The 197,307-nt window shown below is 72.1% G+C and carries 191 protein-coding genes, 2 tRNA genes and 6 pseudogenes; 86 read left to right on the forward strand and 113 right to left on the reverse strand.

From position 1 onward, the window contains the following. Positions 1–175: 175 nt before the first annotated feature. The 3 genes from ABD811_RS36875 to ABD811_RS36885 form a co-directional block, all read right to left on the reverse strand. A complete protein-coding gene (locus ABD811_RS36875; protein WP_344957067.1) occupies positions 176–2,398 on the reverse strand; it encodes an ABC transporter ATP-binding protein in 2,223 nt (740 codons plus the stop codon). Between the two features lie 201 nt (positions 2,399–2,599). Beyond that, positions 2,600–3,403, reverse strand: coding sequence for an SAM-dependent methyltransferase (locus tag ABD811_RS36880; protein WP_344957069.1), 804 nt, complete (start codon positions 3,401–3,403; stop codon positions 2,600–2,602). A gap of 155 nt (positions 3,404–3,558) precedes the next feature. After that, positions 3,559–4,488 (reverse strand): LysR family transcriptional regulator, encoded by a 930-nt coding sequence (locus tag ABD811_RS36885; protein ID WP_344957071.1) that lies wholly within the window; start codon positions 4,486–4,488, stop codon positions 3,559–3,561. 84 nt (positions 4,489–4,572) lie between these two features. Here ABD811_RS36885 and ABD811_RS36890 point away from each other — a divergent pair, with 84 nt between their 5' ends. The 6 genes from ABD811_RS36890 to ABD811_RS36915 all read left to right on the forward strand — a co-directional run bounded on the left by ABD811_RS36890 (position 4,573) and on the right by ABD811_RS36915 (position 9,460). Further along, a complete protein-coding gene (locus ABD811_RS36890; RefSeq protein WP_344957073.1) occupies positions 4,573–5,169 on the forward strand; it encodes an ATP-dependent Clp protease proteolytic subunit in 597 nt (198 codons plus the stop codon). Between the two features lie 150 nt (positions 5,170–5,319). Continuing rightward, positions 5,320–6,174: a class I SAM-dependent methyltransferase gene (locus ABD811_RS36895; protein WP_344957075.1), complete on the forward strand. Its 855-nt coding sequence runs from the start codon at positions 5,320–5,322 to the stop codon at positions 6,172–6,174. A gap of 49 nt (positions 6,175–6,223) precedes the next feature. Beyond that, positions 6,224–6,898 carry a TetR/AcrR family transcriptional regulator gene (locus tag ABD811_RS36900; RefSeq protein ID WP_344957077.1) on the forward strand — a complete coding sequence of 225 codons (675 nt, stop codon included), beginning with the start codon at positions 6,224–6,226 and terminating at the stop codon, positions 6,896–6,898. Positions 6,899–6,939: 41 nt separating this feature from the next. After that, positions 6,940–7,413 (forward strand): MarR family winged helix-turn-helix transcriptional regulator, encoded by a 474-nt coding sequence (locus ABD811_RS36905; RefSeq protein ID WP_344957080.1) that lies wholly within the window; start codon positions 6,940–6,942, stop codon positions 7,411–7,413. Between the two features lie 89 nt (positions 7,414–7,502). Beyond that, positions 7,503–8,984, forward strand: coding sequence for an MFS transporter (locus ABD811_RS36910; protein WP_344957082.1), 1,482 nt, complete (start codon positions 7,503–7,505; stop codon positions 8,982–8,984). A gap of 5 nt (positions 8,985–8,989) precedes the next feature. After that, positions 8,990–9,460: a pyridoxamine 5'-phosphate oxidase family protein gene (locus ABD811_RS36915; protein WP_344957084.1), complete on the forward strand. Its 471-nt coding sequence runs from the start codon at positions 8,990–8,992 to the stop codon at positions 9,458–9,460. Positions 9,461–9,467: 7 nt separating this feature from the next. On the opposite strand, the gene ABD811_RS36920 is transcribed toward ABD811_RS36915, so the two are convergent. Further along, positions 9,468–10,376: a M56 family metallopeptidase gene (locus ABD811_RS36920; RefSeq protein ID WP_344957086.1), complete on the reverse strand. Its 909-nt coding sequence runs from the start codon at positions 10,374–10,376 to the stop codon at positions 9,468–9,470. Next, the gene (locus ABD811_RS36925; RefSeq protein WP_344957088.1) at positions 10,373–10,846 is read right to left on the reverse strand and encodes a BlaI/MecI/CopY family transcriptional regulator; all 474 of its coding nucleotides are present in this window, start codon (positions 10,844–10,846) and stop codon (positions 10,373–10,375) included. Before ABD811_RS36925 ends, ABD811_RS36920 begins: the two co-directional genes overlap by 4 nt. Before the next feature lie 92 nt (positions 10,847–10,938). Here ABD811_RS36925 and ABD811_RS36930 point away from each other — a divergent pair, with 92 nt between their 5' ends. Further along, complete coding sequence (locus tag ABD811_RS36930) at positions 10,939–12,417, forward strand: cytochrome ubiquinol oxidase subunit I (protein WP_344957091.1); 1,479 nt, start codon at positions 10,939–10,941, stop codon at positions 12,415–12,417. After that, positions 12,414–13,322, forward strand: coding sequence for a cytochrome d ubiquinol oxidase subunit II (locus tag ABD811_RS36935; protein WP_344957093.1), 909 nt, complete (start codon positions 12,414–12,416; stop codon positions 13,320–13,322). The genes ABD811_RS36930 and ABD811_RS36935 overlap by 4 nt, the downstream gene beginning before the upstream one ends. On the opposite strand, the gene ABD811_RS36940 is transcribed toward ABD811_RS36935, so the two are convergent. After that, positions 13,295–15,706: an MMPL family transporter gene (locus ABD811_RS36940; RefSeq protein WP_344957095.1), complete on the reverse strand. Its 2,412-nt coding sequence runs from the start codon at positions 15,704–15,706 to the stop codon at positions 13,295–13,297. The two genes, ABD811_RS36935 and ABD811_RS36940, sit on opposite strands and share 28 nt — an antisense overlap. 73 nt (positions 15,707–15,779) lie before the next feature. On the opposite strand from ABD811_RS36940, the gene ABD811_RS36945 reads away from it, so the two are divergent. Next, the gene (locus ABD811_RS36945; RefSeq protein ID WP_344957097.1) at positions 15,780–16,424 is read left to right on the forward strand and encodes a TetR family transcriptional regulator; all 645 of its coding nucleotides are present in this window, start codon (positions 15,780–15,782) and stop codon (positions 16,422–16,424) included. 52 nt (positions 16,425–16,476) lie between these two features. Here the strand turns inward: ABD811_RS36945 and ABD811_RS36950 are convergent, their stop codons facing one another. From ABD811_RS36950 to ABD811_RS44080, 10 genes are all read right to left on the reverse strand, one after another. Beyond that, a complete protein-coding gene (locus tag ABD811_RS36950; RefSeq protein WP_344957099.1) occupies positions 16,477–16,986 on the reverse strand; it encodes a flavin reductase family protein in 510 nt (169 codons plus the stop codon). A gap of 38 nt (positions 16,987–17,024) precedes the next feature. Beyond that, positions 17,025–18,176 carry an LLM class flavin-dependent oxidoreductase gene (locus tag ABD811_RS36955; protein ID WP_344957102.1) on the reverse strand — a complete coding sequence of 384 codons (1,152 nt, stop codon included), beginning with the start codon at positions 18,174–18,176 and terminating at the stop codon, positions 17,025–17,027. A gap of 14 nt (positions 18,177–18,190) precedes the next feature. Further along, positions 18,191–19,411 carry an SfnB family sulfur acquisition oxidoreductase gene (locus tag ABD811_RS36960; RefSeq protein WP_344957104.1) on the reverse strand — a complete coding sequence of 407 codons (1,221 nt, stop codon included), beginning with the start codon at positions 19,409–19,411 and terminating at the stop codon, positions 18,191–18,193. A 2-nt stretch (positions 19,412–19,413) separates the two neighbouring features. Further along, positions 19,414–20,841: an LLM class flavin-dependent oxidoreductase gene (locus ABD811_RS36965; RefSeq protein ID WP_344957106.1), complete on the reverse strand. Its 1,428-nt coding sequence runs from the start codon at positions 20,839–20,841 to the stop codon at positions 19,414–19,416. A 24-nt stretch (positions 20,842–20,865) separates the two neighbouring features. Next, positions 20,866–21,669 (reverse strand): carbohydrate ABC transporter permease, encoded by an 804-nt coding sequence (locus ABD811_RS36970; RefSeq protein ID WP_344957109.1) that lies wholly within the window; start codon positions 21,667–21,669, stop codon positions 20,866–20,868. Then, positions 21,666–22,598: a carbohydrate ABC transporter permease gene (locus tag ABD811_RS36975; protein ID WP_344957111.1), complete on the reverse strand. Its 933-nt coding sequence runs from the start codon at positions 22,596–22,598 to the stop codon at positions 21,666–21,668. The genes ABD811_RS36970 and ABD811_RS36975 overlap by 4 nt, the downstream gene beginning before the upstream one ends. Then, positions 22,591–23,943 (reverse strand): ABC transporter substrate-binding protein, encoded by a 1,353-nt coding sequence (locus ABD811_RS36980; RefSeq protein ID WP_344957113.1) that lies wholly within the window; start codon positions 23,941–23,943, stop codon positions 22,591–22,593. The genes ABD811_RS36975 and ABD811_RS36980 overlap by 8 nt, the downstream gene beginning before the upstream one ends. A 43-nt stretch (positions 23,944–23,986) precedes the next feature. Beyond that, on the reverse strand, positions 23,987–25,183 hold the full coding sequence (locus ABD811_RS36985) for an acyl-CoA dehydrogenase family protein (RefSeq protein ID WP_344957115.1): 1,197 nt from the start codon (positions 25,181–25,183) through the stop codon (positions 23,987–23,989). Positions 25,184–25,204: 21 nt separating this feature from the next. Next, complete coding sequence (locus tag ABD811_RS36990; protein ID WP_344957117.1) at positions 25,205–26,413, reverse strand: SfnB family sulfur acquisition oxidoreductase; 1,209 nt, start codon at positions 26,411–26,413, stop codon at positions 25,205–25,207. A 137-nt stretch (positions 26,414–26,550) separates the two neighbouring features. Then, positions 26,551–26,649: a putative leader peptide gene (locus tag ABD811_RS44080; protein ID WP_425549500.1), complete on the reverse strand. Its 99-nt coding sequence runs from the start codon at positions 26,647–26,649 to the stop codon at positions 26,551–26,553. A gap of 252 nt (positions 26,650–26,901) precedes the next feature. On the opposite strand from ABD811_RS44080, the gene ABD811_RS36995 reads away from it, so the two are divergent. Then, positions 26,902–27,690 (forward strand): SGNH/GDSL hydrolase family protein, encoded by a 789-nt coding sequence (locus ABD811_RS36995; RefSeq protein WP_344957119.1) that lies wholly within the window; start codon positions 26,902–26,904, stop codon positions 27,688–27,690. 19 nt (positions 27,691–27,709) lie between these two features. Here ABD811_RS36995 and ABD811_RS37000 read toward each other — a convergent pair whose 3' ends face one another. The 6 genes from ABD811_RS37000 to ABD811_RS37025 form a co-directional block, all read right to left on the reverse strand. Continuing rightward, on the reverse strand, positions 27,710–28,558 hold the full coding sequence (locus ABD811_RS37000) for a MerR family transcriptional regulator (protein ID WP_344957121.1): 849 nt from the start codon (positions 28,556–28,558) through the stop codon (positions 27,710–27,712). 75 nt (positions 28,559–28,633) lie between these two features. Continuing rightward, on the reverse strand, positions 28,634–29,524 hold the full coding sequence (locus ABD811_RS37005) for a DUF2268 domain-containing putative Zn-dependent protease (RefSeq protein ID WP_344957123.1): 891 nt from the start codon (positions 29,522–29,524) through the stop codon (positions 28,634–28,636). A gap of 242 nt (positions 29,525–29,766) precedes the next feature. Then, the gene (locus tag ABD811_RS37010) at positions 29,767–30,126 is read right to left on the reverse strand and encodes a DUF2516 family protein (protein WP_344957125.1); all 360 of its coding nucleotides are present in this window, start codon (positions 30,124–30,126) and stop codon (positions 29,767–29,769) included. A 158-nt stretch (positions 30,127–30,284) separates the two neighbouring features. Beyond that, positions 30,285–30,764: a hypothetical protein gene (locus ABD811_RS37015; protein WP_344957127.1), complete on the reverse strand. Its 480-nt coding sequence runs from the start codon at positions 30,762–30,764 to the stop codon at positions 30,285–30,287. Continuing rightward, a complete protein-coding gene (locus tag ABD811_RS37020; RefSeq protein ID WP_344957129.1) occupies positions 30,761–31,156 on the reverse strand; it encodes a helix-turn-helix domain-containing protein in 396 nt (131 codons plus the stop codon). The genes ABD811_RS37015 and ABD811_RS37020 overlap by 4 nt, the downstream gene beginning before the upstream one ends. Before the next feature lie 78 nt (positions 31,157–31,234). Next, positions 31,235–32,203 (reverse strand): neutral zinc metallopeptidase, encoded by a 969-nt coding sequence (locus ABD811_RS37025; RefSeq protein WP_344957131.1) that lies wholly within the window; start codon positions 32,201–32,203, stop codon positions 31,235–31,237. A gap of 109 nt (positions 32,204–32,312) precedes the next feature. Between ABD811_RS37025 and ABD811_RS37030 the strand changes: the two genes are divergently transcribed. The 5 genes from ABD811_RS37030 to ABD811_RS37050 all read left to right on the forward strand — a co-directional run bounded on the left by ABD811_RS37030 (position 32,313) and on the right by ABD811_RS37050 (position 37,080). Then, a complete protein-coding gene (locus ABD811_RS37030; RefSeq protein WP_344957133.1) occupies positions 32,313–34,145 on the forward strand; it encodes a DUF2207 domain-containing protein in 1,833 nt (610 codons plus the stop codon). 89 nt (positions 34,146–34,234) lie between these two features. Next, complete coding sequence (locus tag ABD811_RS37035; protein WP_344957135.1) at positions 34,235–34,465, forward strand: hypothetical protein; 231 nt, start codon at positions 34,235–34,237, stop codon at positions 34,463–34,465. A 128-nt stretch (positions 34,466–34,593) separates the two neighbouring features. Continuing rightward, on the forward strand, positions 34,594–35,343 hold the full coding sequence (locus ABD811_RS37040) for a FadR/GntR family transcriptional regulator (protein ID WP_344957137.1): 750 nt from the start codon (positions 34,594–34,596) through the stop codon (positions 35,341–35,343). After that, positions 35,340–36,569: a CynX/NimT family MFS transporter gene (locus ABD811_RS37045; RefSeq protein ID WP_344957139.1), complete on the forward strand. Its 1,230-nt coding sequence runs from the start codon at positions 35,340–35,342 to the stop codon at positions 36,567–36,569. The genes ABD811_RS37040 and ABD811_RS37045 overlap by 4 nt, the downstream gene beginning before the upstream one ends. A 91-nt stretch (positions 36,570–36,660) precedes the next feature. Continuing rightward, positions 36,661–37,080 (forward strand): hypothetical protein, encoded by a 420-nt coding sequence (locus tag ABD811_RS37050; RefSeq protein WP_344957141.1) that lies wholly within the window; start codon positions 36,661–36,663, stop codon positions 37,078–37,080. Positions 37,081–37,092: 12 nt separating this feature from the next. Here the strand turns inward: ABD811_RS37050 and ABD811_RS37055 are convergent, their stop codons facing one another. Continuing rightward, positions 37,093–38,076 (reverse strand): asparaginase, encoded by a 984-nt coding sequence (locus tag ABD811_RS37055; protein ID WP_344957143.1) that lies wholly within the window; start codon positions 38,074–38,076, stop codon positions 37,093–37,095. A gap of 63 nt (positions 38,077–38,139) precedes the next feature. Continuing rightward, positions 38,140–38,967, reverse strand: a complete 828-nt coding sequence (locus tag ABD811_RS37060; protein ID WP_344957145.1) for a beta-keto acid cleavage family enzyme — start codon at positions 38,965–38,967, stop codon at positions 38,140–38,142. A gap of 20 nt (positions 38,968–38,987) precedes the next feature. Between ABD811_RS37060 and dtd the strand changes: the two genes are divergently transcribed. Continuing rightward, complete coding sequence (gene dtd, locus ABD811_RS37065) at positions 38,988–39,413, forward strand: D-aminoacyl-tRNA deacylase (protein WP_344957147.1); 426 nt, start codon at positions 38,988–38,990, stop codon at positions 39,411–39,413. A gap of 62 nt (positions 39,414–39,475) precedes the next feature. Here the strand turns inward: dtd and ABD811_RS37070 are convergent, their stop codons facing one another. From ABD811_RS37070 to ABD811_RS37085, 4 genes are all read right to left on the reverse strand, one after another. Continuing rightward, positions 39,476–39,979: a hypothetical protein gene (locus tag ABD811_RS37070; protein WP_344957149.1), complete on the reverse strand. Its 504-nt coding sequence runs from the start codon at positions 39,977–39,979 to the stop codon at positions 39,476–39,478. A gap of 66 nt (positions 39,980–40,045) precedes the next feature. Next, positions 40,046–41,038, reverse strand: coding sequence for a CAF17-like 4Fe-4S cluster assembly/insertion protein YgfZ (gene ygfZ / locus ABD811_RS37075; protein WP_344957151.1), 993 nt, complete (start codon positions 41,036–41,038; stop codon positions 40,046–40,048). 87 nt (positions 41,039–41,125) lie between these two features. Continuing rightward, positions 41,126–41,539: a Fur family transcriptional regulator gene (locus ABD811_RS37080; RefSeq protein ID WP_344957153.1), complete on the reverse strand. Its 414-nt coding sequence runs from the start codon at positions 41,537–41,539 to the stop codon at positions 41,126–41,128. Between the two features lie 435 nt (positions 41,540–41,974). Beyond that, entirely contained in the window at positions 41,975–42,475 is a 501-nt protein-coding gene (locus ABD811_RS37085; protein ID WP_344957155.1) for a heme-binding beta-barrel domain-containing protein, read from the reverse strand. Positions 42,476–42,737: 262 nt separating this feature from the next. Here ABD811_RS37085 and ABD811_RS37090 point away from each other — a divergent pair, with 262 nt between their 5' ends. The 3 genes from ABD811_RS37090 to ABD811_RS37100 all read left to right on the forward strand — a co-directional run bounded on the left by ABD811_RS37090 (position 42,738) and on the right by ABD811_RS37100 (position 44,892). After that, on the forward strand, positions 42,738–43,100 hold the full coding sequence (locus tag ABD811_RS37090; RefSeq protein ID WP_344957157.1) for a DsrE family protein: 363 nt from the start codon (positions 42,738–42,740) through the stop codon (positions 43,098–43,100). Between the two features lie 146 nt (positions 43,101–43,246). Next, a complete protein-coding gene (locus tag ABD811_RS37095) occupies positions 43,247–44,272 on the forward strand; it encodes a TerC family protein (RefSeq protein WP_344957159.1) in 1,026 nt (341 codons plus the stop codon). A 224-nt stretch (positions 44,273–44,496) separates the two neighbouring features. Beyond that, complete coding sequence (locus tag ABD811_RS37100; RefSeq protein ID WP_344957161.1) at positions 44,497–44,892, forward strand: YciI family protein; 396 nt, start codon at positions 44,497–44,499, stop codon at positions 44,890–44,892. Positions 44,893–44,908: 16 nt separating this feature from the next. Here ABD811_RS37100 and ABD811_RS37105 read toward each other — a convergent pair whose 3' ends face one another. Further along, positions 44,909–45,622, reverse strand: a complete 714-nt coding sequence (locus ABD811_RS37105) for a type 1 glutamine amidotransferase (RefSeq protein ID WP_344957163.1) — start codon at positions 45,620–45,622, stop codon at positions 44,909–44,911. Further along, positions 45,612–46,850, reverse strand: coding sequence for a MurT ligase domain-containing protein (locus ABD811_RS37110; protein ID WP_344957165.1), 1,239 nt, complete (start codon positions 46,848–46,850; stop codon positions 45,612–45,614). The genes ABD811_RS37105 and ABD811_RS37110 overlap by 11 nt, the downstream gene beginning before the upstream one ends. A 349-nt stretch (positions 46,851–47,199) precedes the next feature. Here ABD811_RS37110 and ABD811_RS37115 point away from each other — a divergent pair, with 349 nt between their 5' ends. Both ABD811_RS37115 and ABD811_RS37120 read left to right on the forward strand, forming a co-directional pair. Beyond that, complete coding sequence (locus ABD811_RS37115) at positions 47,200–48,822, forward strand: flagellar basal body-associated FliL family protein (RefSeq protein WP_344957166.1); 1,623 nt, start codon at positions 47,200–47,202, stop codon at positions 48,820–48,822. A 124-nt stretch (positions 48,823–48,946) separates the two neighbouring features. Further along, positions 48,947–49,855: a hypothetical protein gene (locus ABD811_RS37120; protein WP_344957168.1), complete on the forward strand. Its 909-nt coding sequence runs from the start codon at positions 48,947–48,949 to the stop codon at positions 49,853–49,855. 18 nt (positions 49,856–49,873) lie between these two features. On the opposite strand, the gene ABD811_RS37125 is transcribed toward ABD811_RS37120, so the two are convergent. From ABD811_RS37125 to ABD811_RS37140, 4 genes are all read right to left on the reverse strand, one after another. Continuing rightward, on the reverse strand, positions 49,874–52,933 hold the full coding sequence (locus ABD811_RS37125; protein ID WP_344957169.1) for a helicase HerA-like domain-containing protein: 3,060 nt from the start codon (positions 52,931–52,933) through the stop codon (positions 49,874–49,876). Between the two features lie 42 nt (positions 52,934–52,975). Continuing rightward, complete coding sequence (locus tag ABD811_RS37130; RefSeq protein WP_344957170.1) at positions 52,976–55,309, reverse strand: hypothetical protein; 2,334 nt, start codon at positions 55,307–55,309, stop codon at positions 52,976–52,978. 428 nt (positions 55,310–55,737) lie between these two features. Beyond that, the gene (locus tag ABD811_RS37135) at positions 55,738–56,559 is read right to left on the reverse strand and encodes an SAM-dependent methyltransferase (RefSeq protein WP_344957172.1); all 822 of its coding nucleotides are present in this window, start codon (positions 56,557–56,559) and stop codon (positions 55,738–55,740) included. Positions 56,560–56,676: 117 nt separating this feature from the next. After that, the gene (locus ABD811_RS37140; RefSeq protein WP_344957173.1) at positions 56,677–56,883 is read right to left on the reverse strand and encodes a hypothetical protein; all 207 of its coding nucleotides are present in this window, start codon (positions 56,881–56,883) and stop codon (positions 56,677–56,679) included. Positions 56,884–57,153: 270 nt separating this feature from the next. Between ABD811_RS37140 and ABD811_RS37145 the strand changes: the two genes are divergently transcribed. After that, entirely contained in the window at positions 57,154–58,764 is a 1,611-nt protein-coding gene (locus ABD811_RS37145; protein WP_344957175.1) for an alkaline phosphatase D family protein, read from the forward strand. A gap of 97 nt (positions 58,765–58,861) precedes the next feature. On the opposite strand, the gene ABD811_RS37150 is transcribed toward ABD811_RS37145, so the two are convergent. Further along, a complete protein-coding gene (locus tag ABD811_RS37150; protein ID WP_344957176.1) occupies positions 58,862–59,614 on the reverse strand; it encodes a hypothetical protein in 753 nt (250 codons plus the stop codon). A 263-nt stretch (positions 59,615–59,877) separates the two neighbouring features. On the opposite strand from ABD811_RS37150, the gene ABD811_RS37155 reads away from it, so the two are divergent. From ABD811_RS37155 to ABD811_RS37165, 3 genes are all read left to right on the forward strand, one after another. Continuing rightward, positions 59,878–60,495, forward strand: coding sequence for a hypothetical protein (locus ABD811_RS37155; RefSeq protein WP_344957178.1), 618 nt, complete (start codon positions 59,878–59,880; stop codon positions 60,493–60,495). An 88-nt stretch (positions 60,496–60,583) separates the two neighbouring features. Further along, positions 60,584–61,429 carry a MerR family transcriptional regulator gene (locus ABD811_RS37160; RefSeq protein WP_344957180.1) on the forward strand — a complete coding sequence of 282 codons (846 nt, stop codon included), beginning with the start codon at positions 60,584–60,586 and terminating at the stop codon, positions 61,427–61,429. Positions 61,430–61,506: 77 nt separating this feature from the next. Then, positions 61,507–62,124, forward strand: coding sequence for a GyrI-like domain-containing protein (locus tag ABD811_RS37165; RefSeq protein WP_344957182.1), 618 nt, complete (start codon positions 61,507–61,509; stop codon positions 62,122–62,124). 61 nt (positions 62,125–62,185) lie between these two features. Here ABD811_RS37165 and ABD811_RS37170 read toward each other — a convergent pair whose 3' ends face one another. Next, positions 62,186–62,653: an SRPBCC domain-containing protein gene (locus ABD811_RS37170; RefSeq protein ID WP_344957184.1), complete on the reverse strand. Its 468-nt coding sequence runs from the start codon at positions 62,651–62,653 to the stop codon at positions 62,186–62,188. A gap of 210 nt (positions 62,654–62,863) precedes the next feature. Here ABD811_RS37170 and ABD811_RS37175 point away from each other — a divergent pair, with 210 nt between their 5' ends. From ABD811_RS37175 to ABD811_RS37190, 4 genes and pseudogenes are all read left to right on the forward strand, one after another. Beyond that, positions 62,864–64,099, forward strand: a complete 1,236-nt coding sequence (locus ABD811_RS37175; protein WP_344957186.1) for a PI-PLC domain-containing protein — start codon at positions 62,864–62,866, stop codon at positions 64,097–64,099. Positions 64,100–64,272: 173 nt separating this feature from the next. Then, positions 64,273–64,746, forward strand: a complete 474-nt coding sequence (locus ABD811_RS37180) for an NUDIX hydrolase (protein ID WP_344957188.1) — start codon at positions 64,273–64,275, stop codon at positions 64,744–64,746. A gap of 103 nt (positions 64,747–64,849) precedes the next feature. Beyond that, entirely contained in the window at positions 64,850–65,017 is a 168-nt protein-coding gene (locus ABD811_RS37185) for a hypothetical protein (RefSeq protein ID WP_344957190.1), read from the forward strand. A gap of 193 nt (positions 65,018–65,210) precedes the next feature. Beyond that, a pseudogene (locus ABD811_RS37190) lies at positions 65,211–65,441 on the forward strand (recombinase family protein); the annotation flags it as partial. Positions 65,442–65,461: 20 nt separating this feature from the next. Here the strand turns inward: ABD811_RS37190 and ABD811_RS37195 are convergent. Further along, on the reverse strand, positions 65,462–65,635 hold the full coding sequence (locus tag ABD811_RS37195) for a DUF397 domain-containing protein (RefSeq protein WP_344957433.1): 174 nt from the start codon (positions 65,633–65,635) through the stop codon (positions 65,462–65,464). Between the two features lie 254 nt (positions 65,636–65,889). On the opposite strand from ABD811_RS37195, the gene ABD811_RS37200 reads away from it, so the two are divergent. Then, a complete protein-coding gene (locus tag ABD811_RS37200) occupies positions 65,890–66,354 on the forward strand; it encodes a hypothetical protein (RefSeq protein ID WP_344957192.1) in 465 nt (154 codons plus the stop codon). A 15-nt stretch (positions 66,355–66,369) separates the two neighbouring features. On the opposite strand, the gene ABD811_RS37205 is transcribed toward ABD811_RS37200, so the two are convergent. The 7 genes from ABD811_RS37205 to ABD811_RS37235 are packed head-to-tail and all read right to left on the reverse strand — an operon-like array spanning position 66,370 to position 68,330. Then, a complete protein-coding gene (locus tag ABD811_RS37205; RefSeq protein WP_344957194.1) occupies positions 66,370–66,570 on the reverse strand; it encodes a DUF397 domain-containing protein in 201 nt (66 codons plus the stop codon). Continuing rightward, positions 66,557–66,757: a DUF397 domain-containing protein gene (locus ABD811_RS37210; protein WP_344957195.1), complete on the reverse strand. Its 201-nt coding sequence runs from the start codon at positions 66,755–66,757 to the stop codon at positions 66,557–66,559. The genes ABD811_RS37205 and ABD811_RS37210 overlap by 14 nt, the downstream gene beginning before the upstream one ends. Next, positions 66,744–66,950, reverse strand: coding sequence for a DUF397 domain-containing protein (locus tag ABD811_RS37215; protein ID WP_344957197.1), 207 nt, complete (start codon positions 66,948–66,950; stop codon positions 66,744–66,746). Before ABD811_RS37215 ends, ABD811_RS37210 begins: the two co-directional genes overlap by 14 nt. Continuing rightward, complete coding sequence (locus ABD811_RS37220) at positions 66,931–67,131, reverse strand: DUF397 domain-containing protein (protein WP_344957199.1); 201 nt, start codon at positions 67,129–67,131, stop codon at positions 66,931–66,933. Before ABD811_RS37220 ends, ABD811_RS37215 begins: the two co-directional genes overlap by 20 nt. A 5-nt stretch (positions 67,132–67,136) precedes the next feature. Beyond that, entirely contained in the window at positions 67,137–67,325 is a 189-nt protein-coding gene (locus ABD811_RS37225) for a DUF397 domain-containing protein (protein ID WP_344957201.1), read from the reverse strand. Next, positions 67,306–67,515, reverse strand: coding sequence for a DUF397 domain-containing protein (locus ABD811_RS37230; RefSeq protein WP_425549501.1), 210 nt, complete (start codon positions 67,513–67,515; stop codon positions 67,306–67,308). Before ABD811_RS37230 ends, ABD811_RS37225 begins: the two co-directional genes overlap by 20 nt. Further along, positions 67,512–68,330 (reverse strand): helix-turn-helix domain-containing protein, encoded by an 819-nt coding sequence (locus ABD811_RS37235; protein WP_344957203.1) that lies wholly within the window; start codon positions 68,328–68,330, stop codon positions 67,512–67,514. Before ABD811_RS37235 ends, ABD811_RS37230 begins: the two co-directional genes overlap by 4 nt. A 152-nt stretch (positions 68,331–68,482) precedes the next feature. On the opposite strand from ABD811_RS37235, the gene ABD811_RS37240 reads away from it, so the two are divergent. Together ABD811_RS37240 and ABD811_RS37245 are read left to right on the forward strand one after the other, a co-directional pair. Next, the gene (locus tag ABD811_RS37240; RefSeq protein ID WP_344957205.1) at positions 68,483–68,707 is read left to right on the forward strand and encodes a hypothetical protein; all 225 of its coding nucleotides are present in this window, start codon (positions 68,483–68,485) and stop codon (positions 68,705–68,707) included. Positions 68,708–68,794: 87 nt separating this feature from the next. After that, positions 68,795–69,109 (forward strand): hypothetical protein, encoded by a 315-nt coding sequence (locus tag ABD811_RS37245; protein ID WP_344957207.1) that lies wholly within the window; start codon positions 68,795–68,797, stop codon positions 69,107–69,109. 437 nt (positions 69,110–69,546) lie between these two features. Here ABD811_RS37245 and ABD811_RS37250 read toward each other — a convergent pair whose 3' ends face one another. The 3 genes from ABD811_RS37250 to ABD811_RS37260 form a co-directional block, all read right to left on the reverse strand. Further along, positions 69,547–70,293: a DUF4253 domain-containing protein gene (locus ABD811_RS37250; RefSeq protein WP_344957208.1), complete on the reverse strand. Its 747-nt coding sequence runs from the start codon at positions 70,291–70,293 to the stop codon at positions 69,547–69,549. A gap of 145 nt (positions 70,294–70,438) precedes the next feature. Then, positions 70,439–71,215 carry a hypothetical protein gene (locus ABD811_RS37255; RefSeq protein WP_344957210.1) on the reverse strand — a complete coding sequence of 259 codons (777 nt, stop codon included), beginning with the start codon at positions 71,213–71,215 and terminating at the stop codon, positions 70,439–70,441. A gap of 148 nt (positions 71,216–71,363) precedes the next feature. Next, positions 71,364–72,512 (reverse strand): epoxide hydrolase family protein, encoded by a 1,149-nt coding sequence (locus ABD811_RS37260; protein ID WP_344957212.1) that lies wholly within the window; start codon positions 72,510–72,512, stop codon positions 71,364–71,366. 63 nt (positions 72,513–72,575) lie between these two features. Here ABD811_RS37260 and ABD811_RS37265 point away from each other — a divergent pair, with 63 nt between their 5' ends. From ABD811_RS37265 to ABD811_RS37275, 3 genes are all read left to right on the forward strand, one after another. Beyond that, the gene (locus ABD811_RS37265; protein WP_344957214.1) at positions 72,576–73,532 is read left to right on the forward strand and encodes a helix-turn-helix transcriptional regulator; all 957 of its coding nucleotides are present in this window, start codon (positions 72,576–72,578) and stop codon (positions 73,530–73,532) included. A 166-nt stretch (positions 73,533–73,698) separates the two neighbouring features. After that, on the forward strand, positions 73,699–74,127 hold the full coding sequence (locus tag ABD811_RS37270) for a helix-turn-helix domain-containing protein (RefSeq protein ID WP_344957216.1): 429 nt from the start codon (positions 73,699–73,701) through the stop codon (positions 74,125–74,127). 146 nt (positions 74,128–74,273) lie between these two features. Then, complete coding sequence (locus ABD811_RS37275) at positions 74,274–74,636, forward strand: DUF4180 domain-containing protein (RefSeq protein ID WP_344957218.1); 363 nt, start codon at positions 74,274–74,276, stop codon at positions 74,634–74,636. A gap of 62 nt (positions 74,637–74,698) precedes the next feature. Here the strand turns inward: ABD811_RS37275 and ABD811_RS37280 are convergent, their stop codons facing one another. Both ABD811_RS37280 and ABD811_RS37285 read right to left on the reverse strand, forming a co-directional pair. Further along, entirely contained in the window at positions 74,699–75,181 is a 483-nt protein-coding gene (locus ABD811_RS37280; RefSeq protein WP_344957220.1) for a hypothetical protein, read from the reverse strand. Positions 75,182–75,959: 778 nt separating this feature from the next. Further along, positions 75,960–77,984, reverse strand: a complete 2,025-nt coding sequence (locus ABD811_RS37285; RefSeq protein ID WP_344957222.1) for a WD40 repeat domain-containing protein — start codon at positions 77,982–77,984, stop codon at positions 75,960–75,962. Between the two features lie 477 nt (positions 77,985–78,461). Here ABD811_RS37285 and ABD811_RS37290 point away from each other — a divergent pair, with 477 nt between their 5' ends. Continuing rightward, the gene (locus ABD811_RS37290; RefSeq protein WP_344957224.1) at positions 78,462–79,298 is read left to right on the forward strand and encodes an undecaprenyl-diphosphate phosphatase; all 837 of its coding nucleotides are present in this window, start codon (positions 78,462–78,464) and stop codon (positions 79,296–79,298) included. A gap of 239 nt (positions 79,299–79,537) precedes the next feature. On the opposite strand, the gene ABD811_RS37295 is transcribed toward ABD811_RS37290, so the two are convergent. From ABD811_RS37295 to glf, 8 genes are all read right to left on the reverse strand, one after another. Then, the gene (locus ABD811_RS37295) at positions 79,538–80,416 is read right to left on the reverse strand and encodes a class I SAM-dependent methyltransferase (protein WP_344957226.1); all 879 of its coding nucleotides are present in this window, start codon (positions 80,414–80,416) and stop codon (positions 79,538–79,540) included. A gap of 46 nt (positions 80,417–80,462) precedes the next feature. Next, positions 80,463–82,010 (reverse strand): DUF2142 domain-containing protein, encoded by a 1,548-nt coding sequence (locus tag ABD811_RS37300; protein WP_344957228.1) that lies wholly within the window; start codon positions 82,008–82,010, stop codon positions 80,463–80,465. Then, on the reverse strand, positions 82,007–83,008 hold the full coding sequence (locus ABD811_RS37305) for a class I SAM-dependent methyltransferase (RefSeq protein ID WP_344957230.1): 1,002 nt from the start codon (positions 83,006–83,008) through the stop codon (positions 82,007–82,009). Before ABD811_RS37305 ends, ABD811_RS37300 begins: the two co-directional genes overlap by 4 nt. A gap of 83 nt (positions 83,009–83,091) precedes the next feature. Continuing rightward, complete coding sequence (locus tag ABD811_RS37310) at positions 83,092–85,758, reverse strand: HAD family hydrolase (protein WP_344957232.1); 2,667 nt, start codon at positions 85,756–85,758, stop codon at positions 83,092–83,094. 108 nt (positions 85,759–85,866) lie between these two features. Continuing rightward, on the reverse strand, positions 85,867–86,727 hold the full coding sequence (locus tag ABD811_RS37315; RefSeq protein WP_344957234.1) for an ABC transporter ATP-binding protein: 861 nt from the start codon (positions 86,725–86,727) through the stop codon (positions 85,867–85,869). Positions 86,728–86,729: 2 nt separating this feature from the next. Then, on the reverse strand, positions 86,730–87,599 hold the full coding sequence (locus ABD811_RS37320; RefSeq protein WP_344957236.1) for an ABC transporter permease: 870 nt from the start codon (positions 87,597–87,599) through the stop codon (positions 86,730–86,732). Continuing rightward, entirely contained in the window at positions 87,596–89,620 is a 2,025-nt protein-coding gene (locus tag ABD811_RS37325) for a glycosyltransferase (RefSeq protein ID WP_344957238.1), read from the reverse strand. The genes ABD811_RS37320 and ABD811_RS37325 overlap by 4 nt, the downstream gene beginning before the upstream one ends. Continuing rightward, complete coding sequence (glf, locus tag ABD811_RS37330) at positions 89,617–90,786, reverse strand: UDP-galactopyranose mutase (RefSeq protein ID WP_344957240.1); 1,170 nt, start codon at positions 90,784–90,786, stop codon at positions 89,617–89,619. The genes ABD811_RS37325 and glf overlap by 4 nt, the downstream gene beginning before the upstream one ends. 185 nt (positions 90,787–90,971) lie before the next feature. Here glf and ABD811_RS37335 point away from each other — a divergent pair, with 185 nt between their 5' ends. Genes ABD811_RS37335 through ABD811_RS37350 form a run of 4 tightly spaced genes read left to right on the forward strand, consistent with a single transcriptional unit; the run spans position 90,972 to position 96,064 of the window. Next, positions 90,972–92,327 (forward strand): hypothetical protein, encoded by a 1,356-nt coding sequence (locus ABD811_RS37335; RefSeq protein ID WP_344957242.1) that lies wholly within the window; start codon positions 90,972–90,974, stop codon positions 92,325–92,327. 14 nt (positions 92,328–92,341) lie between these two features. Then, positions 92,342–93,538: a hypothetical protein gene (locus tag ABD811_RS37340; RefSeq protein ID WP_344957243.1), complete on the forward strand. Its 1,197-nt coding sequence runs from the start codon at positions 92,342–92,344 to the stop codon at positions 93,536–93,538. Next, the gene (locus ABD811_RS37345; RefSeq protein WP_344957245.1) at positions 93,535–94,512 is read left to right on the forward strand and encodes a glycosyltransferase; all 978 of its coding nucleotides are present in this window, start codon (positions 93,535–93,537) and stop codon (positions 94,510–94,512) included. Before ABD811_RS37340 ends, ABD811_RS37345 begins: the two co-directional genes overlap by 4 nt. Before the next feature lie 49 nt (positions 94,513–94,561). Then, positions 94,562–96,064, forward strand: a complete 1,503-nt coding sequence (locus ABD811_RS37350) for a glycosyltransferase family 39 protein (RefSeq protein WP_344957247.1) — start codon at positions 94,562–94,564, stop codon at positions 96,062–96,064. Here ABD811_RS37350 and ABD811_RS37355 read toward each other — a convergent pair. Beyond that, positions 96,046–97,569 (reverse strand): family 43 glycosylhydrolase, encoded by a 1,524-nt coding sequence (locus tag ABD811_RS37355; RefSeq protein ID WP_344957249.1) that lies wholly within the window; start codon positions 97,567–97,569, stop codon positions 96,046–96,048. The two genes, ABD811_RS37350 and ABD811_RS37355, sit on opposite strands and share 19 nt — an antisense overlap. 148 nt (positions 97,570–97,717) lie before the next feature. Here ABD811_RS37355 and ABD811_RS37360 point away from each other — a divergent pair, with 148 nt between their 5' ends. Then, entirely contained in the window at positions 97,718–99,244 is a 1,527-nt protein-coding gene (locus tag ABD811_RS37360) for a sulfatase family protein (RefSeq protein WP_344957251.1), read from the forward strand. 238 nt (positions 99,245–99,482) lie between these two features. Then, positions 99,483–102,773 carry a sialidase family protein gene (locus ABD811_RS37365; RefSeq protein ID WP_344957253.1) on the forward strand — a complete coding sequence of 1,097 codons (3,291 nt, stop codon included), beginning with the start codon at positions 99,483–99,485 and terminating at the stop codon, positions 102,771–102,773. A 7-nt stretch (positions 102,774–102,780) separates the two neighbouring features. On the opposite strand, the gene ABD811_RS37370 is transcribed toward ABD811_RS37365, so the two are convergent. Continuing rightward, positions 102,781–103,911: a glycosyltransferase gene (locus tag ABD811_RS37370; RefSeq protein ID WP_344957255.1), complete on the reverse strand. Its 1,131-nt coding sequence runs from the start codon at positions 103,909–103,911 to the stop codon at positions 102,781–102,783. A gap of 238 nt (positions 103,912–104,149) precedes the next feature. Further along, positions 104,150–105,634 carry an LCP family protein gene (locus tag ABD811_RS37375; RefSeq protein ID WP_344957257.1) on the reverse strand — a complete coding sequence of 495 codons (1,485 nt, stop codon included), beginning with the start codon at positions 105,632–105,634 and terminating at the stop codon, positions 104,150–104,152. A gap of 111 nt (positions 105,635–105,745) precedes the next feature. Here ABD811_RS37375 and ABD811_RS37380 point away from each other — a divergent pair, with 111 nt between their 5' ends. Continuing rightward, positions 105,746–106,699 (forward strand): DUF6177 family protein, encoded by a 954-nt coding sequence (locus tag ABD811_RS37380; RefSeq protein WP_344957259.1) that lies wholly within the window; start codon positions 105,746–105,748, stop codon positions 106,697–106,699. Positions 106,700–106,703: 4 nt separating this feature from the next. Here the strand turns inward: ABD811_RS37380 and ABD811_RS37385 are convergent, their stop codons facing one another. Next, the gene (locus tag ABD811_RS37385; protein ID WP_344957261.1) at positions 106,704–107,162 is read right to left on the reverse strand and encodes a hypothetical protein; all 459 of its coding nucleotides are present in this window, start codon (positions 107,160–107,162) and stop codon (positions 106,704–106,706) included. A gap of 111 nt (positions 107,163–107,273) precedes the next feature. After that, positions 107,274–107,426: an alpha/beta fold hydrolase family protein gene (locus tag ABD811_RS37390; RefSeq protein ID WP_344957263.1), complete on the reverse strand. Its 153-nt coding sequence runs from the start codon at positions 107,424–107,426 to the stop codon at positions 107,274–107,276. Positions 107,427–107,446: 20 nt separating this feature from the next. On the opposite strand from ABD811_RS37390, the gene ABD811_RS37395 reads away from it, so the two are divergent. Beyond that, positions 107,447–107,902, forward strand: coding sequence for a MarR family winged helix-turn-helix transcriptional regulator (locus ABD811_RS37395; protein WP_344957265.1), 456 nt, complete (start codon positions 107,447–107,449; stop codon positions 107,900–107,902). A gap of 203 nt (positions 107,903–108,105) precedes the next feature. Continuing rightward, the gene (locus ABD811_RS37400) at positions 108,106–108,891 is read left to right on the forward strand and encodes a hypothetical protein (protein WP_344957267.1); all 786 of its coding nucleotides are present in this window, start codon (positions 108,106–108,108) and stop codon (positions 108,889–108,891) included. A 244-nt stretch (positions 108,892–109,135) separates the two neighbouring features. On the opposite strand, the gene ABD811_RS37405 is transcribed toward ABD811_RS37400, so the two are convergent. Both ABD811_RS37405 and ABD811_RS37410 read right to left on the reverse strand, forming a co-directional pair. Continuing rightward, a complete protein-coding gene (locus ABD811_RS37405) occupies positions 109,136–109,579 on the reverse strand; it encodes a hypothetical protein (protein ID WP_344957269.1) in 444 nt (147 codons plus the stop codon). After that, positions 109,576–110,412, reverse strand: a complete 837-nt coding sequence (locus ABD811_RS37410; RefSeq protein WP_344957271.1) for a MinD/ParA family ATP-binding protein — start codon at positions 110,410–110,412, stop codon at positions 109,576–109,578. Before ABD811_RS37410 ends, ABD811_RS37405 begins: the two co-directional genes overlap by 4 nt. Before the next feature lie 1,230 nt (positions 110,413–111,642). Here ABD811_RS37410 and ABD811_RS37415 point away from each other — a divergent pair. From ABD811_RS37415 to ABD811_RS37430, 4 genes are all read left to right on the forward strand, one after another. Continuing rightward, on the forward strand, positions 111,643–112,083 hold the full coding sequence (locus ABD811_RS37415; protein WP_344957273.1) for a YbaB/EbfC family nucleoid-associated protein: 441 nt from the start codon (positions 111,643–111,645) through the stop codon (positions 112,081–112,083). Positions 112,084–112,218: 135 nt separating this feature from the next. Further along, positions 112,219–112,767 carry a hypothetical protein gene (locus ABD811_RS37420; RefSeq protein WP_344957274.1) on the forward strand — a complete coding sequence of 183 codons (549 nt, stop codon included), beginning with the start codon at positions 112,219–112,221 and terminating at the stop codon, positions 112,765–112,767. Beyond that, positions 112,764–113,360 (forward strand): hypothetical protein, encoded by a 597-nt coding sequence (locus ABD811_RS37425; RefSeq protein ID WP_344957276.1) that lies wholly within the window; start codon positions 112,764–112,766, stop codon positions 113,358–113,360. Before ABD811_RS37420 ends, ABD811_RS37425 begins: the two co-directional genes overlap by 4 nt. A 131-nt stretch (positions 113,361–113,491) precedes the next feature. Then, positions 113,492–114,208, forward strand: coding sequence for a hypothetical protein (locus tag ABD811_RS37430; protein WP_344957277.1), 717 nt, complete (start codon positions 113,492–113,494; stop codon positions 114,206–114,208). Here the strand turns inward: ABD811_RS37430 and ABD811_RS37435 are convergent. The 9 genes from ABD811_RS37435 to ABD811_RS37475 all read right to left on the reverse strand — a co-directional run bounded on the left by ABD811_RS37435 (position 114,135) and on the right by ABD811_RS37475 (position 120,371). Continuing rightward, positions 114,135–115,397 (reverse strand): hypothetical protein, encoded by a 1,263-nt coding sequence (locus ABD811_RS37435; RefSeq protein ID WP_344957279.1) that lies wholly within the window; start codon positions 115,395–115,397, stop codon positions 114,135–114,137. The two genes, ABD811_RS37430 and ABD811_RS37435, sit on opposite strands and share 74 nt — an antisense overlap. 125 nt (positions 115,398–115,522) lie before the next feature. Further along, a complete protein-coding gene (locus ABD811_RS37440; protein WP_344957281.1) occupies positions 115,523–115,834 on the reverse strand; it encodes a DUF1416 domain-containing protein in 312 nt (103 codons plus the stop codon). 98 nt (positions 115,835–115,932) lie between these two features. Next, complete coding sequence (locus ABD811_RS37445) at positions 115,933–116,772, reverse strand: sulfurtransferase (RefSeq protein ID WP_344957283.1); 840 nt, start codon at positions 116,770–116,772, stop codon at positions 115,933–115,935. Beyond that, complete coding sequence (locus ABD811_RS37450) at positions 116,769–117,206, reverse strand: DUF4395 domain-containing protein (protein WP_344957285.1); 438 nt, start codon at positions 117,204–117,206, stop codon at positions 116,769–116,771. The genes ABD811_RS37445 and ABD811_RS37450 overlap by 4 nt, the downstream gene beginning before the upstream one ends. A 311-nt stretch (positions 117,207–117,517) precedes the next feature. Next, positions 117,518–117,832, reverse strand: coding sequence for a TlpA family protein disulfide reductase (locus ABD811_RS37455; RefSeq protein WP_344957287.1), 315 nt, complete (start codon positions 117,830–117,832; stop codon positions 117,518–117,520). 152 nt (positions 117,833–117,984) lie between these two features. After that, positions 117,985–118,704 carry an anti-sigma factor family protein gene (locus ABD811_RS37460; RefSeq protein ID WP_344957289.1) on the reverse strand — a complete coding sequence of 240 codons (720 nt, stop codon included), beginning with the start codon at positions 118,702–118,704 and terminating at the stop codon, positions 117,985–117,987. Beyond that, positions 118,701–119,240, reverse strand: coding sequence for a sigma-70 family RNA polymerase sigma factor (locus tag ABD811_RS37465; protein WP_344957291.1), 540 nt, complete (start codon positions 119,238–119,240; stop codon positions 118,701–118,703). The genes ABD811_RS37460 and ABD811_RS37465 overlap by 4 nt, the downstream gene beginning before the upstream one ends. Before the next feature lie 30 nt (positions 119,241–119,270). Next, entirely contained in the window at positions 119,271–119,981 is a 711-nt protein-coding gene (locus ABD811_RS37470) for an LmeA family phospholipid-binding protein (protein WP_344957293.1), read from the reverse strand. Positions 119,982–120,110: 129 nt separating this feature from the next. Next, on the reverse strand, positions 120,111–120,371 hold the full coding sequence (locus ABD811_RS37475; RefSeq protein ID WP_344957295.1) for a MoaD/ThiS family protein: 261 nt from the start codon (positions 120,369–120,371) through the stop codon (positions 120,111–120,113). A 280-nt stretch (positions 120,372–120,651) separates the two neighbouring features. Here ABD811_RS37475 and ABD811_RS37480 point away from each other — a divergent pair, with 280 nt between their 5' ends. Continuing rightward, entirely contained in the window at positions 120,652–121,368 is a 717-nt protein-coding gene (locus tag ABD811_RS37480) for a winged helix-turn-helix transcriptional regulator (RefSeq protein ID WP_344957297.1), read from the forward strand. A 113-nt stretch (positions 121,369–121,481) separates the two neighbouring features. On the opposite strand, the gene pstB is transcribed toward ABD811_RS37480, so the two are convergent. From pstB to mshD, 5 genes are all read right to left on the reverse strand, one after another. Beyond that, the gene (pstB, locus tag ABD811_RS37485; RefSeq protein WP_344957299.1) at positions 121,482–122,258 is read right to left on the reverse strand and encodes a phosphate ABC transporter ATP-binding protein PstB; all 777 of its coding nucleotides are present in this window, start codon (positions 122,256–122,258) and stop codon (positions 121,482–121,484) included. Positions 122,259–122,341: 83 nt separating this feature from the next. Then, on the reverse strand, positions 122,342–123,250 hold the full coding sequence (gene pstA / locus ABD811_RS37490; protein ID WP_344957437.1) for a phosphate ABC transporter permease PstA: 909 nt from the start codon (positions 123,248–123,250) through the stop codon (positions 122,342–122,344). 5 nt (positions 123,251–123,255) lie between these two features. Beyond that, positions 123,256–124,236, reverse strand: coding sequence for a phosphate ABC transporter permease subunit PstC (gene pstC, locus ABD811_RS37495; protein ID WP_425549502.1), 981 nt, complete (start codon positions 124,234–124,236; stop codon positions 123,256–123,258). Between the two features lie 92 nt (positions 124,237–124,328). Continuing rightward, positions 124,329–125,435 carry a phosphate ABC transporter substrate-binding protein PstS gene (gene pstS, locus ABD811_RS37500; RefSeq protein WP_344957301.1) on the reverse strand — a complete coding sequence of 369 codons (1,107 nt, stop codon included), beginning with the start codon at positions 125,433–125,435 and terminating at the stop codon, positions 124,329–124,331. 266 nt (positions 125,436–125,701) lie between these two features. Continuing rightward, positions 125,702–126,604 carry a mycothiol synthase gene (gene mshD / locus ABD811_RS37505; RefSeq protein WP_344957303.1) on the reverse strand — a complete coding sequence of 301 codons (903 nt, stop codon included), beginning with the start codon at positions 126,602–126,604 and terminating at the stop codon, positions 125,702–125,704. A gap of 122 nt (positions 126,605–126,726) precedes the next feature. Here mshD and ABD811_RS37510 point away from each other — a divergent pair, with 122 nt between their 5' ends. Further along, positions 126,727–128,403 (forward strand): bifunctional metallophosphatase/5'-nucleotidase, encoded by a 1,677-nt coding sequence (locus ABD811_RS37510; protein WP_344957305.1) that lies wholly within the window; start codon positions 126,727–126,729, stop codon positions 128,401–128,403. 77 nt (positions 128,404–128,480) lie between these two features. Here ABD811_RS37510 and ABD811_RS37515 read toward each other — a convergent pair whose 3' ends face one another. The 5 genes from ABD811_RS37515 to ABD811_RS37535 form a co-directional block, all read right to left on the reverse strand. After that, a complete protein-coding gene (locus ABD811_RS37515) occupies positions 128,481–129,644 on the reverse strand; it encodes an inorganic phosphate transporter (protein WP_344957307.1) in 1,164 nt (387 codons plus the stop codon). Continuing rightward, the gene (locus tag ABD811_RS37520; protein WP_344957309.1) at positions 129,641–130,258 is read right to left on the reverse strand and encodes a DUF47 domain-containing protein; all 618 of its coding nucleotides are present in this window, start codon (positions 130,256–130,258) and stop codon (positions 129,641–129,643) included. The genes ABD811_RS37515 and ABD811_RS37520 overlap by 4 nt, the downstream gene beginning before the upstream one ends. A gap of 408 nt (positions 130,259–130,666) precedes the next feature. Beyond that, positions 130,667–130,852: a hypothetical protein gene (locus ABD811_RS37525; RefSeq protein ID WP_344957311.1), complete on the reverse strand. Its 186-nt coding sequence runs from the start codon at positions 130,850–130,852 to the stop codon at positions 130,667–130,669. Between the two features lie 285 nt (positions 130,853–131,137). Continuing rightward, positions 131,138–135,178: an AAA family ATPase gene (locus ABD811_RS37530; protein WP_344957313.1), complete on the reverse strand. Its 4,041-nt coding sequence runs from the start codon at positions 135,176–135,178 to the stop codon at positions 131,138–131,140. Positions 135,179–135,368: 190 nt separating this feature from the next. Then, entirely contained in the window at positions 135,369–135,890 is a 522-nt protein-coding gene (locus ABD811_RS37535; RefSeq protein WP_344957315.1) for a gamma carbonic anhydrase family protein, read from the reverse strand. A gap of 292 nt (positions 135,891–136,182) precedes the next feature. Between ABD811_RS37535 and ABD811_RS37540 the strand changes: the two genes are divergently transcribed. Both ABD811_RS37540 and def read left to right on the forward strand, forming a co-directional pair. Next, positions 136,183–137,349, forward strand: coding sequence for a DivIVA domain-containing protein (locus tag ABD811_RS37540; RefSeq protein ID WP_344957317.1), 1,167 nt, complete (start codon positions 136,183–136,185; stop codon positions 137,347–137,349). A gap of 132 nt (positions 137,350–137,481) precedes the next feature. Beyond that, the gene (gene def, locus ABD811_RS37545; RefSeq protein WP_344957319.1) at positions 137,482–138,045 is read left to right on the forward strand and encodes a peptide deformylase; all 564 of its coding nucleotides are present in this window, start codon (positions 137,482–137,484) and stop codon (positions 138,043–138,045) included. Positions 138,046–138,078: 33 nt separating this feature from the next. Here def and arfB read toward each other — a convergent pair whose 3' ends face one another. Then, a complete protein-coding gene (gene arfB, locus ABD811_RS37550; RefSeq protein WP_344957321.1) occupies positions 138,079–138,504 on the reverse strand; it encodes an alternative ribosome rescue aminoacyl-tRNA hydrolase ArfB in 426 nt (141 codons plus the stop codon). A 96-nt stretch (positions 138,505–138,600) separates the two neighbouring features. On the opposite strand from arfB, the gene ABD811_RS37555 reads away from it, so the two are divergent. Continuing rightward, positions 138,601–139,437: an oxygenase MpaB family protein gene (locus tag ABD811_RS37555; protein WP_344957323.1), complete on the forward strand. Its 837-nt coding sequence runs from the start codon at positions 138,601–138,603 to the stop codon at positions 139,435–139,437. Between the two features lie 113 nt (positions 139,438–139,550). Here ABD811_RS37555 and ABD811_RS37560 read toward each other — a convergent pair whose 3' ends face one another. From ABD811_RS37560 to ABD811_RS37580, 5 genes are all read right to left on the reverse strand, one after another. Continuing rightward, positions 139,551–140,720, reverse strand: coding sequence for a S1C family serine protease (locus ABD811_RS37560; protein ID WP_344957324.1), 1,170 nt, complete (start codon positions 140,718–140,720; stop codon positions 139,551–139,553). 356 nt (positions 140,721–141,076) lie between these two features. Further along, a complete protein-coding gene (locus tag ABD811_RS37565; protein ID WP_344957326.1) occupies positions 141,077–142,771 on the reverse strand; it encodes a sensor histidine kinase in 1,695 nt (564 codons plus the stop codon). Positions 142,772–142,775: 4 nt separating this feature from the next. Continuing rightward, positions 142,776–143,516 (reverse strand): response regulator transcription factor, encoded by a 741-nt coding sequence (locus ABD811_RS37570; RefSeq protein WP_344957328.1) that lies wholly within the window; start codon positions 143,514–143,516, stop codon positions 142,776–142,778. A 157-nt stretch (positions 143,517–143,673) separates the two neighbouring features. After that, positions 143,674–144,438, reverse strand: a complete 765-nt coding sequence (locus tag ABD811_RS37575) for a crotonase/enoyl-CoA hydratase family protein (protein ID WP_344957330.1) — start codon at positions 144,436–144,438, stop codon at positions 143,674–143,676. A gap of 7 nt (positions 144,439–144,445) precedes the next feature. After that, positions 144,446–145,219, reverse strand: coding sequence for an SDR family oxidoreductase (locus ABD811_RS37580; protein ID WP_344957332.1), 774 nt, complete (start codon positions 145,217–145,219; stop codon positions 144,446–144,448). A 173-nt stretch (positions 145,220–145,392) separates the two neighbouring features. Here ABD811_RS37580 and ABD811_RS37585 point away from each other — a divergent pair, with 173 nt between their 5' ends. Continuing rightward, on the forward strand, positions 145,393–146,241 hold the full coding sequence (locus ABD811_RS37585) for an SDR family oxidoreductase (protein ID WP_344957334.1): 849 nt from the start codon (positions 145,393–145,395) through the stop codon (positions 146,239–146,241). 103 nt (positions 146,242–146,344) lie between these two features. Here the strand turns inward: ABD811_RS37585 and ABD811_RS37590 are convergent, their stop codons facing one another. From ABD811_RS37590 to ABD811_RS37605, 4 genes are all read right to left on the reverse strand, one after another. Then, positions 146,345–147,112: a metallophosphoesterase family protein gene (locus ABD811_RS37590; RefSeq protein ID WP_344957336.1), complete on the reverse strand. Its 768-nt coding sequence runs from the start codon at positions 147,110–147,112 to the stop codon at positions 146,345–146,347. Beyond that, the gene (locus ABD811_RS37595) at positions 147,109–147,354 is read right to left on the reverse strand and encodes a BON domain-containing protein (RefSeq protein WP_344957339.1); all 246 of its coding nucleotides are present in this window, start codon (positions 147,352–147,354) and stop codon (positions 147,109–147,111) included. The genes ABD811_RS37590 and ABD811_RS37595 overlap by 4 nt, the downstream gene beginning before the upstream one ends. Beyond that, positions 147,351–147,968: a nucleotidyltransferase gene (locus ABD811_RS37600; protein ID WP_344957441.1), complete on the reverse strand. Its 618-nt coding sequence runs from the start codon at positions 147,966–147,968 to the stop codon at positions 147,351–147,353. Before ABD811_RS37600 ends, ABD811_RS37595 begins: the two co-directional genes overlap by 4 nt. A gap of 170 nt (positions 147,969–148,138) precedes the next feature. Next, positions 148,139–148,525: an SCO5389 family protein gene (locus ABD811_RS37605; protein WP_344957341.1), complete on the reverse strand. Its 387-nt coding sequence runs from the start codon at positions 148,523–148,525 to the stop codon at positions 148,139–148,141. Positions 148,526–148,768: 243 nt separating this feature from the next. Between ABD811_RS37605 and ABD811_RS37610 the strand changes: the two genes are divergently transcribed. Continuing rightward, positions 148,769–149,065 (forward strand): YiaA/YiaB family inner membrane protein, encoded by a 297-nt coding sequence (locus tag ABD811_RS37610; protein ID WP_344957343.1) that lies wholly within the window; start codon positions 148,769–148,771, stop codon positions 149,063–149,065. Between the two features lie 1,083 nt (positions 149,066–150,148). After that, a complete protein-coding gene (locus tag ABD811_RS37615) occupies positions 150,149–150,646 on the forward strand; it encodes a C40 family peptidase (protein ID WP_344957345.1) in 498 nt (165 codons plus the stop codon). A 323-nt stretch (positions 150,647–150,969) separates the two neighbouring features. On the opposite strand, the gene ABD811_RS37620 is transcribed toward ABD811_RS37615, so the two are convergent. Next, the gene (locus ABD811_RS37620; RefSeq protein WP_344957348.1) at positions 150,970–152,046 is read right to left on the reverse strand and encodes an alkene reductase; all 1,077 of its coding nucleotides are present in this window, start codon (positions 152,044–152,046) and stop codon (positions 150,970–150,972) included. Positions 152,047–152,159: 113 nt separating this feature from the next. Between ABD811_RS37620 and ABD811_RS37625 the strand changes: the two genes are divergently transcribed. From ABD811_RS37625 to ABD811_RS37635, 3 genes are read left to right on the forward strand one after another with little or no spacing between them, the layout of a single operon-like run. Further along, positions 152,160–154,850, forward strand: a complete 2,691-nt coding sequence (locus ABD811_RS37625) for an ATP-binding protein (protein ID WP_344957350.1) — start codon at positions 152,160–152,162, stop codon at positions 154,848–154,850. Further along, positions 154,847–155,185: a hypothetical protein gene (locus ABD811_RS37630; RefSeq protein WP_344957352.1), complete on the forward strand. Its 339-nt coding sequence runs from the start codon at positions 154,847–154,849 to the stop codon at positions 155,183–155,185. The genes ABD811_RS37625 and ABD811_RS37630 overlap by 4 nt, the downstream gene beginning before the upstream one ends. A gap of 11 nt (positions 155,186–155,196) precedes the next feature. Continuing rightward, positions 155,197–156,069 (forward strand): ADP-ribosylglycohydrolase family protein, encoded by an 873-nt coding sequence (locus ABD811_RS37635; RefSeq protein ID WP_344957354.1) that lies wholly within the window; start codon positions 155,197–155,199, stop codon positions 156,067–156,069. On the opposite strand, the gene ABD811_RS37640 is transcribed toward ABD811_RS37635, so the two are convergent. Further along, a complete protein-coding gene (locus tag ABD811_RS37640; RefSeq protein WP_344957356.1) occupies positions 156,038–156,745 on the reverse strand; it encodes a dienelactone hydrolase family protein in 708 nt (235 codons plus the stop codon). The genes ABD811_RS37635 and ABD811_RS37640 overlap by 32 nt on opposite strands. Further along, the gene (locus ABD811_RS37645) at positions 156,742–157,149 is read right to left on the reverse strand and encodes a PaaI family thioesterase (RefSeq protein ID WP_344957358.1); all 408 of its coding nucleotides are present in this window, start codon (positions 157,147–157,149) and stop codon (positions 156,742–156,744) included. The genes ABD811_RS37640 and ABD811_RS37645 overlap by 4 nt, the downstream gene beginning before the upstream one ends. A gap of 23 nt (positions 157,150–157,172) precedes the next feature. Between ABD811_RS37645 and ABD811_RS37650 the strand changes: the two genes are divergently transcribed. From ABD811_RS37650 to ABD811_RS37660, 3 genes are all read left to right on the forward strand, one after another. Then, on the forward strand, positions 157,173–158,459 hold the full coding sequence (locus ABD811_RS37650; protein WP_344957360.1) for a cytochrome P450: 1,287 nt from the start codon (positions 157,173–157,175) through the stop codon (positions 158,457–158,459). 103 nt (positions 158,460–158,562) lie between these two features. Continuing rightward, positions 158,563–158,638, forward strand: a tRNA-Lys gene (locus ABD811_RS37655). A gap of 805 nt (positions 158,639–159,443) precedes the next feature. Further along, positions 159,444–160,184, forward strand: coding sequence for a DUF6461 domain-containing protein (locus tag ABD811_RS37660; RefSeq protein ID WP_344957362.1), 741 nt, complete (start codon positions 159,444–159,446; stop codon positions 160,182–160,184). Between the two features lie 82 nt (positions 160,185–160,266). Here the strand turns inward: ABD811_RS37660 and ABD811_RS44085 are convergent, their stop codons facing one another. Beyond that, positions 160,267–160,710 (reverse strand): NucA/NucB deoxyribonuclease domain-containing protein, encoded by a 444-nt coding sequence (locus ABD811_RS44085; RefSeq protein WP_425549503.1) that lies wholly within the window; start codon positions 160,708–160,710, stop codon positions 160,267–160,269. A 132-nt stretch (positions 160,711–160,842) separates the two neighbouring features. Here ABD811_RS44085 and ABD811_RS37670 point away from each other — a divergent pair, with 132 nt between their 5' ends. The 7 genes and pseudogenes from ABD811_RS37670 (at position 160,843) to ABD811_RS37700 (ending at position 164,548) form a co-directional block, all read left to right on the forward strand. Next, entirely contained in the window at positions 160,843–161,259 is a 417-nt protein-coding gene (locus ABD811_RS37670) for a ribosomal maturation YjgA family protein (RefSeq protein WP_344957365.1), read from the forward strand. A 247-nt stretch (positions 161,260–161,506) separates the two neighbouring features. Further along, positions 161,507–161,616: transfer RNA gene (locus ABD811_RS37675), tRNA-Lys, on the forward strand. Between the two features lie 362 nt (positions 161,617–161,978). Beyond that, the gene (locus ABD811_RS37680) at positions 161,979–162,239 is read left to right on the forward strand and encodes a hypothetical protein (protein WP_344957367.1); all 261 of its coding nucleotides are present in this window, start codon (positions 161,979–161,981) and stop codon (positions 162,237–162,239) included. After that, positions 162,233–162,316, forward strand: a pseudogene (locus ABD811_RS37685) (SAM-dependent methyltransferase); the annotation flags it as partial. The gene ABD811_RS37680 and the pseudogene ABD811_RS37685, both read left to right, overlap by 7 nt. 183 nt (positions 162,317–162,499) lie before the next feature. Next, a pseudogene (locus ABD811_RS37690) lies at positions 162,500–162,655 on the forward strand (IS5/IS1182 family transposase); the annotation flags it as partial. A 141-nt stretch (positions 162,656–162,796) separates the two neighbouring features. Beyond that, on the forward strand, positions 162,797–163,795 hold the full coding sequence (locus tag ABD811_RS37695) for an RNA polymerase subunit sigma-70 (RefSeq protein ID WP_344957369.1): 999 nt from the start codon (positions 162,797–162,799) through the stop codon (positions 163,793–163,795). A gap of 6 nt (positions 163,796–163,801) precedes the next feature. Continuing rightward, complete coding sequence (locus ABD811_RS37700; protein WP_344957371.1) at positions 163,802–164,548, forward strand: DUF6069 family protein; 747 nt, start codon at positions 163,802–163,804, stop codon at positions 164,546–164,548. 408 nt (positions 164,549–164,956) lie between these two features. On the opposite strand, the gene ABD811_RS37705 is transcribed toward ABD811_RS37700, so the two are convergent. The 5 genes from ABD811_RS37705 to ABD811_RS37725 form a co-directional block, all read right to left on the reverse strand. Further along, on the reverse strand, positions 164,957–165,412 hold the full coding sequence (locus ABD811_RS37705) for a GNAT family N-acetyltransferase (RefSeq protein ID WP_344957373.1): 456 nt from the start codon (positions 165,410–165,412) through the stop codon (positions 164,957–164,959). Positions 165,413–165,421: 9 nt separating this feature from the next. Continuing rightward, the gene (locus ABD811_RS37710) at positions 165,422–165,694 is read right to left on the reverse strand and encodes a hypothetical protein (protein WP_344957375.1); all 273 of its coding nucleotides are present in this window, start codon (positions 165,692–165,694) and stop codon (positions 165,422–165,424) included. Positions 165,695–166,061: 367 nt separating this feature from the next. Then, positions 166,062–167,045, reverse strand: a complete 984-nt coding sequence (locus ABD811_RS37715; protein ID WP_344957377.1) for a DUF6301 family protein — start codon at positions 167,043–167,045, stop codon at positions 166,062–166,064. Positions 167,046–167,355: 310 nt separating this feature from the next. Next, positions 167,356–168,849, reverse strand: a complete 1,494-nt coding sequence (locus tag ABD811_RS37720; protein WP_344957380.1) for a class II fumarate hydratase — start codon at positions 168,847–168,849, stop codon at positions 167,356–167,358. A 3-nt stretch (positions 168,850–168,852) separates the two neighbouring features. Further along, complete coding sequence (locus ABD811_RS37725; RefSeq protein ID WP_344957382.1) at positions 168,853–170,508, reverse strand: NAD-dependent malic enzyme; 1,656 nt, start codon at positions 170,506–170,508, stop codon at positions 168,853–168,855. A 362-nt stretch (positions 170,509–170,870) separates the two neighbouring features. Here ABD811_RS37725 and ABD811_RS37730 point away from each other — a divergent pair. Then, positions 170,871–171,290: pseudogene (locus tag ABD811_RS37730) on the forward strand (IS5 family transposase); the annotation flags it as partial. Positions 171,291–171,748: 458 nt separating this feature from the next. On the opposite strand, the gene ABD811_RS37735 reads toward ABD811_RS37730, so the two are convergent. Next, positions 171,749–172,153 carry a hypothetical protein gene (locus tag ABD811_RS37735; RefSeq protein WP_344957384.1) on the reverse strand — a complete coding sequence of 135 codons (405 nt, stop codon included), beginning with the start codon at positions 172,151–172,153 and terminating at the stop codon, positions 171,749–171,751. A 348-nt stretch (positions 172,154–172,501) separates the two neighbouring features. Between ABD811_RS37735 and ABD811_RS37740 the strand changes: the two genes are divergently transcribed. From ABD811_RS37740 to ABD811_RS37755, 4 genes are all read left to right on the forward strand, one after another. Further along, positions 172,502–172,822, forward strand: a complete 321-nt coding sequence (locus ABD811_RS37740) for a hypothetical protein (RefSeq protein ID WP_344957386.1) — start codon at positions 172,502–172,504, stop codon at positions 172,820–172,822. 240 nt (positions 172,823–173,062) lie between these two features. Then, positions 173,063–173,350, forward strand: coding sequence for a lantibiotic dehydratase (locus ABD811_RS37745; RefSeq protein WP_344957388.1), 288 nt, complete (start codon positions 173,063–173,065; stop codon positions 173,348–173,350). A 239-nt stretch (positions 173,351–173,589) separates the two neighbouring features. Then, a complete protein-coding gene (locus ABD811_RS37750; RefSeq protein WP_344957390.1) occupies positions 173,590–173,763 on the forward strand; it encodes a hypothetical protein in 174 nt (57 codons plus the stop codon). Between the two features lie 105 nt (positions 173,764–173,868). After that, positions 173,869–174,375: a hypothetical protein gene (locus tag ABD811_RS37755; protein ID WP_344957392.1), complete on the forward strand. Its 507-nt coding sequence runs from the start codon at positions 173,869–173,871 to the stop codon at positions 174,373–174,375. A gap of 337 nt (positions 174,376–174,712) precedes the next feature. On the opposite strand, the gene ABD811_RS37760 is transcribed toward ABD811_RS37755, so the two are convergent. Next, positions 174,713–175,372: a response regulator gene (locus ABD811_RS37760; protein WP_344957394.1), complete on the reverse strand. Its 660-nt coding sequence runs from the start codon at positions 175,370–175,372 to the stop codon at positions 174,713–174,715. 4 nt (positions 175,373–175,376) lie between these two features. Beyond that, entirely contained in the window at positions 175,377–176,774 is a 1,398-nt protein-coding gene (locus ABD811_RS37765; RefSeq protein ID WP_344957396.1) for a sensor histidine kinase, read from the reverse strand. A 135-nt stretch (positions 176,775–176,909) separates the two neighbouring features. On the opposite strand from ABD811_RS37765, the gene ABD811_RS37770 reads away from it, so the two are divergent. Continuing rightward, complete coding sequence (locus ABD811_RS37770; RefSeq protein WP_344957398.1) at positions 176,910–178,052, forward strand: Clp protease N-terminal domain-containing protein; 1,143 nt, start codon at positions 176,910–176,912, stop codon at positions 178,050–178,052. A gap of 397 nt (positions 178,053–178,449) precedes the next feature. Here ABD811_RS37770 and ABD811_RS37775 read toward each other — a convergent pair whose 3' ends face one another. From ABD811_RS37775 to ABD811_RS37785, 3 genes are all read right to left on the reverse strand, one after another. Next, positions 178,450–179,709 carry a cytochrome P450 family protein gene (locus ABD811_RS37775; protein ID WP_344957400.1) on the reverse strand — a complete coding sequence of 420 codons (1,260 nt, stop codon included), beginning with the start codon at positions 179,707–179,709 and terminating at the stop codon, positions 178,450–178,452. 9 nt (positions 179,710–179,718) lie between these two features. Continuing rightward, the gene (locus ABD811_RS37780) at positions 179,719–181,086 is read right to left on the reverse strand and encodes an FAD-dependent oxidoreductase (RefSeq protein ID WP_344957402.1); all 1,368 of its coding nucleotides are present in this window, start codon (positions 181,084–181,086) and stop codon (positions 179,719–179,721) included. Between the two features lie 86 nt (positions 181,087–181,172). Then, on the reverse strand, positions 181,173–182,027 hold the full coding sequence (locus ABD811_RS37785) for an SAM-dependent methyltransferase (protein WP_344957404.1): 855 nt from the start codon (positions 182,025–182,027) through the stop codon (positions 181,173–181,175). Positions 182,028–182,265: 238 nt separating this feature from the next. Here ABD811_RS37785 and ABD811_RS37790 point away from each other — a divergent pair, with 238 nt between their 5' ends. Then, positions 182,266–184,689 (forward strand): ATP-binding protein, encoded by a 2,424-nt coding sequence (locus ABD811_RS37790; RefSeq protein ID WP_344957406.1) that lies wholly within the window; start codon positions 182,266–182,268, stop codon positions 184,687–184,689. Between the two features lie 106 nt (positions 184,690–184,795). On the opposite strand, the gene ABD811_RS37795 is transcribed toward ABD811_RS37790, so the two are convergent. Further along, the gene (locus ABD811_RS37795; RefSeq protein ID WP_344957408.1) at positions 184,796–185,692 is read right to left on the reverse strand and encodes a LysR family transcriptional regulator; all 897 of its coding nucleotides are present in this window, start codon (positions 185,690–185,692) and stop codon (positions 184,796–184,798) included. A gap of 113 nt (positions 185,693–185,805) precedes the next feature. Between ABD811_RS37795 and ABD811_RS37800 the strand changes: the two genes are divergently transcribed. From ABD811_RS37800 to ABD811_RS37820, 5 genes are all read left to right on the forward strand, one after another. Then, entirely contained in the window at positions 185,806–186,528 is a 723-nt protein-coding gene (locus ABD811_RS37800) for an aspartate/glutamate racemase family protein (protein ID WP_344957410.1), read from the forward strand. Beyond that, entirely contained in the window at positions 186,525–187,034 is a 510-nt protein-coding gene (locus tag ABD811_RS37805) for a RidA family protein (protein WP_344957412.1), read from the forward strand. The genes ABD811_RS37800 and ABD811_RS37805 overlap by 4 nt, the downstream gene beginning before the upstream one ends. A gap of 75 nt (positions 187,035–187,109) precedes the next feature. Then, positions 187,110–187,985 (forward strand): acetaldehyde dehydrogenase (acetylating), encoded by an 876-nt coding sequence (locus ABD811_RS37810; RefSeq protein ID WP_344957414.1) that lies wholly within the window; start codon positions 187,110–187,112, stop codon positions 187,983–187,985. An 8-nt stretch (positions 187,986–187,993) separates the two neighbouring features. Beyond that, a complete protein-coding gene (gene dmpG, locus ABD811_RS37815) occupies positions 187,994–188,989 on the forward strand; it encodes a 4-hydroxy-2-oxovalerate aldolase (RefSeq protein WP_344957416.1) in 996 nt (331 codons plus the stop codon). Next, entirely contained in the window at positions 188,986–189,783 is a 798-nt protein-coding gene (locus ABD811_RS37820; protein WP_344957418.1) for a 2-keto-4-pentenoate hydratase, read from the forward strand. Before dmpG ends, ABD811_RS37820 begins: the two co-directional genes overlap by 4 nt. Before the next feature lie 224 nt (positions 189,784–190,007). Here the strand turns inward: ABD811_RS37820 and ABD811_RS37825 are convergent, their stop codons facing one another. Next, on the reverse strand, positions 190,008–190,610 hold the full coding sequence (locus ABD811_RS37825; RefSeq protein WP_344957420.1) for a TetR/AcrR family transcriptional regulator: 603 nt from the start codon (positions 190,608–190,610) through the stop codon (positions 190,008–190,010). An 82-nt stretch (positions 190,611–190,692) separates the two neighbouring features. On the opposite strand from ABD811_RS37825, the pseudogene ABD811_RS37830 reads away from it, so the two are divergent. Further along, positions 190,693–191,622, forward strand: a pseudogene (locus tag ABD811_RS37830) (oxidoreductase). A 577-nt stretch (positions 191,623–192,199) separates the two neighbouring features. On the opposite strand, the gene ABD811_RS37835 reads toward ABD811_RS37830, so the two are convergent. Both ABD811_RS37835 and ABD811_RS37840 read right to left on the reverse strand, forming a co-directional pair. Further along, a complete protein-coding gene (locus ABD811_RS37835; RefSeq protein ID WP_344957422.1) occupies positions 192,200–192,853 on the reverse strand; it encodes a class I SAM-dependent methyltransferase in 654 nt (217 codons plus the stop codon). 352 nt (positions 192,854–193,205) lie between these two features. Next, the gene (locus ABD811_RS37840) at positions 193,206–193,754 is read right to left on the reverse strand and encodes an NADPH-dependent FMN reductase (protein ID WP_344957424.1); all 549 of its coding nucleotides are present in this window, start codon (positions 193,752–193,754) and stop codon (positions 193,206–193,208) included. A gap of 608 nt (positions 193,755–194,362) precedes the next feature. Between ABD811_RS37840 and ABD811_RS37845 the strand changes: the two genes are divergently transcribed. Then, a complete protein-coding gene (locus tag ABD811_RS37845; RefSeq protein WP_344957426.1) occupies positions 194,363–195,085 on the forward strand; it encodes a class I SAM-dependent methyltransferase in 723 nt (240 codons plus the stop codon). Positions 195,086–195,483: 398 nt separating this feature from the next. On the opposite strand, the gene ABD811_RS37850 is transcribed toward ABD811_RS37845, so the two are convergent. Next, complete coding sequence (locus tag ABD811_RS37850; RefSeq protein WP_344957429.1) at positions 195,484–195,978, reverse strand: MarR family winged helix-turn-helix transcriptional regulator; 495 nt, start codon at positions 195,976–195,978, stop codon at positions 195,484–195,486. 49 nt (positions 195,979–196,027) lie between these two features. On the opposite strand from ABD811_RS37850, the gene ABD811_RS37855 reads away from it, so the two are divergent. Further along, on the forward strand, positions 196,028–197,137 hold the full coding sequence (locus tag ABD811_RS37855) for an amidohydrolase family protein (protein WP_344957431.1): 1,110 nt from the start codon (positions 196,028–196,030) through the stop codon (positions 197,135–197,137). Positions 197,138–197,175: 38 nt separating this feature from the next. Beyond that, positions 197,176–197,307: pseudogene (locus tag ABD811_RS37860) on the forward strand (ABC transporter ATP-binding protein); the annotation flags it as partial.

Below are 197,307 nucleotides of genomic sequence, written 5' to 3' on the forward strand. Positions count from 1 at the left end.
GACGACGCTGTTCGACACGTGTTCGTTCTCCGCGAGAGGAAGTGGTCGTGTGCTTCCGTCCGCGGGCACACCGCACCGTCGCGCGGAGGGACGTTCACCCCGCGCGCTCGTCTGTCCCGGTGGCCCGCCCTACGCGGCGGGAGGGGAGAGCACGGCCGAACTCATGATCGCCACCCTAACCCGGGTCGGCGGCCGGGCGGACGCCGCCGTCGGCCGCCGCGCGGACCTCGACGCGGCCGCCCTGCCGGTAGGCGGAGGCCTGCAGTTCGTACAGCTCGGCGTACAGGCCGCCGAGGGACATCAGGTGCCGGTGGTCGCCGTGCTCGATGACGCGGCCCTCGTCCAGGACGTAGATGCGGTCGGCGAGCCGGACGCTGGCGAGCCGGTGGGTGATCAGCAGGACGGTGCGGCCGTGCGCGGCGGCGTGGTGGCGGATCTGCTGGAACAGGCGGTGTTCGGCGCGGGCGTCCAGCGCGGCGGTGGGCTCGTCGCAGATCAGCAGCGGCGCGTCCCGGTAGAACCCGCGGGCGGCGGCCAGCCGCTGCCACTGGCCGCCCGACAGCTCGCGCCCGTCGGCGAACCGCTTGTCCAGCAGCGTGGCGAGCCCGTGCGGCAGGGTGGCGATCACCTCGTCGGCGCCGGACGCGGCCGCCGCCTCCTCCACCGCCCGCCGCACCGGGCCGGCGTCCAGGTCGTCGCCCATGGCGATGTTGTCGGCGGCGGTCATCGGCCAGTGCGTGTGGTCCTGGGCGATCACGGCGATGGCGCGGCGCAGATCGTCGGGGTCGAGGTCGGACACGCGCAGGTCGTCCCAGCGCACCTCGCCCTGCTGCGGCTCGTACAGCCCCGCCAGGATCTTGGCGAGCGTCGTCTTGCCCGACCCGTTCTCCCCGACCAGCGCGACGATCTCGCCCCGCCGCAGCCGCACCGACACCTCGCGCAGAGACGGCACGTCGGCGCCGGGGTAGGCGAACGTGACCGCCTCGGCACTGATCTCCCGGAACCGCCGCAACGCCGCCACCACGCCGGACGCGCCCGCCACGTCGGACGCCGCCGCCCCGTTGGACGTGTCCGGCGCGTTCGGCGCGTCGGCCGTGGTCGAGGCCCGCGCCGGGGTCGCGGTGTCCAGCGTGCCGGACGTCGCCGCCCCGGTGGAGGTGCTCGCCGGGGCCGGGACGTTCGTCTCGCGTGCAGCGTCGGCCTGGGAGGGCGGGGCTGGGCGGGAGGCCGCACTGCCGGGCGCGTTCGCCGTGTCGGAGGTGGCGATGTTCGGGGGCAGCCGGGTTTCGGCGGTCTGGCAGAAGCTGACGTAGTCGCTGAAGTACAGGCCGTCCTCGTAACAGCGGTTCAGCGCGTAGACGAGGTTGATCAGGGAGTTCTGGCCGGTGCGGATCGCCAGGACGGCTGTTCCGGCGACCGCGAGGGGCATGATGCCCTTCCACAGCAGCAGGCCGAGTGCCGTGTACATCAGCGCCGTCGCCAGGCCTTTGAGCACGTCGCCCCACACCCGGGTCATGGTCTGGCGGCGCGCGAGGGCCAACATGACGCCGCGGATGTGGTCGGCGAGGGTGGCGTACTGGCGCAGGAGGAAGCCGCGGAGGGTGAACGAGCGGACCTCGGCGGCGTGGATCCGCTCGGTCATCAGCTCCGCCATGATCCAGTTGCGGCGGCGGGCCTCCACCAGGCTGAGCTGGGTCAGGTAGCCCAGACGGGCCGCGCGCACCGCCGCCCAGCCCTCGGGCAGCGCGGTCAGCAGCAGCAGCGGCAGCAGCACCGGGTGCAGCACGCCGAGCGCGCCGGCCGCCGCCGCGACCCCGACCGCGGCGGTGAACAGGTCCACGGCGTTGTCCACCATCGAGGGGGCCGAATCGACGCCGCGCAGCCGCGCGCGGTGCAGGTGGTCCTGGAAGTCTGCGTCGTCGAAGGCCGCCAGTTCGATGCCCGTGGTGACCTCGTACAGGCGCAGTTCGACGATCTGCTCGACCTGGGGCCGCAGGCGGGCCTGCGCCCACTGCGCCGCCACCGCGAACGCCCCCCGCACCGTGACGGCCACTCCCACCAGCACGAGCGCGGGCGCGGCCGAGCGGACCCGGTCCGGAGTGGGACCGGCGGCGAACAGGGCGGTCAGGACGCCCGTGGTCGCCAGCAGCCCGAAGGCCGTGAACAGTCCGGCGACGACGTTGAGCACCACCGTGGCGATCAGGTCGCGCCGGTTGGCCCGCCACGCCAGGACCATCACCTGGCCGATCAGCGCGGGCAGCCGCCGCGCCATGGTGAGCATGCCGGTCCGCGACAGCTCGGCGGCCCTGGCGTACCACTCCGGCTCGGTCAGCTTCGGCCCCAGGGCCTCCAGCATCCCCTCGGGGCGGCGCGGCCGCCTTCGCCGGCGCAGCCTCATCGGGACGCCTCGTCCCGGAGAACGCGCGTGGTGCCCGATCCGGCAGCGACGTTGACCATCGGCGTGGCCTCCCGCAGTCAGCGACCCGGGGACCACCTTCGGTGTTCGGGCGCGGCGCGGGAAGACCGTTGGCGGACTGTGGCCGCCGCCCGGACGGCACAGTAATGTTACGGGCGGTAAGGCCGACGGCACCGGCCGCGCCTATGTGCGGCGGCCGACCCCTCCGTACACCCAGATGGCGTCCAGGTACGGCGGCGGGTCGCCGTCCGGGCGCCACAGCGGGAGTCGCACCATTCCGGGGTCGACCATTTCCAGGCCGTCGAAGAAACGCTCGATTTCGGCGCCGCTGCGGGTGACGAACGGGGCGGTGGCGCTGTCGTAGGGGCGGACGGCCTCCGCGGACCGTTCGGGGTCGAAGTCCTGCGTGCCGTGACTGATCACCAGATGACTTCCGGGCGCCATGGCCCGTTTGAAACGTTCGACGATTCCCGCGGGGTCTTCGGAGTCGCGGACGAAATGCAGGATGGCGACGAGCAGAACGGCTACGGGCTGGTCGAAGTCGATGATCGCGCGGACGTCGGGATGCCCCAGGATCGCGTCGGGATCGCGCACGTCCCCCTCGACCACGACGGTGGGTCCTTCGTCGCGGTCGGCCAGCAGGGCGCGGGCGTGGACCAGCACCATGGGGTCGTTGTCGACGTAGACGATGCGCGCGTCCGGCGCGACCTCGTGCGCCACCTCGTTGGTGTTGCCCTGCGTGGGCAGTCCCGTGCCGATATCGAGGAACTGCCGGATGCCGGCGGCGGCGAGAAAACGCACCGTCCGGCCGAGGAAGGCCCGGTTCTCCAGCGCCATCAGGCGCGCCTCGGGCAGGACGCGCAGAACCTCGTCGGCGGCCTTGCGGTCGGCCTCGAAGTTGTCCTTGCCCCCGAGGTAGTAGTCGTACATGCGCGCCGGATGGGGCACGCTCCGATCCACCCGCCGATACCAGTCGCGTTCGATCATTGCCGTTCCCCTGGTCGCCCCCGGTGTTGGACGGATCATTCTGCACGACTCGAGAACGCGAATGCCCTGTTTCAGTCCACCGTTTTCGTCAATGGCGGTGACGGCACTGGTGGAGCACCCGTGGATGACCGAATGCGGACATCCGGAGAAACGGGTCAGGCGCGGTAGGCGTCCGGCATCCAGTGGCCGGGGTCGTCCGGCGGCGGCGGGGTCGGCACGGGCAGCAGGCGCAGCATGCGGCGCAGCGCGGGGCTGGTGTTGCCGCGATGCCACACGACCGACCAGGGGGCGAGCGGCACCGGGTCGACCAGCCGGATGCGGTGCAGGCCGAAGTCGGGCGGGATCTCGATGACGGCCTCGCCGAGCGCCACGTCGTGTTTCTCGCGACGCACCAGTTCCCCGTAGTGGCGGTGGCCGATCGCCGGTTCGTAGAAGCGGATCGGCACGCCGAAGTGGTGGGCGAGGCCGGTCAGGTAGCCGCGCGCCTCGCTCGCGCCGCCCGGGTCGGGCATGGCGACGCCCGGCAGCTCGGACGGGCGCATCGCGTCCCGGGACGCCAGCGGATGGTCCAGCGGGACGAAGGCGTGCATCGGCTCCAGGTGCACCAGCCGGTGCGCCAGCTCCGGCGGCAGCGGCTCGGGAAGGTCCATGACCTGGCCGAACGCGGCGTCGATCTCGCGGGTGCGCAGGGCGGGCAGCGCCAGCGCCAGGCCCTGGCGCATGCTGGGCTGGACGCGCAGCGACGGGTCGCGCTCCAGCAGCTCGCGCAGCAGCCGCATGGGCGTGAAACGCTCGTCGAAGACGTCGACGCGCAGCCGCTGGGCGGTCTCGCGCACCGAGGCGACGGCCGCGTCGAACGCGGCGAGCGCGTCCTTGGCCAGCGGCAGGAAGCTGTGCCCGGCCGGGGTCAGCTCGACGCGGCGCGTGGTGCGTTCGAACAGCGACGCCGACAGCGCCTCCTCCAGCCTGCGGATGCGCTTGGACAGCGCCTGCTGCGTGAGGAACAGCCGGGCGGCGGCGCGGCCGAAGTGCATCTCCTCCGCGGCGGCGACGAAGGCGCGCACGAGCTGGAGGTCCACGTCCACGCGTCCAGATTAACCACCGCCGGTCGTCAATCGCCCGCCGGAAGTTGTTGGACGCCGGCGGCGCCGCGCGGCTTTGCTGGGGCCATGACCACGACCATGGCGACGAAGGACGAGCTGCCGTCAGGCTTCGACCCGGTGTTCCAGCGGCTGCTGCGCGAGCGCGTCATCTTCCTCGGGCAGCAGGTGGACGACGCCATCGCCAACCGGATCTGCGCCGAGATGCTGCTGCTGTCCGCCGAGGACCGGCGCCGCGACATCTTCCTCTACATCAACTCCCCCGGCGGCTCGATCACCGCCGGGATGGCGATCTACGACATCATGCAGTACGTGCCCAACGACGTGGCGACGGTGTCGCTGGGCTTCACCGCGTCCATGGGCCAGTTCCTGCTGTCGGCGGGGACGCCCGGCAAGCGCTACGCCCTGCCGCACGCGCGGATCCTGATGCACCAGCCGTCCGGCGGCGTCGCGGGCACCGCGTCCGACGTGCGGATCCAGGCGGAGAACATGCGCTACACCAAGCGGATCGTGCAGGATCTGATCGCCCAGCACACCGGCCAGCCGGTCGAGCGGATCGAGGCCGACTCCGACCGCGACCGGTTCTTCACCGCCGAGGAGGCCAAGGAGTACGGCTTCGTCGACGAGGTCGTGCGCACCGCCCCCCGGGTGACCGCCGCCGCCTGAGCCAGCCGCCTCCCCCGAAGGCCCGCCGTGACGCCCCGTCGCGGCGGGCCTTCGTCGTGCGCTCGGCATGCCCCCGCCGTTGACGGGACGCGTCCGCATGACCCACTATGAACACATGTTCATGAACGTGTGTTCATATGGAGGTCCGCGATGAGCGCCACCGCACCGAAGATCGTCAACTCCCACCAGGCCGAGGCGTGGAACGGCTACGAGGGCGAGCACTGGGCCGCCCACCGCGACCGCTACGACGCGGTCAACAGCGGCTTCAACGGCGCGCTGCTGGACGCGGCCGCGATCGGCGAGCGCGACCGCGTGCTGGACGTCGGCTGCGGCAACGGGCAGGTGACGCGGCTGGCCGCGCGGCGGGCCCGGCTGGGGCAGGTCACCGGCGTGGACCTGTCCGGGCCGATGCTGCGCACGGCGCGCCTGGCCGCCCTGGACGAGCACGTCGGCAACGTGACGTTCGAACGCGGCGACGCCCAGGTGCACCCCTTCCCTGACGGCGCGTTCGACGTGGCGATCAGCCGGTTCGGGGTGATGTTCTTCGCCGACCCCGTCGCGGCGTTCGCCAACATCCGGCGCGCGCTGCGTCCCGGGGGGCGGGTGGCGTTCCTGTGCATGCAGCCGGTGCGGGGCAGCGGCCTCGGGGAGCTGTTCGCGGCCCTGGCCGAGCACGTGCCGCAGCTGCGTCCCGCCGGCGCGGCCGACACGGGGCCCACCTCGCTGGCCGACCCCGAACGGGTGCGCGCCGTGCTCGGCGACGGCGCCGGGTTCCGCGACGTGACGTGCGCGCACGTGGAGGCGGTGCAGGTCTGGGGGCGGGACGCGGCTGACGCGGCGCGGTTCCTCGGCGGCTGGGGCCCGGTGCGGCACCACCTCGGCGGCGTCGACGAGGCGACGGCGGCACGGGCGCTGGAGGCGCTGGAGATCGCGATGCGGCGGTTCGAGGAGCCGGACGCCGTCCGGCTGCCGGCGACCGCCTGGCTGGTCACCGCGTTCCGATGACCGGACGGACCGTGCCGCCGGGCGGGCCGTCCGAATACGATCAGGGGTGATGTCGCCGAGGAGAGCCGCCGCGTTGCGGGGCGGGGAGCAGAGCCTGCGCGAGCACCTGGTCGCTACCGCCGAACGGCTCATCCGTGAGCGCGGGACGGCCGGGCTGACCGTGCGGCTCATCGCCCGCGAGGCCGGGGTCGCCGACGGAGTGCTCTACAACCACTTCGCCGACAAGGAAGAGCTGCTGGCGTGCGCGCTGCGGGCCCGCGTGCGCGCGGTGGAGAGCGAGCTCGGCGACCTCCCCGGCGCGGGCACCGCGACGGTGGAGGAGAACCTGCGCGCCTACGTCGTCTACGGCATGAGGCTGCACGCGGGCATCCTGCCCGCCTTCGCCGGGCTCGTCGGGCAGCCCGCCGTCCTGGCCCGGTTCGCCGCCCCCGGCGGCGGAGGCGGGCGGCCCGGCGGGGACTGGCGCGACCGGCTGCTGGCCTACCTGCGGGACGAACGGGAGCTGGGCAGGCTCGCGCCGGACGCGCGGATCGAGGCGGCGACCAGGATGATCGTGGGCGTGTGCCACGAGGCGGTGACGTCGACGTTGGCCCACGGGTACGCCCGGCCGGCGTCGCCGCCCGCGGACGTGCCCGGGGACGACGAGGTCGGCGACCTGGTCGCGGCCGTGCTCGACGGCATCGCCCCCGGCCGGGAACCCGGCCGACGACCCGGCCAGCGATAGGTCATCTGACGGATTATCTGCTGACGAACTATTCTGGCGGCATGACCGTCACGCAAGCGATCCCGGACCTGTCCTACCTGTTCAACCACACCAGCCATGTGCTGAAGACGCAGATGACGGCCGCCCTCGCCGAGATCGGGCTGACCCCGCGCATGCACTGCGTGCTCGTCCACGCCCTGGAGGAGGAGCGCACCCAGATCCAGCTCGCCGAGCTCGGCGACATGGACAAGACCACCATGGTCGTCACGATGGACGCGCTGGAGAAGGCCGGATACGCCGAGCGCCGCCCGTCCAGCCGCGACCGGCGCGCCCGGATCGTCAAGGTCACCGAGCGCGGCGCCGAGATCGTGGAGCGCAGCAGGCAGATCGTCGACCGGGTGCACGGCGCGGTCCTGGAGGCGCTGCCCGAGGACGAGCGGGAGGTGTTCCTGCGCGCCATGGAACGCCTGGCGGGCGGCCACCTGGCCGAACCGGTGGAGGCGCAGTGCCGCCGCCCGCGCGAGCGCACCAGATAGGCAACTAGAAGATCGTCTACTAAAAAACTATCTGCTACTGTCTCTCCTGTTGAGCTCGTCCCGCGCTGAGCGCTGACAGGAGATGACCCATGTCCGAGACTGCCTCTCCGGCGACCGGGACCGCCCCCGCGCGGCCCGCGGCCGGCCCGGGCGAGACCGCGGCGCCCGCGTCCCGGCGCCGCTGGTACGCGCTGGCCGTGCTGTGCGCCGCGTCGCTGATGATCATCCTGGACGGCAGCATCGTCACCGTGGCGCTGCCCGCCATCCAGTCCGACCTGGGGTTCAGCCCGTCCGGCCTGACCTGGACGGTGAACGCCTACATGATCACGTTCGGCGGGCTGCTGCTGCTCGCCGGGCGCCTCGGCGACCTGGCGGGCCGCCGCCGGGTGCTGCTGGCCGGGCTGGCGGTGTTCACCGCCGCCTCGGTGCTGTGCGGGCTGGCCACCACGCCCGCGATGCTGGTCGCCGCCCGGTTCGCCCAGGGCGCCGGGGGCGCGCTGGCCTCCGCGGTCTCCCTCGGGATCATCGTGACGCTGTTCACCGACCCGGGCGAGCGGGGCCGGGCCATCGGCGCGTTCGCGTTCACCGGCGCGACCGGCGCCGCGCTCGGGCAGGTGCTCGGCGGCCTGCTCACCGACGGGTTCGGCTGGAACTGGGTGTTCTTCATCAACGTGCCGATCGGCGCGGCCACGATGATCGGGGCGGTGCGGCTGCTGGCCGACGACCCCGGGCTCGGGCTGCGGCGCGGCGCCGACGTGCTCGGCGGCGTGCTCGTCACCGCCGGGGCCATGCTGACCGTCTACACGATCGTCCAGGCCGAGCGGCACGGCTGGGCGTCGGCGCGCACCCTGGCACTGGCCGCCGGTTCGCTGGCGCTGCTGGCCGGGTTCGTCGCCCGCCAGGCCACCGCCGCCGCTCCCCTGCTGCCGCTCCGGACGCTGCGCGTCCGCAACGTCTGGGGCGCCAACCTGGTGCAGATGCTGCTGGTCGCGGCGATGTTCGGGTTCCAGATCCTCATCGCGCTCTACATGCAGCAGGTGCGCGGCTACAACGCCACCGAGACCGGCCTGGCCCTGCTGCCCGGCGCGATCGCCATCGGCGGGATCTCCCTGGTGGTGTCGGCGCGGATGATCAACCGGTTCGGCGAACGGACCGTCCTGCTGACCGGGCTAGTCTCGGTGGTCGCCGGGTACGCGGTGCTGACCCGCCTGTCGGCGGACGGCCCCTACGTCACCCACCTGCTGCCGGTGATGGTGCTGATCGGCGGGTTCGGCCTCGCCCTGCCCGCGCTGACCGGCCTCGGCATGTCCGGCGCGCGCGACGACGACGCCGGGGCGGCGTCCGGCCTGTTCAACACCACCCAGCAGATGGGCGCCGCGCTCGGGGTCGCGGCCCTGTCGACGTTCGCCGCCACCCGCGCCGCGCACCTGCGCGACGACGGCCTGCGGGAGGCGCTGGCGCTGACCGGGGGCTACCGGCTGGCGTTCGGCGTCGGCGCCGGGCTGCTGGTCACCGCGATCGTGCTGGCGCTGCTCGTGCTGCGCCGCGTCCCCACCGAGAAGAAGGGCTGAACGAAATGACCGACGAATACCCGCCCGGCACCGGCCCCGGGCCGAAGAAGCTGACCGACGAGGAACTGTCACGCCTGCTGGGTGAGCACCGGTTCGGTGCGCTGGCGACCAACAAGCGCAACGGGCATCCGGCGCTGTCGACCGTCCTCTACCACTGGGACCCGGAGGAACGCGTCCTGCGCTTCTCCACCACGGCCGACCGGCTGAAGGTGCGCCAAGTGCGCAACGACCCCCGCGTGGCGCTGTACGTGACGTCCGCCGACCACATGACGTACGTGGTCGCCGAGGGCGAGGCGGAGGCGTCCCCGGTGAGCGAGCAGCCCGGCGACGAGACCGGTCGCGAGCTGCTCGCCATCAACCCGGTCGAGATGAGCGCCACCGACCGGGCCGCCTTCCTTGAGCACATGGTCAAGGAGCGGCGGCTGGTGATCAGGATCCGGGTGGCGCGGCTGTACGGACTGACCCTCGCCGGTTAGCCGGGGATCAGTGCGGCAGCGCGTACAGCAGCAGCGGCACGAGCGCGATCAGCGGGATGGCGACCGTCGCGGCGACCCGGGTGGGACGGCCCACCGGCACCGGCTGCAGCAGCCGGTTGACCCGGGCCATCACCGGGATGTCGTCGGCGGTCGCGACGCCGAGGGCGCCGGACGGGGCGGCCGCGGGGCGGGCGGCGGCGAACCGCAGCAGCGCGGTGGCCAGCTCCCGGGGGGCGCGGTGCTGCCGGGCGCGGTCGTCGGCGGCCATCTCGATGAGCAGCTCGACCGCGTCCAGGCACCGTCCGACCAGCCCGATCTGCGGGAAGACCTGGCGCAGCGAGGCGAACGGCAGCAGCACCAGGTCGTGCCGCTCGCGGGCGTGGGCGCGTTCGTGCGCCAGCACCGCGGCCAGCTCGGCCGGGTCGAGCAGCTCCAGCGTCCCGGCGCTGACCACGACCTTGGACGAGCGCACGCCCGGCACGCAGTAGGCGGCGGCGGTGGGGTGGTCGAGCACGAGGGTGCCGGGGACGGCGGCGTCGCGGCGGGAGATCAGCGCCAGCAGCGCCCGGTGGCGTCGCCGGGCCCGCACCACCCGGACCACCGCGTACGCCAGCATCACCAGCAGCACGGCGGCCAGGGTGACGGCCGACAGCAGCGCGGCGACGTGCCAGGCGTCGAGGCGGGCGGCGTGGTCGGCCAGCAGCAGCGGCAGGCCGCCGGCGATGCCGTGGTCGTAGGGCATCAGCGCGAAGCCCAGCAGGGCGCCGATCGTGGCGACGCCCCAGCCCAGCCCGAGGGCCTGCCAGAGGGCGATCGCGGTGCGGGGGGAACGCCACGTCCACCGGGCCCGCGACAGCAGGTGCGCCCCGCCAACGGTCCCGATGGAGATCAGTGCGAGCAGGGCGGCGCCGGTCATGCCGGTGGCTCCTTGCCGGTGGTGAGGTTCCGGTCGGACAGGTTCGCGTTGGGCAGCTCCCCGTCCGGCAGCTTAGCGCCGGGCAGGCCGGCGGCGGAGCCGTTCCCGGTCAGCTCGGCGAGGGCCTGGCGGATCACGTCGGCCTCGGTCTGCGACACCGAGTGCACGAAGCGCACCAGGGCCGCGTCACGGTCGCCGGTCTCGTTGAGGGCGCCCAGCATCAGCTCGGTGACGTACTCCTCGCGGCTGGCGACCGGGCGGTAGCGCCAGGCGCGGCCGTCCCGCTCGCGCTGGAGGAAGCCCTTCTTGGCCAGGCGGTCCAGGACCGTCATGACGGTGGTGTGCGCGAGGTCCCGATCGCTCGCCAGGGCTCTGCTGACGTCGCGGGCGGTCGCGGCCGCCAGGCCGGCGCCGTCCCGCTCCCAGAGGACCTCCATGACCGTGCGTTCAAGCTCTCCCAGACCCTTCACGACCGCCAGGGTATCCGACTGAGAGGGACGTCACCACGGCCGGTAGTACCACTTCCTGTAGTACTACGGCCTGTAGTACTACAGTCGGTTGCATGAGTTCCCTCGCGCTGCTCGCGGAGAACGCGACGAGCACCGGGGCGGCCACCCCGGCGGACTTCATGGCCGCGCGCCAGCAGATGGCGTTCACCCTCGGCTTCCACATCATCCTGGCCAGCATCGGCATCGGACTGCCCGCGATCACCCTGCTCGCCGAGTGGCGGTCGCTGCGCACCGGCGACGCCGTCTACGCCGAGCTCGCCCGGCGCTGGATGAAGGCGGCGGGCGTGCTGTTCGCGGTCGGCGCCGTGTCCGGCACCGTCCTGTCGTTCGAGATGGGCACGCTGTGGCCGGGGTTCATGGACACCTACGGGCAGGTGTTCGGCGCCGCGTTCGCCCTGGAGGGCATCGCCTTCTTCATCGAGGCCATCTTCATGGGCGTCTACCTCTACGGGTGGGACCGGCTGTCGCCCCGCGCGCACTTCCTCACCGGTATCCCCGTGGTGATCGGGGGCCTGCTGTCGGCCTCGTTCGTGGTGACGGTGAACGCGTGGATGAACCAGCCGCGCGGGTTCAGGCTGGAGAACGGCAGGGTCACCGACGTCGACCCGCTGGCGGCGATGTTCAACCCGGCCACCCCGACGCAGGCGGTGCACCTGCTGCTGGCGTCGCTGATGGTGTGCGGATTCATCGTCGCGTCGGTGTACGCGGTGGCGCTGCTGCGCGACGCACGCGCGGGCCGCGTCGACCGCTACCACCGGCTCGGCTTCGCCATCCCGTTCTCCCTGGGCGCGGTGTGCGCCCCGCTGCAGGTGCTGGTGGGCGACTGGGCGGTGCGGTTCGTCGCCGACAACCAGCCGGTCAAGTTCGCCGCCATGGAGGGCGTCGAGCACACCGAGGCGGGGGTCCCGTTCCGGTTCGCCGTGCTGGAGATCCCCAACGCGCTGTCGCTGATGCTGAAGTTCGACGCGAACGCCACCCTGCGCGGGCTGGACTCCTTCCCCGAGGACGTGCGGCCGCCCGCCGAGGTCGTCAAGACCTCCTTCGAGCTCATGATCGCGATCGGGACGGCGCTGCTGGCGCTGGCCGCCTGGTGGGGCCTGGCCTGGTGGCTGCGCCGCCGGTCGGGCGGCGCGCGGGCCGAGCTGCCGTGGCGGCCGTGGTTCCTGCGGCTGGCCGCCGCGTCCGGGGTCGCCGCGTCGGTCGCCATGCTCGCCGGATGGACCACCACCGAGGTGGGACGCCAGCCGTGGATCGTGTACGGGGTGATGCGCACCGAGGAGGCGGTCAACCCCAACCCCGGCCTGCGCTACGGCCTCTACATCGTGCTGGTTGTGTACGCCGTGCTGGCCGCCGCGACGATCAGCGTGCTGCGGCGGATGCGGCGCCGTCCCGTCCCCGCGGCGGCGGACGGCCCGTCCACGCCCCCTGAGGACGAGACCGGAGCGACCACGACCACCGAAGAGCCGGCCGCCGACCGGGAGGCGGCCGGGAAGGAGACCGTCGGCACGGGCGAGACGAGGAGCGGACGATGAGCTACGCGGACGTCGCGATCGGCCTGATCCTGGTGGGGCTGTCGGCGTACCTGCTGTTCGGCGGGGCGGACTTCGGCGCCGGGCTGTGGCACCTGGTGTCGCGGCGGCGTTCCGACCAGCGGGTCATCGAGCACGCCATGGGGCCGCTGTGGGAGGCCAACCACGTCTGGCTGATCTTCGTGATGGTGATGACCTGGACGGCGTTCCCGCCGGTGTTCGCCGACGTCATGGCGGCGCACTGGGTGCCGCTGTCGCTGGCGGCCCTCGGCATCGTGGCGCGCGGCAGCACGTTCGTGTTCGCCAAGGCCGTGCCGGACCAGGGCTGGTACCGGTGGATCTTCGGGGTGTCGTCGGTGCTGACGCCCTACTGCCTGGGCGCGGTGGCCGCCGCGCTCACCGTCGGCGCGTCCGGCTGGCTCACCCCGGCCGGGGTGTACGGGGGGCTGCTGACCACCGTGCTGTGCGCGTACCTGGCGGCCGTCTACCTGATCTGGGACGCGCGGCGGCTCGGCGACCAGGGCGCCTCCCTGCGGTTCCGCGGCTTCGCGCTGGTGTCCGGCGCGGCGGTCGGGGTGCTGGCGCTGCCGGGCGCCGCCGCGTTCGGGGTGCACGACCCGCTGATCCTGGTGTCGGCGGCGGCCGGGCTGGTCTCGCTGGTGCTGCTGGTGCGGCGGTCCTACCTGGCGGTCCGGGCGACCGGCGCCCTCGCCGTCGTCACCGTGCTGTGGGGCGCCGCCGCCATGGCGGACCTGGACCTGGACGCGGCCGCCGCGCACGACGCCGTGCTCCAGGTCGTGCTGGTGTCCCTCGGCGTGGGGGCGGTGATCCTCGTCCCGTCGATGGCGTGGCTGTTCGTCCTGTTCCAGCGCGGGACGCCTCAGCGCGAGGAGCCCCGCACCTCCTGACCCGCGGCGCGCCGGGCGGTCACGGTCGGCAACCTCTCGTCCGGCGCGCCGCCTCCCTTCCGTCCGCCGCGGCCGGGCCACCACCAGTTGGCGTGGCCGAGCAGGCTCATCAGGGCGGGCACCAGCACCAACCGCACGAGCGTGGCGTCCACGGCCACCGCCACCGCCATGCCCAGCGCCATCATCTTGACCGTCGGGTCGGGCTGCGGGACGAACCCGGCGAACACGAAGATCATGATCAGCGCGGCGGAGGTGATCAGCCGGGCGGTGGCGCCGATGCCGCGGGCCACGCTGTCGTGCGGGTCGCCGGTGCGCTGGTACTCCTCGCGGACGCGGGCCAGCAGGAACACCTCGTAGTCCATGGACAGCCCGAAGACCAGGGCGAACATGAACAGCGGGACGAACGACATCACCGGGATCGGCTGGTCCAGGCCGAGCAGCCCGATCCCCCAGCCCCACTGGAACACCGCCGTCACCAGCCCGAACGACGCACCGATCGACAGCAGGTTCATCAGCGCCGCCTTCACCGGGACGACGACCGCGCGGAAGGCGACCACCAGCAGGAGCAACGCGACCCCGACGACCGCGACCACCACCACGGGCATGCGCGCCCCGACCGTGTCGGCGAGGTCGATGATCGCCGGGTTCTCGCCGCCCAGGTGCACGACGGCCCCCGGTGTCGCGGCCGCGACGGCGGGCAGTTCCACGGTGCGCAGCCGGTGCACCAGGTCGGTGGTGGCCGCCTCGTGCGGCGCGGTCGCCGGGACGACCCGCACGATCACGGTCGTCCCGGACACGACGGGTTCCGCCGCGAACGCCACGCCCGGCACCTCGGCGACCCGCTGCCGCAGCCGCTGGCCGAGCAGCACCGCGTCCCGGTCGGGCTTCTTGGTGGGGTCGGGCGCGCCCTTCACCTGCGACGTGCCGTCCGTCGTCGACGGCGACGGCTGGCCCGGGTACGGGGAGGGCGTCGCGGGGGGCGGCCCCGTCAGCCCGCCGAGCCCGGCCGGGCCCCTCACCACCGGCGCGGACGTCTTCGACGCCTTCGGGGACGGCGTCGCCTTGGGCCGGGGGACGCGTTCGGCGCGTCCCGGAACCTTGGCGACGATCACGAAGGGGCTGTAGTGGCCGGGGCCGAACTCGCGGGCGACCATGTCGTACGCCTGCCGCGCGTCCGTCCCCGGGGCCGCGGTGCTGTCGGACATCACGCCGAAGCGCAGGCTCAGCGTCGGGATCGACAGCGCCAGCAGCACCAGCGTGGCGGCGATCGCGTACGGCCAGGCGTGCCGGTCGACGTGGCGGCCCCAGCGCGTCCACCGGTCGGCGCTGCGGTCGGGGCGCACGCGCGGCAGCCGCCACCGGTCGATCCGCGTGCCGAGGGCGCCGAGGACGGCGGGCAGCAGGGTGAGGGCGGCCAGCACCATCACGCCGACCGCCAGGGCCGACGCCAGCCCGATGCGCCCGACGAACGCGATGCCCGCCAGGAACAGCCCGCAGATCGCGAACACGACGGTGCCCCCGGCGAACACCACCGCGTGCCCCGAGTGCGCCATGGCCCTGCCGACGGCGGTCTCCACGTCGTCCCCGGCCGCCAGCTGCTGCCGATACCGGGTGACGATGAACAGCGCGTAGTCGATGCCCGCGCCGATGCCCAGCATCGCGGCCACCAGCGGCGCGGTCGGGTGCACCTCGAACAGCGACGCGGCGAAGTGGATCAGCGAGTAGGCGACCGCCATCCCGCACAGCGACACCACGATCGGGACGCCCGCGGCCAGGAACGACCCGAACGCCAAAAGCAGCACCACCAGCGCCATGACGATCCCGGCGGCCTCCTGCGGGCCGCCCCGGGGCTGGTTGAGCAGCATCGCGGCGATGCCGCCGAACGCCACGTCCACGCCCGCCATGCGCGCGGGCTCCACGGCGCGGTCCAGGTCCTCCAGGTCGGAGACGGCCAGGTCGCCCATGGTGCCCGTGAAGTTGACGCGCACGGCCACGGCGTCGTCACCGCGCAGGCCGCCCATGCCCTCGACGTAGGGGTTCTCGACGTAGGCGACGCGGTCGAGGCGTCCGATGCGGTCGACGGCCTGGCCGATCGCCAGCGCGACCCGCCAGTCGGCCGGGCTGCCGTGGTCGGTGCCGTGGAACACGACGGTGGCGGTGGGGCCGGTCATGGCCGGGAAGTCCGCGCGCAGGGCGTCGATGGCGCGCTGCGTCTCGGTGCCCGGCAGGGTGCCCTGCTGGACGAACATCCCGCCGTGGGCGAGGCCGAGCACGGCGGTGCCCAGCATCACCGCGATCCACAGCCCGACGACCGCGCGCCGGCGCCGGACGCACCAGCGGCCGAGCCGGTCCAGCCCGCCCGCCATGCCCGACATGCCCGTCATGACCACGCAGGAAAACACGTCCGCTGCAGGTTTGCAATAACTGCAAGTTTGCAGTCGTGATACCGTACGTGACGTGGATCACGCCGGACGGTCAGAGCCGCGCCCGGGGTTGCGCGAGCGCAAGAAGGAGCGCACGCGCCGGGCGATCGCCTCCGCCGCGCTGCGGCTGTTCGCCGAGCGGGGCTACGAGGAGACGACGATCGCCGACATCGCGGCCGCCGCCGAGGTGTCCCCGCGCACGTTCTTCGGCTACTTCCCGAGCAAGGAGGACGTGGTCTTCGCCGAGATCGACGACCGGCTGGCCGAGGTCCGCGAGCGGCTGGCGCGGCGCGTCCCCGACGAGACGCCGCTGGAGACCGTCCGGCGCGCCGCGGCGGACGCGATCGCCGCGCTGGCCGCCGAGCACGGCGACTACGGCGCGGTGCAGATCCGGCTCATCCTGGAACGTCCCGGGCTGCAGGCCCGCGCGCTGCAACGCCTCACCGACACCCAGCAGGAACTGGGCGCGCTGCTGGCCGGGCTGTGCCCGGACCTGGACGAGATCGACGCCCTGGCGGCGGCGGGCGCGGCGGTCGGCGCCGTGCAGACCGTCATCATGCACTGCCGCCGCCACGGCTTCGACCCGGCGGCGATCCGTGCCGCCCTGGACCGCGCCCTGGACGTCGTGGAGCACGGCCTGCGGTCGGTGGAGGCGCTCAGCCGTCCCGCCGGACCCTGAGCCGCCGGGCACCGGCGCCGGTGGCGCCCGGCCGCCGGTGCCCGGCCCGCGGTCACCGCTCGTGCGGCAGGAAGTGCCCGAACCGTCCCAGGTGGTAGAGCAGCGGCCGGTCGGACTCACGGATGTCGGTGGACGTCACCAGGCCCACGACCAAAATGTGGTCGCCGATGTCGATCGTCGTGTACGGGACGCACAGCAGGTGGGCGCACACGTCGTCCAGCAGCGGGGTTCCGTCGGTGTGCGGGTGCCACCGGGTGGGCGCGGCGAACCGGTCGATGCCGCGCCGGGCGAACCGGGCCGCCACGTCGGCCTGCCCGGACGCCAGGATGTTCACCGCGAACCGCTCCGCGCGGCGCATCGACGGCCAGGTGGTCGAGCCGCGGTCCACGTAGAACGACACCAGCGGCGGGGACAGGCTGACCGAGGAGAACGAGGTCGCGGTCAGCCCGGCCGGCTCCGCGCCGCACGCCGCGGTGACCACCACCACCCCGGCCGCGTGCAGCGCCAGCGCGCGGCGGAACCGGTCCTCGTCGATCATCTGGTCGGGCAGCAGTTCGGTCATCACCGAGTCCTTTCACGGGGGGTGTGGTCCCGGGGCGGTCAGACGAAGGGGACGGCGGGCGCGGCCAGGTCGGGGCCGCCCGCGGGGTGCTTCCACAGGCCGCGGTCGGCCAGCAGGGGCAGGACGCCCTCGCCGAACCAGTACGCCTCCTCCAGGTGCGGGTAGCCGGACAGGATGAACTCCTCCAGGCCCAGCTCGGCGTACTCGGCGATCCGGTCGGCGACCTCGGCGTGGCTGCCGACCAGGGCGGTCCCGGCGCCGCCGCGGACCAGGCCGACGCCCGCCCACAGGTTGGGGGCGATCTCCAGCTCGCGCAGGTCGCGGCGGGCGGCGCCGCCGTGCAGGTCGAGCATGCGCCGCTGTCCCTCCGACTCGCTGCGCCGCAGGCCCGCCTGCACCTGCTCGATCGTCTCCGGGGAGATGCCGGCCAGCAGCCGTCCGGCCTGCGCCCACGCCTCCTCGGCGGTGTCGCGGCTGATGACGTGCAGGCGGATGCCGAACCGCACGCGGCGGTCCCGCTCGTCGGCCAGCCGGCGGATCCAGGCGATCTTGTCGGCGACGGCGGCGAGCGGCTCGCCCCAGGTCAGGTAGACGTCGCTGTGCCGGGCCGCGACCGGCCCCGCCTCCGCCGACGACCCGCCGAAGTAGATCGGCGGGACGGGGCTCGGCGGCTGGGCGAGCCGGGCGCCCTCGACCTTGATGTGACGGCCGTCGAAGTCCAGTTTCTCGCCCCGCCACAGGGCGCGTACGACGTGGAGGAACTCGTCGGTGCGGGCGTAGCGGCCGGCCTTGTCGAGGAAGTCGCCGTACGCGCGCTGCTCGTGGGCCTCGCCGCCGGTGACGACGTTCAGCAGCAGCCTGCCCCGCGAGTGCCGCTGGTAGGTGGCGGCCATCTGGGCGGCCAGCACCGGGCTCAGCAGGCCCGGCCGGAACGCCACGAGGAACTTCAGCGATTCGGACGTCTCCACGAGCAGCGCCGTGGTGAGCCAGGCGTCCTCGCACCACGCGCCGGTGGGGGTGAGGGCGCCCTCGAAGCCGAGATCCTCGGCGGCGGCCACGATCTGGCCCAGGTAGCGCAGGGTGGCGGGACGGTCTCCGGCGGCGGCGCCCGCGTCGAGGCCGTGGCCTCCGCCGACGATGTAGCGGCTGTCGCCGTAGGTGGGCAGGAACCAGTGGAAGGTCAGCGTCACAGGTGGCCCCTCTGTCAGATGACGCCGTGCCGGGGCGGCGGCGTTCCGTTGAGCACGTGGCGGCCGATGTGCTGGACCTTCCAGCGCACCGGGTCGTGCAGGGTGTGGGTGCGGGCGTTGCGCCAGTGCCGGTGCAGGTTGAGCCCGTCCAGGCTGGAGCGGGTGCCCGACACCTCGAACAGCGCGTTGGTGATCTCGATCGCGGCGCGGTCGGCGGCCGTCTTGGCGACGGCGACGGCGATGGACGCCTCGGCCGCCGCCTCGTCGGTGAGCGCGTGCCGGGCCGTCTCCACGGCGCGTCCCGCCTCGGCCAGGAGTGCACGCGCGGAGCGTTCGGTGATGGCCAGCTCCCCGAATCTCTGGATGAGGAGCGGGTCCTCTGCGGCGGTGTCGTATCCGCTCTCGAACCACGGGCGGGCCTTCGTCCGCACGAACTCGGCGGCCTCGCGTAGCGCGCCCCCGGCGATGCCCGCGTCGATGGCCGTGTGCAGCAGTTGCGCGTAGGCGCCGTGCACTTGCGGGCCGGTGAACGTCAGGTGATGCGGGACGACGCGTTCGGCCGGGACGCGCACGTCGTCGAGCCGTACGGTGCCGCTGGCGGTGGTGCGCTGCCCCATGCCCGACCAGTCGTCCACGATCTCCAGGCCGGGAGCGTCCCTGGGCACGTAGGCGACGTGCAGCCTGTCGCCCTCGCCCGGGACGTCGAGCTGGGCGAGCACCGGCACCCAGTGGGCGAACAACGCGCCCGTGCAGTAGAACTTCTCGCCGGTGAGAACGTAGCCGCCATCACGGTGCGGGCGCAGGCGGGTGCGGTAGTCCTGGACGTGCCTGGTGTGCGCCTCCGACTGGGCGTTGCCGAACCGCTTGCCCGCCAGCGCCTCGGCGAAGAAGAACTTCTGCTGGTCCGCGTCGCCCTGCTGGGCCAGCACCCGCAGGTACACCACGTGGCTCTGCGGGATCTGCGCGATGCTGGGATCGGCCTCGGCCAGCAGCCGGTACACCTCGGCGAGCGTGTCGGCGCGCACGTCGGCGCCGCCGTGCTCGCGCGGGACGGTGATCGCCAGCAGCCCGCTGCGGGACAGCTCGTCCAGCTCGGCGTGCGGCAGGATCCGCCGAGCGTCGCGTTCGGCCGCGCCGGCGGCGAAGGCGGCGGCCAGCCGCGCAGCGGTCGCGACGGCCTCCTCGTCGGTCCTGATGACGTGCGCGTGCTCGTGCGCGTGCTCGTGCTCGGCCATGGTCATCCCACCTTCTCCACGGGTCGGCCGGCGCCGCGTGCCGTGACGGCGCGGCGGTGGCGGGCGCCGGGATGGTCGTCGCGCAGGCGGACCTGGCCGGGGCCGAGCAGGTTCTCGCGCAGGGTCGCCGACTCGTAGGCCCCGGGCACCCGGCCCCGGCGCCGCAGCTCCGGGACGACGAGGTCGACGAAGTCCTCGAACGTGCCGGGCGTGACGGCGTAGGCGAGGTTGAACCCGTCGATGCCGGTCTCGTCCACCCAGGACTCCAGCTCGTCGGCCACGGTGGACGGGGAGCCCGCCACGACCGGGCCGATGCCGCCGATCGCCAGGTAGCGGCCGATGTCGCGGGGCGTCCAGCGGTGCTCCGGGTCGATCGTGGTGAAGATCTCCAGCGCGGAGTGGACGGCGTCGGTGCGCACGTACTCGAGAGGCTCGTCGGGGTCGTACCGGGACAGGTCCAGGCCGCTCCAGCCGCCGTACAGCGCCATCGCGCCCTCGTGGGACGAGTGGCGCAGGTACTCGTCGTGCTTGGCGCGGGCCTCGGCGTCGGTGGGCGCCGTGATCGCGGTGAACAGGATGAAGATCTTCACGCCGGCGGGGTCGCGGCCGGCGCGGGCGGCGCGGGCGCGGATGTCGGTGACGCGCTTGCGCAGCCCCTCCTTGGTGACCGCGTTGATGAAGACGCCTTCGGCGTGCCGTGCCGCGAACGCCCGTCCCGCCGTGGACGCGCCCGCCTGGTAGATGACGGGCGTGCGCTGCGGCGACGGCTCGCTGAGGAACACCCCGGGCACGTCGAAGTGCCTGCCCTTGTGCGCGATCTCGTGCACCTTGGCGGGGTCGGTGAAGACGCCCCTGCGCGCGTCCCGGACGACGGCGTCGTCCTCCCAGGACCCTTCCCACAGCTTGTAGCAGACTTCGAGGAACTCCTCGGCCACCTCGTACCGGTCGTCGTGGTCGCGTTGGCGTCCCATGCCCAGGTTGCGGGCGGCGCTGTCGAGGTAGGACGTGACGACGTTCCAGGCGATCCGGCCCTTGGTCAGGTGGTCCAGCGTGGTGAACTTGCGGGCCAGGTTGTACGGCTGCTCGTAGGTGAGGGACACCGTCACGCCGAAGCCCAGGTGCCGGGTGGCCGCCGCCATCGCCGACACCACCAGCAACGGGTCGTTCAACGGGATCTGCGTCGCCTGCCGTACGGCCGGGTCACGCGAACCGGTGTAGACGTCGTACACGCCGAGTACGTCGGCCAGGAACAGGGAATCGAAACGTCCCCGCTCCAGAAGGCGCGCCAATTCGATCCAGTAGTCCAGATCGGTGTAGCGGTACGCCTGGTCGTCGGGATGTCGCCACAGCCCCGGCGCCTGGTGGCCGACGCAGCTCATGTCGAAGGCGTTGAGGAAGATCCGTTTCTTCGGTTCAGGGACGGATGTCATGCGCACTCCTTTGACGAAACCGGGTCATTTCACGGCGCCCGCGGACAGGCCCGCCACCAGGCGGCGCTGGGCGAGCAGCGCCAGCACGTACACCGGGGCCACGCCGATGATCGAGGCGACCGCCTGCTGGCCGAACTGGATGTTCCGGTCGCCCTGGAAGCGCGACAGCGCGACGGGCAGCGTCTGCACCGACGTCTCCTGCGCGAGGCTCAGCGCGAACAGCAGCTCGTTGTAGCCCAGGAAGAAGCAGATCAGCCCGGACGCCACGATCCCCGGCGCGGCCAGCGGGACGACCACGTGCCGCAGCGCGCCCCAGCTGCCGAGACCATCCAGCCACGCCGCCTCCTCCACCTCGCGCGGCACCCGGCGGACGAACCCGTCCAGCAGCCACACCGCGACCGGCACGTTCGCCAGCCCGGTGACCAGCGCCAGCCCGGTGAGGGTGTTGCTCAGCCCGGCCGTGCGCAGCAGGTAGAACAGCGGCAGCACGGCCACCACGGACGGCGCGCAGTACGAGGCCAGCACCAGCGACAGCAGCCGCTCGCCGCCGCGCCGGGCGCGGGCGGTGTAGTACGCGGCGGGCACCGCGATCACGAGGGTGAGGGCGACGCCGCCGGCGGCGACGACCCACGAGTTGGCCAGGTGGCGGGCCAGGTCGATGGACTCGAACGTGTCGGGCCAGTTCCGCCAGAACGGCGTGCTCGGCAGCAGCCCGCCGTTCAGCACGTCGTCCCGGGACCGCACCGACAGCGACACGATGTACACCAGCGGCACCGCCATCAGCGCCGCGACCAGCGCCAGCAGCGGGGTGATCCAGCGGCGGCTCACCGTTCGGCCCTCGCGACCCGCCGCCGCACGACCGCCACCAGCGTGGCGACCGCCCCGACCACCAGCGAGAACAGCAGTGTCTCGGCGGCGGCCGTGCCGACCTTGAACGACTCCAGCGCCGTCCGCTGGATCTCGTAGGTGGAGGTGTTCGTGGCGGCGCCCGGGCCTCCGGCCGTCACCACGTACACGATGTCGAACACCTTGAACCCGCCGACCAGCCGCAGCAGCAGCACGGCCAGCAGCGCCGGACGCACGTACGGCAGCACGACCGACACCAGCAGCCGGAACCGGCCCGCGCCGTCGAGCACCGCCGCCTCGCGCAGCTCTCCCGGCACGCCCAGCAGCGCCGCGTACACCAGCAGCACCACGAACGGCGTCCACTGCCAGGTGTCGATCACGACCAGCGCGAGGAACGCGCCGCGTTCGTCGCCCAGCGGGTTGACCGGCGCCAGCCCGGCCAGGCCGAGCGTCCCGTTGAGCGCGCCGCCCACCGGGGCCAGCAGCAGCTTCCACGCGACCCCGACCATGACGGGCGGAGTGACCAGCGGCAGCAGCAGGAACCCGCCGAGCAGGCCGAGACGCCTGCCGCGCGCGTGCAGCGCCAGCGCCAGCGCCGTCCCGATCACCAGCTGGACGGACGCCGCCAGCACCGCGAACACCGTCGACCGCCACAGCGACCCGGTGAACACGTCGTTCTCCAGCGCGGCGCGGAAGTTCTCGGTGCCGACCCACTCGCGCAGCGGCCGCGCCAGCGTCGACTCGGTCAGCGCCAGGCCCACCAGGTAGACCAGCGGGTACGCGGTGAACACCAGCAGGGCGAGGGTGACCGGCGCCGCCTGCCAGGGGGAGACGCGCGACCAGCGGCGGGCGCGGCGCCGTCGCCACGCCCCCCACCGCACGGCCGGGCGGCTGATCGCGCTGTCAGCCAAGCCGCTTCTCCCACGCGCTCTGCACCTTCTCCAGCGTCTGCCGCGCCTGCTGCTTGCCCTGGAGGGCGAGCGCCAGCTCGTCCACCAGCGTCTGCAGCAGTTCGGGCGCCTCGGGGCCGTTCGGCCAGACCAGCGGCTTCCCCGACAGTCCCTCGGCGACGACGTCGGCGGCCCGGCCGAACGACTTCCGGAAGACCGGCGAGCCGAGGGTGCTGGTGCGGACCGGGTCCGAGCCGCTGGTCGACACGGCGATCTGCGCCTCGTTCTGCTTCCTGCTCGCGGCGAACTTCACGAACGCGGCCGCGGCCTCCTTCTTCTTCGACAGCTTCGACACGCCGAGCGCGAACCCGGCGTCCAGCGAGGTGGCGTGGGTGGTGTTGGAGCCGCCGACCGGCAGCGTCACCACGTCCCACCTGTCGACGACCTTGGACTGCTTGGGGTCCTGCGCCTTGACGGAGTGGTCCGTCCAGAACTCCAGCTGGGCGGCCCTTCCGGACAGGAACGCGGGCAGCGCCTGGTCGAAGCCGGTCTGCAGCGGGGTCGGCAGCGCGTACGGGGCGACGTCCAGCAGCGACTGCAGCGCCGCGACCCCCTGGTCGGAGGCCAGGGCGGGCTTGCCGGAGTCGTCCAGGAAACGGCCGCCGAAGCCGACGAGCCGGTTGGCGAACGTGCAGCCCAGGATGATCGGCACCTGCTGGCCTTCGACGATCACGCCGTAGTGGGCGCCCCGGCCGTCCTTGGTGATCTTCTCGGCGGCGGCGTTGGAGTCCTCCCAGGTCTTCGGGGCGTCCAGCCCGTACTTCTCGAACAGCTCGGTGTTGTAGAAGAGGATGTGGGTGTCGCCGTCGAACGGCAGGCCCCACCGCCTCCCCTGGTACAGGGTGTACGGGTCGTAGATCGACGGCAGCAGGTCGCCGGTGTCGATGTCGGGGTTGGCCTTGATGTAGGCGGTCAGGTCCTCCAGGACACCGCCCTCGGCCAGGCTGCCCAGCCCGACGTACCAGTACATGATCACGTCGTACTGCCCGGCGCCGGACTGCGCGTCCAGCATCGCCGTGGCCAGCAGCTTGTCGTACGGCACCGGCGTGACCTGGATGTCGGCGCCGGTCTCGGCCTTGAACGTCCGCCGCAGGACCTCGAACGCCCCGGCGTTGGGCTGGTTGACCAGCACCTTCAACGTCTCGCCGGCGAGTTCCGGCTTGGCGGCCGGGTCCAGCGCGTCCCCGCCGCCGTCGCCGCCGCAGGCGCTCAGCAGCGGACCGGCGGCGGCCAGTGCGCCGACGCCGAGGGCACCGCGCAGCACGGCGCGGCGGGAGAGGTCATGGGGCAAGGGGACTGGGGACATCGTGCGTCCGTTCTGCGGGGATGGCTCGGTCGGGTGCGGGCGGTCAGGTGTAGAGGGAGAACTCGGGGAACTCGCCGGTCAGGAAATGCGTCCCGACCTCGCGCTTCTTGTAGGAGACGGGGTCGTGCAGGGTGTGCGTGCGGGCGTTGCGCCAGAAGCGGTCCAGGGCCAGCGCCGCCCGCGTCGACCGCGCGCCCGTCACCTCGAAGATCCGGGACGAGACGCTCAGCGACGCCTCGGTCGCGGCGACCTTGGCGGTGGCGATCAGCACGGCCAGCTCGCCGCGCCGCCGCTCGGTCAGCGCCTCCCGGTCGGGGGCGTGCAGCGCCTGCTCGATCTCCTCGACCGCCTGGTCGGCCAGCGCCCGCGCCGCCCGCACCCGGGCCAGCAGGTCGCCGTAGACGGCCAGCACGTAGGGGTCGTCCACGGCCCGGTCCACGCCGCTGAACAGCCACGGCCGGGTGGTCGTACGGGTGTAGTCGCGGGCGGCCGCCAGCGCGCCCTCGGCGATGCCGATGTAGAACTGCACGAACACCAGCTGGATCGCGGGCGTCACCAGCGTCGTCCACGGGGACGGGTCGGCCAGCGACCCGATGACGTCCTCCTCCGGCACCGGGACGGCGGAGAACGACACGCTTCCGCTGGCCGACAGCCGCTGCCCGATGTTGTCCCAGTCGTCCGGCCGGTGCACCCCCTCGTGCCGGGGGTCGACGATCACGACGAGCGGCTCGCCGGTGTGCGCGTGCGCGGCGCCGACGGCGAGCCGGTCGCCCACCCGCGCGCCGGTGGCGAACGTCTTCGTCCCGTTCAGCTCGAACCCGCCGTCCTTCGGCGTCAACGTCAGGTCGGGATCACGGGGGTTGAACGCGCCGCCCCACAGCCAGCGCTCGCCGGCGGCCCGGGGCTCGACGCGCTCGCGCAGCTTCTCCTCGCCGAAGAAGTGCAGGTTCCACGACAGCAGGTAGTGGTAGCCGAGGAGCTGCCCGATGCCGCCGTCGGCGGCGGCGATCTCCCTGGTCACCTGGTAGGCGGTGCGCCAGGTCGCGCCCCCGCCCCCGCGCTCGGCGGGGATCAGCAGTGTCAGCAGGCCGGCCCGGCGCAGGACCTCCACCTCGGCGAACGGCGCGCCGCCCGCCCGGTCGCGTTCGGCCGCGTCCGCGGCCAGCTCGGCGGCGGCCGCGCGGGCCCGCGCGAGCCATCCCTCGTGGTCGCGGGGCGTTGTCTCGGTCTCGGTGGTCACGTTGGATCTCCCGGAAGATGGTCAGACGATGCCGTTGGCGGGCGGGGCGACGCCGTTGAGCGCGTGGTCGCCGAGGTGCTGCAGCTTCCAGCGGCGCGGGTCGTGCAGGGTGTGGGTGCGGGCGTTCCGCCAGTGCCGATCGAGGTTGTAACGTTCCAGCGACGCGCGGGCACCGACCACGCCCAGCACCTCGGCGGCCACCGTCAACGCCGCGAGATCGGCCTGCGCCCGCGCCGCCGCCACGGCCAGCGACGCCTCCGCCCCCGCGTCGGCGTCCGTCAGGCTCCCCGTGTCGAGGACGGGCGCGCCCGCCAGCGCCGCGTCCAGGGCCTGCCCGGCGCGCACCAGCAGCGCCTCGGCCGCGCGGACCAGCAGCGCCAGCTCACCGAACTTCTGGATGACCAGCGGCTCCTCGGCCAGCCGGTCGACCTTCGCCTCCGGCCACGGCCGGGCCGACTCGCGGACGAACGCCGCGCCCTCCGCCAGCGCTCCCCCGGCGATGCCGACGTCGATCGCCGCGTGCATGTACTGCCCGTACGCGCCGAACACCTCGGGCCGCTCGAACGTCCGGTAGTGCGGCACCACCCGCTCGGCGGGGACCCGCACGTCCCGCAGGTGGACGGTGCCGCTGCCCGTACCGCGCTGCCCGAACCCCGACCAGTCGTCCACCACCTCCAGTCCGGGTGCGCCCGCCGGGACGAACACCGCGTGCACGCGGTTCCGCTCGTCGGTCGCGTACACCGGGATCCAGTCCGCGAACGGCGACCCGGTGGCATAGGACTTGGTGCCGCTGACGGTGTAGCCGCCGTCCGGCAGCGGCGTCAGGCGCGTCCGGAACTCGAACGCGTCCCGCGCGCCCGCCTCGGCCAGCGCGTTGCCGAACAACCGGCCCTTGAGCAGCTCGGCGTAGAAGAAGCCGCGCTGCTCCTCGGTGCCGTTCTCGGCCAGCACCCGGACGAAGAAGAAGTGGTTCTGCGGGATCTGCCCGACGCTGGGATCGGCCGCCGCCAGCAGCCGGAACACCTCCCCCAGCGTCACCGCGCTCACCTCGGCGCCGCCGTGCTCGCGCGGCACCGTGATGCCCAGCAGCCCCGACTCCGACAGCTCCGCGACCTCGGTCACCGGCGGCGTCCGCTCGGCGTCCCGACGCGCCGCGCCGACCGCCAGCCGCGTCGCCAGCCGCCGCGCGACCTCCACGGCCTCGGCGTCATCACGGATCAGATAGGCCATGACCGGCCCGACCTCCAGGGAACAGACGTGCGCACGCCGAGAGGGCACGCGCGAACCTCGACGAAAACGGTGATCACCGCACAACGGAACACGGACCCCGGCGGAGTCGCCGCCCGGGCGGTCCGTGGCTCAGGACGTCAGAGCGGACAGAGGGCGCTGGCCACGCGGCACAGATCCACGTGCCCGCGGCTGGTCAAGCACATCGTCACCGACACGCCACGAGAGTAAACAGGCATCTCGCCTAAGTCAATCAAACAAGTAGGAAAAGTGGTCAACCGAACACCGCGAAGCACAGGGCCGACTCCCACGAAAGCCGACACGCCCCCGCCACGGCTGAACGCAGTGGTCCATCAATCGGCCCCGCCGCCCGGATAGGATGCCGACCGGTCGGACGCCGCCCGCGGCCCGCGTCGACCGTCACCCAGCCCGAACGGCGCTCCCACCGTTCTGTTGACCTCTGCCGTCGCCACAGGAAGGCCTCCCAGCCGTTGTCCCGACGTGTCCTCTCGGCACTGGTCGTGCTGCTGGCGCTCGGGCTGGCCGGCACGGCCGCGACCTATCTGAGATCCGGCTCGACGTCCGCCCGGAAGACCGCCCCGCCTCCCCCGCCGCCGGTGGTGTACGTGCTGGGCGACAGCTTCACCACCGGGATCCGCGGCCTCACCTCGCAGCAGGCGTACGCGGGGCAGGCGGCGCGGCTGCTGGGCTGGCAGGTGGTGATCGGCGGACGGGTCGGTTCGGGCTTCGCCGAGCCCGGCCCCGCGAAACAGCGCTACGACGCCCTGTTCACCAGGCAGTTCGCCTGGCGGCCGGCCCCCGACATGATGCTGGTCTCCGGCGGGCACAACGACGTGCTCACCCCCGCGCGGCACGTCCGCCGCCGCACCGTGCAGCTGATACGCCGGATCAGGGCCCAGTGGCCCGGCACGCACCTGGTGATCATGGGGCCGACGTGGGGTCGTGACGTGGGAGCCAAGGCCGTCCGCGTCCGCGACACCATCCGCGCCGCCGCGGCGTCCGAACACGTGCCGTTCATCGACCCGATCGGCCAGCGCTGGTTCACCGGCAACCGCAAGAAGGGCACCGGCAACGCGGTGCACTACATCCGGGCCGACAACATCCACCCCAACCTGGCGGGCAACCGGCACATGGCCGCGCGCCTCGTCACCAACCTGCGGGCCCTCGGCCTGGCCCGACCCGTCCGCGGCCGCCCGGCCACCCCGGCACCGGCCACCCCGGCACCGGCCGGCACCCCGACCGCCGCGACCACGCCCTGAACCGCCGCCCCGCGCGCGGTCACTCCCAGATCGCGGACTCCGGGTCGACGCCGTGCGCCTCGGCGTTCGCGAAGATCACATCGCGCAGCCAGACGGTCAGGCCCGGCGCGAGCGCGTCGTAGTAGTCGGCGAACCCCGGTTCGCCGACGTACCTGCGCCCGATGCACACCTGCATCGAGTGCGTGCAGTCGAAGTACCTGGAGAGCAGCGCGCGGTGCCGCTCGGCGAGGGCGTTCGCCTCGTCGGAGCCGGGCGTCACGCCGGCGCGCCTGGCGGCGGCGAGGTCGGCGTGCAGGGCGTCGGTCGCGGCCTTGACGTCCTTCCAGTCCCGGGGCGTCATCCCGGCGGCCCGTTCGGCGTACTGCGCCCACTGCGCGCTGTCGCCCCAGCGCTCCTCGGCCTCCTCGATCCAGGCGGGCTGCCAGTCGTCGCCGAAGATCTCGACCTGTTCCTCGGGGGTCAGCCGCATCCCGCGTCCGGACGCCTCCAGCATGCGATCCACCGCGTCGACCATCTTCCGCAGACGGGAGATGCGCTCCACGAGCTGTGCCCGCTGCCGGCGCAGGTGGTCGCGCGCGTCGGCGTCCGGATCGTCGAGGATGCGGCCGATCTCGGCGAGCGGGAACCCGAGCTCCCTGTAGACGAGGACCCGGTGCATCCGGGCGACGTCGTCGCCCGAATACACCCGGTGCCCCGCCCATGTGCGCCCGCTCGGACGCACCAGGCCGATCGCGTCCCAGTGGTGCAGCGTCTTCACGCTCACCCCGACGAGCGCGGCCGCCCGGCCCACGGTGAGCTCCTCGGGGGCCGGAGACTCGACGCCCTCGCCGGCGGGCGCCCCTTCCTGTCGGTGGGCATCACTCGTCATCAGCACAGTGTCGCTCACCTCGCCGGGGCGCTGTTCCGATCCGCGGGACTCACCAATGGGTCAGGCGGCAATGGGTCACGCGGTGGTCGGGACGCCCGCGTTCAGGAGGATGTCGCGTGCCGGCAGCGCGGTGCTCTGGGCGGCGGTCAGGCCGGAGACCGCCATATGGGCGTCCACGATCCGAAGGCCGGCCGCGTACCCGGCGAAGTCCGGCAGTCCGACGGGCTGCTGCCCCATGAGCTGCGCGGTGGCGTCGCCGTGCACGTACGCGGTCAGGTTCTGCATCCCGGCCACATCGATCCCCGCCGTGACCTTCTCGTAGACCTCGTCCAGTTCCGCGCCGGTCAGTCGCGTCGCCCACGGTCCCATGGCCTGCTCGCCCGCCAACTCCCGTACGAACGCCTCGGCCAGCCCTTCGGCCACGACCTGCTCTCCGACCGTGACCGTCGCGGGGTTCCAGGTGACGTTGGCGTAGCGCACATTGTGGTGGAGTTCGTGCGCGGCGGCGTAGCCGATCTTCGCCAGGCTGGTCTCGGTGGGCCACATCACCAGGTGGATCGCCCCCGGGAAGCCGCCCATGCCGAAGTAGCCGGCGCTGCGGACCGTCAGGTGGTCGTCATCGGGGTTGCCGAGCACCAGGACGACATGCACGGTGTCGGCGCTGTTGATCCCGGGGGCCGCGTCGCTCAGTCGCTCCCACGCCGCGGTGAGGCAATCCTCGATGCGGGTCCACACGTCCGCGTCCCGCATCTCCCGCAGGGCGGTCAGGTGGCGCGGGTCCTCACGGTCGATGCGGAAGCCACTGCCCATCTGCTGGTGCATCTGGACCAGGTCCATGCCGGGCGGCACGGGCATCACGTTCTCGAGCGGGCGGTAGATCTCGCGCAGGGCGTCGGGCCGCTCGTCCAACGGGAGCCGCAGGAGGTCGGACATGGCGGACGCGGTGTCATGGACAACGATCTTCATGCCCCGAGACCGTAGGACCTCCTGTTACGGGAGGGGCAAGCCGCGCGGAACTCCTCCGCGCGGCTTGGGCGGCCGAAGCCGGGGGGCGCTGCCGCGGCTTGTGTGTCGCGGAGCTGGGCGGACACGTGGACGCGCGGCATCACCCGAAAACGCGGGCAGCGGCATGCCGCGGCGTTACCGAGGACAGTCGGCGGCGAGAGGTGATTGGTGCGTTCAGGAACGTGGGGGTGCGGGGCGCGGGGTCACCAGGGGCCGTAGGGACCCATGTTGGTGCGGCCACCGCCGCCGCGCTTCTTGTAGGGCTTGACGGCGGGACGGACGTCGGCGAGGTAGACGGCGGCGGCGATGAAGGCCGCCACCGGCAGGATGCCGATGAGCAGCATGATCGGGGAGGCGCCCTGGAGGGGCAGCACGGCGTGGGCGAAGCCCAGGACGGCGGCGACGCCGAGGATGATCGTCCACAGCTTCTTGCTCTGCTTGCTGGCCGCCGCGTAGGCGTCCTTGGGCACGGTCAGGGAGTCGACCAGCGCCCACGCCTCCATGGCGAACGCGACGACCAGGAGAGCCCAGAAGAACAAGTCCAAGATTCCGAAACCGGCCACCGATCAGCGCTCCTGCCTGTCTCTGCCGCGAGGTCCTCGGTTCCCACCTTATGGGCAACGTGCGCGTCACATACAAGACGACGGGGCCCGGCCGGGTGTTCCCGGACCGGGCCCCGTGGACCTGGTGTGGGCCTGGGGGCGCCCAGGCGGCCGCAGGCTCAGGCGCCGCCCTTCCGGCTGCTGGCCGCGGCGGCGCGGGACTGCGTGGTGCGCCGCTGCGTGGCGCGGGCCCGGGTGGCGGGCTTGGCGTCGGCCTCGGCGATCTCGGCGACGGCGACGGCCTCCTTGTGCACGACGCGCTTGCCCCGCTCGGCGAGCTCGTCGATGAACTCCACGGCGCGGCTGGCGCCGTGCGTCATGTACGCGACGGCGGCGTTGGGCAGGTCCTTGACCTCGATGCGCTCCTGCACGCGGCCGACGTTGTCGCGGACCTCGCCGCGGTAGCGGCCCATCGCCTCGAGGACCTGGCCGCGGTAGCGGTCCATGACCTCGCGCAGGTCGTCCTGGTACTTGACGGCGGTCTCGCGGGCCTTGACGACCTGGTCGGGGACCTCGCGGATCTTCTCGACCGCCAGGTCGCCCGCGCCGGCGATGGTGTAGACGGCCTTGTTGGCGCGGAGGGTGGTAGCCAATGTCATCCCACCTCGTCCTTTCCTGTGTCCTGGTAACGCTCGGATGTGGCGGCGGCAGCCTCGTTCTCCCGGCGGAACGACTCGTAGACGTCCAGCAGAACCTGCTTCTGCCGTTCCGTGAGGATGAGGTCGGCCCGGATCGCGGTCTGCACGTCGGTGTCGGCGTCGCGGTCCTCCAGGATCCCCGCCTGCACGTACAGGGCCTCGGCCGAGATCCGCAGCCCCTTGGCGATCTGCTGGAGGATCTCGGCGCTGGGCTTGCGCAGCCCGCGTTCGATCTGGCTCAGGTAGGGGTTGGAGATCCCCGACACATCGGCGAGCTGGCGCAGCGAGATCTTGGCACGCGTGCGCTGCTCGCGGATGTACTCGCCGATCGAGCCGACCTTCGGACTTGCCATGGTTCCACCCTGCGTCAGGGTGCTTGCAATTGCAAGCACGATAGCTAGCACTGATCCGTGAGAACGCTCACAGAGGGTTCACTCGACCGCACGGGGCGGCGCGGTCCAGGTGTTGCAGACGGCCAGGCCGTCGCCGCGGAAGCCGATCGCGACCCAGCCCGCGTAGTTGCGGGACGAGCCGTGATCGCGCTGGTCAGGGGGCAGCCGCTCGTCGCCGCGGCCCCGCACGTCCTCCATCATCGCCAGGTACTGGCGGCGCGTGATGCCCATCGCGCGGCGCTCGGCGCCGAGGAACGCGCCCGCCAGGCACTGTGCTTGCAGCTCGATGCGGCGGCTGGTCTCCATGCGGGCGGTGGCGGTGGAGGCGGTCTCCATCTGCCGGTGCCCGTACCGCAGGATCCCGGCGCGTTCCTGGACGTGGTGGCCGTACTCGTGCGCGATCACCCGGGCGAACACGGTGAAGTTCGACAGCGGCTCGCCGCCCGAGGTCTCCACGACGTGCCGCAGCCCCACGTACATCGTGTTGTTGGCCGGGCAGTAGAACGCCGAGGCGCCGGGGTTGGGGTACGTGCCGCACGGGCTGCGGCCCGACGTCTCCCAGAACACCCGCTTGGGCGGGCCGAACGCCATGCTCGCCTTGCCGAACTGGGTCCGCCAGGACGCGTCGAGGCAGTCGCTGAGCGCGTCCATGAAGCGGCGCATCGACGCGGGGGCCTGGTCGATCGCCGGGATGCGGCAGGCGACGGGGGTCAGCGCGCCGGTGGCGTAGAGGCGGTTGTCGGTGGCGTCGGCGCGGGAGGCGGCGGGCTGGCGTCCCAGGCCGGGGCCGCGCGTGGTGCCGTCGCCGTCCCCGAACAGCCAGAACCCCACGATGGCCAGCACCACGAACGCGGCCAGCACGCCGACGAGCCCGGCGACGGTGCCCCCGGTGGTGCGGCGCGGCCCGCGCCGGGGCGGGGTGTAGCGGTACTCCCCGGGCCGCTGGCCGGGCAGGCGCGGCGGGGCCGGGGCCGGCGCCGGTGCCGGCGGGGGGTACTGGCCTGCCATAGGGCAGAATCATCCCACACCGCCGAAACCCCACGCGCTGGTCACGGATCCGGACGAGGCGCCCGTACCCCCGTGGCAGGCGGGCGCCGGGCGGCTACGATTTGCGCCCATGTCGGGTTGCTCGCGGCCGATGGTCGCCTCCCTCGCCCTCGCCGCGCTCGTCGCCCTGGTCGTCCCGGGGCGCCCCGCCCAGGCGGCCACGCCGTCCGCCCAGGTCACCACCCCCCGTATGGACACCGCCCAGGTCGCCGCCCAGGTCGCCGCCGCGCCGGTCGCCGCCGCCGCGGAGAAGGTGGTGCGGGACCAGGTGGCGCTGCGGGTCGGCGCCGGCGGGACGCTGCACGCCCGCGAGACGATCGTCTACGAGTTCGCCGGACGGCGCGGCTTCACCCGCTCGTTCGTGACCCGCGAGCACGAGAGCGTCACCCGCGACCGGGTCTACCGGCTGGAGAACGTGCGGGCGTCCAGCCCCGACGGCGGGCCCACCCAGGTGTCGGTGTCCACGTCCGACACGCGCACCGACGTCCGGGTGAGCGGCCCGGCGGCGCTGACCGGGCGGCGCACCGTGATCCTGGAGTACGACGTGCGCGGCGCGGTCGCCCCGATGGGCGCCACCGAGGAGCTGCGCTGGCCCGCGGCGGGCGGCTGGAGGGTGCCGGTGGAGGACTCGCGGGCCACTGTCGACGGCGGTGCGATGATCCGCAACATCAACTGCTTCGCCGGGCCGCCCGGCACCGCGATCGGCTGCACGCAGTTCTACACCAACCACACGCACACGCAGGGCGTGTTCAGCCAGCAGGAGATGCTGGCGGGCGAGTACCTGACCGTCGTGGTCGGGTACCCGCCCGGCACCATCGGCGGCCGGCCGATCCACGAGCGGCGGCACACCGTGGCGACCGCTTTCTCGATCAACGCGGTGACCGCGTCGGCGCTGCTGGGGCTGCTGGTGCTGCTGCTCGGCGGCATCGCCGTGCTGTACCTGCTGCGCGGGCGGGACGCGCGGGTCGTGGGCCGCAGGGCCGCCGAGGGCGACCACGCGCCGGTGGCGGGCGCCCGGTTCGAGCCGCCGGACGGGGTCCGTCCCGGCCAGATCGGCACCCTGATCGACGAGCAGGCCGACGTGATCGACGTGACCGCGACGATCGTCGACCTGGCGGTGCGCGGCCACCTGCTGATCGAGGAGCAGGACCGGGCGGTCACCGGCCGCCTGGACTGGACGCTGCGCCGCCTGCCCGCCCCGCCCGACGACCTGCTGCGCTACGAGCGGATCCTGCTGGAGGCCCTGTTCACCGCCCCGGACGGCGGCGCGCGCGACAGCGTCCGGCTGTCGGAGCTGGACGGCACGTTCGCCCGCGCCCTGGCGCGGGTGCGCAGCGCGATGTACGACGACGTGGTGGAGCAGGGCTGGTTCGCGCGCCGCCCCGACGCGGTGCGCTCGCGCTGGACGATCGCGGGCATGGTGCTGACCGTGCTCGGCGTCGCGGGCACCGTGGCGCTGGCGTTGTTCACCGACATGGCGCTGGCCGGGCTCGCGGTGATCATCGCGGGGGCGGCGCTGGCGTACGGCGGCCAGTTCATGCCCGCCAAGACCGCGCGCGGGTCGACGGTGCTGGCGCACACGATCGGGTTCCGGGCCTTCCTGGAGCGCGGGGAGCTGCCGGACGGGGCCGCGGCCGAGCTCGGCTCGCGGGAGCGCATCGCGCTGTTCTCCCGGTTCCTGCCGTACGCGGTGGTGTTCGGCGTGGTCGGCCCGTGGGCCAAGACGGTCGAGGACGCGGGCGAGCGCGCGGAGGGCGCCGACAACCTCGCCTGGTACGAGGGCCCCGCCGAGTGGGACCTGTCCCGGTTCGCCGAGTCGATGCGGGTGTTCACGCTGACGACGTCGGGTTCGATCTCGCAGTCCCGGGGCCTGCGCGGGGTGCTGGCGAATCCGGAGGGCTGACCCTCCGGACCGTCCGGGAACACGGGTATCGCGGTTGGAATCCTCCCGCCGGGTAGGGGCCGGGACGAGGAGGTGTGACCGTTTTGGTGTTGGATGCGACTTTTCCCCTCGGCGACAACTACTGGCTGGTCCTGGGCCCGATCGTGATCGCGCTGGCGCTCATCACATGGCTGCTGCTGCTCTGGTACGGGCAGCGCAAGCGCGTGCGCATCGACCGCATGCACGGCCGCTCCGCGCACCGCGGCGCCGTGACGGGCGGCATCATCGAGGGCAGCCCGGCACAGCGGACGCGCCGCGACGAGGCCGAACGCAAGAGCTGAGCCCCGGCGTACCGGCTTGAGGGACGTACCGGCATGAAGGACGGCGGCGCGCGACGGTAGGACCGCGCGGCGCGGCGCGGATTCGCGCTGATCGTAAGATGTCAGACATCTTACGAAAGGAGCGTGCCGTGGCCCTGAGTCCCGTCCCGCGCGGGTCCACCGTGGAGGCCGTGCTCGACCAGCTCCAGGCCGAGGTCAGCGGCGGTGCATGGCGGGTGGGCGAGCGCATCCCCGGCGAGCTCGACCTGGCGTCCCGGCTGGGCGTCAGCCGTCCGGCGGTTCGCGAGGCCATCCGGGCGCTGACGCACGTCGGCGTGCTGGAGGTGCGGCGCGGCGACGGCACGTACGTGCGCAGCTCCGCCGACCCGCGGCCGCTGCTGCGCCGCGTCCAGGGGGCCACGCTGCGCGACGTGTTCGAGGTGCAGCTCGCCTACGACGTCCAGGCGGCCCGGCTGGCCGCCCGCCGCCGCACCGACGCCGACCTGGCCCGGCTGGAGGAGCTGCTGGCGGCCCGGGACGCGGCCGAGGACGCCGACGAGTTCGGCGCCGCCGACTCCCGCTTCCACCTGGGCGTCGCCGAGGCCTCCGGCAACCCGGTGCTGATCGAGGCGTGCCGGTACTTCATCGGGCGGCTGCACGAGTCGCTGAGCGCGATCCGCCTGGACCACCGCATCCCGGAGGCCGGTCCCGAACGGCACCGCGCCGTCCTGGACGCCATCGCCGCCGGCGACCCCGACGCCGCCGCCCGGGCCGCCGCCGAGGTGATCGAACCGACCCTGGCCGTGGTGTCCGCCCTGCTGGCATCCGAATCCGGCGCCGAGCCCGCGGACCGTCCGGACGCGGGGGCCGCCGAAGACGCCGGGGAGGCCGGGGCGTGAGCGAGCGGCGCGGAGCGTTCGTCCTGCAGATCCTGCTGATCGTCCTGGTGGCGGTGAATTTGCGGCCCGCCCTCGCCTCGGTCGGGCCGCTGCTCACCGAGATCCGCGACGACCTCGGCCTGTCCAACACCGGGGCGGGCGCGGTGACCACGCTGCCGCTGGCGTTCTTCGGCGCCTACGGGCTGCTGGCGGCGTTCCTGCGGCGCGCACCGCGCGGCGAGACGCTGCTGGTGACGGCCATGGGGCTGCTGGTGGCGGGGCTGCTGCTGCGGCTGGCGCCGAGCACGGCGGCGCTGTTCGCCGGGTCGCTGGTCGCCGGGATCGCGATCAGCATCGGCAACGTCGCGATCCCCGCGATCATCAAGCGCGACCATCCGGGTTCGATCACCACGGTCACCGCGATCTACACGGTGGCGGTCACCACGGGGGCGGCGGTGTCGTCGGGGATCGCGGTGCCCGTCCAGCGGGGGCTGGACGCGTCGTGGCGGCTGCCGCTGGGCCTGCTGGTGATCCCGGCGGTGCTGGCGGCGCTGGTCTGGCTGCCGCGCGCCCGCCGCGCCGCGCCGGGCACGCCCGTCCCCGCGGGCGCCTCGCGCCAGGTGGCCGCGCGGGTGTGGCGGTCCGGGCTGGCCTGGCAGATGACGGTGTTCATGGGCGTGCAGTCGCTGCTGAACTACGTGGTGCTCGGCTGGCTGCCGACGATCTGCCAGGACCGCGGCATGGCCGAGACGTCCGCCGGGTACGTGCTGGCGCTGTCGGCGCTGTTCCAGGCGGTCGGGTCGCTGTCGATGCCCACGCTGGCCCGCCGCGCCCGCGACCAGCGGCCGATCGTCGTGCTGGCGGTCGCGCTGTGCCTGGTCGGCTTCGCCGGGATCGCCTGGGCGCCGATCGGCTCGGTGTGGCTCTGGACGGTCGTGCTCGGCTTCGCGCAGGGCGTGCTTTTCGCCACCGCGCTGGCGCTGCTCGGCCTCCGGGCGCACGACGCCCAAGTGGCCGCGCAGTTGTCGGGCATGGCGCAGGGCGTCGGGTATGTGATCGCGGCGCTGGGCCCGCTGCTGGTCGGCGCGCTGCACGACGCCACCGACGGCTGGACGGTCCCCATGACCGTCGTACTGGTGATCACCGCCGGGCTGGCGCTGCCCGGCATGGCCGCCGCCCGCGACCGCACCGTGGGCGCCCCGGCCCCCGCCGAACCCGCCCGCGTGACTTCCGGAGAAACGCGCTGACCTGCGCGAACACGGGACCTACGATGGGAGTATCCGCGGTGCACATGGGTATCCGCCCGTTTCGGAACATTCCGCTCGGGAGGTGGGAGACGTGGTGGTACTGCCCGGAGCCGTTCACATCGGCCCGGAGATCGCGCTGTGGATCGGCCCGCCGATCCTGGTCATCGGCATCCTCACGTGGATGACGATGACGATCCTCGCCTCGTCCAGGAAGATCCACCCGGACCGCAGATGCGACCAGTCCCCGCACTGGGGGCCGGTCGAGGGCGGCGCCTATCACTACTGGCCGGGGATGTACTCGCACAGTTCCCCGGACATGCAGTTCCCCAAGGACCTGTATCCGGCGCCGGAGCGGCCGGGCCGGCAGCCCCCGCCGTTGAACCTCGACGGCACCCTCGCCGAGGAGCCGAAGCCCAGGGAACCCATGGCCGAAAAGCCCGGGGCCGAGGCGCCCGAGGCTGGGGAGCCCAAGGCCCCCGCCCGGCACGGCCCCAAGACGCCGTCCGCCTGAACAGGCGCCGGGTCAGCGCGCCGCCGTGAAGAGGCCGGCGGCGGGACGGATCGTGCCCACGGTCCGCTCGCCGCCGTCCAGCCGCGCGGCCGCCAGCTCGTCCAGGGCGGCGGCGTCCACGCCCGCCGACGCGTCGACGCCGAGCGTCCGCAGCAGCGCGACGGTGACGGGAGTGCGCGCCCGCATCGCACCATCGTCGATCTTCACGGCGCCGGCGCGTCCGTCCGCGGCGGCGAACGCGTCCACGCCCTCGGCGCCGCACTTGACCAGCAGCCCCGGTACCGCGTCCATGAGGCGGCGCTCCTCACGGCGCGTCCCCGAGGTCCACTGCGGATGCGCCCGCATCGCGTCGGCGACGCGGCGTTCGGCGGTGCCGGGCGCGGCCAGCACCAGCGCGCGGAACGCCCGCGCCACCCCGGTCGCGGACACCGCGAACAGCGGGACGCCGCATCCGTCGACGCCGACCGCGGCGGCCTTCTCGCCCGTCAGCTCCTCGATCGTGGCGCGTACGGCCCGCTGCAACGGGTGATCGGCGTCCAGGTAGGACGCGGTGGGCCAGCCCGCCGCCACGCACGTCGCCAGCATGGCCGCGTGCTTGCCGGAGCAGTTCATCCGCAGCCGCGACCGGTCGCCGCCGGAGCGCGCCACCGCCACGGCGATCCGCTGCTCCATCGGCCAGGCGGGCGGGCAGCGCAGCGCCCGCTCGTCCAGCCCGGCGCCGGCGAGGACGGCGCGGGCGCCCTCGACGTGGAAGTCCTCGCCCGAGTGGCTGCCCGCGGCCAGCGCCAGCAGCTCGCCGTCCAGGTCCAGCCCGGCGCGCAGCATGGCCACCGCCTGCATGGGCTTGTTCGCCGACCGGGGGAAGATCGGCACGTCGGGGTCTCCGGCGCGCACCGTCACCGAGCCGCCGGCGGCCAGCCCCACCGCGGACCCGCGATGCCGCGACTCCACGAACCCGGAACGTTCCACCTCCACCAGCACCGGATGGGTGTCCACCTTGCTCCCAACGCCGCGTCCTGCCGTTCGACCACCCACAGGATAGGGAGCCGGCGGCGGTGGTCAGCGCGGTCTGACGCCCAGGAAGGCGCGGGCCTCGGCGGCGGGCATGGCGGGACGCTGGGCCAGGTCGGCGAGGGTGGCCGCGCGTTCCACGAGCTGGGCGTTGGACGTCACCGGCCGCCCCTTGGCGTAGGTGAGCGTGTCCTCCATGCCGACGCGCAGGTGCCCGCCCGCCGACAGCGCCGCGTACATGACGGGAAGTGTGGTGCGGCCCACGCCGGTGGCCGACCAGGTCGCCCCGTCCGGCAGCGCCTCGACCGCCGCGACCAGCGTCCGCGCGTCGCCCGGCATGCCGCCCGGCACGCCCATCACCAGGTCGCAGTGGACGTGGCCGCCGTAGGGCGCGCCGTGCTTGTCGAGCAGCCGGTGCAGCGCGGCGACCTGCCCCAGGTCGAACAGCTCGAACTCGGGGACGATCTCCAGCTCCTGGGTGCGCCGGTACAGCTCCGTCATGAACGGCCACGGGTTCATGAACACCTCGTCGCCGAAGTTGACGGTGCCGCAGGTCAGCGAGCACGCGTCCGGACCGGCCTCCAGGACGCGCAGCCGGTCCTCGTACGGGTCGGTGACCGCGCCGCCCGTGGACAGCTGGACGACCAGGTCCGTGGACTCCCGCAGCGCCCGCACCGTGTCCCGCAGCCGGGACAGGTCGAGCGTGGGCCGGGCGTCGTCGTCCCGGATGTGCACGTGGATCACCGCGGCCCCGGCGGCCTGGCACTCCTTGGCCGTCTGGACCAGCTCGTCGAGTGTCACCGGCAGCGCCGGGACGTCCGCCTTGGCGGACTCGGCCCCGGTGGGCGCCACCGTGATGAGCGTCTTTGCTCCCATGCCAGGCAGAATGCATGGCCATGAGGGCTGTAGTCCAGAGGGTGAGCCGCGCCTCCGTGACCGTCGACGACCGCGTGGTGGGCGCGATCGACGGGCCGGGACTGCTGGTGCTGGTCGGGGTGACCCATGACGACACGCCGGAGCAGGCCCGCAAGCTGGCCGCCAAGCTGTGGGGGCTGCGCATCCTGCCCGACGAGAAGTCCTGCTCGGATCTGGGCGCCCCGCTGCTGGTGATCAGCCAGTTCACGCTGTACGGGGACGCGCGCAAGGGGCGGCGTCCCACCTGGATCGCGGCCGCCCCCGGCCCGGTCGCCGAGCCGCTGGTGGACGCGGTCGTGACCGAGCTGCGGGCGCTCGGCGCCAAGGTCGAGACGGGCGTGTTCGGCGCCGACATGAAGGTGGCCCTGGTCAACGACGGCCCGGTCACCCTGATCGTCGAGACCTGACCCGTCCCGGGCCCCGGATCGCCGGACTCGGGGCTGTGGTCTGGGGGCTGCGGTCTCGGGGCTCACAGGTCGAAGCCGTAGACCACCCCGGCGATCGTGACGAGGGTGCCCAGGGCGGCCAGCAGGATGAGGGTGCGGTCGGCCTGGGCGAGCCGGCCGCGCACCACCGGCGAGACGATCAGCGTGCCGGTCTCCCGGTTGGGGTCGGCCTTGGGCGGACGGCGCAGGGGGTTGCGCAGGCCCACCAGGCGCCACAGCGCGTCCGTCTTGACCTGCTGGTGGCCGGACGAGCAGGCGAACAGGCGGCCGCGCGCGGGCTCACGGCAGGAGTAGCCCTGACGCGTCGCGACCCGGCAGATCGTGGGGACGAGCACCAGCTCGTACAGGCACCACAGCAGCAGGGCCAGCAGCGCCAGCCGCCAGGACCGCCACCACCCCGCGGCCACCAGGAGGACGGCGAACGCGCCCCACCAGACCAGGGCCGACTCGCGGCGCCGACGGCGGCGCCGTCCGGTCGCGCTCTTGCGGACGAGCGGCGGCTCCTGGTTCCCCTGGTGCGCGACCATCGGCCGGGACCCACCCCCTGACGGTTTCCGTCTACGACAGACGAGTCTGCCCGGATGGTAGGAACTTTACGCCCGATGCGCGGCTTGTCGGCGGAAATTTATCTTGGCGTTCGCGCCGGTCTCCGGCGACACGACGACCTCCTGGGCGGCGGCCACGCCTCCGGCCAGCAGCTCGGCGTCCACCGGTACGTTCCGCTTGACCAGCGCCAGCGCGATCGGCCCCAGCTCGTGGTGCCGCGCCGCCGAGCCCACGAACCCCACCGTCCGGCCGCCCGGGATCTCCACCGGGTCGCCGTGGGCGGGCAGCCGGTCGACGCTGCCGTCCAGGTGCAGGAAGACGAGGCGGCGCGGCGGGCGCCCCAGGTTGTGGACGCGGGCCACGGTCTCCTGGCCCCGGTAGCAGCCCTTGTTGAGGTGGACGGCGACCTCGATCCAGCCCATCTCGTGCGGGATGGAGCGGTGGTCGGTGTCCAGGCCCATGCGCGGGCGGTGCGCGGCGATCCGCAGCGCCTCGTACGCCCAGACGCCGGCGGGCCGCGCGGCCTCGGGCAGCTTCGCCAGCTCCTCCCGCTCGATGATCTGCGCGGTGCCGACCACGTCGGGCAGGGCCAGGGTTCCCGGTTCGGGGTCGCGCCCGGTGGTCACCACCGCGTAGGCGTCGCTGACGTCGGCGACCTCGACGCGCAGCATGAACCGCATCCTGTCGAGGAACTCCACCAGCGGGCCGGCCGTGCCCGGCTCGACGTGCATCCAGACCGCCTCGCCGTCGTCCACCAGATGCATGTGGTGCTCGACGTGTCCCTGCGGGCTCAGCAGCAGCGCCTCGGTCGGCTCGTGGGGCTTGAGGTCCTGTAGGTGCTGGCTGGTCAGGCTGTGCAGCCAGCTCAGCCGGTCGGGTCCGGAGACGCGCACGACCCCGCGGTTGCTCCGGTCGACGAACGCTTCGCCCGCCTCCAGCGCGCGTTGCTCCTGCGTGGGCTCACCGTAGTGGGCGGCGATCTCCTGGTCGGGCGCGTCCGCGGCGACGGCCCCCGGCAGCTTCAACAGCGGGCTCTCCATGCGTCCCAGACTATTTCCCGCCACCGGCGCTCATGAGCCCCCGCCCGAGGCCGGATGTGCGCTGGCGACGGATGTCCGCCGGGCGCGCTAGCCGCGGCAGGAGCCGCAGCGGCCGTAGACGGTGAGGTGGTGGACGTCGGTCTCGAAGCCGAACTGCTTCTCCAGGAGTTCCGCCAGCCCGGCCGCGGCCTCGGGGGCGACGTCGTTGACGGTGCCGCAGTCCCGGCAGACCAGGTGGATGTGCTCGGCCTCGGCCGCCAGGTGGTAGTTGGGCGGGCCGTGCCCCAGGTGGGCGTGCTTGACCAGCCCGAGCTCCTCCAGCAGTTCGAGCGTCCGGTACACGGTGGAGATGTTGACGCCGCGGGCGGTGCGCTGTACCTCGGCGCAGATCTCCTCCGGGGTCCCGTGCTCCAGGTTCGTCACCGCCTCGAGCACCAGCTGGCGCTGGGGAGTGACCCGGTAGCCCTTCGCCCGAAGCTCCTCCTGCCACGTGTCCGCCATGTGCAGATTCTATGTTGTGCCGGATCTCACCGTGCGGGTCTCAGCCCCGGTGCAGCGCGGCCTTCCGGGCGAGCCCGCGGGGCCTCCTGCGGGTCCGGGGGCGCCGGGCGCATCCGTCCACCGGAAAAATGTCTTGCCCCTCGCGTCGGCCTCGCATAACCTGCGTCTCACGCAGGAAAGGAGGTGGTCCTAGGCATGAGTGACTGTAGGACTTGCGAGGTGGCTGTCCACTAGGTCGCCGTCACGCCTTGGCACTACCGATTCCGCGGACGAGCTAGCCGTCCAGGGAGAGGCAGTCCGGTCGCGGCGTCGACCGGTGAATACCAGGCAGGCACCGGGCCCCCGGACCGATGGGTAGTCCTCCCATCACCCGCACCGCGCGGAAGGTCCGGGGGTCTTTTCATGCGCTCGGCGCTTCCCGCGCGCCCGGTTCCGTCAGTCGATCTTCTTGAGCTGGGCGGACAGGTGGGCCTGCAGGGGCTGCCCCATGGCCGCCATCTCGTACACCCAGCCGAGGTCGCGCTTGCCGTCCTTCTCCGGCATCAGCCCGTACAGCCGCCGTCCGGCGGTGACCTCCTTGGCGGAACTGGTCCGCGCCACGACGTCGGTCTGCAGCTCCACCCGGTGGAAGGCCACGTTTCCGACGTAGATCTCGACGATGCCGGTGGGGTGGGCCAGGGTCACCTCGACCTGGTTGCCGGGCTGCGGCCGCCAGTACCCGGTCTCGGTGCCCAGCGGCCGGCCGAGGGAGCCGTCCTCCTCGATCAGCCAGGTGCGGCTGGAGTAGATCAGAAACGGCTTCCCGTTGTGGGTGAACGAGATCTCCTGCCCGAAGTTGAACGCGTCGATCGTGGGATAGTCGCCGACTCCGGCGCCCTCCCACGTGCCCAGCAGGAACTCCAGCGGCTTGAGGTCGGGGTGCAGCTCAGGCTCCATGACCACCGAGCGTAGCGGCGCGCCGGAGGGCACGGGACATCGCCGGCCGCCGAGATCGCCGCCCCTCCGGCCGCGGGACGCCGCCGACGTCAGCGCAGCCGCGACAGCCGCACCACCATCAGCACCGCCGCCACCGCCACCAGACCGAGCACCACGACCAGGATCACCGCGTTCACCATGCCGCCCACGGCAGGCACCCTACGCCGTGGCGGTGCCCGCCCGCGTCCCGACGCGCGTCCCGGGCCGGGGCTAGGCTGCGAGCATGGCGAGATCTCTTGTGATCAAGGCCACGGCGGGCGCCGACGCGCCCGAACGCTGCAACCAGGCGTTCAACGTCGCGGCGGCCGCGGTGGTCAGCGGCGTGCCGGTGTCGCTGTGGCTGACCGGCGAGTCCTCCTGGTTCGCGCTGCCCGGCCGCGCCAAGGAGTTCTCCCTGCCGCACGCGACGCCGCTGGAGGACCTGCTGGACGCGGTGCTGGCGGGCGGCCGGGTGACGTTGTGCACGCAGTGCGCGGCGCGCCGCGACATCGGTCCCGACGACGTGCTCCCCGGCGTGCGCATCGCGGGCGCCCCCACGTTCGTGGAGGAGATCACCACGGACGGCGTGCAGGCGCTCGTCTACTGACCGCCGGGCACCGGCCGCCGCGGGCGGCCAGGGGGCGGCTCGGCGGGCGGCTCGGTGGGCGGCTCGCTGGGCGAAGCGCGCCGGAATACTCCACCGCACAGCGGTGACAATCGCGGGCGACCCCTCGCTGCGAAGGAGCGTCCGGCGTGATCGAGATTCCGCTGTGGGCCTGGGGCGCGACGATCGCGCTGATCATCGGGCTGTTCGTGTTCGACCTCCTGGTGGCGGTGCGCCGGCCGCACGCCGTGGGCCTGGGCGAGGCGACGTTCTGGTCGGTGTTCTACATCGCGGCGGCCGTGACGTTCGGGCTGGTGCTGTGGTGGACGGCCGGGTCGGCGGCGGGCACCGAGTACTTCGCCGGATGGGTGGTGGAGAAGAGCCTGTCGGTCGACAACCTGTTCGTCTTCGTCATCATCCTGGCGCGGTTCCAGGTGCCGCCGGAGTACCAGCAGAAGGTGCTGCTGTTCGGCATCGCGGCGGCGCTGGCGATGCGGGCGGTGTTCATCGCGGCGGGCGCGGCGGCGATCCACCTGTTCTCGTTCACGTTCGTGCTGTTCGGGCTGGCGCTGCTGTGGACGGCCGCGCAACTGGTCCGGCACCGGAACGAGGAGCCGGACGTGCGCGACAACTGGCTGGTGCGGCGCAGCCGTTCGATCATGCCGGTGAGCGACGACTTCCACGGCGGGCGGATGCTGGCCCGCGAGGACGGGCGGCGCGTGGTGACGCCGCTGCTGCTGGTGTTCGTCGCGATCGGCAGCACCGACCTGCTGTTCGCCCTGGACTCCATCCCGGCGGTGTTCGGGGTGACCGGCGAGCCGTTCATCGTCTTCGCGGCCAACGCGTTCGCCCTGCTCGGGCTGCGGGCGCTGTTCTTCCTGGTGGAAGGGCTGCTGGAACGGCTGGTGTACCTGTCGGTCGGGCTGTCGGTGATCCTGGCGTTCATCGGCGTCAAGCTGATCCTGCTGTTCGTGCACGAGGACGTCAGCGAGAGCGTGCCGGAGATCCCCACGCCGCTGTCGCTGGCGGTCATCCTGGGCGTCCTGGCGGTCACGGCGGTGGCGAGCCTGCTGCGGGTCCGCGCGCACCCGCAGGAGCGCGCCCGCGCCGGAACGCTGCGCACGCGCCGCCGCGAGCCGGAACGGGACGAGGAGCCCGCCGCCTCGTCCCGCTAGCCGGCCCGTCCCGCCGGCCCTCGTGTGGCGGAGAACGCCGCGACGCGATGTCGAATCCGGGTCGTCCGCTCCGATCCTCGTTGTGAGAGCCGCTTCGCGGAGCTTCCCGACACGCGCCGGGAGAACTGGTCACGGGACGGTCCGCGGTGCAGGCTGTCCGCGCCGGCCACAGGTCCGCGCCGAGGTCGTGAGTCGTGACGTCGTCGAGCACACGAGGAGCCCGCATGAAGTACCTGCTGCTGATCTACAGCAACCCCGAGAACTGGGAGCACCCGCTGTACCTGCGCGATCCCCGGTTCCTGGCACTGCCGGAGGAGGAGCGCGAGGAGCTGACCCGGCAGGCCGACCGCCTGTGGGAGGAGATCATCGAGTCCGGTGAGCTGGTCTCCGGCACGGCGCTGGCCGACCCGGTGAACACGCGGACCGTGCGGGCGCGCGACGGCGTCCCGGTCGCCACGGACGGCCCGTACATCGAGGCCAAGGAGCAGCTCGCCGGCTACTTCGTGATCGACTGCGAGACCCCGGAGCGGGCCGCGGAGATCGCGGCCCGGTTTCCGGACGCCCGGCTCGCCGCCGTGGAGATCCGCCCGATCATGGACTTCTCCGGCCAGGAGATGTGACCCCCGGCCGGGCCGGTCAGGACGACAGGACGGCGTTGAGGCGTTCCTCGCGCAGGCGGGCGGCCCAGGAGTCGTCGATGGGCGGCAGGTCCTGGCCGATGGCCCAGCGCAGCAGCAGGTCGGCGAGGCCGGGGTTGCGGACCAGCGCCGGGCCGTGCATGTAGGTGCCGATGATGCGCCCGGCGTAGGCGCCCTCGTGGCCGTCGCCGTTGCCGATGCCGTGCACGACGCGCGCCAGCGGCCGGGCGTTCGGGCCCAGCCGGGTGACGCCCTGGTGGTTCTCGAACCCGGTGATGCGCGGCACGTTCAGCTCGGGCGCGACGTCGCCGACGATCTCGCCGACGGCGCGCTGCTCGCCGCGTCCGCTGCTGATGTCGAGCAGGCCGAGGCCCGGGACGGGCTGGCCCTCCTCGCCGCCGAACTGGGTGCCGAGCAGCTGGTAGCCGGCGCAGACGGCGAACACGACGGCGCCGCGCTCGGCCGCGCGGTACAGGCCGCCGTCGTTGCGCAGCCGCTGGGCGGCCAGGATCTGCGGCCGGTCCTCACCGCCGCCGAGCAGGTAGATGTGGCCGTCGACGGGCACCGGCTCGTCCGAGCGCACGTGCACGGTCTCGTAGGGGATGCCGCGCAGCGCCGAGCGGCGCTCCAGGACGATGGTGTTGCCCTGGTCGCCGTAGGTGCTCAGCAGGTCGGGATAGATCCAGACGATCTTCAGGCGGTCAGACGACACGGCCGTACCTCGCTCGGATGTTCTGGAAGGCGGTGTAGTTGGCGATCACGTCCAGGTGCCCGGGCGGCACCGCCATGACCGCCTGCTCGATGTCGTCCACGACGGTGAACGACACGTCGGCGGCCTCCAGGCGGACGGCCAGGTCGATGCGGCGCTCGCCGGTCACCCACACGGGGCGGCCGCGCAGGATGCGGTAGTCGACGTCCCACAGCCAGGAGGTGTCGCGGCCGTCCGGCCCCTGCGCGTTGATCGACAGCGCGACCGGGCCGGGCGCGGGCTGCAGCACGTCGAACGCCTCCAGCCAGCCCGCCGGGTTCTTCGACAGCAGCAGGCGGATCTGACGGCCCTGGTGCTCGACCGTGGTGTAGCGGCCGGCGACCGACCTGACCTGCGCCAGCAGCGGCAGCGCCTGCTCGGGCTGGACGCCGAACTGGGCGACGACGGCCAGCGCGACCGCGGCGTTGGACCGGTTGGCGCGGCCGGGCAGCGACAGCCCCGCCAGCGAGAAGGCGCGGCCGTCGGGGGCGGTCACCACGTCGCCCTGCAGGGTCCAGTCGGGACGCGGGCGGGCGAAGGCGCACTGGCGGCAGCGCCAGTCGTGCTCCTCGCGGTCCAGCGGCCCGCCGCACTCGGGGCAGCACCAGGAGTCCTCGCGCCAGTGCTGACCGGCGGCCACCCACGTGACGCTCTTGGCGGTGGCCGCGCCCCAGGTCACCAGGGGGTCGTCGCAGTTGGCGACGACGTGGCTCTGCGGCGAGGCCTCCAGGGCCTTACGCCACTTGCCCGCCAGCAGCCAGATCTCGGCGGCACGGTCCATCTGGTCGCGGCTGAGGTTCATCAGCGCGACGACGTTGGCGCCGGTCTCGCCGAGCACCATCGGCACGTACTTCTCGTCGCACTCCAGCACGCCGTAGCGCGCGCCCGGGGCGGAGGCCAGCGCGGACACGTGCCCGGTCGGCATGTTGGCGCCGAAGGCGTTGGTGGCGACCTCCCCCAGCGGGGTCATCGCCGAGGTGATCAGCCGGGTCGTCGTGGTCTTGCCGTTGGTGGCGCTGACGAGGACGAGCTTGCGGTCCCGGGCGAGCCTGGTGAGCAGCTCGGGGTCGAGGGCCAGCCCGACCCGTCCCCCGATCACCGATCCGTCACCCCGGCCCGCCAGCCGGGACATCCTCGCGGCCGTACGACCGAGCGCGACGGCCAGCTGCGAACGCAGCGGTAGATCGCTCATGGGCTCCGTCTTCTCTGATTGTGCATCCGGGCGCCTGGAAACCGCTCCGAGCCTAGCCGCCCCGGCGGGTGTCCCGTCGCCCGACCGGACGATCAAGGTGGGCGCGTCACCGCGGCGGCCCGGCCGGGCCGGAGCCCGGATTGCGACGAGCGTCACACGGAATCGGGTAAACCAGGCTTACTCATCTTGACTCCCATCGACATGTCGTGGTTCGGTGCGAGCCCCGGCGGCGGCGCGGCGATGCCGGCCGTACTTGCCATCCAGGCGCCGGAGAGCGCCCTCACCTAGTACTTTGTCCGGGGCCCTGCTGTTTCGCGGGGGAAAGCGGCGACAAGGCGAGGTCTGAGCCATGCAGTGTCCGACGTGCGGTACGAACACGCCCGGCACGCCGGGCACGTGTCCGAACTGCCACACGCCGTTGGGCGGCCCGGCGAACGGGCCGCTGGGCGCTCCGGTGGCCGCCGAGCCCGCCGCGGCCGGCGAGACGGTCGTGATACCGGCGCCGCCCGCCCCACCGGCCTCCCCGGCGCCGTCCGCGCCCGCCGCCGTGGACCCGGAGACGACGTCGGCGTGGGCGTTCGACGCCGCCGACGTGGCGGACGTCGCGGAGGCGCCGAAGACGCCCGCCGGGGGCGCGCCGACCGTCATCGTGCCCGCCGTCGCCCCCGCCGACGCGGCCACTCCCTCGAACGGCTTCGTCCCGCCCGCCGCGCCCGCGCCCGCTGCTGCCGAGCCCGCTCCTCCTGAGCCCGCCGCTTCCGCGCCCATGCCCTCCGCGCCCGACGCTCCGGCCGCGCCCCCTTCTCCGCCCGCGTGGACGAACGAGGCCGCCGGTGCGCAGGGCCCGGCGGAACCGCACGATCCGACGGCCCCCGAGTCGATCATCCCGGAGTCGTGGTTCGCCCAGCCCAAGCGTCCGGAGGAGCGTCCGGACGAACAGGGGCAGGCCGCCCAGACGTGGTCGGCGCAGCAGCCGCCCCCGGCCTGGGGCATGGACGCCCCGCCTCCGGCCGACACCGCGCCGCCCACGGCCGAGCCTCCCGGGCAGACCACCGTCCTGGACGCCGGCGCCCCGCAGCCGCCCATGCCGCACGCGGCCATGCCCCCCGCGTCCCCCGCGCCGCCGATGCAGCAGCCCGCGCCGCCCACCCTCATGGACCAGGGCATGTACGTGAACCAGCCGGCGGCGCCCCACCCGGGCGCCGCGCCGGGCAACGGCCCGTACTACGGCGCGCCCTACCACAACCCGGCCGACGGGCACTTCTCCCACCCCATCCAGGGGGCCGACACCGCTCCCCCGGGGTTTCCGCCCTACCCGGCGGATCCGCACGCCAAGGCCAAGAAGGGGGTGAGCAAGCCGCTGCTCATCACCGTCTCCGGGCTCGTCGTCGCGGCGCTGGTGTCGGTGGGTCTGGTCGTGTTCGCCAAGGACGACACCAAGTCGCAGCAGCCCGTGGCCAACTCCGCGTCGCCGTCCCCCACCAAGACGACGGTGGCGCAGCGGCAGACGAAGCTTCCGGCCACGATGCAGGACCAGGCCAAGGAAGTGAACGCCATCCTGGTCGCCAGCCGCGACACCCGCAACGAACTCAAGCGCGCGGTCGGCGCCGCCCGCTCCTGCAAGACCCTGCCCGCCGCCATGGCCGGTTTCCAGAACGTCAAGACCCGGCGGGAGAACCAGTTGCGCCGCACGCAGGCCCTGCAGCTCGACAAGGTGCCGAACGGTGAACGTCTGCGCGCCACCATGCGGCAGGCGTTCCAGGCGTCGCTGCAGGCCGACCAGGCGCTCATCGCGTGGGGGCAGCGCGCGGGCCGCAACTGCCGGGGCAAGCCCCGTCCCGACGTGGGCCGCGCGTCGGGACGCGTGCCCGCCGAGCGCAAGGCGATCATCGCCAAGCGCAGGCTCGTCGCGATCTGGAACCCGATCGCGAAGAAGGCCGGTCTGCCGCACCGGATCGCAGCCAATCTGTGACCGGCTGATCGCGGGATGAATTGCGGCCCATCCGGCGGTGCCGCACTATGTTGGGACGGGTCTTCCATCACGGCAAGGGACTGCGATGCGCTGTCCGGCATGCGGTAGCGACACCACGCCTGCGTTGCCACGTTGCACACGCTGCGACGCTCCGCTCGGCGGGGACGAACCGACCCTGGTCGGGGACGACCTGCGGCCGCCGAACGACGATTCGGGCACCACGCGCGTCTTCGGCGACGACTCCGCCACCGTCCCCGATCCGCACGCACGGGACCCGTACGCGCCGAACCCGTACCAGCCGGGTCCGCCGCCGTCCGTCCCCCCGCAGGACCCCCCGCCGTGGATGACGCCGCCCTCGTCCCCGGGGGAGACGGCGACCGCGTTGTCGCCGGAGCCGTGGGACGAGCCGCAGGTGTGGCAGCCGCCCCCGCCCCGCAGGCGCCGCCGCCGTGCGCTGCCGTACGTGCTGTTCCTCGCGGGCTGGGTGGTGCTGGTCGCGGTGGCGGTCGCCATCGTCCTGTGGCCGCGCGGCGACGGCGGAGGCTCCGCCGCCCCCTCGGCGAGCACGGTCGCGAGCCCGCAGGGGAACGAGTCGGCCGCGGAGGACCCCACGCCCGAGGAGTCGCCGCCGGGTGACGGCGACGCCGCCCGGGAGGCAACCGAGGTGGACGGGCTGCTGTCGGAGATGGCGAGCACCCGCTCCGAGCTCGGCGGCGTCGTCACCGGCGGATGCCAGCCGTCGGCCCTGGAACGCATCCGCCGGCAGCGGCAGGAGCAGCTCGGCAGGGCCCGCGCGCTCGACGTCGACGACCTCGACCAGGGCGCCGAGATGAAGGACGCGCTCGTCCGGGCCCTGCAGGCGTCGGTGGAGTCCAACCAGCGCTACCTGGACGCGGCGCCCGGCTGCCCGTCCGACAGCGAGGTCGCCGACGTCAACGTGCGGGCCAGCGAGGCCAAGGCCGAGTTCATGCGCTACTGGCGGCCGATCGCCGAGCGGCAGGGCCTGTCCCCGCGCTCGGCCGACACCATCTGACCCGCGCCGCGCGTTCGGTCAGGCGTCCGGGCCCGGCGCGTCCTCCTCGAAGCTGTCGACGAACCGCTCCGGCCAGGTCAGCACCGACTCCAGCCACGCGGTGACGCGCATGGTGTCGGCGATCTGGTCGAGCTGCTCGTCCTCGGGCACGCCGATCGTGACCACGGCCAGGTCGCGGCCGAACGCGGCGTGGTCGTCCTCGCCGCCCAGCGCGGTGAGCGCGACGGGACGGTTGCGTTCCAGCTCCATCGACAGCGGGTGGCGGCGCAGCGCCCGCAGCCGGTGGCCGAGCTTGGGCTCGGGCGGCTGCTTCAACCCGGGAAGCTGGTAGTCCAGCGGCGGGGCGGGCGCGTGCTTGTCGGGGGTGCCGGAGCCGTAGGGGAACAGCTTGTCCATCTCGTGCAGCCACCGCACCTGGGGAATCACCCACGCCGGCCCCGGCGCCGTACCGGCGAGTTCGTGCGCGCCGTCCAGGAGGCGCTGCGCGACCTCCGCGGCCTTGGCGGTCAGCTCGGCGGGCGGGTAGACGGTGCGCAGCGCCCAGGCGCGGCGCGTCACCGCGCGTTCCAGGACGGTCGCCAGCGCGCACTCGCGCAGTCGCGGGGCCAGCCGCGACCAGGCGCGGCCCAGGTCCGGCGGGACGGCGGGCAGCGGCCGGTTGACCACGTGCGCGAGCACCAGCACGTCCGCCCACAGCCGCAGCCACGCCCAGTCGGGGCCGGCGGCCAGCAGGTCGGCCTCGCGCAGCTCGATCAGCGTGCAGGCGCGGCCCAGCCGGCACTCGCAGCCGCAGGCGGCCGAGCGGCGCCCGTCGATCGGGGGCGGCGGACCGGGCAGCACCTCCTCGCGTCCCTCGCCCAGCGGCACCCGCACCCGCAGCGGCCGGTCCATGCCGTCGGCGAACACCGCCGCCACGCCGGGCCGCAGCGACACCACCTCGCGGGACTGGTCGTCGTCCAGGTTCATCGCCGCGCCAACCTGGTGCCGGTCGTCGAACGCCGGAAGCCGGTGCACGACCTTCAGCGCGGTGTTCTTGATGACGTCCGGCACCAGCTTGGTGGGGATCTGCTCGGCGACGATGATGCCCTCGCCGTACGCGCGGATCTCCGCCAGCATCCCGGCGAACAGCTCCACGGCGTGCGAGCTGGTGCGTTCGGGGCCGCGGTTGCGCAGCAGCCGGTGCGCCTCCTCGATCACGATGACGTGCCGCAGCCCCGGCGCGGTGCCGCCCGCGCGGGCCCGCATCCGCAGGTGCTCGACGATGCGGATGATGAGCGTGCCCATGAGGAACGCCTTGTCCTCGTCGTTGGCGACGTCCTCGATGGCCAGCACGATGTTCTCGCGCAGCATGCCGCCGACGTCGGCGGGATGCCCGCCCTCGAAGAACCGTCCGGCCGACCCGATGCGCAGGCTGCGCAGCCGCACGTCCACGAACCCCTGGACGTCGGCCATCAGCTCCCGCCCGTACCCGACCTCGCCGATGACCTGCAGCGCGGCGTTCTGCAGCTGTTCGAGCGTGGGGACGGCGGGTTCGATGAGCGAGCCGGGCACGCCGCCGCCGGTCACCACGTCCCAGCCGTTGGCCTCGTACACCCGCTGCAGCGCCTGCGCCATGATCTGCGGGAACGGCTCCTCGGCGTCGAAGGCGGCCTGGAACAGCGCGCGCACCATGTCGATGTGGGCCTGCACCGGGTAGCCGGGCTCGGGCGCCAGCGGGTTGACCGACAGCGGCACCGCCCCCGGGTCGGACGGGTTCACCACCGTGACGCCGCCGCCGAGGTCGTGGATGCGTCCCGCCATGGCCGCGTACTCGGACTTGGCCGGTTCGATCGCCAGCCACGGGATGCCCGCGCGGGTGAGCTGCTCCAGCAGGTGCCGGACGGTCTGCGACTTGCCCGCCCCGGTCGCGCCGGTGACGAACACGTGCCGGTTGATCGTCGACCGGGGCACGGTGAACCGGCCGACCTGGCGGTCCTGCCCGTCCAGGATCGCGCCGAGCTCGATGCGCGGCTCGTGGGCTGCGGTGGACGACGGTTCGTCGGTCTCGGAGGTGACGTCGAAGTAGCCCGCGTCCAGCACCCGCAGGCCGGGCACCTCGCGGCGCGGCAGCCCGGCGAGCGCGGCCAGCGCCCCGGCCGTGGCGACGAACGGGAACCGCTGCTCGCCGTCCACGCCCCCGGCGTCGGCCCGGCGGGCCTGCCCCCGGTACGCGGCGGCCTCCGCGCGGTAGCGCGCCGGCTCGGCGCCCCGGTAGCTCTCGGCGGCCCGGTACGCCTCCGCGCCCCGGTACGGGTCGACGTCCAGCATCTCGCTGAACGAGCCGCTGACCTGCCCGGACCGCAGCCGGTACGGGTGGTGCCCGAGCTCCATCGACCCGACGAGCACGGGCGCGATCTGGCCCAGCTCCGCCGGGTTGGCGGCGCCCGCCAGCACCCGCACCCGCCACAGCCCGGCCTCGCGGAACGCGTCCAGCTCGGCCAGCCGCTGGTCGGCGCGGGCGACGGCGAGCCGGGCCTGCTCGTCCTCGCCGCGCCGCAGCATGCGCAGCTCGTGGTGCAGCTCGCGCATCTCGGCGTCGACCTGCCGTTCGTCGCACGGGTCGGCGACCACGAACCAGCCGAACGGCCGTTCCATGAGGGTGACCAGCGTCGACTCGAACAGCCCGAAGCCCTCGTCGGGACGCGCCACCTGCGGGGCCAGGCGCCCGGGGCAGCGGGTCCACGTCATCCGCTCGGCCTGGCGCAGCCACGCGTCCCCGATCGCCACGCCCCGCGCGCCGCTGGGGAACAGCAGCCCGCGCGTCTCGCCGTCCCGCGCGGGCGGCCCGCCGACCGGCCCGGCGTTGGTGATCAGCTCCAGGGGCGCGCCGCCGCCGGGCGACAGCCATCCCACCACGAACGGCCGCCGGCCCCGCGCCGCCGACATCGCGGCGGGCAGCACGCTGACGAAGTCCCATTCGGCGGAGGCGGTGCGCCGCGGCGCCGGAATCGCCTGGATCCGGTACCACGGCCCCGCGAGTACGGACCTGCCCTGCGAGAGTTCGGCACCTGAGGACTGCGCATCCGGGGCTGACGTCACCCCAGCATCCTTACCGGCCCCCGGCCGCTCGCGCCAGCGCTCCTAGCGTCCCGCCGAAGGGTCGGCGGCGTGCCTCCCGCTGGACCGCAGCGACGGAACGATCCGCGTCCCCCTCCGGGCGCCGCCATGCCTGCCGCGCCTCGCCGCCCCGTCCGCGTCACCGTTCCCGTCGCCACTCGCTTCGCCATCCCTGGCGCCGCTCGCGTCACCATTCGTGGCGCCGCCCCTGGCGCCGTCCCTGGCGCCGCTCGTGTCGCCGTCCCGGGCGCCCGTCGCGTCGCGGTTCGTGGTGCGGTTCGTGTCGTCCTCGCCGGGCGTCGCGTCCTGAGGGCTCACGTGCGGCGCCGCATGCGGCGGCGCGGACGACGCGCGCGGGGGCGGCGGGCCGTGCGAGCCGTTGGACGTCTCGGAGGTGTGCGCGCCGGACGCGTCGTCCGGCGGCGGGGCGTCGCCGCTGTCGCGTTCCAGCTCGGCCTGGCCGCCGAGCTTCTCCTGCTCGCGCAGATACTCCTCGAACTGCATCGAGTGCGTGGTCGGCAGCGTGATGATGCCGGGGTTGGCGTCGACCAGCAGGATGCGGCGGCCGCTGCCGCCCGCGTGGGTGAAGACCATCGCGGTGGGCGGGAGCTCCTGCAGCTGGTGCGGCTCGATGAGCAGCTCGCGGAAGCGCTGCTTGCCCGCGCCGCCGGCGCCGATGGTGCGGCCCCAGGTGGTGGCCGAGCCGATGACCTGGGCGAGCGCCGCGTCGTCGGCGGCCGGGGCGGGCAGCGGCGACCACACCGGGTCGGTCAGCTCGTCGCCGCGGACGCGGGCGTAGGCGACCGTGCTGGCGTAGCCCTCCCCGGCGACGTCGTCCGACAGCGTCTCGCCCGCCGAGTCGGTGATCTCGGCGACGAGCAGCCGCTGCCCCGCGCCGATGTGGTCGGCGGCGACGCGGGCGTCCTCGGGGTTGCCCACCCGCATGAACCCGACGGCGGCGTGCCCGCGGCGGCCGAGCCGCTCGCGCACGTGCGGCGGGATCGACCGGTACATCAGCACCAGCCCGGTGCCGGTGGCCTCGCAGGCGTCGACCAGCCGGTCGAGCACGTCGCCGCGCAGCTTCTCCGCCCCGCACAGGAACAGGGTGTGGTCCCAGCGCCCGCCGGGCGGCGACTGCCGGATGCGGTGGGTGAGCGCGGTGGTGACGTACGTCCCGAGGATCCGGTTGGTGAGCACCCCGGCGCGGCGGTCCATGGACAGCACGTGCAGGCGCGACGGCGGCAGCCGCACCGGCTCGGTGGCCAGCTTCTCCAGCTTGCGCAGCTGCGCCTCCAGCGCCCAGGCGCGGCGCACCACGATCCGGTCGGTGGCGTCCCGGCCGAACATCGTGGCGATGCGTTCCAGCTGGTCGTCGGTGAGCAGGCCGCGGCGCAGGTCGTCGCGCGGGTCGCCGACCTGGGCCAGCACCCGCAGCGCGGCGGTGATCTGCGGGATGGTGGGCTCGGCGGCGCCGCCCCTCGGGTCGACGGGCCGCAGCACCTCGATGATGCGCTCCAGGATGGAGTTGTCGAACGACAGGTCGCGGGTGCTGCCGTGCTCGTCTCCGGCGCCGACCACCAGCGACAGCACGTCGGCGAGCGCCTCGGGGCCGAGACCCCGGGTGGCGTCGAGCCGGGGCAGGTCGGCGGGCAGCACCCACACCAGCGGGTCGTCGCCGCGGTCGGCGGCCAACCGCAGCAGGTCGTGGGCGACCGCGCCCTCCGACAGGTCGATGACGGTGACGCGCGCGCCGACCGCCAGCCGGGACGCGCCTATCGTGGTGACGGTTGCCGACCAGCCCGCCAGCGTGCCGCCGACGACGTCGACGCGGTCGACGCCGGGCGGGACGGCCACCGGGTACCACTCGCGCTGGCTGTCGTAGGCGTGCCGCCGCCGCTCCCAGTCGCGGTACGCGGCGTCGTGCGCCCGGGCCGCGGCCTCCTCGCGGCGGCGGCGTTCGGCGCGCAGTCGTTCGAGCCGGTCGTGTTCGGCGGCCAGGCGGGCCCGGATGACCCGCTCCTCCCGCCACAGCGCGGACCCGGTGATGCCGAGGATGATCGCGCAGGCCAGCAGCGCCACACCGGCGAACGCCCAGGGCAGCACCCCGGCCAGCCCGCAGCCGACGAACAGCGCGACGCCGACCCCGGTGCCGCCCGCGGCCATGCGCAGCGGGCGCCCGGCCATGTGCTCGACGCGCCGCGGCGCCGGAACGGCGGGCGGCGGCTCGGGCCGCGCGGGCTCGGGCGGGGCCGGCGGCGGCCCCGGGTCCGGGTGGACCTGCGCGTAGCGCCAGCCGACGTAGACGCGGTCGGCCTGGATCAGCCGCGTCATCGCGGACCCGCGGGCGCTGTCGGTCACGTCGTGAGACCCCTGGGAGTTGCGGGATGCCTGGGGGCATGGCGTCCTCTTCCGCCCAGATTAAAGACGTTCGCCGGGTCCCGCGCCACGTTCCCCCGAACAGCGCCTGGAGAACGATATTTCACGTCGAATTCGGTCAGCAGGTTCACCTGCGGTAAACATCGGACACCCGGACGGCGCGCCGGTGGCCGGATCCGGCCACCGGAACATCGTCATTCGCCCCACGCGGGCTCAGCCGAGCCGGTACAAGGTGCCGCCGGACCCGCCCCCGGACGGACCGCCGTACGCCGAGCCGTCCACCACGGTTCCGTTCCGCTTCACCCAGTCCGTGACGACCGAGGATGCGGCACCCGGCCGCGCGGCCACCATCGCGCCCGCAGGTGCAGCGGCCGTCGTTCCGGCGATGGTCGACGGGCGCCGCGTACCAGCTACGGTTTGCGGGCGATTCCGCCGTACATGAGGCGCTGGCCGACCGACAGTTCGTCCTCGGGCGGCACGGGGCCCTCCGGACGCCACAGCGGGAGCGGCACCACGCCGGGCTCCAGCAGTTCGTGGCCGTCGAAGTACGCGGTGATCTCCTCGGGGGTGCGGAACCGGCCGGTGCCCAGCAGCGCGAGGTACTGCTTCTCCGCGTCGCGCGCGGCCTGGCTGGAGGCGCAGAAGTGGGTGACGAACAGGTAGCTGCCGGACGGCACCGCGTCCATGTACGTCTCGACGATTCGCTGCGGGTCCTCGTCGTCGTGCAGGTGGTGCAGGATGCCCACCAGCATGATCGCCGTCGGCCGGGTGAAGTCGATGAGCCGGGTGACCTCCGGGTCGCCCATCACGGCGGCGGGGTCGCGCAGGTCGGCGGTGACGACGGTGGTGCGGTCGTTCTCGGCCAGCAGCGCCCGGCCGTGCGCCAGGACGATGGGGTCGTTGTCGACGTACACGACGTTGGCGTCGGCGGCCACGCGCTGGGCGACCTGGTGGGTGTTCTCCACGGTGGGCAGGCCGGAGCCCAGGTCGAGGAACTGCCGGATGCCCTGCTCGGCCAGGAACCGCACGCCGCGTCCGAGAATTTCCCGGTTGTACCGTGCGACGTCGTAGATCTCCGGAACGACCTTGGTGATCTCGCCGACGAACGCCCGGTCGGCCTCGAAGTTGTCCTTGCCGTTGAGGACGACGTCGTACGCCCGCGCGATGCTCGGCTTGCTGATGTCGATGCCCCTGGAGGCCCAGTCCTCCGCCTGTTCGGACACGTCCGCCATCGCGTCGCCCTTTCTCCCGCGTACACCCTCCACCGATTTTTGATCTTAAGTGCCGACACGACCGAACGTCCTTCGATTCTTCTTTTCTCTCGGCCGCGGCATGACAATCCGCTCGGATCAGGACGCGGTCGCGGAGCCGCGGCCCGACGACCAGGCGCCCCAGGAACGGACGCTCCACGCGGTCTCGGCGGTGACCTCGGAGCGGCGCAGCACGAGCACCCTCCCGCGCTCGTGCACGACGGCTCCGACCACCGGATCGCCGGTGCCGTCACGGTCGGCATCGTCCCGCAGGCGCCGCATGTCGACTTCTGACAGGCCGCTCACGCCGGTGAACGTGCGCGCGATCCGCGTTCCACCCCTCGCGAGCACGGATGATTGCCCGTCTACCTGCGAAAACACCGTGCAGCCGAGATGACCGTTCCCCGGCGCGTGAACTGCGGGAGATCGGGGCGTTGCCTCGTGTGCAACGATCTCCGTCGCGCCGATGGACACGCACCGAAAGCTGTGTGATCGGAGTTGTTCACCCGGTTTTTGGCAATTTGTGTGCCTTGTGAGGTTTGCTTACCGCCGTCAAGATCAAGGGCGGGAGGCAAGATGACTTCGCAAGTCGGTTCGGTGCCACGGCGCCGATTCCTCGGCCTGGGCGGTGCCGGCGCCGCGGCCGTCGTCCTCGGCACGGGTGTGCTCGGCGGGGAGAGCGCGAACGCGTTCACGCTCAGGAAGGACAACCCGTTCACGCTCGGGGTGGCGTCGGGCGACCCGTCGTCGGACGGCTTCGTGCTGTGGACGAGGCTGGCGCCGGAGCCGTTCGCGGCCGACGGCAAGGGCGGCATGCCCGACAGGAGCGTGCGGGTCGAGTACGAGGTGGCCCGGGACGAGCGCTTCCGGCAGGTCGTGCGACGCGGCGCCGCGGTGGCCACGCCGGAACTGGGGCACTCGGTGCACCCCGAGATCCACGGCCTCGCCCCCGACCGGGAGTACTTCTACCGGTTCCGCGCGGGCGGTGAGATCTCCCCGGTCGGCCGGACCAGGACGTTCCCCGTGGCCGCGGCCAACCCGCGTGAACTCGACTTCGCGTTCGCCTCCTGCCAGGCCTGGCAGGACGGCTACTACACCGCGTACGACCACATGGCTGCCGAGGACCTCGACCTGGTCGTGCACCTGGGCGACTACATCTACGAGTACGAGATCAAGAACAACAACAAGCGGGGCGTGACGGTGCCGGAGCAGTTCGGCACCGAGACGTTCGACCTGGCCCGCTACCGGCTGCAGTACTCCCTCTACAAGGCCGAGGCGCCGCTGCAGAAGGCGCACGCCCGCTTCCCGTTCATCCACACCCTGGACGACCACGAGGTCGTCAACGACTGGGCCAAGGACACGGTCCTCATGGGCCGCAACCCCAACCCCGACCCGGCCGCGTTCGCCCGGCGCAAGGCGGCGGCGTTCCAGGCCTTCTACGAGAACCTGCCGCTGCGGCGGGCCCAGCTGCCCTCCGGCCCGCACATCCGCGTGCACCGCAGGCTGGCCTACGGACGGCTCGCCGACATCACGATGATCGACACGCGCGGCTCCCGCGACATCCAGGCGTGCTCGTACGGCAACGGCACCGGCCGGACCAAGGCGTGCCAGGAGCGCTTCGACACCGACCGCACCATCCTCGGCGCCGACCAGAAGCGATGGCTGCTGGACGGCCTCAGCTCCTCCCGCGCCCGCTGGCAGATCCTGGGCAACCAGGTGCCGATGCTGGAGACCGACTGGGACCCGGGCACCGGCAAGGACGTGTGGGTCGACCCGTGGGACGGCTACGTGGCCGACCGCAACGAGATCCTGGCGGCCGTCCAGGAGCGGGACGTCCGCAACCTGGTCGTCATCACCGGCGACCGCCACCAGAACTACGCCGCCGACCTCAAGCGCGACTTCGACGACCCCGACTCGCCCACGGTGGCCAGCGAGTTCGTCGGCACCTCGATCACCAGCGGCGGCGACGGCGCCGACGTCGACGCGCTCGGCCAGACCTTCCTGGCGGCCAACCCGCACATGAAGTTCTACAACGCCCAGCGCGGCTATGTCCGGGTCAACGTCAACCGCGAGCGCTGGCTCGGCGAGTTCCGCGTCCTCCCGTACGTCACCCGGCCGAACGCCCCGATCTCGACCCGCGCCGCGTTCGTCGTCGAAGACCGCAGGCCCGGCGTGCAGTCCGCCTGACCCGCTCCCCCCGCGAGCCCTCGATCCCGGACGGATCGGGGGCTCGTCACGTACCGGAACGTCCGGGCGGGCGGATGCCCGGCGCCCCGTATCGCGGCTAGGACGCGGGCGTCGCGGTGTCGGCGTCGGCGGCGGCGGCCCGCTTCCGCGTGACGTGGACGCGGGCCACGGCGGTCATGATGGCGGCGATGGGGAGCCAGACGGCCGCCGTCAGCCAGAAGTTCTCTTCTCTGCTGCCGGCGGTCAGGAGCGGGGTGAAGAGCCCGCCGAAGAACAGGCCGAAGGACAGGCCCAGGGTGGCGACCATGCCCGGCGTCGGGTCGGAGGCGCGGCGAGCCAGCCGCCACAGGCACGCGGCCGCCATGAGAAGGCCGCTGGGAACGGTGATCAGCGCGAGGATGAGGAACCGTGCGCGGAGGTCGGCCGGGGCCTCGTGCGTCCGCTGGGACTCGCCGTCGGCCGCGATCTCGGTCAGCCGGCCGCGCCAGATGGTGCCGGTGACCCGGTCGCCCTCGTCGAGGCTGTCCACGATGGGGACCCGGGACGAGTAGTACGTCTCCCACCTGGCGCCGTCCGCGTCGGTCAGCACCACACGGTCCGACTCGCCCCTCTTGTTGGTCAGGCGGACGCCGGACACGGTGAACTCCTTCGTCCAGCGGCATTCGGCGGGCCCGGACGGGGCGGCCGGGCAGCGCTGCGCCGCCTCGTAGGCGCGCAGGTCGCGGACGCCGTCCGGCGCCTGGGTCACGGCGAAGAAGATGCCGAGGGTCGCCAGGCCGACGCCGACCAGCAGGGTGACGACGGTCCCGATGACGCTGCGCAGGATCCCGGCGATGGAGAGGTTGGCCACGTCCGCATTGTCCCATTCAGTGGATCTTGCAGGCGACCCGTTAACAGCGTCCGACCAGCCGCGCCGCCCTTCGGTACGGCGATCCCGGTGGCGCCCGCGCGCACCGCGTCACCGACCGCGGCGCCCCGGCCGGCCGTCCGTCTCCTACCAGCGCGGGAGCCGAACGCCTCGCACGGGGGAGCCGGGCCGCCCGCTCCGGAAAGCAGGATCGGGGACGTCGGGTCACCGAGGACCCGGCGCCCTGACCGGACGAGGAGCCCCACATGCCCAGCGCGAAGATCAAGGCCGTCACTCTCACGGTGGCGGCGGCCGCCGCCGTCACCGCGTGCGCGACCTCCGCGTCCGCCGCGCAACCGCGGGCCGCCGCCAAGCCGAAGACGGCGAGCGTCACGGGCGCGGGCTCGTTCCGCCTCACCTACTCGCCCGACGCCGACGTCCGCAGCTTCGCCATCGACGCGCACGCCGTCCCCTACTCCCGGCCGATGCCGGAGATCGGCGCCCCCGGCGGACTGCCCACGGACGCCCGCGGCACGGTGAGGATCTCTCACTACGTGGCCGCCCAGCGGACGACTCTCCGGGCCGAGGCGGAGGTGGACTGCCTGGCGACCAGCCCGGGCAACGCCACCCTGACGGCGAAGGTCGTCCGCGCCGACGACCCCCTGGCCGACTGGGTCGGACGACGCCTCGGCTTCAGCGTCAACGACCGCGGCCACGACTGGGTGGGCCTCTCTTGGGCCGTCGGCAACGTCACCCAGAACGAGCACGGCGCGTGGGAGGAGTCGCCGGTCGGCACCTGCATGGCCCCCGCGGCCTTCGCCCCCGTCACCCAGGGGAACTTCACCGTCCGCCACGTCGACCTGCCCCCAGCGCCACAGGGGTGAAGGGAATCGGGGCGGTCCGTCCGAACTCCGCGCACGGACTCGTCGCGATCTTGACTCTCCCACAATGGGAGCGTCCATGCTTGTGGGCGTGACCGAGGGACTTCTGCCGATAGGGCGGTTCGCCCGGCTGTGCCGGCTCAGCGTCAAGCAGCTCCGGCATTACGACGACATGGGCCTGCTGGCGCCGGCCCATGTCGATCCGGACACCGGGTACCGCTACTACCGGCCCGAGCAGGCCCGTGACGCGCTCGTCATCGGCCTGCTGCGCTCCCTCGACGTGCCGCTTCCGGCGATCGGGCAGGTGCTGGCGGGGACGACCGACGTGCTGGGCGACGTCCGCGACCGGATGGAGGCCGACCTGGCGCGGCGCCGCCGCAACCTCGCCGCGCTCGAACGCATCCTCGCCGCGGGCCTGCCCCTGCCGGAGGTGCGGCTCGCGCGCGAACCGGCCCGGCGGGTGGCGCTCGTCCGCGACGTCGCCTCGGAGGAACGGATCGGAGAGGTCACGTCGGCGTGCGTGGCCCGGCTGATCGGTGCGGTGCTCGGCGGGAACGCGGCGCCGCACACTCGCCCGCCGGGCCACGGCGCCGACGACGACCCTTCGGCCCCGGACGGCGGACCGCTCGGAACACTGATCGGCCTGTTCCCTCTCGACCTCGCTCCGGAGATCGCCATTTCCGTCGCGGTGGAGACGTCCGTGGCCGTCCCCGGTACGGTTCCGGACGTCCTGCCCGGCGGGTTGTTCGCGGCGGCGACCCACGTCGGGCCGTACGAGCAGATAGGGCTCACCGCGTACGCGCTGCTGGCCTGGGTCGGCGACCACGGGCACCTGCCCGCCGGGCCGCTCCGGGAGGTCTACGTCTCCGACCCCGCACGCACGCCGCCGGACCAGCTCCGGACCCGCCTGATGATCCGACTGGACGACGCGGAATGAACGCGCGTCCGGAAACGAACCCGCGAAAGACGAATTCGCGCCCGCCCACGCATCAGATCCCCGAAGGAACCCGAGTGATGTCGCCCTACGACGTCAAACGAGAACGCAAAGAACTGTACGCGCCGAAGAACACCGCGTGGGCGCTGATCGAGGTGCCCGAGCAGCAGTTCATCGCGATCGACGGCCAGGGCGACCCCAACACCTCGCCCGCCTACGCGGCCGCCGTCGAGGCCCTCTACACCGTGGCCTATACGCTCAAGTTCGCCGCCAAACGCGACGGCCGGGATTTCGTCGTGGCGCCCTTGGAAGGCCTGTGGTGGGCGGATGACTACGAGGCGTTCACCGTCAGGGCGAAGGCGTCCTGGAAATGGACGATGCTCATCAGCCTGCCCGACTGGATCACCAAGGAGACGATCGAGGAGGCCCGCGCCGCCGCGGCGGCCAAGAAGAAACTCCCCGCCATCGCCGACATCCGCCACCACACCCTGCACGAGGGCCTGTGCGCCCAGGTCCTGCACGTCGGCTCCTACGACGACGAGGCTCCCCTGCTGGCCCACCTCCACAACGACTACGTCAAGGCCAACGGCCTGCGCCTCCACGGCCTGCACCACGAGATCTACCTCAGCGACCCGCGCCGGACCCGGCCGGAGAAGCTCAAGACGATCCTCCGCCAGCCCGTCCGCCCGTCCGAGTGACGCCTCGCGGCATAGGGACCGCCCGTTGCCCGCACACGCCCGTGCCATGGACGCGGGACGTTCAGGGGGCGCGCTCCCCCTCGACGAGCGCGGCGAGGTTCGCCAGCGCCATCCGGCTGCCGGTCTCGTTGTCGGCGGCGGGAATGGCGTCGGGAATCCCCTCGTGCACGATGACGACTTCGGTGCCGCCGTCGGCGTCGGTGAGCGTCGTCGTCATCGTCATGGTCCCGCGCATTTCCGGTTCCGCGGTCTCGAACTCGAACACCTCGACCACCCGTTCGTCCGGGACCAGCTCGGCGAAGTGGCCGTGGTAGGTGTCGGTGTGCGACGACGACTTTCCGGTCGGCCCCGGCACGTCATAGGTGAGCGAAATACGGAACGATCCGCCTTCCCGGGCGTCGAACTCGTGAACGTGGCTGCTCATGCCCGCCGGAACCCGCCATTTCGCGATCGCGTCCGCGTTCACGAGCGCCTGGTAGACGACAGAGCGCGGCGCGTTCACACGCTGAGAGACCCGCGTCGAATACATGTCGCCGACATTACCGGCGGACTGCGCGCCTGTCCCGGCACATATGCGCGCCGCGCCCCTCGCTGAGCCGTCGCAGGCGACGTCCCGGGGTTGGGCGCCCGGCACCTGCGGGCCAGCCTCCACGGCCCAGCGACAGGCACCCGAACTGGGTCCCAAAGCAGGTCTCAGGACCCTGGGGAGCACCCGCAGCCCAACACGATCATCTCGATCGTGCAACGTCCCGACAGCGGCGCCGGAGCTCTCGAGTACATCGCCGTCACCCTGCTGATCGCCGGAATCGTCACCGCCGTGTCCATGTCCGGTGTGGGTGCCACCGTGGCGCATGCCTGCACCAGCGCGGTCTGCCGCGTTCTCGGCGACTCCTGCCCCCTGGCTCAACGGGACCGCGGAGAGACGCCGCCCGGCACACTCGCCCATCAGACCGTGCGTCCGACCAAGCCGCCGCTGCCGAAGCCGGTCTGCCGGCCGAACCCGGACGTGCCCTGGTTCGACCGGCTCAACGCGCACAACGACTACCAGAACCGGAGGCCGCTGACCGACTCCCTCAACGCGGGGGCGACCAGCGTGGAGGCCGACGTGTGGTGGGAGGACGGCGAGCTCAAGCTCAAGCACGACAAGGGCACCGCCAAGGTCGGCACCCTGCGCGACAAGTACATCGACCCGCTGATCGAACGCGCCCGGCAGCAGGGCGCCGTCTACCCGGGCCGCCGGGAGCCGTTCCAGATCTTCATCGAGGTCAAGAGCAAGCCCAAGGCGCTCGCCTACAAGCAGATCCTCAAGGAGATCAAGGATCTGCCCCCGGACGTGCAGGTCGTCCTGCCGCTCAGTGCCGCCGACCCGTACGAGGCCGACCGGCAGGCGGTCATCGGCGCACCGTCGAACGTCACCTTCCTGACCGATTTCGACGAGTGCAGGATCCCGGCCAACCTCGATCCGAGGAACCCCGCCTACGATCACGAGTACGCCCAGCGGGTCTCCATCCTCAACGGTGACTTCAAGAAGTGCGTCTCGTCGGACGCCGCACTCAGCGAGGACGAGAAGGAGGAGTTCACCCGGCTGGTGCAGAAGGCCCACGACGCCGGCCTCAAGGTCCGCATGTGGCACGGCCCCGACGGCCAGTACCGTTCCGACTGGTTCGCCAGCGGCAAGGGCTTCGGCGGCGACAACCCGCTCATGGGCGACAACGAGGCCAACGGCGCCTTCACCAAGTGCCTGCCCGGCATGCACGACTGCCGCAGGTTCCGCCAGATCGACTGGATGGACCTCGAACTCGCCGCCGGGGTCGACTACCTGCCCACCAACCACCTCGGCGCCGGTGCCGCCCACCTCAAGTACTGCGGCCTCCCACCCCGCACCAGCTACCCCACCCCGCCCCCGCCCACGAAGAAGCCCGCGCCCCCGACCACCCTCCCCAGCCCCTCCGCCGGCCCCGCCCCCGCCCACTGACTCCTGTGGCCCCGCCGTCGATCACGGTGAGCCCTTCCTGATCGCCCTGGTGCGGAGGCCGAGTGTTGAGCGCGAAGTGACGGAGCCTCTGTCAGTATGCGGCGAGGTTCATTCGCGGGTCTTGGACGTCGCGACAGAGCTTCTTCCCGATTTCGGGCGTTGGAGGTACAGGGATGAGTTTCCGGCTGGCGGCGTACGCCGTGTGCATCGAGGACGGACGCGTCCTGCTCGCCCGTCACATGCCACCGAAGGGCCAGCCCGTCTGGACCCTTCCGGGCGGCAGGGTCGAACACGCGGAGGATCCGTTCGATGCGGTCATCCGGGAGGTCGCCGAGGAAACCGGCTGCGACGCGGTGGTCGAACGCCTGCTGGGCGTGGACTCAAGGGTCATCCCTGCGGCCGAACGCACCGTCCCCGGCGGCCCCGAGCACCACAACGTCGGCATCTTCTACCAGGTCCGCATCACCGGCGGCCGACTCCGGCCCGAGCCCAACGGCGAAACCACTGAGCCGACCTGGACTCCCATCCCCGACGTCACTGGCCTGCGCCGGTCGTCCCTGGTCGACATCGGCATCACCCTGTCACAAACCCTCCCGCCCACCGGCCACGTCGCCCCCGTTGAAGTCGGCGGCCTGATCCAGCACTGAGGTCGATTGCGATTCGCCTGGTACACCGGCGGAGCTGGCTGGTTGGCCATACCGTCGACGTGTGGCCGAGCCGCACACGGTGGACGCTGAGGAAGCGAGGCCGATGGGTGAGCGAACCGACTGGAACGCGCTGCGCGAGCGCCGCATGACCGAGCCCGGCGCGGCCGAGGCGTACGCGGCCACCAAACTCGCCTACGAGCTGGGACGATCCGTCCGCGTCTTGCCGAAAGAGGCTGGAGCCAGACCCGCCGCGCCGAGGCCGCCGGAATGACCGCCGTGGCCAGGTTCGAGCCAGGCGGCATCGTCCCGATCCTGGTCGTCCTCCACCGCCTGGCCAACGCCCTCGGCACCGAACTCGTCGTCCAACTACGCAACCCGGCTGCGTAAAACCCTCCCAGAAAGCGAGAGCCCTCAACCCGCGCGGATCGAGGCCCCGTCGCGCGCACGAGGCAGACGAGGGCGCGGTGCACCGCGCCCGCCGCCCCAAGATCTCGACCCGCGCCACCAGGCGGCCCGAACTCGACAGGGCCGTCTCCGTGGCGAGGGAGCTGCGGGCCTCCGGCGTCGCGGTCACCGTGGTGGTGCACGAGCACGAACGGCTCGGCCGCGGCATTGAACTGGCGGCGCCGGCCGAACAGCTGAAGGCGGCCGGCGTCGGCTTGGAGTTCCTCACCGGCGAATTGCAGGGGTCGCACGACCCGTCCGGGATCGCACTTCACCGCCCGTGTGATCGCCCGCCACTCGTCGGCCCGTGGGTCGACTTCGGCCCGTCGGGGTTCTCGGAGTCCCGCACGGCGACACCGGCTGCGAGGTCCGCCACCTCAACGCAGGCACCAGCGCCGCTGCACGTGAGGCCGGGCCATGGGCGGCCCAGACGGCTGCGGTGCATCCGCACTGGGTAGCCGGGCGGCGCTGGCGTACCACCGGTCCCCCCGCCTGCACCGGCCACCTCCCTTGCTGACGACCCGGCGGGCCTTGGTCGCGACCCCGGGCAGGTCACCCGCCATGCAGCGACGCGGTCCGCCCTCAGCGTGTGCACGGAGCGCTCTGGGCGCCTTCGCTGTACGTGGACCACGGTGACGTAGCCACCAGCGCCGACCGGTCCCCAGTACCAGACCCACAAGATCACATGTACTGAGCTATATGCTGACCTGCGCAGACTTCGATCAGGATGACGGGACAGCGATGCCGACTCACGAGTGGACCATGGCCAATGATGAATACGGCTCGCGTCCGCGCCCCAGGTGGAAGACCTACTTGACCGTCGCCTTGGGATTGTCGGGGTTCCTGGGACTACTCGCCGTGTTGTACTTGATCAGTACGCCAGGAGGGAGCACCCCGTCCCTTGGCCCGAAGAGCTACAGCACCAACGTCGAGTGCCAGGTGAACACGACCGGATCGCAGGGCACGGTAACGATCAACGGCACGATCACAGGCGACGCGACAAGCTATTCGGTCACCGTCGAGGTCCTGGATGCAGCCTCTCACCAGCGGATCGGCCTTCAGACCTTCGAGGTTCGAGGCACGAACACCTTCGGAGGAACCACCGCGGCGCAAGCTCCGATTGGACCCGCAGGCATTGAATGCAAGATCACCAAGGTCGCCTAATTAGGCCAGCGGCCGTCAGCCGAGGTCATACTCACTGCATCTCACCGCCAGCATGAACGCACGCCACTCCCCGGCGGCGAACGCCAGCTTGGGGCCGTCCGGGTCCTTGGAGTCCCGCACGACGACACCAGCCGCGAGGTCCGCAACCTCGACGCACTCGCCGCCTTCGTGCCCGCTGCGGCTGCCCTTGCGCCAGCGGACGTCAGCCGAGGCCATACTCACTGTTCTTCACCACCCGCACGAAGGCGCGCCACTCGTCGACGGCAAAGGTCAGCTTCGGTCCGTCGGGGTTCTTGGAATCTCGGAAAGCGATCACTGGGGCCAGGCTGGCGACCTCGACACACTCGCCCCCCTGGTGGGCGCTGTGACTGCTCTTGCGCCAGGGGGTCTCACCCGAGGTCATACTCACTGCACTTCACCGCCAGCATGAACGCACGCCACTCCCCGGCGGCGAACGCCAACTTGGGGCCGTCCGGATCCTTGGAGTCCCGCACGGCGATTGCGGTGGAGGCGTTCGCGACTTCTACACACTGGCCACCGTCATGCCCGCTGCGGCTGCTCTTGCGCCAGCGGAGGTCAGCCGACGTCGTACTCACTACACTTCACCGCCTCGGTGAACGCCCGCCACTCATCGGCGCGGAAGGTCAGCTTCGGCCCGTCGGGGTTCTTGGAGTCCCGGACGGCCACCGCCGGAGCGAATTTCGCCACCTCGACGCACTCCCCGCCCTCATGGTCGCTGTGGCTGCTCTTACGCCACCGCACGTCAGCCGAGGTCATACTCACTACACTTCACCGCCCGCGTGAACGCCCGCCACTCGTCGGCCCGAAAGGTCAACTTCGGCCCCTCCGGGGTTCTTGGAGTCCCGCATGGCGACACCGGGGCCGAGGTTCGCGACCTCGACGCACTCGCCGCCTTCGTGCCCGCTGCGGCTGCTCTTGCGCCAGCGGACGTCAGCCGAGGTCGTACTCACTACCCTTCACCGCCCGTGTGAACGCCCGCCACTCATCGGCAGCGAACGTCAACCTGGGGCCGTCCGGGTTCTTGGAGTCCCGCACGGCGACACCGGCTGCGAGGTCCGCAACCTCGACGCACTCGCCGCCTTCGTGAGAACTGCGAGTGCTCTTGCGCCACCTGGCGTTTGACAGGTCCATCGTGCTCATAGCTCCTCCATCACGGCCCTGATCAGAGTCCGTGAATCCTCCGCTGGAAGCGCGTAGCCCCGGATCAAGTCATACCGTACGACGTATTCCGCCGCACGGACAGGCTGTTCGATGAGCATCCCCGCACCTGGGGCTTCGGTGTAGGCGGCCAGTGAACCGTCGTCGAACCCGAGCACCGTGAAGCTTCCGGCAAGCCCTGGGTAGTACCCCGCGCTGAGGGGGACAACGTCAAGCATGATGTTGGGGCGCTCGCTCACCTCAAGCAGCGCCTGTAGCTGCGCGCGCTGGATCTCCCGGCTGCCGATGACGCGGCGGAGAACGAATTCGTCGAATGTAAGGAACACTTGCGGCGGGTCGTCTCCCGCGAGGATGGCCTGCTCTTCCAATCGCCGGGCAACATACTCCTCGGCCGTCTGGGCATCCATGACGCCCATGATCGCGCGGACGTAGTCCTTGGTTTGAAAGAGTCCGTTGATGAGCAGCGCACCATAACTCTTGACGCATATCGCCTCTTCTCGACGCTCCGCGAACTGCGGGTAGCCGGGAGGCGGGGTCAGGATGTGCCGCGAGTCCTTGATCCGCCTCCAGAGTCGATGGAAGACGCCGTTGGTGTTGAAGAAGGTGTCGAGGGCCTGGGCGAACTCTTCTGATGGCGTGTTCTTGCGGAGCTCGATCTGTCCGACATACGAGTCGGCGTAGCCAAGGCGGTCGGCCAGCTCCTTCTTGGTGAGGCCGGCAGCACTGCGCCAGGCCGCCAGCTCCGTGGCGAACGTGACGATGGCGGGACTGTCGTAGGGCTCGGATCGCGCGGGCATCGGGCCTCCCTGAAGGCTGCACCTCACCGTGGTGTGGATGATCTATCTGAGGGTGCACTACTGGTAGCACATGGGCGATTTCAGAGAGTAGTCGAACGTGTGAGGCTGGTCACAGCATTTCCTCGAGAAATCCAGACCGAAGGTTCATCGACATGCAGATCGACGACCCCGCTATGGAGCGGCTGCGTAGGGACTTCCCTGGGCACCACATCTGGCGGTCCAAGAGGTGGGACGGGGCGCCGGGCGAATACGTCGCCACGCTGATCGACCCCACCGCCGGAGTGGACGCCACGGTTATGCAGCCGAACCCCACCGCGTTGCGTAAGGCGCTGAACGCCGAGGCCAAGCGCGCGCGGGCCAAGGACAACGGTCGCTGACCAGGGGGGAGAAAGCGGCGCGGCCGGTGGGTGTCCCCCCGGGCACACCGGCCGCGCCGCCCATACACGAAGGGAGACCCAATTCCCATGGGCTTCGACAAAGGACGGCACGCGGCGACCCCCGAACAGCTCCTGCCGCGTAATCAGCGAAGGGAACACCTGGGCACGCTCAAGGCGTCCCTGGAAACGCAGAACATCCGCGGCTCCGTAGTGGAGCGGCGCGGCTTCCCTCTCTTGAGGATCGCCCGGGAGGGAACGCCCGCCTGGACGAGGGAGATCGGGTGTGACTACGTCCAGGGCGTGTGGTGGTTCGTCTGGGCCGACAGCGGCAAGGTGATCACTTCCGCCGAGCGCGTGGACGTGGCCGTGCGAAAGATCGTCCAGGAAATGAACGCCTCATGATGACGCTGGTGGTCTTCGTGTACGGAACGGCGTGCCTGGTCGCGGGCGTGGTGTTCGGGTACGGGTGCGGGAGCCGGTGACGGGAACCGGTGCGGGCGGCGTTCGACATGGTGGTCGCGCATCGTAGGCCATGCACACCGGGCTTGCTGCCGGAGGCCTTCAAGGCGATCGGGGCGAACGCCGTCCGCAAGCCTGAACAACTCGACGTGACACACCAGCCGATGCTCACGAGATATGCCCCCGCTTGCCGGGCAGGCGCTCCAAGACGCTCGCTGGACAGACAGTCGCCAGGTAAGCGCGCCTTGCGCTGGGAAGCAGGACAGCGCGCGTGAACAGGACGAGCCCGTCTCGTACAAGGGAGAGATCGGGTTCGTGCCTGGGGTGAGAAGCAAGTCGAACTCGTCAGGTGCGACGAGCGAGGCGGCGGGTGGCCGTTGTCAGTCCCACCAGAACCACCAGGACTCGGCGCCGACCAGGAACTTCGCGTACTCCTCGAAGTCGCCGACGCCCTGCCAGATGTTGTCGGGGCAGAGCGCGTGGTGTTCGACGGCGATCTGGCGGGCGTGCTCGATCGTCGTCGGCGGCGCGGCCACGGAGAGCCGGAGGATGTCGAAGCCCACCGAGATCACGCGGACGCCGAACCGGTCCTCCCAGGTGCGGATGACGGCCGAGATCTTGTCCGTGCTGATGTGGTTGCACGGCCCGTCCCAGCCCACCACGGTCAGCGCGTCCGCGCCGCGGTCGGCCGGGACCAGGCCGAGCAGGCTGGAGTCGCTTCCCTGGGCGTGGCGTCGCGCGACGGTGTCGGCGTCCACATCCGTCTTGCCGGGAGGGGCCAGGCCTGGCCACGGGCCTGAAAGCGGGCCGGCCTGCGAGTCCTCCGTCACCGAGTTCCACTTCTTCTCCAGGACGTCCCCGGCGTCGAGTGCGTCGATGGCGCCGACGGGCTCCGGCCACAGCTCGCCGTCATGCCAGGGACGGCTTGGGTCGTTGGCCATCCCGTCCAGCAGCAAGGGGTAGAGGCCGGTCTCGTGACGAAGGTCGTAGAGCCTCAGCCAGTGCCGGCCCGCGTCGGGGAGCCGTTCGTCCGACACCCAGAGGGCCGGACGGTCGGCGTCCTCGGGCGTGATCAGCTTGCCCGCGGGCAGTCCGTCCGGCAGCTCGTTCAGGGATCCTCGCGACATGCGGGGCAATCTAACCGGCCCCACCGACACGCTGACCACGCCACGAACGCGGCCCCGTTGCCAACAAGGCTCAATGAGGACACGCACCTCCAGCGCGCAAGCGTCCACGGACGCGGACGCCGGTGCGTGAAACCGCACCCGACCGTCACCACATGTCGCGATGCGTCATGGGGGTGGCGTCGGCTCCCGATCCGCGACGCGCCGCACAGAGGGCCGGCACCGCACCGCGTACCAGGGTGAGGCCCAGCGGGACGAACGCGGTCGCGAGGGCCAGGACGAAGGCGATGCCGTGCGGTTCGCCCGCCTTGAGCACTCCAGTGGCATGCAGGGCCATCGGGGCGAGGCAGAGTGACCGCCACGGGCCAAGGGTGCGGGAGAGGTAGGCGCCGATCGCCAGGACGATCCAGCCGAGGTTGTACGCGGCGGTCAGCGCGTACGCGAGGTTCGGGGAGGCGTAGACGTCACCGACGGTCGCGGTGGCGGCCGTCAGGCCTTGGTGGTCCACAAGCCGGAAGGCGAGGTGGTTGATGCCCTCGTAGAAGGCCAGGGCGATGAGCCCAGTGAGGGCGGACGCGCCTGCCAGCAGTCCCCAACCGGGCCTCGTCCTGCCGATCAGGGCGGCGAGCGAAAGGAACGCCGGCCACAGGGCGAACCAGCCGAGCGCGAACACGACGTACGACGCCGTCATGAGCGCCGGGTGGTCCTGGTAGGCGGCCAACTGCCCGGGGTAGTCGAACCCGGTGGACGGCCCGTCGGGCGAGAGGAGGTCGGCCGAGATCCGCAACGACTCCCCGACCAGCAGCAGCAGCGGCGAGATGAGCATGGAAGCCCCGCCCAGCCGGTGCGTCAAGGAGAGGAAACGGCCGTCGTCGGCATTGTCAGAGGAGGACTTGGTGAGGACATGCGGCACAGTGATCACCATGCGGGCGAAGCCCCGGTCTGCGCACTGGCCGAACGTCAATGCCTCACCCCCACTTTGGTGGGCCCTTGAAGGGCGTCGTCGGTGACACTCCGCCGGCGGCCGGATTCCCGGGGGGCGGCAGGGATGAGCGGCCGCCCCCGGGACGTCGTCAGCGGAAGCGGCGGAAGAAGCCGCGCAGGTCGTCGACCAGCAGGTCGGCGGCGTCGTGGGCGGCCCAGTGGCTGCCGCGGTCGTACTCGTTCCAGGACACGATGTTCTTGTGGTCGCGTTCGGCGAAGCGCCGCAGCGGCCGGAAGTCGTAGGCGAACGAGGCCAGCCCCAGCGGGAAGGTGGTCGGCTCGGTCGTCCGGTCGGCGTGGTGGTTCTCGTAGTAGAAGCGCGCCGAGGACGCCGCGGTGTTGGTGAGCCAGTAGATCGTCGCGTTGGTCAGGATGACGTCGGGGTCGGGCACGCCGGCCAGGAGCTGGCCGATCCAGGCGAGCTGCCCGGCCGGGGAGTCGGCCAGGGCGTGCGCGAGGGTCTGCGGCTGCGCCTGCTGGGCGCGGTCGTGGATCGCGTGCTCGACGAAGTTGCCGAGGAACCGCAGGTAGCCCTGCTCCTCGGGGGTGAGGTCGATCAGTTCGGCCGGGTCGCCGGAGGGGAACGAGAAGATCTGGTTGACGTGGACGCCCAGCACGCGGTCGGCGTGACGGCGGCCGAGTTCGGGGCTCACGATCGCACCCGCGTCGTTGCCGTGCGCGCCGAACCGCTCGTACCCGAGCCGCCGCATCAGCTCGGCCCACGCGTCGGCGGTACGGGCCGCGTCCCAGCCCTTGGTGCGGGTGTGTCCGGAGAAGCCGAACCCGGGCAGGGACGGGATGACCACGTGGAAGGCGTCGGCCGGGTCGCCGCCGTGCGCGGCCGGGTCGGTGAGGGGGCCGACCAGGTCCAGGTACTCCACGAAGGTGTTGGGCCAACCGTGGGTGAGGATCAGCGGGGTGGCGTCCGGTTCGGCGGAGCGGACGTGCACGAAGTGGATGGTCTGGCCGTCGATCTCGGTCGTGAACTGCGGGAAGGAGTTGAGCCTGGCCTCCTGAGCCCGCCAGTCGAAGCCGTCCCGCCAGCGCGCCACCAGGTCGCGGACGAAGGAGCCCGGCACGCCGTACTCCCAGCCGGGCTGGATCGGGCCGCGCTGCACGCCGTCGGTGACCTCCTCGGTGGGCAGTTCCTCGGCGAAGCGGGTGCGGGCCAGCCGGTCGGCCAGGTCGTCGAGGTCGGCCTGCGGGATGTCGATGCGGAACTCGCGGATGTCGCTCATGGGGACGACTCTGCACGGCCATTAGGAGAGGTTCGTTCCTAATGGTCCGGCAGTCTTGGATTCATGCTGGAAACCTCGGCGCGCCTGCTGCGCCTCCTCGCCCTCCTGCAGACGCCCCGCGACTGGACGGGCGCCGAACTGGCCGAACGTCTCGGCGTCAGCGGCCGGACGGTCCGCGCCGACGTCGAGCGGCTGCGCTCGCTGGGCTACCCCGTGCACGCGACGCGCGGCTCGGCCGGCGGCTACCGGCTCAGCGCGGGCGCTTCGTTGCCGCCGCTGCTGCTGGACGACGACGAGGCCGTCGCGGTCGCGGTCGGGCTCCGCACCGCCGCCGGCAGCGTTGCCGGGAACGCCGAGGCTTCGCTGCGCGCCCTGGCCAAGCTGGAACAGGTCATGCCGTCCCGCCTGCGGCACCGCGTCAACACGCTGCAGACCTACACGGTGCCGGTGCCGCACGACCGGCCCGGCCCGTCCGTGGACCCCGACGTCCTGACCGCCCTCGCCGCCGCGTGCCGCGCGCACGAACGGCTGCGTTTCGACTACACCACCCACGCGGGCGGCGCCACCCGCCGCGAGGTCGAGCCGTACCGGCTGGTCACCTGGGGACGCCGCTGGTACCTGCTGGCCTACGACCTGGACCGCGCCGACTGGCGCACCTTCCGCGTGGACCGCCTCATCCCGCGCATCCCCACCGGCCCCCGCTTCACGCCCCGCGCCCTGCCCGACGACGACGTCGCGGCCTACGTCTCAGGACGCGTCTCCGCCGCCGCCTGGCGCTACCGGGCCCGCGTCACCGTCCACGCCCCCGCCGACGTCATAGCCGACCGCATCAACCCAGCCGTAGGCACCGTCGAAGCCGTCGACCCCGAGAGCTGCATCCTGCACACGGGAGCCGACACCATCGAAACCCTCGCCGTCTACCTGGGCCTGCTGAACGCCGACTTCACCGTCACCGAACCCCCCGAACTCGTCACCCACCTACGCACCCTCGCCACCCGCTACACCAACGCCACCCCTTGACCCCGCCGGCCAGGCGTGCCCCGTGGTAGGGACGGCCACACGACTCGTCGCCACCGTCCGGCTGTGTGTCTCGTCCTGGTGAGCCCCGGGTGTGCCGTCCGACGCGAGTTCCCTATCTTCCGCTATGCTCCGCCTATTAAGGGAGTGATAGGGAAGGTTGAGGTAGTTGAGACCGGGCGATCAGTGGTACTCCGTCGAGCAGGTGGCCGACTTGCTCGGGCTGCATGTGAAGACGGTGCGCGGCTATGTGCGCGATGGCCGCCTCCAGGCCACCCGCATCGGCAAGCAGTACCGGATCGCGCGCGCGGACCTGGAGTCCTTCACCGGGCGGCCGCTGGACGAGCCGCACCACGCGCGACCTCGCGCGGAAGTGACCAGCGTCGTGCAGGTGGAGGCGGTCGGCCGCGAACTGATGGACCGCCTCAGCACCTACCTCACGGCCACGGTCAGCGCCTCGCACGACGGCCGCCAGCCGCGCGTCGAGATCGTCTACGACGAGGAGCGCGCCGCCATGAAGATCATCATCCTGGCCGATCTGGACCGCGCCGCCGACATCCTCAGACTCGTCGACGCCTACCTGAACGGGAACTCATGACCGTCCCTCGGTGAGGACACAGCACACGACGACCACGTCCGCCACCCCGCCTGCCACCGAGACGTCCCCCCTCTGAGAACCGACGACCGGCACACCCTCCGGACTGCCGTCAGCACCACGCGGCGCAACCCCATGAAGGACCCTGGATGTCACACACCACCCAGCACATCGGCGACACGACGGTGCTCATCTGCACCCCGGACGGGAATGTTCTTAAGGCCGAGCAGGACGCCCTGGACCTCATCGGAGACACCGCCGCGAACGGAGCCGACATGGTCGTCCTCCCCGTGGAACGGCTTGACGACGCCTTTTTCGACCTCTCGACCCGTATCGCCGGAGAGTTCCTCCAGAAATTCGTGAACTACGGGGTGCGCGTCGCCATCGTCGGCGACATATCAACGCACCTCCAGGCGAGCAGCGCCCTGCGCGCCTTCGTCGCCGAGAGCAACCGCGGCAGACACGTCTGGTTCGCCACCACACTGGACGACCTCACCACCCGACTCGGGTGACGGCCGCGCCGGGGCCGGCATGGCGCCCTCGAACAGTGAACTCTGGGCCCGACGCCGGGGTGTCACGTGTCGCCGTTCGGCTGGATGCAGTCGGACTCCACCGAGATACGCAGGTCCCTCGGCTTGTAGAGGGTCACACGAACCGTCAGAGTGAAGTCCTTGTATCGCATCGTGACCCAGGGCTCATTCTTGTCGAAGCCCTTCGACTCTTCGCTGTGGGCGCCGATCTCCTCGTCCCAGAACTTCTCGACGCGGCGGGCCACCTCGTTCACCCTCTGCTCGCTCAGCCCGGAGACGGCGTAGTTGCGCCCGACCCGGACCTTCCCCTGGTCTCCTGTCAGCAGGTTGCGGCACGACTCGACTTCCCGAACATCGGGCTGCGGCCCTTTCGGCAAGGCACGGTAATCGGGATGCAGGGCCTGGACGGTGCGATTCATCACGCGTTCCGACTCGGCGGCCGCCATTGCCGTGTCCATGTCGGATCCGCAGGCCGCCAGGACGGTAGCCAGCATGATCACCTGAACCGCGGCCGACCATTTCGGCATGGCAGCTCCTTTCGAATCCGGTGAGGTCGCCGGTCGGCCGGTCCGGCGCGCACAACCTGGTCGCCGAGTTCTTCTCGGTCGAGTCCTAGAGACGCGACGTACATGGCAACGGCTTGCGGACGATCGCACCTCTGGCCGACCTGAGTACAGGTGCGGCAGCGTGAGGATCCGTCAACGGCCGCTGCCGGGACGCACCGCACAAGGATGGCCGCTCTCGCTTTCATCTCGGTGACAAACCGGTCACGCCACCAGGGTTCAGCCGAGGTCATGGACGCACGTTCCACCGCCGCTCAGCGAACGCACACCACTTCCTCGGCGAACGCGGGCGTAGGTCATGGGCTTCTACGGCGTGCAGCCGGGATGGCGGGCCCGCCCCCGCTGCGGCACGTGGTCCGACTTCCCGGTCGGCGTGAGACGCGGACTTCCAGTCCGGCCGTCGCGGGTTGCCGGTCATGAGAGATCCTCCTCGACGACCCGACGCCGCCAGTGGTCAACATGGGCGCAGCCCGGCGCGGCGGGCGGTCAGCATGGGCACGGGCCCGGCACGGCCGGTCGTCAGCACGGAACGGACCGAAGCGGCCGGTGCTCAACACGGAACGAACCGAAGCGGCCGCTGGTCAGCGCGGCGCGAGTCGGCGCGGCCGGTGGTCAGCGCAGTGCGGGCCATCCGGGTGGTCGTCGGCGCGGCGCACAGCACGGCGCGGGCTGGCGCGGTGGGTGGTCAGCGCGGCGGCGGGGGGCGGCGCGGTGGATTTCTGGCACCGGCCGTGGCCTGTTCTCAGGTGGGGTGTGGATTCGAGCGGACGGTGTCCAGGTCGGCGGCTTCAATGACGGTCGCGGCGGCGGCGCGTACCGCCGGGTCCGGGTCGTCCAGCAGGGCGAGCAGGGTCGGCCGCCGGGACGCGGCCGCCGCGCGGGCCTGCGCCGCACTGCGGTCGGCGGTCGGGGCGCCCACGATCCGGGCGAGGAGTTCCAGCAGGCCGGCGCGGGCCTCGCAGCCTGGGGCGGCGGCCACGTCCAGCAGCAAGGGCGCCGCCGGTCCGGCGGCCGAGCAGGGCGCGTCCTTCTCCAGGAGCCGTGACGCCAGGGCCTCTACCGTGCGCTCGGCATAGTCGGCGTTCGCCGTGGCCGCGCGCAGGATCAGGTCGGGGATACCGGAGGCGTCGCGATCGCGGGAGGTAGCGAGGGACTCCCAGTCGACCTTGCCCAGTCGCACCGTCAGTTCGTGCGTCGGCCACAGCCGTTCGGGGTGCAACTGCAACGTGACCGTCCCGTGGTCGCCGCCGACGACGAGCGTGGCGTCGGGCCGCAGGACGAGATGGTCGATGCCGCTGCCGAGTTCCAGATCGGCGGCGAGCAGGGTGAACACGTCCCAGATCCGAACCAGTCCGTCGGACCAGGCGATGGCGACGGCCGGGCCTGTGGGCAGCGACTCCGCGTGCAGGGCGGTGACCCGGTTCCGCCGCCTGACGTCGTACGGCGTGTCCCGTGGGTCGACGTTCGATCCCCAGATCCGGACGACGCCCTTGTCGTCTCCGCTCCACATCACCGGGGCCCCGGTCAGGGTCCGCATGCTGGTCACGGCCGTTATCGCGCCCTTGTGCAGGGCGTGGTGGAGGGCATGCGGCGGGTCGGCGTCCAGGAGGCGGGCGTGCACTCCGCCGTCGCGGTCCCCGGCGACGAGGGTGACGGCCTCGGAGTCGAGGGCCGTCACCGTCAGCCCAGGCGGCTCGGCGTCGCCGGTCAGCCGCCCGAACGAGATTTCGGCGTGTTCAGGCCGCTCGGGGCTCACCTGGCGCGCCGTCCACCTGCCGCGGTCGTCGGTGTCGCCAGCAGAGATCGATACGGGCCCGATGTCCAGCCGGGCGTCCTCGGAGTCGGGCGCCGCGATCCGCTCTTCTCGCAGGTCGATCCCGAGCGTGTCCGCGACGCGGCGCAGGGCAGCGCGTGTCCGCGCGTGGATGTGGAGGGGGGCGTCGTGGTACTCCCCGGCGTTGTACCGGATGATCGCGTCGGGCGCGCCGTAGGCGTAGGTCCGGGCGCCCAGCTCCCGCCACGGCAGCAGGCCCAGCTCAGGGAACCGCTCCCGGACCCGCCGGGCCATCTCCGCTTCGTCCGCGCCGAAGTCCTCCTCCCCCAGCGGCAGCGTCCATCCGAAGTGCTCGGGCAACCGCTCCACCGCGAGCTGGAGGAAGAACTCCGACACCGACCGGCTCTGCTCGACCCAGCCCTTCTCAACGCTCACGAACACCCGCGGATCGGCCATCCCAGCCTCAGCGGCCAGATAGCCCCACTCGTTGCAGTACTGGTTCTCCGCCATGAGGACGCAGACGCGCCGATCTCCGCCGGGGCCGACGTACGGGTTGTCCTCCGGCAGCCCGTCGCTCGCGCCGTACCCGGTCGGGTCGGGACGCACGGTCGGCGGCCACAGCGGGTTCGTCCAGTAGAGGCGGGGACGGTGGGTGAAGGAGTTGAACGGCAGATCCCACCACTCGTCCAGTGCCTTGGGGATCGGCAGCGTCAGGTCGACGTCGGCGAACCGGTCGTCGTCGCCCGTCCGGCCGGACAGCCGGCGTACGTACGCCTTGTGCTCATCCTCCGACCAGCGCGGCCAGACGGTGTCATCTTCGAGCGGAACGTACCCCCACTCCTCCTGGAATTGGCGCAGCAGCTCCCAGCGCGGTCCGGTGTCGGCGAGGTGCTCGGCGAACTCCTCCTCGGACATCCGCGTCCGCTCGTCCCAGCGCGGCATCACCTGCCGGAGCCGCTCCGCAAACCGCCCATAGTCCACGATCCCCGTCACACGGCCCGACCCTACCGATGGCGAAGCAACACGCTGGGGCGGCCAGGGTCCCGGGGCGGCGTGGCGTGACGGTGACGACGTCCAAGGGAGGCGTCTTCGGCCACAGGCGGCGGAGAGCCGGTGTTCACTGACCGTTTACGCGAATGTCACCAATTCCTAAGCCATTCGTCTCGAATCTGTTCCACATAGGCATATTTGAGCCCGGCAGTCCTTCATCGACGCCCACAGACACCCGCCCGATCCTCTCGTTTTTAGCGCGGCGAGCGTACCGGCCAAAGTAAGCTGCATTCGGTGCCGATCGCGGGTTTTGCCCGCTTGGCGATGACCAGTACTGTCTCTCCCGACGCTGAGGGAGTTCCCCGTCCGTGGTGACTGTACGGCGAGCGGCACACACCGCCTGAGCATGCGATCGAGCCGGTCGTGGACGACCGCGCTCGTGCCGTGGCGTACACCGATGAACGAATACGAGGGTCACCTTTGAACATTCTGGAAGCGGTTTTCCTCGGTGCCGTGGAGGGGCTGACCGAGTTCCTGCCGATATCCAGCACCGGGCACCTGACGATTCTGGAGAGCCTGCTCGGATATTCTCCCGACGATTCTGACATCACGGCGTTCACCGCGATCATTCAGGTCGGTGCGGTTCTGGCGACGCTGCTGTACTTCCGTGCCGACTTCGCACGGCTGATCGGCGCGTGGCTGCGCGGCCTGTTCCGCCGCGAGTACCGGGACGATCTGGACTACCGCCAGGCATGGGCCGTGGGGCTCGGCGCGATTCCGATCGGCATCGTCGGCCTGCTGTTCAAGGAGCAGATCGAGACGACGCTGCGGAACCTGTGGTTCGTCGGCTCAGCGCTGATCCTGTGGAGCGGGGTGATGTACTTCGCCGACAGGACCGCCACGCAGGCCCGGAACGAGAAGGACGTGACCTGGAAGGACACCTTGATCATCGGGATCGTTCAGTGCCTGGCGCTGATCCCGGGGGTGTCCCGTTCGGGCGCGACGATGTCCGCGGGCCTGCTGCGCGGCCTCGATCGGGTCACGGTCACCAAGCTGTCGTTCTTCCTGTCAGTGCCCGCGCTGACCGCCGCCGGGGGGCTGCAGATCGTCGACGAGTACGACGCGATCTCCCGGGGTGTCGGCTGGCCCGCGACGCTCACCGCCACGGCGGTGAGCTTCATCGTGGCCTACATCGCCGTGGCCTGGCTGCTGAAGTTCGTCGCCAAGCACACCTACACCGTCTTCATCGGCTACCGGGTAATCCTCGGCCTCATCGTCCTCACCCTGGTCGCCACCGGCACACTCTCCGCCTCCTGACCCCCCGCCGCGCGACTTCACCACAACGGACCGGGAGTCGCCGCCGACCTGAGACCCGGCCACCAATGACGTCGAGACCCGCGCCCGGCGCGCTGGTGCCCGACCGGACGGCACCGACGCCGTCCCGCAGGCACCAGCGCCGATGCCGAGCAAGGCGGCGGACATTCCGCCGACGCGGCTGCTGTGGGGTGGGCGGCAGCCTCTTGGGAGTGGGAGAGGCCACGCGGTGACGCAAAGGCTCAGGCTTTTGTGGGGAGGAAGGTTTCCAGGTCCATGGAGGGGTGGGGGTACTTCCATTCGAGGTCGGCGAAGGGGATGTACATGCCTTCGGACTGGCCGGCGAGGAAGTAGTTGCCGTTCCACTGGTTGGGGTGGGTGACCGGGTCGCCGGCCGGGAAGTTGGCGCCGAGCGGTTCGTAGTGGACGCCGACGCCGAACATGGCGTACACGGCGGCGTCCACGAAGTTGTTGTGCTCGATGGAGCCGCGCAGGTGGGTGTCCTGGATGGCCAGGCCGTGCACGCGGTCGCGGACGAAGTACAGCGAGCTGAGGTCCTTGACGACCTGGTTGAAGTCGTGGGCGCCGTCGTGGTGGACGAACGCGCGGGTCTGCGGCTCCGACGTCAGCACGGTGCTGACGTAGGTCGGCAGGTCGCCGTGGAACATCCGGACGCGCGACATCGCGTTCGGGAACAGGCGGCGCAGGCGCTCGCGCGTGAACTGCAGGTAGGCGTGGTTGACGTCCACGAGGTCGAGTTCCAGCCCCATCGGCTCCACGCAGCCGGCGAGGACGCTGGACGAGCCGCCCATGAAGACGCCGACGTCGACGAGCCGGGTCAGCTCCAGGTGGGTGCGCTCGACGCGGGAGAAGATGTCGAAGTAGTGGTTGGCGCTGCACTGGTCCTCGTAGGCCACCTGCGACGACTCGATCCGCGTGGTGATGCGGTCGAAGATCGTGTTGTGTCCCGCGAACGCCTTCAGCGGGGCGTGGTGACCGCTGTAGATGGGAATGCCCAGCGCCTCGTGCAGGTCTTCGACGTCGGCCAGGGACGGGTCGGGTTCGAGGAAGGTCCCCCAGGTTTCCTGGTGCATGGCGATGGTCGCGACGTAGTCGGTCATTCACGGCTCCTTTCCCTGGGAATTACGGGCCCCGATCGCCGACTGCTCAGAGCGCGGCGGTCGGTGTTCGACGTGGCGGCAGGACGGCGGTCTCCCGGGTGGCGCGGGTGCACAGCCAGATCATCGTGCCGAGGGCGATCAGGCCGGCCGTCGCCGTCAGGAGGGCTGTGGCCGAGCCCAGCGGGGGATGCCACTCGCCGGTGAGCGGGTTCAGGGTGGGGACGTCGGGGCGCAGGCCGTGCTGGTACCTGATCATGGTGTACGCCAGTCCCACGAGGTGCGCGGGGAGCACGGCCGCCGCGAGCCAGCGGGTCACCGAGGGGGCGAACGGCCGGGTGAGCAGGCCGCGTTCGTCGATGGTGTACGCGGCCAGCAGGGCGGCGCCGACCGCGGCGGGCAGGATGTAGCGGCCCTGCGCCACCATGCCGTCGGACTCGGCGCCGAGGATGTCCATTTCCAGGGGCAGGGCGAACGCGCCGGTCACGGCGAGCAGGAGGCGGAGCCGGTCGCCGCGGGTGCCCGCGGCCAGTGCGGCGACCAGGAGGAAGCCGGCCGCGGCGAACCAGACGGCGTAGAAGGCGCCCGGCATGTTGAAGTCCAGCCAGCCGAACTGGCCCACCATGGATTTCAGGTAGAAGTACGTGCGTTCCACGGCGACGACGCGCAGCGCGTCGGCGGGGCCGAGCCCGGCGCCGCCGGAGACCGGCACCAGCTCGGTGGCCTTCATGGCGAGCGTCCAGATGCCCGAGGTCAGGCCCGCCACGGCGACGACCAGGGCGAACAGCCGGGCGCCGCGGTCGCGGGCCAGCCGGGCGACGCGGACGCGTCCGGCGGTGCCGACCAGGACGGCGAGGGCCAGCGCGACGGCCAGGGGGCCGGAGGGACGGGTCCAGGTCACGACGGCGGCGGCGACGCCGGCCAGGACCAGCAGCCGCCGGTCGACGGGCCCGTCGCCGAGGACGAGGGGGATCAGGGCCGTCCACATCGCGATCGCCGCGGAGACCTCCAGCCCGTTCGGGTTGATCACACCGGTCAGGTGCAGCGCGATGGGGGTGGCGGCGACCAGCAGCCCGGCGAGCAGGAACGGCCGCCGTGACCAGGCCAGGACGCTGTACGTCGCGGCGGCGAGGAACGCCGCCGACAGGGCCGCGCTGAGCAGCCGGGCGAGCAGCAGGCCGGTGTCGTCGGGCCACAGCCTGAGCGGCCAGCCGACCACCGCGTGGTAGGTGGGGTGGTAGCGGCCCGTGGCGGAGAACCCGTCCGCGGGCGCGTGCGGACGCGGCGACGGGGCGGTCTCGTCCAGGCAGCTCGCGGACTGTTCGGGTTTGAACGCGAAGCAGGCGGGTGACTGCCGCAGGACGCCGGACGGGACGGTCTGGTGGGTGCCCGGCAGCGGCCGCGGGAAGCCGGGCACGGTGAGGTACTCCGGCGATGCGGCGACGTCTCCGCCGACCACGCCGGCCGCGCGGGTGATGTGCGCCTGCTCGTCCGGCCCCCCGTCCCAGGGCATGGCGATCGCCCAGCCGCCGCCGACCGCGAAGAAGCCGACGAAGGCCAGGATCGCGATCAACCGGGACGGCGGCGCCGGGTTCATCGTGAGTCCGGGTCCCTGCGCACGCGGGCGGATATGGCCCTCCCCAGTTGGGTGACGGCGGTGCCGAGCTCGGGCGGCGCGGCGCGGCTGGGAGCCGACCGCCGGGCCAGTTCGTCGCGCAGCCCCTGCAGCTCGTGCCGCCGGGTCGCGATCTCGGCGTTGGCCCGGTCGAGTTCGCCGCGCAGCCGTTCGATCTCCCGCTGCTGCGCGGCGATGGTCTCGGCGAGCCGGTTGGCGTCGTCGGCGTGGGTCCGCGCCTCGTACTGCAGTTGCAGCACCCGGGTGTAGAGCCCGATCCGGTTGTTCTCCATGGCGGCGAGCAGGGCGGAGGACGTGTACGGCCGCAGCGCCGCGAACAGTTCCGCGGTGCCGGGGACGCCGTCGCGGGCGAGCACGCCGAACCCGAAAACCGCCGGGACGATCTCGAAACGCCAGCCCGCGCCGTCGTCGGCGAGCGCGTCCTCGACGGCGGTGAGCACGCCGTTGCGTTCGCCGCCCGCGTGCGTCGCGACGGTGTACGCGCCGTCGCCGACGAATCCGGCCGGGGTGACCTCGTCGTGCCAGACGGTCGGCCCGTCGCGGGTCGAGTCGTGCACGTCCGAGGGCGGCAGGGGGGACGGCTGGTAGTAGAAGTCCCGGCGGCCGCACGGCCACAGCACGTCGTGCAGCACCACGACGGCGTCCGGGGCGTGCTCCATGATCCAGGCGAGCTCGCGGCGGACGACGGCGTAGTTGTGGTCGCCGTCCAGCACGTACAGGTCGGCGGCGGGCAGCTCGCCCAGGATCTCCGGGGACGTCCCCTCGACCAGGTTGAGCCGGGGGTGCGCCGACAGGAACTCGCGCAGCCGCTCGTCCGGATTCGGCTCGACGCAGTACACGGTGGCGCCGAGGTCGGCGTAGACGGCGCTGACCTGGCCGGACTCCACGCCGACCTCGACGACGGCGGCCACCTGGCGGTGCGCGAAGACCAGCTCGAACAGCTCGCGGAACACCGACATCGAGTGCAGCAGCGGCGACTGCTCGCGGGCGGCGCGGGCCTGCCGGTGCGGGTCGTCGCGCGAGCCGGCGATCTCGGCCGGGTTCAGGACGCACCTCCCAGCTTGCGCTTGGCGACGCGGCTCGCCCCGGCCGCCACGCCCTTGACGCCCGCGCTGCGGTACTCCTGGCGCAGCCGGTCCGACAGGCGGGCCGCGCGGGCCGACATCTCCGCGCGCCTGTCGACGGGCATGCGCGGGGCCATCCCGCTCATCGACTGCGGCAGCATGGCGAAGGCGACGCTGACCTGGCCGGACGACACGACGGGTTCCCCGGCGCGGCGGGCGATCGGCAGCCACACGGCGGCGTGCGGGGCGAAGAACTCCATCAGGTTGCCGCCGAGGTAGCGGCAGTCGGCGTAGTGCAGGCCGACGAAGTCCTCCGGCTTGTCCCAGCGCAGCACCTGCTCGCGGCGGCGGCCGCCCGCGATGACCCTGGCCTCGATCCAGTCCACCCGCACTATCGCGGGACGGCCGGGGATGGCCAGCGAGATGTCGACGGTGTCGTGGTGCTCGAAGCGCAGCCGGGCGAACGACAGCCCGTTGTGGTTGACGCGGACGCGGCAGCGGATCGTCTCGTGCCAGCGGTCGTCCACCGTGCGGTAGCGCAGCCGGGTGTCGACGGGCTCCCCGGCCGGTTCCAGCGCCCGGCGGTCGAGGTGGCCGTCGGCGATGACGCGGGTGAGCGCGCCGAGCTGCGGGTCGGACGCGGCGATCAGGCCGGGCCAGAACGAGTCGCGCATGTGCAGGTCGGCCAGGTCGTTGGCGGACAGGTACGGCACGGCGGCGCGCAGGTCGTCCGGCAGCAGCGTGGTGACCAGGTCGGAGCCGAAGTTGTCCTCGTGCGCCCAGTTGCCGAAGACGGCGGCCTCGGCGGGGGTCGGCGCCTCCAGGGCCGCCACCAGGATCCGGGCGAGGCGGTCGCGGGCGGCTTGCGGCTCGGCCAGGTCGGGCCAGTGGCCCTCGGCGGCCGTCGCGTACCGGTTCCAGTTGCGCTGGAAGGCCAGGATGCCGTCCTGGACGGCGCGTCGCTCGGCGTTCTGCGACGGCGCATCGAACGTCTCGCCGAGGATCGGGGAGCCGTCCTCCTCGAACCCGACCAGCGACCCGCACAGCGCGTTGACGCACTGCTCGACGATCTCGGGGCTGCGGGTGACGGTCGTGGCGACGCGTTCGGGGTGCCCGGCCTGCGCCAGGTAGCCCTCGGCGCGCAGCCCGGCCAGGTAGACGCGTTCGGACCGGTTGTCGGTGGCCAGGTACAGCCCGGCGGGGGCGACGTCGATCCCGGCGATGCGCAGCGCCCGGGCCAGCTGGAGCTGGATGGTGCCGCCCCAGCCGAGGTCCACCAGGGTCAGCTCGGCGCCGTCGTCGAGGGCGCCCGCCTCGCGCAGCGACCTGATCATCCGTTCCCGGGCGGCGGTGACGGTGACGGCGAGCCGGTTGCGCAGGTGCGGCGTCTCGGTCAGCGCGCGGGCGACGCGTTCGGCGATGTCGCCGTTGTCGATGACGGTGTCGAGCTCGGTGGCCAGGCCGGGCACCTCGCCCGCCTGCAGCTCCAGCACCGACAGCACCTGCCGGACGGTCATCTGGTAGCCGCTGCGCACGAACGCGTGGACCGCGCCGGTGTCGAACGGGTCGAGCCCGGCCAGCGAGGTGACGAACCGGGACAGCCAGACGGGGCGCGCCTCGACGTCCCAGCCGCGGGTCCGCGCCGCGTTGTTGATCATCTGGGAGAGCAGCTCGCCCTCGCGCATGGGGCACCACAGCAGGCGGGTGCCGGACGCGTGCGCGCGGGCGGCGACCCACTCGGCGAACCCGGTGAGCACCGGGCCGAGCACGCCCGCGCCGTAGCGCCAGGCGGTGTCCAGGGCGGAGGTGGCGTGCGGGCCGCCGGCGTGGATCGTCTTGGCGCGCAGGCTGGTCAGGCCGAAGTCGCCGTGGACCTCGTCCAGGTCGGGGGCGTGCGTGTCGAGGTCGTCCACCGGTTCGCGCTCGCGCCGCAGCACCTCCTCGTAGGCCTCGTCGAGCCTGCGGTAGTGGACGGTGCGCACGCCCAGCTCGGCCGGGACCTCGTCGTCGGCGGTCTCGTTGTCGCCGATGTGCACGATCTGCCGGGGGCTGCGGTCCAGCTCGCGCAGCACGATCTCCCACAGGCCGGACGCCTTGTCGGTGCCGTGCTGGTTGGAGCGGAAGATGGTGACGTCCTGCATCGGGCCGAGCTCGGGCCGGTCGAGCAGGAGCGACAGGTGGTCCTCGGTGAAGTAGGTGTCGGACACCAGCACGATCTGGATGTCCTGCTTGCGGGCGGCGCGCACGACCGCGGCGATGTCCAGGTCGACGACGGTGACGTCGCGTTCCAGCCGCACCTCGGCCTCGACGAGCTGGTCGAGCACGGCGCCCGGGAACACGTCGGTGGGCATGGCGCGCCAGATGTCGGCCAGCGACACCTCGCTGCCCATGGCGTCGCGGCCGCGGCGGGCGGCGCGCTCGGCGGCGATCCGCATGCGGCGGAACGTGGCGTCGGTGACCCAGGGCGGGCACAGGCCCTCGGCGCGCAGCCGGGCCGCCAGCAGCGCGAACGCGTCGGTGGGCCGCGGTACCCGCCGCCACAGCAGGGTGTCGAAGATGTCCAGGGACAGCACCGCGCACTGCTTGTCGGCGACGATGCGATGGACCTCCTCCAGCAGCGGGCACCCGATCTCGTGCTCAGCCAACGCCGTCCCCTCCTGCTGCCGTACCTGCCGTGCCCCCGGCGTGCCGATGATGGTGCGGACACCCTATCGACGCGTTATGCATCGACGCGTTCCGTCATCGCGGGAAATTCAGGGAGCCGCCCCATTATGTCCGGCGGCGCCGCCGGGTCCGGGCGTCCCGCCATGGCCGACCGTGGCCGCCACGCGGCGGGCCTGCCGGTCCTCGCGCCACAGCGAACCGGCCTCCGCCACGTCCCCGTCGAAGATCTTGCGTCCGTCCCGCATCATCACGCCGCGGTCGCACAGCTCCGTCAGCATCCGGATGTCGTGCGCGACGATCACCATGGTGCGGCCCTCGCCGCGCAGCTCGCGGATGCGCGCCAGGCACTTCTCCCGGAACGGCGGGTCGCCGACGGCCAGCACCTCGTCGATGAGGAAGATGTCCGGCTCGGTGTGCGCGGCGATGGCGAACGCCAGCCGCATGAACATGCCGGACGAGTAGAACTTCACCTGGTTGTCGAGGAAGCGCTGCACGCCGGAGAACTCGACGATCTGGTCGAACTTGGCGCGGATCTCGCGTTCGCCCATGCCGAGGATGGCCGCGTTGAGGTACACGTTCTCCCGGCCGGTCAGCTCGGGATGCAGGCCCGCCCCGACGTCGATCAGCCCGGCGATCCGGCCGCGCACCAGCACCCGGCCCCGGTCCGGCCGCATCACCCCGGAGATCAGCTTGAGCAGGGTGCTCTTGCCCGAGCCGTTCAGCCCCATCAGCGCCACGGTCTCGCCGGGACGCACGGTCAGGCTGACGTCGTCCAGCGCGTTGAAGCTCTCCGACAGCTTCTCCCGCCGCATCGCCCGCACCGTCATCTCCTTGATGGAGCGGGCGTGCCGCAGCGTGAACCGCTTGCTGACCCGGTCGATGACGATCGACGGAGGGGACTCCACGGCGTCACTGCTCAAGGCGTCACTGCCCACGAAGTCACTGCTCACGGCTACAGCTCCTCGGCGAAGCGGCGCTGGGCGCGGGCGAACAGCAGCTTCCCGGCCACCAGCACGACCAGCGCCACGGCCAGCGACACGGCGGCCCGCGCGTACAGGTCGGGCGGGAAGGCGAAGTCCTGCCGGGTGCCGGGGAACCAGAACGCCCGCTGGAACAGGCTGACCGCCGAGACGAGCGGGTTGGCCAGGTAGGCGTCCAGCACCCAGTCCGGGGCCTGGTCGCGCACGTGCGTCCAGGGGTAGATCATCGGCACCGTCCAGGTGATGACGATCATCAGGATGTCGACGACCTGCTCCAGGTCCCGGAAGTACACGTTGATCGCGGCGCACATCAGCCCGAGGCCCAGGCCCAGCGTGCCCACGATCGCGAAGCCCAGCACGGCGGCGCCCAGGGCGGCCGGCGACGGCCGCCACCCGTACGACGTCGACGCGGCGAGCAGGATGACGAAGCCGGGCAGGAAGTGCACCAGCGACACCAGCAGCGACGCCGCCGGGAACAGCTCGCGCGGCAGGAACACCTTCTTGACCAGCGGCGCGTTGCCGGTGACCGAGCGGGTGCACGAGTGCAGCGTCTCGGTGAACAGGTTGACCAGCACCATCCCGGAGAACAGGTAGACGGGGAAGTGCTGGACCGCCCGGTCCATGCCCATGAACACGCCGATGATGTAGAAGTAGACCGCGAAATGCACGGCGGGCCGCACGTAGGACCAGCCGAGCCCCAGCAGCGACCCCTTGTAGCGGGCCTTCAGCTCCCGGCGCACCAGCAGCCGCAGCAGGTAGCGGCGCCGGAACACCTGCGCCAGCCCGCCGTCGGCCTCGGGCGGGCGCAGCCGGTCGTCGGCCCGTGCCGGAGCCGCCGTCATCGGTCCCCGGCGTCCGCGGCGTCGAAGGTGCGGCGCCAGGTCTCGGGGGCGGCCAGGTCGTGCATGGCGGCGCGGTAGCGGCGGCTCAGGTCGGACCACTCGCGGGTGAGCCGGGCGTGCAGCAGCGACGTGCGCTTCATGATCTGCTTGAACCGCTCGGGGTCGCGCTGGTACCAGGCCACCTTCGTGCCGTCGGCCGAGGACACCAGGGCGCTGTCGAACTTCGACAGCACGCCCCAGTGCCGGTCGATGTGCGGGATGACGGTCTGCGGGTTGTCGCGCGTGGCGGCGTCCACCGGGCGCAGCTGCTTGAGGGTGCCGAACGCGGCGCTGGCCAGCAGCGCGGCGCGGCCGCGCGGGGGCCGCGGGTCGCGTCCGCGCTTGGGCGGCCGCCGCCGTTTGACCTGCGGGAACTCCTCGTGGCTGGACCGGTTCTGGGCGTCGGGGAACGCGGCCCGGAACGCCAGGATCTGCGGCAGCTTCCCGGCGATCTCGGCGTGCATGTGGTCCGGTCCGCGCAGCACGTCCTCGATCGCCTGCAGCATCAGCTCGGCGGTGGAGTACTGCATGGCCAGCGCGTGCTTGACCGAGATGATCAGGCTCTCCTTGAGCAGGTTGCCGCCCCGCTCGTACGGCGAGTGCAGCAGCGCGGTCACCAGCCGGTTGCGCTCGTGGAAGTAGGCCTGCCAGTCGATGCCGTCGTCCTTGTCCTGCCACGGGACGTGCCAGGCGGCCATGCCGGGCAGCGAGACGGTCGGGAAGCCCGCGGCGCCGGCGCGCACGCAGTACTCGGCGTCGTCCCACTTGATGAACATCGGCATGGACAGGCCGACCTTGCGCATGACGTCGACCGGGATCAGGCACATCCACCAGCCGTTGTAGTCGACGTCGACGCGGCGGTGCAGCCACGGCGTCTCCAGCAGGCTGCCGGTGCTGGTCTGCTTGGCCGTCAGCGGGTTGGCGGGACGGGCGAAGTCGTGCTCGCGCCGGGTGTGCGGCGCCTCCTCCCACCACCACCGGTACCGCTGGATGCTCTCGCCGTAGGCGTGCAGCTGCGACCGGACGAACAGGTTGAACATGTGCCCGCCGACGATCGTGGGCGTGCGGGCGTGGTCGCCGAACGCCACCGCGCGCAGGATGCCCTCGGTCTCGGTGACCACGTCGTCGTCGAGCAGGAGCACGTAGTCGCTTTTGCCGGCGCGCAGCGTCTCGTCCATGGCGCGGGCGAACCCGCCCGAACCGCCCAGGTTGGCCTGCTCGATGACGCGCAGCCGCGGGCCGAGCAGCGCGGCGGCGCGCGGGTAGTTCTCGTGGTCGCGGACCTTCTGCGTGCCCTGGTCGACGACGTAGATCTCGTCGAGGATCTCCAGGACCTCGGGCGCGCCACCGAGCGCGATCAGCTGGTCGACGCAGAACGAGGGCCGGTTGAACGTGGTGATGCCCAGGCTGACCCGGCCCTGCCGGACCGGCTGCTCCCCGTCCGGCTCGGCGCACCAGTCGGCCCGCTCCAGCACGGCGGTGCGCTCCCCGGCCAGCACGTCCAGCCAGTACCAGCCGCCGTCGATGAACGGCTGCAGCGACAGCCGGAACGTCTCCTCGCGCGGCTCCTCGGAGTCGATCCGCACCGAGGCCACCCGCTGGATGTGGCCCTTGGCGGACGACCGGTAGACGATCACGGTGGCCTGGCCGCGCACCCGGACCCGCAGGAGCACGTCCTCGATGCTCGTCCAGCGCCGCCAGTAGCTGGCCGGGAAGGCGTTGAAGTAGGTGGCGAACGACACGCGCCGTCCGATCGGGACGACGACGGTGCGGCGCCCCACGTCCTCGGCGGCGACGTCGACCGGGAGTTCGGCGGCCCTGGCGATGTCGTTCTCCGCGGCGCGTTCGGCCTCCAGCGCCTCGGCGCCCCGGGCGATGCGGCCCTCCACGTACAGCTTGAGCACGTCCAGGTCGCGGTCCACTGGCATGACCACGCGCTGGAGCACGCGCAGGTTACTGGGCGCGCCGGTCACCTCGGTCACTCGTCCACTCCTCCGGTCACGAGACGCGCTCCCTCCGTGAAGTGGGGGCGCAGTTTGTTGTCGACCATGCTGAGCGCGCCGGCGATGGCCATGTGCATGTCGAGGTACTTGTAGGTGCCCAGCCGCCCGCCGAACAGCACGCCGTCCTGGCCCCGCGCCAGCCGCCGGTAGGCCAGCAGCCGGTCTCGGTCGGCCGGGGTGTTGATCGGGTAGTACGGCTCGTCGTCACGGGCGGCGAACCGCGAGTACTCCCGCATGATCACCGTCCGGTCGGACGGATACCAGTCGCGCTCGGGATGGAAGTGCCGGAACTCGTGAATCCGCGTGTACGGCACGTCCTCGTCGGCGTAGTTCATCACCGCCGTGCCCTGGAAATCGCCGGTCTCCTTGACCTCGGTCTCGAAGTCCAGCGTGCGCCACCCCAGCTCACCGTGCACGTAACCGAAGTAGCGGTCCAGCGGCCCGGTGAACACCACCGGCACGTTGCCGACCACCTCGTCGCGCACGTCGAAGAAGTCGGCGTTCAGCCGCACCTCGATGCGCGGATGGTCGGCCATCCGCTCCAGCCACGCGGTGTACCCGTCGACCGGCAGGCCCTCATAGGTGTCGTTGAAGTAGCGGTTGTCGAAGGTGTACCGGACCGGCAGCCGGGCGATGACCTCCGCCGGCAGCTCCCGCGGGTCGGTCTGCCACTGCTTGGCGGTGTAACCGCGGATGAACGCCTCGTACAGCGGCCGCCCGATCAGCGAGATCGCCTTCTCCTCCAGGTTGGCCGGGTCGCTCACCTCGGCCGCCTGCTCGGCGATCAGCGCCCGCGCCTCGTCCGGGGAGAACACCCGGCCGAAGTAGGCGCAGATCGTGCCCAGATTGATCGGCATCGGGTACACCCGGCCCTTGAAGGTCGAGTACACCTGGTGCCGGTACCCGGTGAACGCGGTGAACCGGCGGGCGTACTCCCACACCCGCTCGTTGGAGGTGTGGAACAGGTGCGCGCCGTAACGGTGGACCTCGATGCCGGTCTCCGGCTCGGGCTCGCTGTAGGCGTTGCCGCCGATGTGCCCGCGACGCTCCAGCACCAGCACCCGCAGGCCCAGCTCGGCAGCGCAGCGTTCGGCCACCGTGAGCCCGAAGAACCCGGACCCGGCGACTACAAGATCAACATTCACAGGACGACGTCCGTCTCCGCGGGGGGATTCGGGGGAGTCTGGCAAGGGCCTGGTATCGGCCAATCGGTACTGATTCGGGGCTAAGATACCCGGGGTTCCATTGGTACAGGTGCAAGTCCGTGAGGATCCGCCCGTCGACGGGCGTGAGGATTCGCACGTCGACGCGTACGTCAACGAGGATCTCCGTGGCCCCGACCCCTTCCGGCAGCGTGCGCTCGGGCGACCGTCCCGTGGTCTTCCTGCACGTGGGGGCGGCCAAGAGCGGCACCACATACTTGCAGACGGTGCTGTGGCACAACCGTGAGCGGCTGCGCGCCGAGGGCGTGCTGTACCCGGGCCGCGACTTCGCCGCCCACGTCAGGGCCGCCTTCGACCTGCGCCGCACGTTCTTCCGCGGCGCCACCGACCCGACGGTGCGGGGCGCGTGGCGCGAACTGGTGGACGCCGCGCGCGACTGGCCCGGGACGACGATCATCTCCCAGGAGCTGTTCGCCCCCACCCATCCGCGATGGGTGGCGCAGGCGCTGGCCGACCTGGAGTTCGCCGAGGTGCACGTCCTGTTCACCGCGCGTGACCTGGGCCGCCAGATCCCGGCGCACTGGCAGGAGGACGTCAAGAACCGCTTCACCTGGTCGTTCGACGAGTTCGTCGACGCGCTGTCGCGGCCCGACTGGGAGAACTTCGAGGCCGCGCGGCTGTTCTGGGGGCTGCAGGACCCGGTGGCGGTGCTCGCCCGGTGGGGCGCGCGGCTGCCGCCCGAGCGGGTCCACGTCGTCACGCTGCCGCGGCCCGGCGCGCCCCGCGACCTGCTGTGGCTGCGGTTCTGCGAGGCCGTCGGCCTGAACCCCGCCGCCTGCGACCTGTCCGCCACGTTCGCCAACCCGTCGCTGGGCCTGGCGGAGACGCAGTTCCTGCGGCTGCTGAACGAGGGGCTGGAGGACCGGGTCGGCTGGCACGTCTTCAACGACGAGGTCAAGCTGTTCCTGGCGCAGGAGGTGCTCACCCGGCGGCCCTCCCCCATCAAGATCAAGCTGCCCGGGGAGCACCTGCCCTGGGCGGTGGAACGGGCCGTGGAGACCGTCGAGGCGCTGCGCGCGGCCCGCTACCGCGTCGTCGGCGACCTGTACGAGCTGATCCCCGGGTACGAGACCCCGCCCGGCGCCCCGCCCGCGCCGCACCCGGACGCCCCGCGCTGGGCCGAGGCCGCCGACGTGGGCACCGACGCGGTCGCCGCGCTGCTGGGGCGGCTCCTGGACCGCGAGCGGCAGGCGGCGGCGACGCCCGGCGGCGACGCGACCGTCCGCGAGCGGCTCGACGAGCTGTCCGCCGACACGGCCGCGCTGGGCGACCTGACCGCGCGGATGGTCCGGGACGCGGCCCCGCTCACCACGCGCGCCGCCCGCGGCATGCGGCGCTACCCTGCGGTCCGGCGGCTGGGCGGCGCCTACCGCCGCATCCAGGCCCGGACCGGCGCCCGCCCGGACGCCACCGCGGCCCCGGACGCCCCCGCGGCCCCGGACGACCGCGCCGACAGCGAGTGAAGGTGAGCGCGCACATGGCCGAAGATCGATCCGCCAAGTCCGTCTTCCTGCACGTCGGCGCGCCCAGCGCCGGCGCGGACTTCCTGCAGCGGGCGCTGTGGAAGAACCGGGCGCGGCTCGGCGACGCCGGGGCCTGCTACCCGCTCGGGGGGCCGGGCGAGCACTTCGGCGCGGTCATGGACCTGCGCGAGATGTCGTGGGGAGGCCGCCGCGACCCCGCCTGGGACGGCGCGTGGGAACGCGTGGCCCGCCGCGCCCGCGACTGGGACGGGCCCACCGTGCTGTTCTCCCAGGAGCTGCTCGGCGGCGCCACCGAGCAGCAGGTCAAACGGGCCGTGGCCGCGCTGGAACCGGCCGAGGTGCACGTGGTGTTCATCACCCGCGACCTGGGCTGGCAGCTGATCCTCGACTGGCAGGCCCAGCTTCGGCACGCCCACACCATCACCTTCGAGCGGTTCGTCGACGACCTGGTCGAGCTGGGCATCGACGCGCCCGAACCGTACGGGCCGATGTTCTGGGGCCTGCACGACCCGGTGCGGGTGCTGCGGACGTGGGAGTCGGCCGTGCCGCGCGAACGGATCCACGTCATCACGCTGCCGCCGCCGGGGGCGCGTCCCGAGCAGCTGTGGAAGCGGTACTGCCGGCTCACCGGGCTCGACCCGGCCGCCTACGACGTGGCGGGCATCCCCGCCGAGGAGCCGCTGTCGGTGGTCGAGGCCGAGCTGCTGCGCCGCCTCAACGTCAAGATCGGGCCCGCGCTGGGCGCCGACTACGAACGGGCCGTGCGCGACCACCTCGTCGGCGCCGGGCTGGCCGACGCCGCCGAGGACGCCGGCCGCACCCCCATGGGCCTGCCCGACCGGCACGCCGCCTGGGCCGCCGACCGCACCCGCGCGCTCGCCGGCTCGCTGCGCGCGTCCGGCTACCGGATCGTCGGCGACCTGGACGAGCTGACCACCTCGCGTTCCCCGCAGGCCACGCTGCTGCCCGGGGACGTGCCGGACGAGCTGATCGCCACCGGGTCCGTCGCCGTCGCCGCCTACCTGCTGGAACGCGTCGCCGAGGCCAACGAACGCATCGGCCTGGCCCACCTGCACAGCGAGCTGGCGAACGTGCGGCGCAACCTGGACCAGCTCATCGAGACGGCCGCGTCGCCGTCGCCCGGCCTGCAACGGGCGGCCCGCCGCGCCGCCGGAAGGCGCACCCCGTGAGCGTCGCGGCCGTGACGGCCGTCGTCGTCACCTTCAACCGGCGTGACCTGCTGGCCGAGTCGCTGACCGCGCTGCTCGCCCAGACCCGCGTCCCGGACCGGATCGTCGTGGTGGACAACGCCTCGTCGGACGGCACCGCGGCGATGGTCCGCGACCGTTTCCCGGACGTCGACCTGCTGGAGCTGCCCCGCAACGTCGGCGGCGCGGGCGGGTTCGGCGCGGGCATGGCGCGGGCGCTGGACAGGCGCGCCGACCTGCTGTGGCTGCTGGACGACGACACCGTCCCCGAGCCCGGCGCCCTGCGGGCGCTGCTGGACGCGCGCGGGCGCGCCACCGCCGACGACGGCGCGCCCACGCTGGTCGCCAGCCGGGTCGTGTGGACCGACGGCCGCGACCATCCGATGAACACGCCGCGCGCCAAGCCCCGCGTCCCGGCCGCGGAACGGGAGGTCGCGCAGGCGGCGGGGTGCGTGCCGATCCGTTCCGCGTCGTTCGTGTCGGTGCTGGTGGACGCGGCCGTCGTGCGGGAACGCGGGCTGCCGGTCGCCGACTACTTCCTGTGGAACGACGACTTCGAGTTCACCACCCGGCTGCTGCGCGGCCGCCGCGGGCTGCTGTGCCCGGACAGCGTGGTCGTCCACAAGACCCGGGCGTTCGGCGGGACCGAGACCGACCCCGGCGACCGCTTCTTCTACGAGGTCCGCAACAAGATCTGGCTGTTCACCGGCAGTCCCGGGCTGTCGCCGCCGGAGCGCGTCCTGTACGCCGGGTCGACGCTGCGGCGCTGGTCGCGCACGTTCGCCGCGTCCTCGGACCGGACGGTTCTGCGCCGTGCCCTGCTCCGGGGGATCAGGGACGGGGTGCTGTCCCGGCCCCGGCCGACGGCGGCGCTGCTGCGCGACGTGGGGGTGAACGCGGAAGTGGACGTCGTGAATGATGCGTCGCGCTCCGTGGACGAACCGCCGCGTTCTTAGGCATCATCCCCAGATGTCCCTCGCGACGTCTGATCATCACGTGCGTGCCGTGGACCATCGCACGCCGTCCCGGGCGGTCCGGCTGATGCCGCTGCTGCCCGCGTTGGTCGCGCTGGCGGTGACGCTGGCCGGCATCGGCGGGCCGTCGTTCTGGCTGGACGAGTCCGCCACGGTCAGCCTGGCCGGCCGTCCCGTCGCGGACATGCTGCGGGTCTTCGACGACCTGGACCTCGTCCACGCCCCCTACTACCTGATCATGCGGCCGTGGGCGGCGGTGTTCGGCACGGGCGAGGTGTCGCTGCGGCTGCCCAGCGCGCTGGCCACGGCCGCGGCGGCCGCCGGGGTCGCGGTGCTGGGGCGGCGCTGCCACGGCCCGCTCGCCGGGCTGCTGGCCGGGCTGGCGTACGCGGGCGGCGTCACGGTGTCGCGGTACGGGCAGGAGGCGCGCTCGTACGCGATGGTGGCCGCGGCCGCCGTCCTCGCCTCGTACCTGCTCGTGCGGGCCGTGCAGCGGGACGCGCGGCGTCCGTGGCTCTGGTTCGCCGGTTACGCGCCGGCCGTCGTGCTGCTGGGGCTGCTGAACCTGGACGCCGTGCTGCTGGTGCCCGCGCATGCCGTCACGCTGCTGGCGGCGCGTCCGGGGCTCGCGCGTCCCGGACGGGTGTGGGCGGGCTGGTCGGCGGCCGTGGGCGTCGCGGCGCTGCCGCTCGTGCCGTTCGGGCTGGCCGCTTCCGGCCAGAAGGTCCAGATCGACTGGCTGCGCACCCCGACGTGGCACACCGTCCAGAAGCTGCCGGAGTTCCTGGCCAGCGGGCGGTGGCTGGTCGCGCCGGTCCTGGCGCTGGCGGTGGCCGGCGCGGTCGCGGGCCGGCGGTCGCGCGGCACCGCCTCGCTCACCGCCCTGGCCATGCCGTGGCTGGTGCTGCCCCCGGCGGTGCTGGTGCTCGTCTCGCTGGTGTCCGACCCGATGTACACCGAGCGCTACGTCTTCTTCTGCGTCCCCGCCCTGGCGTTGCTGACCGGTGCGGGGCTGGCCCGCCTGGGCACGCTGGCGCGTCCGGCGGCCGGCGCGGCGGCCGTGACGGCGGCGGTCGCCGTCGTGGCGGCCGTCTCGGTGCCCGAGCACGTGGCGATCCGGAAGCAGGACAGCCGTCTCGACGACTTCCGGGCCGCCGCGCAGGCCGTGCGGGACCACGGACGCGACGGCGACGCCATCGTCTACCTGGCGGGCATCGCCCGGTGGGGCGCGGCGGCCTATCCGGGCACCTTCGGACGGCTGCGCGACATCGGGCAGGCGCAGTCCCCGGTGCGGGCCGAGAACCTCAAGGGACGCGACCTGCTCCCCCGCGAGATACGCGGCTCCCTCATCCGTTCCCAACGCGTCTGGGTGATGCGCACCAGGTCGATCGTCACGCACCAGGGCGACGTGGTGTGGCGGCGCGAGCAGATGGTCCTCACCACGGGGCCGTGGCGCGTCGCCGGGGAGTGGCGGTTCCGGGGCGGCATGCTCACCCTGCTGGAGCGGACCGGCCCCTACCGCACCTCCACGTAGTCCACCTGACCGCTGCCGTCCAGGCGCCGCAGGCTCAGCGTGTTCCACCCCGCGCTCATGTCGCGCTGCACGGTCGCCGACGTCCAGGAGCCCTTCTTCGTCCTGCGCAGGCCCACCGGCCCCGGCGCCGCCCCGTTCACCGTCACCTCCAGGCGCGCCTTCTTGCCCGACCAGTTGGCGTACTGGATCCGCACCGAGTACCGCCCGGCGACCGGCACGAACACCGAGACGTCGACCGGGCAGCCCGGACGGTCGAACGGCCCGACGGCCTTGCCGCCGGACGCCCGGGGCCGGGCGAGCGGCGTCGCGCACCCGTTCAGCCGCGCCCGCTCGGCCTCGTAGCGGACCGGCGCGCCGCGCACCACGGGCCGGGCGCCGTCCCAGCCGAGCGCGGCCACGTACATGCCCCGGTTCACCTTCGAGCCGCCCAGGTACCGCTGGATGCCGTGGAAGACCAGGTAGTCGCCGCCGGCGTCGGCGAGCACGTCGGCGCTGCCCGGACCCCGCACCCTGCCGCCGTACCCGCCGGTCGACAGCAGTGGCCCCCGGGCCTTCTCGTACGGGCCCTCGATCGACGACGCGACCGCGTACCGGGTCTGGTAGTTCGACTTGAAGTACCAGCCGGCCGAGTAGAACAGCACGTACTTGCCGCCGCGTCGCACGAGATCGGGGGCCTCCACCAGGACGGGTTCGTCCGCCCCGCGGCCGAGGATGCGCTTGGGCGGGCCCGCCAGGCGCAGCCCGTCGGCGGTCAGCCGGACGAGGTAGACGGCGGCCTTGCTGCGGGCGTCGGTCTTGTAGAGCAGGTAGCGGGTGCCGTCCTCCTCGATGTAGGAGGCGGGGTCGATGGCGCCGCCGAGGCCGAGCGGGCAGACCAGCGGCTCACCGTCCAGCGGTACGAACGGGCCTGCGGGTGAGGTGGATGTGGCCACACCGATGCACTGCATGTCGCGGTCGTTGCGGCGTGCGGAGAAGTAGAGGACGTGGGTGCGGCCGCCCGGACGGGGCGGCACGACCTCCGGCGCCCACGTCCACCCGGGAGCGGCCCACGCCGGCAGCCGCGCCAGGCCGTCGCCCGGCCTGCGGGTCCACGGCCCGGTCGGCGACGGGGCCGTGGCCACCGGCATCACCGCGTCGGGGCTGTTGGTGCCGTAGGCGTAGTACGTGCCCGCCACCTTGACGACGGTCGGGTCGGCGAAGTACTGGTCGATCACCGGCTTGACGGGCGAGTACCCGGGCGCGGTGAACGGCGTCGCCGTCTGCGCGGGGCTCGGCACCGGCGGCGCGGGCGCCCGCGACGGCTTCGCCGCAGGCGACGGCCGCGCGGACGGCCGTCCGGCCCGGGGTTCCTTCCGTTCGCCCGCCTCGGCCATGCCCGGCTCCGGGGCGTGCATGCCCGCGAGCCCGGCCAGCACCACGAGCGCCACCAGCGCGCTGACCGGCGCGCCGGGCCTGCCGTGGGGCCCGCCGAACGACGACAGCGGTCCGCGTGCTCGCAGGTCCACGATCAACTCCCTCGCCACCCGCATGATGCCAAACACCCGGCCCGCGCGCCCGGTTCGGCCTCCTTCGTCACTGAATACGCATCCGGACCACTCCGGAGGAACCTAATACGCTTACTGGTCGATCCCCGCCGGAGAGGAGACTCGGGACTTGTACCGGCACAGGCGTCTCGGCACCGCCCGTCCTCCTCTCGTCATCGCGCTGCTGCTGGCGCTCACGCTCGGCCTGGCCGGGTGCCTGGGCGTCAACCTGTCCCCCTTCGGCGGCGGCGCAAGCCCCTCGGTCACGCCCGTGCCGAAGAAGCCGAACATCGTCTTCGTCCTCACCGACGACCTGTCCTGGGACCTGGTGCCGCACATGCGGCGCGTGCAGGACATGCGGGGCAAGGGCACCACGTTCGACAGGTTCGTCGTCGCCGACTCGCTGTGCTGCACGTCCCGCGCGACCATCTTCACCGGGCGGTATCCGCACAACACCGGCGTGCGCACCAACTTCCCGCCCGACGGCGGGTACGGGGTGTTCAAGGCGCGCGGCGGCGAGCAGGCGTCCTTCGCCCCGGCCCTGCGCGGCGCCGGCTACCGCACCGCCCTCATGGGCAAGTACATGAACGGCTACCTTCCCGCCGACACGCAGGGCGGGCCGCGCCCGTACGTGCCGCCCGGCTGGGACGAGTGGGCCGTCACCGGCAACGGCTACCCCGAGTACGACTACAACCTGAACGAGAACGGCAGGCTCGTCCACTACGGCAGCCGCCCGCAGGACTACCTCACCGACGTGCTGGCGAACAAGAGCGTGGACTTCATCCAGCGCGCCGCGGCCGACCGCAAGCCGTTCTTCCTGCAGGTCGCCACGTTCGCGCCGCACGGCCCGTTCGTGCCCGCGCCCCGCCACGCCGCGGCCTTCCCGCAGCTGACGGCGCCCCGGCCGCCGTCGTTCAACGAGGCCGACAACGCCGACAAGCCGTCGTGGCTGCGGTCGCGGCCCCGGCTGCGCAAGCCCGGCATCGGCCGCATCGACGCCGGTTTCCGCGACCGGGTCCGCATGGTGCAGTCGGTGGACGAACTCATCGGGCGCATCCAGCAGACGCTCGCCAACACCGGCCACGACCGCGACACCTACCTGGTCTTCGGCTCCGACAACGGATTCCACCTCGGCCAGTACCGGCTGGCGGGCGGCAAGATGACGGCCTACGACACCGACATCAGGGTGCCGTTCGTCGTCACCGGCCCGGGCGTCCCGGCGGGCCGCACGACCGACGCCCTCACCCAGAACACCGACATCGCCCCGACGTTCCTGGAACTGGCGGGCGTGCCCGTGCCGCCCGCGACCGACGGACGCTCCCTCGTGCCGTTCCTGCGCGGCAAGGACCCGGACGACTGGCGGAACGTGGCGCTGATCGAGCACGTCAAGCCTCCGCCCAGCCGCGAGGACCCCGACCGGCAGGACTCCGGCCCCGGCGCGCCCCCCACCTACAACGCGCTGCGCACCACGAACGAGCTGTACGTCGAGTACGTCAACGGCGAGCGCGAGTACTACGACCTCGCACGCCACCCGCACGCGCTCGACAACCGCGCGAAAGCGATCCCGCCGCAGCGCGCGCGGGAACTGTCCGGCCTGATGTACGCGCTGACCCGCTGTGCGGGCGCCAAGTGCCACACCGCGGGACGCACCCGCTGAACCACCTGGTCCCGTGGTCCGCAACAGGCCACCTTTACGAAGATCGCAAGCCCGGCCGGCACACGTTCACGCGAGTCACTCGCCATTTACGGCAACAGATGTGCGGCCGGGCACCGCTTTACAAGACCGTTTCACGCGGCGCCGCCGATATGATCCGTGGCGAACCTTTGATGGGCCATCGAACGCGCATACTTTGAGGCGCGCACAGTCGGGCGTCACACGATCACTGGAGACGGGCGTGACCGCACCCAGGACCCCGGACGACGAGCCGGGCCGCGACCAGCAGCAGGCGTCGACCCCGCAGGACGCGGCGGTCCCGCCCCCGCCGCGGTGGCTTACCGAGGCCGATTCGCAGGCCGACGCGCCCCTGCTGCCGGAGGCGCCCCCGCCACCGTTCGACACCGGCGACAACGACACCGACGGCAACGACGCGGAGACCACGCGTTTCGACAGCGAGGTCACCCGGGTCGACCGCGGCGCCGGGCAGGACGGCGGCGACGAGAACGACGCCGACGCCACCCGTACCGACGTGTACCCCGCCAAGGCCGCCGCCGCGTCGCCGCCGGCTCCCCAGCCGTCGCCCGATGAGACCGTCACCGACCTGTCCCCGTGGCTTCCGTCCAAGAGCGAGGCCGCCGACCAGGCCACCGACGAGGACGAGGACGACGACGACCTGGAGCGCACCCGCGTCGACCACGGCCCGCGGCTGTCGAAGGAGGAGCCGACCGAGCAGCTTCCGCTCCCGCGGCAGCCCGCGCCCGGGCCGCAGCAGGAGGCGCCGGACGAGGCCGCGGCCGCGCCGTTCCCCTACGCGCAGCAGATCCCGGGAACCCCGCTGGCCGCGCCGACCGCCACGCCCCAGCCACCGGCCCCGCCCGCACCCGAACCGTTCCCCTACGCCCAGCAGATCCCGGACGCGTCGTCCGCGCTGCCCGCCCCCGGACCGGCACCGGCACCGGCGCCGTACCAGCCTCCGGCGCCGCCGTCCGACCACCGGCAGCCCCCGGCGCCGTTCCCGTTTCCGCAGGACATCCCCGACAACAAGCCGCAGCCGACGCCGTTCCCCTACGCGCAGGAGATCCCCGGCCACGACCCGAACCCGCCCGGCCTGTCGGACACCCGGTTCGACATGGGGCCCGCGCCCCAACCCGTGGCGCCGCCGCCGCAGATCGACGAGCCGTGGCGCACCGCGCCCAGCGGCAAGAAGAAGCGCGGTTCCGGCAAGCTCGGCAAGCGCATCGCGCTCATCGCCGGCGCCGGGCTCGCCGCCGCCGCGCTGGTCGCCGGGGGCTTCGTGGTCGTGTCCAACCTCGGCGGGGACGACGAGGGCGGCGGCCCCGGAGCCCAGCTCGCCCGTTCGGTGTTCCCGGTGGACGCCACCGCCCGCACCGACGGGTACGACCAGGACATCACCGGTGTCGCGGCGTCCGGCTCCACCGTGGTCGCGGTGGGCGGCGAGACCGGCCCGCGCGGCTCGCGCGGCATGTTCCTGGTCTCCACCGACGGCGGCCGCACGTTCGGGCCCGCCGCGGTGCGCGGCGCCGACGACACCGCCCCCCGCGTCGGCGACGTCCCGGCCGCTGTGGGCGGCTCGTCGCGCGGCTGGGTGGCCATCGGCTCGCGCGTGGGCGGCGGCGCGGTGTGGACCAGCGAGAACGGGCGGGACTGGCAGCGCCAGCCCGACGCGGTCGGCGACGTGTTCGGCGGCAACACCCGGGTCAACCGGATCGTGGCGGCGGGCGACCGCTTCCTGGCCGTCGGCGAGACCTCCGCCAAGGGCGACTTCAGCGACTCGGTCCCGGCCGTCTGGCTGTCGGGCGACGGCCGCCGCTGGGAGCCGCGCTCGGGCGACCAGATCGGCCTGCAGGTCCGCGACGCCAGGCTGCAGCTCGTCACGGCCGCCGCCAGCGGCGACGTCATCCTCATGGAGGCCCTGGTCACCCCGCAGAAGGGCCGCCAGGGCGCGTACCGGAGGGTGTGGCGCTCGCAGGACGGCGGCCGCACCTGGACCAACTCGGAGGTCCCGGTGCCCAAGGGCTCGCGCGGCCTGATCATCGGCGGCGGCCCCGCCGGGTTCGTCGCGGTGCGCGAGCTCGGCGCCGGCGGTTCCGCCCACGGCCAGGCGTTCGTCTCCAAGGACGGCGGTTCGTGGACCCAGGCGGGCACGCTGAAGACGTCCGGCTACCGGGTGACCACGCAGCTGCTCGGCGACGACAAGGGCTTCGCCGCCGTCGTCACGCGCGGCCGCGACGTGCTGCTGTCGCGCAGCGCCGACGGCCGCAGCTGGCGCGACACCGGGGTGCTGGCCGCCCAGCCGGGCCGTGAGATCAACGACGCGGCGCTGGCCGGGGAGCAGACCGTCCTCGTCGGCACCGAGCCGGGCGGCGGCGACGCCGACCCGCTGCTGGGCGTGTGGGACGGCGGCGGCCGCCAGCTCCCCGTCGACCTGGCCAAGGTGCCCGGCGCGGTCCGCTCCGACCACTCGGTCATCGCGGTCGGCGCGACCGGCGACCGCGCGGTCGCCGTGGGCAGCGCGGCGGGCGACGCGGCCGTGTGGACGTCCCAGGACGGCGGCACCTGGCAGCCCGCCCAGGGGCTCGGCGCCGCCTTCACCCGTCCGGGCTCGCAGCAGCTCCTGGACGTGACCTCGGGCGGGTCCGGCTGGCTGGCCGTGGGCTACGACCAGGTCGCGCCGCGGCGGCCGCTGGTCGTCACCTCCGCCGACGGGACCACCTGGCAGGCCGTCGACACCGCCGCCGCGTTCCGCGGCAGCTCCCGGGCGGTGCCGACGACCAGCGCGGCGGCGTCCGGCCAGGCCGGCTACGTGGTCGTCGGCACCGACGGCACGTCGGCCGCCGCCTGGTTCTCCGCCGACCTGAAGAACTGGGAGCGCGGGCGCGACGCGGGCGCCAACGCCGGCCCGAACGGCGCGCTGAACAGCCGAAACGGCGACACCCGGTGGATCCTGGACGTGACCGGCGGCTCGTTCGGGTACGCCGCCGTCGGCGGTGTCCGCGACCCGAAGGCGGGCAACCGTCCCGGCGTGTGGTCGTCGACGGACGGCAAGCAGTGGACGCTCCAGCTGCTGTCGCTGCCGGGCGGCACGAAGGAGGGGCACCTCACGCACGTCGCGTCCAACGGCAACACGCTGGTGGCCGCCGGGATCGCCGCGACGGGGCAGGGCCTGGTGTGGCTGGGGTACGTCTCGTCCGACGGCGGCAAGACCTGGCAGCCGCTGCAGGCGCCGGGCGGCGACGCCAAGGTCACCATGACCTCGCTGTCGTCGGCCGGCAAGGGCTTCGCCGCCACCGGCACCACCGGCGACCCGGGGGCCGCGGACGTGGTGTCGTGGACGTCGGCGAACGGCTCGTCCTGGACGTCGCAGAAGCCCGGCGGCAAGGGCCTGGCGGGCGACGGCGAGCAGCAGGTCACCGGGCTCGCCGCGTTCAAGGGCAAGCTGCTGGGAGTGGGCCGCACCGCCGACCAGAACGACGACCAGCCGATCCTGTGGACGCGCCCGGTCCCCTGACGGCCGGTCAGCCCTCGCTTCCGCCGCCCGCGACCGCGTCGCGCTGGTCGCGGGCGTGGCGCGGGACGTATCGGGAAGCCGGCTTCGGCCGCACGGCCGCGCCCCGCGGCTGCGGAGCCGGAGCCGGAACCTGCTGCGGCTCAGAGGCCGGAGCGGGAGCCGGAACCTGCTGCGGCTCAGGGACCGGGGCGGGGGCCGGGACCTGCGGCTGCGGGGCCGCGGGCTCCGGTTGCGCGACCGGGGCCTGCTGCTGCGGGGCCGGCAGCGTATCGGGCGCGTCGCGGTTGCGGTTGCGGCGGGCGCCGTAGGGGGCGACGATCAGCCGGTAGACGGGGCGGCGGATCAGTGTGGGCGTCAGGCGGTAGCCGCCTCGGATGATGACGTTGCGCCAGTACTGCATGCGGGTGATGAAGCCCTCGCGGTACATCTCGCGCTGCAGGCGAAGTTCCGAGCGCAGCAGTTCACGGCCGCCGCGCCGCTCGTACGCGCCGTCGCCGACGCGGTAGTACACCAGGGGTTCGGCGATGTTCACCGCGCGCGCGCCGTTGGCGATCATGCGGACGAACAGCCAGTAGTCCTCCATCAGCGGCAGGTCGCCGTAGCCGCCGACGGCGATGACCGCGCTGCGCCGGTACACGACGGTCGGATGGTTGAACGGGTCGTGCAGGCGCGAGTAGCGGGCGATGTCGTAGGGGTCGCTCGGCGGGATGCGGCGGCCCACCACGTCGTCGATGCCGGAGCCGAACTCCAGCAGCCCGGCGCCCACCAGGTCGGCCCCGGCGCGCACCAGCGGCACCTGCATCTGGAAGCGGTGCGGCATGGCCACGTCGTCGGCGTCCATGCGCGCCACGATGTCGAACCGGCTGGCCTGCAGCCCGGCGTCCAGTGCGGGGCCGAGGCCGCGGTTGCGCTGGAGCTGCACGAACGTCACCTCGACCGGGCTGGCGGCGATCAGCCCGCGCAGGCAGAACTCCAGTTCGGGCGAGACGGGGCCGTCCTGGACGAGGACGACCTGGTCGGGCCGGACGGTCTGGTCGTGCACGGCGCTGCGGAAGGCGTCCCGGACATACTCCTCCCGGTCACCGCCGTAGACGGTCATCAGGAGGGCGAAGGGTTCGGGGGGGATGTCGGCCTTCAAGAACTGTCCATTCCCGGGAGCGGGCCGTTGTGCGGTGGGGCCGCACGCGGCCCCGCGGTCGTCACGGGCGGGGAGCCGTCACGTCCAGCTGGTTCATTGCCAAAGGTAGGTGAAAGGTTCGTGAGCGTCGCCAAGATACAGCGGAGCCGGACGGACCATCGACCGGTTGTTCGCGTTCCTCGCTGTATTCACCCCCTTGTAACATTTCCCGCGCCTGCCCCGCGAGCTGCGCGCGCGGTCATGTCTGGGCGCAAACGTCCTGGTCGGCGCGGATCTCCCCGGCCACCTTGGGCACCTGGCGGGCCGCCCCCGCGACGTTCGCCCCGTCCCGTCCGATTACCAGGTACACCTGGCCAGGTCTGGCCGTCGCGGACGGGCGCGGCTGACGTCCGGGCAGCACGGCGGCGAGCGCGGCGGCGTGCCGTTCGGCGCCGGCGCCGTAGAGGATCTGCGTGCGGGCGGTGGACTTGGCCTTGGTGTTGCCGACGCTGACGACCTGGAAGTTCTTCTCGGCGAGCTGGTCGGCGACGCGCTGGCCGAGCCCGTCGGTGGGCGTCCCGTTGTAGACGGCGACCTTCACCTGGTTCGGGGGGACGGGCGGCTGCGCGGGGCCCGGCCGGGCCCCGCCGGGCCGTCCGCCCGCCTGACCCGCGGCCGGGGGCTTGGGCCCGGGGTTGTTCTGGGGGACCTCGTTGTCCTGGCGGATCGCCTTGAACAGCGGCCGGGCCAGCGCGTTGTTGAACTGCACGCGGTTGGGGTCGGCCGGATACGCCTGCACCGGGACGGTGACGAACCGCACCTTGCCGGCGCTGAGGCCCTGCATGCTGCCCGCCAGCCGCTGCATCACCGACAGCGTCAGCCGGTTGTCGGTCTTCATCGACTTGGTGACGGCCGACAGGAACCCGTACACCTTGCCCGGGTCGGTGAGCATGCCCTGGCTGGTGGCCTTGTTGACGACCGAGGCCATGAACTGCTGCTGGCGCTTGATGCGCGACAGGTCCGAGCCGTCGCCGAGGCCGCCGGTGCGGGTGCGCACGTAGCCGAGGGCCTGGTCGCCGTTGACGGTCTGCTTGCCCGCGCGCAGGTACAGCTCGGCCTTGGGGTCGTTGACGGCCTTGGGCACGCAGATCTCCACGCCGTCCAGGGCGTCCACCACCCGCTTGAAGCCGGTGAAGTCGACCTCGACGTAGTGGTCGATGCGGATGTCGGTGATGGCCTCGATGGTCTTCCAGGTGCAGGACGGGCCGCCGATCGAGTACGCCGCGTTCAGCATGCTGAGGCCGCCGGGCTGCGTGCCGCCGTTGCGCGTCTTGCACGAGGGGCGCTGCACCATCGTGTCGCGCGGGAAGCTGAGGCCGATGGCCCGGTCGCCGCCCGGGGAGATGTGCAGCAGGATCGTGGTGTCGGAGCGCTCGCCCTCCTCGGTGCCGTACCGGGCGTTCTCGCCCTGGCGGCTGTCCGAGCCCATCAGCAGGATGTTGATGGAGTTGTTGAGCTTGGCCGGACGGTTCTCGCCCAGCTTGTCGTCGACGTTCTCGCGGGTGATCTGCCCGTCCAGCCGGCGCCAGAAGCCGTAGGCGGTCAGGCTGCCGACCACCAGCAGCGCCGACAGCGCGATGGAGACCCAGCCCAGCACGCGCCAACGGCGGCTCCGCCCCGGTTCCGGGGGCGGGGCCGCGCCGTTGTCGAAGTACACGCGCGGGGGCGCCGCCAATCGCTGCATCCGTAACATTTCAGCACACAGGGGACAGCCGCCACCCGGTTCACGGCAAAGTCGCGGCCCGCCGGCTCCGGCCACTACCGGGCGCTACGGGACGACTAGACTCCGGTGAGGATGAGCATCGTGGACGCCCTGACCGACCAGGCGATGGTCGTACTGCAGGACCGTCCCCTCGTGGCGCTGCACGCCTGGCTGGCCGAATCCCTGGACGACTGCGCCGCCTCCGGGCGCACGCTGCAGCTCGTCACCCCGATCGACACGCGGCTGTCGCTGCCGCTGCGCTCGGTCGTGGCCGGCCGGACGGCGCAGTGGGTGGTGCGCGACGGCGACGGCTACTACGAGGGCCTGACCGGACGGCCGCTGCAGTGGGACGGCGCGACGTTCGTCCCCGTGCCCGAGGCCCGCGACTACGCGCCGGGCTTCACCACCCGTCCCACCGCCCCGATCGGCGCGCAGCTCGCGCTGGTCTACCGTTCGCAGCACGGCCCCGGCGACGAGACCCTCGGCGGCGCCGCCGACCATCTCCTGCGGCTGCTGACCGGCCGGCCACCGGCCGGGTGGGGCGCCGCCGAACCCCTGGCGCACTCCTGGGAGCCCGACCGGTTCACCGAGTACGCCCGCGGCCGCGCCTCGGCCCGGCTCGTCGTCATCGGCGACGGCCCGCGTCCGGCCCAGGCGGTGTGCGAGTTCACCGCGGCGGGCACGGGCGCGACGACCGAGGTGACCACCGTGACCGTCGGCTACACCGCCGACGACCCGCCGCCGCTGCGGCACCTGCCGTCCCTGATCGGCGCGCTGGCCGCCGAGCAGCCGGTGACCTCCCTGCTGGCCCAGCTCGTCCCGGGCCGCGCCGACCTGACCGCCGAACCGCGCTGGACGGGCAGCCCCGCTCCGGTCGCGCTGGCCGTCACCGGCACCGTGACGGGCCCGCCAGGCATCCCCGGCCGGCAGATCGGCCCGCCGGGCGCCCCGGTCACCCTCTTCCCGCTCGGTGACGGCCGCTCCCCCGACGGCTGGCGACGCCACCGCGAGGTCATGCGGCACCTGCGGTCCGCCCAGCCGTCATGACGCGTCAGCTCTCCGGCTGCTGCGACTGCCCCTGCTGCTGGGACTGCTGCGGCGACTGCCCCTGCTGCGGCGACGGCTGCTGGTACTGAGCCTGCGGGGCGTGCTGGGCCTGCGCCTGCGGAACGGCGGCTCCCTGCTGCGGGTAATACTGCGGCTGCTGCTGGGCGTACTGCTGCTGCTGCGGGAACTGCGGGTAGGCCGCCGCCCGCCCCGGCGCGGCGGCGTGCTCCGGGCCCTTGGCGAGGCCGCCCAGCTGGAGCCCGACACCGGCGAGGATCATGCCGACCCCGGTGATCGCGCACACGATGGTGAAGTTCCCCAGCTCGGCCATCTGCCGGGGATCACGCGAGTCGTCCCCGGCGGTGACGATGTTCAGGAACTGGACGCCCACGGCGGTGATGAGCGCGAGCACGCCGAGGATGAGACAGGCGACGAATCCGCCATTCATCTTTTTCTCTGGCATGCCCCGGCATGCTACTGCCGCCCGGTGCACACGTCATCACCCTCCGCTCACGCCCTGACCAGGCCGGACGCGCCGTCCGGCCACGTCCGGCCACGAACGGGCCGGGCCGTTTCAGTGGAGCCCGCGGAAGAACGCGCGGACGTCTTCGACGTACGGGCCGGGGACCTCCATGGCCGGGAAGTGGCCGCCGCGGTCGAACTCCGTCCAGTGGACGACGTCGTACCTGCGCTCGGCGAACCGGCGAGAAATCGTGGGGATGACCAACGACTGGGTAGACTGACGGCATGAACGCCACGGCCGACGACGGCACCCCCGCCCGCCTGAAGGACGCGCCGAGCTGGCTGATCAACCAGGTCTCGCTGCACTCCCACCGGCTGGTCGCCGAGAGCATGGCCGCCGCCGGCGCCCGCGGCTACCACTACCGGCTGCTGGCCGCCCTGGAGGAGTTCGGCCCCGCCAGCCAGGCGGCACTCGGCCGCCGCACCGGCATCGACCGCAGCGACGTCGTCGCCATGCTGAACGAGCTGTCCGACCAGGACCTGGTGCGCCGCTCCCCCGACCCCGCCGACCGGCGCCGCAACGTCATCACCATCACCCCCGAGGGGACGCGCCACCTGCACCGCCTCGACCAGGTCCTCGCCCAGATACAGGACGACCTGCTCGCCCCGCTCTCCCCCGCCGAACGCGGCGAACTGGTACGGCTGCTGTCGGCGCTGCTGGCCCACCACTCCGGCCGCTGACCGGCGCGAACGACGTCCCCGCGTTTCTTCCGGCACGAGGGAACGGCCGCGGACGACGATGCGTCACATGAACATCGGCCGCCTCGACGGCATCGAAAGAGATGGCCGAAACAGCGACAATCAGGACCGAACGGGCCGTCTGATGACCACCGCGCCGTCCACGTCTCGCTGAAACCTCACCGTTCGACCTGTTCGGAGGGACCATGCAGCCGCCTCAATGGCCCGGGCAGCCGGGCTACCCGCCGGGGCCCCAGCAGGGGCCGCCGTTCGGTCCCGGAGTGCCCGGAAACCCGCTTCCGCCGCCCAAGAGCGACGGTGGCGGCGGTGTCATCATCGCCCTGCTTCTCGGCGGCGGGCTCCTGGTACTCGTTCTGATCGTCGGCGTCGTCGTCGTGCTCGCGAACGGCGGAGACGACGATGACGACCCCACGCCCCCGCTCGCCGTGTCCCGAACGGCGACGCCGTCGTACTCGCCCTACAGCACCCCGACGACCGGCACCGGCGGAATCGACCCGCAGGGCGTGCTCAAGTCGACGATCCGCACCGCGCGCGGCAACACGTTCACGCAGGTCGGGACGCGTGTCGACTCGTGCACCGCGCGGGCCAACTCCACCATGCTGGAGCGGCTGCGCCTCTACCCGTGCACGGGCCAGATGTACTCGGCGGTGTACGCGAACCCGTCGCGCAGCATCGTCACCGTCATCTCGGTCGTGAACGTGGGCAGCTCGTCCGACGCCAACGGCCTCAGCCGGGCCGTCTACTCCGAGGGCTGGCCCCGCCTGCTCAAGCCGTCCAACACCAGCGGAATGCCGCAGCTCTCCCAGGAGCCCAGCCAGTGGACCCGCGCCTGGACGCTGAACTCCTCGATCATCTACGCCCAGTCGTACTGGGCACGCGGCGGCGCCGTCGGCGACCGGACCGGCTCCGTCTACAACACGGCGGGCGAACTCGGCGTCGAAGTGACCAACGCCCTGCGCTTCAGCAGCTGACGAGACCCCCACAGGGCCGTACCGCCCCCGGTACGGCCCTTCGCCATAACAGCCCCACGAGCTGAGGCCCTGTGCGCCCCCTGGGCCCGCCCACACTTCAACGCCGCCGTTTCTCTACACGGCTGCGGCTCAACTGCGCCACCACTCGAACCCGCCAGGGAAACCGATCGTTGCGCGTCCGTCGTCCGAACCCGAGCCGCATGCTGACGCCACCAGTCCGGGCGGCGGGCCGGTGACGCCGGCCTCAGCCGGTAGCGGCGGACCCGCCGGCGCCTGCCGCCTCGGCCGCCGCCTCGGTCGCGCGCCAGCTCAGCGGCGGACCGTCGGACTCGCCGTCGGGGTGGACCGCGCCGCCGAGCCAGCGCACCAGGGCGTCGGCGAAGCGGCGGGCCACCTGCGGGCCCTCCGGCACGTCGGCGGCCGCGCGGACGTCCACCCACCAGACCTGGTCCGAGGACGCCAGCCGTTCGGTGAACTCCGCGCCCAGCAGCCGCCGGATCTCCCCGGGAACGGCCACCGGCACCGGCGCCTCAATGGACACGAGCAGCTGACCCGCGAGGTCGTACAGCCGGGTGGCCGCGGGCTCGCCGCCACGGACCTCCAGCGGCAACCCCATGGCGATCAGCCCGTCGACGACCGCCCGCACGTCCGGCGGACGGCGCACCACGGCGACCAGGTCGCAGCTCATCCGCCCACCCCCGGCGCGCCGATCGAACGGGCGAACACCTCGTAGGCGATGCGGCCGACGGCCGTCCCGGTGTCCCCGGCCAGCTTGCCCGCGTCGAACGCGCCGCCGACCGCCAGATGCCGGTCGTACGGCACGTGCACCACGGGCAGCTGCCACTGGCTGAGCATCTGCTCGGCGCGCTCCAGGTCGGCGCTCGCCTGCGGCGCGTGCGTCACCGTCGCCACGACGGTGCGTTGCAGCAGCTCGCGCCGGCCGTTGTTACGGAACCACTCCAGCGCGCCACGGGCGCTCAGTGCGCCGTCCACCGTGCCCGGCGTGACCAGGACGAGGCCGTGCGTGCCCGCGAGGATGCCCTGGTGCAGGTCGGTGAGGATGCCCGCGCCGCAGTCGACGACCGCGGCGGCGAAATGACCGCCGACGGTGCCGAGCGCGGTCTCGAAGGCGTCGAGGGTGAACTGCTCCGCGATGCGCCCGCCACGGGTGGCCGACAGCACCCACAGCCGTTCGCCTGCGCGCGTGAGGTACGGCGCGGCTTCCTCGAACGAACGGGGCCGACGTTCGACCAGGTCGAAAAGCGAGCGTTCGGCCTGCACTCCGAGCCGCAGCGGCAGCGAGCCCAGCTCGGCGTCGGCGTCCACGGCCAGCACGCGGTCGGCGCGATACCACGACAGCTCGGTCGCCAGCAGCGCCGCCATGGTGGTCTTCCCCGCCCCGCCGCGCACACTGACCACCGTGAGCCGCCGGAGACCGGGCACCGGACGCCGCAGCATCTCCGCGATCGCGACCTGAGCCTGACCGTCGGACGCTCCGGAGCCGCCGACGACCTTGCGCACACCCCGCCCCATCCGCACGAGCAGCGGGTCACCATGATGCGATTTACGCCCCAGCTCATCGCCGATCCCCCCGTCACCATGCCGCAGCAACCCCCGCTCGCCAGCAGCGGGCTTGGCCACCGCCCCCTGCGAAGCACTGTCCGATTCCGGCGGCCGCGCCGACGTCGGCTGCGCCATCGGCGGCGCCGAACGCACCGGCTGGCCCGGCTGCGCCACTGGAGCGGGATTGACGGCCGATCCCTGCGAAGCACCGCTCGCTTCGCGGTTCGGCGTCGGCGCAGTCTGCGGCACCTTCGAGGGCGGACGCACCGACTCCCCAGACTGCGCCACCGCAGTGGGATGGGGCGCTGGCCCATGCGGAGCACTGTCCGGGGCGGGCGGGCGCGCTGGTGCGGGCTGCCCCTTCGGGGACGCGTGCACCTGCTCGCTCGGCTGCGCCACCGGCGAGGGGTGGGGCGCTGGCCTCTGTGGAGCACTGTCCGGGGCGGGCGGCTGCGCCGACGTCGGCTGCGGTGCCTTTGGGGTCGGACGCACCGGCTCACCCGGCTGCGCCACCGGAGTGGAGGGGGGCACTGGCCCCTGTGGAGCACTATCCGGCTCGGACGGTTGCGCCGACGTCGGTTGTGCCTTTGAGGCCAGGTGGCCCGGCTGCGCCATCTTTGGGGACGGAGGCACCGGCTCCCCAGGCTTCGCCACCGAAGTGGGATGGGGCGCTGGCCCATGCGGTGCGCTGTCCGGGGCGGGCGGCTGCGCTGGTGCGGGCTGGCCCTTCGGGGGCGCGGGCGCCTGCTCGTTCGGCTGCGCCATCGGCGAGGGGTGGGGCGCTGGCCTCTGTGGAGCACTGTCTGGGGCGGCCGGCTGTGGTGCCTTTGGGGTCGGGTGGGCGGGCTTGTTCGGCTTTGCCGTCGGGGTGGGGTGGGGTTTTGATCCTTGCGGGGGGTTGTCCGGCTCTGGGGCGAGGGTCGCGAGTCCGCGCCGGGGCATTCCCAATTCGCGCAGGACGATCTGCTGCCAGCTCGAGTCGGACACCTGCCTCCCCTTCGTCACCGCAAGCCTACGAAACTCCGACTGCCGTCGTGGTGCCCTGCGGCGTTCGGAGCGGCGCGGACGGTACGGTCGGCCCGCGTGGCGTGCACCTCCACTAATCGTCCAATGAATGCCCCCGTATCCGACCATGCGGCGTCATATGCTCCTTTGGCGGACGGGATTCGATCTTGGAGGGTGACAAGGGTGGCGGAGTTCTCGGGCGCGGAGCTCGAACGGATGCTGACCGAGGCGCGCAAGACCCTGGAGTCGATGCGGCAGGGTGACACGGCGCCCCGTCCCGCGAAGAGCGCCAAGGCCGCGGACGGCGACACGCTGGAGGGGGTCGGCGAGGCGGCCGACGGCAGGATCAAGGTGACCGCCGAGGCAGGGGGCCGCGTCAAGAGCGTGGACCTGGATCAGAAGGCCATGCGGATGTCCCCCCAGGAGCTGGGTGAGCAGCTGGTGGTGGCGGTCAACGCCGCGCTGGAGGACCTGCGCGCCAAGGCGGCGACCGCCGGGGCGGCCCAGCGGGAGGCGGACCCGGGTGAGCAGGCCGAGGACATCCAGAACCAGAGCCTCCGGCAGATGGAGCTGATCACTCAGGCCATCAACGACACCCTGGCCAAGATCGGCGGCAACCGCTGAGCACGGCGGTGCGCGAGGCCGCCTAGGACCGGGCGGTGACGGGCCGCGGCCTGTCGGTTGTCGGAAGCCGGGATTAGCATCTGGCGCGTGCGAGCCTCCACGTCGACAACGCCGCCCACGCGGCCGAGATGGCTCGTGCCCTTGTCGGCGGCGGGTGCGGCGGCGGTCCTGGTGTCGGTGTTGTGGCTGACCGGCGGGCTCCGGGAGACGCCGCAGGAACCGGTCAAGGCACCGGGGAGGCCGATCGACCAGGGGTGGTTCGACGTCACCGTGCGGGACGCGCGGATCGTGAACGTCAGGCCGCCGTTCGGGAACGCGCCGCAGCGGCGCCTGGAAGTGCGGCTGCGGGTGGTGAACAAGGGCAAGGAGACGGCTTCCCTGGGGCTCAGCGGGTTCGGCCAGGGCGTGGCGGCCCGTGCGGCGAACGGCAAGTGGGTGAAGCCCGAGGACGTGGAGGGCACCGCCGCGGGCTCGGCCACCGCCGTCGTCCAGCCGGGCCTGCCCGTGGAGGCGGCGGCGCGGTGGCCGCTCGGACCGCGCGAGGCGCCCGCCGCGTTCACCGTGGGCCTGCGCAAATGGGAGTTCGGCACCGGGTTCACCGACACCTCGTTCCGGTGGCGGGTGGAGCTGGAGGACGACGCGGGGCTGGCCGGACGGCTCACCCTGCCGGTGGCGCCGTCATGAACGCGGGCAGGCTGTTCGTCCAGGGCGGCGCCGCGCTCGTGGGCACCGCCCTGCTCGCCGCGGCGATGTGGTTGTACGACCTGACGCCGGAGGTGGAGTCGCGGCAACTGGCCCCGATTCGCGACACCGGCCGGATCGGCCAGGTCGTCACCAACCCGGAGTTCAGCGTGCAGGTGCAGCGGGTGGCCGCCGCCCGTTCGCTGGCGTCCTCCTCGCCCAGCAGGCCGCCGGTGCGCACCGAGGGAGTGTTCCTGATCGTCCACGCGCGGGTGATGAGCCGGCGGGAGCCGCTGAGGCTGCAGACGGCGCAGCTGGAGACGCCCGGCGGCTACATCTTCCGGAAGGACCCGCGACCGTCGGTGTCGCTGGGGCTCGACCCGGAGTTCCAGCCGCTGATCTGGGACAGGACCGCGTTCGTCTTCGAGCTCCCGTCGCGGCGGCTGGAAGGTGCGCGGCTGGTGGTCGGGGAGGGCGGGCTACTGCCGCAGCTGTCCGCGGCCGCCGAGATCGACCTGGGGCTGACCCGGGCACGCGCCACCGACCTCGTCCGCCGCGCCTCCGAAGGCTACGACGTGCGAACGGCGGCATCATGACCCACCGGGCACCCTCCCAAGATCCCGGCGACCAGCCTCGGCGCACTCCGGGCGAACACGATGCTCACGGGTCGGCCGGCTCCAATCCCTGGTTCGAGCGGCCGGACAGGGCCTCGCCTGGGGTGCCTGCCGTGGGGCGCTATAGCAGGACGGCGCGTAACGAGAGGGCGCAGTCGGCGGCTCAGCCGCTCGCGCGCGAGACGGAGCAGCGGGACGAGGGCGGCACGCAGCCGTCCGGCGGCCGGGAACGAGGCGAGCACCAAACGTCCGGCGATTCGACGCGCCAGGAGGGCGAAGCCGCGGGTGGCTCCGAGGACGCGGAGGAGCCGCGGCGGCGGGTGCGGCCCGGGGATCGGCGGTTCCTTGAGGCGATGGCACTGGTGACGTTGCTGCCGGCCCTGGTCGGGCTGCACTGGCTGGACGACACCCGCAACATCCAGCAGCGGCTGGAGCGGCCCGAGAAGCCGACCGTGGTGGCCAAGGGCGGTGTCGGCACGCTCGCCGGCACCCGCTGGCTGTTCGTCCGGCGGACGGTCGCCAAGGCGCCGCTCAACCCGGACCCGGACGTGGCGGAGGTACGGATGGTGGTGGCGATCAGGCCGCTCACCCCGGCGGGCGCCAAGGCCGTCACCTCGTACGGGATGACCTACCGGCTGCGCGACGCCGAAGGACGGTTCTGGAGCGCGACGGCGCTGCCGTCGTCCCCGCCGCGCGCGGGCGCCACCGCGTTGCTCACCGTCAGGGGCGTCCTGCCCCGCGCCAAGGCGGGGACGGTCACGCTTGAGGTGCGGCCGTCGGCGACGTCCCAGCCGAAGGGGCCGCTGCCTTCGCTGCGGTTCGCGTCGTGACCCTGGCCACGACCAGGTTGAACGCGGCCGCCAGCAGGCAGATCCGCAGGATCTGGAAGACCAGGGCCGTGCCGAAGCCGATCAGCGTGAGCCGGGGCACCCACCAGGCCGCCGAGTGCGGGCCCAGCAGTTCGTAGATCTGCCGCCGGGCCAGCCGCTCGGCGACGTCCAGGCCCGCGAACAGCACGCAGAACAGGCCGAACGGCACCACGCCCGACCGGCGCACCAGCCGCAGCCCGTACCAGGCGGGCAGCCACATCTCCCGGATGCCGCGGGTGGCGATCTCCCGGGGGCTGCCGGTCCGGTCGAGGTCGCCGGCGCGGGCCAGCCGCCGGGCCGTGCCGCCGCGGCCGAGCACGACCCGCTCGTCCCCGGTGTCCAGGCCCAGCACCACCCCGGCGATCACCAGCCAGATCAGCGAGCCGAGCACGGCGTGCTTGAACGAGGGCCACAGGTCCAGGCCGCCCCCGGCGGCCTGCTCGACCCAGCCCCACACCCGCCGGTCGGTGATCCACTCGCCCGCCTCGCCGCGCAGGTGGTCGACGGTGAAAATGCCGAAAAGCGCGAAATTGATCTCCAGGAAGGCCAGCAGAACGGCGCCGGAGCCGGCCAGCCGGTCCTGGGCCAGCCATTCGAACGCCACCTTCAGTACGAAGAACCCGGCCGTGAGGCCCACCGCCAGCGTCAGGTGCCGTTCGAGGCTGATGAGCATGCCGAGGCCCTCGATCTGCCCGGTGATGCCGCCCTCGGCGAAGCCGCGGCTCTGCGCCATGTCGACGAACTCGCGGGCGTCCTGGCTGTGCAGGCCCCAGCCCAGGTAGAACACCATGAACGGCAGGACGGCGCGGCCCAGCGCCTCCATCGCCGTCTCGCGGTTGCCCACGGCCCACGGGGTCAGGTCGCCGCCGGGTTCGCGGGCGTGCACCACGTCCAGGCCCTCCCGGACGCAGTGGACCATCGCCACCGTGACCGCCAGGGAGATCATGACCAGCAGGCTGACCGTCACCAGCGGCGCGACCGTGGCCGCGGCGCCCTTCAGGTGACCCAGGCGGTAGCCGCCGTACATCACCCCGTACCGCAGCAGCTCCCCCATGGTGAACCACAGCGCCAGCGGCAGCGCGAACCGCCCGGCGAGCCTGAGCGTCGCCCACGGCAGCACGAGCGGCGAACGCGCCGACAGTCCAGGCATTCCGCGAATGTTACACAAAGGCCTGGTGAGCAGCCGGGCGGCAGCAGGACGTGAGACGCGAAGGACCCCGGCGCCCGCGTGACGGGGTGCCGGGGTCCTTGTCGTCGTTCGCGACCGGCGTCGGGTCAGATGGAGACCTCGACGGCGGCGACCTCGCCGGTCTTGGCGGTGACGGCGGTGTCGACGCTCACGCCGCCCGCGGCCAGCACGCGGACGGTCCAGTCGCCGTCGGCGGCGAAGAAGCGGAACACGCCCTCGTCGCCGGTGACGACCTCGGCGGTGAACTCGCCCGTCGAGTCCAGCAGCCGGGCGTAGGCGCTGGTCACGGGGGCGCCGTCACGGGTCACCTTGCCCTGGATGACGGCCTCGTTGGACAGGTCGACGGTAGCGGGCAGATGCGCCGTCTGCGCGGGCGCTGCGCAGCCCTGGGTGGTCATATGTTCCTCCACATCTCCGGGACACGGCGGGCACGGCCGCCGGGCGGCTTGGCGGGTCTCGGCCGTCGGTCGCGGCCTCGGTCTCGACCGGTCGGGTGTTACTTGGCCTCGCCGAGCTCGATCGGCACGCCGACCAGCGAGCCGTACTCGGTCCAGGACCCGTCGTAGTTCTTCACGTCCGACAGGCCCAGCAGCTCGTGCAGGGCGAACCAGGTGTGCGACGAGCGCTCACCGATGCGGCAGTAGGCGATGGTGGGCTTGGACAGGTCCACCCCGGCCTCGGTGTAGAGCTCGCGCAGCTCCTCGTCGGACTTGAAGGTGCCGTCGTCGTTGGCCGCCTTCGACCAGGGGATGTTGCGCGCGGTCGGCACGTGGCCGGCCCGCTGCGCCTGCTCCTGCGGCAGGTGCGCCGGGGCCAGCAGCTTGCCGCTGAACTCGTCGGGCGAACGGACGTCGATGAGGTTCTTGCTGCCGATGGCGTCGACGACCTCGTCGCGGAACGCGCGGATGTCGAGGTCCTGGTCCTTGGCCTTGTACTCGGTGGCCGGACGCGACGGCACGTCGGTGACCAGCTCGCGGGAGTCCAGCTCCCACTTCTTGCGGCCGCCGTCCAGCAGCCGGACCTTCTGGTGGCCGTACAGCTTGAAGTACCAGTACGCGTAGGCGGCGAACCAGTTGTTGTTGCCGCCGTACAGGATCACCAGGTCGTCGTTGGCGATGCCCTTGGCCGACAGCAGCTGCTCGAAGCCGGTCTTGTCCACGAAGTCGCGGCGGACCGGGTCCTGCAGCTCGGTCTTCCAGTCGATCTTCACGGCGCCGCGGATGTGGCCCTTGTCGTAGGCGGACACGTCCTCGTCGACCTCGACCAGAACCAGGCCGGGGTCGTCGAGGTGGGCCTCCACCCAGTCGGCGTCCACGAGGACGTCGGAGCGGCTCATGCGGGAACCTCCCTGTCGGAGCGGATCTTGCTAGTGGAACGGCGGATCAGCATGTACATCTCGCAGCCGAGGCAGAACCCGAACGCCGCGTTCAGGAACGCCGTACCCGGCGCGAAGTCGGCGGCACCGTTGCCGAGCCATCCCGTCCCCGTGGCGTACCCGGCGGTCGCGACCAGGGCGAGGACCAGACCTACGCCCTGCGCGAACCCAGGCGGACCGGCGGACTCCAGTTCCCGTGGCGCACCCGGCCGGGGCCGTGCCGGCACCTGGAAGAGCGGCGCGTACCGGGCGCGACGCGGGCCGAGGACCCTCGCGATCGCGGACACCGCGGCCTGGGCGGCCAGCAGCCACCGGCCTGCGGTCGCCGGTGTCACGCCGGGGACCACCGTCGTGACGGCCGCGGCCCAACGCTGCCCACGCGGGTGTACCTGCATCGGGGTGCTCCTGGCGGAGAGGAGGCGTGCGTACGGCGAGTTCGACGAGATCGAGTGGAGCTCGGGGCGGAAAGCGGGCTCGATGCCTCAGGCCATACGACAGAGCGCGGTGGTCACGCGGCAGAAGTCGACCGCGCGACGCTTCGTGAGCAGCTGCTCCGTCCGGTAACGCACGAACCGATGGTAAGCCGACGATCGGCGCCCTGTCACATCCGTCTCGGCTTTCGAGACAGTGACAGTCGCCTCGCCGCAGGTCAGCGCCGCCCCCACGACAGCCGGAGTGGCGGACGGAGCGGCGGACGCGGCGGCGTTCACGAGACGGCGGCGCCGAGGGCGGCGATCACGTCGGCCTTGCGGGGCTGCCCGGCGGCCGAGCGCACGACCCGTCCGGAGGCGTTCAGGACGAACACCGTGGGCGTGCGGACGACGCCCAGGCGGCGCACCAGGTCGAGATTCTTCTCGGCGTCGATCTCGACATGGGCGACGCCGTCGACCATCGCCGCGACCTCGCCCAGGATCCGCCGGGTGGCCCGGCAGGGGGCGCAGAACGCCGACGAGAACTGCACCAGCGTGGCGCGTTCGCCCAGCTCGGCCCCCAGATCACCGGCTCCGAGACGCTCGTCCACCCGCCGTCCCCTTTCCGTCCGCGCAGGACGCCGCCGCGCCGCCGCCGGGCACACCGCCGCGGCGCCTTCGATCGACATCGCCTGGCACAACGGCTGCGCGGCCCCGGTTCTTCCGTTCCGCGACGGCACCGGACGACGATCACCCGGGACGGTCAGCCCCGGACGGTCAGCAGCGGCCGTCCCTGCACCGTGACGATCTCGAACGAGAAGATCTGGTCGCGCTGGAACATCGTGGACGCGTCGTACCGGCCGTAGCCCCTGCCGTAGGCGACGTACCAGCTGCCCAAGGGGTCGCGTTGCCCGTCCCGGGCCACCGCGTACCACTTGCAACGTTCCCCGCGCGGAGCCCCGGACAGGTACAGCTCGACCTTGGTGCCCCACTTCCTCTTGTAGAGCATCACGTAGGCGTCGATGCGTGTACGCGGGTCGGAGGCGGTCAGCCGTTCCGCGGCGGTCACCTGCGGCTGGGGGGCGGCCGTGACCGTCCGCTCGGCCGTGGGACGCCCGCCGTCCCCGAAGGGCCGCACCAGGCCGCCGAACAGCATCCCCACCAGGAGCAGCACGCACGCGGCCGCCGCCAGCGGCACCCACCGCAGCCTCCCCACCCCGCCCCCGAACCAGCGGGTGCGCCGTCGTTCGGCGGCGCGGGCCAGCAGCGAGTCGAGCAGTTCGGGAGGCGGGCCCGCGACCTGCCGGATCTGCGCCTCGTCGACCCGTCCGAGCAGCGCGGGCAGCCCGGCCAGCCCGGCGAGCTCGTCACGGCAGGCCGGGCAGGCGTCCAGATGCTCCTCCAGCCGGCTGCGTTCGGCGGCGTCGATCGCGCCGACGACGTACACGCCGAGCGCCGTGCGCACCTGCGCGCACTCGTTCATGGCGCCAACCCCCGCTCCTCCAATGCGAGTTTGAGCGCCCGCAACGCGTAATAGGTACGGGACTTGACGGTGCCGGGCGGGACGCCGAGCGCCTTGGCCGCCTCGGCGACCGACCGGCCCCGGTAGTAGGTCTCCACGAGCACGGCCCGGTGCGACGGGCTGAGGTCGGCCAGGGCCTCGGCCACCGTCCACGACTCCAGCGCCCGGTCGATGTCGTCCGACCCCGGGGTGGACGTGACCTGCTCGTCGATGCCGGTCTCGGGCGGGCGCGCGCGGCGGGCGCGGTGGGCGTCCACCACCAGGTTCCGCGCGACCGTGAACAGCCAGGGCCGCACGGGACGTCCCGCCAGCGCCTCCGGATGCCGCCAGGCGCGCAGCAGCGTCTCCTGGACGACGTCCTCCGCCTGGGGACGGTCCCCGCCGGTCAGCCGCATCACGTAGCCGAGGAGGGGACCACCGTGCTCGCTGTAAAGGGCGCGCAGCAACCCCTCATCCGCCGTGGGACCCACACCCGCATCACGTTCGGGCTCCCCCATCGGTTCAACCGGGCCGGAGATCGGCCGCGATCAGGTGTTCGGCAGGTCGTTGAGGCGCACGTTCTCGGCGGTCGCGGCCACGCGCAGGCCGCCCGGCGTCGGCTCGACCCGGCTGATCCGAGACCCGACGGGCAGGTCGGTGACGGGCACGGTCCAGGTGAGCTGCCGCCGCATCAGGGCCAGCGGCACCTGCACGCCGCCGTCGGCGCCGACCGACACCGGCGTGATGGCGATCCCCCGGGAGGTGGGCTTGACCTCGACCACGGCGCTGCCCGACAGCGGGATGCCCGCGACCGAACCCGCGAGGTCCACCTCGAGGTCGTCGCCACGCTGGCCGATGCGCCGCACCTCCCGGGGCGCCCGCTGCTTGATCACGTCGTAGGGCACCACGGCCGAGGCCGTCGCGGTCCGCGCGGTGACGTTGGCGCTCGACCCCTTGGCGATCTCGGACAGCGGCGCGTCCACCCCGCGCATCTCGACCTTGACGTCGTGCACGGTGACGCCCTGCTCGGTCCAGCGGCCGAGGTCGACGTCGATGCCCTCGTACTCGCCCTGGAGGGCCTGCAGCAGGAACGAGAAGCCGTGGAAGGTGACCTCGGGCTGCGTGGACAGGTTGTACTGCGCCGCCACCTGCCTGCCGATCTCGTCCTCGGCGCGGTTGCGGGCGATCGGGTCGGCGATGACGCCGAGCACGCCCACCACCACGGCCAGGAAGATCAACACCACCAGTAGCTTGCGCATGCCTCTCCTCGGGTCCTCGCAGGTACGGGCCGCACGGTCGCCTCACGATAGTGCCGTTCGCCCATGTTCCGCCGGGTCGCCCTGCGGGATGACATCGCGGAACTCTCCGTACGAACCCGGCGCTATGCGTCAGCCGCCCGCGAAGGGCGGGAGGACCTCGACGACACCGCCCTCGGGCAGCGCCACCGCGTCGTGGGGGCGGGTGCCGACGGGGTCGCCGTCGATGAGGAACGAGCTGCGGGCGAGCACGCGCCGGAAGTCCGCGCCGCGTGCGTCCCGTCCGGCCGCCGCGTCGAGCGCCTCGGCCAGGGTCGCCGCGTCGTAGGGCTCCTGCTCCACCCCGGCCGCCGCCTTCGCCGCCGCCCAGTACCTGATCGTTCCCTTGGCCATCGTCACCAGCCGCTGAGAGTCCGCAGAGGAAAGAGGAACGCGTCCCCAGACGATGTTCCCACTGCGGCGGCCGGATGTGGTCCGGCGGGGTGGGCGGACGTCCGGCCGTTGCCCCGAAAGTCGGCTCGGCTATGCTCGGGGGATAGGGATCCGGGCGATGGGGCCGTGGAGTTCGTGCGAACACCCTTCATGGCAACCCCGCCTTCGGTTCGGCGACCGGTGCCGGACGGAGGACGCAAGCCTGGATCCTTCATCGTTTTTATGGGCGAGGAGGCGGCACTTGAGCAACCTGCTCCTGCTGACCAACGCGTTGGAACCCTCCGACGAGGTCCTGCCCGCACTGGGGCTGCTGTTGCACTCGGTGCGCGTCGCCCCCGCGGAGGGGTCCGCGCTGATCGACGCTCCACCGGCCGACGTGGTGCTCGTGGACGCCCGCCGCGACCTCGTGCAGGCCAAGAGCCTGTGCCGGCTGCTGCGGACGACCGGGCTCGACTGCCCCCTGCTGGCGGTCGTCACCGAGGGCGGCCTGGCCGCCCTGAGCCCCGAGTGGGGGCTGGACGACGTGCTGCTGCAGTCGGCGGGCCCCGCCGAGGTGGAGGCGCGGCTGCGGCTGGCGGTGGGCCGGGCGTCGGCGGCGGCCGAGGCCGACGACGTGCCCGGGGAGATCCGCAGCGGGGAACTGACCATCGACGAGGCCACCTACACCGCGCGCCTGCGCGGCCGGGTCCTCGACCTGACCTTCAAGGAGTTCGAGCTGCTGAAGTACCTCGCCCAGCATCCTGGGCGGGTCTTCACGCGCGCCCAGCTCCTGCAGGAGGTGTGGGGGTACGACTACTTCGGCGGCACGCGGACGGTGGACGTGCACGTCCGGCGGCTGCGCGCCAAGCTCGGCGCCGAGTACGAGTCCCTGATCGGAACGGTCCGGAACGTCGGATACCGCTTCGTCCCCGACCACCGCCCGGGCGAGCAGGAAGAGGCCGCCCCGGTCCCCTCCTGAGACTCACACCCAAGCTCACTCCCTCACTGGAGCGAACCAAAAACCCTTCACGTGGTGGGGTGCCTTGCCTGACGGCAAGGCACCCCACCACGTGGTCAAGCCACCGCGCGATGTCAGCCGAAGCGGCCGGTGATGTATTCCTCGGTGGCCTTCTGTTCGGGGTTGGTGAAGATCTTGCTGGTGTCGCCGATCTCGATGAGCTTGCCGGGCTGGCCGATGCCGGCGATGTTGAAGAAGGCGGTGCGGTCGCTGACCCGGGCGGCCTGCTGCATGTTGTGCGTCACGATGACGATCGTGTACTGGCTCTTGAGCTTGGCGATCAGGTCCTCGATGGCCAGGGTGGAGATCGGGTCCAGCGCCGAGCACGGCTCGTCCATCAGCAGCACCTGGGGCTGCACGGCGATGGCGCGGGCGATGCACAGGCGCTGCTGCTGACCGCCGGACAGGCCCGCGCCGGGCTTGTTCAGGCGGTCCTTGACCTCGTTCCACAGGTTGGCGCCCTTGAGCGACTCCTCGACGATCTCGTCGAGCTGGCGCTTGCGGCGGACCCCGTTCAGCTTGAGCCCGGCGGCCACGTTGTCGTAGATCGACATGGTGGGGAACGGGTTGGGGCGCTGGAACACCATGCCGACCACGCGCCGCACCGCCACCGGGTCGACGCCCTGGCCGTACAGGTCCTCGTCGTCCAGCATCACCTTGCCCTCGACGCGGGCGCCGGGGATGACCTCGTGCATCCGGTTGAGGGTGCGCAGGAACGTGGACTTGCCGCAGCCCGAAGGCCCGATGAAGGCCGTCACCGAGCGCGGCTCGATGGTCATCGAGATGTCCTCGATGGCGTGGACGCCGCCGTAGTAGGCGTGCAGTCCGGACACTTCGATCCGCTTGGCCATGGGGGGAATCGCTCCTATCGGGTCCTACTGTGCGGTCGCCTCGCGCGGCCGCATCGCGGTCGGATCGTCTTCCGGCGGGACGGTCAGCGGCTCACCGGCCGGAAGACCCGCGCGACCAGCCGCGCGCCCAGGTTGAACAGCATGATCAGCAGGATCAGCACCAGGGCGCCGGTCCACGCCCGGTCGATGGACGCCTGGTTGGGGTCGCCGGCCTGCTCCCAGATGAAGGTGGGCAGCGCGGCCTGCGGCCCCTCGAACGGGTTGGTGTTGATCGCCTTGGTGAAGAAGATCGTCAGCAGCAGCGGGGCGGTCTCCCCCATCACCCGGGCGACGGCCAGCATGACGCCGGTGATGATGCCGGTCAGCGCGGTGGGCAGCACCACGAAGCACACCGTGCGCCAGCGCGGCACGCCCAGGGCGTACGACGCCTCGCGCAGGTCGTTGGGCACCAGCTTGAGCATCTCCTCGGTGGCCCGCACCACCGTGGGGATCATCAGGATGGTCAGCGCCAGCGACCCGGCGAACCCCGAGTAGGTGAACCCGAACGTCAGCAGCCACAGCGCCAGCACGAACAGGCCGGCCACGATGGACGGGATGCCGGTCATGACGTCCACGAAGAAGCTGACCGCGCGGGCCAGCCTGCTGTTGCCGCCGTACTCGACCAGGTAGACGGCGGTCAGCACGGCGATCGGCACCGCGATCAAGCTGGTGATGGCGACCTGCTCCAGGGTGCCGAGGATGGCGTGGTAGGCGCCGCCGCCCTCGTCGCGGCCGCCGACGCCGTTCATGGAGAACTGCAGGAAGGTGCCGTCCAGGCGGCCGAGGCCGTTGGTGAGCACGGTCCACAGCACCGACACCAGCGGCACGACGGCCAGCCCGAACGCGACGTAGACCAGGACCTGGACGATCCGGTCCTTGAGCTTGCGTGCGGCCGAGACCGAGCCGATGGAGCCGCGGGCCGCGGGCGGCAGGTCGTCGGTGGGCTTCGTCAGGGTGGTCACACGAACTCCTTGCGGCGGGCGACGACGGCCCGCGCCGCCATGTTGACGATCAGCGTGATCACGAACAGCACCAGACCGGAGGCGATCAGCGCGCCGCGGCCGGTCTCGGTGGCCTCGGCGAAGCTGTTGGCGATGTTGGCGGCGAAGGTGGTGCCGCCGTCCTCCAGGAGGTGCCAGTTGATGCCGGGCACGAACGTCAGCACCATGGCCACGGCGATCGTCTCGCCCATGGCCCGGCCGAGCCCCAGCATGGAGGCGCCGATCATGCCGGACCGGCCGTACGGCAGCACCGACATCCGGATCATCTCCCAGCGGGTGGCGCCGAGCGCCAGCGCCGCCTCCACGTGCGCCCGCGGCACCTGCAGGAACACCTCGCGGGAGATGGACGAGATGATCGGCAGGATCATGATCGCCAGCACCACGGACGCGGTGAAGATCGAGTTCTTGCCGGGGCTGTCGCCGCCGAACAGCGGGATCCAGCCGAGCACGGAGTTGAGGAACGAGCTGACGCCCTCCATGTGCGGGGCCAGCACGAGCAGTCCCCACAGCCCGTACACGATGCTGGGCACGGCGGCCAGCAGGTCCACCAGGTAGCCCAGGGGGCCCGCCACCGACCGCGGCGCGTAGTACGAGATGAACAGCGCGATGCCGATCGCCACCGGCGTCGCGATGACCAGCGCCAGCAGCGAGGAGATCACCGTGCCGAACGCCAGCTGGGCGATGCCGAACCGGGGCGTGGTCCCGTTGGGGTCCCACTCCTCGCTGGTGAGGAAGTTGGCCTCGTTCTCCCGCAGCGCGGGGATCGCCTTCCAGATCAGGAAGACGGCGATGGCCGCCATGATGGCCAGCACGAGGATCCCCGAACCCCGTGCGGCCGAGACAAAGATCTTGTCACCGGCGCGTCCGGTGCTCATGGCCGCTCCGCGGACGCGGCCCTTGGCCGCGGCGGTGCTCTTCACGCCCGTGTCGGTGGTCACGGGGGGATCCTCCTTCACTGACTAGGCGAAACCCAGGCGTGCCCCGCCGCCGAGGTCCTCGGCGGCGGGGCTGCGGTCACTGGGGTCCGATCTCAGGACAGGGCCTTCACGGTGGCCTGCACCTTGCTCAGCACTTCCTGCGGAACCGGCGCGTAGCCCACGCTGGTCAGCACCTTCTGGCCGTCGGCGCTGGAGGTGTAGTTCAGGAAGGACTTGACGAACTTCGCCTGCTCGACCGGCAGGCCCTTCTCACAGGCGATCTCGTAGGTCACCAGGACGATCGGGTAGGCGCCGGCCGTCTTGGTGGCGTAGTCGAGCTCCAGGGCGACGTCGTTGCCGGTGCCGACCTGCTTGGCGCCCGCCAGGGCCTTGGACGCGCTGTCGGCCGACAGCTCGACGTACTCGCCCGCACCGTTCTTGATCTTGGCGGTCTTCAGCTTCAGGTTGTGGGCGTAGGACATCTCGACGTAGGAGATCGTCCCGGCGGTGCTCTTGACCTGGCCGCTCACGCCGTCGGACTTGGCCGCGCCCTGCCCGGCGCCGCTGGACGGCCACTTCTTGGCGGGCTCGGCGGTCCACGCGCCGGGCGCGGTGGCCTTGAGGTACTTGGTGAAGTTCTCCGTGGTGCCGGACTCGTCCGACCGGTACACCGGCTTGATGTCGGTGCCGGGCAGCTTGGCGCCGGAGTTCTCCTTGGCGATCGCCGGATCGTTCCACTTCTTGATCTTGCCGCTGAAGATGCCGGCGACCGTCTCCGGGGACAGCTGAAGGCCGTCCACGCCGTCAAGGTTGTAGACCACCGCGATGGGGCCGACCACCATCGGCAGGTTGACGGCGTTGCCGCCCTGGCAGCGCTGCTTGGCGGCGGTGACCTCCTCCGGCTTGAGCGCCGAGTCGGACCCCGCGAAGGCGACCTGACCGTCGGTGAAAGCCTTGATGCCCGCGCCCGAACCGTTGGGGTTGTAGTTGATCTGAGTACCCGAGCACTTGGCCGTGTACTGCTTGACCCACTCGTCCATGGCGTTCTTCTGCGCGCTGGACCCGGCCGCGTTGACCATGCCGCTGGCGCAGTCGATGTTGCCGGTGGGTGCGTTGCTGGCAGTGGCGGTCGTGTTGGCGTCACTGCCGCAGGCGCTCAGGGCGAGAGCCCCGGCGACCACCACACCGCCCAGGGCGGCCAACCGAGAACCGTTCTTCACCGGTCAATCTCCTCTTAGTCGTCGGGCGGCGCCCCGTCCTGGTCACACCCGACCAACCCACCCCGTCCGACCGCCGGGTGCCGGCGGTCCGTCTGGGCCCATGGGGTCACCGTCGGGTGAGAAGTTAGGCAGAGGAGGTGACCAGTCACCCTGGAGAAGGTGAACGGACGGTGAACTGGGTCAGGCAACGTTAAAAAAACTGTCTCGCCTAGGCGTAGACGGCGGGTTAACACCGCAGGCCACGTCCGGCCGCGGCGGCGGGTTCCCTACGCCGCGCCGGGACCGGCGCCGTACATGACGTCGACGGCGTGACGGGTGAAGCCGAGCGACTCGTACAGCCGCACGGCCGCCGTGTTGGACTCGTCGACGTACAGCATGATCTCGGGCACGCCGCGTTCGCGCAGGTAGCGCAGGCCCGCCAGGGTGAGGGCGCGGCCGAGGCCGAGGCCCTGCGCGGCGGGGTCGACGCCGACGACGTACACCTCGCCGACGCCGTCCGAGTGGATCTTCGTCCAGTGGAACCCGGCGAGCGCGCCGTCGCGCTCGGCCAGGAAGAAGCCGGCCGGGTCGAACCACGGCTCGCGCTCGCGCTGGAGCACGTCGTCCAGCGTCCAGGCGCCCTGCTCGGGGTGGTCGGCGAAGGCGCGGGCGTTCACCCGCAGCCAGTCCTTCTCGTCGCGGCCGGTCTCGAACGCGCGCAGCAGCACGCCCTCGGCCAGGCGCGGCTCGGGCAGCGGGTCGGCGGCGGGACGGCGCATCTGGAACAGCGCGCGCACGCGCGCGAGGCCCTCGGACCCGGCCAGGCCCGCGGCGGCGGGCAGGTCGCCGTGGGCCCACACGCGCAGCCCGTCGCCGGTCTCCTCGCGCAGCGCCCGCAGCAGCGCCCGGCCGTGGCCGCGGCGCCGGTGGGCCGGGTGGACGACCAGTTCGGCGGACGCGCTCTCCTCGCCGGTCGCCGGGTCCAGGTGCGCGTAGGCGACGACGGCGCCGTCGGCGATGATCGTCAGGGCGCGCGGCCCGCCCGGGCCTTCGTGCGCGCGGCGCAGCCACAGGCGCGCGTGCTCGGACAGCGGGCCCACGCCGTCGTGCTCCTCGGCGGCGGCCACCAGCGCCGTCACCTCGGCGATCTCCGGTTCCGCCAGCGTCCGCCGCACCGCCACACCGCTCATGATCACAGGTTATGCGGCGCGCGGAGTGGTCGGGCCGACGCACCCGCCGCCCTGACGAAACCGTCACGGAAACGTCATTGGGCTGCATGTACCCGTACGTCCGGCTGGCTTACGGTGCCCGCATGACCCGACGACGAATCACCCTGGCGGTCGCGCTCGCGGGCCTGGCGGTGGGCGTGGCGGCGCAGCCCGCCGCCGCCCAGAACGGACCCACCGCCCCCGTGCGGCTGCTCGCGCTCAACGACTTCCACGGCAACCTGGAACCGCCCACGGGAAGCTCCGGCACGGCCGTGGACGAGCACGGCGCGTCCGTCCCCGCCGGCGGCGCCGCGTACATCGCCGCGCACCTCAAGCGCCTGGCCGACCGCAACACCGTCACCGTCGCCCAGGGCGACCTGATCGGCGCCTCGCCGCTGATCTCGGCCGCCTACCACGACGAGCCGTCGGTGGAGTTCCTCGGCAAGGTCGGCGTGACCGCGTCGGCCGTCGGCAACCACGAGTTCGACGAGGGCTACAAGGAGCTGCTGCGCATCCAGAACGGCGGCTGCCACCCCGTCGACGGCTGCTCGCCCGCGGGCGCGTGGAAGGGCGCCAGGTTCGACTACCTCGGCGCCAACGTGCTGAAGGAGCAGACGAACAGGCCCGCGATCAGGCCGTGGACGATCCGCGAGATCAACGGTGTGCGGGTCGGGTTCATCGGCGTGGTCACCAGGACCACCCCCACGATCGTCACCCCCTCCGGCATCCAGGGGCTCAAGTTCGACGACGAGGTCGCCGCCGCCAACCGGGCCGCGGCCGAGCTCAAGCGCCGCGGCGTGCGCGCCATGGTGCTGCTCGTCCACGAGGGCGACCAGGCCCCGTCCGGGCAGCGGCCCGACGCCTGCGGCGTGGTGCCCGGCGCGGGCACGCGCATCGCCCGCGACGCCGACCCCGAGATCGACGTCGTGCTGTCCGGGCACACCCACCAGCAGTACGTGTGCAAGGTGACCGACCCCAAGGGGCAGCCGCGGCTGTACTCCTCGGGCTCGTCGTTCGGCCGCGTCGTCACCCAGGTCGACTTCCGCGTCGACCGGCGCACCCGCGACGTGGTCCGCTCCTCGCTGAAGGGCGACAACCACGTCGTCACCCGGGACGTGCCGCCCGACCCCGAGATCGACCAGTTCGTCAAGACCTGGAAGGAGCGGGTGGCGCCGGTCGCGAACAAGCCGATCGGGCGGATCACCGCCGACCTCACCCGCGCGCCGTCCCCGACCGGGGAGACCGCCATGGGCGACGTGATCGCCGACGCGCAGCTGGCGTCGATGAAGGACCAGGGCGCCCAGGTCGCGCTGATGAACCCGGGCGGCGTGCGCGCGGACCTCACCTACGCCGCGTCCGGCTCCGAGGGCGACGGCGTGGTGACCTACGGCGAGGCGTTCGCCGTGCAGCCGTTCAGCAACATCATGGGCGTGGCGTCGCTGACCGGCGCGCAGCTCGACGCGCTGCTCGAACAGCAGTGGACGTCGGCGGGCGAGAAGATCCTGCAGCCGTCGTCGACGCTGCGCTTCACGATCGACCGGTCCAGGCCGGTCGGCGACCGCGTCTCCGGCATCACGGTGGACGGGCAGCCGGTGGACCCGGCGGCGACCTACAAGGTGGCGGCCAACAACTTCCTGCTCGGCGGCGGTGACGGCTTCACCGTCTTCACCGAGGACAAGAACCCGGTGCTCGGCCCCGTCGACCTGGACGCCTTCCAGAAGTACCTGGAGACGAGCTCGCCCATCTCCCCGCCCACGCTGAACCGCATCTCCGGCCGGTGAGCCGAACGGGCGGGGCCGCTCACGGCGCGCACGGCGCCGGGCGGCCCCGCCCGCGGAGGCATGGGGGACGCGGCGGATCAGGCTCCGAAGAAGTGGACGAGCCAGTAGACGACGGCGGCCACGGCGGCGGCCATCGGCATGGTGAGGATCCAGGCGGTGACGATGTTGCCCGCCACGCCCCAGCGGACCGCCGACAGCCGCTTGGTGGCGCCCACCCCCATGATCGAAGAGGTGATCGTGTGGGTGGTGGAGATTGGAGCGTGCCAGATGTAGGCGGTCGCGTACAGGATCATCGAGGCCGTCGCCTCGGCGGCGAACCCCTTGGGCGGGTCCAGCTCGATCACCTTGCGGCCCAGCGTCCGCATGATCCGCCAGCCGCCCGCGTACGTGCCCAGCGACAGCGCCCCCGCACACGAGACGATCACCCACAGCGGCACCGTGCCGCCGGTGTCGTGCCCGGTGGTGACCAACGCGAGCACGATGATGCCCATGGTCTTCTGGGCGTCCTGCAGGCCGTGCCCGAGCGCCATCGACGCCGCCGACAGCGACTGGGCGACGCGGAAGCGGCGCCCTATCCGGCTGGGGTGCGCCCGCCGGAACATCCACAGGATCGCCACCATCACCAGGTACGCCAGGCAGAACCCGACGACCGGCGACACCACCATCGGGATGGCGACCTTGTCGACGACGCTGCTCCAGTTCACCGAGGACGCCGAGGCCAGCCCGGCGCCCACCACGCCGCCGATGAGGGCGTGCGAGGACGACGACGGCAGCCCGAAGTACCAGGTGATCAGGTTCCAGGTGATCGCGCCGAGCACTCCGGCGGCGACCACGGTGAGGCCGTGCAGGCCGGTCGGCGGGGTGATGACCTCGCTGACGGTCTTGGCGACCTCCACGCCCAGCAGCGCGCCGACCATGTTCATGACCGCGGCCATCAGCAGCGCCGCCCGCGGCGTCAGCGCCCGCGTCGACACGGAGGTGGCGATGGCGTTGGCCGCGTCGTGGAACCCGTTGGTGTAGTCGAAGACCAGCGCGACGGCCACGACCAGCACCAGCACCGCGGTCTGGGCGTCCTGGCGCAGCCCGAGCGCCCCGGCCAGCATGACCGCGATGATCCCGATCGGCAGCGCCAGCCAGAACTTGCCCGGCCCCCGGCGCGCCTGCTCGGCCAGCGACGGTTCGGCCCCGGGTCCGGCGTCCTTGGCGGCCAGCGTCGCCCCCGGATTGCCGGCCGCGCTCATGATTCCTTGACCGCGATCGTCTCGACGGTGTTGGCCACGTGCTCGAAGGCGTCGGCCGCCTCCTCCAGCCGGTCGATGACCTCCTTCAGCTTCATCACCGTCAGGGTGTCGTACTCGCCGCTGAACAGGGTGGCCAGCAGCTTGCGGTAGACCTGGTCGCCCTGGTTCTCGAGCCGGTTGATCTCGATCCAGTACTCGTTGAGCTCCTTCATCGAGCGCAGCCGCGGCATCGCCTCGGCGGTCAGCTCGGCGGCCCGCTCCAGGACCTCGACCATGTTCACGATGCCCTTGGGCAGCTCGTCGATCTGGTACAGGACGACGAGGTCGGCCGCCTCCTCCATGGCGTCCATGACGTCGTCGATGGTGGAGGCCAGCCGGTAGATGTCCTCGCGGTCGAACGGCGTGATGAACGTTTCGTTCAACCGGCGCATGATCGCGTGAGTGCACTCGTCGCCCGCGTGCTCGCAGGCGCGCAGCTTCTCCGCGATCCCTTCCCGGTCGGCGCCGTCGCTGATGAGCTCCACGAGCAGCCTGGCGCCGGTGACCAGGTTGTTCGCCGAGTCGGCGAACATGTCGTAGAAGCTGTCCTCACGCGGCGTGAGACGCAAGCGCACGTCGTACTCCTGAAGTGCCGGAACGGTCCGCTGAGGATCGTAGGGGCAACCAGCGGTAAAAAGAACCTTTGCCCCTCCTTCGGCTGCCGGTCCCCATCCTCTCACCTAGAAGATGCCCGAGATCAAGAGGTGCACACTCCCGCCAAAGCCCGCCATCTGGGCGGATGGATCACCACGGCGGGCGGCGGAGGGGCGGTCGCGGGGGGCCACGGCAGACCGCGTGAGATTCGTTACAGCCCGCTTCCGGCCAGGCCCGGGGGCTTCCGACGGCCTGCCGGGCGTTCGAGCGGGCTCGTGGGGGTCGAAGGTCGCGGTCGGGGGGCGGCGGTAGGCCGGACGCAAATGTGCCGGGGGCGCGTCCCGCGTCCCCCGGCACATCCCGGTCTCCAGTAGCCAGTCCGGTGCCGGCTAGTCCCGTGGCATCAGCTCGCGACGACCGCCTCCGTCGGAACGCACGCCGAGCACCACGTCGATCTCCGCGAGCGTCAGCGGCCCCTCGGCCGCCGCGACCGCGCTGAGCATCTCGGCGTAGAGCTCGATCTCGTCCAGCGCGACACGGTCGTGGACGCGCAGGTCGACATCCTGCTGGCGCACCGCGTCCACCTCCGTTCGTTCCCCGCACCCACCGTCGAGGCTACGCGTCCGCCCCCTGACGGCACATGACCCAAGCGGGCCATTCGGGGGTCACTCTCTTTGCCCGGTCTTCCCGGGCGCCGTAGGGATGATGCGTGCCATTCCCGGCCTAGTCCGCCTATGTCAAGACATGGCCCGCCGGTACGGACCAGGCCGAACCGGACGGTCGGCGGCGCCGCGCGGCCGGGACGCATCGGGGCAGGCAGGACGGACAGGACGGGCGGACAGACGGGGCGTCCGCGGCGGTCATTGGCCGGGACGCAGCTCGCCCATCATCTGCTGCAGCGACGACTCGGGCAGGTCGCGGACGGTGAGCCGGGCCACGGTCGCGGCGTTGACGTCCACGCCCGCCAGCCGCGCCGCCTGCCGCGCCACGGTCTGCTCGAACAGCTCGCGGACGGTGCGGGCGTAGGCGAACGAGGCGTCCTGGCGCAGCCGCTCGAAGCGCGTCAGCAGCTCGACGCGCAGCTCCTCGTCCAGCACGTACAGGTCGCGTTCGGCGTAGTCCTGGAACAGCCGCACCAGGTCGCGGTCGTCCATGCCCGAGAACTCCACGACGCGTCCGAACCGGCCGCGGAACGCGGGATTGCCCGACAGGAAGCCCTCCATCTCCGCCGCCGGGCTGGAGCAGACCACCATGAACCGGTCGCCGCGCTCGGCCATGCAGCGCATCAGCTCGTTGACCACGGCGGGGGTGCGGTCCAGCCGGTACGCCTCCTGGATCAGCAGCACGCCGCCCATGGCCTGGTCCACCATGGCGTGCACGCGGTCCTCGGCGTCGACCGCGTCGCGTCCGGCCAGGTGGACCGGACGGCAGGCCACCACGTGCCCGGCGTCCAGCAGCCCCAGCGCGGCGTACATCCCGCCGAGCAGGCCGGCCACGGTGGTCTTGCCGGTGCCGGGCGGGCCCACGAAGATCAGGTTGCGGTCGGCCTGGCCGCGCATCCCGTGCCGCACCCGCTCGGCCTCGACCTCGGCCTCGTCCAGCAGCTCCCGGACGGTGGCCTTGACCTCGTCCAGCCCGTACAGGCCGTCCAGCCGCCCGAGGTAGCCGTCGACGTCGCCGGGCGGGCGCAGCGCGGGCTCGATGCCCTCGGCGACGCCGTCGAAGTCGTCGGGGGTGAGCACCAGGCGGTCGCGGGAGGCGCTGCCGGCCCGCTCCAGGTGCCGCTGGCACGCCTGGTCGAGGTAGGCCTCCACCAGGCGGGCGTTGACCAGGTCGCCGGGCCCGCGCAGCCGGTCCAGGTCCGCGTGGACGACCTCCAGCGCGGCGGGCCCGAGCGTGACGCGCCGCTCCCCGGCCAGCACGTGCAGCAGCGTCATGCGCCGGTCCAGGTCGGTCAGGTCGGGCATGCGGAAGACCCGGAACACCTCGACCAGCTTGGGGTGGTCCTCGCGCAGGCGGCGGAACGCGCGGGGGTCGCACGTGGCGATCAGCACCGTGCTCGCGGCCGGGCTGAGCCGGGCCCTGCGCACGGCGCCGACGACCGCCCTGGGGTCGGGCGCGGCGTCGATGGCGACGTCGAGCCGCTCGAACAGGATCGTCGGGCCCTGCCTGGTGAGGATGTGCGCGGTGCGCTCGGCGGGCGCGGCGCGCACGTCCTCGGCGTCGACCGCGCGGATGGCGCCGTCGCCCAGGCCGGCCTCGGCGAGCGTGAGGGCGATCAGCCGGGCCAGGCGCCGCTGGCCGGTGTGCGGGCTGCCGACCAGCAGCACGCTGGGCACGCCGGGGCCGGGCGCCGCTCCGCCGTCCACGCGGGTCAGGCCCGTCGTCGACGCTCGCTGCGACGCTCGCTGCGACGGCCTGTCGACGCGCGTCATGGGATCGCCCGCGCCGCCCGGACGGTCCACGCGGGTGGCCTCCACGTCCGACCCGGCGGGGGCGTTCCACTCCTCGACCTGGGCGCGCAGCTCGTCGAGCAGCTCGCCCGCGTCCTGCGACCCGGACACGAAACTGATGCCGTACCGCTCCAGGACGCGCCGGTCCTCCTCCTGGACGCGCGGCGGGGGGATCTCGTGGACGGGCCGGTCGGGGGCGGGCGTGTCCTCCAGGAAGTCGAAGCTGCCGACCATGGTCTCGGACATGATCCGGGTGCCGGGGCCGCCGGCGTCTCCCCCGGACGGCCGGGGAGGCTGCTGGGACTGCTCCTGCTCGTCCATGCCCTGCAGGTCGTCGCCGCTGAAGACGCGCGTGCGAGGCGGGCTCTGCTGCGCGGGCTGGACGGGCGGGGCGGGTTCGGCGGCCTGCTGGGCAGGCGGTGCGGGTTGCGCGGGCTGGACAGGGGCGGGGGGCACAGGCTGCCCCTGGGAGGCCGCGGGTGGCGTCGCGGAGGGCGCCCCGGGGCGTTGGAAGCCGAGCGCGGTGTACGGCGGGGCGGCGTTCTCCGCCTGCTGCTCCTCCTCCACCGGTTGCGGGTGCTGCGGAGGCTGAAGCTGCGGCGCCTGGGCCTGGGCAGGCTGAGGCTGGGCAGGCTGAGGCTGGGCAGGCTGGCCCTGCGGAGCTTGGGGCTGGGCGGGCTGGGGCGCCCTGTACGGCTCCGGTGCGGCGGGGGCGGGCATGTCGTAGACGGCGGCCGCGTCCCCTGGCGAACCCCCCGGGCCGGGCGGCGCGGCGGGGCTCGCCGGGCTCGGCATGCCCGGACGCTGGAATCCGAGCTCGGTGTAGGGCGGGGCGACGCTCTCGGGCTCCTTGTCCTCCTCGGGAGCCGACATCGGCGGCTCGGGAGGCGAGTACGACATGTTCGGCGCCGGGGGCTGCATCCGGCCCAGGTCACGGCGCTCCCTGCGGTCGGCGTCCGCGGGCGGCTGCACGAAGGGCCGGTCGGGCCGGCTCGGCCCGCCGGAGGAACCGGACGGCACACCCGGCGGAAGCCCCGGCTGCCCCTGCGAGCTCATGGGACCGAACGACGGCGACGCCCCGAACGACGGGTCGTGGGACGGCTGCGCCGGGGACGCGGACGACAGAGGCGCGACCGTCGCCGCCGACGCCGTGGCGCGCACGCGGTGCCGCCCGATGATCCTGGCGATGACGGCGTTCGGCACGGGGAACCCACGGGGACGCGCGGGCATCCCCCCGGCCAGCCTGCACCACGCCAGATCCAGTGCGTACATCGCGGCCAGCAGGGTTTCGGCGTCGTCCCCCCGGGAGATCGCCGAACGAAGCGGCTCGGGCAGGCGCAGGTCCTCCGGCCAGAGGCGCCGCAACGGATGGCCCTGCTGGTCGAGCACCGCCTGCACGGTGTACCGGATCTCTGGGTCGAGCCAGGGGACGATGTTCCCGGCCACGTCCCTGCGCACCACGTTCAGGTCGGCGGCCAGCAGCGCGGCGCCAACCAGACGCGGCTCGATGTAGGCGGGGTCGGCGTGCTGCCCGGAGAGTTTCCCCACCACCTCGGCCAGGTTGTAGAAGGCGTGGCGGAAGTTGTCACCGGGGGAGCTCTCGTCGCGTAGGGCGGGCACCAGGTGCGGGGGGCAGCGGGTCAGCCACTGCTGGACGAGGGCCTGGTCGCCGTACGGCAGCACGTCATAGTCGACCGTCGGGTTGCTGAGCGTCACCCCGAGAATGGCCAGCAGCGCGTCGGCGCGCGCCCGGAAACGGACGTCCTCGCGTAGCGCGCTCGCCACCGCCCACATCGTGCGCAGGACCACGACGGCGGCGTCCACGCGGCTGGCCCGGAGCCGCTCCGCGTACAGCCCGGCCAGTGACTCCAGCGACGGAGGCGTCAGCCAGCGCGGCCCGTCCACCTGGGGAAGCGGCTTGGCGCGGTAGGGACGCCACAGGTCGAGCATCTGCTCGTCCATCCGCGCGTCGAAAACGGGGGCGGGCGCGCACCACAGCAGCACGCCCCAGGCGGCGGCGACCGTGGACGGCGTCTGCGGCGTGAACTGCTGCCACGTGTGCGGGTACTCGGCGACGGGCAGCGCGGCGGCCGACTCCACCGTCGAACGCACCTGGGACGTCAGGTCGGGCAGGAACGAGCGTCGTACGAAGGGCTGTGCCGCCGGGGCGTCGTAGGAGAAGTCCGGCCCCGCCGGGATGACGTGGGGAGGCAGCGCGGGCATCTGCCCCATCGCCGCGTGCTGGGCGGGACGCGCCGCCATGCGGATCTGCGGCGAGCGCGGGGGCGGGCACAGGTACCACTGGCCGTCCGAGGGGTGCAGGCGGTACCAGCGGGCCCACGCGCCGAACAGCCAGCGGGTGCCGTCCGGGAGCACCAGCACCCGTCCGCTGAGGGCGTGCTGGCGCTGCTGGGGAGGGGCCGACGCCCACCAACCGGCGGCCACCATCGCCTTCGTGTCGTGCTCAGCCGCCGAGAAAGGATCCTGCCCCCTCGGGGGGCTGGGCGGCGGAGCGTTGCCATAGCCCGGTCCCCACACCACGTCGTCATCGTAGTCAGCATGACGGGGCCGCCACTCCGGCGATCAACGCAAAAGGGGCGTCATCGCAGGCAGGCACGGCCATATGGGCGGGGAACGGTCACTCCCAGGAGGCCTCGCGGTGCCGCCGCGCCTTCTCCATGTAGGTGTCGGGGGTGTAGCGCAGGACGAGCCGGTCGTCGTCGGTGAGCTCCCGGACGATCTTGCCCGGCACCCCGGCGACCAGGACCCCGGCCGGGATCTTCTTGCCGGGCGGGACCAGCGCCCCGGCCGCGACCAGGGTGCCCGCGCCGATCCGCGCGCCGTTCAGCACGATCGCGCCGATGCCGATGAGCGACCCGGCCTCCACGTGCGCACCGTGCACCATCGCCTTGTGCCCGAGGCTCACCCGGTCCTCCAGCACGGCGGGCACCCCCGGGTCGGAGTGCAGGCAGCTCAGGTCCTGGATGTTGCACTCGTCCCCGACGATGATCTCCTCGTCGTCGCCGCGCAGCACCGACCCGTACCAGACGCTCGACCGGCGTCCGAGCGTCACCTTGCCGACGACCACCGCGCCCGGCGCCACCCACGCCTCGGGATGGATGCGCGGCGCGTCCTCGCCCAACGAACCGACATAGCTCATGCCGCAGATGCTAGGCCCGCCCCGCGCCGGGACACGCGCACGGGGCGCCTCGGACATATCCGGGCTTTTCGGTGGAGCGGCTAACGTGCCGATGTGGCGCGGGACAAGAAACAGCAGCGAGAACAGGCATTCCGGTTGCGCGAACGGGGTGGGGCGGACAAGAGTCAACTCTGACGTTCCCTACCCTTAGCGACGTCCCGCCCACCCCTCACGACGCAGTGAGCGACGTAGAAGCCCGTGCAGTCCCCGAACCCGACGGGGTGACACCCCGGCGACGACCCCCCAAGGCACCATGAGCAACGAAGCGGAAATCCTGCCGAACCTCCTCCGTGAGGACAACTTCGAGATCGTCATGCGCGGCTACAACCGCCGCCAGGTCGACGAGTACATCGCGCGCAGCCAGCAGAAGATCCAGGAGCTGGAGGCGCGCCTGGCCCGCGCGCTGGACGACGTCGAGCGCACCCGGCGCGAGATGGCCGAGCTGCGCGAGGCGCGCAAGCCCACCGGCGACGACCTGTCCGACCGGCTCCGCCAGATCATCAACCTGGCCGAGGACGAGGCCAAGGACAAGGTCGCCCAAGCCGAGGCCAAGGGCGCCGAGATCCGCAAGGACGCCGAGAACGAGTCGCGGCGCATCATCGACGAGGCCCGCTCCCGCGCCGACCGGGACGTGGCCCAGGCGCAGGAGAAGGCCGAGCAGGTGCTGGCGTCGGCCAAGAAGGAGGCCGACAGCGTGCTGTCGGCGGCCAAGTCCGAGGCCGAGCAGACGGTCACCAGCGCCCGGCTGGAGGCCGAGCGGACGCTGACCGCCTCCGAGCGCCGCGCCAGCGTCATCAACGAGGGCGCCACCCAGCGGCTCAACCACCTCACCAAGAACCACACCACGGCGCTGCAGCGGCTCACCGAGATAAGCGAGACCCTCAACCGCCTGCTGACGGCCGAGAACGAGGCCGGGCCGCTGGAGAAGATGGTCGAGGACGCGGTCAAGCCGGCCGCGCCGCAGCGCAAGCAGGCCGCCCCGGCCGCCGCACCGGCCCAGGCCAAGGCCCCGGCCCAGGCCAAGCCGCCCGCCGCGGCCAAGGCCCCGGCCGCCCCCGCCCCGGCGGCCAAGCCCGCCCCGTCGGCTCCGTCGGCTCCCTCCGCTCCCTCCGCTCCGTCCGCTCCGTCCGCTCCGTCCGCGTCGTCGGTGGGCGGCACCGGTGTGGGCAAGCCCGCCGCCCCGCCCGCGCCGCAGGCCGCGGCCCCCGCGACGCCGCTGAAGAAGCCCGAGCCCGACCCCGCGAACGTGGACGCGCCCGCGCCGGCGCCGGCCCCGCAGCAGGTCAAGCCCGCGCCGCAGGTGCACGCGCCCGGCCCGGTGGACGACCCCGAGATCGCGCGGCCCGGCGGCCCCGGCGCCGCGCACGGCCCGGGCCCGGTGCCGCCCCAGGCGGGCCGCGGCCCGCTCGATCCGAGCTGATCCGTACCGGATCCGGGGGTTCGGGACGCATCGGAAGACACCTCACACGACACATCACACGACGCATCGCACGCGTGCACGGCGCTCCGCCGCTTCGGGCGGGGCGCCGTCGCGCTTTGTAGGATCACCGTCATGAGCAAGGCGGCCGACATACGTGACGCACGGCGCCGCGGGCGCGGGGACGGCGGGCGGGGCACCGTCCGGCCGATCCGGCGGCTCGGCGACCCGGTGCTGCGGACCGAGTGCGACCCGGTACGGACGTTCGACGCCGCGCTGCGCCGTCTCGTCGACGACATGTTCGCCTCGATGTACGAGGCGGACGGCGCGGGGCTGGCGGCCAACCAGATCGGCGTCGCCCAGCAGATCTTCGTCTACGACTGCCTCGACGACCGGGACCGCCGCCATGTCGGCCACGTGATCAACCCGGTGCTGGTCGCGGCGGACGGCGACACGCTGGTGGAGCCGGAGGGCTGCTTGTCGCTGCCCGGCCTGCGGTTCGACACGCCCCGGTACGGCCACGCCGTGGTGGAGGGCGTGGACGTCAAGGGCAGGCCGGTCCGCGTGGAGGGCACCGGCTACTTCGCGCGCTGCCTGCAGCACGAGTGCGGCCACCTGCGGGGCGAGGTCTACGTCGACACGCTGTCGGGCGAGGAGCGCCGGGAGGCCATGCGCGCCATCCGCTCGGCGTCCGCGTGACCCCGGCCGGCACCAGCCCCCACCGGCGCCAGGTCAGTACCAGCGGGACGCGCGCTGCCGTTTGATCTCCGAGCGGCGGCGCTTGTTCTCCAGGCGGCGTTCGTTGAGGGCGCGCGGCATCTTCTTGGGGATGCGCTTCTTGGGCGGCGGCGCGGTGGCCTCGGCGAGCACGGCGGCCAGGCGGGCCTTGGCGGCCTCCCGGTTGCGTAGCTGGGAGCGGTGCTCCTCGGCGCGGATGGTGAGCACGCCGCGCACGAGGCGTCCGGCCAGCCGGTCCAGCGCCCGCCGCCGCAGCGTTTCGGGGATGGACGGTGAGCCCGCCACGTCGAACGACAGCTCGACGGCGGTGGCGCTGGTGTTGACGTGCTGCCCGCCCGGCCCGGAGGCGCGGGAGAAGCGCCAGGCGAGCTCGGACTCCGGCACGGAGAACGAGTCGCGGACGCGGATCTGCTCGGGCATGGGCCAGATTATCCCCGCTCGTCCCGGATCATGTCGCCTCGTTTTCCCCGGCGACCACCACACCCCCGTACGCAAGTAGGCACTTACACTGGCCGTATGAGCGAGGGACTGTTCCGGGACGGCGACCTGATCCGCGTCGTCTCCCGCGAAGGCGTGCTGATCGCGGCCGGCGGCACCGCGTCCCTGCTGCAGACCGCGCACCCGGGCGTCGCCCAGGGCGTCTACGACCACAGCTACACCGCCGGCGACCCGCTGCGGCGGCTGCGGATGACCATGGGCTGGGTGTACGCGGTGGTGTTCGGCGACCGCGACGAGGCCGAGCGGTTCAGCGCCCTGGTGCGCCGCGCCCACGGCCGCGTCACCGGGCCCGGCTACCGGGCGGACGACCCCGAGCTGCAGGTGTGGGTGGCCGCCACGCTGTTCGCCGTCGCGGCGCAGCTCCACCAGTACCTGTTCCGCCGCGCGTTCACCGAGCGGGAACTGGACGAGTACTACCGGCAGACGAAGGTCTTCGCGACGATCCTGGGCTGCCCCGAGGAGCGGATGCCCGCCGCCTACCCCGAGTTCCGCGCCTACTACGCGCACATGATCCAGACCTTGGAGATCAGCGACGCGTCCCGGGCCATCGCCCGGCAGGTCCTGTACCCCAGGCTGCCGTTCGGCCGCGCCGCCGAACCCGGACTGGCGGCGATCCGGCTGCTGACCGCCGGGCTGACGCCCGCGCCGATCCGCGAGCAGTACGGATGGCCATGGGACGCCGCCCGCGAACGCCGCTTCCACCTGCTCATGGGCACCCTGCGGACGGTGTATCCACGGCTGCCGCTGCGGGTGCGGACGTTCCCCCGCGACCACTACCTGAGGACGACGCGCGAGATGCTGGCCAGGATGCCGGCGCCGCGCCGTCCGGCCGCGCACGGCGGCACGACCGCGTGATCCCGACCCCCACCGGGATCACGCGGCCGCCTCCCCCCATGCCGCGCCGCGACCGGGCCCGAACCCCCTAGACGGACCCGGCACGGCGCGGCGCTCTCTCCCCCTCCGGCCGGTCAGACGCCGCCGCCGGCCATGATCTTGTCGGCGATCTTCTTGGCGTCGTTGATCGGGATGGCGAACCCGACGCCGATGTTCCCCGAGCCGTTGCCGGAGGTGGCGATCGCGGTGTTGATGCCCACCACCTGCCCGGCCGCGTTGACCAGCGCGCCGCCGGAGTTGCCGGGGTTGATGGCCGCGTCGGTCTGGATCGCGTTCTCGATCACCGTGGTCTGCTGCTGGGACAGCCGGCCCCGCAGGTAGGGCGGCAGTCCCGGCGCCTGCTCCTGCGAGTCGCCCTCCTGGATCTTGCGGCCGAGGGCGCTGACGATCCCGGACGTCACCGAGCCGTCCAGGCCCAGCGGGCTGCCCACGGCCAGCACCGGGTCGCCGACGGCCAGGGCGCCGCTGTCGCCGAGCGTGGCGGGCTTGAGCCCGGACACGCCCTCGGCCTTGATCAGCGCGACGTCGTGACTGGAGTCGGCGCCCAGCAGCCGCGCCGAGGCGGTCCTGCCGTCGCTGAACTTCACCGCGATCTGGTCGGTGTCCTCGACGACGTGAGCGTTGGTGAGGATGACGCCGTCCGATCGCAGGATGACCCCGGACCCGCCGGCGGTCTGCCCCGTGGCGGTCTGCGCCTGGATGGACACCACGCTGGGCTGCACGGCCGCGGCCGTCTGCGCGGTCGCCGTCGCGTTCTTGTTGGACGCCCCGGACACCGCGGTGGGGCTGGAGTACACCGTCTCGCCGCCGGACACGGCCAGCGCGGTCACCGCCCCGGTGGCGCCCGCGCCCAGCGCCAGTGCGACCGCCGCCCCGACCGCCGCGATCCTGCGGCGCGCCGTCCACCAGACACCGCCCGAAGCACCCGCCGGCGGGTGCGTCATCGCGGGCATGCCCGGCGCGGGCGGCCCGAACTGCGGCATCCGCCACTGCGGCTGCGGTCCTGCCTGGGGCCCGGCGTACGGCCCTGCGTACGGCGCGGCCTGCGGCCCGTCCTGAGGGGCCTGCTGCGGCTGCGGCCCGGTGTCGGCGGCGGCGCCCTGCGGGTCGTGCCGCGGGCCTGCCTGCGGATCCGCCTGCGGATCTGTCTGGGGGCCGGGCTGCGGGCCCGGCTGCGGCTGCGGGGTCGGCTGCCCCTGCCCCCGCTCCCCATACGGAGCGAAGTTCGGCTGGTCGGCGCTCATCTCATCCCCCTGTCGTTCACTTACCGACGATGATGCGCCACCGGGCTGGAATGTCCCTGAGCCGTTCCTGAAAGTCACCTGAAAACAATTCCGGCCGGCCCTGAAGATCACGAACAAAGACCGTGACCGGGAATCGGCGCGGGCGGGCGGTTCGCGCGATTCCCGGTCACGGTGGCGTTTGGCCAGGGCGCACGCCTCCGCCGGCACGGCCCGTGCCCCGGAGGGCGCCCTGTGACAGCCACCGAATCGCACGTACCTGAACGCTTCCTGAATCGTTCCTCAAACTTCGCCCAGGGCCGGCGCCGAACGACTCGGTGCCGAACGACTCAGCGCCGAACGCCTCAGTGCGGAAGGGCTCAGTCCGGCGCGAGCGGCAGCAGCACCCGGAACACCGCGCCCTGCCCCGGCTCGGAGTCCACTTCCACCGCCCCGTCGTGCGCGGCCACCAGCGCGGCCACGATCGCCAGGCCGAGGCCGGTCCCGGCGTGCTTGCTGCTGCGGGTCTGCGGGCCGCGCGCCGGGTCGACCCGGTAGAAGCGTTCGAAGACCCGCTCGGCCTGCTCGCGGGTGAGGCCGGGCCCCTCGTCCGCGACCTCCAGCACGGCCGCGGGCGCGTCGCGCAACGTGCCCGGACGCAGCCGCACCTCCACCGGCGTGCCGGCGGGCGTGTGCGTGACGGCGTTGGTGAGCAGGTTGCCGAGCACCTGGCGCAGCCGCGCCTCGTCCCCGATCACCTGGAACGCCACCTCGCCGCTGACCGACAGCTCGATCTCGCGGTCGGCGGCGACCATCCGGGTCTCCTGGACGGTGTCGGCGGCCACGGCCAGCAGGTCGACCGGGCGCCGCTCGATGGGACGCTGCCGGTCCAGCCGCGCGAGCAGCAGCAGGTCCTCCACCAGCAGGCCCATCCGGGACGCGGTGTCCTCGATGCGGCCGATCAGCCGGTCCAGCTCGTCGGGCGAACGCGCCGCGCCCTGCCGGTAGAACTCGGCGAACCCGCGGATCGCCGTCAGCGGGGTGCGCAGCTCGTGGCTGGCGTCGGCGACGAACCGCCGCATCCGCTCCTCCGAGCGCCGCGCCAGCTCCTCGGACCGGCGCGCGGACGCCTCGGACTCCGCACGCGCACGGAACGCCGCCTCGATCTGCGCCAGCATGCTGTTCAGGGCGCTGCCGAGCCGTCCCACCTCGGTGCTCGGGTCGGCGTCCGGCACCCGCCGCGACAGGTCCCCGGCGGCGATCGCCCCGGCGGTCTGCTCGATCGCCGCCAGCGGGCGCATGCTGGCGCGCACCACCCACACGCCCACGCCCGCCAGCACGCCCACCACCAGCACCCCGACGGTCGCGTCGATGGCGATGAGCTGGCCCACGGTGCGCTGCAGCTCGTCCTGGCTCAGCCCGACGACGAGGATCGAGCCGCCGGGCAGCGGTTCGGCCAGCACCCGCCAGCTCGCTCCCGACCCGCCGTTGCCCCGCACGGTGAACGGCTGGTTCATGCGGCCGTCCAGGTTCGCCGGGAGCCGGGGCGTGCCGCGCTCGCCGAACGCGGCCTCCTCGTCCAGGATCTGCCCGTCGGCGCTGCGCACCTGGGCGTACATCTCGCTGGGCACCCGGATGCCGATGTCGGTCGCGGGACGGCGCAGCTGCGGGACGACCTGGCCGATCGCCTGCTCCACCGCCGCGTTCAGCTGCACGTCCGCCCGGTCGATCAGGTACTCGCGCAGCACGTACACGGAGGCGACGCTCATCACCGTCAACCCCAGGGTGACCAGCACCAGCATTCCGGCGATGAGCTTGACCCGCAGCGACGTCCGCCCGGCCACCGCCCGCAGCCGCTCGGCGAGCCGCGCCGCCCACCCGGGGCCCGCCGCGCCGTAACCTCCCGCGCCGCCGGGAAGAGGCCCGCCGCCGTACCCGACCGGCGCGACGCCGTCGGGGCGGGTGGCCCCGCCCCCCTGAACGGGCCGGGTGGGCGCGGGGGCGCCCGGGTCGGCCGGGCGGTGGTCGTCCGGCGGGACGAAGTCGGGGCCCCTCGGCTGGTCCGGGGCTGGCATGGGATCAGCCCCCGTTGGGGGGCATGCGCAGGACGTAGCCCACACCGCGCAGGGTGTGGATGAGCCGTGGTTCGACGTTGTCGACCTTGCGCCGCAACGCCGAGACGTAGGACTCGACGATGCCCGCGTCCCCGCGGAAGTCGTAGTTCCACACGTGGTCGAGGATCTGGGCCTTCGACAGCACGCGGCCCGCGTTCGCCATGAAGTAGCGCAGCAGCTTGAACTCGGTCGGGGACAGCTGGACGGGCTTGCCCCCGCGCCACACCTCGTGGCTGTCCTCGTCCAGCTCGATGTCGGCGAACACCATGCGCGGCGTGGGCTCGGGCACGCCGTCGCGCACCCGGCGCAGCACCGCGCGGATCCGCGCGATGACCTCCTCCAGGCTGAACGGCTTGGTGACGTAGTCGTCGCCGCCGATGGTGAGGCCCTTGATGCGGTCCTGGACGGCGTCGCGCGCGGTCAGGAACAGCACCGGGGTGCGGGTGCCGCCCGAGCGCAGCCGCCGCACGACGTCGAATCCGTCGAAGTCCGGCAGCATCACGTCCAGCACGATCAGGTCGGGACGGTGCCGCTGGGCGGCCTGGACGGCGTCCGCGCCGTTGGTGGCGGTGATCACCTCGAAGCCGGTGAAGCGCAGGCTGCCCGCCAGCAGCTCCAGGATGTTCGGCTCGTCCTCGACGACGAGCAGCAGCGCCTCCGGCGCCCGGGCGCCGCCCGCGGCGTTGTTCGGCGTTCGCTCAGCCACTGACACGTCCCCCTCGTCCATCATCCCAGAGGGTGACAAGCCAACCTGAACGCAACCTGAAAGCGCGCTGAGCTTTCGCCGAGGACCGCCGCCTCCACAACCGAGGACGCCCGGCGGCGCGAGGCCGTCCGGGCGTCCGGGTTCGGCTACGGAAGGGTCACTCGCCCTTCCAGACCGGCTTGCGCTTCTCGGCGAAGGCGGCCGGGCCCTCCTGGGCGTCCTTGGAGCCGAAGACGGGCATGACGATCTCGCCCTGCTTCTGCCAGGCCTCCTCGTCCGACCAGTCGGCCGACTCGACGATGATCTTCTTGGTGGCGGCCAGCGCCAGCGGAGCGTTCTCGGCGATCTTCAGCGCCAGCTCCTTGGCGGCGGCCAGGGCCTCGCCCGGCTCGACCAGCCGGTTGACGAACCCCAGCTCGGCCATGCGGTCGGCGGGGTACTTGTCGGCGGTCAGGGCGATCTCCATGGCGATGTGGTACGGGATGCGGCGCGGCAGCCGCAGCAGCCCGCCGCCCGCCGCCACCAGCCCGCGCGACGGCTCGGGCAGCCCGAACTTGGCGTCCCGCGCCGCCACCACCATGTCGCAGGCCAGCGCGACCTCGCAGCCGCCCGCCAGCGCATAGCCCTCGATCGCGGCGATCAGCGGCTTGGCCGCGGGCCGCTCGACGATCCCCGCGAACCCGCGGCCCTCCACGATCGGGTTGTCCCCGGTGAGGAAGCCCTTGAGGTCCATGCCCGCGCAGAACGTGCCGCCCGCGCCGGTGAGGATGCCGACCGACAGGTCCTTGCGCGAGTCGAGCTCGTCCAGGGCGGCGGCGATGCCCTGGGCGACCGCGCCGTTGACCGCGTTCCTGGCCTCGGGACGGTTGATGGTGATGATGAGGACGGCGCCGTCCTCTTCGGTGAGAACAGCTTCGCTCATGCGTTCCTCACTTCGGCTGGAAGCGGATGCCGCCGTCGAAGCGGACGGTCTCGCCGTTCATGTAGTCGTTCTCGATCAGCGCCTTGACCAGGTGCGCGAACTCCGACGGCCGTCCCATGCGCTTGGGGAACGGGACCGGCGCGTACAGCTTGGCCTTGAACGCCTCGGCGGCCTCGCCGGTGCCGTAGATGGGCGTGTCGATGATGCCGGGGCAGATCGTGTTGACCCGCACGCCGATGGCCGACAGGTCGCGGGCGGCGGGCAGCGTCATGCCGACGATGCCGCCCTTGGACGCCGAGTAGGCGACCTGGCCGGTCTGCCCCTCCAGCGCCGCGACCGAGGCGGTGTTGATGACGACGCCGCGCAGGCCGTCCTCGTCGGCCGGGTCGGTCTTGGCGATCGCCGCCGCCCCGATGCGCATCAGGTTGAAGGTGCCGATCAGGTTGACGCGGATGACGGTCTCGAAGGCGCCCAGGTCGTGCGGGCTGCCGTCGCGGGCCACGGTGCGCGAGGCCCAGCCGATGCCGGCGCTGTTGACGATGACGCGCAGGGGCGCGCCGCTGTCGACGGCGGCCTGCACGGCGGCCTGCACCTGAGCCTCGTCGGTCACGTCGGTCTTGACGAACACGCCGCCGATCTCCTCGGCCAGGGCCTTGCCCTTGTCCTCCTGGAGGTCGGCGACGACCACCTTCACGCCGTTGGCGGCCAGCTCACGGGCGGTGGCCTCGCCGAGGCCGCTCGCACCGCCGGAGACGACGGCGGAAACTCCGTTCAGGTCCATAAGCAGCACCTTACGTCAGGGACCGAATCTGGTTCGGGCCGATGTTACCGAAGGGTCACGCCACGGGTCATGTTTGGCCCCCGCCCCGCCGGGCACCCGCCCCGCGTGCGCCGGGCACCCGGTTCCGTACCGTACGCCCGGTTCCTCAGGACCAGCTACCGCGAGGGGGACCCATGAGCGAACGACCCGCGCAGAGCCAGCCCTACCCAGGCCGGACCGGGGAGATGACACCCGAGCCCCGGGACGAGATGCGCGGCTACACCGGCAGCGGCCTGCTCAAGGACAAGAAGGCCCTGATCACCGGCGGCGACTCGGGCATCGGCCGCGCGGTGGCGGTGGCGTTCGCCAAGGAGGGCGCCGACGTCGCCATCACCTACCTGAACGAGGACGACGACGCCCGGCACACCGCCGGCCTGGTCGAACGGGAGGGCCGCCGCTGCCACACCTTCGGCGGCGACCTGGCCGAGGAGCGGCACTGCCGCGAGGTCGTCCAGCACGCCGCCCGCGAGCTCGGCGGCCTGGACGTGCTCGTCCTGCACCACGGCACCCAGCAGCCGGTCAAGGACATCCGGGAGATCGACGACGCCCAGCTCCGGCGCACCTTCGACGTCAACGTGCTCAGCCTGTTCTGGATCGTCCAGCAGGCCCTGGAGCACATGGGCGAGGGGTCGGCCATCGTGTTCACCGGGTCGATCAACGGGCTGCGCGGCAACAAGACGCTCATCGACTACTCGGCGAGCAAGGCCGCGGCCATGGTGCTGGCGCAGTCGCTGGCGCAGAACCTCATGGACCGCGGCATCCGCGTCAACTGCGTGGCGCCCGGCCCGGTGTGGACGCCGCTGATCCCCGCCACCTTCGACGAGGAGCGCGTCGAGAGCTTCGGCGCCCAGGCCCCGATGGGCCGCGCCGCCGACCCCGACGAGATCGCCCCGTCCTACGTCTTCTTCGCGGCGGGCCGCCTGTCGTCCTACTACTCCGGCCAGACCCTCGTCCCCGCCGGCGGCGAGATCCACCCCGGCTGACCGCCCGCCGCCCCGGCCGGGCGCGCGGTGCCCCGGCCGGGGCCTCTCGGCGGGCGATCGATCGGCGGTGGCGAAGGGCAGCTCGCGGCGTCAGCTCACTGCGTCAGCTCACTGCGGCGTGTTCGGCGGAGGGCGGGCACTCGGCCTCGGCATCCGGCCGCTCGCCCAGGCAGTACACCGCGTACGCGTGCTGGATCACCGGCAGCGCCACGTTGCGCACCCGTACCCCGCCGGGCGTGACGCCCTTCTCGGTGCCCTTGTGCGCGTGCCCGTGCACGGCCAGGTCGACCTCGGCGCAGTCGATCGCCTCGGCCAGTTGGTAGCAGCCCAGGAACGGGTAGATCTCCGGCGGCTCCCCGGCGAGGGTGTCCTCGGACGGCGAGTAGTGCGTCAGGGACACCCGCACGTCGCAGTCGAGGCCGAGCAGCGCGGTGCCGAGCCGGTCGGCGAGATCCTTGGTGTGCCGGACGAACGCCTTCATCTCCGGCTCGCCGAAGTCGCTGGCGCAGCGGCCCAGGAAGCCGCCGCCGAAGCCCTTGCCGCCCGCCACGCCGAGCCGCACACCGCCGCAGTCCACGACGGTGCCCTCGCCCTCCAGGACGGTGATCCCCGCGTCCCGCAGGACGGCGGTGATCTCGTTCTCGGCGTTGGAGTGGTAGTCGTGGTTGCCCAGCACCGCGATCACCGGCACCCCGGCGTCGCGCAGCTCGGCCGCGGCGACGCGGCCCTCCTCGACGGTGCCGTGCCGGGTCAGGTCCCCGGCCACCAGCAGCACGTCGGCCTGGTCGGGCAGCGCCGACAGCCGCTCACGGTAGCTTCCGGCGACCTCCGGCCCCACGTGCAGGTCGCCCACGGCGGCGACACGGATCATGAAAGCGTCTCCTCCCCGTCCGGCTCCCGCGCCGTGACCACGGACACCTCGTTGCGGATCCGGTGCCCCTCGGCGGCGCCCCGGGCGGCGTCCTCGATCTCACGGCGCCGTTCCTCGGTGACGACCTCGCCGCGCAGGTACACCACGTCGCCGTGCACGTCCACGCGGATGCCCAGCTCGTGGGCCTCGGCCGCCAGCCGTTCCTGGATGTGCGCGGCCAGGTAACCGGGTACGTCGGTCACAGGAACTCCCCCTCGATCACGCCGAGCCTGGACAGCAGCACCAGGAACGCGTAGGCGTACGGGGAGTCGGCGGTCTCCTCGGCCACCCGCGGCCAGTCCACCTGCTCGCGCAGGGCGCGGCACACGTGCAGGTACTCCGAGAAGTCGCAGGACGTCTCGGAGAACGCCAGCAGCCGCATGACCACCAGGTCGGTGGCGGGCAGCACCTGCATGCGCACCGCCGCCACGGTCTGCTCCTCGGCCCGCCGCAGCAGCGCGTCGTCCACCGGACGGCCGGACGGATGGTAGATCAGGTCGATGAGCTGGTCCCCGTCGTACACCTTGGCCAGCCAGTTCTCCGGGCAGTCCCGGCGCCGCATGCCCGCCTTGACCAGCGCCTCGGCGGCGGGCTCCACGTCGCGTTCGCGCAGGATGAAGTCGACGTCGTGGGTGGACACCGCGGCGCCGTGCGCGTACGCGGCGAACCCGCCCGCTAGTGCGAACTCCACGTCCGCCTCCTGCAGGACGGCGGCCGCGCGCTTGAGCGTCAGCAGCAGGCGCTCCGGACCGGACCAGCCCGCCTGCTCCGGCGTCCCGGCCATGCCGGATTCGGGGCGTCCGGCCTTGGTCTGCATGTTCTCCACACGTTTCCCTTGGGTCGGTTCCGGTCCCGGAGGGCGGTACCCGCAGATTCAGGGGTCATGCCCACCTCAGTCCGATCCGCAGCGCTTGCGGAGGACCTCCTGGCGGTGCCCAGCCGGGTGGTCCGGCCGGGCACCGCCGGGTGGGCCGTGCGGCGGCCGGCTCAGCAGTCGACGAGTTCCGGGGACTGGTTGAGCAACTGGGCGCGGGGCGTGACGAACTCGGCGTGGCGGCGGCTCTCCCCCGGCGCGAACGCCGCGACGCGGTGGCAGTTCTGGAACGCCAGCCGGACGCCGAAGTGGCGTTCCAGCGCGCCGCGCATCGCGTCGCTGGCCAGCACGCGCAGGAGCTGGCCGCGGGCGCGCTCGTCCGGCGGCGGGGTGGTGTTGTCGGCGAAGCCGTCGGCGGAGTCGCGCATCCGCGTCACGACGTCGCTGATGACCTGCCAGGCGTACGGCAGCGACCGGCGGACGCAGTCGACGAACTCCGCGTCGTCCACCTCGCCCTGCCGGGCCCGCTCCAGGAGCCGGTCGTCGACGGTCAGGGACATGGCATGTCTCCCCTCGGTTACGGGTCGGAACGATCCGTGCACCAGGGTGACACGAAAACGATATTCATTTCAACGCGAACGCACTCGGTGACGAATGACCGATTCCGGCATGGATACGAAAATGTGCCGGAAATGCCCAGACGGACGGCCGGTCGGGGGCCCGGACATGAGGGCGCGGACTTGAGTAGGTCAGTGCGCACTTCTACTCAGGCGCAGCCGCCCGCCGCGCGGCACAGTGGGCACATGAACGCGTTGCTGCAGCTCAAGGGCACGACCGCATTCTTCGTCCAGGCGATCCTGTCGTTCGTGGTGTCGATCACCGCGGTCACGCTGGGGATCGTCTACCTGCCGGCGCCGATCTGGATCCGCGCCTTCCTGGCGCTCGGCATGCTCTACGTCACGACCTCGACCTTCACGCTGGCCAAGTGCGTGCGCGACCGCCAGGAGGCCGGCGCGGCGGCGGCTCGGCGCGAGGCGTCCGGGCAGGTACTGCCCCCGAACGCCCCGTACGTCGACCCTTCCGCCGCCGCCTGGAGCTGAGCGACAGCTGAATACCGCCGCGAGTAACGCAACCGTTATCGACCGGGAGGGGCCGCCGGACGCGCCTCAAAGGCCCGACGAACACCGAATGGAACGGCGCCCGTCACCCGACGGGCGCCGTCGACGTGTTCGGGCCGACACGAAGCGCAACCGAATGGACCGCTCCAGGCACCTCCCGGCGTCCGGTACACCCGTCCATCCGTTACGGTCCGGAAGGCCGCAGAGATCAACTTCGGCGGCCATTGTGGGGTTAATCACAGAGCGGACAATTATCTATCGGCTAAGCGACGCCGACATCACACAGAGTAAAGTGTCCCGAATTGCTTTTGTTCTCCATTGCCTTGACCAGCATGCGAGATGTCACCCCGGAGGGATGGCACACGGCCGTCCACTACAGACCGTGACCCTCGACGGAGGCCGGAGGCGAGGCGCCGAGGCCGTATCCGAGCCCCGCGACACGCCCGGCGCGGACGGCAGATTTTCCTATCCGCATCAAATGTGATTCAGATCACAATGCGCTAATACCGCACTGTATTCGCCCAGGCAGAACGGCTCGGACGGGTTCTCGCCGGACACCTGTCCACCCTTCCGGACGGCATCGGAGATTTGCCGGATATCCCGAGCCGTGGCTACCTTCATGCCGGTTCCAGCACGCGGCACCGCTGCCGCTGCCGATAACAGAACATCCACGACGGGCGGTGGCGCCGCCCCCCATCCCGGAAGCCCCGGGAGCGTGAGCCGGTCAACGGAGACACCGGCCGCCCGGCGCCGAGCAGACCGCCGTCGAGCCGAATCCGTGTCGACCGGAGACACGGAACCGGTGCGGGCCCCGAGGCCAGCGGCGTGTCCGGCTTCCCAGGACGCGACCGCCGCCGAGCGGCCCCAGCATCCCCTATCGCGAGCGCGGTGACACCGCGTGCGCGCGGGCTGCCCCGGTAGGCGTCAAGAGCTAGGTCAGGAGCAGTTCTGCATACCCCCCGAACCACCCCCAGGTCCAAGGTCGGCCTCCGCGGCGCGCTCACGGGCGGCGTCGCGCTCACCGCGACGGCCGCGCTGGGAGCCGGCCTCGTCGCGGCCGGCTCGGTGCGGGCCGCCGAGCCCGAGGCCGCACCGAGGACCACGTCGCAGCAGGGCGCGCAGGCCATCACCGTCGCCCCCGAGACGGCGACCCTGGTGAGCGCGAAGATCTCCGCCTCCCGCAAGGCCAAGCAGAAGAAGCGCGCGGCCGCCGCCGTCAAGTACGCCTACAAGCAGATCGGCGACCCGTACCGCTACGGCGGCACCGGTCCCAAGTCCTGGGACTGCTCGGGTCTGGCCGGTGGCGCCTGGCGCAAGGGCGCGGGAGTGAAGCTGCCGCGCACCACCCAGCAGATCTACCGGGCGGTCAAGTACAAGGTCTCCTGGAAGGGAGCCGTCAAGGGAGACCTGCTGTTCTTCTACTCCGGTAAGAGCCACATGGGCATCTACGTGGGCAAGGGCTACATGATCCACGCGCCCAGCTCCGGCAAGCGGGTCAAGAAGATCAAGCTGACCGGCTACTACAAGCGCAACTTCAGCGGCGCCGTCCGTCCCGGGTACTGATCCGCGGTCCCCGCGACGCCCGCGCCCGCGTCCCGCATCCCCCTCATCCGACCCCGCCCAGGGCGGCGTCCCATCGTGCGATCGGCGCGGACGCACCACCGGCACGCCGGCCCCGGCGCGGGGCACGGACCCCGCTCGGACGCGGGACGCGGGCGACGCGGTCCACGAACGGCCCTGGGCAGCTGAACCCCAGGGCAGCACAAAGAAGCTGAGACGGCCATGACGGGGCTTCTCGGCTGCATCACGGTGAGCGCTCCGGCACCATCCCCATGGCGCCGGAGCGCTCACCTGTGTTCACGGCGCGACCGCCGTGAGGACACCGGTCAGGCTTCCAGCAGCGGGTAGTCGGTGTAGCCGCGGTGGTCGCCACCGTAGAAGGTCGCCCTGTCCGCCTCGTTGTAGGGGCCCCCGGCCTTGATGCGCGCGGGCAGGTCCGGGTTGGCCAGCCACAGCTCGCCGAAGGCCACCACGTCGGCGACCCCGTCCCGCAGCGCCGCGACGCCGTGCTCGACGGTCGCCGGGAACGCCTCGGGGGTGGGATGCGGGTTCAGGACCAGCGTGCCCGGCCACTGCGCGCGCAGCCGCTCGGTCAGGGCCCGGTCCCCCACCTCCATGATGTGCAGGTACACCGGGTCGAAAGGGGCGACGGCGCGGACCAGCTCGGAGTAGAGGTCGGCGGTGTCGCTCTCGGTCACGCCGTTGACGGCGTTCCCCGGCGAGATGCGCAGCCCGACCCGCTCGGGTCCGATGGCGTCGGCGACGGCGGCCACCGCCTCCACGGCGAAGCGGACGCGGTTCTCGATGGAACCGCCGTAGGCGTCCGTGCGCCGGTTGCTGCCGTCGGCCAGGAACTGGTGGATCAGGTAGCCGTTGGCGCCGTGCAGTTCGACCCCGTCGAACCCGGCTTCTACCGCGTTGCGCGCGGCGGCGGCGAAGTCCTCGATCGCCTCGGCGATGTCGTCGAGCGTCATCTCGCGCGGCACCGGGTGGTCGAGCATGCCGTCCGGGGTGAACAGCTGGCCGCCCGAGGCGATCGGCGACGGCGCCACCGGCAGGCCGCCGTCCGGGTACAGCACGGGGTGCCCGACACGGCCGCCGTGCATGAGCTGGGCGAAGATGCGGCCGCCCTCGCGGTGCACCGCGTCGGTCACCGCGCGCCACGCCGCCGTCTGCTCGGCGGAGTGCAATCCCGGCGTCAGCACGTACCCCTGGCCGCGCACGCTCGGCTGCACGGCCTCACTGATGATCAGACCGGCGGCGGCCCGCTGGGCGTAGTACTCGGCGGTCACCTCGGTCACTCGGCCGTCCTCGGTGGCCCGGCTGCGGGTCATCGGGGCCATCACCAGGCGGTTGGGCAGTTCCAGCTTTCCGACGGTCACGGGCTCGAACAGCTCGTCCACGATGTTCTCCCAAGGGGTTTCAAGGTTGTCGGTAGACGTCCACGAACCTAGGAGCGGGGCGGTACGGGCCGAATCCGTAGGGTTTCGGGGGTCGGCCACGTAACTTTGGGGGCGTGTTGTACGGGCGGGAAGCGGAGCTGGCGGAGATCGACCGGTTGCTCGCCGACGCGCGCGCCGGGCGCAGCGGCGCCCTCGTCGTGCGCGGCGAGGCGGGCATCGGCAAGTCGGCACTGCTGGAGCACGCCGAGCACACGGCGGCGAACGCCGACGACGGCGCCCCGCGGACGCGGGTGTTGCGCGCGACGGGCGTCGAGGCGGAGCAGGACATCCCGTTCGCCGGGCTGCACCAGCTGCTGTGGCCCGTGCAGGAGCGGATCCACGCGCTGCCGCCCGTCCACGCCCAGACCCTCCAGGCCGTGCTCGGCCTGTGCGCCGGCGTGGAACACCGGCCCGGCGACCGGTTCGCCGCCGGGCTGGCGCTGCTCACGCTGCTCGCCGACCTGGCCGAGAGGCAGCCGGTGCTCTGCCTGGTGGACGACCTGCAGTGGATCGACCGCGGGACGGCCGAGGCGCTGCTGTTCACCGCGCGGCGGCTGGCCGCCGAGGGCGTGGCGATGTTGTTCGCCACCCGCGAGGAGACGTTCGGCGGGACGGGCCTGCCCGAGCTGCGGCCGCGGCGGCTCGTGCGCGCCGACGCGGGCCGGCTGCTGGCTGAGCAGGGGCTGCCCGCCGCGCTGCACGACCGGGTCTTCCGCGAGTCGGCCGGCAACCCGCTGGCGCTCATCGAGTTCGCCGCCGCACGGCGCGGGCTGTCCGACGGCGGGGCCGCGCCGCTGCCGGTGACCGACCGGGTGCTCGCCTCGTTCCGCGCGCAGGTCGCCGCCCTGCCCGAGCGCGCCCGGCTCATGCTGCTGATCGCGGCGGCCGAAGGACGCGGGTACATGCCGTCGCTGCTGGGCGCCGCGCAGCGGCTCGGCGTGGACCTGGCCGACCTGGCGGCGGCCGAGCAGGCCGGGCTGGTGGAGGTGGCGGGCAGTTCGATCACCTTCCGGCATCCGCTGGTGCGCGCCGCCGCCTACCAGGACGCCCCGTCGGCGCGCCGGGTCAAGGTGCACCGGGCGCTGGCCGACACCGCCGACGATCCGGGCTGCCGGGCCCGGCACCGCGCGTCGGCGGCCGTGACACCGGACGAGAGCGTCGCCGCCGACCTGGAGACCCAGGCCGGGCGGGCCGGCGAGCTGGCCGACTTCGACACCGCCGCGTCCCTGTACCGGCAGGCCGCACGGCTCACCCCCGCCCTGCCGGGACGGGCGCGGCGGCTGCGGTACGCGGCGTCGGCCGTCCTGCGGGCGGGCAACCACGCGGCCGCGCTGTCGCTGGCGGCGGAGGCGGAACAGTACGCCGGCGACCCCGCCGAACGGGCACGGCTGGCGTCCGTCCGGGCGGCGGTGGAGTTCGAACGCGGCGATCCGTGCGCCGCCTCGCGGCTGCTGGTCGAGCACGCCGCGGACGCCGCGCCCGCCGAGGCCCAGTCGATGCTCCGGACCGCCGCCACGTACGCCTGGACGTCGGGCGAGCTGTCGGGGGTGCGGGACGCCGCCGAACGGCTGCGCGCGCTGGGCCGTCCCGACAAGGCGGTGGACGGCATGGCGCTCGTCGCCGCCGGTGACCACGCCACCGGGCTGCCCCTGCTGGCCGAGATGATCGCCGAGGTGCGCGCCGCGGACGCGTCCTCTCCGGCCGCGGCGTCCCCCGCCGCCGACGCCGCCCGCGCCGACCGCCGCATGCAGGCCGTGCACGCGGGCCTGATCGTCGGCGACGACGAGGCGACGCTGGAGCTGGCCACCGCGCACGCCGCGTACTGCCGCGCGGGCGGCCTGGTCGGCTCCCTGCCGGGCGTCCTGCGGGCCCAGGCGCAGGCGCAGATCGCCGCCGGGCTGCACCGCGACGCCGAGAGCACCGTCGCCGAGGCGCTCGCGCTGGCCCGCGACATCGGCCTGCGGCAGAGCACCGGACCGCTCAAGGCGACCCTGGCGCGGATCGCGGCGATCGAGGGCGACGAGCGGCGGGTGCGCGAACTGCTCGCCGACGCGCCGCCCGACGCCGCGTACGCGCTCGGCCTGCTGGACCTCGGTCTCGGCCGGCACGCCGACGCCCTGCGCCACTTCGACGACGTGGCGCATCGCATGGCGGCCGCCGACGCCGACCGGGTGGAGGCGGCCGTCCGCGCGGGCACCCCGGACCGGGCACGCGAACCGTTGGAGCGGTTCCAGCGGTGGGCGCGGGCGGGCGGGCAGCCGTGGGCACTGGCGGTCGCGGCACGCTGCCGGGCCCTGCTGGACGACACCGAAGAGCCGTTCACCGAGGCCGTCCGCCTGCACGTCGAGCACGGCGGCAGACCGTTCGAACGGGCCCGCACGCAACTGCTCTACGGCGAGTGGCTGCGGCGGTCGCGGCGCCGTTCGGACGCCCGCGCCCCGCTGCGTTCGGCCCTGGAGACGTTCGAACGGCTGCGGGCCGCGCCGTGGACCGAACGAGCCCGCGTCGAACTGCGCGCGACCGGCGAGACCGGCGCCGCCGCGCCCGCCGCCGCACCCGACGTGCTCGACCGGCTGACGCCGCAGGAACGGCAGGTCGTGCGGCTCGCGGCGGACGGCGTGAGCAGCCGCGAGATCGCCGCCCAGCTCTTCCTGAGCCCGCGGACGGTGGAGTACCACCTCTACAAGGCGTATCCCAAGCTGGGCGTCTCCTCCCGGAGGGAACTGCCCCGGCTGCTGGGCGCCGTGGGGCGGGCGGAGTCGTGAACGGCACCGTCAACCTGCGGATCTTCGCCGAGGCCGGCGAGGCGTACGGCGGGGCGGTCGCCACCTGGCTGGCGCGGCGCCTGCGCCGGTACGGCGAGGTGCTGGTGCTGGCCCAGGGACCGTACTGGAAGATCCCGGAGTACCTGGAGTTCAGCGTCTCGGTCGTCCCGCCCGTCCCGGCGGCCGACTGCGTGGCCGCGCTGCGCCGCCTGGCCCCGCAGGGCTGGGACGGCGACGTGTGGACGCGCCGGAAGGCCGACGGCGAGGAGTTCCTGCACCCCGCCGTCACCTGGGCATGGCTGCTGGAGACGGAGGATCCGCTCTGGCCGGGATAGGGTGCGGTGCGATGCACGCCCACCTCTCCCTGCGAGGACTGGCGGTCGGCGACGCGCTCGGCTCGCAGTTCTTCGTCCCCGCCAACCGCGCCGCGTTCGACGACCGCGCCCTTCCGCCTGCGCCCTGGCAGTGGACGGACGACACCGAGATGGCCTGCTCGGTGCTGCACGTCCTCCGCCGCCACGGCACCGTCGACCAGGACGCTCTGGCCGCGAGCTTCGCCGCGCACCACGACTTCGACCGGGGCTACGGCCCGTCCACCAACCGGCTGCTGCGCCTGGTCCGCGAGGGCGGCGACTGGCGCGTGCTGTCCCGCGACACGTTCGACGGCCAGGGCTCATGGGGCAACGGCGGCGCGATGCGGGTCGCGCCGCTCGGCGCCTGGTACGCCGGCGACCCCGCCGAAGCCGCGCGCCAGGCCGAGAGGTCGGCCGTGGTGACGCACGCGCACCCCGAGGCCGTCGCCGGGACGATCGCCGTCGCCGTCGCCGCCGCCCTGACCGCTTCCGGCCACCGGCCGCCCGGGGTGTTCATCGACTCGATCCTGCGGCACGTCCCGCCCGGCAAGGTGCGCGACGGCATCGCGGAGGCGCGGCGGCTGCTGACGATCTCCGACCCGTCCGTCGCCTCGGCCGTCCTCGGCAACGGCAGCCGGGTCGCCGCCCACGACACCGTCCCGTTCGCGCTGTGGGCCGCCGCCCGCCACCTGGACGACTACGCGCAGGCCTTCTGGACGACCGCGGCGGCGGGCGGCGACGTCGACACCACCTGCGCGATCGTCGGCGGCATCGTGGCCGCCTCGGCGGACGCCCAGCCGCCCGCCGAGTGGCTGGCGGCCACCGAACCCCTCCCTACCTGGGCTGAGCCGGGAAGTTCCGCTTGAGGTACTCCTCCGTCAGCTCCCAAGCGCGCGCGGCGGGCTCGGGCTGGTGGAACATCGGCGCCTTGCGGTTGTGGAAGGCGTGCCCCGCCTCCTCCAGCACCTGAATGGTCGCGTTGGCCCGTCCCGCGACGGCCTCCTCGACCCGCGCGACCTGTTCACGCGGGATGTACGGGTCGGACCCGCCGAAGATGTACAGGATCGGGCAGCTGATCTGGTCGAGCAGCTGAAGAGCGTCCGGAACGCCGGATCCGTAGAACGCCACGGCCACGTCCAGATCCGCCCGGGCGGCCAGCAGGTGCGCCATCGTCCCGCCGAGGCAGAAGCCCAGCGCCCCGACACCGTTCGTCACCTGCGGCAGCTCCCGCAGCAGCTCAAGCGCGGCCGCCAGGTCGTCGACGCCCTTCTCCGCGTCGAAGCGCGCCCCCAGTTCGATCGACTGCTTGACGGTCTCCTCGGTGTGCGGGACCGCCCAGCCGGGCTGCAGCCGCCAGAACAGGTCCGGGGCCGCGACCACGTAACCGAGCCCGGCCAGGTCCTCGGCGACCGCGCGGATGTACTCGCCGACGCCGAAGATCTCCTGGATCAGCAGAATGCCCGGTCCGCTCCCGCCGGCCGGCTCCCACACATGGAGGTCGAACTCGCCGTCGGGGACGACCACCTTGATCGTTTTGCTCATGCCAGCAGAGCGTAGACCGTACTCGCCATGGCGGCCGTGGACCCGTCGGCGGTCATCGTCACGTCGGCGAACGCCAGCGTCCGCCCCAGCTTGGTGATCCGCACCGTCACCAGCACGTCCGTCCCGACGACGGGCCGCTGGAACGTCGTCGACTGCTGCACGGTCGTCATCGGCACGAACCCGCCCCGCGCCCCGGACACCGCGATCACCGTGGCGGTGTCGGCCGCCGCCATCAGCGCCTGCCCCGACAGGCCGCCGCCCTCCCGGGCCAGCCGATCCGACCACGGCAGCCGCAGCGTGGCGTGCCCGTCCCCCACCTCCTCCACGGTGAGCCCGAGGTCCTGCACCCAGGGCGCGAAGTTCTCACGCAGAATCCGGTCGCCGTCGGCGGGAGTCATCGTCATCCCGTCATGATGACAATGGAAAGGTGCCGACGCACGAAGAGATCTTCCTTCCGGCGACCTACGCCGAGGACGTGCCCTACGCCACGTTCCGGCGGCTGCGCGCCTCCGCACCCGTCCGCTGGATCCCCGAACCCGCCGTGGGCCCCTGGCCTCCCGGCCCCGGCTACTGGGCGGTGTTCCGCCACGCCGACGTCAAGCACGTCCTGCGGACCCCCGAATCGTTCTCCTCCCGCCTGGGCGCCACCCAGATCCGCGACCCCGACACCCCCGAAGACCTCGCCTTCGTCCGGTCGATGATGCTCAACCAGGACCCGCCCGGCCACACCCGCCTGCGCCGCATCGTCGCCGCCGCCTTCACCCCGCGCGCCGTCCGCGCCCTGGAGGCCACCATCGCCGCACGCGCCCGCGACCTGATCGCCGGCGCCGCCGGCCAGGGCGAGATCGACTTCGTCGAGGTCGCCGCCGACCTGCCCGTCTGGACGCTCGCCCAGATCATGGGCGTCCCCGCCGAGGACCGCCGCCTCCTGTACGACTGGGCGTCCCGCGTCATCGGCTACCAGGACCCCGACCACGCCGACCTGTCCACCGCCGACCAGGCGTCCCTGACCCCCCTCGGCCGCGACGCCCTGACGCACCGCCCCCGCTCCCTGACGGGCCCCGACGGCCGTCCGATGAACCCCCGCTCCCGCGCCGCCCTGGCCGACATGTTCGCCTACGCCCACGCCCTCGCCGACGTCAAACGGCACGCCCCCGGCGAGGACATCATGTCCCGCATGCTCGCGGGCGGCCTCACCCGCTCAGAGTTCGAGAACATGTTCTTCCTGTTCGCCGTGGCGGGCAACGAGACCCTCCGCAACGCCATCCCCGGCGGCCTCCTCACCCTCCTGGACCACCCCGCCGAGTTCCGCCGCCTCCGCGAGACCCCCTCCCACCTGGCCACCGCCATCGAGGAGATGCTCCGCTACTGGCCCCCGGTGATGAACTTCCGCCGCACCGCCACCCACGAGACCGTCCTGTCCGGCGTCCGGATCCGCGCCGGCGACAAGGTCGTCGTCTACCACGCCTCCGCCAACCGCGACGAGACCGTCTTCCCCGACCCGGACCGCTTCGACATCACCCGCACCCCCAACGACCACGTCAGCTTCGGCTTCGGCCCCCACTACTGCCTGGGCGCCCACCTGGCCCGCACCCAGATGCGCGCCGTCTTCACCGAGCTCCTCCCCCTCCACGTCGAACGCACCGGCACCCCCGTCCGCCTCGCCTCCAACTTCCAGAACGGCCTCAAACACCTCCCCGTCCGCCTCACCTAGCCCCCCTGGCCATACTCGGATGCGAGCACCCACACCGCCCTCTAGACTCTGATCGGACAGGACTACCACCACGAAGGCCGGTGAGAACCACACCACACCCCCAGGGTCGCTAGCTCAATTGGCAGAGCTCCGGACTTTTAATCCGTAGGTTGTGGGTTCGAGTCCCACGCGACCCACCACGCTTGACCTGGGCAAACGCAAGTTCGCCCCGGTATGTCCCCCGCCAGCTTCGCCCCGGTTCGTTCCCACGTTGCCTCCATGTCGGCTCGCGGGGCCAACCCGGGGACGACCGCCCAACCAAGCCACCACCCCCATCGTTCAATTGGGCATGTTGATCGAGTGGAGCGACAACCGCCGTCGGGGCAGCGCGTGCTGCCGGAGCAGGCAGACAGGAACAGCGCGAACGCGGACCAAACAGTCACGACAGCAAGCCGAGCTCAGCCAGTCACCGCGGTAGAGCTACACCTGGTGGCGGTGACCGCCCTGCATCACATCCGGGCCCCTGACGGACGGTCTCCACTGAGGTAGGACGCCGCCCCGACACGGCCACACCTACACCAATGCGCACACACCAAGACTGTCAACGTGCGGCCTGGCGGTGAGGGCACGTCCACCGAACGGGTGGACCGCTCGAGGAGCAGGGGCGCAGACCCGCCGTGCCGCAGCGTGAAGTAGTCCACGGCTCACCACCGTCGGCACTGGCCTGGCATCGACCGCATCACAAATCAGCGGCCGCAGCAGCACGGCTCCGCAACACGCGCACAACCAGGCGGAACAGCATCGCGGCATCGCATGGCCGTCCAGCAGTCACACGAGTTGCCGAACAGATCATGAGGTGGTCGAACAAAACGTCGGCCAGCAAGCGATTCAGGGTGGCCAGGATTTTGAGGCCAGTGGCCGATCCTCGCCGTCAGGACGCGCGGGCAGCACTGGACTCGTACCAGAGGCGAAAACCTACAGCCCTTGGAGGGCGGTACGATACCAATGGACGCTACCATTATGCCAACACGTCATATCGCCAGTTTGGCATTACGCGACGAACTGAGCTTGGCGACACCCTGCCGCCGAAAGGAGGATGGGCGCAGGTCTTTTAGGCTCTGCCGCCCTGAACTGATGACTAGTGACGGAATCCACTGGGTGGCGGGAGACAATTTCTTCGAACTCGGCTATTGGTTGGTCTTTGCTCAGGGTTTGGAGCCGGTTGAACTGCTCGCTCGTTTGGGTTGCGACCTGGTGTCTGAGGAACCCCTGTCCTGGCGAGATGGAGGGCTAATCGAGACTGAGGACGAGGACGTCAATGCTCAGGCTGTCCGTGTTGGCCGGGTAGAGGAGTGGGCCTTTGCGGTGGCATGGTATGGATCGATCATCGTGGATGCACCAACGGCGGTGCGGGCAGTATCCGCTGGAACCGTTGCCGTATCGCTGGAGCGGAACGTCAACGCCGCGTCGTGGTGGGTTGTGGCGATGGACTCCGAGGTTGCCTGCGAGTTCACATCACCGGACTTCCATGTCCGCAGCGGTCAGGTCCCGGACATGCTCGTCGATGACATGATGAGTCACGGGCTCCTGCACGTTGACGGAACAGCACCGATCCAGCATGGGATCAGCCTGCCGGACATTGATACCCGGGTTCTGCGCATGTTCGAAGGCAGGTTCGGGCTGGCTCTCCCGAGAGAACTGATCACGCGGGGGGAACTTCTCACCGGCCTTCTCATCGACGACTGATCATCAATTGTTGTCGAAACGCCCCCTGGCCAATCCAGAATCTCATCGGGATTGGCCAGGGATTCGTTGCGAAGTTCAGGTTCTAGGGAATGTCGATCTCGCATTCGGGTGCACTGGGGTCACACTTGTCGAATCCAGGAGTTTCGACATAGTAGGAGTCACCGTCGAGAAGGCGGTATTTGGTCACGATGCCGCCGACACCGCCGCCAGCTCCGCGATTCTGGTTGAGTGGGATAGCGCCACGGCCGCATGGTTCAGTCCAGCTGACCGGGGTTCCGTAACCGTGGTCCAGGCGAAGGATCCAGGAACCGCTGACTTTCGTTGCGTAGAACTGGACACAGGTCAGGCCGGAGATCTTTTTTTGGCCAGCACTTTCCTGCGTCGCTGCGAAGGGGTACTCATCACAACTGGTTCGCTCCCTGGATTGGTCGATATTTCCCTTGTTGGCCCTTGACCCTGGCCCGCAGTTTCGGATCGCCGGATTCACGCGCCCGGGTGATGGTCTCGTTGAGTTCATCGATCGCATCGAAGACGCGTTCCACGTCGCCGACGCGAAGCCAGTCCAGCCGGATACGGCCAAGAAGCGGTGCAGCTGCGGCCCGTCCAAGCTCAGCGGCCTGGCTACCACCTTAGCTGCGCTGCCACTTATGATTGCGCGATGTCGCTCGCAGCGCGCTGGACCCGGCTGCTGATGGTGGTATCGGCAGCCGGCTTTGCATGCGCGGCCTACGCAATCCGCGCCTCGATGGACGGACCCATCGAACAGTACTCAGGCGCCGCCTTGTCCGCGGCCATCGTCTACACGATAGTGATTTTCATATGGCCGCCGATCTCCCCGCTGCACGCCGGCAGCGCCGCGATCGCATATTGCTGGTTCATTGAGTTTGCACAGCTCACCCCCATACCTGCGGCACTCTCCCAGCGCAGCTGGCTCGCACGCCAGCTGCTAGGCGCCCAGTTCGACCTCATTGACGTTGCCTGGTACCCCGTCGGCGCCATCCCATTGGTCGCCGCGCAATGGTTCCTCCGCGCCCGCAAACGTTCCCAAACAAACCCGACACCCGCTGCACCTTAGCCATCCGCGGATCGAATCAATCCAAGAACCGTTCCACACAGTGCGCGCCGGAGTGGTCGGTGGCGACCAGGTGGGCGGTGGCCACGTGCATCCCGGAATTCCCGTTCCGCCCCTCGCACGTGGTGTCGTCGATCGCCGACGTGTTTTTCCCGGCCATCCGTGACCGCCGGCCAGCCATGTTGACTCGTTGTTGGCTCGGCGGCATCGGTACGGGACGACAGCCCACGGCACAGGGCGACACAGAAACCTGGCTGGACATGGACAAAGCGATATAGTGTGATAGCGAAAGCACCGATCTAATATGAGAGCTGCGGACTTTTAATCCGTAGGTTGTGGGTTCGAGTCCCACGCGACCCACCCCGCTTGACCTGGGCAAACGCGAGATCGCCCGGGTATGTCCCCCGCCAGCTTCGCCCCGGTACGTTGCCGTGTTGGCTCCATGTTGGCTCGCGGGAACGAACCGAGACATCGTCTGGTGTCCGCGGACGGACTGCCGGCACCCGTCCCACGCCCCCGACGCTCGGCATTGGTGGCCAGCAGCGGGTGCAGGGTGCTCACGCCTTTGAACCGTCCGCTCTGGGCTCCCTGCTTGGCGCGGCCGAACACCCGCTGGTGGGTGGAGTCGATGTCGATGAAGGCGACCTGGCCGGCGCCGGGCAGCAGCGGGACGTGCGCGGCCGGCAGGCGGCGGTGCACCGCGCGCAACTGCAGGCGTGGCCGTGGGTGAACGACCGCAGGAACGTGCCCAGCGTGGAAGGAGCCCGGACCTGCTCGAAGGCCACCGGCGTGGCGGCGTGCCGCAGTCGGTCGGCGTCATCGACGCTGTCGGCGCCCGCGCACATCGCCGCGACCAGCGACATCACCTTGGCGACCAGGTTGGCGCCGCGCTGTTGCCCGCATCGGTGATGCGCAGCGCCTCCGAGGCGCGCGTGGTGTACGTCGATGACGACCCGTCCTGGCCTTCGCCCGCGCCATGCTGACAGGGGGCCCCGAGGGGCCCGTCGGGCACATCGAGGGCGACCTGCGCGACCCCGAACGCCTTGTCGAGGAGGCGGCCGCCCACCTGGGCCTGGACCGTCCCGTGGGGGTGCTGCTGCCCAACACCCTGGACCGGTATCCCGACGTCCTGCGGGTCACCTGGCTGCTGCCCAGGCCGGCGCCCATACCGGGCCCGTCGCCGAGCACACCGGCACCGCCCGCGACGGGCCCGTCTCCGCCCGGGCCCGCGCACCGGCCGACGCCGTACTACTCCGGAAAGCACCGACGGCACGGGATGAGCGTGCAGGTAGACGCGGATGCGGCCGGACGCCTCGTCCGGGCGTCGGCGGCAGTTCCCGGCTCGGCACACGACCTGACTGCTGCGCCGCGAACCCACGGCATCATCGCCGCGTTGACCATCCTCGTTCTCCACCACGTCGAAAACCCGACCTACCAAGAATGAAAACGCTCAGCCATGCCGACCGACCCTGGTGATGAGTTGTCGCGCCCGCACCCGTCATACCTACGACGGGACACGACGAGACGGAAGGATGACGTGATGAGTGCGGACACGCGGCTGGAGGAGCTGGGCGTGAGCGGTCCGGGCGAGGTCGACGAGCCGGCGTTCTCGGGGCTGGCGGAGCGGCACCGGCGGGAGCTGCACGTGCACTGCTACCGGATGCTCGGGTCGTTCGAGGACGCCGAGGACACCGTGCAGGAGACGTTCCTGCGTGCCTGGCGGCGGCGGGAGACCTTCGAGGGGCGGTCGACGTTCCGGGCCTGGCTGTACCGGATCGCCACCAACGCCTGCCTGGACCTGCTCGCCAAGTGCCGCCCGGAGCCCGCGACCGGCGGCGAGGTGCCGTGGCTGCAGCCCTACCCGGACCGGCTGCTCGACGAGTTGCCCGCGGGCGACTCCGACGAGCCGGAGACCGTCGCCGTCGCGCGGGAGACGATCGAGCTGGCGTACCTGGTCGCAGTCCAGCACCTCGCCCCGCGCCCGCGAGCCGTGCTGATCCTGCGGGACGTGCTCGGCTGGCCGGCGAAGGACGTCGCGGAGCTCCTCGGGGACTCCGTCAACTCCGTCAACAGCGCGCTGCAGCGGGCCCGCGCCGGCATGCGGGAGCACCTGCCCGCCGAGCGGCAGGACTGGACCGGCGGCGAGGAGGACGCCGGGACGCGCGAGCTGGTGCGCCGCTATACCGAAGCCAGCGTGGCCACGGACATCCCGGCGCTCGCCGCACTGCTGCGGGACGACGTCCGGTTCTCGATGCCGCCCACGCCGGGCGTGTACGTCGGCCGCGACACGGTCGTGAATAGCTGGGTCGAGGACGGCTTCGAGGGCATGAAGGGCCTGCGCGCCGTCCTCACCTCCGTGAACCGGCAGCCCGCCGTCGCCTTCTACCTCTGGCGGGAGCGGGAGGGCGCGTACCTGCCGCTGACGATCGACGTCCTGCGTGTCACCGGCGGAGCGATCACCGAGGTCGTCATCTTCCACGACGACCAGTTCCCGCGGCTCGGGCTGCCGGAGCGCCTGCCGGCGGACGGCACGGAGTAGTCCACGGTGCGGACGCTCACGCTGCGCGGTGGCGCGCGTGTCGCGGTGGTCGCGGCCGAGTGGCGTGACGTGTTCGGCGTCGTCACCCGCGGGCGGGTGCAGCTGGAGCTGCGCGACGGCGAGCCCGGGCCGGTCCTCGGACGCGACGCCGGGTTCTGGCTCCGCGGCACCGGCGTCCGCGCCCTGCGCAACCCCGGCCGTCGCACGGCGAGGGTGCGCATCGTCACCCCCAGGGCCAGGACCGTCACATGCCGGTCAACACACCCCCACGCCAGTCACCGAATGATGGAAGATGACATGAACAGCATGAATGACACCGGGGTCGTCGCAGGCCCGGCATCGGGCCGGACCAGCCCCACCCACCGACTCCGCGGGCTCGCCGGCATCGGCTTCGTCGCGACGCTCGCAGCGATGGGGGCCACCACCCTCGCCGCTGCGCTTGCCCAGGCCGTCGGCGTCGACTTCGAGGTCCCCGATGGTGGCGAGTCGATCCCGTTGCCCGGGTTCGCCGTGGTGACCGGCTTCTTCTCGGTCGTGGGCATCGTCATTGCCGCCGCTCTTCTTCGCTGGAGCGCTCGCCCCGCCGCGCGATTCGTGTGGACGGCGGTGTCGCTGACCGCGATCTCGTTGATCCCGCCCCTCCTCTCCGGGGCGAACACCGCCACCACCACCGCCCTCCTCGGGCTCCACCTCGTCCCCGCGACGGTGATGATCCCCACCCTGGCGCGGAGCCTCCGCACCCGGACCGATTGACGATCCCGCAACGGGACAACGGAGGCGTGCGACGGCGGAGTCGGCCGGAGTGAACGCGACCGGAGTATCCGGTGCGCCCCGACCGAAGCGGATAGCGTTTGGTCTTCATCCCGAAAGGTGCCGTGTGCTTCTTCGCCCACGCGACTCAGCTTTCGGATTGACCAAGAAAAGAAACCTGGATCGGAGCGTGGCAGCACCGGGGGCGACGTTAGTGCGCTCGCGGCAATCCGCACGTGATGGTCACCAAAGCCACCAAACCGCCCGACCCCACTGATGCCGGCACCACCAGAGCGGGCGAATGACCGGGGTAATGACATCCACTCACCCACGGGCCGATCCTCACTGCACGGCCTCCGACCGGCCGGTGGCGTGCCGTGGCTTGCAGCGCCGAGCGACAGCGAGCGCCACTCAGGCCTCGGTGGACAGACGGAGCTCCAGGATTTCCTCATCGCCCAAGGCCTTCCCGATGGGGGCGAACCCCGCAGAGGTGTAGAGGGCCCAGGCCGCGGCGTTGTCCGCGTGTACCCCCAGCCGCAGCACCGGCGCGTCGAACTCGTCCCGCACATGTGCGACGACCTGCTGGAGAGCGGCTCGGCCCAGGCCCTTTCCCTGGTAAGCCTTGTCGATCATCAAGCGGTACAGCCACATCCGCCCGTCGTCGGGATCGGGACCGTACATCGCGAAGCCCACGGTACGCACATCGTGCATCACCGCCCGAGTCACGAAGCCCGGCAAGAAGCGACTTTCGGCGATCGAGTACAGGTTCGACGCGATGAAGTCGCGCTGGTCGTCGGCCACTGTCAGTTCGGCCACCTCCTCCCAGGTCTCCCGGCACAGATCGGCAAGGCGCACACGCATCGGCATGACGTATTCCTAGCCGATCTCCGCACGGTCATCATGTGAATATTCACGGTCATGGCCGCCTGCGGGGTGTTCCAGTCCGGCAGTTGCCGCGTCGGCGACCCGCCGCGCGATCTGCATCGCGTGCTGCGACAACGTGTCCAGCTCGTCCGGAGCCTGGGGGGTTGGTGCGCCCCAGGCGCCGTACCCGGCCGGCGGCCGCCGGGTCGGCTGCCAGGCGGCGCCGCTGCAGTTCGACTCACCGCAGGTGGTCCGGTGCGTCGACGTTGCCGAGCAGAACAGCAACGGTTAGAGGGTGCCCACCGCAGGATGCCGACGCACCTACGGACCCGCCGGGCGGCGCCGCGCCGCAACGTCCCTCCGCGCGCCGTCCCAGCCCCACGAGCCAACCCCGCCCGGCTAGTTGTACTGGCCCGGGGTCAAAGGGGCGTTACGGTGGGACACGAGGGCCTCCTGGGCGTCGGTGCAGATGTCGCAATCCACACCGAAACCAGAAGGCCCTCCTGTCGTTCAACAACCGCCCAAGGCGTGTCGCCTGTCACCAACGTCTCCGAACAGCACAGCTAGGACGCCCTGCCAGTTCCCTGCGTGGTACGTCCGTACAGAAGAGAGAGGCATGCACCTGTCGATCACGGAGGTGTACGGCCGACGCTTATGGCAGCCCGAGCCCCAGCAGGATCAGGTCGTGATCGGAGTTGTTGAACCAAGCTTGGTGAGACAGTTCCGGCAGGTCGACGCGGTGGGCGCGCAGTGTTTCAACGAGCATGCGCGCGGCCGTGTCGACCTCCGGACCGGTCGGCGTGTCCAGGTCGATGGCCACCACGTATTCGTCGTGCTCTTCCCACCCCATCGCCGCCAGCGTGTTCGGATCGTCAGGCATGCGGCCGGCCTCCATGTGCAGGAGTCCGGCGTCATCGATGGTCAACTGGACGAAGCGGCCGCTGCCATCGCCTGGCGACAGGACCATCACCAGATCTTCTCCGAGGCAGGGCACGTCGCTGACCAGTGCCCGCAACGTTTCTGCGAGCCACTGTTGGAAATCCTGCCAGGTTTCCGCCTCAAAGCCCCCGGGCAGCCACAACCCCTCCAGGGATGCGTCCCGGCGGGCCACCGACAGCCAGGACCCGATGGTCGCGACCGCGAAGTCGCGGTCGCCCCACTTGCCGACACGATACTCGGCGTTCTCGACGACCTGGGTGGGACGCAGCCGCAACTCGACGGTCCGCGAGGTCCGCTCGATCTCCAGGAGCGAGACGGGACGACGCCACCGCAGCCAGGGACCGTCACCGCCACGGATCGGTGCCGGCCCAAGACGTCGTTCCGCCGCCCGCCTGGCCGCCTGGAACACCTCGGTCAGCACCTGCGGGTCGTCCCCGCGTGCCAGTTCCGCCAGCTGGTACTCCAAGGACTGGTAGCCATTGTCGCGCCGCGGGTCGGACGTAGTGTCGGGGTAGGCACGAGCGTGCCCGGCCGACAGCGAGGCTTGCAGCGCGAGCCGGTCATAGTCCCGGCGGATCGGCCATCCCAGCTCAGTGGCGGCGCGCTCGACCGCCGCCCGGTCCCACTCACCCATGTCCAGGGCAGCGAAGCGGCGGATCAGCTCCTCGATCTCAGCATCGGTCACCCGTACGGTCATGCCATTGAACGGTAGCGATCACCACCGACACTCGGCCTCCTCTCGGCACACCGTTACCGTGGCCGGCCTGCGTGAACGGAAACACCCAAAGCCCCCAGCCCGGTCATCACCTCCGCTGGCTCTATGGCGATGCCAGGCACCGCCGGCCCGGCGGCCGTCAATGCCACGGCCATGCCCTGCTGCCGTTGACCGTTCTGTCTCCCATGCAGCAGGTCGAGATGCCGGGTGTTCTGCTGGAGGTCGTACGGGCGGCGCCGGCGGAGGGGCCTTGGAGCCCGCTCTATGACGGGGAGCCGGTCACATGGGTGCCTCAGGAGCGATCTCGCCTCGTATGATCGCTGTTCTCGTCGGTCGAGGTGCCGGCCGCTCCGGGCCGGGTGAGGTTCTCCGGGATGACGACGCGTTCGTACAGTTCCGGGCTGACCCCGGACTTCAGCGCGGCGTCCTTCAGGGTCAAGTCCTCGTCCAGGGCGCGGTGGGCGATCCGGGCGGCCTTGTCGTAGCCGATGACCGGGCTCAGCGCGGTGACCATCATGATCGAACGTTCCAGATTCTCGGCGAGCCTGCCGGTGTTGAGCCGGGCACCATCGACGAGGTAGACGCGGAAGTGTTCGGTCATGTCGGCGAGGATTCGCACCGAGTGCAGGATGTTGTTGATGATGACGGGGCGGAAGGCGTTGAGTTCGAAGTTGCCTTCGCCACCGGCGATCGCAACGGCGGTGTCGTTGCCGATGACCTGGATGGCGACCATCAACATCGCCTCGGCCTGGGTCGGGTTCACCTTGCCCGGCATGATCGACGAGCCGGGTTCGTTGGCGGGCAGGATGAGCTCGTGCAGGCCGGTTCGCGGCCCGGAGCCCAGCCAGCGCAGGTCGTTGGCGAACTTGAACAGCGGCGCGACGAGGGCGCGGATCGCTGCGGACGTGCGGACGAGCGCGTCGCAGGAGGCTTGGGCGGCGAACTTGTCGGGTGCGCTGGTGAAGGGACGGCCGGTCAGGTCCGCGATCCGTGCGGCGACGTCGTCACCGAAACCGGGCGGAGCGTTCAGGCCGGTACCGACCGCCGTGCCGCCGATCGCCAGCCGGTACAAGCCGCGTGTGAGGTGGCGCAGGTGATCGGTGGCGTCGGTGAGCTGGGCGGCGTAGCCGGACCATTCCTGGCCGACGGTGAGCGGGGTGGCGTCTTCCAGGTGGGTGCGGCCGATCTTCACGACGTGTTCCCATTCGTGGCTCTTGGTCTGCGTGGCCTGCTGGAGCCGGTCCAGGGCGGGTAGCAGCCTGGTCTCGATCATCGAGGCGGCGGCGATGTGCATGGCGGACACAAAGGTGTCGTTGGAGGACTGGCCCATGTTCACGTGGTCGTTCGGATGCACCGGATCCTTGCTGCCCAGCCGGCCCCCGAGCAGTTGAATCGCCCGATTGGAGATCACCTCGTTGACGTTCATGTTCGACTGGGTGCCCGAGCCGGTCTGCCAGACGTACAGCGGGAACTCGGTGTCGAGGTCGCCGCGGATGACCTCCTCGGCGACGCGGGCGATCAGATCGGCCTTCCACTGAGGGAGCCGGCCGGCCGAACCGTTGACGAGGGCTGCGGCCTTTTTGATGTAGCCGTAGGCGTGGTAGATCTCCTTCGGCATCCGATCATCACCGATGTCGAAGTGGATCAGTGATCGCTGGGTCTGCGCGCCCCAGTAGTGGCCGGCGGGCACCTGGATCTCGCCGATGGAGTCGGTCTCGGTGCGGGTGCCGGTATCGGTGAGCCCGATGGGCAGATCCTTGACCTGCGGCGTGTCGCTGGTGGCCATCGTCTAGCGCCCCTTGACCGGCTTGTACTCCGGCTGCCACATGGCGTCCTGAACCTGCCGGACCGGTTCCTTCAGGTCCACGCGGGCCAGGTCTTCGCGTGCGGCCTGCTCGGCGACCGCGACCGCGACGGTCGCCGAGACCTCCCGCAGGTTCTCCACCTGGGGAAGCAGGGATGCGCCCGGGGCGGTCACGTCGACCATGCCGCCCACGGCCTCGGCCGCGGCCTGCAGCATGCCGTCGCTGACGCGCCGCGCACGGGAGACGATCGCGCCCAGTCCCAGCCCCGGATACAGCAGCGCGTTGTTGGCTTGGGCGATGGCGTGCGTCACGCGGCCATAGGTGATCGGGTCGACCGGGACGCCGGTGGCGATCAAAGCCCGGCCGTCACTCCAGCGCAGCAGGTCGGCGGGCATCGCCTCGATCCGCTCGGTCGGGTTGGAGATCGGGAAGATGACGGGCCGCTCGACGCCGGCGGCCATCGCCCGCACGATGTGCTCGGTGAAGGCACCGTGTGCGGTGGAGGTGCCCAGCAGCATCGTCGGCTTGACCCGCTCGACGACCTCACCCAGCCCGATAGGGCCGTCGTCCCTCTTCCAGCCGTCGACCTCGGCGGCGGGACGGGCGTACGGCTGCTGGAAGTCCCGCAGATCGGGCATGTCATCGACGAGAAGGCCCTGCTTGTCGATGGGCCAGATCCGCCGGGTGGCCGCCTCGTGATCCAGGCCGTCCCGGACCATCGCGGCGCGCAACTGGTCGGCGATGCCGATGCCCGCGGTCCCGGCGCCGAACACGACGATCCCCTGGTCCCGCATCGGCGTGCCGGACACCCGCACCGCGCCGAGCATCGCGGCCAGCACGATCGCACCGGTGCCCTGCATGTCGTCGTTGAAGGTCGGGATCCGGCCGGTGTACTTCTCCAGGATCCGCCGCGCGTTGGAGGGCCCGAAGTCCTCCCAGTGCAGCATGGCGGCCGGGAACATCCTGGTCACCGTGGTCACGTACACGTCGATGAAATCGTCATAGCGCCGCCCGCGGACCCGCGCGTGCCGGTTACCGACATAGCCCGGATCGTTCAACAACTCCTCGTTGTCGGTGCCGACGTCCAGTGCCACCGGGACGGCACGGGTCGGGTCGATCCCGGCCGCGGCAGTGTAGACCGCGAGCTTGCCGGCCGCGATCCCGGCACCACCGCCCACCCCCCAGTCCCCGATACCCAAGATCTCTTCAGCGTCGGAGGCCACCACCAGATCGACATCATCCGGGCACAACCCGAGGTTGGCGAAGGCGCGCTCGATCCCGTCCACATCGTCGACGGACAGGTACACACCCCGCGGCCGCCGGTACTCATGGCTGTAGTTCTTGATCGCCTGCGCGACCGTGGGATCGTAGACGATCGGCAGCATCTCCCGCAGATGCTCCGACAGCAGCCGGTAATACAAGACCTCGTCGCGGTCACGCAAGGCCTCCAGATAGACGTTCTTGGCCAAATCGCTCGGCTGCACCCGGTACTGCGCGTAGACCCGACGCACCTGCTGATCGATCGTCTCCACCGCCGACGGCAGCAGACCGTGCAACCCGAGTTCGTCACGTTCCTCGGCGGTGAACGCGGTTCCCTTGTTCAGCAAGGGCTCCCGCAGAACCTCCAGCCCACGCGCCAATGTGACATAACCCCCGTCCGCCTCCTCGAAGATCCGGCTAATCCCGAGCGGCCGTTCCCCTCCGTCACTGACATCACTGCCTCCACAGCTCTCCGTCCACACGCCCGCCGAGGAGCACGCTTCTCCTCATGACCGTGCCCAAGTCGGCAGGCACCGACACCCCAGCCGCAAACCTGGAAATCAGCAGGTGAACGTTGGGGTCCGGCCGCCACCAGTAGCTCTCTGGAACGACCAGTCACGCCAAGCCCGCCCCGCCGACCGCTCCTTAGCGTGACTTTTCGTTCGCCTGCTACGTCGCCCCCGGCTAGGAAGTGTCGTCAAAGTGGCGGCGTGCTGGTGGTTGTGTGTGGATCATGTAGCGCGTGGTGCGTCGTCATGAGCTGACCGATGCCGAGTGGGCGGTGCTGGAGCCGTTGCTGCCCAGGCAGCGGATGGGGCGTCCGCGGGCTCGATGACCGGCGGGTGCTGAACGGGATCGTGTTCAAGTTCCGCTCCGGGGTGGCCTGGCGGGATGTGCCAGAACGCTATGGCTCCTGGCGGTCGCTGCACACCCGCTTTCGCCGGTGGGCCGCCGACGGCACGTTCACACGGATGTTGCAGGCCGCCCAGGCCCACGCCGACGCCGCCGGGAACATCGACTGGCTGGTGTCGGTGGACTCCACCATCGTGCGCACCCACCAGCACGCCGCCGGCGCCCGAAAAGGAGGCGCCAGGCGCTCGGCCGGTCCCGGGGCGGGCTGACCACCAAGATCCACCTGGCCTGCGACGCGCCGACTTCGCCAGCGCGACCTTCACCAAGGACGCCGACTTCACGCGCGCGGAATCGTCCGGGGAGTTGTTGGTCCAGGCGGCGGCAGCCGTGTTGTGCTGGTGAGGATGCGGGCGTCGGGCCGGGTGACGCTGCAGCTCCGCGGGGCGCGCGTGGATCTTACGGAGGCCGTGTTCACGGGCCCGAGTGACGGTGCACGGCCTGCAGGCCCCTATCGAGGGCGTTGACGAGACCCAGATCGTGTGGAGCGGCGCCGCCGCGCCTGTTGGGGCGACGCCGGGGGTGGTGATCGAGTCGTTGCGGGAGGTGGATGCCGAACGGCTGGCGAGGAACACCACTGGCGCGCGGCCGGCCGTCCCCCTGCGGCCGCGTGGTGGCAGGTCGCGCTTCCCCGGCCTGGAAGCAGCGCCCGGCATTGGCCACCGAGGCGTAGCCGAGCAGGTGTTGCACGTACGGTCGCTCAAGGGAGCATCAGCCGAGCAAGCGGCTCGCGAGCGTGGCGTGACGCAGCTCGGTCCGTCGCAGCGCGCCCAGCACGATCCCGTGGGGGCGGGCGTAGCAATGGGCCACGATCCTGACGAACGCGTCGCGGGTGCCCCAGAACAGCGGGAGCTGCCCGGTCTTCTCGGCCCGCAGCAGTGACCAGCGGCTGAAACCGAACGACGGCGCCGCCGCCCGGCCGTCAGCCCTGCCCAGTGCCGCAGATCCGCCAGGTTCGCCCAGTACGGCTTGACCCTGCGAGCTGTTCGGACGGTACGTCCAGGGCCTGGCCGGCGCCACGAGTCGCGGCGGGTCCGGTCGGCACCGCCCGGCCTCATAGGCGATCAGCTGGTGACGGGTCGCCCCGCTGCCCAGGGCCTCGGCGAGCGCGTCCAAGCTCAGCCCACACGCCAGCCGGGCCCGACGCAATGCCTGACCGTCCAACCGTGGCACTCCATGCACCGGCACATCCCCCTCGCAAGATGTGCCACCCGGCCCTGCTCCCTTAACCATCCGGACAGTCAAGCGTTGTGCCCCAGCTCCGCCTATGCTGGGCGAACCCTTTCGTCCTTCCGCGCTGCGGGAGTTCCCGCCGACCTGGGTGGCCCATTCGCCAGGTCGTCCGCGTACGCGGGACATCGGCACCTCGTGCGTGTGCTCAATGTGGAACGGTGATCGAACTTTTCGGCCCGAGTTGGGGTCGTACGTGACGCCAACGCGTTTTCGGATTGGGAAGAGGACCGCATGCCAGATGATCTGATCATCCCCGCGATGCTGGCCGGCTGCGCCGCGTTCGCCGGAGTCGTCACCTACGCACTCGTCGGCCGTGACCTTCGTGGTGGGGCCAGGGTGGCGGCCGCGCTGGGCAGTGCCGTTCTCGTGGGACTGGCGTCCGTGTTCGTGCTCTACCTTTCGGTGGCCGCTTTTCTGGCGTGCGCGGTGGCCTATCTGGTGGCGCGCCGCCTCCTACGGCCGGGTCTCGCTCTGGCGGCGTCCGGGGTCGTTCTCCTTGGCGGGCTTTTCTGCGCTGTGGTGATCATGTCCATCGCGCTGAGTGAAATGTAGTCGGTGGCTTCTCCTGCCAGGTCACGGGGCTGATGTGCTCTCGGGTGGTGGAATGACCAATGCGCCCGCTACCGCCTCTGGGGCGGTAGCGGGCGCGTCGCATGGATTGTACTGAGCCTTTTTCAGCAGTCTCGTGATGACCACTGATCACATGCCGGTCGCGGGCGGCGAGGCGTACCCGGAACGGAAAGGTCGGGTGGCCCGGAGGGGCCTCACCTCCAGGCTCCCACAGATCCCGGCGTGACAGTCTCCCGTCATCGGGCTCTTCTCAACCTCTCCGTCAGAACTCGGGAACCCATCGCCAGTGCGCGAAGAAGCGCGGATACCGGCGGGTCGTCCGCCGCCATCCTGGGCAGCCTGCCCGCAGCAGTGCAGGGCGCGCTGCCGGTACAGCTGTCCTTTCCGCCCCGGCAGCCGCGCACCGCCAACGTCATCTGCGCGCCGCGCACGGCGGGGCAGGTGATCAGTCTGGCCGAGCACCGCGACCCGGCCGAGGGTGTCCTGTCGGTCGGCGCCGCTGCGGCGTAGGCGGGTGCCGTGAGTGTGTCGGAGCCGATGCGGCCGCAGCCCCGGCAGCCGAGCCGCGCCGCCGACTCCACCAAGCACAGTAACCCCGAGCGGGCCAGGCTGTCCGGCAGCGATGCAGCTTGCGGAGATTGTCACCTGTCCGCAGATATGTGGTGGCGGACGGTACTCCTCCTATAGCCATATGGTCACTGTCCGCAATCACGCGAGAGCAGTTAGTTATTAGTGGGTCTGCTGAGCCGATGTTCCCGGGTTCGTGGCTCCCCGCCCCCGACGCCCGGTGCCGCTACATCACCGAATGGACCGCGGTGAGACTGCGCTGGCGCCTGACCGTGGATTCTGCCGAACACACCGCCCTGACCCGGCAGGCCGCGCACTGCCCCGACTCCGTCATCACCGTCCAGACCGCCGACTGACACCCGGCCCGTTCACAACCCGCGACCGTTCTCAACCCGCGACCGTTCTCAACCCGCGACCGTTCTCAACCCGCGACCGTTCTCAACCCGCAAGGAGAGCAGCAGATGTCCAACGGGTTCCCCGACGGGGAGTTCTGCATCATCAACGAGGACACCGGCCTGTACCTGGCCGCCCTGCCCGGCGGCACCATTACCGGCTCCCAGCAGGAGACCGACTGGCTCGAAGGCGCCAAGGAGACGGTGTACTACACCCACACCGCCGACCAGGTGCTGGGACTGGCCACCGAACCCTCCGGCAAGAAATACGAGCGCTGGTTCCTCGACGACCGCAAGAACGGCTGGGGCCAGGAGCTCTACCACCTGGTCAACTGCGCCAAGGACATCCGCTCCTGGTACACCCTGGCCGCCTCGCCGCCCATCACCGGCCGCTACGGCGACGTCTCGCTGAAGGGGCGCGGTGAGGCGGGCCAGACCCAGTGGCGGGCTGAGGACGGCTACTTCTTCCCCGGCGACCCCGCCAAGGTCGTCACGCTGCTGGAGCAGCGGTCCGGCGTCTACCGGGTGGTGGTGGCCGACGGCGGCGAGCCCCGCCAGAAGTGGCGCTTCGTCTAACCCGCTCTTAGATTAGACGCCGTGCGCGGTGTTCCACCGGCCGTCACTGCGGCGCGGCCTGGGGCATCGGGTTCCCAGCAGTTTGCCTGCCTCGTCCCGGCACCCGCAGGCCCCAGGGCGCCCAGCTGGTCCTCCAAGCCGCGCCCTCAACGAACTCGCCGCCGCCTACCCAGGCCGCATCCAGTAAAGACGACAAGACCCGCTACAAGATCACCTTTACGCATCTCGGGTTACGGGCTCCCCGGACCAGCGCTTCCCGCTCGGACTCGAACTGCCTTTGCGTAAACCGCAGAAGTGACCCGGATTCGGTGGGTTCCGGTCAGGGGCGGGGACGGGGTCAGCCGCTTGTGGGGAGGCCGGCGTCGTGGGCCAGGATGGCGGCCTGGACGCGGTTGGCGCAGTCGAGCTTGGTGAGGATGCGGCTGATGTGCGCCTTGACGGTGCCGGTGGCCATGTAGAGCCGTTCGGCGATCTCCGCGTTCGAGAGCCCGGCCGAGACCAGGCGGAGCACGTCGCGTTCGGTGTCGGTGAGCCGCTCGATCCGGCTCCTGGCCGCCGCCTCGGCGCCGCCGGAGTCGGAGATGAGGTGGCGTTCGATGAGCCGGCGGGTGATCTGCGGCGCCAGGATCGACTCGCCGGTGGCGGCGACGCGTACGGCGCGGATCAGCTCGGTGGGCGCGGTGTCCTTGAGGAGGAACCCGATGGCGCCGGCGCGCAGGGCCTCGGCGACGTTGCGGTCGTCGTCGTAGGCGGTGAGCATGGCGATGTTGGTGCGCGGCGACTCCCGGACGATACCGGCGATGGCGGTGAGTCCGTCGCCGCCGGGCATGTGCACGTCCAGCAGGGCGACGTCGATCTCCTGCTCGCGGCAGGCGCGGACGGCGGCGGGCCCGTCCGCGGCTTCGGCGACGACCTCGATGTCGTCTGCGTGCTCCAGGATGAGGCGGATTCCGGCACGCATGAGCGTCGCGTCGTCGGCGATGAGGGTCCGGATCACCGGGTCATTCTAGGAGGCTGAGGACGATCAGCACGGCCAGGCCGGTGACGACCGGGACGGCCGCCAGGGCGCCCAGGCATCCCGCGCCCAGGACGCGGGGCAGCGTCAGCACCTCGGCGTCGAGCGGGGGCGGCACCTCGCGCGGCTCGGGTTCCTCCCTGGGCACCGGGGGGTCGGCGGGCACGGACGGGTGTGCGGGGAGGTCGGCTGCGATCTGGAAGCCGCCCTCGGGGGTGGGGCCTGCGGTCAGTGCGCCCTGGAGCAGGGCGACCCGTTCCTCGAGGCCGACGAGTCCCTGCCGGGTGCCGGGCGAGCGCGGGCGCGTGCCCGGTACGGGGCCGTTGGTCACGCGGACGCGTACCCGGTCGCGTTCCATGGTCACCTCGACCCTGGTACGCGCGGCCGGGGCGTGCTTGTGGACGTTGGTCAGTCCTTCGCGTACGACGCGGTGCACGGCGTGGCGGGTCCGCGGATCGGCGCCGGTGAGGTCGGGGCCGGGCCACACCAGCTCCACGTCGACGCCCGCCTTCCGGGACTCGGCGACGAGGTCGGCGATGTCGGCTCGGGTCCCGCTGCGTTCGGCTTCGGGGGCTTCGTCCGTGGCGTCGCGGAGGACTCCCAGGATGCCGCGCAGCTCGCTCATCGCGGTGGACGCGGAAGTGCGCAGCAGCTCGGCCTGGGCGCTGAGCTCGGGCGCGGAACGGGCCACGGTGAGTTCGAGCGCGCCTGCGTGCATCGAGATCAGGCTGAGCCGGTGGCCGAGCATGTCGTGCATTTCGGCGGCGATGCGCGCGCGTTCCTTCATACGCGCTTTGTCAGCGGCCAGCCCCTGTGCCCGTTCCAGGTAGGCGTTGCGTTCACGTAGCAGGCGGACGCGCGGCCTGCGCTGACCCCGCAGGGCACCGGCGAGTGCCGGGAACACGAGGAGAACGGCGACGCTGATCGCGTTTCCGGCGAGGGCCGCTTCCAGTCCGTACGGCGCGTTCCGATCGACGGCGAGGGCGAGGAGCAGCCCGGCCGCCGCGGTCGCCGGTACGACCGTCCACAGACGCCGGGCAGGATGGACGCGCCGTGCCGTCGCGTACGAGACGATCGGCAGGACCGCCATGGCCCCGACGTTCCCGCTGGCGAGCACCGGCGCCGTGGCCGCGAGGGCCGCGACCGGCGAGCGTCTGCGGGCGGGGAGCAGCAGTGCGGCCCAGCACGCGCTCGCGGCGACGGCCGCCACCCGGGCCGGCGCCGGCGGCGACCACAGCAGTTGCAGGAATCCGGCGGCGAGCGCGACGAGGAAGAGCGCCAGTTCGGCGGCCACCACATGCGGCGCCGCCGAACGCACGGCCGTCCGCGCCTCGCGGACGGCGGCCGCCGCGCGAGTACGAGCCCATCCGGTCGGCGCAGGCAACTGCGGCCACCTCACCTTCGGCCGGTCGGTATCCCGGGTCTGGACGATCTACTCCGACATGATGGCCGATCGGCCATGAGGTCGGGCCGATCGGCGCATGCCCCGGTTCGATGCGCGTTCGTAGGCTGCCGAACGGTGATCGAAACCGCCGTCACCGAGCCCGCGACCGAAAGGATCGACATGCGGCCCGAACCGCACACCGCCACCGCCGACGCCTCTCGCGAGTTGAGGGAGACTCTGGTCGAGGCGTTCCGCCGGGCCATCCGGGACGGGCGGCCGGACGTGGGGACCGAGCACGTGCTCTTCGCGCTGCTCGACGGCGAGTCCGCGGCCAAGGATCTGCTGGCTCCCCGGGTCCGCGACAGCGGAGCGCTGATGGGAATCATCACGGCGAAGGGCGCCGAGCACTGGGTCGGCGAGGACCGTGCCGGCGACGGCGAGCCCCTCGGCGGCCACGCCGTCGCGGCCCTGCTGCGCGAGACGGCGTGGGCGGCGGCCGAGGACGAGGTGCCGCCACGGCCGACCGGAGCGCTCAGGGCCGCGCTCGCCCAGGCGCTCATGCGGGCCGGGGAGCTGGGTGTGTCGCGGGCGAACCCGTCCCACCTCCTCATGGGACTGCTGCACGATCGCGGCAACCGGGCGTGCGAGGCGCTGCTCGAACAGCGAGTGAACCGGGACGATCTCATCGCCAGGCTCGCGGTGCATCCGAGCGCGCGCCAGGACGGCACGCGGCACCCCGACGGCGTCGCCGGGTTGCGCAACATGGGCATGCTCAACGAGCGGGGCAGGTACTGGGGCCGCCTGGCCAGAGTCCTGTCCAGCGGCGGCTTCGGGTCGCCGGTCATTCCCACGGTGCGCCTGGAGGCCGAGCGCCAGGCCGTACGGCTGGGGCACCCCGAGGTGACTCCCGTTCATCTGCTGCTCGGCATGCTCGCCCTGGACGACCAGCTCACCAAGGCCGGACTGACGCTCCGCGCCGAGTGGACGCCAACCAACAAGGGCGCCGAGCTGCTGCGGGAGCGAGGGATCACGCTCGCCGCCGTGGTGGACGCGCTTGCGGAACCGTCCACGGCGGATCCGTTCCGCCCGACGATGCACGAGGAGATCGCACGGCTCCTGACCCGCGCACGCCTGCGCTGCCACGAGCGCGGGGATCCGTCCACCGGGACCACCCACCTGCTGGCCGTACTGGTCGCCGAGCCCGCGGAGCCATGCGGCCCGCTGCTGGCATCGCTCGGCGTGGACATCGCGGAGCTCCGCCAGGCTCTCGACCGCTGAGGTCGTGATCGCCGATCCAGGACGGCGCGTTCCACGACCTCACCGCCGCCGCTCGCCGGTATCCGCGGAGCCGGGCGGCACGGTATCCGCGGAGCCGGGCGGCACGGTATCCGCGGAGCCGGGCGGCATGGCCCAGTGTCGCGCGGCATGGGCAAGGAGGGGTGCTCGCAGAGGACGAACGGCGCCGGTTGGAACGCGAGATCGCCCATCTGCGTACGTACAGCGACGTCCACCGCAGGCATCTGCGCTCCCCCTGGAGACGCTCCCGCGCAACGTGGAGGAGTGGGAGAGTTCCGAGCGGCCCTCCCTCGGAGATTCGCCGCAGCCGCCCGCCTCAGACCTGCCCTGAAGGCGTCATACAGGATGCCTCCGGAACCGGCAGGGTGACCTTGGTCGGTCACACGCCGCTGAGGTCGCCATGGCGGCGCGGACCGGCCGTCACCGGGGAGAAGCGTACGGGCAGGGCAGTCAGGGCCCGGTGGAACGGGCCGGGCCGCCAGGTCGCCTCGCCGCCCGGGAACGCCGGCGTCAGGCCGGGCAGTCCGTCGAGGAGCTTCTCGATGGCGACCGTCGCGATGAGGAGCGCGGGCCGCTTGGCGGGGCACAGGTGTGGGCCGGCGCCCCAGGCGAGGTGGGCCCGGTTGCCGACCCGTGCTCCCGCCATGGTGCGCGGGTCGGCGTTGGCGGCGGAGAAACCGATCACCACCGGCTGGTGCGCGGGCAGGATCGTCCCGCGGAACTTCACGTCCTGCCGGGGATAGGTGAAGCCGAAGTTCGCAATCGGCGGGTCGCTCCACAGCAGTTCGTCCAGCGCGTCCTCGATGAGCAGGCTGCCGCCCCAGACGTCGTCCGCCATCTCCGCACTGGTCAGCAGCAGGTGAACGCCGTTGGCGATGAGGTTCTGCTCCGGTTCGGCCCCGGCGCCCATGAGGAGGAGCACCTGATGCAGCGCCTCCTCGTCGGACAGCTCGGCCGGATCGGCCAGGAGCTTGGAGGTCAGGTCCGGCCCTGGCCGGCGTCGTTTCAGCGCGATCAGCTCGGCGACGCCCTCGGTGAGCTCGGCGTTCGCCTTCTCCGCTGCCACGCCGTCGAAGATGCCCTGGTACCCGCGGGCCAGCCGCTCGTTGAGGGCGGGCGGGCAGCCGAGGAGCCGGTTGAACAGCAGCAGCGGCAGGGGGCGGGCGAAGTCGGCGAGCAGGTCGGCCTCGCCCGCGGCGCCGAATCCGGCGATGAGCTCCTCGGCGATGCCGCCCACGTGCTCGCGCAGCGCGGACGAGTCGATGTGGTCCAGCGCACGCGTGACCGCCCGCCGCAGCCGCGTGTGCACCGGATCGTCGGTGTACATGCAGTTCGGCCGGTACATCATCAGCGGCAGCACCGGGCAGTCCTGCGGGACGTCCCGCTGCCACCGGCGCGGGTCCTTGGGAAAGGTCACCGGATCGCGCAGTACCTCGAGCGCGGCCTCGTAACCGATGATGAGGGTCGCCGGAACGCCTGGGGCCAGTTCAACCGGCACGGCATCGCCGTACTCCCGCAGCCGCGTGTACGTCCGCGCGGGATCCGCGGCGAATGCCTCGTCGTACAGCCGCACACGCTCGGGGTGCGTCGGAGGGCCGGGCGGCGGGGCGTGTCCGGCTCCGCGGGGAGTGATGTCCATGGCTGTTCCTTAGGCGGTCGGATCGGAATGCTCAGCGGTGCCGGCCGCCCGCCTGGCGCGCAGGGCGCGAAGCAGGAGACCGGGCCGGATGAGGGTGTTCGGATGGGCTCGCATGTGTGTGACCTGGATGAAGCGGTGGTTGACCTCCGCGTCGGTCACGGAGGCCCGAAGGATCAGGTCGCTGATCCGGTGCGCGAGTCGGAAGCCGCGCGGATACGGGCCGGTGACGTGCGGCAGCGCGAGGTCGTTGGTCGTCGACGTTTGCCAGGCGGCGTCGACGACGAGCCGTACCAGGGCGAAGTAGTCGTGGGCCGGTTCCGAGAACGACGGCGACGACCGCAGGTAGGCCGACAGGCAGGAAGCGTGGAGCGTGGCCGAGGACATGCCCTGGCCGTACACGGGATTGAACGAGGCGACCGCGTCACCCACGGCGACGAGGCCGGCCGGCAGCCGCCGCACCGCGTGGAAGTCGCGCCGCCGGGAGTCGGCCTGCCGGTAGGTCACGACCGACCCGATCATCGGGCAGTTGTCGGCGACCCACGCGAAAACCGGCGGGAGCCGCTGGCAGCGCGCGCGGAACTCCTCCGGGTCCCGCGTCGGCCGGTCGTCGGCGAACCCGGACAGCAGGATGGACCAGCGGCCGTCCTCCACGGCGGTCAGCACGCTGACCCCCGGGCGGCGCTCCCTGCCCGGCTGAACGATCGCCTGGACGGTGGAGACGTCGAGCGGGGCGCCGTCGCGCCGGAAGCTCGCGGTGGCGTAGCCGAGGTCGATGCCCACCCGCCGCATCGGCGGCCGGGGCCAGCCGGCCTCTTCGAGCCAGTCGCCGAGCCGGCTCGACCGGCCCATCGCGTCGACCACGAGATCGGCGGGCAACTCGGCGATCCGGTCGGCCGCGTCGCCGTCGCCGGTGTACCGCACGCCGGTGACCCGGTCCGGGCCGAACGTCAGGCCGCACGCCCTGGCCCGGAGCAGCCGGACGTTGCCCAGGGCGAGCGTCCTGGTCCGTACCCGGCTCTCCAGGAACGGGCGGCTGGCGCTGACGATCCCGTCCGCGACCGGCACCTTGAGGACGCCGTCGACGTACATGCGGATGGCGTCGTCCTTCGACAGCACCGCACCGTCGGCGAGCAGGCTGTCGGAGAACCCGGAGAACCAGCGGTCGAGCTGGACCCGCCCGCCGTTCAGCAGGACGTGCACCTGCGTTCCCTGCGGTACCCCGGGCCTCGGCCCGCGCGCGTCGGGGTCGTCGCGTTCCAGGACGATCACCTCGGTGGCGTGGTCGCTGAGGACGCGGGCCGCGAGCAGACCGGCGATGCTGCCGCCGAGCACGACGGCACGCCGCAGCACGATCCTCGTGTCGGTCGGCGGCCGCACGGCGCTGAGTTCACGGAAACGACGGACCGGTCTCCCGCCCATGTACGTTCGTTCTCCAATGCGTCGGCTCGTCGTGATGGTGGTCGTCAGGCCCGGCCGGCCGCCGGGCCCGGTTTGCGGGCGACGCCGCCGAGCTGCCAGACGCGCTCGGCCACCCGGGGCGGCACCGCGATGTCCGGACGCCAGGACGACACCCAGGTCAGACCCGGTTCGGCGAACTCGAAGTCGCCGAAGAAGCCCGCGATGCGCTCGCGTTCGCGTGCCGTGGCCGAGGGCACGACGGACCGGTAGACGTCCATGACGCGCTCGACCCGCTCGGGGCGCGCCTCCGGGCACGCGTGTGAGAGGACGAGATGGCTGCCCGGCGGCAGTGCGTCGCGGACCGTCCGCATGATCTCCTCGGGGCGGTCGGCGTCGGACAGGAACTGCAGGACGGGAGTGAGCAGCACCGCGACCGGCTCGTCCAGATCGATGAGCCGGGTGAACACGGGGTGGTCCAGGAGTGCGCCGGGGTCACGCAGGTCGGCTTGGACGACCCCGATGCGATCGTTCTCAGCGAGCAGCGCCTGACCGTGGGCCACGACGATCGGATCGTTGTCCACGTAGAGCACCTGGGCGCTCGCGTCGTGGTCCTGGGCGATGTCGTGGGTGTTCTCGGCGGCCGGCAGGCCGGTCCCGATGTCGACGAACTGCCTGACACCGCACTCACGGGCCAGGTAGCGGACGGCCCTGCGGGAGAACCGGCGGTTCTCGACGACGACCTGCCGGAGCCGAGGGTCGGCGGCGAGCGCCTCCGCCGCTCGTTCGCGGTCGGCGCGGAAGTTGTCCTTGCCGCCCAGCAGGCAGTCGACGACGCGGGCGATGGACGGGGCCGCCCACGCCATCGTGGGCCCGGGATCGCGGATCGGCCCGGCGTCGTGCCGAAGCGGTGTCTCACTCATCCGCTGTGGAGGGTGGATCGGCGGGGCGCCACCGGGACCTGGTGCATCCGGATATGGTGCTGCCGCAGGGGATCCCGCATCCTCCGTCGTTGTACGGAGTCCGGTACGGAATTGGCCTCACGGGGGTTCGGCGAGCGACGAGACCGACTTCGCCACCGGGCGGCGCCGGACTCACTACGATCATGAGCCGTTCGGCGTACCCGCCCCCGCGGCGGGGAGGCGAGGACGGGCGGAGCGGGTGACGGAACGCATTGCGGACGGCTGGCGCGACGGCTACGTTCCGGCCGAGCTCAACGGCTTCATCGGCCGCCGGGAGCTGCTTTCCTCGGCGAAGGCGCGACTGGCCGACCCGGATGTACGGCTGCTGTCACTGACCGGCGCCGGCGGTACGGGCAAGACCCGGCTCGCGATGCGGCTGGCGAGCGAGGCCCGCCGCGCCTACCCCGATGGAGCCTGGTGGGTCGACCTCGCCTCCCACACCGACCCGACCACGGTCGGACGGGTCATCCTGGACGCGCTGCCCATCGACGACGTGTCGGCGCGGGAGACCGGCGAGATCCTGACCGCGGCGCTGAGCAGACGGGCGGCCCTGCTCGTGCTCGACAACTGCGAGCACCTCATCCGGACACTGGCGCCCCTGGTGGTCCGTCTCCTGCGCGACTGCCCCGCACTGCGGATCATCGCGACCAGCAGGGTGCCGCTGCGCTGTGCGGGTGAACACCTGATCGACGTGCCGCCGCTGAGCGTCCCGGCCGTCCCCGACCGGGCCGTCGCGACCGAGTACGAGGCCGTACGGCTGTTCGCGGCGCGGGCCTGCGCCGCGCGCGCGGACTTCGCGCTCACGCCCCGGAACGCGGCCGACGTCGCGCGCCTGGTCGCGATGCTGGACGGCATCCCGCTCGCCATCGAACTCGCGGCGCCGCTCGTCCGCGTGATGTCGGTCGCGGAGATCGTGTCGATGCTGTCGGACTTCCGGCTGCGGACGCTCACGGCGGACGTGAACGCCCCGGCCCGCCACCGGACCCTCTGGGACAGCTTCGAGTGGAGCTACCAGCTGTGCTCGCCGGCCGAGCGGCTGCTGTGGCCCCGGCTGGCGGTGTTCGCGGGCGGCTTCACGATGGACGCGGCGGCGGCCGTCGCCGCAGGCGGCGAGCTCGACGCCGGCCAGGTGCCGATGCTCATCGGCGAGCTGGCCGCCAAGAGCATCGTCGTCCCCGACACCGATGCCATTCCGACGCGGTACACCATGCTCGCGACCGTGCGGGAGTACGGGCTGGCCCGCCTCGGCTCGCGCACCGGGGACCCGCCGAAGCCGAAGCACCGTCGGCCCACGCCGCCGCCCGGCGAGGAGACTGCCGCGTACCGCCGGCTCAGCGCATACCTCCTCGACCGCGCCGAATGGTGCAGCCGCAACTGGTACGGACCGGACGAGACCCGGTACCTGTGGGAGGCGCGCCAGGACCTGCCGAACCAGCGGGCCGTCCTGGAACGGTGCGCCACCGCGACGACGCTGGAGGAGGCGGAGGTCGGCGCCCGGCTCGCCTCCGCGCTGACCGCTCTGCGGCTGTGGTTCTTCGGCGGGACGCTGGGCGAGGGCATGCGGACCCTGCTGCGAGCCGAAAAAGCCCTGGCCGACAACTCGGCGGCCGCACCGCTCCGGTTGACGGTGCTCGCCCAGGCGGGCTGGATTGCGCTGTGCCTGGGCGACGAGATCAACGCCGAGACCCTGCTGCGCCGCTGCGACGCCCTGGCACCGGCGGTCTCCGGAAGCGGCGAGGCGGCGTTCGCACTGGCCGTTCACCGTTTCTTCATCGCCGCGACGGCCCTGTTCGTCCACGGCGACCCCGAGGCGCTCGCGCGGTGGGCCGCCGTCCGCGACGAACTGGCCGCGATGAACGACACGCGTGTGCTGCCGATGGCCGACATGTTCCACGCCATCGCCGCCGCGTTCACCGCGCCCGCGCGGGACGCCTTCGCCGTCACCGGTCGGCACCTCGCCGACGCCCGCGCCCACGACGCGACCTGGGCGGCCGCCTGGGCCCAGTGGGCCCGCGCCGTGGCCGAGCTCCGCCACGGTGACCCGGCGTCCGCCGTCGCGATGTTCCGGGCCGCGCTGCGCGCCCAGTGGGACATCGGCGAACGGTGGGGTTCGGTCTGGTGCGTGGAGTCGCTCGCGTGGTGCGCGGTGGCCCGCGGTCATCACGAAGAGGCGGCTCTGCTTCTGGGCGCCGCGCGGAACATGCAGCGGACCCTCGGTGTGGCCATCCACCGGCTGCGTCCCTGGGCGCAGGCCCACACCGCCTGCGTCGAACAGGCCCGGGCGGCCCTCGGCGAGGCGTACGACATGACCGAGAGTTACGGCGCGCAGATGCAACTCGACACCGCGATCGACCTGGCGCTGGGCCAGCCGTCCACCCCCCGGGCCGACGCTCCGCCCCGGCCGCGGACGGCGAACCGGCTGCTCACCGACAAACAGCACGCCGTAGCCGAGTTGATCGCCCAAGGCAAGACGGACAAGCAGATCGCCTCGCTCCTTTTCCTCAGCCCCCGTACCGTCCAGTCCCACGTGAGCGCCGCCCTCCGCAAGCTGGGCTTCACCAGCCGCGCCGAGATCGCCGCATGGGTGGCCGAGCAACAGAGCGGCCCCGCCCCACGCTCCTGACAGCCGGTGCCGATCCGGGCCCCGAAGCGCTGAACAACGGCGTCATGCCGCCCGCGCAGGCGGCCGCGACCTACCGGGCGCTGGCGAATGCCGTCGCACCGTGGGATCACTGCGTGCGATGCCGGGCCTTCACGGTGTTCAGGGCGGCCATGAAACGCGTGAGGAGCGGGTCGGTGTCCCCGGCTCGCCAGACCAGGTGCAAGGTGGTGGCGGTACCCGCGAGCCGTCGAGGTGTCACCCCCTCCCGGTGCAGCACTCGATAGGAGTCGGCCATCACGGCCGCGCCGAAGCCGGCGGCGACCAGCGCGAGGATGGTCTGAACGGTCCGGCCCCGTGCGCCGATGCGCGGCACGATCCCGGCGTGGTGGCACAACGCGATGATCTCGTCGTGCGCATGGGGCGCGGATTCGCGTGGCCACAGCACCAGGGGGATCTCACCGAGTACGGACACCGGCGCCGGCTCACGGGTCCTGGCGAGGGGGTGCACGGACGGCAGGAAGAGGGTCAACGGCTCGCGCGCCCAGACCCGTGTGGCGAGACGGGCGTCGCGGACCGGCAGCCGCTGCACCGCCACGTCGAGGTTTCCGTCCAGGATGCCGGCCGACATCTCGGCGTCATCGAACAATTCCACCAGGGACAGGTCGACGTCGGGGAGTTCCGCCCGCAGCCGCCCGAGGGCGTCTCCCAGCGCGCCGTTGATGCCCGATCCGGCGAACCCCACCGTCAAGCGACCGGTCTTGCCCTCGGCGGCCAGCCGTACGTCGTTCGGGGCGGCTTCGGCATCGGCCAGCATGCGCACGGCCCGGCGGAGCAGCGCCTCCCCGGCGGCGGTCGGAACGAGCCGGCGGCCGCCGCGGGCGAACAGTTCGGCACCCAGGCGTCGTTCCAGCTCACGGAGCTGCCGGCTCAGGTTCGGCTGAGTCAGCCGTAGCCGGCGGGCGGCTCCGCTGATGGATCCCTCTTCGGCGATCGCGACCACATAACCCAGCAACCGTAGATCCATCCATACCTCCAGGGCATGGCTGCCATATCGACCGATGCCTCAGAGTAGGCATGTCGGGATCCCTCGGTAAAGAATGAAGCCGTCCCGCTTCACCGGAAAATGCCGGAGCCGTCGTGAAACACCTTGGGGTTCTCGCTCACAGCACGGGAGGGGCCGCGCTCTGCTTCCTCACTTTCTGTGAGGAGGGATTCCACCGGACCGGCCGCAACGAGCATCCCGACGTCACCCTGGACTACATCGCCTTCGGGTACAGCATGCCCGCTTGGGACGCGGGAGATCACGCGACCGTCCGGGCCACCCTGGCCACCAGCGCGCAGCGGCTCGCCCGGGCCGGCGCCGACTTCTTCGTATGCCCGGACAACACCGCCCACATGGCCCTGGAGGTGCCGGGACCGGACCTGGCGCTGCCAGGCCTGCACATCGCCGAGGTCGTCGCGGACCAGGCCGCGGCCGAGGGGCGCACCCGTGTCGGCGTGCTGGGCACCAGGTACACGATGGACGGCCCGCTGTATCCGCGTGCGTTCGCCGCCCGTGGGATCGCCGCGGAACTGCCCGACGCCGACGACCGCGCCCTCGTCAACGAGGTCATCTTCAAGGAGCTGGTGAACGGCGTGATCAGCGACGCGTCGCGCCAGGAGTACCTCCGCGTCATCGACCGGCTGGCCGACCGGGGCTGTGACGCGGTCGCCCTCGTCTGCACCGAGATCCCGTTGCTGATCACGCCCGATGTCTCCTCTCTGCCGACGTTGGACTCGACCCGTCTGCTGGCCCGTGCGGCCTATGACGTCGCCGTCGGCAAGCGGGCGATGCCCGACTGGCGCGGCGGCCCTCGATGAGCCAGGGACGCCGCGGAACGGAGCGCACGAGGTCACATCCCGAACAGCGCCTCGGGGAACTGGGGCTGACGTTGCCGGAGGTCGTCCCCCCTGTCGCGACGTACGTGCCCGCCGTACGCAGCGGTGACCACGTCCACGTATCGGGCCAGGTGCCGCTGCGGGAGGGGCGGCTGATCGCGGTCGGCCGGCTCGGTGACACGGTCAGCGTGGAACTCGGGTACGAGTGCGCGCGCCAGTGCGCGCTGAACGCACTGGCGGCGCTGAAGGCGGAGATCGGTGACCTGGCGGCGGTGGCCCGCGTGGTCAAAGCCCTGGTGTTCGTCGCGTCGACGGCCGGCTTCACCCGGCACCCGCGGGTCGGCGACGGGGCATCGGACCTGCTCTGCGAACTTTTCGGCGACGTCGGACGGCATGCCCGCTCGGCGGTCGGCGTGTCGACGCTGCCGCTGGGCTCGCCCGTCGAACTGGAACTCCTGGTCGAGCTTCACCGACCGGCACGCGGCTGAGCCCGCGAATCCCCTGAAGCCCCCGGCCGCCGGCCTGCGGGGAAGGCAACACCTTTCGTCACGAGGAGGGCGCGCATGCCCGCGAAAGTCCCGGCGGCGATCGTCGGTTCGGGCAACATCGGAACGGATCTGCTCTACAAGCTCCGCCGGTCCGAGCTCGTCGACCCGCGTTTCATGATCGGCATCGATCCCGGCAGCGAGGGCCTGCGGCGCGCGAAGGACCTCGGCGTCAAGGTGTCCGCGGAGGGCGTCGACTGGCTGCTCGGCCGACCGGACCGACCCCCGCTGGTCTTCGAGGCGACCTCGGCGAAGGTGCACGCCGCGGCCGCGCCGCGCTACGCGGCCGCGGGAATCACCGCGATCGACCTGACACCCGCGTCGGTCGGCCCCTGGGTGGTGCCCGCCGTCAACCTCGACGACCATTTGGAGGCGCCGAACCTCAACATGGTCAGCTGCGCGGGACAGGCCACCATCCCCCTGCTGCACGCGATCAACCAGGTCGCCGACGTCTCGTACGGCGAGATCGTCGCGACCATCGCGAGCGCCAGTGCCGGTCCGGGGACCCGGTGGAATCTCAGCGAGTTCAGTGAGAAGACCGCACAGGCCCTGATCGCGGTCGCCGGAGTGGACGAGTCCAAGGCGTTCTCCTTGATCAATCCGGCCGAGCCGCCCATGGTCATGCGGGACACCGTGTACGCACGGGTTCGCCGGAGCGACGCCGGCCGGATCGAGCGCGCCGTGCGGGACATGGTCGCGAAGGTCCGCCGCTACGTGCCGGGTTACCGGCTGCGACTCGTGGAGGTCGACGGCGACCTGGTCACCGTCATGGTGCAGGTGGAGGGCGCCGGCGACTTCCTGCCCACGTATGCGGGCAATCTCGACATCATCACCGCCGCCGCGGTCGCCGTCGCCGAACGGATCGCGGAGAAGACCCTGCGAGCCGCCCGATGATCACTCTCGTGGACACGAGCCTGCGCGACGGCATGAGCAGCGTCTCGCACAGGTTCACGCCGGACCAGGTCGGCGCGGTCGCCAGAGGCCTCGACAGGGCGGGTGTCCGGGTGATCGAGGTCGCCCACGGCATCGGCATCGGCGCCTCCTCGGTCCAGTACGGGTTCGCCGCCGCGACGGACGTCGAGTACGTACGGGCCGCCGTCGCCGCGGTGGACAGGGCGGACATCGCCGTGTTGTACGTGCCGGGGATCTCGACGCTTGCGGCCCTGGACGCCGCCCGCGACGCGGGGGCGGCCACGGTGCGGGTCGCCACGCACTGCACCGAGGCCGACTGCGCCGAGCAGCCGATCCGCCACGCCCGCGACCACGGCATGCGTGTCATGAGCTTCCTGATGATGAGCCACAAGCTCGAACCCGCGGCCCTCGCCGAGCAGGCCGCCAAACTGGACTCCTATGGCGCGCAGGTGATCTACGTGGTCGATTCCGCCGGGGCGCTCGTGCCCGGCTCCGCCGGAGCCCGCGTCGCCGCCCTGCGCGACGCGGTCCACGCCGACATCGGGTTTCACGCCCACAACAACCTGGGAGTGGGCATCGGCAACGCGCTCGCCGCGGTCGAGAACGGCGCGACCTACATCGACGGGTCTCTCCGAGGTCTGGGGGCCAGCGCGGGAAACGCCCAGACGGAGGTTCTCGCGGCGGCGCTGGAACGAGCCGGTCACCACCCGGGAGTCGACGTCTTCGCGCTGATCGAGGTCGCCGAACGCGTCATCGCACCGTTGATGACCGAACCCCAGATCATCGACGAGACCGCGCTCCTGCTCGGCTACGCCGGTCTCTACTCCACCTTCTTCCACCCGGCGAAGCGCGCCGCGGACAAGTACGGCGTGCCCGTGCGCGAACTCCTCCTGGAACTGGGCCGGCGCGAGGTCATCGGCGGCCAGGAGGACATGATCATCGACGTCGCGGCGGAGCTCTCCAGCCGGTACGGAGCGCGTCAGTGAGGACTTCCGAGATCCGTGAGGCGGCCGCCGCGTTGCTCGACGCCCACCGGTCGGGCACGCCGATCCCTCCCCTGAGCGCGACCTACCCCGGCGCGACGATCGCCGACGCCTACCGGATCCAGCAGGAGCAGGCGCGTTGCTGGACCGAGGACGGAGACCGGGTCCGCGGCCACAAGATCGGCCTGGTCTCGGCCGCGATCCAGCGGCAGATGGGCGTCCACGAGCCGGACTACGGCCATCTGACCGCGAGCATGCTCCGCCCGGAGCACCGGCCGATCCCCGCCCGCGCGTTCATCCAGCCCCGGATCGAGCCGGAGATCGCCTTCGTCCTCGACGCCCCTCTCCGGGGACCCGGCGTGACGGCCGACGACGCCGTCAGGGCGGTGGGATACCTGCTGCCGGCGCTCGAGATCGTCGACTCCCGGATCCGGGACTGGGAGATCTCGATCGTCGACACGATCGCCGACAACGCGTCGTCCGGGGCGGCGATCCTCGGTAGCACGCCGATCGATCCGGCCGAGGTCGACCTGCCGTCCGCGAACTGCGCTCTGCTCAGGAACGGCACGGTCATCGAAACCGGCACGGGAGCGGCGGTCCTCGGCACGCCGTTCAACGCTTTGGCCTGGCTGGCGAACGCCATCGGCGCGATGGGGGTGTCGCTGGAACCGGGCCAGGTCGTGCTGTCCGGCTCCCTCACCAGGGCCATCCCGATCGCGCCGGGCGACAGCATCACGGCGGAATTCCCCGGGATCGGGAGGGTGACGGCGATGCTGGCCGAGGATGCCCCGTCCTGACAGAGAGGAACCGCCAGCGGATGCACCCGGGTTGGGCTGCGGCCGCAGCCCAACCACCCGGCACCCTGCAACCGCTCTCCCGGCCTCGCAGGCCGTGCCATCGCGGGCATCCATATCCGCGGCCGGTCAGCCAGGCGGCACGGTAAACGGGATCGTGTCGGTCACGGTGATGAGAGTTGGTCCCACGTTGGGAATCGGCGATCTCAGGGGTCGCCGTGTTGCAGCTATACCGCGTTCGTCTGCAGTGCGCCTCGCAGGACGAGCGCGACCGTGTCGTCCAGCCCCTGCTCGACCAGCTCCGGGGGGAGGGCGCCGCTCACGACCAGGGCGGCGAAGCCGTGCAGCGCGGCCATGACGGGCAGGGCGATGCTCTCCACCGGGCCGTCGCGCACTTCTCCCCTGCGCTGACCGTCCACGATCAGCTCCGCGGCGAGCGTCGCCAGCCTGTTTGTGGCCGCGATCAGCGCCTCGGACGCGGCGGGGTCGTGCTTGACCGAGTACATCAGGTCGAGCAGGGCGGCGTTGCCGATGGCGAAGCCCACATAGGCGCGCAGGACGGCGCTCAGCCGGTCGGCGAACGAGTCCTCCGCCTCCTCCAGCGCCGCGGTCATCGCCGCCCCGAGCCGCTCGAACCCCGCCAGCGCCAGCGCGTCCAGCAGCGCCTGCTTGTCCTTGAAGTGGCGGCTCGGCGCGGCGTGGCTGACGCCTAGATCACGGGCCAGCTCCCGCAGCGACAGCGCCCCCGGCCCCTTGTCCCGCAGCGTCTGCTCGGCGCGGGTCAGCAGCGCTGCGCGCAGGTCTCCGTGGTGGTAGCGGCGGGTCGTCATGGCCACCAGCCTAGCCCCGTCGTGGTCACCGCCAACATTGTTGACATTGACAGCATTGTTGGCGTTGTCTACATTTCCTTTCATGGCGAAGAACAAGACCTCACGCTGGACCGCCGCCGACCTTCCCGACCTGACCGGCCGTACCGCCGTGGTCACCGGAGCCAACAGCGGGCTCGGCGCCGCCACCGTCGAAGCCTTGGCCCGCGCGGGCGCGCACGTCGTGCTCGCCGTGCGGGACACCGGCCGTGGCGAGGCCGCCGCCGCGGCCGTCAAGGGCGCGCGCGGCACCCTGGAGGTGCGCCGCCTGGACCTGGCCGACCTCGCGTCGGTCCGCGAGTTCGCCGCCTCCTGGCAGGGCGACCTCGATCTGCTGATCAACAACGCCGGTGTCATGAACATCCCGGAGTCGCGCACCAAGGACGGCTTCGAGATGCAGTTCGGCACCAACCACCTCGGCCACTTCGCGCTGACCAACCTGCTGCTGCCGCACGTCACCGACCGCGTCGTGACCGTCTCCTCCGGCGCGCACAGGTGGCCCGGCACCCGCATCCACTTCGAGAACCTGAACCTGACGGGCGAATACTCCCCGACCCGCGCCTACAGCTAGTCCAAACTGGCCAACCTGCTGTTCACCCTGGAACTGCAGCGCCGCCTGACCGCGGCCGGTTCCCCGGTCCGCGCCCTGGCCGCCCATCCCGGCTACGCCGCCACCAACCTGCAGGGCGGCGACGCCAGCTTCCTGCGCCGCGCGTCCATGCTGTTCGGCAACCGGATCGTCGCGCAGGACAGCAAGGCGGGCGCGCTGCCCACGCTGTACGCCGCCGTCCAGGACCTGCCCGGCGCGTCCTACGTCGGCCCGGACGGCCTGGCAGAAATGCGCGGCGCCCCCACGCTCGTCGGCCGATCCACAGCGGCCAGCGACCCCCAAACCGCCCGCCGCCTATGGACCGCCTCAGAAGAACTCACCGGCGTCCCCTTCCCCGCCCACCTGCGCACAGCCACCCCCGCCTGACCCCGCATACGGTCGGCCGACGTACCTACGCCTTAGTGTCTTTCCAGGGTCGAGCCGGAGTTCGGTTGACCCGTGCCAATGTCCGACCGGCCGAACCGCCGCCTGTCCTGCGAATGCCTGGGCGAACCGGGGCAGACCAGGGAGGCCAGGACATGCCGCAGACGTGTGCCGGTCGTGCCTCCCCCGGATGCGGGTGGTGGGGCCGGTCCGCTCTGGCGGGGGTCAGGGCAGCAGGAAGTAGGGCGGTGTGTTCCCTGCGCAAAGGGGCGTTGGCGACCTAGAATCTGGCGCTGTCCCGGGCGCCCTTCCCCGGATTCTGCGAGGTGGGCACACTCACCCACACGCCCGGCGGCCGGTAGGTATTCGTCGGCAGTTGGGACCCGGGGTCAGATGGGCTAATAGCCAGGTGGCGGAGCGGCACTGGTGACGGCGCGCGGACGCCCCAGTGGGGGCGCGGCGGGCTCTCGCGGGATCCCTCGGCCACGGCGACTCGTAGACCCACTCCACGTCCTCCGAAACAGGCCCGCGATCTCCTCCGCCGGCACCCGACCCGGCGTTCGTTGACCTGCTGACCGGCCTACGACTCCGTCGGCTTGCGGGCAAGGAGACGACCGTGCTGGAACCTCTCGTTCTCAGCCGGCTCGCGACGCGACCGGCCGATCTCCGTGAGCCCGGCCTTGTACGCCAGGTCCGCGACGTGGTCGATGGAGAGCCGGTAGGCGAGGGAGACCTTGTGGTCGAACGGCTCGGCCGGGTGTGGCGAGTCGTCGCCGGTCGCGAAGAAGCCGACGAGCAGATGACCGCCCGGCGCCAGCACCCGCGCGAATTCCGCGAAGATCACCGGCAGGTCCTCCGGAGGCGTGTGGATGATGGAGTACCAGGCGAGAACGCCGCCCAGCGCGCCGTCCGCGATGTCCAGCGCGAGCATCGAACCCTCGTCGAACCGCAGGTCCGGGTACTCCTGGCGGGCCAGCTCGATCATCGCCGGCGACGCGTCGATGCCGAAGGCGGTCAACCCGAGGGAGGCAAGGCGCGCCGTAACGCCGCCGGGGCCGCATCCGAGGTCGGCCACCGGCCCGGCGCCCGCGGCTCGTACGAACTCGGCGAATGCGCTGACCAGGGCGCGGTCCAGCGGATGGCCTTCGACCGAGTCGCGGAACATCTCGGCGTAGAGGGTGGCGACGGCGTCGTAGGCCGCCCGGGTGGTGTCCAGGGAGGAAGACTCGATCACGCTTGACGACCCTAGTCCGCTGCCCTGCTGTGTTGGACCGTGTCGTGTTCCGGCCGGGGTGCCTGGCGGAAACATGGCTCCGTGAGCGCCAGTTCCGACTGGGGGTCATGCCGAAAATGCCGACGCTGAGGCTGGCAGCAGACTCTCCCGGGCCGCAGCTCAACGATCACAGTTCTGATGCCGGCCGCCCCCGAGCACGGCCGCCCGGCACAGCGGCAGCGCTCAGGTACGGGCGGGGCAGGACAGGGGCGCCATGAGTGAACTCGGGTGAACTGGATCGCGCGTACGGGGGTGGCGTCCATGATTTCCGCAGCTCAGCACACTGCCCCTGAAGGCAGTGGGAAGGATCAGGTCACGCGGCCTGCGCGTGCGCGGTCGCCAGCAGCCCGAGCACGTCGCCGAGTCGCCGGCGCGCGTCTGGGTCGGTGATCAGCCCGTCGTCGCCGATCATGCCGCGGTCCACCGGGATCTTCACGCAGCCCGCCTCCACGATGCGGGCGCCGGTGTAGCCGAGGACCGCCCGCAGCGTGGCCTCCGCACCCTGGCCGCGGCCCGGGGCGGCCGCGTTGACCCAGGCCACCGGCTTGTCGCAGATCTCGGTGCCGCCGACCGTCCAGTCCAGCAGGTTCTTGAATGAGCCCGGCAGGGTGCCCGCGTACTCCGGGGTGCAGATCAGGATCGCGGCGGCCTGGTCGATCGTCGCCCGGAGACGGACCACGGGGGCCGGTGGCGGGTCGGTGTCGTCATCGGGGTTGAAGTGCGGAAGCTCCGCCAAGCCGTCGTACAGGACGGCGCGCACCCCCTCGGGCGCGACGGCCTGCGCCGTGCGCAGCACCGATTCGTTGGTGGAGCCGGACCTCAGGCTCCCCGACAGCAGCAGGATCACCGACGATGTGGACATCCGCTCAACCTACGCCGGGCCCCGGCCGTGCAACTTGTCATGGCCCCGCAGAGATCGCCCGGTGGCTTGCCTTCGGCGTTCTTGGGCACGCCGCCGTCCTCCCAGGACTTGTAGCGGCGTTCGATGAACCCTGGCCACAGGTCGAAACCCTCGCCGACCCAGGTGGGTTGACTGTTGGTGTTTCCGGTCCGGCCGTCCACGCTTTGCACCGAGTAGCCCAGCCCGATCGACGGAGACAGGTCCCCAGGCACCGGGACGGCGCGCATCGGGTACTTCCAGGTGAAGTCCCGGTGTTGCCTGAGGCGTCCCAGGTCACCGAGGGTTCCAACCGGGGGCGGTGCAGTCCCCTTGCGAACCGGCCGGACCGGGTGCCGCCGCGCCCGTGTCGACGTTGACGGTCAGCGTCACGTGTTCCCGGTCGGCCGGGCTGCTGGCGTTGGTGGCGTGGTCCGTGCCTGCGCCGGCCGGTGCGGTGGCGGCGGAGGCGCGGCGGGTGGTGTGGGGCGGGAGGCGACATGAATCCGGGGTGGATTCTGTTGGAGTGCCGGATCCACCGCCTCGTGCCCGGGCTGACGGTTGGTCGGGGGGCTGGGAAGTAGGCTTGGGCGGTGTTCTCGGCCCAAGGTCCCTCTCTGCGTGAACTGGCGATGCAGGCGCTGTCCTCGGTCGAGCGCGGCTACGACCTGCTCGCTCCGAAGTTCGACCACACGCCTTTCCGCACGCCGGATGGCATTCTCGACGCGACCGCCGACGCGCTGGGTTCGCTGGGGCCCTTCGGCGAGGGACTGGACGTGTGCTGCGGCACCGGTGCGGGCATGCGGGTCCTCAGACCCCTGTGCCAAGGACGGATCACGGGCGTTGACTTCAGCGCCGGCATGCTCGCGCAGGCGCGCAAAGCGCATCCAGACGCCGAGTGGGTACGGGCCGACGTCCGGGACCTGCCCTTCGACGAGGCCTTCGACCTCGCGGTCAGTTTCGGGGCGCTCGGACACTTCTTGCCCGCCGAACGGCCCGCGCTCTTCTCCGGGGTGTACCGCGCGCTACGGCCCGGCGGGCTCTTCGCTTTCCCGATCGGTGCACCGCAGCCCATCACCTCGGGCTGGTACTGGGCGCTGCTCGGGTTCGACCTGGCCATGCGGGCCCGCAATGCCGTGTGGCGTCCCCCGTTCGTCATGTACTACCGCACGTGCCCGCTGCATGCGGTCCGCGACGATCTGACGGCAGCCGGATTCACCGTGACGACAGTCCCCCTGACGCTTCTGGGCCGACGCGAGGACGGCAGCCCGCGCTACCGGCTTGTTCTCGCGCGCAGACCCGGCACCTCTGACTGATCCGCAGCCGCTCAACCCCACGCGGGTCGAATACGACGGGTGGACGGCGTAAGGGGTCGTTATCAACGGCTGCCGGCGTCAGTGGCCTCAACGAATCGGTCGAGTGTTTCGGGGGCGGAGGTTTTCACGTGCCTGGGCAGGTCCGACCAGGCCGTGGTGGGGTAGGGCGGCCTGTGCCCTGACCACGGGGCAGTGGTGAGGCCGACCGGCAGCGGAGTGGATGGGAGCCGCACAGGCCGTTTCGGTGCAGGCGCGGGCTGAGTCGCGCGGGTCGGATTCAGCGCGCGGGTGACCAGGTGCAGGACGGTCAAAGGCGGGGCAGGCGGCGGAGTTCCGCATGGCCGGCGGCGGCCGAGGTTCGTCAAGGCGCCGGACGGGCGGGCGGCACCGGCGGGTGATCAGCGCGGACTGGCGTCGGGCTGGGGTGGGACGGGTTGCTCGGCCAGGCGGCGTAGCAGGTCGACGAGGTGCCGGCGTTCGGCGTCGGTGAGCCGGCCGAAGATGTGCTCGCCCGCCTGCTCGGCGATCCGCCGTGCCTTCGTCAGGGTCTGCTCGCCGCGGCGCGTCAGCACGATCGAGTACGCGCGCCGGTCCTGCGGCGCCCGCTCGCGGGAGACCAGTCCCCCGTCCTCCAACTCGTCGATGAGCCGGACCATCGTGGACTTGTCGATGCCGATATGGCTGATCAGGTCCCGCTGGCTGACCGGGCCGTACATCGGCAGCGCGAGCAGCACGGCGAATCCGCGGACGTTGATGCCCAGCGGACGCAGCGCCTCGTTCAGGCGCTCCCGGCTCTGGTTGTGGGCCTCGGCCAGCAGCATGCCGAGCCCCACGTGATCGGCGGCCGGGCCGCCCTCCCCGGACAGGAGGCGTTCCAGCAGGTCGTCCAGCATGGGCCCAGTCTAGTAGCTCCTGATATAGTCTCAGATGAGATTATCTCATATGCGCTACCTCCTCGCGATCGACAAGGAGACCCTCATGCCCGAGCTGACCCGCCGGGGGACACTCAAGCTGACCGCCGCGACCGGCATGGCGGCGGCGGCCGTCGCCGCGCCCGTGCCGCTGCCGGTGCGCGGCGCCGCCGCGAGCCCGCACCGGCCCTCGTACGGACGGATCGACACTCACCACCACGCCGCGCCACGCAGGATGCGGCTGTGGGCGATCGAGCAGGGCATCATCCCGCCCACCGGCGGTCCCTCCTGGGCCCAGTGGACCCTGCCGAGCACCATGGAGACCATGGAGGCCAACGGCATCGCCGTAGGGGTGGCCTCCGCACCCGTGCCGGCCGAGGTGTTCGCGGACCGCAAGGTCGCCGAGTCGGGCGTGCGCGTGTGCAACGAGTCCCTGGCCGAGCTGGTACGCGACCATCCCACCCGGTTCGGCTTCTTCGCCAACGTGGCCATGCTCCACCCGGACCTGGCGCTCAGGCAGATCGCGTACGCGCTGGACGAGCTGGGCGCCGACGGGGTGCTGCTCAACACCTCGGCCGCCGGGCGCTACCTCGGCGACCGGGCGTTCGACCCGCTGCTGGCCGAGCTCGACCGCCGCGGCGCCGTCGTGTTCACCCATCCCTTCTCGCCGAAGGGGATCGTCGAGGTGCCCGGGGTGGGAGACTGGCTCGGCGACTTCCTGCTCGACACCACCCGCACCGCGCTCAGCCTGATCGCCGCCGGGGTCCTGGACCGTTATCGGCGGCTGTCGATCATCTTGTCGCACGCGGGCGGGTTCCTGCCGTACATGGCCGGCCGCGCGGAGCGCTGGGGCAGGGAGGACGACGGGCCCGACCCGGCGAAGTTCCGGCGGGCGCTGCGACGCTTCTACTACGACACGGCGCTGCCGATGTCCCCGTACGCCACCCCGACGCTGCTCGGCGCGGTCGGCGCCGACCGCGTGCTGTTCGGCACCGACTGGCCCGCCAACTCCGCCCGTGAGGTGGCCCGCAACACCGCGGACTTCGACCGCGACCCCGGTGTGGACCGCCGCGCGCACCAGGCCATCGCCCGGGACAACGCGCTGCGCCTGCTCCCCCGCCTTGCGGGAGGACGTCGGTGATCGGGACCCTGCCCGACGAGCTCGTCCGCGACCAGGTCATGGTCGCGTCCGATGTGGTCAAGACCTACGGTGCCGGTGACGGCGCGGTGACCGCGCTGCGCGGCGTGTCCGCGGCGTTCACCCGGGGCCAGTTCACCGCGATCATGGGACCGTCCGGGTCGGGGAAGTCG

This window comes from Actinomadura miaoliensis, assembly GCF_039536785.1.
GTDB classification, from domain to species: domain Bacteria; phylum Actinomycetota; class Actinomycetes; order Streptosporangiales; family Streptosporangiaceae; genus Spirillospora; species Spirillospora miaoliensis.

Coding starts and splice junctions, on each gene's coding strand:
- ABD811_RS37605 (WP_344957341.1), bottom strand. CDS start 148,525: ATGTCCCTGACCGTCGACGACCGGCTCCTGGAGCGGGCCCGGCAGGGC.
- ABD811_RS36940 (WP_344957095.1), bottom strand. CDS start 15,706: ATGACGGGCATGTCGGGCATGGCGGGCGGGCTGGACCGGCTCGGCCGC.
- ABD811_RS37540 (WP_344957317.1), top strand. CDS start 136,183: ATGAGCAACGAAGCGGAAATCCTGCCGAACCTCCTCCGTGAGGACAAC.
- ABD811_RS37740 (WP_344957386.1), top strand. CDS start 172,502: ATGCCAGATGATCTGATCATCCCCGCGATGCTGGCCGGCTGCGCCGCG.
- ABD811_RS36880 (WP_344957069.1), bottom strand. CDS start 3,403: ATGATCGAACGCGACTGGTATCGGCGGGTGGATCGGAGCGTGCCCCAT.
- ABD811_RS37245 (WP_344957207.1), top strand. CDS start 68,795: ATGGGCTTCGACAAAGGACGGCACGCGGCGACCCCCGAACAGCTCCTG.
- ABD811_RS37305 (WP_344957230.1), bottom strand. CDS start 83,008: ATGTCGGTGTTCCGCGAGCTGTTCGAGCTGGTCTTCGCGCACCGCCAG.
- ABD811_RS37115 (WP_344957166.1), top strand. CDS start 47,200: ATGCAGTGTCCGACGTGCGGTACGAACACGCCCGGCACGCCGGGCACG.
- ABD811_RS36920 (WP_344957086.1), bottom strand. CDS start 10,376: ATGACCGGCGCCGCCCTGCTCGCACTGATCTCCATCGGGACCGTTGGC.
- ABD811_RS37610 (WP_344957343.1), top strand. CDS start 148,769: ATGAACGCGTTGCTGCAGCTCAAGGGCACGACCGCATTCTTCGTCCAG.
- ABD811_RS37445 (WP_344957283.1), bottom strand. CDS start 116,772: ATGAGCCGCTCCGACGTCCTCGTGGACGCCGACTGGGTGGAGGCCCAC.
- ABD811_RS37210 (WP_344957195.1), bottom strand. CDS start 66,757: ATGACCTCGGGTGAGACCCCCTGGCGCAAGAGCAGTCACAGCGCCCAC.
- ABD811_RS37660 (WP_344957362.1), top strand. CDS start 159,444: ATGGACGCTACCATTATGCCAACACGTCATATCGCCAGTTTGGCATTA.
- ABD811_RS37195 (WP_344957433.1), bottom strand. CDS start 65,635: ATGCACCGCAGCCGTCTGGGCCGCCCATGGCCCGGCCTCACGTGCAGC.
- ABD811_RS37320 (WP_344957236.1), bottom strand. CDS start 87,599: ATGACGGCGGCTCCGGCACGGGCCGACGACCGGCTGCGCCCGCCCGAG.
- ABD811_RS36935 (WP_344957093.1), top strand. CDS start 12,414: ATGAGCTACGCGGACGTCGCGATCGGCCTGATCCTGGTGGGGCTGTCG.
- ABD811_RS36900 (WP_344957077.1), top strand. CDS start 6,224: ATGTCGCCGAGGAGAGCCGCCGCGTTGCGGGGCGGGGAGCAGAGCCTG.
- ABD811_RS37440 (WP_344957281.1), bottom strand. CDS start 115,834: ATGACCACCCAGGGCTGCGCAGCGCCCGCGCAGACGGCGCATCTGCCC.
- ABD811_RS37025 (WP_344957131.1), bottom strand. CDS start 32,203: ATGGCAGGCCAGTACCCCCCGCCGGCACCGGCGCCGGCCCCGGCCCCG.
- ABD811_RS37230 (WP_425549501.1), bottom strand. CDS start 67,515: ATGAGCACGATGGACCTGTCAAACGCCAGGTGGCGCAAGAGCACTCGC.
- ABD811_RS37200 (WP_344957192.1), top strand. CDS start 65,890: ATGCTGACCTGCGCAGACTTCGATCAGGATGACGGGACAGCGATGCCG.
- ABD811_RS37475 (WP_344957295.1), bottom strand. CDS start 120,371: ATGGCCAAGGGAACGATCAGGTACTGGGCGGCGGCGAAGGCGGCGGCC.
- ABD811_RS37560 (WP_344957324.1), bottom strand. CDS start 140,720: ATGAGCGCCGACCAGCCGAACTTCGCTCCGTATGGGGAGCGGGGGCAG.
- ABD811_RS36895 (WP_344957075.1), top strand. CDS start 5,320: ATGAGCGCCACCGCACCGAAGATCGTCAACTCCCACCAGGCCGAGGCG.
- ABD811_RS37080 (WP_344957153.1), bottom strand. CDS start 41,539: ATGGCGGACACGTGGCAGGAGGAGCTTCGGGCGAAGGGCTACCGGGTC.
- ABD811_RS37240 (WP_344957205.1), top strand. CDS start 68,483: ATGCAGATCGACGACCCCGCTATGGAGCGGCTGCGTAGGGACTTCCCT.
- ABD811_RS37070 (WP_344957149.1), bottom strand. CDS start 39,979: ATGGTCGCGCACCAGGGGAACCAGGAGCCGCCGCTCGTCCGCAAGAGC.
- ABD811_RS37020 (WP_344957129.1), bottom strand. CDS start 31,156: ATGGCAAGTCCGAAGGTCGGCTCGATCGGCGAGTACATCCGCGAGCAG.
- ABD811_RS37670 (WP_344957365.1), top strand. CDS start 160,843: ATGTCGCTCGCAGCGCGCTGGACCCGGCTGCTGATGGTGGTATCGGCA.
- ABD811_RS37170 (WP_344957184.1), bottom strand. CDS start 62,653: ATGTATTCGACGCGGGTCTCTCAGCGTGTGAACGCGCCGCGCTCTGTC.
- ABD811_RS37510 (WP_344957305.1), top strand. CDS start 126,727: ATGACCCGACGACGAATCACCCTGGCGGTCGCGCTCGCGGGCCTGGCG.
- ABD811_RS37785 (WP_344957404.1), bottom strand. CDS start 182,027: ATGAGTGAGACACCGCTTCGGCACGACGCCGGGCCGATCCGCGATCCC.
- ABD811_RS37755 (WP_344957392.1), top strand. CDS start 173,869: ATGTCCAACGGGTTCCCCGACGGGGAGTTCTGCATCATCAACGAGGAC.
- ABD811_RS37155 (WP_344957178.1), top strand. CDS start 59,878: ATGCCCAGCGCGAAGATCAAGGCCGTCACTCTCACGGTGGCGGCGGCC.
- ABD811_RS37015 (WP_344957127.1), bottom strand. CDS start 30,764: ATGACATTGGCTACCACCCTCCGCGCCAACAAGGCCGTCTACACCATC.
- ABD811_RS37205 (WP_344957194.1), bottom strand. CDS start 66,570: ATGGCCTCGGCTGACGTCCGCTGGCGCAAGGGCAGCCGCAGCGGGCAC.
- ABD811_RS37810 (WP_344957414.1), top strand. CDS start 187,110: ATGCCCGCGAAAGTCCCGGCGGCGATCGTCGGTTCGGGCAACATCGGA.
- ABD811_RS37425 (WP_344957276.1), top strand. CDS start 112,764: ATGAACGCGGGCAGGCTGTTCGTCCAGGGCGGCGCCGCGCTCGTGGGC.
- ABD811_RS37805 (WP_344957412.1), top strand. CDS start 186,525: ATGAGCCAGGGACGCCGCGGAACGGAGCGCACGAGGTCACATCCCGAA.
- ABD811_RS37405 (WP_344957269.1), bottom strand. CDS start 109,579: ATGAGCTGCGACCTGGTCGCCGTGGTGCGCCGTCCGCCGGACGTGCGG.
- ABD811_RS37600 (WP_344957441.1), bottom strand. CDS start 147,968: ATGCAGACCAAGGCCGGACGCCCCGAATCCGGCATGGCCGGGACGCCG.
- ABD811_RS36960 (WP_344957104.1), bottom strand. CDS start 19,411: ATGGCCGAGCACGAGCACGCGCACGAGCACGCGCACGTCATCAGGACC.
- ABD811_RS37515 (WP_344957307.1), bottom strand. CDS start 129,644: ATGAGCGCGGCCGGCAATCCGGGGGCGACGCTGGCCGCCAAGGACGCC.
- ABD811_RS36980 (WP_344957113.1), bottom strand. CDS start 23,943: ATGTCCCCAGTCCCCTTGCCCCATGACCTCTCCCGCCGCGCCGTGCTG.
- ABD811_RS36965 (WP_344957106.1), bottom strand. CDS start 20,841: ATGACATCCGTCCCTGAACCGAAGAAACGGATCTTCCTCAACGCCTTC.
- ABD811_RS37165 (WP_344957182.1), top strand. CDS start 61,507: ATGTCGCCCTACGACGTCAAACGAGAACGCAAAGAACTGTACGCGCCG.
- ABD811_RS37385 (WP_344957261.1), bottom strand. CDS start 107,162: ATGCCAGAGAAAAAGATGAATGGCGGATTCGTCGCCTGTCTCATCCTC.
- ABD811_RS37695 (WP_344957369.1), top strand. CDS start 162,797: ATGAGTGCGGACACGCGGCTGGAGGAGCTGGGCGTGAGCGGTCCGGGC.
- ABD811_RS37400 (WP_344957267.1), top strand. CDS start 108,106: ATGCAGCCGCCTCAATGGCCCGGGCAGCCGGGCTACCCGCCGGGGCCC.
- ABD811_RS37840 (WP_344957424.1), bottom strand. CDS start 193,754: ATGTCCACATCGTCGGTGATCCTGCTGCTGTCGGGGAGCCTGAGGTCC.
- ABD811_RS37555 (WP_344957323.1), top strand. CDS start 138,601: ATGAGCGAGGGACTGTTCCGGGACGGCGACCTGATCCGCGTCGTCTCC.
- ABD811_RS37030 (WP_344957133.1), top strand. CDS start 32,313: ATGTCGGGTTGCTCGCGGCCGATGGTCGCCTCCCTCGCCCTCGCCGCG.
- ABD811_RS37590 (WP_344957336.1), bottom strand. CDS start 147,112: ATGATCCGTGTCGCCGCCGTGGGCGACCTGCACGTGGGGCCGGAGGTC.
- ABD811_RS37635 (WP_344957354.1), top strand. CDS start 155,197: ATGCACGCCCACCTCTCCCTGCGAGGACTGGCGGTCGGCGACGCGCTC.
- ABD811_RS36875 (WP_344957067.1), bottom strand. CDS start 2,398: ATGAGGCTGCGCCGGCGAAGGCGGCCGCGCCGCCCCGAGGGGATGCTG.
- ABD811_RS37000 (WP_344957121.1), bottom strand. CDS start 28,558: ATGACGAGTGATGCCCACCGACAGGAAGGGGCGCCCGCCGGCGAGGGC.
- ABD811_RS37180 (WP_344957188.1), top strand. CDS start 64,273: ATGAGTTTCCGGCTGGCGGCGTACGCCGTGTGCATCGAGGACGGACGC.
- ABD811_RS37145 (WP_344957175.1), top strand. CDS start 57,154: ATGACTTCGCAAGTCGGTTCGGTGCCACGGCGCCGATTCCTCGGCCTG.
- ABD811_RS37435 (WP_344957279.1), bottom strand. CDS start 115,397: ATGCCTGGACTGTCGGCGCGTTCGCCGCTCGTGCTGCCGTGGGCGACG.
- ABD811_RS37275 (WP_344957218.1), top strand. CDS start 74,274: ATGTCACACACCACCCAGCACATCGGCGACACGACGGTGCTCATCTGC.
- ABD811_RS37185 (WP_344957190.1), top strand. CDS start 64,850: ATGGGTGAGCGAACCGACTGGAACGCGCTGCGCGAGCGCCGCATGACC.
- mshD (WP_344957303.1), bottom strand. CDS start 126,604: ATGAGCGGTGTGGCGGTGCGGCGGACGCTGGCGGAACCGGAGATCGCC.
- ABD811_RS37005 (WP_344957123.1), bottom strand. CDS start 29,524: ATGAAGATCGTTGTCCATGACACCGCGTCCGCCATGTCCGACCTCCTG.
- ABD811_RS36890 (WP_344957073.1), top strand. CDS start 4,573: ATGACCACGACCATGGCGACGAAGGACGAGCTGCCGTCAGGCTTCGAC.
- ABD811_RS37265 (WP_344957214.1), top strand. CDS start 72,576: ATGCTGGAAACCTCGGCGCGCCTGCTGCGCCTCCTCGCCCTCCTGCAG.
- ABD811_RS37705 (WP_344957373.1), bottom strand. CDS start 165,412: ATGCCGATGCGTGTGCGCCTTGCCGATCTGTGCCGGGAGACCTGGGAG.
- ABD811_RS37280 (WP_344957220.1), bottom strand. CDS start 75,181: ATGCCGAAATGGTCGGCCGCGGTTCAGGTGATCATGCTGGCTACCGTC.
- ABD811_RS37220 (WP_344957199.1), bottom strand. CDS start 67,131: ATGACCTCGGCTGACGTGCGGTGGCGTAAGAGCAGCCACAGCGACCAT.
- ABD811_RS37260 (WP_344957212.1), bottom strand. CDS start 72,512: ATGAGCGACATCCGCGAGTTCCGCATCGACATCCCGCAGGCCGACCTC.
- ABD811_RS37340 (WP_344957243.1), top strand. CDS start 92,342: ATGGCCGAAGATCGATCCGCCAAGTCCGTCTTCCTGCACGTCGGCGCG.
- ABD811_RS37235 (WP_344957203.1), bottom strand. CDS start 68,330: ATGCCCGCGCGATCCGAGCCCTACGACAGTCCCGCCATCGTCACGTTC.
- ABD811_RS37575 (WP_344957330.1), bottom strand. CDS start 144,438: ATGAGCGAAGCTGTTCTCACCGAAGAGGACGGCGCCGTCCTCATCATC.
- ABD811_RS37640 (WP_344957356.1), bottom strand. CDS start 156,745: ATGAGCAAAACGATCAAGGTGGTCGTCCCCGACGGCGAGTTCGACCTC.
- pstB (WP_344957299.1), bottom strand. CDS start 122,258: ATGGCCAAGCGGATCGAAGTGTCCGGACTGCACGCCTACTACGGCGGC.
- ABD811_RS37535 (WP_344957315.1), bottom strand. CDS start 135,890: ATGAGCTATGTCGGTTCGTTGGGCGAGGACGCGCCGCGCATCCATCCC.
- ABD811_RS36990 (WP_344957117.1), bottom strand. CDS start 26,413: ATGGCCTATCTGATCCGTGATGACGCCGAGGCCGTGGAGGTCGCGCGG.
- dtd (WP_344957147.1), top strand. CDS start 38,988: ATGAGGGCTGTAGTCCAGAGGGTGAGCCGCGCCTCCGTGACCGTCGAC.
- ABD811_RS37825 (WP_344957420.1), bottom strand. CDS start 190,610: ATGACGACCCGCCGCTACCACCACGGAGACCTGCGCGCAGCGCTGCTG.
- ABD811_RS37645 (WP_344957358.1), bottom strand. CDS start 157,149: ATGACGATGACTCCCGCCGACGGCGACCGGATTCTGCGTGAGAACTTC.
- ABD811_RS37855 (WP_344957431.1), top strand. CDS start 196,028: ATGCGCTACCTCCTCGCGATCGACAAGGAGACCCTCATGCCCGAGCTG.
- ABD811_RS37775 (WP_344957400.1), bottom strand. CDS start 179,709: ATGGACATCACTCCCCGCGGAGCCGGACACGCCCCGCCGCCCGGCCCT.
- ABD811_RS37300 (WP_344957228.1), bottom strand. CDS start 82,010: ATGAACCCGGCGCCGCCGTCCCGGTTGATCGCGATCCTGGCCTTCGTC.
- ABD811_RS37850 (WP_344957429.1), bottom strand. CDS start 195,978: ATGCTGGACGACCTGCTGGAACGCCTCCTGTCCGGGGAGGGCGGCCCG.
- ABD811_RS37720 (WP_344957380.1), bottom strand. CDS start 168,849: ATGGCCACCAGCGACACGCCGCAGGTCAAGGATCTGCCCATCGGGCTC.
- ABD811_RS37295 (WP_344957226.1), bottom strand. CDS start 80,416: ATGACCGACTACGTCGCGACCATCGCCATGCACCAGGAAACCTGGGGG.
- ABD811_RS37795 (WP_344957408.1), bottom strand. CDS start 185,692: ATGGATCTACGGTTGCTGGGTTATGTGGTCGCGATCGCCGAAGAGGGA.
- ABD811_RS37135 (WP_344957172.1), bottom strand. CDS start 56,559: ATGGCGGACGTGTCCGAACAGGCGGAGGACTGGGCCTCCAGGGGCATC.
- ABD811_RS37375 (WP_344957257.1), bottom strand. CDS start 105,634: ATGCAGCGATTGGCGGCGCCCCCGCGCGTGTACTTCGACAACGGCGCG.
- ABD811_RS37530 (WP_344957313.1), bottom strand. CDS start 135,178: ATGGTGGCCGCCGGTTGGTGGGCGTCGGCCCCTCCCCAGCAGCGCCAG.
- ABD811_RS36930 (WP_344957091.1), top strand. CDS start 10,939: ATGAGTTCCCTCGCGCTGCTCGCGGAGAACGCGACGAGCACCGGGGCG.
- def (WP_344957319.1), top strand. CDS start 137,482: ATGAGCAAGGCGGCCGACATACGTGACGCACGGCGCCGCGGGCGCGGG.
- ABD811_RS37450 (WP_344957285.1), bottom strand. CDS start 117,206: ATGCAGGTACACCCGCGTGGGCAGCGTTGGGCCGCGGCCGTCACGACG.
- ygfZ (WP_344957151.1), bottom strand. CDS start 41,038: ATGGAGAGCCCGCTGTTGAAGCTGCCGGGGGCCGTCGCCGCGGACGCG.
- ABD811_RS37255 (WP_344957210.1), bottom strand. CDS start 71,215: ATGGTGATCACTGTGCCGCATGTCCTCACCAAGTCCTCCTCTGACAAT.
- ABD811_RS44080 (WP_425549500.1), bottom strand. CDS start 26,649: ATGCCTGTTTACTCTCGTGGCGTGTCGGTGACGATGTGCTTGACCAGC.
- ABD811_RS37395 (WP_344957265.1), top strand. CDS start 107,447: ATGAACGCCACGGCCGACGACGGCACCCCCGCCCGCCTGAAGGACGCG.
- ABD811_RS37090 (WP_344957157.1), top strand. CDS start 42,738: ATGGCGAGATCTCTTGTGATCAAGGCCACGGCGGGCGCCGACGCGCCC.
- ABD811_RS37460 (WP_344957289.1), bottom strand. CDS start 118,704: ATGAACGAGTGCGCGCAGGTGCGCACGGCGCTCGGCGTGTACGTCGTC.
- ABD811_RS44085 (WP_425549503.1), bottom strand. CDS start 160,710: ATGCGATCGATGAACTCAACGAGACCATCACCCGGGCGCGTGAATCCG.
- ABD811_RS37750 (WP_344957390.1), top strand. CDS start 173,590: ATGTTCCCGGGTTCGTGGCTCCCCGCCCCCGACGCCCGGTGCCGCTAC.
- ABD811_RS37465 (WP_344957291.1), bottom strand. CDS start 119,240: ATGGGGGAGCCCGAACGTGATGCGGGTGTGGGTCCCACGGCGGATGAG.
- ABD811_RS37085 (WP_344957155.1), bottom strand. CDS start 42,475: ATGGAGCCTGAGCTGCACCCCGACCTCAAGCCGCTGGAGTTCCTGCTG.
- ABD811_RS37110 (WP_344957165.1), bottom strand. CDS start 46,850: ATGAGCGATCTACCGCTGCGTTCGCAGCTGGCCGTCGCGCTCGGTCGT.
- ABD811_RS37250 (WP_344957208.1), bottom strand. CDS start 70,293: ATGTCGCGAGGATCCCTGAACGAGCTGCCGGACGGACTGCCCGCGGGC.
- ABD811_RS37060 (WP_344957145.1), bottom strand. CDS start 38,967: ATGGGAGCAAAGACGCTCATCACGGTGGCGCCCACCGGGGCCGAGTCC.
- ABD811_RS37580 (WP_344957332.1), bottom strand. CDS start 145,219: ATGGACCTGAACGGAGTTTCCGCCGTCGTCTCCGGCGGTGCGAGCGGC.
- ABD811_RS36905 (WP_344957080.1), top strand. CDS start 6,940: ATGACCGTCACGCAAGCGATCCCGGACCTGTCCTACCTGTTCAACCAC.
- arfB (WP_344957321.1), bottom strand. CDS start 138,504: ATGCCCGAGCAGATCCGCGTCCGCGACTCGTTCTCCGTGCCGGAGTCC.
- ABD811_RS37585 (WP_344957334.1), top strand. CDS start 145,393: ATGAGCGAACGACCCGCGCAGAGCCAGCCCTACCCAGGCCGGACCGGG.
- ABD811_RS36910 (WP_344957082.1), top strand. CDS start 7,503: ATGTCCGAGACTGCCTCTCCGGCGACCGGGACCGCCCCCGCGCGGCCC.
- ABD811_RS37100 (WP_344957161.1), top strand. CDS start 44,497: ATGAAGTACCTGCTGCTGATCTACAGCAACCCCGAGAACTGGGAGCAC.
- ABD811_RS37565 (WP_344957326.1), bottom strand. CDS start 142,771: ATGCCAGCCCCGGACCAGCCGAGGGGCCCCGACTTCGTCCCGCCGGAC.
- ABD811_RS37470 (WP_344957293.1), bottom strand. CDS start 119,981: ATGCGCAAGCTACTGGTGGTGTTGATCTTCCTGGCCGTGGTGGTGGGC.
- ABD811_RS37380 (WP_344957259.1), top strand. CDS start 105,746: ATGAGCATCGTGGACGCCCTGACCGACCAGGCGATGGTCGTACTGCAG.
- ABD811_RS36915 (WP_344957084.1), top strand. CDS start 8,990: ATGACCGACGAATACCCGCCCGGCACCGGCCCCGGGCCGAAGAAGCTG.
- ABD811_RS36950 (WP_344957099.1), bottom strand. CDS start 16,986: ATGACCGAACTGCTGCCCGACCAGATGATCGACGAGGACCGGTTCCGC.
- ABD811_RS37715 (WP_344957377.1), bottom strand. CDS start 167,045: ATGACCGTACGGGTGACCGATGCTGAGATCGAGGAGCTGATCCGCCGC.